Below are 230686 nucleotides of genomic sequence, written 5' to 3'. Positions count from 1 at the left end.
TTTCTCTTTATATGCAAGGTTTATTTCTGAATCAAATTTTCCTGCAGCTTGTACAAGCAATGTTGCCGGACGAGCGTGAATTCCTGTTTCTGCAGTTACTGTAAATGTTTTTTCTACCATATAGATCAATCTCCTTTAAGATAAATTAACAAAAATAGGTTATGTAAGGGGTTTTTCTCTATCCAAATGAAAAAAGAAATGCCCTTTTCCTTATCAGGATAGCATTATCATTCCCAACAAACAAACCAAAACTATTGGTACCTACAAAATAGTACAAAAATATAGATGGAACTGCAACTATTACTTTTCAGATTCTTCAATGATTAAATGGACAGCTGCGCATTTTTGGTGAAAAAAGCCCTGAAACTCAGCATAATGAAGAGGACCACCGTTAATGAAACACTTCCGAGAATCCCAATCAAAATCGCAATCTGGTACTCAATAGCAATTAGCGGGCTTATCCCCGACATGATTTGCCCTGTCATCATTCCTGGAAGGAAGATAATCCCCATCCCGAGCATATTGTTCAAAGTCGGGAGCACAGCCGAGTCGAATGCAGCATCCACATATTTCTTCACAGCCTTTGCTGGAGTCGCTCCAAGCATCAACATCGCTTCTACCTTTTCACGATTACCGCTAATCCCATCATGGAGGTTTTTAAGCGCCAATGTCACTCCGGTCATGGCATTCCCCACGATCATCCCTGCAATTGGAATGAAGTACCTCGGCTCATACCATGGCGTGAAATGGATCACGACCACATTAAAATAAAACAAGGCAGCCATGGGACCTGACAACATACTTAAGATAACCATCCTCTTGATTTTCTTATTAAGAGTATGGGACACTTGCTTAAAAATATTATGGATGGAAAACAGGGCCATCGCACATAAAAATCCTAAAGAAAGTATCGGGTGGGGATTTTCAAAGATATATGTCAAAACATATCCTGCGAGAATGAGTTGGACAGTCATCCGCACCGTAGCGAGCATGATTTGCTTTTCCCGTGTAATCCCGCGCCATTTCACGATTATGAGCAGAATCACTACAAACACGTAGGCCGCACAAAGACGCCAGAACTCAATATCTATTATCCCATTCGACTCCATTAATAGTCACTCTCCTTCGCCTTTTTCAGAACGATCCTCTGTTCAGCACACATATCCGCCAGCTGTTTTGAATGGGTTATCATGATGACCGTTCCTTTTTCCCGCTTCACTTTTTCTAAAAAACGGCCCATGACCGTCAGCTCGGCTTCCTCATCAAGGGCTGAAGTCGGCTCATCCAGTAAATACACCTCGGGGTTCAATAAAAGTAACCTCGCCAGTGCCAGTCTCTGTTTCTCCCCGCCAGAAAGATTCTCCGCACTCTCGTCTAAGGACTTCTGCAACTGGACGGTTTCAAGTGCTTTAACCAATTCTTCTTTATCCTTTTTTTCCCGTTCTGTCAGTTCCAGGCCAATCTGAAGATTTTCTTCAATCGTACCCGGTAAAGAGAATGGTGCCTGAGAAAGCATTGTGACTTTACGCCGGAGCTCTATCGGGTTGAATTCATCCAGCAACTGATCCTGATAATAAATCGAACCGCTATCCGGGTCATCCATCCTGTTCAATAATCGTAGCAGTGAGGTTTTTCCTGCACCGCTCTCCCCAGTCAAACAAGTTACCATATACGCCGGTATTTGCAAATCATCAATATTCAAAATCCCTTTATATTTAATATTTTCTAGCCTGAATATCATTTTACCCGCCTGCCTCCCTTACTCCACCATATCATTATAAGAAACTATCCTGATCTGGGGTAGCGATGCATGTAAAGATTTTCATTTTCTTTCACATTTTTATAGGTTAGTATTATTCCTGCCGAATATATCCATGACTGATGTGGAAAACACCTTAATAAATGGAGGGACTTATCATGAACGGAAATTCCTTTTTACATTCTTACCTGAATGTTTTTCTCCTTACTGCGCTTTGCCTGATCACGTTGTCTGGCTGCCAGGCAGCTTCAGATAACCTGATCAATCAATCCAAACAGGAAGATTCACTTTCCAACGAAGACACCCAATCCAGTGCGGACTCTTCAAATGAAGAAAAAGGCAAGACATTCACAGCCGAGATCATCAAAGTTATTGACGGAGATACAGTCAAAATCAAAATGACTAATGGAAATCAAGAAACGGTCAGGCTCCTGTTGATAGATACTCCAGAAACCGTGCACCCATCCAAGCCCGTTCAGCCTTTTGGACCTGAAGCAAGCAAGTTCGCCAAGGAACTCATGCCTTCTGGCTCTAAAGTGGAAGTAGAAACCGACATAGGTGAAAGAGATAAATACGGCCGGCTGCTGGCCTATTTTTATGTTGATGGTAAAATGGTGAATAAACTTCTGCTGGAAAAAGGACTGGCAAGGGTAGCCTATGTTTATGCACCGAACACGAAATACCTTGATGAATTGGAAAATATTCAAAAACAAGCCCAACAAAACGAAATCGGTATTTGGTCAATCGAAAATTATGCAACTTCAAAAGGGTTTGATGATTCGAAGTCAAAAGAAGCATCCGTGGAAAAGCCCATTGGGTCTTGCAATAACCCGCAAATTAAAGGGAATATAAATTCCAAAGGCAATAAAATTTATCACATTCCTTCGGGCCAATATTACGAAATAACTAAACCAGAAGAAATGTTTTGTACTGAAAAAGACGCACAGGATGCTGGATTCAGAAAATCGCAAAGTTAACAAATACGGTTTTTATAAAAAAAAGATCGAGTGGATTTCAGAAATCCGCACCCTTTACGACGACTGCAAAAACTAGTCTTAAACAGGGTTCGAAATAAGACGAGCCAGCAGTTTTTTCTTTTAAAACACCAAGTTGATTGGAACGGAAGGGACGAGACTCCTGCGGGAAAGCGAGGCAAGGGAGACCCCGCAGGCCCGCCGAGGAGGCTCCCCGACCGCCCGCGGAAAGCGAGTGCCTGAAGTGGAAATCTAAATTTTACACCGCCTCAAAAAAACTCTGGACAAAAGGATTTCTATCTTTTAAAACAAAGTTGATTGGAACGGAAGGGACGAGACTCCTGCAGGAAAAGCGTGGCAAGGGGAGACCCCGCAGGCGCAAAGAGCGCCGAGGGGCACCTGGAACGCCCGCGGAAAGCGAGTGCCTGAAGTGGAAATCAACGTTGAACTATAAAATATATCCTTGTTTTAAATGAGGCCATTCCAAACTCCCTTTTCGACAAACGGTACATCATGTTTCGGCACATCCAATCTTTGGATGTGCTTTTTCATTTGCTCCCACACACTCAACATTTCCTTAATTATCCTTTTCTCATCAAAAAGGTTCTCTTTAGCTCCTTTAAAACCCACTTGTTATAACCGCCATTTTTCGGTTATGCCATTTGGCTTTATCCGATCGATTTATTTATGGTAGAAGCACCCGGGAATACAGGAAAGTGCACTTTCTAAAGGTGACTTGCTTAATGAAAGATTTCTCAGCGCTAACGGAAGAATTCACCCCGATGATCCATCATATTATCCGCTCACTTTCCATCTATAAAAATAAGGAAGAATATTTTCAAGTAGGCTTGATCGCTTTATGGGAGTCATTAGGGAATTTCAATGAAGAATACGGACAATTCTCCAACTATGCCTATACGGTAATCAAAGGCAAAATTCTGAACGAATTAAAGCATCATCATAAATATGAAATCCGTACCGAACCCTTTGATTCCTTCCTATTAGAGATGATTAAAGATCCTTTTTCAATGCATGAAGAGGCCTTTGCCATCGATAATGTATTAACCTACACGGAAGGATTGACACTGAATCAGCAACGCTGGCTTTTACAGACATACCTTGAAAATAAAACCGTGACTGAAATCGCTGAGATATATCAAGTCACTGCTGCAGCCGTCAAATCATGGAGAAGGTCCGCCTTAAATAAATTAAGGAAACAATTGATTTTTCCAATATAAATAATTTGGGGTGGCTCAATCATGAGCCACCCCAAATTATACATCCATCAACTTCTCGCTTCTTCTAAATACGTATAAATTATCACACCGTTATGTTGAGCATTCCCCCGAAAATGTTTAAAGTCATCCCTATTGACAAGAACCTCACGAAAAGCTAAAAATTCTTCTTTTGTTATCCGGAACTCTTCCATTTCCCGATTTGCCAATTTATCGAGTACTTCTTTTGCTTCCTCTGCATTCATATATTATCCTCCTTAATTATCGAATGTTCCATCATTTTCAGACAGGAGAAATTCCGTTTTCATTTTAACATAAGCTTGCCACTTAATATAAATTAGAATTTTTTGTTGCCCACTCACTACATTATTCTTTACGAATGCTTTAAAATAGTGCAAACTGTATATTAAAATATCATAATGTAAAATGATTGGCATTTTTTGTACATATAATTACATACTGGTACGCATAACTGCGTTTGCAAGATATACCAAATTATGCCACATTTTCACAACGCTCCATTACAAGAATCGTACCTCCTTTTAAAAGTTTAGCTTACTGTACCGACATAAGAGATAACTAATTCTCTTACTAGCACTTCCCACGTCAAAATCTAAACGGCAAGATGTTCGAATAATCCAATTACTCCATTGTTACTTTTTGATCATTGGAAACAAAATGGGAAAGGATGATTACCATGAAGAAAGCGGAAGTTGGAAATATCATTGAATTTAGAGAAGGCTTAAAAGGAATCGTCGAGAAAGTGAACGAGAACTCAGTAATCGTGGACGTCACGTATATGGAAAATTATCGTGATTTGGAGCTTGAACAAAAAACAGTCGTAAACCATAAAAATTATAAAATCATAGGATAATTCAATTTATCAAACGGGATGGTTACTAGATGACCATTCCGTTTTTCACTTTTTAGCAATCTTCCCATTCGATTCCCCCGCTTTTTGTAACCATTTCCATTTCATGCCGTCTAATTCATTAAAGGGCAAAGCACCTGTATGTGATGCAGGAATAACAGTTTGAAATTTCTATCAGAAAGATGAGGGAAACACATGACTTGTTGGACACGTTATATTGGCAGTGTCACATTCGCCGCTTTTCTGCTGACTGGCTGCGGTACGGCCACAGACGAAAATGCAGATGAGCCACAGGAAGATTCAATAAAAGATGAGAACGGAGGCAATACTTCTCAAAGGGGCAATCGTAATAACCGAAGCGATAACAAAATAAGACTGATGGAGCAAAACCTGCAGTATACAATGAACGGGGAAGCAAAAGAAAAAACAGCATTCCTAAAAAAAAGCGATAATCAACCGTTCAGCCTCTATGTTTTGCAACAATTCAAGCTAAGTGCCGAAGAACCAGGAAAAGATATTGTGTACCTGATTGAAGATGACTCCATTTATATGAGAATCGAATTGTTGAAGGCCGATGTCAGTTGGGATGAGGTGGAAGAAAATGTTCAAGCCCAGCTGAAAAGCATTTCAGAAACGATTAGGGATCCTTCACTCGATATCGGGAGCGGCACAGGATTTGAAGTGGAAAGTGGGGATGATGTCATCACTTCCATTTTGCTCAAGGATGAAAAAGCACCCGTCCGCTTAACTATGTTTACGAAAAAAGATAAAGATTACCGGGATGCTTTTCTAGAGATGGCTAAGACGCTGATGAAAGGGTGACCATTGATTTCCCCCTGGTACGGAGGGCTAGGGTCAGGCCCCCCGTTCTCCATTACTCCTTGCCTGCCTTGCTCTTCCAGACCAGCACTAAAAAAAGGAGGCTTATGTATCCAAAAACCGGATAAATATATCCTAGTAACCTTCCATATCCGAATTCACTAATGATTAAAGCTATTAAAAAGATCACCGCTATGATCAGTATGCTTGGCAATTTAATATAACTGCTGATTTGCCTCTGTAAGCCATATATGTTTCCGATGACCGAAGTGAATATCTCGCCGTATATCACCAAAATGAACATCCAATACAACTGACTGGCCGCCGTTCTCATAATAACTGCTGAAGGAATTTCATAACGATTCACATCAGGAAGTGTCATAAGTGAAAAATGCCCCGTCAATAAAATGATGGTCAGGAATATCCCTCCAAGAATTGCTCCATGCTTAATGACCTTCTCATCTCGAACTTCATACGCAACCGGAACCAGCACAGCCTGTGCCAAAGCCAGGTTAAAGGCTGTATAGGCAAAGGGGGACAAAATCATTTTCACGGTGATCACTTCATCCGGAACTTTTGTAAGGGTCTTAAAGAAATCCACATTACCTAAAGTCGAGAAAAAAAGAATCACGCTAAAGCAGATCATGATTGGTACAACAAACGAGTTCACAGTGAAAACACCGCGCATGCCCATCATCAGGACCAAGGATGCCAGTATGATCGTAGACCAACTTCCAATACTTTTAGGCACGCCAAGTTGTTCTTCAAAAACGGCTCCTGAACCCGAGATCATGACAGCCGTCACCCCTAACAGCATGATAAGGAAAAAGAAGTTGATGATTCCAGCTATTTTCTTGCCAAAAAGAAATTGATTGAACTCCTCATAAGAAGATGCTCTGATCCTTGCGGAAATGAGCATGATTTTCGTGCCGGTGAAAATGAAAATATAACCTGCTATTAAAATCCCGATAAAGCCATAAAAACCATAACGGGTAAAAAACTCGACAATCTCTTTTCCAGTTGCAAATCCTGCACCGACGACTGTGCCTACATAAACCGCTGCAATCTGAAAACTCCCTGACCACCTTGACAGCATACTCTCCCCTCCTCCCTACATTTATATGTAAGGAAGAGACATTTAAGACAAGCCGAGCAATATTCCTTTCGTCAGCTGTTTTTTTCCTGGGTTACATCCTCTCATCGTGCAGTCTGAAACCCCCTATGCATTTCACTGTGAAGCATCATTCCGAACGCATGAAAGATCTTAAAAAAACGCTTGGAATAATCTCCAAGCGTTCAGACTGTAAACTAATTAATAAACGTACCAGTTTATTCCAGAAATTAACTCCCTTTCCGCTGACTGTCTTTCATGCCGCATAACTGCAAGCGCCTGTGAGGTCTCGGCTAGTCAGTGATTCGACAGGAGTGTCGCAAATTTCTTCAATCCAATAATGTTTCTTTCTATAAAAAAAGTGTTCATGAAGGATAACCAAGTCTTCTTTTATAATCATGGTTCGGATTTAGATCATTTCATAATGCTTTATCATCAACAGTGGAGAGCCATTCGTCTATCACCTTCACAACGGACTGTACAGTACCGTCAACAAACGGGGATTTTAGATTCGCAGATTCAACGAGATCAAGGAAGGACTTGCTGCCTCCAAGTTGGCACAGATTCAAATAATCCTCCCAAGCCGTTTCATCTTTTTCAGTCGACCTTTTCCAGAATTGGAAAGCACAAATCTGGGCCAATGTATAGTCGATATAATAAAAAGGTGATTGATAAATGTGGCTTTGCCGCTGCCAATACCCGCCATTCTCCAAGAATTCGTTTCCTTCATAATCGCGATGCGGCAAATATTCCATCTCGATCTTACGCCAAGCCTGCTTCCTTTCAACGGGGGAGGCATTAGGATTTTCATAGACAAAATGCTGAAATTCATCAACAGCTACCCCATACGGGAGGAATATGAGGGCACCGCTTAAATGGGAAAACTTATATTTTTCCGTATCTTCCTTGAAAAATAGCTCCATCCATGGCCAAGTTAAAAATTCCATGCTCATCGAATGGATTTCACATGCTTCATATGTTGGCCAATAATACTCAGGAATGTCAAGATCACGGCTGCGATACACTTGGAATGCATGACCTGCCTCATGTGTCAAAACATCAATATCCCCGGAAGTACCGTTGAAATTAGAAAAGATGAATGGAGCTTTATAGTCTTCTATAAAAGTACAGTAGCCACCGCTTTCTTTTCCTTTTTTCGCCACAAGGTCCATCAGGTCATTATCAATCATATAGTTGAAAAACTGATTCGTTTCAGGTGATAATTCCTGGTACATCCTTTTCCCATTATCTATGATCCACTCAGCATCGCCTTTTGGAATGGCATTACCCGTTCTGAAATGAAAATTCTCATCATAATAGTTCAGGTTCTCCAATCCAAGACGTTCCCGCTGCCGTTCCTTCAGCCGGGTGACAAGCGGTACCACTTCCTCTTTCACCTGCTTGCGGAATGCAGCAACCATATCAGCATCATAATCAGTCCTTGTCATTCGATAATACCCAAGTTCCACAAAATTCCCATAACCCAGCGCTGTCGAAATCCCATTTCTCACCTTGACAAGTTCATCGAATATACGATCCAATTCCTCCTGCTTTTCTTCAAAGAAACCGTAATATGCCTCACTTGCATTTTTCCTTAACTCACGGTCCGAGGACTCCATAAAAGGCTGAAGCTGCGCAAGTGTTAATTCTTTTCCATCAAAGTGAATTTTTGCAGAGGCAATTAATTGTGAATACTCACTTGATAATTTATTTTCTTTTTGCAGTTGTGGTATGATTTCGGGCGTAAAGGTTTTGAGTTGGGCCTCTGCCAGGTCAAATAGTTGAGTTCCCCATTTCTCCTCAAGCTCCTTACGGAATTTCGAGCGAACGAGTTCATTGTAAAATTTCGAGGTCAATTCTTCCATTTCAGGGGAGAAGTCATCTAAGTAATCATTCTCCGCTTTATAAAAAACATCATTGGTATCTATGGAATGCCGGATATAGACCAAATTAAACATCGTACCTACATAATTTCGAATTCCGTTTATTTCTTCCATGGCTTTTATTTGTGAATCGGCGTTTGCAGCGTCCGTAAACTTTTCCAAAGCTTTCATGAACCGGGTTTTAATTTCATCCATTTCAGGACGTTTATATTGATACTCATTAAATTTCATATGTAGGCTCCTTTTCGAATATAAAACATTTTTTCTGTATAAACCAGAGTGACGTTATCCAATCGGATTCGTTTCCAAGAAACATTCACCATTATCACGATTATCTTAATGTAATTTATTTCGCCACTGCGTTATTAAAAACCTTTTTATGTCGCTAAAACAAATTCATGTTTTATCAGACATAAAAAAACAGCACCTGTAGTCAAATCAAGGTGCTGGTTCTTTAGCTAATTTTGAGCGGAATACCCAATTTTTTTAAGCAATTCAATCACGGTCGCCTTTTCATCTTGCGTAAGTACACTCATGATATCATCGATTCTTTTTTCATGCTCAGGAAAAACTCCTTCAATAAAGGCCTTTCCTTTATCGGTTATCTTTGCAAAGGTTACACGGCGATCCTCTTTACATGCTATGCGCTGCAGATATTCCTTCTGTTCAAGTTTATCCACGACATAGGTAATGCTGCCACTAGCTAGCAGGATCTTTCCGCCTATTTGCTGAAGAGGCTGATCCCCTTTATGATAAAGCAATTCCAGTACTGCAAACTCAGTTGGATTCAAACCCTCTTCAGCTATATGTTTATTAACCACATCATTAATGGATCGATGAGCTCTAGACATCACAATGAACAGTTTCAAAGACTGTTGGATGTTATTATTCTCCATAACTTCACAACCTTAAAAATTTTTAATTAAAATATCTTGAATTAAAAGTTATTATATGACATAAAGGATTTTTTGTCAATCTGCCCTGTTAGTATGCACTATTGTTTAATCAATCATTTTGATATACTTGAAAAAAAAGCTAAAGTAGTGACAAACATGAAAACGAGGCATAAATTCACCACATATCTACTTATTGTTATTTTACCATTAATTTTTCTCTCTATCATTTATTGGATTCATTTAGAACGTTCCCTTCTAAAAGAAAGACAGGAACAAGCTGAATGGGCGGGAACGGTTTATCAAGAATACATAGATCAAGTTATAAGGGAAACGAAGGAAAACCTTGAGCTGCTTAGCCTTAGCAGTTCCGTGCTTTATATGGATGACAAAAAAACCGAACTGCTTATGAACTGGATCAAAGATACAGATTCCAGGTATGCCGGAGTATATTGGCTAAATCGCGACGGTGTTTCCATTTCGGGTACGAATAAGAATTTCCATCATTACCATTTAATCGAACAAAATGATATGGAACGTGCAGTGAAAACTCAAAAAGCAGTTGTTGCAGGAACAAAGGAGCTTTATAACGCTCATTTTAATTATTTTTCCATTTTTGCTCCCATACTGGATCAAGCTAAAAAAGTGCAAGGGTTTTTATTGGCACATATCAGGCTGGATCATATGGAAAAAACATTAAAAATGCTCAGCCCTGGTCATACCTTTATATTGGAAACAAAGGACAAAACCCGAATTTTAGATATAAATGCCGAGGGATTCAATGGACATTCAACATGGGTGGATGTTCCTTTGACCGAAGTCGATTGGACACTGTCCGTCAAAGTGCCCGACAAGATTAACACAAATAACATGAATGTTTTTTTAATGCTTGTTTTTTTCACCTTCTTTATTACTCACATGATTTATATCATCATGGAGGAAGTGATCGTTCGCAGGCATGCCAAAAAACAAAAATTACTAAATGAAAACCAAAAAATAGATTTTGTCGGTACATTGGCTGCAAGTACTGCACATGAAATAAAAAACCCACTTACCGGCATAAAGGGGCTAGTACAGTTACTGGTTGAAAAACACCCTGAGGAGCAAGATCAGTTCTATTACTCTGTAATCATGAAGGAAATTGAACGGATCAATAGCATCGTCAGCGAATTTTTGATTTTAGGAAAGCCAATGGTACAAACTTTATCCTTATATGATATTCGCAGTATCATTGCTGAATTGAGACCAATAATAGAATCAGAAGCACGTCACTTCAATATTGAAGTGGAATGGAATATCATAAAGGAGCCAATCCTGGTTCATTGTACAAAGGACCAACTCAAACAAGTCATTCTCAACATTGCCAAAAACGGTTTCGAGGCCATGGAAGTTGGGAAAAAGTTAAGGATTCGTATTCACCATGAAAATGAATGGGCTAAAATCATGATCATCGATAACGGGCAAGGATTGAATGAAAAAGATATAGGGAAAGTGTTCGATCCCTTCTATACATCGAAAAAAGAAGGAACGGGATTAGGGCTATTTGTGTGTAAACGAATCATTGAATCTTTTAACGGCACCATCGAGTTTTCAAGTAAACCTCTGGTCGGTACAACCGTTACAATCAGCTTGCCGCTTATAAAAGACCACACTTAGCAATACTTTGAAGAGTTTTCGGTTTTTTCATGAAGACTAGTAACGATCCCGATTTTTTCAAGGTGTCATGCATACGGTGCATGCTTCTTGAATCTATTTATGGAATAGGTAAAAATCTTAATCAGGAAGAAGGATATATACAGATGGGAAGTATCGCTGCCATTAAAACAAAACCGCAAAAACAAGATATGACTCTGAAAATCATGATCATCATAGGCATATGCCATTTAATGAATGATTCTCTTCAGGCCGTCGTACCTGCCATGTTCCCAATCCTCGAAAAATCAATGTCGCTTTCGTATACACAGCTTGGGATGATTGCATTCTGCCTGAATATCGTCTCATCGCTCCTGCAACCGGCAGTTGGGTTCTATACGGATAAAAAACCATTTCCATATGCATTGCCCATTGGGTTGACCAGTACTTTAATCGGGGTCATCATTCTCGCAATTGCCCCAAACTATACCATTATCCTTGGTGCAGTCATCCTGATGGGCTTAGGGTCGGCCATATTCCATCCGGAAGGCTCCAGGGTTGCCTACATGGCAGGCGGACCAAAGAGGGGCCTAGCACAATCCATTTATCAGGTCGGCGGGAATAGCGGGCAGGCACTTGCCCCACTCATCACAGCCATCGTACTTGTTCCATTTGGTCAGAAAGGCGCACTCTGGTTTGCCCTGGTTGCCTTAATGGCCGTTATCCTATTGCTGTATATTGCCAATTGGTATTCCCAAAAATTAATTCACTTCCAGCCTAAGAAGCTTGCTGCAAAAATAATCAATAAAGAGCGGTCCCATAAAGTGGCCAAAGCCCTGGTATTGATTTTATTCATAATCTTTGCCCGTTCCTGGTATGTATCGTGCATGACGAACTTTTATAGTTTTTATTTGATCGAGCAGTATTCATTCACGATAAAAGCCGCACAATTTTTCCTATTTGCCTTTTTGGCAGCTGGTGCTGTAGGTACATTTTTCGGAGGCCCGCTTGCTGATAGATTCGGACGTAAAAACATCATTTTCTTTTCTTTCGCTGCCAGCATGCCTATAACCGCACTTTTACCATTCGTACCTCCTACAGCCGCTTTTATCTTATTATTGATAGCGGGATTCATTATCATGAGCAGTTTTTCCGTCACGGTAATATACGCACAGGAATTGGTTCCGGGAAAAGTCGGTACGATGGCAGGCTTGACCGTAGGTTTAGCCTTCGGAATGGGTGCCATTGGATCCGTTTCATTGGGAGCCATTGCAGATATAATTGGAATTGAATCCATGATTAAGCTAGTGGGATTCCTGCCATTACTGGGGATCATCAGCATATTGCTACCGTCTGATCTAACATTGAAAAAATGGTATGCAGAAGATTGATGCAAAATGGTTTTTTCCAGGAACATATTCTTTATGTCTAAATACAATGAATTATTGTTTCACCCAAAAATTCGCAAAGAAGTAACGATAAGTACCTTACAAAGGAGAAATTTATGAGTGGAGTTTTATTAGGCAGCATCCTATCTGCTATGTCTACAGGGTTTGGTGCGTTACCAATCTTGTTCATTCAAGGTTCAATCACACATCGATTCAGAGACACGCTACTGGCATTTACCGCTGGAATCATGATGGCAGCTTCGTTATTGAGCCTGATCCCGGAGTCTCTGGCCACCGGAGGGTATATTCAGCTAGTAATTGGGGTTTTTCTCGGGGTAATGACATTAACGATCATGGAACAAAACATTCCTCATATCGATCTCAGCCATACGAAAAGTGGTATTCAGTTCGATGAAAAGGCTTTGCTCATCATCACTGCCATTACACTCCATAATATTCCTGAGGGGCTATCTGTCGGGGTCAGTTACGCCTCTGATACAGCTGATACAGGTAACTTGATCGCTTTTGCCATAGGCCTGCAAAATGCTCCGGAAGGCTTACTGGTCGCCTTGTTTTTAATTAATCAAAAAATCGGTAAACTCACAGCATTCCTGATTGCAACCTTAACCGGCACCATCGAAATAATTACGGGCTTACTGGGTTATTATTTAACCTCTTACATTGGGTTCCTGGTTCCATACGGCCTAGCTTTCGCCGCCGGGGCCATGCTTTTCATCGTTTATAAGGAATTGATTCCCGAAAGCCATGGGGATGGTAATGAACGCACATCCACCTATTCCTTCATTATCGGCCTTTTGTTCATGGTCATATTATTGGAAGTTTTATAATTGCGGGACTTCCATGGCTGGCTCAAACAAGTGAGTCAGCTCTTACTTTTTATTTATCAGTGTAATCCATTCAGAAAAATTAAGACTTCTAAACCAATCCGATGCATGAAGGACACCTTCTGGTGGCCTCCCCTCGATATATACCCCAAATCCAAAGGAAATTCCAAAGATATATTCTTGTTTATATAAGTCTTTCTTTATTTGTTTTCAGATATGATTCATTTCACCGGAAATCACACAAAGCTGATTGTCTCTTGCCTGTTAATATAAAAAGTCATGGGCATTCCATTTCCTTCTAAAAGGAAATGTCATCATTAAAGGGCTGCTGTACAATAACAACCATTTCTTCGCGCTTATTTCTCACTTCCACTGATGAATGATGTTGAAGGATCAGGTACTCATTTATAAGTTTGTCAAGCTGCTCACTTTGGCGAAGGGTATACTCATGGCCAATTCCATACATTTTCGCCAACTCCATCATTTCCCAACGCTTCATTCGAATCTCAGAACAAATTTCCGTTGCACACCTAGAATTCATAACTACATTCACTACTCCTGCCCTTTTAAAGTTACATTATAATAAAGAAGTATTACAAAATATGCCTTATATGTAAATAGATTCGCAAAAAAAGACAAAACTTCTTAAATTGCGATATGGCTTTGTCCATCAGCAGACAGGATATGACGGAAATTCCTAAGCATAAGCATCATATATTGATCAGGAAGATTTCATATGAAGACAGCTCCGAAAATCGCTTTGAAAGATCCCCCCATTTGGATGCTATTATTAGTTTTCGCTTATTCAATTCGAGCAGATAATTTCTCAATGATTTAAAAGCAGGACAGCCCCTTAAGTGAAGGGGAAAAATGTTTATCATTATTACAACCCTCATTTGAAATCCCAGGATAATAATGATGGAACAAAAAAGGAATCCGATAAAGGATCCCTAATGTAATATCCATGCTTTCCGTTAACTTAAGAAAGGTATAGAGCATCCCCTTCTACATTACTCGAATGGCAAATAAATATGAAAACTCGTCCCTTTTCCCACTTCGCTTTCCACTTCTATATAGCCATTGTGTTCTTCAATGATTTTATAGCTGACCATGAGCCCCAGCCCTGTTCCCCTATCCTTCGTCGTATAAAAAGGTTCACCCAATTTTTTTAGCATTTCCGTTGAAATCCCCATGCCTTTATCGGTAATTGAAATGCAAACGTATTTCTCTGAAAATCGGCTTGTTTTAATGTGAACAGACCCGCCATCCGGCATGACTTCCAATGCATTTTTGATGATATTAATGAACACTTGCTTTAACTGGTTCGCTTCACATAAAACCTTACATTCATCATCTTCAAAGTTTGTCTCGAATTGAATATTTTCCAACAGTGCCTGAGCGGCCAGTAATTCCAGTGTCTCTCTCAATATGGTATGAACATCCTGTTTGAAAATTTTTAGCGCCTGCGGCTTTGCCAGTACCAAAAATTCCGTGATAATGGTTTCGATTCGCTTAATTTCGGATGTAATCACATGAAAATATGTGGAAAACTCCCCTTTAACACCGTCCTCAAGCAACTGGATAAAACCTTTTAAGGCTGTCATTGGGTTCCTGATTTCATGAGCAATACCTGCCGCCAATTCACCAACGACATTCAAAGTATCCGATTTACGGATTTGTTCCTGCATCTCGAGATTTTTACTCACATCACGGAAAATGCTTAAATTCAGGTTCGAATATAAATTTTTCCTCGTCAAAAATTCAATATGCTTAACTCTTCCATCTTCGAATGTTATCGGAATGATGGAGGAGTATACCTCATGCTTATAAACATTTTCAATATGAGCATTCAAGACTGGAGCATTTTCAGGAATTTTTTCGATGAATCCCTTAACAGATAAAGAAAGCAGTTTGCGCTTCGAAATCTCCAATATTTTCTGACCCGCTTCATTAATATCCGTGAACCCTTCATGATTCCATAAAATCAGGCCGTCTAATGTTCCCTCAAAAATCTTCCTGAACTTCTTCTCACTATCCCTTAATTCCTTCTCAATCAGCCAGCGCTCACTGACATTTCGAAAGATCGTTACGTTATATCCGTCACCTTCATGTTTTTTTGCAGTCAATTCCAGCAATTTAATTTGGTTATTAGGCATTTTATAAATCAGCTCACCCCGCACCTGGGTGTCTCTTTCAAATGTTTCCATCATCTGACTAAAATGGTGATTATTGCTGTAAACGTATTTCCAGATATAACTGCCAATCAAATCCTCCCTGCTGGATTCGAATATTTTACACGCTGAATGATTGACCCGAAAAATGATCCCGTCATCATTCCAGAATATGATTGCATCCATGGACTGGTCGAATAATTCCGCAAAAATCCGTTCGCTCGTCTCTAACTTTTTTTCTATTATATTTGATTCTGTAATTCTTCCAAGCACAGACATATATAGTTCATTTCCTACCGTTGAACTTATCGAAAAAGTAAAATGATGCAGTTCATCCCCGACCTTTATCTCTACCTCCCCTTTATAGTTCGACTCATCAAAGGCTCTTTGTATGCTCTCATCCCAATATCCCCTATAATCTGGGGAGATGAGGTCCCTCATATTCTTACCGACAATCTCTTTTTTCGGAATGCCCAAGGCATGGATAAAGGCATGGTTCACTTCCATTATTATTCCTGAACTGTCGAATAGAACGATGCTTTCTATGGCTGTATCGAAAATGTCCAAAAACATCTGTCTTGACATCCCTGTTTCCCTTGACGAAGAAACATCCAATGTCACATCCCCCAAACGATAGAACTGCTGTCCTTCGGAAAGTGATTTCATTCGTATAAACTCTATTTGCTTAAGGGCTCCGGTATGTAGCTGGATAATTTGCCTTTCACTTTCATTCGAGGTTTTTAGGGTGCTTGACACTTCCTGGTTATTTAAAGGGATGACATCGAGAAAATCAGTTATCCTCATGGACTCCAGTTGATCTTTAGGTGTTTCCAGCAGGGCACAGGCGGCATCATTGGCATAAGTGAGACGCAGTTCCTCATCAACCCTGATATAAGGCTCTGACATTGAATCGAACATATTCAGAAACCCTTCGATCTGTTTATTCAATTTTAAAATTTCCTGTTTATATTCCGCTTCATTCTCATAACCGATATTCATATTAACCCCCCTCATCAAAACCCATACCTACCCAACTTTATTCGACATCCATCTTGATTTTCCTCGGTATTTTTCGAAAATCAGCGCAAACACCTTTATCCAAAATTAACCTATATATCAAATGATAGTATATTGAAAGCTGTAAAACTTAGCGTTAAGCTTAATTTAAGGTTTTTATAATAAATTTAATAAATAATGATTTAGTACAAGGTATTTAGGGAATAAGAAATAGCAATGCTTTCTAGCTACCTTAAAATTTATTAAATGGAGGCAATAATGAAACAACGTGATTTTTTCTTCGATAACGCCAAGTTCATTCTCATGGCATTTGTCGTCTTTGGTCATTTGCTGAATACGTATATACATGACAGTGAAACGATATATGCTTTATATAAAACCATTTATTCCTTTCACATGCCTGCCTTTATCCTTGTTTCAGGATTCTTTGCGAAAGGTTTTTATCAAAAAGGGTATTTGGGTAAAATCACTAAAAAACTGATTTTACCCTACATCATTTTCCAATTGATATATACCGTTTACTATTATTTCTTATATGAACGTTCTGCCATCACTGTAGACCTGCTTGACCCCCAATGGTCGCTATGGTTCTTGATCAGTTTATTCTGTTGGAACATCATGCTGCTTGGTTTCTCAAAGCTAAAGCCATCGGTAGGCATAGGTTTATCTTTAATAATCGCATTATTGATTGGTTATATAGACAATATTTCCAATTACCTTAGTCTCTCCAGGACATTCGTTTTTTTCCCGATGTTTTTGATCGGGTACCATTTAAGCAAGGAACATTTAAAAAAACTATTCACTCCCAAAGTTCGTTTGGCATCACTTATTGTCATGTTAGTGATTTTTATCGGTTTTTATTTAAATACCGATATTAATTATAAATGGCTGCTCGGTTCGAAACCATATGCCGAACTTGAAGATGCGACAATCGTGTCCATGTTTAAACGCCTAGGATTTTATGGATTGAGCATCATTTCAGTGTTAAGCTTCCTTTCGTTCATCCCACGCAGACAATATTTCTTTACGAATTGGGGTAAACAAACCCTTTATGTGTATCTGCTGCATGGTTTCTTCATTCGTTTCTTCCGCGAAAGCACCATACAGGAATACTTCAGCAATACAGAGAGCTTTATCATGCTCGCCGGACTCTCTTTCTTGATTACCGTGTTATTATCAAGTGAAATGATCGCTTCCATGGCACAGCCGATCATCGAATTGAAGGCGACCAAAACAAAACGATTCATGACTAAAACGAAAGACTATATTAAACAAGCTTTTTAAATAAAACGGATGAAGCATTTCCTGCTTTATCCGTTTTTTCAAATTCGATTTCTTATCCGACTTTCAAGCAGCAAAGATTCCCCCTTCAATACCATAACTCATTTTTCAAATGGAGCACGCTATGGTAAAATTACTCGTTAGTGCTTGTTGGCTTAAAAAGACATGTACACGAAAGGAGCCAGGCGTTTCTTTTACGCCCTTTAACATGAATATAATAATCAGTACTCTTAACGCAAAATATATCCATACATCGCTATCCATCCGATATTTAAAAGCTTACGCCCAGCCTGATTATGATGTCCAGCTGGCAGAATATACGATAAAAGATCCAATTATGAACATAGTTGGTGACCTTCATTCCAAAAAACCTGATGTCATAGGGTTCAGCTGCTATATTTGGAACATCGAGGAAACAATGAAAGTCGTAGCCATGCTAAAAAAAATCAACCCGGAATTGGTCATCATTCTCGGCGGACCTGAAGTCACCTATGATGTTGGGGAATGGCTTGATCAGATTCCCGGGGCTGATTTCATCGTAATCGGTGAAGGTGAAGTCACCTTCAAGGCCCTTTTATCTGAAATTGAAGGTTCGAAAGACTATAAGAAGATCGGCGGCATTGCGTACCGACAGGATGGAAAAAAAATCATCCAGCCTCAGAACGGCAAGGTTGATTTAAAATCCCTCCCTTCTCCATATCGTTTGGAGGAAGACCGCGGCGACCTATCTAAACGTGTCACCTATATCGAAACTAGCCGAGGTTGCCCGTTCAGCTGCCAATTTTGCCTTTCATCGATTGAAGTGGGTGTCAGGTATTTTGATCGTGAAAAGATTAAAGAAGATATCAGGTACCTTATGGCTAATGGTGCAAAGACCATTAAGTTCGTTGACCGAACCTTCAATATCAGCCGAAGCTATGCCATGGAGATGTTTCAATTCTTAATCGATGAGCATCTTCCCGGTGTGGTTTTCCAGTTCGAAATCACGGCGGACATCATGCGTCCGGAAGTTATCCAGTTCTTGAACGACAATGCCCCTGCAGGACTGTTCCGCTTTGAAATAGGGGTACAATCGACGAATGATCATACGAATGATCTAGTAATGAGAAGACAGAATTTCGAAAAACTGACCAGGACCGTAACCATGGTAAAAGATGGTCAGAAAATTGATCAGCATTTAGACCTTATTGCCGGTTTACCGGAAGAAGATTATCATTCTTTCCGAAAGACCTTCAATGATGTTTTCGAGCTTAGACCCGAAGAGATGCAGCTTGGTTTCTTAAAGATGCTTCGTGGAACCGGCTTACGGATACGAGCCGATGAACACCAATATATATACAGCGAACATGCTCCTTATGAAATATTGGGGAATAATGTTTTATCCTTCGATGACATTGTCCGCATAAAACAAGTTGAAGATGTACTTGAAAAATACTGGAACGATCATAGAATGGATCATACTACAGAATATCTTGTCAAAACGGTATTTCAATCACCGTTCGACTTCTTTCAAGATTTCGGTACCTATTGGGATGAACAAGGGTGGTCACGAATCGGCCATCAGCTTGAAGACTTGTTCAGACGTTTACAGCAGTTTTTGGCTTCCCGGGAATCTGCCGAACTGAAAAACATTATCGGACTCATGAAATTGGATTATTTCATGAATCAAAAATACAAACCACGTAAACCTTGGTGGGAAGCTTCATTAGATAAAAGTGGTCGGAAAGAGATATATGAATATATTCTCAATAAGCCTGAACAGCTTGGTTCCTCTTTCACCGCTTTGGCCCTAAATGAAAAAGAAATACACAAACACACGTTGCTCGAGGCACTTCCCTTTGATTTGGAAACGTATTTAGCCGAGGGAACAATCGTCGATAAACCTTCATTCATGCTTGCCTATTTTGATCCTAGTGGTAAGGGATCAACGATTTTCCCTCTTTCAAAATCCGGCAGCATCATGCTTTAATAATAAGGACGGACCCAAGGCTGGGTCCGTCCAGTTTGTAGACAAAAGGGGTTCGGAATTAAAAAATTCTGAACCCCTTTTGAAATTCCCTTTGAATTTTCGCCTAAAGTTTAGAGATTGGGGCTCTACGAGCCCACTATGTTAGGCCATTTTTGGACCTTGCCATGTCCAATTGGCCATCTTCTTTAAATTAATGGCAGCGAAAGTAAGCATCGCCTGCATCGACAATTTTTTAAGTCCCCTTAAAGTAGTCCAACGCATACCATGCTTTTCTTTTGCATCTGCGAATACACGCTCAATCGTTTCTTTACGTTTTGCATATATAGGTTTTACATCTTGATGATGACGCAGATGATCTGCTTCTTCCACATGTGTTTGCCAGATATGCCGTGTCACCACTTTTTGACAGTCTTTGCTTTCTGTACACCGAGATAAAAATGAGCATGTTGTACAAATTTGTTTTGGCGATTTGTACTCGCGATAGCCCTCTTTATTTGTTGTTGAGTACTTTAAAGTTTCGCCCGAAGGGCAAAGGTAACAATCAAAATGTTCATCGTATACATAGTCCTGTTTGCGGAAAAATCCTTCTTTGGTGCGAGGACGTGTATAAGGTAAAGCCGGTATGATTTCTTTGTTAAATAGGTAGCTTGTAATCGCTGGTGTTTTATAAGCTGCATCTGCGGCAACGGCTTCCGGTTTTCCAACTTTCTCAATCACTTGTTCAACTAGTGGCTCTAAGATCTGACTGTCATGTGTATTTCCAGGTGTTACAATCGTTCCCAATACAAAACCGTTGCGGTCTGCGGCCGCGTGGAATGAATAGGCAAACTGTTTTGTTCGTTCATCTTTCACATAGTAGCCACTCTCAGAATCCGTTGTACTTTCTTTAATCTCTTTGGTCTCTTCTTTATCAAATTTATCTGGTGGAAAAGGCTTTTTTCCATGGTTTTCACGATCTTGATTGATTTCTTCTTGAAGACGTCCTTGATACGCTCGTGTTTCTTTACGAACGATTTTCTTTTCAAATTTCCGTTTATTCGCACTGGCTTTCACATGTGTGGAATCCACGAAAACGTGTTCAGCACTTATTAACTTTTTATTAGCAGCTGTCATTAAAATGCGATAGAAAATCTGTTCAAACAGATCTGTATCTTTGAAGCGTCGCTCATAATTTTTCCCGAACGTAGAGAAATGAGGTACTTTATCATGGAAACCATAGCCTAAGAACCAACGGTAAGCCATATTGGTTTCAACTTCTTCAATCGTTTTACGCATGGAACGAATACCGAAGGTATATTGAATGAAAGTCAGTTTAACTAAAATAACTGGATCAATACTTGGGCGTCCTACCTCTGAATACATATCTTTCACCAAGTCATAAATGAAAGTGAAGTCAATGGCAGCCTCCATTTTACGAACCAAATGGTTCGGTGGCACCAATTGATCTAAAGTAATCATTTCAAGTTGATCTCGCTGAATAGAATCATGTTTAGAAAGCATCCTCATCACCTCAAGTTTTAATACTTCTATTTTAAAACAAACATGACTCCAGGCAAAAGTGTTCTATCTAAAAGGTAAGACAAAGTTGATTGGAACGGAAGGTACGAGACTCCTGCGGGAAAAGCGCGTCTAGGGGAGACCCCGCAAGGCGAAAGCCGAGGAGGCTCCCCGACCGCCCGCGGAAAGCGAGTGCCTGGAGTGGAAATCAACGTCCAAATTGTACAAGCCATAAAAATAGACAAACTCGATTTTCATCGAGTTTGTCTACAGTCTGGACGGACCCAAGGCTGGGTCCGTCCTTTTTTACTTATCACTTTCACGTTTTTTATTTTCTTTTGCCAAAATTTCATAAATTTTAGTTGCGTTCATATCGCCGCTGAATTCGATTCCAAATTCAGTCCGTACATGTTCACCCATCTTTTCCCCGCTGTTCCGTTTTTCTTTATCCATTACTTCTTCCTTTTCTGCCTTGCTTTGAATTGCGGTTGGCACCTTTCATTGCATTTTCCTCCATTGCGAACTCATTGGAAAATTCATTTTCAGCTTGATTTCTTTTTGGCGTTTTACTTGCTTTGACAGCTCCATCCACATTGGCTTTCCGTTTCATTTTCATCCACCCTTTTTAATATAGTTTACCTTTTAGAATGGGGTAAAAATGCCGGAAATTATTCAGGGATAATATAGGGACAGACGAGAAAAATAACCGTAAAACGAAAAGGGAGACACTACATGAAAAAGAAATTGGATTCACCAATTGTCGACGATACACAACCACACCAAATTAACGCACCAAGCTTTAAAGGGACCGGCATAAAACCACAGGCTCCATTCGTCAATGATTATGGAGTCGTAATTGGCGACAGTAAATATGCCTCTGAAAACTCACCACTCGAAAACTGGAGCGAAGATACAGACCCGGAAATCATGGCTGGAGACGAATGGGTACACCCCACCAATGATATAGGCTGGAATTCAACTGAAAACCGCCAACTATTAGAGTCTAAAATAGCGCCGCAGCCGCCTTTCATGCATCCAGATAAAGATGTTAGCACTGATACGGATTGAGGCGTGCTTTCTTTAGGGTCAAAGGAACAAGTGAAATCCTAGAAGGGGTGCATCATACACCCCTTATTCTCATTTAACCTGCAAAATCAACTTCCCTTTCGTTTGCCGGGCGTTCATTTCCTCATGAACGGCTGCTGCCTTTTCAATTGGGTAGATGCCCCCGATAGTTAACTTAAGCTCCCCAGACGCAACGTATGCAAAAAGGTCTTGAATGCTAGGCAACAGCAAATCCGGGTGTTTCATGATCTGTGGCAGGAAAAAACCCACGACGGATTGATTGCGCCTCATTAATTGCTGCGGGTTCATCGTATAAGGCTTACGACTTGCATTACCAAAAACAACAAGACGTCCAAAGGGAGCCAAACATTTCAATGTTTTATTGAAAATATCCCCTCCAGCCATTTCCAGCGCGACGTCTACTCCCTTTCCTCCCGTGACCTCACGGACTTTCATTTCCCATCCTTCTTGCGTGTAATCAATGAGTTCATCTGCCCCCATCTCTTTAGCCAGTTCCAACTTTTCCACTGTACTGGCGGTGGCAATCACTTTTCCAGCCCCGAAGATTTTGGCTAACTGTACGGCAATCGTTCCCACTCCCCCAGCAGCAGCATGGACCAATACCGTTTCCCCCTGTTGCATGCGTCCCATTGTCTTAAGAATATGATAGGCGCTCAGACCTTGGAGGGGCAAGGCAACAGCTTCATGGAACTGAATGGCATCAGGAAGCGGAATGGCCGAGAATTCATCAGAAAGGGCATATTCTGAATATCCACCAGATTCAATTAAGCTGACGACCCTTGTACCAGGTTTGATTTTGGTCACCTTTCCACCAACTTCCACCACTACGCCAGCCACTTCCGCACCGGGAATGAACGGAAGCGGCGTAGGAACTACATATTGCCCTTCCCTTCTGGCTGTATCTGCATAATTGACGCCTACACAATCGATTTCAATCAGAACTTCATGCCCTGTTGGCACAGGCCTTTCCATTTCAGTCAATTTCAGTACTTCCGGTCCGCCGTATTCTTCAAAATGAATAGCTTTCATCTTTATCCCTCCCTTATTAATTTCCTGTAAATTCCGGCTTTCTTTTTTCTTTGAATGCTGCTACCCCCTCCAGATGATCTTCCGTGGAAGCCATCAAGGTTTGCGTAATACGTTCCTGTTCCAGTATTTCATCAAGTGTAGCCGTAAATGAATGGCTGACGAGCTTTTTCATCATCCCATATGCTTTTGTCGGTCCATTTGCCAGTTTTACCGCAAGTTTCAATGATTCCTCTTCAAGTTGATTGAGTGGATATAAATAATTAATGACACCAAGCTGATATAAGCGTTCCCCAGAAATTGGCTCGGCCGAAAAGAAGAGCTGCTTTGCAAGGTGGGGCCCTACCAATTTAGGTAAAAAATACGAACCCCCTCCATCAGAGATCAGGCCTACCTGTGAAAAACTCATGGCAAATTGACTATCATCGGAAGCCACGATCAGATCACAGGCGAGTGCCAAATTGAATCCGGCACCAGCAGCAAATCCATGGACGGCAGCGATTACGGGAACCTCGGAAGCATCCAGAGCCAATATGCATTCATTCATTCTGCCAACATGATCATACAATTGACCTGCAGAGGCCTGCCCCATTGACTTGACGTCGCCTCCTGCAGTGAATGACCTTCCCGCCCCTTTGATGATGACTGCCCTTATATGCGGTGTTTGTTTTACATCCTTAATCGCTTTCGTTAAGCTTGCAATCATATCCGGACTAAATGCATTCAAGCTTTCAGGGCGATTCAAAGTCAGGATCATTACATTATCAATTACTTCTTTCAATAAGTGTTCTTTTAACATTTGCCCATCCCCTTTTTCTATTTGATCAACCAGCCGCCATCCACCAATAAATCCGTCCCAGTCATATAGGAAGCCTCCGGGGAAGCAGCAAAGGTAATGACATTACTTATTTCCTCCGCTTTCCCCACTCTTTCCAGTGCCGTGTTCCGTTGAATGGACTTTACGAATCTTTCATTTTGCAGTCCATCCTCCGTCAATGGCGTTTCAATGAATCCCGGTGATACGGAATTGACCCGAATGCCGACTGCAGCGAGTTCCAGTGCCAAAGATTTCGTTAAACTGATGACTCCGGCTTTAGCAGAGCTGTAATGCGGGATGAACGCTCCTGCCTGATGTCCTGACAGTGAAGCCACATTCACGATTGCCCGATTGCTGGAACCTTCATTTCCGCCACTAGCTCCTTCTTCCATCAATTTCCCCAAATACTTGGAAACTAGAAAGACACTTTTCAAATTGACATGTTGAATCATATCCCAATCAGCTGCAGATGTATCCAGGAGCTTTGAGGACTTTGAACCACCTGCGTTATTGATTAAAATGTGAAGGTCACGATATTTTCCCTTCACATACTTGGCCAGCTCCATTACCTCTTCCTCGACGGTAACATCTGCAGGGAAAATATCAGCAACCGGAATCGGGTGCCTGGCATTGATTTCTGCAGCTGCTTCCTCCAGCTTTCCTTTCGTCCGCCCTACCAACAGCACTTTTGCCCCTTCATCCGACAAGCGCATCGCCGTAGCTTTCCCAATACCAGAGCCTGCACCTGTAACCACCGCTATTGACTGCGAAAACCTCATCCCCTTCACTCCTTTTCTGTATTTTTGAACTACGTTTCCTGCCTTTTCAATTCCGCTTCGATCCTTCCATCCACCAACTCTGGGACAAGATCCAACGAACCTTTTTGCGCCGCCAATTCCAAATCGGCGATCAAACTATGTTTGTCAAACAACTGTCCGACATACGATGATTTCAGGATATCAAAGGCATTTTCGCTATTCGTGCGATAAAGCGCATTGGCAGCCTTTGCTGCATCGTTGAGTATGAACGTACCTTGTGATCCAGCAATCAGGCAATCTATCAAATGGCCTGCACCGTAAAAGTCTTCCAGACTGAATTCACCTGAATTTCCCGAACAAACGATGAGGATCGTTTCTGTTTTATGATATTTTTTTATTTTTTCCGCAACAGACGGATTATTCAACAAAGAAGCAATATAAACCCTTTTGGCAGCGGCTGAATTCCTCAACGCGACCGTTCCATTAGTAGTGGACAATATTAAAGTTTTACCGCGTACCAACTTACTCAATAGCGTTGGACTTGGATACATTAAATCATCAACCGGCTTTGCCTTTAGTTCTCCTGCCACTACAAAATCCCCATGGTCCAATTCCTGGCTTTTCACCAAGGCATCCAGTGGATCCATGACAGGTATCACCTGGCGTGCTCCATCATGAAGTGCTGAAATAATCGTGGTAGTCGCTAATAACACATCCAGGATGACCGCAACTTTCTCCCCTTCTTGAAGCTTTTCCACATCTATCTCTTCTTTTTTTAGTAGTAAATGAATGTTTTGAATATATTCCATTTTATTAAACTTCCTTCGCAGCTACATCTGCAGCATGAGTGAGTAAGCTTTTAACCGTTTTTCCAAGATTGGAAAAACGGGGATCATCAGTCTGGCCTTTTTTATATCGATAATAGATTTGCTGAAGGATGACAGCTAACTTAAAATAACCAAAGGTTAAATAAAAATCGACGTTGGTAACATCCCTGCCACTTCTTGCTGCATACGTCTCGATAAATTCCCTTCGAGTCAGGAAACCAGTTAAAGTCGTGACGGACGCTTGACCCACACCGATTTTGATAAGTTCCGGGTCACCGCTTTCCGTCCAGTAGCTTAATGCCACTCCTAGATCGGCTAGCGGATCACCAACGGTGGACATTTCCCAATCAAATAAACCAACCATCTCTGTAAGGTCCTGATTGAACATGGCATTATTGATCTTATAGTCATAATGGATTATTGAAGTCTGGCTATACTTCGGGATATTATGTTGAAAATAATTAATAAGCGGACGAATTTCCTTGATTTCATCAGTCTTTGCTCTCTCATAGCGGGAAATCCATCCGTGTACTTGTCTTTCAATGAACCCTTCAGGTTTGGATATTTCGACCAAACCCGTTTTCTCATAGGGAATCGAGTGAAGATCAGCAAGCCGATTCACCATCACATATGAAAGCTGTCGGCACTTTTCAACAGTAGGCTCGATTCCCTTGGGAAATTCAGTATCTATTACAATTCCATGTTTCCTTTCCATTAGGAAAAAAGGGGCCCCCGCAACCGATTCATCATCCGAGAACAGAATAGGCTCGGGAGCTGCTTGGAAATATGGGTTGATTGAGGAAAGGATATGATGTTCACGCTTCATATCATGTGCCTTTGGAGCAACAGGGCCAAGCGGCGGCCTTCTGAGAACAGCCTCCCACTCACCAACTTTCAGCTGATAGGTCAAATTGGAATAGCCCATGGAAAATTGTTGTAATTCCAACGGTTCATTTGGAAGGTCCAATACATTTTTTCTTAGGAAACCTTCTAATGCAGCAATATTCAATTCCTCGCCGGGCCGAACAGGAATCGTATCGTCAACCATGTTCTTCCACTCCTTTAGACTTTGTCATTCTAATTATGAACAAGATGTGAAATGAGCTTTTCTTTAATAAATTCAGGAATAGGTTCACTTTTTTGTTTCAAAAAATTAAAACAGACTAAAACTGCGCTTCCTTTAGCAATCACTTCCCCAGTTTGTGAACAGAGGATATCATGGACCATATCACAGCTTTTCGTACCTACCTTTGTCAAAGATGTACGAATGGTCAAGAGTTGATTGAAATATCCCTGAGCAATAAAGTCGCATTTGGTGGAGGCTAACAAAAAATTCCAAGATTCTACATTTGTCGCTAGGCCTAAAGCTTCAAAAAATTTCATGCGTGCTTCTTCGAGGTATACGAAATAGCTTGTGTTATTGATGTGGCCCAAAGCATCCGTTTCGGAAAAACGGACGCTGACTTCCAATTCATGCATAAGACCCCTCCTTGATTAACGATGTACGAAAGCAGGTTTACGTTTATCCAAGAAAGCGGAAACCCCTTCTTTAACATCTTCAGTTTGGAAGATTTCTTCAAACAGATTCGTTTCAATCTCTAGACCTTTTTCAAGTGTTGCCTCACTTCCTTCATTAATCGCCTTCTTGATTCTCGAAAGTGCCTGAAGTGAGTGCCTTGTCATTCGTGAGGCCAAGATTTTCGCTTCCGATAAGCCGCTGCCTTGCTCAACGACTTTATTGATAAGCCCAATCTTTTCCGCTTCCGCGGCACCAAGCGGATCACCGGTAAATATAATCTCTTTTGCCTTTGCATTACCTACAAGTCTTGACAAACGCTGTGTACCGCCACCTCCAGGGAATAAGCCTAATTTCACTTCCGGCAGTCCGATTTGAACTTGTGTTTCAGCTACTCGCAAATCACAGGCCAGTGCCAGTTCGCATCCGCCGCCTAAGGTCAGGCCATTTAATACAGCCATCGTAGGTTTAGGAAACTGTTCGATTTTAGTTAGGACGGCATGACTTTCCTTTACCAGTTCTTTCATATTCGGGTTCCCCATCATGCTAGGGAATTCTTTTATATCAGCCCCGGCCGCAAATGCGATATTGCCTGCACCGGTTATGAGTACCGCAACAGTTTCAGTATCTTTTGAAAGTTCATCGAAAGTTTCTCCCAATTCTCTGAATACTTGTTTGCTGATTACATTTAATGGAGGATTATCGATGGTGATGACCGCAAGCTTATTTTCCTTAACCACTTTAATTAATTTTGTCATCAATTCTTCACTCCTTGGTTTGGATAATCATACCAGCCTTTTCCTGTTTTCCTGCCTAAATGTCCTTTATTCACCTTTTCTTCTATACAAGCATTTGGCTTGTCTTCTGGATTTCCAGTTTCATTGAAACGCTGCTGCATGACAAAATACCCTACATCAATACCTGATAGATCCATCAGTTCAAAAGGACCAATGGGATGGCCTAAAGCTTTCCTGCAAATCAAATCGATATCCTTATAGCCAACAATTCCTTCTTCATACAAATATAAGGCCTCACGCTGCAACGCTCCCAAAATTCGGTTGGCTACGAATCCCGATATCTCTTTCCTCAACAAAACTCCTGTCCTATTCATATTCTCTGTGACTTCCATTGCAAGCTTCGCTGTTTCCTCGGATGTTTGGTCACTCATTACAACCTCAACACAATCCATTACTAGAGGCGGGAAAAAGAAATGCATATTAATGAACTTATCCGGACGATTCGTCACATTCGCAATCAGGCTATTGACAATCGTTGAACTATTCGTGGCAAAGATGGTTTCTGCTGGGGCCAGTTCTTCAAGTTTGGCGAAAACCTCCTGCTTCACATCAAGTTTTTCAACTACCGCTTCAATGATCAAATCAGCCCCACTGGCCGCTTTCTCAAGATCGGTGGTATATTGAAGACGGCTAAAAGCAGCCAATTTACGATCTTCAGACAATTTTCCTTTTTGAACCCATTTAGTCAAAATGACGTCCAATTTTTCTTGGGCTGCATTCAACGCGTTTTCATGAACATCCTGAAGAATCGTTTCGTAACCTCCTAGTGCAGCAAGCATCGCAATTTGGTGCCCCATCTGCCCAGCCCCAATAACGGTAATTGATTGAATTTGCTTGTTGGTCATGCCTTCTATCTCCCTTCAACTAACCGGTTAGTATGTAACCTGGTCACGCTTCAATTCCCTGCAGAATCATCCCCATAAAAATGGCTGCAACTTCCTGTTCGGTTTTTTCACCTTCTGGGTCGAACCAATGATAGCTCCAATTGGCAACACCCAAAATAGCAAAAGAGATGATGGATGCATCGAGATTGGAACGCAGTTCTCCGCTCTCGATGCCACTAATCAGAACTTGCTCGATTTTATTACGGAACTCATCCCGCTTAGGAAGGATTTGTGCAAGCTTATCGTCACTTAGATTCTTCATTTCACGGAAAAAGACCGTTGCGCTGGATTTTTTGGTTTTAATGCTCTTTAAAAGCATCAAGACCATATCGAAAAGTTTATCCTTGCAGCTTTTCCCAGGTTCCAACATGATTCTTTCCTGCTCACTAAGCAACTCGTCTATATAAGCTAGATGAATATCCATTAGCAACTGCTCTTTGCTCGTAAAGTAATAATAAAACGTTCCCTTCGTCACTCCGACCGATTCGACGATATCAGAAATCGACGTTTCACTAAAGCCCTTCTTTTCAAATAAGCGTATGCTATGTTCTGTCATTTTTTCTTTCATGTATGCACCCTCGCAATCTGTTAAAATTTCAGCTGAATTGATATCATACGCTCTCGTGCCATCAAAGCCCTCTTACTTCCTGGAAAGTTCTTCTCTTAAAGCCCGCCTTAAAATCTTTCCGACATTTGTTTTCGGTAACTCTTCACGAAATTCAACGAAATGCGGAACTTTATAAGCCGATAGGTTTGCACGGCAGTAATCGATGATTTCCCGTTCATTGGCCGTTTTATTATTTTTAAGTACAAGCACCGCTTTTACCGACTCCCCTCGGTAAGCATCTGGAACTCCGATGACAACCGCTTCCTGGACAGCTGGATGTTCATAGAGAACTTCCTCGACATCTCGCGGATATATATTATAACCACTTGCGATGATCAAATCTTTTTTCCTGTCGACAATATAGAGGTACCCATCTTCATCAACTTTGGCGATATCACCCGTATAAAGCCAACCACCCCTTAGGGTCACCGCCGTTTCCTCCGGCATATTCCAGTAACCTTTCATCACTTGAGGTCCTTTGACGACCAATTCCCCCAATTCGCCAGATGCCACTTCTTTCGTTCCGTCTCCCAGGTCCATCACCTTATATTCAGTCGAAGGGACACCAATCCCGACGCTCCCAGGTTTCCTTTTTGCAAATGCCGGGTTACAATGCGTTGTTGGCGAAGCTTCCGTAAGACCGTAGCCTTCCAATATCTTCGCACCTGATTTTCGTTCGAACTCACGCAGCAGTTCCACGGGCATCGGTGCACTTCCGCTGTTACAGACCTGAATGGAGCCCATTCCATATTCTTCTGCCTTCGGATGATTCGTCAACGCTACATACATGGTCGGTACACCAGGAAAAGTGGTCGGCTGTTCACGCTTAATCGTTTCCAGTACTTCTTCTATTTCAAATCGTGGCAGCATGATGGAGTCACCCGCGATATACACGGATAAATTCATTGCGGACGACATTCCAAAAACATGAAAAAGCGGGATGACCGACAGCGTTCTTTCTGTACCTATTTTTAATTCATGCTTGAAGAATTCATACGTTTGAACGACATTGGCCAGAATATTGCTGTGTGTCAGCATCGCCCCTTTTGAACGGCCAGTCGTTCCTCCTGTATACTGAAGAACGGCTATATCATTTTCCGGATCGATTGATACGGGATTGATTTTGCCGTCTCCTGTCTTCATGAATTGATCAAAAGACGCATCAGGCTGAAAATCTGCTTCCGAAGTCTGCAGGCTTACGACGATAATATTTTTCAAATTTGCATGTTGCTGCACACTTTTCACTTTCGGGTATAATCCATCCAATATAACGATCGTTTCTGCACCGGAGTCCTGTAAGATATGCTGCAGCTCCCTTTCAACCAGCATTGGGTTGATTTGGGTGATAATGGCCCCTGTTGTCAATGATCCATAATAAGCTATGACGTACTGCGGACAGTTAGGCAGCATGATGGCGACACGATCACCTTTTTGAACACCTTTTTTTTGCAAGGCTGAAGCAAAGGCTAGCGACGCATGAAAAAGTTCCTGATAAGATATCTTTCGGTCATAAAAAGTAATAGCTGTATTGTTTGGATGGGACTCACATGCATTTTGAAGGATTCTTTGCATCGGGAACTCAGGGACTTTTATTTCCTTTGAAATTGAATCAGGATAAACGGAAAGCCATTTTTTTTCATTCATCATTTCATACCCTCCAGCCATATTTACTTACCTTTCATTACTTTGCATGTGAACCCCCATCGACGATCAAAATATTTCCAGTCACAAAATCAGATGCCTTTGAGGCCAGGAAAACCGCTGCCCCTTTCAAATCATCATCACTCCCTAACCTTTTTAACGGCGTGGAATCCAGGATAGGATTCTTTCCTTGCTCAAGAACCCCTTTCGTCATTTTTGTCGGAAAGAAACCTGGTGCGATTGCATTAACATTGATATTATGCTGACCCCATTTAACGGCCAAATCCTTCGTTAAAGTAATGACCGCCCCTTTACTCGTATTATATCCGACCGTATCGAGCACCCTCGGGTCGGTACCCCCTAATCCGGCAACGGAAGCGATGTTTATGATTTTCCCATGTCCCTGCTCAATCATTACCCTGCCTGTTGTCTGGCTCATGATAAAGGTTCCGGTTACATTTACATTCATCACCTTCTGCCACGCTTCAAGAGGCATGTCGACGGCTGGTGCCCCCCAGGATGCCCCGCTATTGTTTACTAATATGTCGATGACACCAAATTCACGGTAAGTTTCGTTAACGACTTCCTGTACATCTGACGGATTGGTGATATCACACTTGAAGGAAAGCGCCCTGACTCCAAGTTTTTGGATTTGCGAAGCAACTTCGTCACATGCTTCCTTCTTCCTTGAACAAAGTACGACATTTGCCCCAGCTTCGGCAAAGCCTGTCGCTATTTGTGCTCCCAACCCTCTCCCTCCACCGGTTATGATCGCCGTCTTTCCAGTTAGATCGAATAAGTCGGTAACTTTCATATTTTCACCTCATGCTTTTGTTGGTATTTTCGAAGTTCTATTTTAGCAACTTGTGAGCGATGAACTTCATCGGGACCATCAGCAAGCCTTAAAGTCCGTGCATTGGCCCAATGAGCAGCAAAAGGGAAATCATCGGAAATCCCTGCAGCTCCAAAGCCTTGGATGGCCCTGTCCAGTACATTCAATGCCATATTTGGTGCCACCACTTTTATCATCGCGATCTCCGCCTTTGCTTCCTTGTTCCCGACAGTATCCATCATATAGGCAGCTTTTAAGGTCAGAAGTCTTGCTTGTTCGATTTCAATCCGTGAATCAGCAACCCACTCCATGATTACACCTTGTCTCGCCAATGTTTTACCAAAAGCGACGCGCTCTTGAATGCGCTTACATAATTCTTCAAGTGCTCTTTCAGCAGCGCCGATCAGCCTCATGCAATGATGTATCCTTCCCGGTCCAAGCCTTCCTTGGGCAATCGCAAATCCTTTTCCTTCACTCCATAGAATATTCGTAGCCGGGACCCTCACATTTTCAAACGTGATTTCGGCATGGCCATGCGGGGCATGATCATAACCAAACACAGGGAGCATTCTCTCGATTTTGACACCCGGTGTATCGAGCGGGACAAGAATCATTGACTGTTGTTCATGCTTGGCCGCCTCAGGATCTGTCTTACCCATGACGATGGCAATCTTGCATCGGGGATCGCCTGCTCCTGAAGACCACCATTTTCGGCCGTTGATGACATACTCATTACCCGTCCTTTCAATCCTGCATTCGATATTGGTCGCATCGGAAGACGCCACTTCCGGTTCCGTCATCGAGAAGCATGAACGGATTTCCCCAGCAAGCAAGGGCTTCAGCCAGCGTTCTTTATGTTCATCCGATCCATATCTCACCAACACTTCCATATTACCAGTGTCCGGCGCATTACAGTTGAAGATTTCAGGTCCTATCGTCGACCTACCCATGATCTCGCAAAGCGGGGCATATTCTAGATTTGTTAAACCCGCGCCATAACCGCTATCAGGTAAAAATAAATTCCATAATCCTTCTTCTTTTGCTTTTGCCGTCAATTCAGATAAAATCGGGGGAATTTCACTCCAGCGGCTTTCCTGTGCTTCGAGCTGCTTTTTGTATATTGATTCATTTGGGTAAACGTGCTTCTCCATGAATTCCGTTAACTTCTTTTCCAGATTTTTCACCTTTTCAGTATGTTCAAAGTTCAAATTGAATTCCTCCTTTTAAACTTACTAACCGGTTAGTATGTTATTACTTTTAAATTATATACACAAGATTCTGATTTTTTCAACAATTAAACCTTTGTTTTCTTGTCATTCAAGATCCCGTATCTTGACCTTTTCGTTCTCACTATATTGCTTTTGTTGGACGGTTGGAAATATACAAACGATTTTCGTACCTTTTTTCAGTTCACTTGTGATGAAAACTTTTCCTCCATGCTTTTCGATGATTCTAAAACAAACGGAAAGACCCAAACCCGTTCCTGATGTTTTTGTAGTGAAAAATGGTTCTCCTACTTTTTGAAGGGAGTTTTCCGGAATACCATCCCCTTCATCCAAAATGCTCAAAAAAACTTCCTCATTTTTTTCATTTATGCTCACAAAAATATTTCCGCCATTCGGCATCGATTCTATGGAATTTTTTATCATGTTTATTAGCACTTGCTTGATTTGGTTTTCATCAAAATACATAAAAATTGGTTCTGAATCATAATTTTTATGTATTTGAATATTGTTCAGTACGGCATTTGTCTCCAACAGCGTTACGGCATGGTTACAGCTTTCCTTTATATCCTTCTCAAGGAATACCGCCCCAGTGGGTTTCGATAGCAGCAAGAGTTCATTCAGCACTTTCTCGATTCGATTTATTTCCGAAAAAATAATATCGTAGTATTCCTGCTTTTCGGCACCGCCATCTTTAATCAGCTTCACGAATCCCATTATCGCCGTCATCGGATTCCTGACCTCATGTGCAATCCCAGCCGCAAGTTGGGCAGCCGTTGATAACTTGCTTGATGTGATTGCCAAATGTTCGTTTAGGCTCACAAGCTTTTCCTCTGCATGTTTACGTTCATTAATTTCCGATAATATGCCCGCTGTCCCGATGAATTTCCCAGCGTCATCGTAAATAAGTTTAACGAATGCCTCAACCCAGCTTGTTCCCTTTTTCGCATTTAGTTTAATGTCCGCACGAAAATATTTATCCCCTCGATGAAAGGAGTCCGCAAAGGCCTTTAATACGTCTTGATAAGAATTGTTATCCATATGTTTAGAAAAGTGAAGCCCCAGGGATTCATTTACGGATGCACCACTCATCGATTTCCATGCCGGGTTTAAGTACAACCATTTTCCTTTATCATCCGTTTGGAAAATAACCTCATTGAAGCTATTGACCAATTCTTTAGAGTAATTGGAGAAAATGCGATAACGCCCTTCGCTATCCTGCAATAAAGCTATCGTTTTCCGTTTATGATCATAGATGGCACCCAAACACCAGGCTATGGTTAAAATTACGATTAAATATATTCCTGCAAAGGCGGAAAACCTGCGTTCTTCATGACCCAGCCACCCTATATAGGGTAATATCAATACAAAAAAAAGAGTAGGGACAATGATCCTTCCAGTATATTTCTTCACATTCTCCACCTCCTTACCTAAATGGTTTATACTACATCCGATCGAATTCCAAGTAAGGGATCAATTTATGCATATTTGAAATGGTAGGACACTCACTTATAGGTAAATTTCAACATTTTATCCATGATTCCTGCAAACAACACAAAAAACCTTTCCACGAGTGGAAAGGTCACTGACTTAAATCATTTACCCAATGATGACGCGTTCTTTTGGATAATGGAAATTTTCCGTAACTTCTTTATGGCCTATGATATACAGGAGGGAGGTTATCCCAACACGGCCAATGAACATAATGATCATAATGACAATTTTACCGGTATTGCTGAGGTCAGGCGTGATTCCCATCGAAAGGCCGACTGAACCGAAAGCCGAACATACTTCAAAAATGATTTGCATCAAAGTGAAATTTTCGGTAATGGATAATATGAAGACCGCCATTATGCAAAGAAGCGATCCCATGATCATAACCGCTGTCGCTTTTCGGATATCATCGGGATGAATCTCCCGTTTGAAAACTTTTATGGAACGCCTTCCTCTCATGAAATTCCATAAAAATAGAATCATGATGGCCAGTGTAGTTGTCCGGATTCCTCCCCCGACTGAACTTGGGGAAGCTCCAATGAACATCAATATGCTCAACAATAAAAGGGTCGGTTCCGAAAAGTCACTCACATTCATGGTTGCCAACCCGCCGCTCCGCGTATTGGAGGACATAAACAATGAGTAAAAGAACGATTCATGCCAGTTCTTACCTTTAAAGAACCCATTAATTTCTAGAAGGTAAATCAGGATCGTTCCCCCAACGATAAGGGAAAAGAAAGTGACTGAGGTCAGCTTCGTGAACAAAGAAAAATGAAACTTATAAGTACGGGCCTTATTGGACAAAAACTCCTTCAGCTCAATCAAGACAGGAAACCCAATGGCTCCAAGGGTAAGCAGGATAATCGTAATGAACTGCACAAAATAATCGTCTTTAAATGGAATCATCGAAATACCGGTAATATCAAAACCAGCATTCGTGGTGGCACTTACGGCTAAAAATAAGCCATTTAAAAAGGCTTCTTTCCCGTCTGGAAAATAATTCAGAAAGTAAATGCCTAAAACGAGAGCCCCAATCATTTCAATTACGACAAATATCTGAATGATTTGGATCAATAATTTAACAAGCCCGGAAAGATTCGATTGGTTTTGATCCGTCATGATCAATTGTCTTTCCTTCAAGCCGATTTTCTTGCCCACTATAAGCCAGAAAAAGGTTCCGAGTGTCATGATGCCAATACCGCCAAATTGGAGAACGAACATGAGAATGAAATAGCCTACCTCATTGTACACTTCGGGCAAACTTACAACTGTTAGACCTGTTACACTAACTGCACTTACGGCTGTGAATAAAGCATCCATGAATCCAAATTCCACGCCTGGCTTAAGAGCGACCGGCAGACTCAACAGTACGGTCGAGATGCTGACTGCCAAAACATAATAACCGACGATAAGCTGAGCTGGTGTTAACTTTGATAATATTTTTTTGATAGCAAACATAAAGAGTTTCCTTTCTTGCTCCTTTATAGTTATGCAAATCACATAACCATTAAAAATCTAGTTTACCCTTTTATCATGCTTTTTTCCATTCTCTTTTAAAACTGACTTACTTACAACAAAAAGGCAGGTTTACCAATAAGTTTGATGCTGCTCGTATAAGTAAAACTCCACATTCTACTTATACTATCATTACAGCGGCAAAAGCCGTTGAAAAAGTAAAGGGGAGATTCAAATGGCTAACAGCAGTAACAATCTTCTTGTTCCAGGAATCGAACAAGCATTAGAACAAATCAAATATGAAATTGCATCTGAATTCGGTGTACAATTAGGTTCCGATACTTCAGCACGTGCCAATGGTTCAGTTGGCGGAGAAATCACGAAACGTCTTGTACAACAAGCACAATCTCAACTTAAAGGTCAATAATTCACAATTAAATATCCATGGCTAAGAGTCCAGCTGCATGCTGGACTCTTTTTAATGATTATGTCCATTTCCGTTTCCATTATTGCCTTTACCCCTTTTCGACTTATCCCAATCTTTCTTATCTTGTTTATATTGCTTATCCTGTTTATCTTGTTTAACTTGTATTTCCTGCCTATCCTGTGTAACCTGTTTATCTTGTCTATCCTGTTTATTTTGCTTATTTTTATTATCGTGCTTTATAGAATCATCACTATCCTTTTCTTTGAGTGATGAAACTTTTTTTACATCGAACTTTTTCTCATTCTGTTCATTTTTCTGCTTGTCCTTTGATTGGTTGCTGTGATGGCTATCCGATTTCCCTTTTGACTCGTTGCTTTTTTCCTTATATCCATTTATCGCATTCCGTTTTCCACTTGTATTTCCCCGTTCGGTTTGTTCCTTAATTTTGGTAACTTCAATACCCGCGTTTTTCCGTTCAGTCGGTTTGGCTTCATTGGCCGGCTTTTGTTTTATTTCAATTTCATTATTCTCTTTTTTCTTTTCTCCATCCGATTTGTTTTCCGTACTTAGCATTACGCCCTTTTCTTTCGGAATAACAACGTTTTCCTCGACTTTTTTAACTGGCGCCGGGGCAGGCTCCCTCTTATTGACCTTTATCTTATCTTTATCTTCATTCAACTTCTTTTCGAGATACTTACCCGTGGATATTCCTTGTTCCCTAGCTTGCTTCCGATCGCTTTTTGTTGCCTGGATCACTTTCATCTTTGTTTTGGAAACATTATCCTGCTCAGATATTTCTTTTATCTCCTCTTTTAAATTCTTATTCAGTTCTTTATTTTTTTTCATTAACGTTGTGGAAACGACTATTTGTTTATTTCCTTTCAAATAACCAAGTCGCTTCGTCGTTTCAACGATTCGGTTTGTAACAGCTTTTATATCCTTGCCTTTCCAGTCCTTCAGCTGACCGATCACAAGCTTTCCGTCTACATTTAATCCGGTAAGCTTGAGAACTTCTAAATCATCATCAAGCTCCAATTCAATGCTTGGATTCACATCTATGGTCATATATGCCGACACAGGACCAGAGAAATAAGAAGGAAGAATTGAAAAGAGAATCAGGAAGGTGGAGGCAATGCTTAGCACGGCCGTTTTTTTGAAAGATGAATGAATATTGGAAAAGGCCAAAGTGAATTTTTGTTTTGCAGGTGAAAAAGTTATTTCCTCACCCACTTCATATTCCCTTTCCTGCCTTTTGGTTTTCAGAAATTCACCCTCGGGGGTCAATAGGGTTACAAATCGTTTATTAACTGAAAGAATAACTCCTTTTTTCATTCATCGATAGCCCCTTTTATATAATCATTCAAATACAAAAAATCTCCGTTTATTATGATTGCCACGGCAATGATGTATTTTCTGTTCCGTTCAATCGTTTTTCTGCTTACTTCCACTTTTCCCTCAAGCTGTTTTACGGGCAGCCGCTTTTTTGTAAACAGGATTTCCTTCAGTTCGTCATCTTCCATTAACAATTTAGCGATCATAATAGCTCCCTTCCTGGCATCTGCATGTTTGGGAGAGTTTTCAACTAAATCCTCAAATGACAGACCAAAATCCTCTAGATGGCTTATATAAAGCTGAATTTCTTCTTTTCTTCTTTCCGATTCCTTCTGCATTTCGTATTCATTGATGGAATTTTCATTATCGATATATATTTGGCTTTGATCATTATCATCATTCAGTGTTAAATCCAATAGGATTTCTTTTTGTTTGGACTGGCTTCTTAAATAATCTATAACCCTTCGTTTAACGAGGGTTTCGGCAAATGCCAATAAAGAACGGCCTTTTTCCGGGGAGTATTTTTCAATTGCCTCGTTAAAAGCAATCATTCCAATACTGAATTCATCATCTGATTCGTATATGTACCGTTTGCAAACCGATGAGACTGTTTTAGCAATAAAAGGTTTGAATGACTCTATAGTATCATTACGAAGGCTATTATCGCCTTGTTGAATTTTCAATACGGTTTCTTCTAAAGAACGCTTTTTTTTGAATGCTGTAAACAACAAACCAAGCATTTGCTCACCTCGCTCCTGTTGAACATAAAATACGCATCAACATACTTATCTTAAGCGGAGGGAGTCTAAAAGACAGTACCAAAAGAACTATTTTTGCGATAAAAATGAAATCACACAATATATCAACATGATAAAATACTTAGTTTTTTCTCGTTTGTTACAGTGCAATTACAGTAAAATATCTTTTTCCGTTTTTTTGCCCAATACAATGGGACAATTGTCATTTTTATAACCGGAATTTAATATTCACATCTTTTAACATATCATTCGTAAACGTACCTGCGCTTTTGAGGGTCATCTCCATAAATACTTTAAGAAGCAAAAAAAATAGGCGTGACCGGCACGCCTGCAGACTGTAGACAAACTCGATGAAAATCGAGTTTGTCTATTTTTATGGCTTGTACAATTTGGACGTTGATTTCCACTCCAGGCACTCGCTTTCCGCGGGCGGTCGGGGAGCCTCCTCGGCTTTCGCCTGCGGGGTCTCCCCTAGACGCGCTTTTCCCGCAGGAGTCTCGTACCTTCCGTTCCAATCAACTTTGTCTTACCTTTTAGATAGAACACTTTTGCCTGGAGTCATGTTTGTTTTAAAATAGAAGTATTAAAACTTGAGGTGATGAGGATGCTTTCTAAACATGATTCTATTCAGCGAGATCAACTTGAAATGATTACTTTAGATCAATTGGTGCCACCGAACCATTTGGTTCGTAAAATGGAGGCTGCCATTGACTTCACTTTCATTTATGACTTGGTGAAAGATATGTATTCAGAGGTAGGACGCCCAAGTATTGATCCAGTTATTTTAGTTAAACTGACTTTCATTCAATATACCTTCGGTATTCGTTCCATGCGTAAAACGATTGAAGAAGTTGAAACCAATATGGCTTACCGTTGGTTCTTAGGCTATGGTTTCCATGATAAAGTACCTCATTTCTCTACGTTCGGGAAAAATTATGAGCGACGCTTCAAAGATACAGATCTGTTTGAACAGATTTTCTATCGCATTTTAATGACAGCTGCTAATAAAAAGTTAATAAGTGCTGAACACGTTTTCGTGGATTCCACACATGTGAAAGCCAGTGCGAATAAACGGAAATTTGAAAAGAAAATCGTTCGTAAAGAAACACGAGCGTATCAAGGACGTCTTCAAGAAGAAATCAATCAAGATCGTGAAAACCATGGAAAAAAGCCTTTTCCACCAGATAAATTTGATAAAGAAGAGACCAAAGAGATTAAAGAAAGTACAACGGATTCTGAGAGTGGCTACTATGTGAAAGATGAACGAACAAAACAGTTTGCCTATTCATTCCACGCGGCCGCAGACCGCAACGGTTTTGTATTGGGAACGATTGTAACACCTGGAAATACACATGACAGTCAGATCTTAGAGCCACTAGTTGAACAAGTGATTGAGAAAGTTGGAAAACCGGAAGCCGTTGCCGCAGATGCAGCTTATAAAACACCAGCGATTACAAGCTACCTATTTAACAAATTTAACAAAGAAATCATACCGGCTTTACCTTATACACGTCCTCGCACCAAAGAAGGATTTTTCCGCAAACAGGACTATGTATACGATGAACATTTTGATTGTTACCTTTGCCCTTCGGGCGAAACTTTAAAGTACTCAACAACAAATAAAGAGGGCTATCGCGAGTACAAATCGCCAAAACAAATTTGTACAACATGCTCATTTTTATCTCGGTGTACAGAAAGCAAAGACTGTCAAAAAGTGGTGACACGGCATATCTGGCAAACACATGTGGAAGAAGCAGATCATCTGCGTCATCATCAAGATGTAAAACCTATATATGCAAAACGTAAAGAAACGATTGAGCGTGTATTCGCAGATGCAAAAGAAAAGCATGGTATGCGTTGGACTACTTTAAGGGGACTTAAAAAATTGTCGATGCAGGCGATGCTTACTTTCGCTGCCATTAATTTAAAGAAGATGGCCAATTGGACATGGCAAGGTCCAAAAATGGCCTAACATAGTGGGCTCGTAGAGCCCCAATCTCTAAACTTCAGGCGAAAATTCAAAGGGAATTTCAAAAGGGGTTCAGAATTTTTTAATTCCGAACCCCTTTTGTCTACAAACTGTAGGCGTGACCGGCACGCCTGTTTTTTTATGCTTCCTGTATTTTTTTCTCTTCTTTCTCTTTTTTTTCTTTTTTGCTTGAAATGATCCATGCACCTGCTGCAATTCCAATCAATACAGTCCAGAAAATCGATTTCCAAAGCGTTGATTCAGGGAAATGATGATCAATGAAAGCAAGTGAAGGGTGTGCAAGTGTGTGTACCGCCAATTTCACGCCAACCCAACCCACAATCAAAAATGCTGCCGTTTCAAGTGAAGGACGCCGATGAAGCAGCTTAACGAATGCATTTGCTGCAAATCGCATAATGATCAACCCGATCATACCGCCGAGGAACATGACAGCGAATTGCCCTCCGTCAATACCGCCGACTTTCATCCAGCCTGTTGCAGGAAGTGTAACAGCCAGTGCGACGGCAGCCAACATGGAATCGATAGCGAAAGCGATATCAGCCGCTTCAACCTTTACCACGGTCATCCAGAAACCGGATTGCTTTTTAGGCTTCGTGATTTCCTTCTCACCTTTACCAGCGTATTTTTTGTAAATGTGCTGAAAAGCGATGAAAAGTAGATAAATCGCACCGATTGCTTGAACTTGCCACACCTCGACAAGAAAGGAAATAAGGAATAGACTGGCAAAACGGAAAACAAAAGCTCCCATCAGACCATAAAACAAGGCTTTCCGCTGTTGTTCTTTTGGCAAATGCTTAACCATGACAGCCATGACGACTGCATTATCTGCAGCCAGTATCCCTTCTAATCCAACCAAGATAAGAAGGACCCAGCCATATTCCAATAACATTGATGCTTCCATCCATTCAACCTCCAATAGTAGTATTTCCTTCCTATTGGCATTGGCAAAATAAAAAGACCTCTGCCGTATAGGCAAAGGTCTTGCTGAACATGAAATCATGTCAACAAAGCCGATGAATGTTTAACATTCACGTAATGACGACTTTGTTTTAGGGCGAACCCTAACGCTACTCCCCTTTGAAAAGGAAAATCAGTTATTAAGTATATTAATAGTATACGCGCTCGTTATGAAAATAACAATCTTTTTTTATAAATGGATCTCATTTTCTGTTCCTTTTGGATAATTTTAACAACGATAAATATTCTTTGCCGAAACGAATCCAGTTCGGTTTTGCAGAAAAATAGTTCTGAAATAGCGATAAAAAACTCGTGTATTTCCCTTCATATGGATACCATTGTATTTCTGTATCGTTTTTACCTTTATCGATCATGATCGCCTTTTCATGGCAGAAAATCTTCAATCCATGCTCGCCATGATAGCGGCCAACCCCACTTTGTTTGGCACCGCCAAATGGTAAATGATGATTAGCAACCGTAATCAGCACATCATTGATCGTCACCGCACCGGTTACTAACCGTGACGCAATCCGACTTGCTTTTTCCCTATCCATCGTCCAAACGCTGGAATTGAGTCCATATTCACTTTCATTTGCCAGGGCGATCACTTCTTCCTCCGTATCGAAAGGCACAACAGGCAACACGGGTCCGAACGTTTCTTCTTTCATGATTTTCATGGAATGATCGACATTGGAAAGAATCGTCGGCGGAATGAAATGGGTCTGCCCCGTTTTCCACTCTTTCGGAGGTGTTCCGGTTTCAAGTACGGCCCCTTTATTCAGTGCATCCTCCAGTTGGTCAGCCACAATATCCACTTGTTTAGGGAAAGTCATTGAACCGATATCATCCTGCGATTGCACCCCCTGCCTCATGGACTTCGTTTTTTCTTTAAGAAGCATTAGGAATTCCTTATAAACAGGACGTTCCACATAAACCCTTTCAACACTCATGCACACCTGCCCACTATTTGTGAAAGCCCCCCAAAGAGCCCCGTTCACAGCCCGTTCCAGGTTAGCATCACGCAGAACGATCATCGGATCCTTACCGCCAAGCTCCAAAGTCGTTGGGATCAGGTCTCTTGCTGCAACCTCACCAATCATTTTTCCGGTCCTTACAGATCCAGTAAAAAATATATAATCTGGTTTTTGCTCAGTTAATGCCGCACCCAATTCTTTCCCTCCATGGGCAAACTGTATAGTTCCTTCTGGGAAACCAGCTTCAAGAAACAGATTTTCGATGCACACCCCAACTAAAGGAGTTACCTCTGATGGTTTGGCGATGACAGTATTTCCAGCCGCTAGGGCATTAAGAATGGGAACCATGGAAAGCTGCAGCGGATAATTCCATGGTGAAATGACGAGAATCGTTCCACGGGGCATATAATGGACATAAGATTTTTTACCAATTAACATGAGTGGAGTGGTGACCTTCCGTCCGGAAAGAGATTTCACTGCATGTTTCTCGATATGCTTGATTGCATCGATCGTTGGCATGATGTCAGCAACCAGCGCTTCAATTTTCACTTTTCCCGCATCTTTTGAAATGACTTCTGCTATTTCATCCATCCTTTCAACCATCAATAAACGGAGCCGTTTTAAATAGTGCAGCCGTTCCTTGATGGGAAGATTCGACCATGATTGGAACGCATGTCTTGATTTCATATATATATGAGGAATCGACTTCAATGGTGTTGGGACGATTTCCGCAATCTTCTCACCTGTTGCCGGAGAAAACACTTCCAACTTGTCATGTATTTCTTCCATAACTACTCCCCTTGCTTTATCTTATTTTATCGTTACTCCATATCATTTTTATGCTTTAATAAAGATCGACCGAGGAGGAACCCCTCCTCTGAAATGCAGCAAAACTTCTCGGCTGCACTGATGTCAAAACGCCCTTTTCAAATGAAATTAGGTTGCCAAAAGAATTGATAAGAGCGCCTGAGCACTTTTCTTGAACAGTTATATGTTCATATACTTCACTAAACGTACGGAAATTCTTCCCCTGAACCCTCTTTATATAATGCCAGAGACGCAGCAGCCTGTATAATATAATCGCTTGGAACCAACTTCACAACCGGTTCCCTCTCTTCATAAGGTTCCTGACCGATTCCCTGCCACTTAATCGGTGTATTCACAGTATCCACTGCATCACATCACGTTTTACAACTCAATTGGTGAAGCTCCATGAAATCCATCCTCAACGCAAATACCATTAACTAGTAATCTCCCAGACATGTTAGCACTTCAAAATGGAATATATAGTAAAATTTTTTCGTTATTAAAAGGAATATTCACGTTTGTTATCGAAGGTAAGTATAATAAGAATCGAAATTCTGATAATCCGGCAGACAAGTTTATCGGTTTTAGTGTTTAATACTGGGTAATGGAGGATAAATTCATACTATCGAATAAAAATTATTATCTATATAACCGATTTTCCGTTACTATATAAGAAGGCGATTTTTTCGCGCATACATATTTGAGGTGAGCGCACAAGTGAAAAGAATAATTAAAGCATACGACTTCCCTATTTTCATCGCTGTCGTATTACTCTGTTTGTTTGGTTTAGTCATGATTTACAGTTCGAGCATGATCACTGCAGTCGCTCGATACGGCTGGCCCATGGATTACTTCTTTGAGAAACAAAAAACGGCCTTTCTCATTTCATTCGCGGCAATGATCGTCACGATGATTCTTCCTTATAAGATGTACAAAAACAAAATGTTCTTGATGTCTATGATGTTTGGAATGGCCGGTATCCTTTTGCTGCTCTTTATCTTCGGCCATACAGCAGGAAATGCCACAAGCTGGTTCAAGTTAGGGACAGCATCGATACAACCTGCGGAATTTTCCAAGTTAGCCATAATCATTTATCTGGCAGCCATTTACGGAAAAAGGCAGGATCGAATCAATAGTATTGATAAAGCCGTCATCCCGCCGATTTTCTTTCTGGTATTCATCTGCTTTTTAATCGGAATACAACCTGACTATGGAACGGCAGCGGTCATTTTCCTGATTTCAAGTACCATGATCATTTCATCCGGTATGTCTTTTAAGAGTATATTCAAACTCTCTTTAATCACTGCGATATTCGTTGCCATATTTGCATTGGGGGTACTCGTGACAGGAAATTTCTCAGCCGTTCTTACTGAAAATAAGATGTCTCGTTTTACCGGGTTTGCAGACCCTTTCGGAAAGGCAGGAGAAAGCGGGTATCAACTCGTGAATTCCTTATTCGCCATAGGTTCCGGCGGCCTTACTGGAGTGGGACTTGGTGACAGTGTACAAAAATACGGGTATCTGCCTGAATCACATACTGATTTCATCATGGCCGTCATTGCAGAAGAGCTCGGGATATTCGGAGTGGGATTCGTTCTATTGACACTAGGTTTTGTCGTCCTGAGGGGATTTGTACTTTCAGCCAAATGCAAAGATCCATTTGGAAGTCTTTTATTGATCGGCATCTCATCCATGATCGGCATTCAAGTCGGTATCAACGTCGGCGGAGTGACCGGACTTATCCCAATTACAGGGATCACCCTTCCATTCATCAGTTATGGAGGATCTTCCTTACTGCTGCTCATGCTTTCAATGGGCATATTCCAAAATGTCGTCATGCGAATGAATTTACTTGAACAGAAAGAAAAAGTCGTATCCATCCCAAAAGATGAGATCGCGTCTTCAAAATAAACGATCAAATACCCCTGGCATTTCTGTTCATGTCAGGGGTTCCCCTTCTCTGTAAGGTTATGGAAGTTCTCATAAAAAACAGGCAGTCGAATCCGACCGCCTGTTTTTTCATTTATAATGGATACCGATTTTAGTAAAGCCAGAAATCAGGCTAAGCAAAGGACAAAGTAGGCAGAAAAATGCAAATGGAGCATATTCAAGGGTTGAAACACCCAATACCTGTGTCAGGAATACACCGCAGACACCCCATGGAACCAGAGGATTCACAACTGTTCCCGCATCTTCAAGCACCCTCGCAAGCGTTTTGGGCTGCAAGCCTAAATCTTCATATCTCTGCTGAAAGGCTTTCCCAGGCAGTATAACTGACAAATACTGTTCACCCACAAGGAAATTCACGCTGATTCCTGCAAATACAGTAGCGGAAATCACTTTCGCTACACTCGTCAATGAATCCTGGATTGCATTTAAAATAGAAGGAATGACTCCCAATTCAAACAATAGTCCGCCCATCGCCAATGCCAACAACACCATCGAAACGGAGAACATCATACTTTCAATTCCGCCCCGCGATAGGATTGAGTCAAGTTGTTCCATTCCACTCTTCAGTACAAAACCCCCGTATAAGATATCCGCTATTTTTGCAACCGTCAAACTTGGGGTTTGTATGAAAGCAATGACAGCCGCCGAAATGATTCCTGCTGACAATGTCGGAATCGCTGACACCTTTTTCAAAGCCATGATTAGAACGATGACAAACGGAATCAAACTCCATATGCTTATATTCGTTTCCATTTCCAGGGCTTTGGTCATGGCTTCGATTTCCTCAACGCGAGCAACTTTGGCATTCGGTGAAAGGAAGAAAAAGATGATAAGCGATATGAAAAAACCTGGAATCGTAGTCCAAAGCATATTATTAATATGTTCAAATAATGGTGCTCCAACCGTTCCCGATGCAAGATTGGTAGAGTCGGATAATGGAGACATTTTATCTCCAAGAAATGCACCGGAAATGATTGCACCGGCTGTAATCGCCAACGATAAATCCATCGCCGCCGCCATCCCTATCAAAGCAACGCCGATTGTGGCAGATGTTGTAAGTGAACTCCCGATACAGAGCCCAATTAGCGAACACACCAGAAATGTGATTGCATAGAAATATTCACCAGAAATCCAGTCAAACCCATAGAACATGATGGTAGGGATAGTCCCGCTTGCCATCCAGATCGAAATTAACATTCCAATGAAAAAGAATATATAGATGGCTCCCATACCAGTGCCTGCACCTTTGACGATAGCCGCCTCCATAATCGAAAATGGCAGCTTCTTGAACTTTCCATAAACAAATAGAAAAAGGAGTGCCGCTATAATTGGAATATGGGGGGCAAGTCCATAATGAATGATACCAGTTGCAATAATTAAGAAAAGAATGGCCAAAACCCCAATTGCTTCAGGTAAGGAGAGTTTTAGCTTTGCATCTTCAAGACGCATGATGTATTTCCCCGCTTTCAATGTTGTATATTCTCTGAGGTAAGGATCGGACCTTTTAACTCCTCACAATTACTGAAACGCTTTTAAGCACTAAAGTACTAGCTAAATATAAAGGAGTTTCAGGAGATTGTCAAAGGAATAATTTTCTTATTTACTAGAATTCAATTCTTAATATTAAATCCAACATTGCCTTTTTTCACAAAATGATAACCCATAGGTAGCTCCGTACATTTATGCCTAATACATTCTTACACTCGTGAATCCATCTTCATATTTTTCCGATGCTATATAACCAACCTTCTGTTAAGGCCGAATCAGCCTAATGCTCATGAATTTAGACCCTTTATTTTAAACGGAAAAGGCATAACGCCAGCCTCCGTATTGTGAAATGTCTTCTGCTGTTTCGGCAGCACTCGCTTCACAGATAAATCCTGAAATTTCAGAGCCGTCTTCCAATTTAATCTTTCCGACTCCAAGTGGCGAAGGGATACGTTCTACAAAAGACCCGAACTCGGTAAGTGGAATTTCCCACACCTCCACTTCAATGGATGTACCTCGTTCATTTGAATGAATTAATCCAGGTTTAGGAGGTTCGGTGGGTAATTGGATCATTTTGTACTCAGGAGCTGTTTTCGCTTCACGAATAAACACTGCACCATGTTCAATCATTTGTTTTTCAAGGGAAAATCCACGCATATGAAGTCCGCATACTCCTACGAAAACAGTTTCCTTCTTTTTAAAAGAACTCCTTTGATGTAAAAACAAATCCGCAAGGCCGCAAATAAGATTCTCATTTTCACTGCTTGAAAATAAGGTAATCCCAAATGGCAGATTTTCTGTAGCATCTTCTGCTGGAACCGCTACAGCACTAAGGTCCAATAGATTGCAATGATTGGTATACAGCCCCATAAGACTGTTTGTTTCAATTGGATTTTTACGCACCTCCTCCCGCGTCCATGTCCCGCCGGATGTCGGCATGATCAATACCGCATTTTTTAACTGCTGACGGGCTTTTTGTGTAAACTTCCGAAGCTTGTGTATCGCTTTAAAAAGGGAAGATGCATCATACTCCGGTTTAGCTCCGGAACGTAGTACCGTTTCTGTCACAGGAAAAGCCGCATTCTCATGTGTCGTAATAAATTCACCCAATTCTGCCCAGCGTTCTGCCACCCATGGTCCGTCATATAGAATGGCAGCAGCTTCAGCTAGATAGTTTCCATCGATGTACTCAATTGGAATACCCAAGTTTTCAATTTTGATAACAGCCGCTTCCCATGCCTGTTTGTACTCCTGTGCAAACGGTCCGTAAAAAGCAGGAGGTTCTTGTACGAGACAAATTTTTTCGGGAAGCGCATTTGAACGGCGCTTGATCAGCTTTGACCATGGATCAGAGTCTTCAAACCCACGGACTACTTCATCGACAAGCAAAGCATCTGATAGACTATTAGCAAAGACATTGATACAATCCAAGCTGGCGCAGGCCGGTACAAGACCATTGATAGGCCATGCCCCTAAGCTTGGTTTGTATCCTACGAGACGGTTTAATGCTGCCGGAACACGACCAGATCCCGCTGTATCAGTGCCAAGTGCAAATGCTGACAGACCGCGTGCAACGGAAACAGCAGAGCCTGCGCTTGAACCGCCGCTAATTAATTCAGGGTTCAGCGCATTTTTAGTTTCTCCATAAGGACTTCTTGTTCCAACAAGACCCGTTGCAAACTGGTCAAGATTTGCTTTACCTATCGGAATGGCACCAGCCTCAATTAGACGCTTAACAACTGTTGCATGTTCATCCGGAATGTATTTAAACGCAGCACATCCGGCTGTAGTAGGAACACCCGCAAGATCAATATTATCTTTAATCGCAAACGGGATGCCCCAGAGCGGCTTTTGCTCTAGATCCATTTGTTTTAAATGATCTAAATACGGTTGAATCAACTTCATCGTAGGCGGAGTAATCCAAACGTTATATTCTTTGTCTGCGATTGCCCGATCTACAATCTCTTGAATAAGTGCTTCTGGTGTTAAATCCCTAGACTGATATCTTTCCCTCAGTTTAGGAATGGACAACATTTCCGGTATGTTCATCATTGGAAGCACCTCGCTTTTCATTTGTCATAGAAACAATCAATTGACCGGCATGAACTTCTTCACCTGGCACTACATGGACAGAATGAATGAATCCATCACTTGGAGCCAATTGTTGAAACTCCATCTTCATGCTTTCTTCTATTATGAGTGTATCGCCTTTCTTCACTTCTTCGCCTGGTGAGACAAGGACTTTCCATACGCTGCCTGGCATTGTGCAGCGTATAGCTTCAGCACCTGGCGGTAATACTTCCTCTTGCGTTTCATTCACTTCTTGTTCTGAAACAAATTCGTCAAGTCCCAATTCACGCCATCTTACACGCTCCTCATGGAAGGCAGACTGCTGTGTTTCCCGGAAAGCATCCGCGCTTTCAGTTATTGAACTTAAGAAAGCTAGATAATCACTTAGTTTGAAGGTCGTTTCAATAATATCGACTTCAAACTGGCCGCGTAAAAATCCGTCTCGCATGTCGAGAAGTTCATCTGCACCAACTGGATAAAATTGTATTTGATCAAAGAAGCGAAGTAGCCATGGTTTCCCTTCGGTAAAACTTTTCGTTATACGCAGACGGTTCCACATTTGAACCGTTCGACCGACAAATTGATATCCACCTGGTCCTTCTATTCCGTATACACACATATAAGCCCCACCTATGCCCACTGCATTTTCCGGCGTCCATGTTCTGGCTGGATTGTATTTTGTCGTAACTAAACGGTGCCGCGGATCGATAGGCGTTGCAACAGGTGCGCCGAGGTAGACATCACCTAGACCAAGAACTAAATAATTGGCATCAAAGACCACTTTTTGCACCTCATCAATCTCATTCAATCCATTAACACGGCGGATAAATTCCAAGTTGCTTGGACACCATGGCGCATCTGGACGGACATTTTTTTGATAACGATCAATGGCCAGCTGTGTAGCAGGGTCATCCCACGAAAGTGGAAGACGGACAATACGTGATGGTACTTCCATTTCTTCAAGCGGAGGCAGCGTGCTATCAATCGATTCAATTATTTCACAAAGTGAAACGATCGACATTTTTGTCGCATCGATATGAACTTGTAAAGAACGGATGCCTGGCGTTAAATCAATCACCGGGATATCATCACGGGACTGTATGGCTTCCATTAATGCATGCACTTGAAATCGGAGCAAAAGATCAAGTTCCATTTCACCGTATTCAATCAGGATATTTTCGTCACCATCGGCACGAATCGTCAATGGAAAACGGCGGTCTGTTCCTTGAACAAGAACTGGATAGCCTGGTAAAAACGAGTCTGTTTTTTCAGGTAGAAAAGGAAGCATTGTTTCCACATGATTTTTACCAATGGCACCTAAAAATTGCTCCTGTGTCTGACGAAGTACATTTGCTTCTTCTATTGTTAACAGCTGAAAAGTAATGCGATCGCCGGCATGAAGCTGGCCGATTTTCCAAAATTCAGCGGAAGCGGTCGTGACTGGACAAACGAAACCGCCAAGACTCGGACCATCCGGACCGAGCAGGATAGGCATATCGCCGGTTAAATCCAGGGTTCCAATTGCATAGGCGTTATCGTGAATATTGGATGGATGCAGACCCGCTTCCCCTCCATCTTCACGTGCCCAATGCGGCGCTGGTCCTATTAAACGAACTCCTGTCCGTGAACTGTTAAAATGCACTTCCCAACTTGTGTCTGTTAATTGATCAAGATAATCAGGCATTAAGTATTCCTCTGTACAATGAGGACCTAAAATCACACCGATCGTCCATTCCTTTGTTAATGGAGGCCGAAGTTCAAAAGGGAGTTCCAGCTGTTCAGGTGCAGAACTTGAGTTAACCCTTAACACATCGCCTGTTCGTAGCGCACGTCCGCCGTGTCCGCCTAAACCTCCAAGTGTAAAGGTTGAGGAGCTGCCTAGGTAAAGCGGCATATCCAATCCACCGGCTACCAATAAATACGTACGCATGCCCTGTAAAGCTTCACCGAATGATAATACTTGACCACGTTTTACATTAATCACGCTATACATTGATACTTCTTTTTCATCAAGTTTCGCTTCCATATCAGCACCAGTCAGGCAAATGGACATGTCTACCCGGAAACGATAGGACCCGCCCCGAAGGGTTAATTCAAGACCTGAAGCCTGATCATCATTTCCTAATAATTTGTTTCCAATACGGAATGCGAAAGGATCCATTGGTCCGCAAGGAGGTACACCAACATTCCAATGACCGATACGGCCGGGCCAGTCCTGTACAGTTGTCTGAATGCCGCCATCAAGTACTTCAATCGCCCTTTCATCCGGCGTAAAATGTTCCAACATTTGCGTATGCACATGGCCTGAATTACAATCCTCTTCCTGTAAAAGAGCGTGTAAATATTGTAGATTTGTTGTCACTCCATATAATCTCGTTTCTTCAAGGGCTATACTTAAGAGGTCAATTGCCTCCTCTCTTGTTTCCGCATGAACGATTATTTTTGCCAACATTGGATCGTAAAAAGAAGTGATGTTGATTCCATCTCGCACCCATGTTTCAATCCGGGCTCCTTCCGGGAAACGGACTTGGTCAATTTGCCCGCCACTTGGGCGAAAGTCATTTAAGCAGTCCTCTGCATAAATCCGTGCCTGAATACTATGCCCTTTTGGCGATGAATATAAGGTATCCAGCCCACGCAATTCCCCTGTCGCTTCAAGCACCATCCACTCAACCAAATCAATACCCAGCACTTCTTCAGTCACACCATGTTCAACTTGAAGGCGTGTATTCACTTCAAGAAAGTAGAAATTCTCTGTTTCTGGATCATATAAAAATTCAACTGTACCGGCGCTACGATAGCCAGCCTCAAGTGCCAACCGTTTTGCCGCTGCCAACATATTTTCCCGTACAGAAGGAGAAAGAAGCGGTGCTGGACTTTCTTCAAGAACTTTTTGATTGCGTCGTTGAATGGAACAATCGCGTTCTCCTAGTGCTGCAACTTCACCAAATCCATTACCAAATATTTGAACTTCAACATGGCGTGCCTTCTGAATGTATTTTTCTAAAAAAACACCGCCGTTGTTAAAGTTGGTTTCTGCCAGGCGGCTAACAGTATCGAATGCTTGACGTAGTGAAACTTTATCCAGGCAGATACGCATGCCGATGCCCCCTCCGCCAGCTGTACTTTTTAACATAATCGGATAACCAATCCGTTCTGCCTCTTTTAGGGCTATATTGACATCGTTAATCAGCGATGTACCCGGTAAAAGCGGGACATTCGCTTTTTCAGCCATTTCACGTGCTGAATGCTTTAAGCCGAACATTTCAATTTGTTCAGGTGCTGGACCGATAAACTTAATGCCGTGTTTACGGCAGGCACGCGCAAAGTCCGCATTTTCACTTAGAAATCCATATCCAGGATGAATGGCATCTGCTCCTGTATCGATAGCAGTTTTTAGAATAAGATCAGCATTTAAATAACTTTCTTTGGCAGCACCTTCACCGATTAAAACAGCTTCATCCGCCAAGTCCACATGCAGACTATCCTGATCTGCTTTCGTATAGACAGCAACGGTTTGGATTCCTATCCGTCGTAAAGTTTTTTCGATTCGGGTGGCAATTGCGCCGCGATTTGCTATTAGTACTTTCTTCAACATGTTCTTCACTCCCCTGTTCTATTTATCCCAGATCAATAATTGAATTGGTGTTGGATTAAATGCGTTGCAAGGATTGTTCAGCTGCGGACAGTTGCTGATTAATACCTTTGTCCGGCTGATTGCCTGCATTTCCACGTAATGTCCAGGTGCTGAAACACCATCAGTAAATTTCAAATCTCCTTCGGGTGTAACGGGGACATTCATGAAAAAATTGACATTTGGGGCAAGATCCCTTTTTGTGAAGCTTTCACCATATTTGGCTAACTGAAGCATATATGTGTCGCGGCAGTTATGCATTGGCAGCGTATCATGTGAATACCGAACTGTGTTGCTCTGTGCAGAGCAGGAACCACCGAGTGTATCATGGCGTCCGCAAGTATCAGCAATAATTCTCACTAGTTCTTTCCCTGATTCTGCAATAAGCACAGACCCCGTTGATAAATAAATGTTTTGCTGACACTGAATCGTGTTCACTGCACTGTAATGGTCAGTAGGCTGATCCGCATCAAAAAAGAGGGTGTCTGCCGCTTGGTTTCCTTCTAAATCCACGATTCGAAACACCTGGCCCGGTTCTAAAGTATATAGCCAGCCGTTTCCAGCCATTAATTTTTTATAATAAATTGCTTCTTCCACTTTACGTTCGCTTTCGACATAATTTAAAACAGCCATTATTGAATTCCTCCTTTAGAAAGAAGTAAGTATTCCCAAGTATTTTCAAAGGCCCTTCGGTTTTCTGGGCGATGATTTAAGCAAACATCGTCTTCTTTAACAGGTTCGGCATCTGTAATTGTTATTTCAATTGGTGCAGTTGTGTACGTTTTGTTTGTGTCGAGTGGATTTGGTGTATTGGATAAAACGAGAAGGACATCCATTTCCGTTCGAAGTGTAACCTTATCCCCTTTTTTAGTGTGTCCTTGGACAAATTGCGTGTTGCCTTCATCATCGCAGGACACTTTGGAAAACAAATTCACGACAGGTGATAAATCACTTGTTGTTAATCCATTGCGGAACAGCTCAACGATTAGATTTCCTTCACCATTTTGATACCAGTCATTTCTCAGTTCTTGGTAAGTCGTTTCTCCATACTTTTGATCGATTTGCTGGCGGGTGCAGTATCCGGAGATCGTATCATGCCAGCCAATCGAGTCTTCTGTGATACTTGCAAGAACACGACCGTTATCGCTCAATAGGACATTTCCTTTTGTCAAATAGGCTGTATATTGAGCCTTTAATGTATCTGGCATATTATATCGTTCAGCTGTATCATCTGCGTTATAGAGAAGCAGCGATACATTCGCACCATCTTCCATTGCAGTAAATGTGATTTGTTTCCCTCTTTTTATGCGGGAAGACCACTTTCCTCCCGGCGAAATCATTTTTGATACGATCGTGGTATTAATGCCATTCATTATGATTTTCCTCCTTTTGGAATAAAAAAGGATAAAAGCCTGAGAGAAATAAATCTCCCAGGCTTTTATCCTTCCGTGTATACAACCGTAATGGCTGTACGCTCTCTCTCGGACCAGTCTTTAAAGATAATTCTTTAAACGGAACCCTAGAAAGCTTTTTGTTTCCAACCTAATGTGGAAACCTTTATTAGTTTCGATTTGATGTACCTAATATAACGGAAAGCTGTATTAAAGAACAACAAACATGTCAGATTATCTCACATACTTTTTTTCCGATTGGATTCGCTTAAGTGTTGAGATGGCAAATTTCCGTTCTTTTGCTTTCGACCATTTCTTTATAAACAAGTAAACAAAACCGATCATTATCCAGCTCACACCGAATTTAAGTGTAGCTAAGTCAAGCAATGTTAAAAGCCATCCGATAAAAGTGGCACCGACTAGCGGAAAAACAAGATATAAAAATGTTTCTTTTGGTGAGCGTTTTTTTAGTTTGATATAGAAATGTGCAATAACAGAAAGATTGACGAATATAAAAGCGGTTAATGCACCGAAGCTTACAAATAATACAGCTGAATTCAGACTAATAAAAACAGCTGAAAGTGAAATTACAGCAATGAATATAATATTTGAAACCGGTGTTTTGTATTTTGGATGCAGGGATGTAAATAATTTTTTGGGAAGAATGGATTCACGTCCTAGTGCATAAAGAAAACGGCTCACACTTGTTACTGAAGAAAGACCTTGTGTAAAAGTCGCAACTATTAACACCATGATAAACAATGAACTTAACAGATTTCCTCCAATCAATCGAACAAGGCTGTAGGCGGCATTATCAGCATTAACAAAAGTAAAATCCGGATAGGCGATTTGTATCAGATAAGAGATCGAAATATACATGATCGCTGCGATAAAAATAATGAGGAAAATAGCCTTAGGTATTGTTTTTTGTGCATCAACAGTTTCTTCAGCCATGGTCGTAACGGCATCAAAACCGAGAAAACAGAAGCATATCAGCGCAGCACCTGAAAAAATAGTGCCCATTGCTGCATCTTCACCAAAGAATGGAGCTAACGTAAGGATGGAACTTGTTCCTTCGCCTGCTAGAATATCCTTTATGATCAACATGCAAAAAAGAAAGATAAACCCGATTTGTAATAGAACAGATATTCCGCTTATACGCGCCGCAGATTTAATGCCCAGGATATTAACAACAGCAAGTACGATATTCATGATGATGATCCAAACATAAGTAGGAATGGCAGGGAATTCTGTATTCATGAAAATCCCAAACGTTAAAATGGCGATAATAGGAGAAAAAACATAATCGATGAGAAGGGCCCATCCGACAAGAAAGCCGGCTTTCGGGTGAATAGAATTCTTCGTATACGTATAGGCAGAACCAGCGATGGGGTAAGCCTTTACCATTCGGCTATAGCTGTAGGCGGTAAAGAAAATAGCCAGAAATGCAACGATATAAGCAACTGCCATTTTACCTTCTGCAGCCTCATAAGCTACACCATAGATTGTAAAATAAATCATTGGTGTCATCCAAGCGAGGCCCATAAAAACAACATGAGGCAGCTTTAGTGATTTAACAAGTCCTAAATTTTCACTCATCATTCATTCTCCTTTGCCAGGTTAATAGGAAAAGGAAAAAAGCCCAGGGGAATTTTTATAAAAAAATCTCCCGGGCTTTTTTCCCTCCGTGTATACAGCTAAAACTAGCTGTACGCTCTCTCTCGGACCAGGCTTTAAAGATGATTCTTTAAACGGAACCCTAGAGAGCAATTTTATTAATGATTACTAGAGTAAACTTCTTTAATGAAGTATATAGTAAGGAAAAATTGATTTCTATAAACATGTAAGGATATCTAACACAGAAAATTCATTTCCAGACGGACTTTAATCATGCGGCATTAGAGAAAATTCCAATATAATAAAAACCCAATTTCTCATTACAATGTACCCTATTAAGTAGACACCAAAAAAAAGTCTACCAATAGGGTACTTTTTTGTATAATTAAGAAACACAACTAGAGATAACATGGAGACGGGAAAATAATGAGTAAAAAGATTTTCACAGAGAAAGAGACCAAGCAGCTATCAACTAATAAATATGTTAAAGCAGTTGGTACAAAAGGAATCACTTATACAGATGAATTTAAGCATATTTTTATTTCTGAAAGAGAGAAAGGAAAGGCTGCGAGAGAAATATTTGAACATTGTGGGTTTGATCCAGAGGTTTTGGGGATGGACAGAATTTATTCCGCGAACAAAAGATGGCAAAATGCTTATAAGAATAAGGGGATAATCGGTTTACTTGACACTAGAACTGAAAACTCAGGACGTCTTAGAGAAAAGGAACTTACCTTAGAAGAGAAAAATGCTCGTTTAGAAGCACAAATTACCTTACTAAAGGCGGAAAACGAACTATTAAAAAAGATTCGTATTGCAGAAAGGGGGATGAAGAAATAGAGCTTTCTCCTAGCCAAAAGTATATACTTATTCGGTCAGTGATTGAAAAGTATCAATTGAAAAATATGGTCAGTTATCTTTGTATTCTGGCTGGCGTCTCAAGAAGTGGTTATTATAATTATTTCTCGTTGGAATCACAAGAAAGAAGAAAGCTTAGGGATAAAACAGATGAGGCCGTAAAGGAGATCATCTTAAAAGCTTTCCATTTTAAAAATCGTAAGAAAGGTGCACGTCAAATTAAAATGACTTTGGCGGGCCAATTTAATATTGTCTACAATTTGAAAAGTATTCGACGAATCATGAACAAGTATGGCATTGTTTGCCCTATTAGAAAAGCAAATCCTTACAGACGAATGATGAAAGCTACAAAAGAACATCGCGTTGTACCTAACCTTCTAAACAGACAATTTAAGCAAGGGGTTCCAGGAAAAGTACTCCTCACGGATATCACCTATTTACATTACGGTAAAGGAATGAGAGCCTACTTATCAGCCATTAAAGATGGTTCGACTGGAGAAATATTAGCCTACCATTTATCAGACCGTATGACTTTAGATTTAGCTACAGATACACTCAAGAAGTTAAAGAAGAACAAAAACTTTAAAAAAGCAAAAGATGCCTTAATTCACTCAGATCAAGGTGTTCATTATACAAGTCCTATCTTTCAAAAAGCTGTGAAGAAATTAGGGTTACGCCCATCTATGTCAAGACGAGGAAACTGTTGGGATAACGCACCACAGGAATCATTCTTTGGCCATCTTAAAGACGAGTCCTCTATTAAAGCATGTACAAGTCTAGATGAGTTAAGAAAAGAAATTAAACAATATATGATTTATTACAATCATTATAGATATCAGTGGAATTTAAAAAAGATGACCCCTGTTCAATATAGAGATCATCTTCTTAAAACTGCCTAGGTTTTTTTAATGTCCTTTACAAAGGGTACACTTTACATCATTAAAATTGAGAAATTGGGTTTTTTTCTGTAATCCTCATTGGATTGAAGAAATTTGCGACACTCCTGCCGAATTACTGGCTAGCCGAGACACCAAATGCGTTTGCTATAATGCGGCTTGGCAGACAGTCGGCGGAAAGGGAGCAGATTTCTAAAAACTGAACTTTTTAAATAAAAAACTTCAGCCAAACTGAGTTTTCATCGAGTTTGGCTACAGTCTAAAAGCCCGTGTATATAACACGGGCTTTCTTCATTATTTCAAATCCATTGGATTATATAATTCCACGTCAGGATTTTTATCTTGGAACCAACGAAGTGCAAACTCATTTTCAAATAAGAATGCATATTTATCAAACCGGTCCTTAACAAGGATGCTTCTTGAGCTATGAAGATTTTCATCAAGCTTTTCATCCTCAGCCCAGCGTGTAATCTTGCTGCCCATGCGCTCCATCACGACTTCAACATTATACTCGTTCCTCATTCGATGCTCGAATACTTCAAATTGAAGCTGCCCAACCGCACCAAGCAGATATTCTTCCATCCTAACCGTTTTGAAGAGCTGAATTGCCCCTTCTTGTACAAGTTGGTTAATACCTTTATGGAAATGTTTCTGTTTCATGACGTTTTTAGCTGTTACCCTCATGAATAGTTCCGGCGTAAACTGAGGCAGCCTTTCAAACTGAAACATGTCTTTGCTTGTAGTGATCGTATCACCAATTTGGTAATTACCAGTATCATATAAACCGATGATATCTCCGCTTACCGCTTCATTTACGGTGTTTCGATCATCAGCCATGAATTGAGTAGAGGAAGAAAGGTTGATCGGTTTCCCTGTCCTGCTCAAGTTGACGCTCATTCCACGCTCGAATTTACCGGAGCAAATGCGAAGGAAAGCGATTCGGTCACGGTGTTTTGGGTTCATGTTCGCCTGGATTTTGAAAATGAAACCGGAAAAATCATTGCTGACAGGATCCATTTCACCTGAGGTTGTCATCCGTGCTTGTGGAGCTGGTGCAAACTTCAGATAAGCATCCAAAAACGTCTGAACACCGAATGTCGTTAAAGCACTTCCGAAAAATACAGGACTAAGTTTACCATTCGCGATATTTTCTTCAGAGAATTGGTTACCCGCTTCCGTCAACAGCATGATTTCTTCCAAAGTTTGCTCATATAACTGGGAATCCTTAAGTTTATGATCCACTTCGAGTTCACCATCATCATTCAACGGAAGGAAACGCTCTTCCCCTTCAGTTTTGAACTGTTCAATCCGATTGTTGAACCTGTCGTAAATGCCCACGAAGTCTTTTCCCATCCCGATCGGCCAGTTCATTGGATATGTTTCTATTCCTAATACCTCTTCAAGTTCGGCAAGCAATTCTAGCGGTGTTTTACCTTGTCGGTCCATTTTATTGATAAAAGTGAAAATCGGTATACCCCTCATCCGGCATACTTTGAATAATTTAACCGTTTGATCCTCGATACCTTTTGCCGAGTCGATGATCATCACGGCGCTATCAACAGCCATCAGTGTACGATATGTGTCTTCACTGAAATCTTGGTGGCCCGGTGTATCGAGAATATTGACACGGAAGTCATCATAATCGAATTGCATGACTGAAGATGTAACGGAAATTCCCCGTTGCTTTTCAATTTCCATCCAGTCACTGGTTGCATATTTCCCTGTTTTTCTAGCTTTAACTGTTCCGGCATCGCGGATCGCGCCGCCAAACAGCAATAATTTTTCTGTCAAAGTCGTTTTCCCGGCATCCGGGTGAGAGATGATTGCGAAGGTCCGTCGGGATTGAACCTCGTCTTTTAAATTAGTCATAATATGTTCCTTTCATTATTGGAGTCATCAATAAAAAAATTTATAGGAGGTTTATTGTATTTTTTACATTGGAATGGCAACCTTTCTTTGTATGCAAAAATCCTGATCATACACAATATATGTAAGAAAAAATATATCATAAGGCTTAAGCATTGGCTACTCAGCATTCATTTCAATCAACCTTTCTATTTTAACACGATATGAAGGAAAGATGTAGAGGTGAATGAAACACCCATTAGGGGATTTGTTCAGATGGCAAAACAAAAGACGCTTAATCAGCGCCCCTTATCTTGATCCATATGATTACCGTTCATTTATTCATGGTTTATTTATTTACCTTGCCGTTTTAAACGATTTTTGATTCCGCTTGTTCTTCCAGCGTTTTTTTACTTCCTTGAATATGATTGGAGCAGCAAAAATGAGAGCCCTTTTTAATAATTTCTTCATTTTTCATCAGTCCTTTCTTTCTTATCCTATACCCGATTATTTTCGCAGAAAACTTTAATGCCAAATTGTTTTCCTGATTTCAACCATAAAGGCATTTCATTTTGGACATGGAATCCCCCGTCAAATTTCAATCAAGGAAAATCCCGTGCGACAATACCGTTATATTTCCCCGTATAAAACCTGTCTAATATTATTTTCCCCAAATGGGAATGTATAAATTACTTCCATTTGTTTTATCCTTTATAAAGGTGGGTATATACTAAAAAAATGGAAATTGCTCCAGAGGTTACGGTGGTAATTTTTCCTGTAGGCTTTCACATATTATCAAGCATCGTCGTATGATAATTTAACTTGAATGAGGGTGCTGGATAATGTGTGAAATTGATTTTTCCATCTAGGTAAAATCATCACCATTAATATTTTTTAACTTTTTAGGAGGATTCATCGAATGACAGTAACAGGTAAAGTGAAATGGTTCAATAGTGACAAAGGATTTGGTTTCATCGAAGTACCAAACGGAGATGATGTTTTCGTACATTTTTCCGCCATTCAAGGAGAAGGTTTCAAAAGCCTTGATGAAGGTCAAGAGGTTGAATTTGAAATCGAAGAAGGAAACCGCGGACCTCAAGCTAAAAACGTCGTAAAACTCTAAAGCATAGATACACAAACATAATTGATAGGCAATGCAAAAGGATGCCGCCCATATCGGGCGGCATCCTTTCCTTTATATGTACATGCAAAATATTCACGTTATTTTTCATTAAAATGATCCAAAATGAAATCGGGAACATGTTCGCCAGAAAAACTCTTGATGTCCACATCTCTGCTTTCTTTATAATAAAAGGCAGCTGAATACTCCCCGCTCCAATCTATTTGGGCATTATCAATCGCTGTCTCGATTTCAGAAGCGGTCTTAATTTTCAAGCGATTTGGCTGTTGTTCAATCTGCTGTGCAAGTTCACTTTCAGAATTCGTGTGATAAATTTTCGAATCGGACTTCGCAACCAGGATATAAGAAATATCATCAGCCATTAACAGTGCTTGTTCCGATTGTCCGGTACTTACCATCCATTCTGAAAACTGAGGATATGAAGAGTCCCCATTCATATAAATGGTTTTGTTATCATTCAAAAGAATCTCTATGGAGGCGTAATCACCAAAAGAAGAAGTCATTTGTGCGAACGATTGATTATTCAGGTCCTCCGACAATGCCTTCACTGCAGCTTCCAGCTGTTGACGGTCCGTGATCGTTATGGATTTGTCAACTTGGCCGCTCGCCGTTATCTTGATTTCAGAAACGTCTTGAGCGGAAACATTCAATACCTGATTAACCATTTTTTTATATTCATTAGACCCATATATTTTCGCCAATAATGGCATGTATGAGTCGTAATTCAGCAAATGATACTCTCTTGCTAACCGTTTCCCATTCTTGAGTTCATACATCAGAAATACGGATTGACCATCATTCCATTCACCAATGGAAACCTTTTTACCCTTATCGATGATTTCCTGATGCAATAACCTGATCGCTTCAATATTTTCCTTCTCTTTAAGATAATTGGAAGCATTATTCGAGGTGTCATCGCCTTCAAAAAATATAGGAGAATCACCAATATAAATTTGGCTAATCATCTTTTCATCAGGAATCTTGGTCTTATACTGAAGGGGATCTATTTTTATAATGAGTGCCAGCACAATGAAAGCCGCTATAAACGCTACATAACCTTTCAGGTTGACCCGTATTCGCCAAGTCTTTTGCAGGACGATTTCCCCTAAATAATATCCAAGCAAAGAACCGACGGTATATCCGAAAAAAATCCACCCAGGTTCGCCTGTCGTTTCGCTAAAATAAAGCCCTGTAAACAGCATCATGCATAATGTCAGGCCGAATTTAAACACTGGCTTAATCTTCGGGTAAACAAATGCCTGCGACACACGCTCCAGCTTTCTCCTCTCATAGAGAAAAAGAGAGCTGATCAGAAAAAGAAAGGTTAATATACTATAAATTAATGTATTAATAGAGAAGAAAGTGATTTTTTCCATCTCCGTTGCTGCTAATAATGGGGAGATGCCATTCATATTGGCACTTAGATAATAATCTGCAGAAAATCCTGCTATCAAAAATTTCACATTAGCTGCAAACAAAACAAAAAGCCCCACCGGCAAAGTAAGAAAAATATAGGTCAGCACTCCTTGAAAGGCTGATAATCCCGTAACCATTCCAAGTAAAACGGCAACAGAAAAGATCAAAGCTTCCAAAATAAATGTTGTCCCCATCCAAGACCATATATCCGTCATGGTATATAGCCGTTCTATATCAATTGCCGAGTGAAATAATATCAATATTGAACCTGTAAGTAAAATCGGCAAACCCATGAAGCCAATTCCCGTTCCAATCATATGAGCATAGATGCTGCGTCTCGTAATCGGTAAACTATGAATGAAGTCCGAGGCTTGTTTCATTTGTAAAAACCGAAAAAGGAAGATGGCAAGTAATACTGGAATAACGATGACCAAGACAAACTGTATCATCTGCTGACAGGAAAAAAGGTTTTCGAATTCCACATATTCATTGTTCCCATTCAAGATAATCGCTAACATTTCCAGAGGCAGCGCAAATATGAGGCCTACAAGATATAGGAAACCAATCCAGCCAGTGCTTCTGAAAATATAGATAATCAGTTCCCTATTAAACCAGGTTATTCTGGATGACATAACCGATATCCCCCATTTCATAAATGAATATCTCCTCAAGAGTAAGGGGGAGAATATCTAATATTTCTGGCTGAAACTGGTTAAAATGCGATTTAATCATGGCTTCACTACCTTTAACGATACAAACGATCACGCTGCCGCGTCTTTCCTTGTTAAGGATTTGAATTCCACGGTATAAACCATGGGGAATTTTATGCTTAAAGGCAATTTGCACTTTATGTACATCAGCTTTCAAGTCATTCAAAACCTTTTGGATAACAAGCTCACCCTTATGCAAAATCCCTACATGATCGGCTAAATCTTCAATTTCCAGGAGATTATGGGACGATAGTAAAATCGTCATATCCCTTTCCGAAACATCCTGAATCAACAACTGTCTCACATTTTTCCGCATGACCGTATCTAATCCATCAAACGGTTCATCCAATATTAGAACTTCCGGCATCGTCGAGAGTGCTAGCCAAAAAGCAACCTGTCTCTGCATCCCCTTCGATAGTTTATGTATTTTATTTTGGACGGGTATCGGGAATACTTCCTGTAATTGATAGAAACGTTCTTGATTCCACTCGCTATAAATATGGCTATAAAAACCTGCCATTTGCGTGATCGTATAGTTAGCCAGGAAATAAGGCGTATCAGGAAGGAAGAAACAACGATTTTTCACTTCACGGTTTTCAAACACATATGATCCATCAATAAGAACTTCACCTGCATCCTGTATCAGGTTGCCTGAAAGCATTTTTAATAGAGTCGTTTTCCCCGCCCCATTTGAACCTAATAACCCGAATATGGAGCCTTTTGGTATAACCAAGGTGATGTTTTTGATTGCTTCTTTTCCTTCATATAATTTACTCACCTGTTTCATTTCAATCATGAATCCCCCCCCTTTGCCAATGGACTGATTTCCTTTATTATTCTATAAATTTCATGTTTATCGATTCCGATATACAGAGCTTCAGCGAGTACCTTTGAAAGCTCGTTTCTGATCTCTTCTTCTTTCAATGAATTTTTGAAGGATTTAGGAGGTGCCACGAAATTCCCTTTGCCTGGTAAGGTATATATAAACCCGTCAGACTCAAGCTGCTTGTACGCTTTCTGGATCGTATTTGGATTGATGGTCAACTCCTGAGCCAATATTCGTATGGATGGGAGCTGATTATGCTCCTGTAAAACTTCATTGATCATTAGTTCCTTTAACTTATCCATCAATTGCTCATATACCGGCTTTCCACTTTGAACATCCAACTCAATCATCATAAACCCTCCTTGCAATGGGTGTATTACATCTCCTAATACAGTACATTATAAAACAATATCTTCCAATTTAAAACCAATTTAATACCATTTTCAAACAATACTCGCTTTCATTTTGTTTAACAAGACTTACAGCAGGGAAGTAATGATAGTAAGAATGAATAAAGGAGTTGTTTTCATTGAAACCATTATATACAGCTACAGTTACCGTACACGGTGGTCGTGAAGGACATATTAAATCAGAGGACGGGATTCTGGATTTCGATGTGAGGTCACCGAAGGAATTAGGTGGTTCCGGTGAGCGCGCCACAAACCCTGAACAGTTATTCGCAGCCGGTTACGCGGCATGTTTTGACAGTGCCTTGAATCTTGTACTGCAAAAAGAAAAGAAAAAGGTCGATACGTCCGTGACGGCAAATGTAACGATCGGTAAAGATGAGGAAGACGGCGGTTTTAAATTGGCTGTAAGGTTGGATGTTTCGATTCCCGACCTAAGCAGGGAAGAAGCCGAAGACTTCGCCAAAAAAGCACACATGACCTGCCCTTATTCAAAAGCAACACGCGGAAACGTCGATGTCACCTTGATTTTGGTATAACGTTTAAGCAAGGGACTGGATACGGCATTAAGGCCGGCTCCAGTCCCTTTTTCTTATTTCACTTCTTCCAATCCCTTCAGTTTCAAAAGAAAGCCAAGACCTATTATCGCCATGATGATCAATGACCCTAATGCCATCCGGCTCGCCAATGTACCGAGGTCATGGAATATCAACGTTATCGTTCCATATAATAACGGACCGATTATTGAAGAGACTTTTCCAGAAAATGCAAATAGTCCAAAAAATTGCCCCCTCTTCTCATCTGGAGTCAATTCAATGATATACGTCCGTGATGTCACCCACATCGAACCTAGCGAAATGCCGAACATACTCCCTGCAACCCAGAACCAAAGGGCGGTTTGTGCGAAGACCGCTATAAATAATGCGACCAAGAGCAGAACTCCCACATATGTCACAGCCAGCCGCGGTCCCTTCGACTGCGTGACGTATCCAAACAGAAACGATCCGGCAATGCTCGATACTGTCGATACCAAGTAAAGCAAAATGAATCCGCTGGAGGAAAATCCAACAACAGTCTTGGCATAAACCGCCATCATGCCGATAGTGGTCGCAATTGCATCATTTAAAAAGAAATAAGCAATCATGAATGTAAAAACCGATCGATAGGATCGCATCTCTTTAAATGTTGATTTAATTTCCTTATAACCAGATAAAAAAGGTTCTTTCGCTTTTTGCTGTTTTGGAGACTCTTTTAAAAAAAAGAATAAGGGAAGGGAAAAAACCAGAAATAAAATGGCCGTGGGAATGAAGGCTTCATGTGAACTCCCTTTACTAATGAATGGATAGATTGACAGTCCCACCAACGTTCCAAGGTAGCCTACCGCCACGCCAAACCCTGATATAAGCGGCAATTGCTGTTTCGTGCCTAAATCACTCATCATCGTATCATAGAAGACAAGACTCGAATGATAGAAAAACTTTGCTATCACAAATAAAAGAATGACGATCGCCAAGGAAACGGGAATCCCCAGAATCTTTCCATCCAACGACATCCCTCCGAATACCCCCATTAAAAATGTACATACAACGGAAATAAGTGTGAAAATCATAATGTATTTTTTCATTTTTCCCGTTCGATCGATCATGACACCGAACAGCGGGGAAAACAAAACAAGAAACAAACTGGCAATCGCATTAGCGTAGGAGATGAAGGTACTCGCAATCTGATCAAGAACGGCATTTTCCCCAATCTGTTCCTGGAGGAAGAATGGAAAGAAAATCGTATTGATATTAGAAGAAAAAATCGTATTGGCAAAATCGTAAAACGCCCAAGAGAGAATGGGTAGGGAAAAATATAAACCAAAATTCCCTTTCCATTTTTTAGACTTCGGTTTCACCTGCAATTCCATCTGCTTTCCCTCCTTATTGATACTTAAATTATATGTATTCCATACCTTTCCAATAAATCCTTTAAGTCGGATTATAACATTGTGTAAAACATGATTTTTTCCTGCCTAACATGTAATATTATGAAATGAGACTGTCCTGCTTACTTTTAATCATTGTGCCTGATAGGAGTGTGAAAGATGACCGCATTTTTTCTTATTATCGTGATAATCATGCTTGTCCTGTTCGCTCTCTACGCTAAAAGATCAAAAAGTGATTTCCCTAAAAGCTTAATGATGCAGCATTCCCCCATTAAAATTGGACATCGAGGTGCATCTGGATACTGCCCCGAGAATACAATGGCATCTTATAAAAAAGCAATTGAATTGGGAGCTGATTTCCTGGAAGTGGATATCCACCTCAGTAAAGATGATGTCCTTGTGGTTCATCATGATCCCACCTTGGATCGAACCACAAACGGCAAAGGGAACCTCCGTGATTACACGGCAGCCGAATTAAAGGAACTGGATGCAGGAAGCTGGTATCATTCTCGCTATAAAAACGAAAGGATTCCTTTACTAAGGGAGGTATTGGAGAATTTCGGGTCTGAAGTCGGCATTTTAATCGAATTGAAACATCCCTCTGCTTATCCCGGCATAGAAGAGAAACTTGCAGAAGAATTAGGTGAATTCCAAGAATGTTCAACGAGTAAAAATAAGATAATGGTTCATTCGTTCGATATGGAATCCATGAAAAGGTTTCATCAATTAATGCCGGACATACAAGTGGGCGTTTTGATAAAACGGCGAATCAATGACCAAAAATTAAAAGAGATTGCCGAGTTTGCATCATTTTTGAATCCAAAACAAACGATTTTGAGTACGAAGCTGCAAATGCGAATCCAAAAGCACGGGATGAAAGTATTTACATGGACTGTCAACAATAAAAAACAAATACACATGTTCAAAATGATGCAGGTAGATGGTATCATTTCCGATTTTCCGGATTATTTTTTGGATTGAAACTTTGAATGATAAGTGAAAAAATGAAGATAACTAGTTCTTTACACAATTCAGGGTGAGACCATTCCGAATCCCTTTTAAAATTCCCTATGAAATTTCGATTAATGGTTAAGAACAAAAGACTGCAGGCAAAAACATAGTTGATTGGAGCGGGTGTGCGAGACTCCTGCGGGAATAGCGAATCAAGGGAGACCCCACAGGCGCAAGATCGCCGAGGGCGGACCGCCCGCAGAAAGCGAGTGCCCTACATTCCAATCAACTTCCAAATTTGCACAAGCAAAACAATGTAGACAAACTCGATTTTCATCGAGTTTGTCTACATTCTGAACAATCCGCAAATGCGGATTGTTTTTAATAACAATGAAAGAACTGTATTTCATGCGCGTCCGTTCCATAATAAGCCCATCGCTGTTGACTTCGTCTCCATCGATAACCTGCCACTGAATTATATCCGACATATGTTGGGTAAAACCAAAATGAACGGCCATTCTTAAGCCAAATATACGTATGTTTGTATAAGCAGCGTTTCATTGACCCAGTGTCCATTGCCTTATACATTCCTTCATGAAGTTGTGGAGTGAATAATGGCGGAGCTATATGAGGCGGTCCTCCTCCGTGCGGCGGCCGTGGCGGCGGCTGGCCCCCTCCATAGGAAGGACCAGGCGGGCCAGGAGGAGTCCTTACTTCCATCATCTGATTTTCTAATGGATATGGCGCTACCAAGAAATCTTTGCCCATATTTCGGAGATGTGCATTTTGATCATTACCGTTATGGTCGTTCTGTTGATTCAATGAATCGTATGGTTTCATACCTTTTCACCTCATAATTGAACTTCCTTTTATCCGTATGTAGTCGAATGACCATGTGTGCATGCTTTGCTCTGGACAGTCTCGAAATTGGTTGCTATTTAATCTATTCATTCATCAGAAAATATTCCCTGTTTATTTTTTGAATAAATCCCTATATTTTTTAGCTTTCTTGCCCTAGAATTGATATAGTGTTGTTAATGATTTAAACTCAAAATGGTCAAAAGTCATTTAGGCCCTAAATCATTTTTGGACAAATTTCATTATCTTTGAAAAAACGAGGGATTCCTATGTGGGAATTATTATTAGAATTCGATTATCAAACCGTTCGCCATGCGGTATGGGCAGGTTACTTATTTACCTTTGTCTTTCCACTGGCCGCGTTTTACTTCTTAAATAAAAAGCAATCACTCTTGAATGACAAATATCAAGCTTCCGTTCATACAGATAAAAGTAAATCCCCTGTTCATGCAGGCAGCATTTTCGACTGGCGCGGTGCACAGCGCTTTTTCACCTTTATCCGGCAAAAGGATTCACCAGATGATTCCGATGAGCCAAGCCTCCTTCTAGTTGTTTAAACATTAACAATTCGAGGAGGAAATTATATTGAAGAAGAAAAATATGTTTTTAATTGCCGTCCTATTTTTGGCAACGACCCTTTTGACTGGTTGCTCAGCAGCAACGAGCGGTCCATTTCATACAGCATTGGTTAACCCCATGACAAAAATGCTGGAATTCAATGCTGATTTATTTAATGGCAACTATGGTTTAAGCATCATCATGATGACATTTTTGATTCGCCTTGTTTTGCTTCCACTGACTGCCAAGCAATATAAAACACAGCTTAGCATGAAGACGAAGATGAATGGGCTGAAACCGGAAATGACAGCAATCCAGCAGAAAATCAAAGAGACGAAAGATCCAGCTAAACAAAAGGCCCTCCAGCAGGAAATGATGCAGCTTTACCAAAAGCATGGAGTCAATCCTTTAAACATGGGCTGTCTGCCGCTCTTGATTCAAATGCCGATCCTAATGGGCTTTTATTACGCGATTCAAGGTTCCCATGAAATTGCAACCCATAGTTTCCTTTGGTACAGCCTAGGCCAGCCGAATATTGCCATGGCGATTATCGCTGGTGTCATTTATTATTTCCAATCGGTCATATCCGTGAGACAAATGCCGGAAGAACAGCAGAAACAAATGAAGATGATGAGCTTGCTCTCACCAGCAATGATTTTATTCATTTCTTTCTCCGCTCCTGCTGCATTGCCACTATATTGGTCAATCGGAGGTATATTCATGATTGTTCAGTCAATCGTGCTTCAGCGAATATATAAAAAAGACCATGCCGCAGTCCCGGCTGCAAATGAAACGGTCATGAAAAAAAGCTAATCCACTTGGATTAGCTTTTTTCATACTTTCATTTTCCACTTGCACTGGAAATTGATAGGATTTCCAGGGTGAGATCACTTTGTTTTATTTCTTCGGCAATGGATTTGTTGAAACTTTTTCGAAAAATCCCTCTACATATTCAAAATCCGTGTAAAAGAACAATAATAGGTCACCCGGTTGTGATTTCTCCCAGGCTTTTATGAATGCGTCCAATTCATTAGGTTCGATGAATGTCCGATCTTTTTGTAACCCAGCTTCTACCGCAGCATCCTGAAGCAGCCCGGCTACTTCTAACGGCTCCCTTCCCCGCAAATCATCGTCTTCTTTAATGATGAACAGATCGGAATTAATGGCCGCTACCTTGGAGAGTCTGATAAGTTCTTCATCAATACGGTCCCCCGGCCCTGCCAAAACAGTGATAAGATGATTTTTGTTATAGGCACTGACCGTTTCGAATATGGCCTTCAATCCCGCTTCATTATGGGCATAGTCAATGATGATCGTGCGCTCTTTCAACTTTTTCAAATTGAACCGTCCTTTGGACAAATTCGTATCAGGCATAAATGTGGCAGCCTTCCTTCTTAGTTCTTCCATGGAAATGCCTTGTGTTTCGGCTGCGGCTAACGCCTGAAGTAAATTGGCGATATTATGACTTGCCATGCCGGAAATCGTTATTGGAACCATGGTGCAATCCATAAATGGATGGATGACTCCATCAGCTGAATGACAAATGACGCCTTTTTCATTGACGTACCAAACTTTACATCCCTTATCTATCGCAGCTTTCACGTGAGGCTGGGTGGCATCTGTAGAGGTGTAAATGACCTCCCCATCTGTATAAGCGTTCATGGCAGCTACATTCGGATCATCTGCATTCAGTACACAATAGCCTGTTTTCATTACGACTTCGGCTACCAGCCTCTTTAATTTAATGAGATCATCCAATGTATCGATTCCATCACGGCCGAGGTGATCCTCACTTACATTGGTGATGATCCCCACATCACATTTACGAAAAGCCAGACCTTCACGCAGAATCCCGCCCCGGGCCGTTTCCAATACGGCAATATCGACTTCAGGATGGGCCAATACCATTCTTGCACTGACGGGGCCACTGCAGTCACCGTGATCCAATACCTCATCGCCGATATATACTCCATCAGAATTTGTCATACCAACTTTTGTTTTTTCATTAGTAAGAAAATAATGAATCAATCGGGTTGTTGTCGTCTTTCCATTTGTTCCGGTCACTGCGATGATCGGTATAGCCGCCTCTTCCCTGGTCGGAAATAAATAATCGACAATGGCTTTGCCTACATCCCTTTTTTTCCCTTCACTTGGATAATGATGCATTCGAATTCCCGGTGCAGCATTCACTTCAATAATTGCAGTCCTTGAATATTCGATCGGTTTTGATATATCCTCACAAATAAAATCTATTCCGGCGATATCCAAACCGATCGCTTTCGCAGCAGCAACAGCCATATTATTAATGGTCGGATGAACCTGGTCCGTTACATCGATTGCCTTTCCGCCAGTCGAAAGATTTGCATTGCCGACAACCTGAACCAATTCCCCTTGATTCGGAATCGTATCGAGCGTCCGATTCGACTTTTCCAAATAACACGTCACGGTATGTGTAAGTGGGATTTTTGACATCGGCTTTTCATGACCATCTCCCCGCAAATCATTACCATTTTCCTTTTCTATTAAACTGCGTATCGTTTCCTTGCCATTGCCAATAACATAGGGAGGAAGCCTCAAACTGGCGGCGATAAGTTCTCCATTAACTATCAGTAACCGATAATCATGTCCTTCAATATGCCGTTCGACAATGTACTTCTCCACATGCAACTCCAAACAATTGATTACATTGAATAGCTCATCCTTATTTTTGATATGGGTGATGACACCCTGACCCTGTCTCCCATTATACGGTTTTATGACCAGTGGAAAACCCAGCCTGTCCGCCGAGGCAAAGATATCTTCAATGGAATGGGCAACTTCCCCTTCAGGTACAGGGAGGCCACAACCTCTTAAAATGGATTTGGTCAATGCTTTGTCACATGAATTCTCAACCGCAATATTCGAAGTCTGGCTAGAGATTGTCGCCTGGACATACTTCTGCCTTGCACCTGTTCCTAAACGCAGTAAGCTTTCATCACCCATTCGCTCGACAGGGATATCTTTTGCTTGTGCTGCCTTAAAAATGGCTTCGGTACTTGGCCCCAGTTTATTTTTATAATATAACTGCTCTATTTGTTTTACATAAGATTGTACATTTATAAGTTTTTCACCATTCAGGATGGCTTCCGCGATATCTTTCGCTGCTAAAAAAGCTTGAAGACCTGAGTGAGGCTCCTGATAGTCAAAGGTAACATAATAAAAACCCTTCTTTTCCATCATTATCGTTTTTCCGCGAATGGCTTCGATTCCGGCCAAGTTTTGAAGCTCAATCGTCATATGCTCCAATATATGTCCCATCCATGTTCCTTTTCTCAGCCTTTCGGCGAAACCGCCTCGATACCCTTTTGAACATGTATGGCTTCCCAAGTTCGGGAGCGCCTTTAACAATTTTTCATTGAATCCAGGGATTGAATCAGATGGTTTCTGTTCCAGTTCCCCTATATCCAATTCAATGCAAATCGTAGGTGTATAAGCAAAATAATTAGGTCCTTTTAAATAACGGACTCGATTGATCTTCATTGTTGGATCCCCTTTTTCATCAACAATTTCCTGGTAAGCAGGTCAAAACGGTATCCCCTGGTTAGTGCATGAAGGTTAAATCCCGAAAGAGTCAACTCTTCACTGCCATTATCAGAAGATGTGATATTGATATAATCACTGGTGCTGCCATCAAGAACCAATACTTGATGTTGGCCGACTACTTCAAAATGACCGTCTTTAACTAAAATTGCTGTATTTTCATCAATGCCAATACCCATAATTTCTTTTTTCCCTGCTATTGCACTTAACAGACGGTCAAATCGGCCACGCTGGGAAAAATGTTGATCGATTATCAGTCCGTCCAGGAAGCCGAAACCTAAGCCAATTTCAACCTTTAACTTATTGTCATTCAGCATCGTGTCAGCCGCAACGATCATATACTTACCTAAAATCGAAGCACCAGCACTTGTCCCTGCTATCACCATTCCTTCATGCCATGCTTTAGAAAGGGCATCGTGGAACTTTGTTTTTCCAATCAGTTCAGACAATCGGCTTTGGTTTCCCCCTGAAATGAAGATGGCGGAAAAGGATGCTAGCTGTTCACAAATTGCCGGATCGTCTGCATCTTGCCTTGAATCCAGCTTGATCACTTCAACCCTGTCCACACCTAAATCCCTGAAAATCTTAATATACTCTGTACTCACTTCCTCAGGAATTTCACTCGCTGTAGGCAATATTCCTATTCCGCCTTCGCTATGGGTTGCAAGCTCGACAAATTTATTTAATACTTCACCTTCAAGGCACTTATCCTCTGCCCCGCCAATGATAAGTAATTCACCACAATTCATTCATCATACTCACCTTTACAAATGGATTCACATCATGAAATTGCTCTAAACAGAACACATAATGACTAGTATGGCAAATTCTTTCAGTATTCATTCATAAAAATGGCAAACTGCATAATTTTGTTTAACTTAATGAAAAAAGAGGAAAAGTAATAGAGTAAAAAATAAAAGGAGTGTGTAAAAAATGAGCCAAAACCAAATAAAAGAAAAAGTATTGAACATCATCCGTGATCATAAAATAGGAGTTTTATCTTCTGTTGAAAACAACAAACCACATTCACGCTATATGACATTTTTTAACGATGATTTAACTTTATACACACCAACGAGCGGAAAGACGGAAAAAATCGATGAAATTGAAAAGAACCCTAATGTTCATATCCTGATTGGCTATGATAATGAAGGATTGGGCGATTCTTACCTGGAAATCTCAGGTACCTCGAAAATAAACGATTCTCAGGAACTGAAAGATAAATTATGGAATGAATCATTTGAACGGTGGTTCGAAGGTCCGAAAGATCCAAATTATTTAATTCTGCAAATTAAGCCGGAAAGCATACGGTTGATGAACAACAATGGTGAACCTCCACAAGAATTATCATTATAAATCTTTATTTTTTGTACTTACGCCAATTGACGAGTATTACGCTCAAACTCACGAGTAAATGGCCAAAATTCACGAGTAAAACACCGAAACTCACGAGTATTGATCGAAATTCACGAGTATTACTCCAAATCAGGAGGAAATGACCGAAATTCACGTGTAAAACACCAAAACTCACGAGTATTTGATCGAAATTCATGAGTATTACCCAAATCACGAGTAAATGACCGAAATTCACGTGCATTTCACTAACTCAGTACTATACTAAAAATAGTTCTATAAAACAGTTAAAAGCCCGCACATGAGTGCGGGCTTTTCTCACGATTATACCAACTCTGATTGGATATAATGCAAAATCAGATTGGCTGTATGCTTTAATGAAGAGACATGTGTCCGCTCGAAGGCATGTGATGCATCGATTCCCGGTCCGATCAGGCCATGGACGACATCATATCCTGCCCGGATGGCAGCGGAAGCGTCCGATCCGTAATATGGATAAATATCGACGCGGTAGTCGACAGCATTTGCTTGGGCAAGTGAGACCAGATGCTGACGCAGTTTATAATGATAAGGACCCGAGGAGTCTTTTGCGCAAATGGAAACGCTGAATTCATCCGTCGTTTGTCCATCACCGATCGCGCCCATATCGACAGCTAGATATTCGACTGTTTTCTCAGGGATATTGGAATTTCCGCCATAGCCGATTTCTTCATTGTTGGAAATCAGGAAATGGGTCGTATATGCCAATTTTATCTTTCCTGCGGAAATGAGGTCAATGATATGAAGGAGGATACCCACACTAGCTTTATCATCCAAATGCCTTGATTTCAAAAAGCCTGTATCCGTCACTTCCACTCTCGGTTCAAAGGAGACAAAATCTCCAACAGAAATGCCAATGGCCTCGGTTTCCGCTTTAGTTTTCACGATAGCATCTATCCGGACCTCTATTGTCTCATCATCACGCTTCGCATCGCCGGCATTTTTATATACGTGGACAGAGGTCTGATTGATTAAAATGGTCCCGGTGATGATGGCTCCGTCAGCTGTATGGATTTTACAATACTCTCCTTCCACTGAGTTCCAGCGGAAGCCGCCGATCATCGTCAATTTAAGGCGGCCATTCGCCTTGATTTCCTTTACCATGGCTCCCAGGGTATCGACATGGGCAGTCAGCAAGCGTTGTTTGTCATCATCTTCGCCTTTTAATGTAGCAAGCAATGCCCCTTTATTCGTGATGTTGTAAGGAACCTTCCTCTGCTCCATGAAATCGGCCGCGTATTTAATGGCTTGTTCAGTATAGCCAGAGGGGCTTGGTATGGACACCAATTCTTTTATGTAAGATACGATTTCTTTTTCTTCGATCACGCTCATGCATATCTCTCCTTTCCTCTTTGTTCATTATATCTTTTCATGGCACTTTTAACATATTAAAAGACCGCCAAAAGGCGGCCCTTTAATCGATTTAACCCATAAAAGCCATTACAGGCAAGATGGCCATAGCCAATGTTGCAATTCCATATAACGCTAAATTCTCCATATTCACTCTTCTTTTCCACTTATCTCGCCATACCTTGTATCTGTCCATATCTTCGTTCCTCATAAAAAAACCTCCTTCATGATGAAAGTTTCAACTTACTTCAATTGTCTTTGTTTGTTGGACATTTCCTTCATATATTCCAAGAAGGCAATTCTCTTTTCGTCTGGATAGGCTACAATGTCTGCAATGATTTCCTCTTCGAGAGGTTTCAGTAAACGGCCAACCGATTCAGTAAACAATATTTCTAACTCTCTCTTTGTTTCATTAGGATTTCTCACTTCCATCAATATCACCCTTCCAATTACTTACTATTATCTATATAACCGTTATCCACTCCATTAAAACGCAAAAAAAATCGACCGCCATAAAGGCAGCCGATAGTCAGCTTAAATTATTTCGTTACCCCGACATTATGCCATTGATATTGACGGCCTGCGAGATAATCGTAACCTGTAACGCGTTCATTCACTCCAGCCAATTGATAACGGAATAAAGTCGGAATGACCGGAACCTCTTCATGAATCAATTCTTGCCACTCATTATACGTATCGATTCGATATTGATCATCGAAGGCTTCCTCTGAAATCCCTTTAGCAAGAAGCTCATCATTTTTTTCACTCACCCAGCGGGTATAGTTAAATTCTGCAGACCTAGACCATATTCCTGATGGATCCGGATCGGAAGCGACACCCCATGCTGCTGAATAAACATCAACTTCGTCATTATCCTTTTTCAGGAGGTCGTAGAATGAATTGAACTCATGCAGCCTTCCATCCTGCAATTCGACGTCCAACCCTACTTGTTCCCATTGCTGTATATAATACCTTGCCAGTGGCTCGGAAACATCGGAACCGCTCATGGAAGCAAAGTTGATTTTGAACTCTTTTCCATCAGCATCCTCACGAATGCCATCATTATTCGTATCTACAAATCCTGCTTCATCCAAAAGTTCCTTAGCTTTTTCAGGATTATATTCATATGCTTTTACATCTTTATTGTTATATTTAAAGTTCGGGGTAATGACAGAGTTGGCAGGGAAGCGAAGGCCCTTGTACATCTTTTCGCCAACTTCTTTATTATTGATGGCATATGCCATTGCCTGACGAAGGCGTTTGTCACCGAATTTAGGATTTTCATCCATAACATTCTCTTCTTTTTCCTTATCATAATGACCGAAGTTGAAACCAATATAGGAATAAGCCAATTCAACTTTCCCCAATAATTCGACATTATCCAATTCCTTGGCTTGCTCATATTGCTCCGCCAGGACCTCCGCTACATCGAGGTCACCATTTTCAAGTGACTTGACGACAACCGACGGATTCACGACTTTTAATGTGACACTGTCCAATTTAGGTTCACCGCGGTAATAATCTTTATTCGCTTCGAATTCGACCGCTTCCCCTTGAACGATTTTCTTCACTTTGAATGGTCCAAAACCGATCGGGTTTTTACGGATTTTATCAGAAGATTCCAAATCCGCAATCGGAACATCCTTTAAGTATTCTTTATGAAGCGGGTATGTCCATAATCCGGTCGTGACGGATGGGTTCGCTTTTTTGAAAGTGAAAGTGATTTTCTTGCCATCGACTTTAATGCCTGAAATCTTATCCGCTTTCCCTTCATGATACTCTTCCATACCCTCGATCAAAGCCATTTGCTCATCATAGCGGACACCTTTGTAATCTTTGCTTCCCATGACAAGATATGCATATTCCAAATCAGCGCCAGTCACAGGCTTTCCGTCATGCCAATTTACATTATCCTTAATCGTCAGCGTGACCGTTTTATGATCGTCCGAAATCTCATAGGAAGCGGCACCTTCATTCGTGAAAACATAGTCTTCGTCTGTATCCAATAAATCCTCATCAAAGAATGTGATAACTTGGTTATCGGGTTCGCCTTGATAGAAAACCTTGTTTAATATCCCTTCAAACGGGGTATCTGATACCAAACCATATGTCAAATGGCCGCCTTCAATCGGCTCTCCTTGATTCGTCGTCTTTGTCGGGAATTTAGAGGTATCGACCTGTTCGACATCTTTCCCTTTTTTCTCTTTCGTTGACGATTTCTCCGTATCATTCGAACATGCAGCAAGCAGTAGAGACGAAATGGCCAATGCACTTAATACCTTACTGTAGCTTTTGATTTTCATATCATACACTCCCCTTTTTTTATCCTCTTCTTTGTCTTGCATCGGCTGCGCGTTTTAACGCTTGACCAACGAAATTTATACTCAGCATCAACACTAAAATCATGAGTGATGCGGGTACCCATATCCACCACTTGTTTTCCAGAACATCTGGATTTCGAGCATAACTGATGAGCGTCCCTAAACTCGGGGTGCTTTCCGGAAGGCCGAACCCTAAGAAAGTCAAACTGGATTCTAAGCCAATATTGCCAGCAAGGTTCAAAATGAAGTTAACGATGATCAATGAACTGACATTGGGCAGAAGCTGAAATAGGATGATTTTCCAATGTGGCGTCCCGAGAGTCTGTGAGGCATGAATATAATCCAGCTCACGCTCAGACAAAGCCTTTGAACGAATCAGCCGTGCCTTTCCTGTCCATAAAAACATCGTCATGATTAAAATGAAAACATATACATTGAAGATCGGTACAATCGTGACCACAACGATGATGAACATCAATTGCGGCAGGGCAATCACGAAATCGATAACACGCATGATCACATTATCGGTTGCCCCGCCAAAGTAACCGGCAAGAAGTCCTAAAGATAAACCGATGATAGCCGTGAATAATGTAATGAATAAACTGATCGTGAATGAATTCCTGGTACCTATTATCAGTTGTCCGAATACATCCCGGCCGCCATAATCGGTTCCAAGCCAATAGTCTGAAGATGGTTCCATATAAATGGAGAGAAAATCGACTTTGGCTATTTCCTTGGCGTCCATGAAGAACGACGCACCGTAAACAAAAAGCAATATGGCTGCTAATATAATCAATGAGCCCATGGCAAGTTTATCTTTTTTGATTTCCTGCCAGATGATTTTCATTCCTGAAGGGCTCACATCGTTAACTTGTATGTTCTTTCCGGTTTCCACTTTCATTTCCATACGACTCACCCCGCTCCTATTCTATCCGTATACGCGGATCGACCGCACTAAGTATGATGTCCGAAAGAAGAGTGCCAAGCAGAGTGGCAAATCCCGTCATCATGACGATGGCCGTGACAACACTGAAATCCCGCAGACTTACTGAACTAAGGAAAAGCTGCCCCAGTCCCGGATAACTGAAAATGGTTTCGATTATGACCGCGCCGCCAATCAATCCTGTAATTTCATAACCTAAGAATGCTGCTATCGGTAAAAAGGAATTTCTCAGGATATGCCGTGAATATACTTTTGATTCAGGCACACCCTTCGAACGCGCTGTCCTTACGAAATCCTTGATTTTATTATCGATGATTTCATTTCGCAAATATTGGATCGTACTTGTTGTTGCAATTAAAGCTGTGCTTAAAGCTGGTAAAATCAAATGATTGATCTTGCTTACAACATAGGCGAATGTTCCTTCATCCACTTTGGAATCGACACTGCCGCCAGACGGGAACCAATCCAGGGCAAATCCGAAAACGAATAACATGATTAAAGCAAAAATGAAAATCGGCGTGCCAAACCCTACATAGCTATAACCCGTAACGGTTTTATCCACCCAGGTATCGTTATACCTTCCGCTAAGTATGCCTAATGGAATCGCAAGCATATATGTAAAGATCAGCGTGACCAACGCCAGGAACACCGTGTTCCAAAGCCTGTCTTCGATCACATCCATAACGGGCGTCTTATGTGTATAGGAAACACCGAAATCACCCTGTACTGCATTGGATGCCCACCTTATATATTGTTGGTACCAAGGGTCATTCAAACCCAGTTCTTCCCGGATCCTATCAAGCTCTGCCGGATTGGCCCTAGGGTTGATTTCCTGGCCTGACAGTGCATCTCCCGGCATTGCTTTTGCCATCATGAAAACGATGATGCTCAATAAAAAGAGCTGCGGGATCATAACTAATAAACGTCTTAGGATAAACTTCCACATATTCCTACCACCTCCTTATTGTAATGCGACTCTATGTGTCGATGAGATTGGCTTCAAATCGTAAGCACGTCCATTCTCATCGAAATATTTTGAGTAGGTAGACTCATATTCTGAGGTGAGTTTTTTTCTAAGCTGCACTTTATTTTCGCGAACTTCCGGCTCTAAATCCGGAATGGCGGCAATCAGGCGCTTCGTATATATATGTTGGGGATTTTCATAGATTTCCTCGCTTTTGCCTTCCTCTACCAATCTACCGCGATACATAACGCCCATCCGGTCACACATATGCCGGATTACGCCTAAATCATGCCCGACAAATAAATAAGTCAAATTGAACTCCTGTTGGAGATCCTGAAGAAAATTCAATACCTGTGCCTGAACGGAAACATCCAGTGCTGACACCGGTTCATCCGCAATGATCAGTTTAGGTTTCAATGTCAATGATCGGGCAATCCCAATCCGCTGGCGCTGCCCCCCTGAAAATTCATGGGGATACTTGTGAATCGATTCCGGACTGAGTCCGACTTTGTCCAAGAAGTCCTGTACGATTTTCTTTTCCTCTGAAGGGGATAACCGTTCGAAGTTCCTCAGCGGTTCGGCAATTATGTCCAGAACCCTCTTCTTGGGATTCAATGATGAATACGGGTCTTGGAAAATCATTTGGATATCTTTTCTGAACGGTTTAATTTCTCTTCTACTTAAAGATGCTAAATCCCTGCCTTCAAACAGGATTTGTCCGGATGTCACCTCATTCAGTTTGACCACTGCCTTGCCTGTCGTGGACTTGCCGCTTCCGGATTCCCCGACCAAACCATATGTTTCCCCTTGCTGCAACTCAAAGGAAACACCGTCCACGGCCTTTACGTGATCGACCACCCTTCGAAAAAAACCGCCCCTTATTGGAAAATGCACTTTTAAATTATCTAATTTTAGTAATGTCATGAGCCGATGCATCTCCTTCAGCTTGAAAATAGAATGCTTTATAGCAGGTACAGCGGACAAAATGATCGTTGCCCACTTCGTGAAGTAGTGGCGTCTCTTCATGCGCATGTTTAGGTACCCAAGGGATCCTATCTTGGAAGCGGCATCCGATCCGATCCATTTTCGCTATCGATGGAACGATTCCCTCGATAACATGCAAACGATTTTTCTCGTTTGCAGCCGAAGGAATCGAATTTAATAACGACCTCGTATATGGATGCAGCGGATTGTTGAATATCTCTTTAACACTTCCCGTTTCCACTACCTGACCTGCATACATGACAACGATCCTGTCAGCGACCTCTGCTACGACGCTCAGATCATGTGTAATTAAGATGATCCCCATTTTTGTCCTGCTTTGGATATCTTTCAGCAGATCAAGTATTTGCGCTTGAATCGTAACATCCAGTGCCGTCGTGGGTTCATCGGCAATGACCAGTGCAGGGTTGCAAGCAATGGCAATCGAGATCATTGCCCTTTGCCGCATTCCGCCCGAGAGCTCATGAGGATATTGCTTGTACGTCCGTTCAGGGTATGGAATTCCCACTTGTGTCAAAAGTTCGATCGTCCTGTTCTTTTTTTCAGCACTGGAGAGTTCAGTATGGTAATCAAGATTCTCCTCGATCTGCTTTCCGATGGTCATGAGCGGGTTCAACGCCGTTAAAGGTTCCTGGAATATCATACCCAATTCCTTACCACGGACTTTATTCATTTGCACATCATTCAACTTTAGGAGATTTTGGCCTTTATAATTGATGTTTCCTTCGGATTTCGTTCTCTGCTTATTATGTAATTGCATGATGGATAAGGCCAATGCACTCTTTCCACATCCTGATTCTCCAACAACTGCTACAATTTCATTTTCATTCACCGTAAACGAAACATCATCAACCGCTGCATGATATTTGTTACCGATTCGAAATGAGGTAGTTAGGTTTTCTATTTGCAAAATAGCTTTCTTCATCCTTGCTCCCCCTAAACTATTTTATCGGGAAAATAATTAATCTTCTGATAATTATTTAAAATTTTAATCATTTTTTTACAATTATACAATAGTTTTTATAGAAAATAATCACATTTTTTTCATATTTTATAACTTTAGGAATAATTTTCTGCAACATAAAAACGTTTCCTTTATAACTGTTATACAGTAAAGTTTTGAAGTCCGATTAAATATATATAATCAATAATTTCAAATTTATTATTTCGAGATAGTTTTTTTGAAGTTTATGCCTATTTATTGAGCTTATCGTTTTACTTACCGCGGAATGGTTCCGTTTGAATTATTTTAATATTTCAGAAAAATTAGTATATTTGCAAGAATATCATAGAAAAGGTAATTACTTCATATATATTTCAATACTTTTAAAAAAACACCAAATTTTCATTGTATGCAATGAAACCTTTTTAAAACAGAGTCGTAGGAAACGGTATAAAATAAATGATGGGGTGATTGAATGTATTCACAAACTGTACAAACATATATGCCGTCCGTCATGCGGACGTTCGCTTTATCTCTTGCCGTTTCCGTTTTAGGTATGGCTCTCGGCACTCTTGTTCCGCCATCCTTGTTTCTTCCCTTGGCGATACTTGAGATCGCCATGTTGATTGGAGCATTCATATTGCGAAGGAAAAAAGCCATCGGTTACACATTTTTGTATATTTTCACGTTGATTTCTGGAATTACGACCTATCCGATCATTGCCCACTACCTAGCCGCTGCAGGGGCAAATGTGGTGATCCTGGCAGGTGTTACGACAACAGTCGTATTTGGAGGACTGGCGGTTTATGCCACAACCACCAAAAGGGACCTTTCATTCTTGGGGGGAATGTTATTTGCGGCCTTGCTAGCTTTAGTCGTCATTAGCATTTTCAACATTTTCTTTCCATTAAGCTCTACAGCCATGCTGGTCTTTTCATTTATAGGGATTTTAGTTTTCAGCGGTTATATTTTATATGATTTCAATCGACTGAAGCATTACGGGGTAACAGCCGAAGAAGTACCGCTCATGGCTTTGAATCTATATCTTGATTTCATTAACCTATTCATTAACACCTTGCGCTTCTTTGGTATTTTAGCAAGCGATGACTAAAAGACCTAACAAGGTACCATAAAAAAGACGCTTGGATTTATCCAAGCGTCTTTTCACTTAATGTCTCGATCATCAATAAGAACGGCTGAAGGGATGCCTATCTTATTTATATAATCCTGGATTTGATTGATCGGTCCATGGCAGTTTCACACCGAAAGTACTTGCAATGAACTGTGTATCTTCCCTTCTTTTTTTCCTTATTTGGGCCCGTTGTTTTGCTGATTCATTTAAATTCATTTCCATCTCCGTTTCCGGAACCAAACGCGGAACAGGAATTGGTTTACCTTCTTCATTAATGGCAACAAATGTCAGGAAGGAAATGACGCATAAATTTCGGGCTCCTGTAACTAAATCCTCTGCAATCACCTTTACGATGATTTCCATTGATGTTCTGCCCGTATAAGTCACGAAGCTTTCAAGGCAAACTGCATTTCCTTCGTGAATAGGGTGCAGGAAATCTACGGAATCAGTTGATGCCGTAACGACGTTGCTTCGCGCATGACGCATGGCTGATATAGCCGCTACATCATCAATGTATGCCATTAATTTGCCTCCGAACATCGTACCAATATTATTTGTATCCGGCGGGAGGACAAGGCTTGTTTTTATGACCAAAGAGTCCCGGCAATTTTTTGTTTCTTCCATGGTGACTGCACTCCTTTATGTCTGATTTCTCACTAGTTCACTTTATCGAATTCTTACCTGTAAAGCAATTCACATGCTTATTTTCCTGCTATTAGTCAAAATTATGCGGCTTATAATGAAGCCAACCACTTTCACTGCCCTTTTGGCTGCTTGCCTTGCTGCAGCTCACGCAGGCTTAAGCCAAATGTCATTTGTAAATGCGGATAATCCTTGAACCCTGCCCAATCCCCTCCCCAATCGAAACCTAACCCTTTAGCGATTGTAACGACTTCCATCCAATCCGACTTTCCATTATCGTTACCGTCATAACTCATATCCCAAATGGCCTCGCCTTGTTTGTTAAGGAGGGCAAAATCTATCGCCAAACCGAAATTATGCAGCGACTCGCCACCTCTTGCATTCGTTACGATGTTGCCCGGGTCTGATCGGCCCTTTTCATAGAGTTCATTTTGCTCGGCTAAAGACCGGAATCCGGCCGTAATGATTACCGGGATGCCTTTGTCCTTAGCCAGTTGAATGAGCTCGTCTTTTTTTTCGGCGACAATCGGATTCAGCTCGTCAGTCAGTTCGATTTCGTCTAGATCAGGCGGAAGCATATACTTGAACAAGAGCCACAGCAGCAATCCGAAAAAGCCCAATACCAAACATGTCCTTACCCAAGTGTCTTTCACTTAAAAAATCCTTCCCTTTACGAAAATATCTGTCTAAAATGAAAAACTCAACCAAAGACGGATGAGTTTTTCTTCTATTATAATTTTGCTTTTAATTCTTCAATTTGCAATAAATGCCGTTTTTCATGCAGTCCCACGAACGGAATCCATTGCTTCAGGCTTAAATCTTTGAACAAAGGATGCGGAAAAGACTTTTGTTCGAGATCAATTTCCTTTGCATGGTCAACGACATGTACAAAAGCCTTTCGGGATTCGGACAACTTCTCCTTAACTTCACTCAAAGTTTGGTATGATTCCGACGGAGTGACAAATGGCGGGGCCTCGACCTTCACTTCACGATTTAACGTAAGTTCTATCGGTTTATCCACAGCAGGGATGCTTTCATCGCTCTTCAATTTATCGGAAATGCTCTTTGTTATGGCGCTCTCCATTAAATATAAATGATCCAAAACCTGGATGATGCTCCATCTTCCTGTTTCAGGTTGGGCGTTCAGCTGTTCATCCGATAGTCCGTTGACCGCATTTAAAAGTACTTCCCTGATTTTTTCATTTTCATTCATTTTAGCACCTCCTCTTATCAGCCTCGCTAATCTCCTTTAATTATTCCAAGTCCTATAGGAAAGTGTAAAATAATAATACTTTTTGACAAAACGAACCGATTAAAAGTTGTCTATTTTTCGAAAAGCTCTATGATAGTCATAAAGGCAAAAATCATCTAGGACAGTAAAATAGGAGTGATCGTTATGAGTGGAGGACATATTCCATTCAGCCACAAAGGGCGCAGTGCAATACATGCAATACCCTCAAAAGGAAGCATATGGTTGATGCTTAAACAAATGTTCAATCGGGTCCCATCGAAATGGAAGTTTTGCTCTTTGGTTTTATGTATCATGCTTTTCATTTCATTGCTTGAGTTCTCCATCCCCCAATTGACACAGTTTACGATTGATAAAATCATTCCCGAAAAAAGATATGACTCGTTGATCTGGATTGGTGCAGGAATTCTTTGTGCTGCAATCTTATTGGCTATACTGAACTACTTTAACAGCTATATCGTTTCCAAGGTCGGTCAAAAGGCCATCATGGATATACGTAATAGCATGTATGAACATATTCAAACACTGGATATGAAATTCTTTGATAAAAACCGGACTGGTGACTTAATGTCGCGGTTGACCAATGATGTCAATTTACTGCAGCAGCTCATCTCTTCGAGCATGCTTCAAGTGTTGACTGACACGGTGACCTTCATTGCCGTAGCGGTATATATGCTTTTCATTAACTAGAAGCTTACCATTGTCCTTCTTATTACATTCCCTTTCATGTTCTATATCACAAGGGCATTCGGGAAACGCATCAGGATGTCATTTAGGTCTGTGCAAAGTTCCGCAGGAGATGTCAGCAACCAGTTACAGGATTCGATTTCAGGAATGCGGCTCATTCAATCTTTTACAAATGAAGAATTCGAATCAAGGCGGTTTGCGGAGCGTAATCAGGAAAATATGACTGCAAACCTTAAGTCGGTTCGGCTGCGTTCCATGTTCGGGCCGATTATTGATTTATTGAACAATATCGGTCTTGTAGCAGTCATTGTGTTCGGTGCTTGGCAAGTGATGGAAGGTGAATTCACAATAGGATTAATCGTGGCCTTTCTAGCCTATTTGAGGTTGCTGCAGAGTCCCGTTCGCAATTTTAGCCGGGTAATCAGCATTGTCCAGCAATCAGCCGCCGCCTTTGAGCGGATAACTGAAATATTGGAAACCCAACCTGAAATAAGTGACAAGGGAAATGCCATTGAACTCCCTGCCATAAAAAAGAAAATTGAGTTTAAAAGTGTTGATTTTGCTTATGATGGGACTGTTCCTGTTCTCGGCAATCTAAACCTGACCATGAAAGCTGGTCAAGTAACCGCTTTGGTCGGCTCCTCCGGCGCAGGAAAATCGACTATCACGAGCCTACTGATCCGATTTTATGATCCGCAAAATGGAACGATTAAAATGGATGGACATAATATCAAAGATGTGTCACTGAAATCATTACGGGGACAAATGGGAATTGTTTCTCAGGATATCATTCTATTCAATGGTTCCATCCGTGATAACATCGTATATGGCAAACTTAATGCTACAGATGATGAAATCATCGAATCCGCCAAAGCGGCAAATGCGCATGACTTTATCAGTGCCTTTCCTGATGGTTATGATTCTCAGATCGGGGAGCGCGGAGTCAAGCTTTCAGGCGGACAAAAACAGCGCATTGCCATTGCCAGGGCACTTTTGAAAAATCCGCAAATCATCATTCTCGATGAAGCAACGGCGGCCTTGGATACAGAATCTGAACATTTGATCCAGCAAGCCTTGTCACGTTTAATGAAAAAACGGACTTCAATAGTCATTGCACATCGTTTATCGACCATTCATGACGCCGATCAAATCATCGTTCTGGAAAAAGGGCAGGTTCTTGAAAAAGGAACACATGACCAGTTAATGCAAAACAACGGCCGATACAAGCAGCTCCATGACTTACAGTTCCCTCAAGTAAGCGATATCAAATACCTAGCAACTTAGCAGGCAAACATGCACAGAAAGCCTTTCTGTGCATGTTCGGTTTCATTTGAAGTCATAACTTTCCAAAACCCGATTCGCAATGAGCTGATACCCTTTTTCATTCGGATGTAACTTATCACTGAAATACTTTGTTTTCTTTTCATCTTCAAAAAGATCATTTGTAGAAATGAATAACATCCGTTCACCTTTATCGGCTAATCCCTTTATTGACTCGTTATAATCGCGAATGTGCTTTTCAAGTTTTTGATTGTCTTTAATTGGGTTATATAGTCCTACTACCAGAATATCCGCTTTATCGTTTGCCTCTATCAGTGTTGATGTAATCTTTTTCAGATGGTTGATATATTCCCGTTTACCCTCATTGATTTTTCGGTCACTTATTTTCTCCAAGTTCCCGCCATTACTATTGATCAAGTCATTCGTTCCAATAAAAACAATGAAAGTATCGGCTTCATCAAGTTTCGTTTTAATGCGGTAATCATCTAGCTGTTTCATCACCCCATCCGTTTCCTGGCCTTTAATACCGTAATTCCAAAAACTCACTTTTTGCTCCGATTGCGGATTATTCAATTCATCCTCAAGGCCATCTATATATCCTTCCCCGTCCTTATCCCCTTTTCCATAGGTTAATGAATCTCCAAAAGCCATGACCCTTTGCACATCTTCCGACTCCGAGGCCTGAAATTCATATGCAGCAAAACATATAACCAGTACGATAATCAATATACCTGCCAATTTTTTCATTTGGTTCTCCTCTTGTCTTTTTACTAGAAGTATTTAATCTTTTTCATACCCAAAAAATCTGCAGTACTAACATAAAAAAGAATTGTCAGATAAAGAATAAAGAGTGTATGATAATATAAAACTTTCAATGGAAACGGGATTACCCTTCATTCTGGAGATTGAATAAATGATAGTTAGGAGTTTAAATCATGGAAGAACACATAGAGTTTAGAGAGGCAGAACTATCTGATCTACCCAGAATTGTTGAAATATATAATTCGACAATTGCTTCAAGAATGGTCACGGCAGATACGGAACCTGTATCCGTCCAATCGAGGGTTAAATGGTTTGAGGAACATCATTCAGAAAGTAGACCGCTATATATCATTACTATAGAAGGGAAAACCGCTGGATGGATGAGCTTTCAATCCTTTTATGGCCGACCGGCATATAAATCCACTGCCGAAATCAGTATTTATATTGATGATTATTTCCGGGGAAAAGGAATTGGACAAATTTCGATTCGAAAGGCAATTGAATTGAGTCCAAAATTAGGTGTTAAGACTTTATTGGGTTTCATTTTCGCCCATAATACACCAAGCCTTAAGCTTTTTTCCAAATTCGGGTTTGAAGAATGGGCACATTTACCTCAAGTTGCCGAGATGGATGGCATTGAGCGGGATTTGATCATTCTAGGTAAACGTGTCGATATTTAATATATATTTCTTTAGAGCTATTGCCTTGAGCAGTAGCTTTTTCAGATTAATAAAGGTCGAATTGCTAATTTAAAAATACCTATATGCTTCTTGAAGGGAAAAATATTCAGAATCTCTTTTACTTGCTAACGCATTCAATAGCGTATCCAATTCTTGACTGGCTTGTACAGTCAGCAGACTTGTTAAGCCGTAAATCGCTCCCAACTTTATCATTTCCTGTCTCTTCTCTTCTACTTTTTCTATAGTTACCTTACGGCTAGGCATCATAGTCACCTCCCATTTATTCAATATTTTTACACTTTCATCATAATGAAACCACTAGTTAAAATCAACTATTTTTCAAAATTAAATGTGTTATTTTATAGGCCAAATGTAACAAAACACCTATTTTGTTATTTAATTATGTATAATTTGTGTCGTTTTCTAATAAACGCAAAAAAAGCATCCACTAGTGTAGACTGCGAATGCTTACATCATATCCCTTATCCAAAAATCCAAATATTGTATTCCGTTTACTATGTCATCCATTCAGAAGGTGACTCGTTATTAGGTCTATTTATAACAATCTTATATTCATCTTCAAGTACTTTTAATGGGGCATCATAAAGGTGCCTTTCATCAGAGGTTTTGTATACTCCATTGGCCAATAGCTCTTCAATGAGTTTTGCCTTCCTCTGTTCAATCCTCTTAAATAATTCTGCCATGTAAATGGCTCCTTTCCCAGTCGTCCTAGTGCCTGCTTCTAGTTAGCTAAACTTTATCAACTTGTTTGATTTCACCAAATTATATATACCTTTTCTAGTATGTCACTAAACGTTATTTCCCAAAAATAAAAGCCCCTTCTAATTTAAGAAGAGGCTGACAGTGTCCGTACGGCTCTTCTTATCTTCCAAGCATATGCTTGTTGGATTTAGCACAGTTCCCTAAACGGGTCCGCTGCCGAGGTTTCTTAGGGCCAAGTCCCTCCACCTCTCTGGATAAGAATTCGATATATAATGATGTAGAAATGATTCTATCCTAATAATCTTCAAAAGTCAATTACCTGGTTCTCCCTTTTTTCCTGGACATAAAGTGATTCCTCTTTCAAATACGGGTTGCATTTTCTTGTCTTTCTGATATGATGTCAGTAATTACATACAATTCACACCACTAGGGGAGTCTTTTTTAAGACTGAGATGGAATTAGTTCCGGACCCTTTGAACCTGAACCGGCTCATACCGGCGGAGGGAAGTGGATGATATCGTCCATTTTACAGACTATATCCATCTACCCCGTTCCGTATTCAGGAACGGGGTTTTTTATTCAACAAAGGGAGCCATTCTATAGGAGGATGAACAATGGAGAATACAAAATTAGAAACATTCAGTGATAGACTGCATGCACGGGCAAAAGAGATTTGGAAAAGGAACCATTCACATCCCTTTGTCCAGGCAATTGGAAACGGTACACTTCCTGAAAAGAAATTTGCCTATTACCTGAAGCAGGACTATGTCTATCTCATGGATTATTCCAAGCTCTTTGCTTTAGGTGTCATCAAAGCCCATAACATCGAAACCATGGCAAAATTTGCGAGCATTTTAAATGAAACCCTTCAAGTGGAAATGGATATTCATCGGCATTATGCTTCCGAATTCGGGATCAGCTCCAAGGAATTGGAAAATACAGAACCTACTCCAACCACTCTAGCCTATACAGGTTACATGCTAAATGCAGCTCAGCATGGGACTTTGGCAGACTTGGTCGCCTGTCTCCTGCCCTGCGCTTGGGATTATTATGAAATCGGTTTGCTATTAAAAGAACAAAATGGAGCAGCACTGGAAAACAATCGCTACGCAGATTGGATAAGGTCCTATTCATCTCCTGAATTCGGGGAAGCACACAAGTGGCTGATCACTTTGTTGGAAGAATTGACGGAAGGCATGCCTGAAAAGGAACTTCTTAGATTAGAAAAGCACTTTTTGGTTACTTCCCGATATGAATATTTATTCTGGGACATGGTTCAAAATGAGCAGGATTGGCCTCTGTAGGTGGTTGACATGAGGATGAATCCTATCAAGAAACTGACATTGACTGCCATGATCATTGCTTTAACGACGCTGACCAGTTCATTTATTTTCATCCCTGCAGGATTTGCAAAAATCTTTCCTATTCAACATCTGGCAAATGTCCTGACGGCGGTTCTATTGGGGCCTGCATATGCTGTGACACAAGCTTTTTTAGTTTCCATCATTAGAAACATGTCTGGTACCGGTTCAATTTTCGCCTTTCCCGGCAGCATGATTGGTGCACTTTTGGCCGCCATCCTTTATCGAAAAACACAAAGCTTAAAATTCGCCTGTTTAGGGGAAGTGATCGGGACCGGCATTCTCGGTTCCCTGGCCTGTTATCCGCTTGCAACCCTCCTATTGGGAGAAAAAGCTGCTCTTTTTGGTTTTTTACCGGCTTTTATGTTCAGTTCATTCGCAGGGGCGATTTTAGCTTTCATATTACTTAAAATACTGCTAAAAAATAATTATATGAAGGGGTTTTTTTATGAAAACAGCATTAACGATCGCAGGCTCTGATTCAGGGGGCGGTGCTGGAATACAAGCGGATTTAAAAACATTTTCTGCACATGGTGTATTTGGAATGTCTGCCATCACAGCCGTAACCGCCCAAAACACAATGGAAGTCCGTTCTGTACAGCCCATTGAAACAGCTATCATATCGGATCAAATTGCAGCTATCTTTGAAGATATTCCTGTCGATGCAGTAAAAATAGGCATGCTTGGATCAAAAGAAATCGTGGAAACGGTCGCTTCATCCCTTAAAACCTTCATGCCTGCCATCGTTATCCTTGACCCTGTCATGATTTCCAAAAGCGGCCACCATTTGCTCGACGAAAAGGCCGTCTCTGCCTTAAAAATGGAATTGCTTCCGCTTGCAACTCTTGTAACACCCAATGTACCAGAAGCGGAAGTACTTACTGGCTTCGCGATTCGGACGAAACAAGATTTCTACAGGGCATGCATTTCGATACAAGAAATGGGTCCCAAAGCCGTTTTACTTAAAGGCGGCCATGCAGCAGGAAATCCAAATGATCTTTTTTATGATGGTACTGACTTCCACTGGATCAAGGGAGAGCGCATTCATACCAAAAACACTCATGGTACAGGCTGCACCCTATCATCCGCCATTACATCTAACCTGGCAAATGGACTGCCATTGCAAGTCTCGATCGAACAAGCCAAGACCTATATTTCCGAAGCGATACGCAATAGCTTTTCAATCGGTAAAGGTCATGGACCTGTCCATCATTTTCATTCATATTCAAAAAAAGAACGGAGTGACTTGTTATGAAGATTTCTTCAGCCGATTTATTTATGAAGGTAAGAGAAAGGAAACCACTCGTTCACCAAATCACAAACTTTGTTACGGTCAATGACTGTGCAAATGCCACCCTTGCCATCGGAGGTTCACCAGTAATGACATCGAGCCCAAGAGAAGTGGCGGATATGGTCAAATTAGCAAATGCATTGGTCCTGAATTTCGGTACGATCGATGATAAAGCCTTGGAAGCAATGGAGATTGCCGGTAAAACGGCAAATGCCCTGGACATCCCGGTCATTTTGGACCCGGTGGGAGTTGGTGCCACCTCCTATCGTACAGAGCAAGTCAAAGAGCTCCTAAGTAAGGTTACTTTCCAAATCATTCGCGGAAATGCGAGTGAAATCCTGTCAATGATGGGTGGGGATACCGTTACACGCGGGGTGGATTCGGGGGAACTTGCGATTAGCAATGCCGAGCTGGCTGCACAAGCGGCAAATGAATTGAATAGCATCATCGTGGTCAGCGGAGCTAAGGATGCGGTCAGCGATGGAAAACATACGTCCATCATCGATAACGGGAACCTCCTTTTAACTAATGTTACAGGTACCGGTTGCATGTCCACTGCTCTTATCGGAGCTTTTTCCGGAGTCACCGATGATTTCTATTCTGCCGCAATTGCCGGTATATCAACAATGAGCATATCAGGGGAACTGGCAGCCTCAACCCTTCAAAAGGATGAAGGAACAGGTACTTTCCGTGTGCGATTAATCGATGCCATATCAAGAATGGATAAGGAAATCTGGATGCATGAGGTGAAACTAAGTGAAAAAGCCGCAAATTGATTTAAGCCTGTATTTAGTTACGGAAGAGTCCATAGCAATAGAAGAATTGACCAAAATCATTGCAGAATCGGTTTCAGGAGGAGTCTCGATCGTACAACTTAGAGAGAAAAACAATTCCTCCCTCTCCTTTTATAAAAAAGCATCTGCATTAAAACAGTTATTGAATGAGCTTTCCATTCCCCTTATCATCAATGACCGGGTGGATATAGCACTTGCGGTTGGAGCGGACGGAATTCATATTGGACAAGATGACCTTCCACTGCCTGTCGTCAAAAAAATGGTTCCTGAAGATATGATTGTCGGTGTATCTGTCTCCACTCTTGAAGAAGCTCTCGAAGCCGAACGAAATGGAGCCGATTATATCGGAGTAGGTTCAGTTTTCCCCACCAAGACCAAACAAGATGCAACCCTAATGACACTTGAGGATCTGGGGGGGATTTGCCGCGGCGTATCCATTCCCGCAGTAGCCATCGGGGGTATCACTGCCGATAACATTTCCGCTCTTTCTGATAGCGGACTATCAGGTACCGCAGTCGTATCGGCCATCATGAATGCAAATAATCCGAAGACTGCCTCCGAATCCCTTTTAAAAATAATAAAAGACTTTAAATAACAAAAGGATGGAGACTGCATGCAGTCCCCATCCTTTGTTTATGTCAAAACGGTATTCTTTGTTTCCTTCCCAAAAGCCACGGCAACTGCCCCCACTAAAATAGCAATTGTAAAAATGGTGAAAATCGATGAAATCGGGGTGTCTGCGGCAACTAGATACCCTACAAGCAAAGGTCCCAGAACACCGCCAATCCTCCCGATCCCTGCAGCTAACCCAGCCCCTGTACCGCGAACTGATGTTGGATACTGCTCAGGTGTATACGCATAAAGTGCACCCCATGCCCCTAGGTTGAAGAAAGAGAGGAACATTCCGGAAACTATCAGCAGTGCCAGCCCCTCTGCCGATCCAAAGAAAAAGGCACTGACGGCCGTTCCAATTAAGTATGTGATCAAAACGAATTTACGTCCCATCTTCTCTATCAGCCATGCAGCTGAAAAATAGCCCGGAAGCTGTGCAAGCGTCATGATCAAAACATATTCAAAGCTTTGAATCATGCTGAAGCCTTTTAGGACCATCACGCTTGGCAGCCATAAAAACATCCCATAATAGGAAAAGACCACGCAAAACCATAGAATCCACAATACAAGGGTCTGACGGGAGTAATCCTTTTTCCAGACACTTTTCATATTGCTTAATACAGATGGTCTTTGCTTTTTTTCAAGTTCCGTATACTTTGGTGAATCCGGCAGTTTCAAGCGCAGATACAACGCATATAAAGCTGGAACTGCGCTCAATAATAATGCAACCCGCCAACCATAAGCCGGTATGATGAAATAGGATATGAGTGCTGCCAAAATCCAGCCAACCGCCCAAAAGCTTTCAAGAAGGACGACGACCCTTCCCCTTTTACTCGCTTCAACACTTTCAGAGACCAATGTCGAGGCAACCGGAAGTTCTCCCCCAAGTCCCATTCCAATCAAAAAACGCAATATCAAGAACAGGCTGAGTGTACTGACTGCTGCTGACAGGCCACTTGCGATCGAAAACAACAATAAAGTAATGATAAAGACATTCTTTCGTCCGACCCTGTCGGCCATCGCACCAAAGAATACGGCGCCAACAGCCATCCCTATGGAGTTTATGCTCCCAATCCAGCCAACCTGCTCACTGGTTAAGTTCCAATCCTGTTTTAATGCAACAATGATGAAAGAAAGCATACCGACATCAAGTGCATCGAACATCCATCCAAGACCCGCAACACCAAGTAACTTACGCTGCGATATCATTTTCGCATTATTTCCCATATTTTCCTCCTGAAGAACTTTAGACCTTCTTGTTATTTTATCCTTTTTCATTTTAACTATTAACTTTCATTTTTGCTATAGTAATTACACATGTCATGACAAAATAATGTTACATTTTTTTAATTGATGAAGAAATCTTGGATATTCTGTCGAATGTTATAGATTGAATATTCCCTTTTTTTCATTTATCATAAAAATTGGCAATCAAAGCGTTAACAATAAGTCATCATGTTTTGCCCAAGATAATCATTTTATTCAGGAGGGTAATTAATGACAAATCTAACGTTAGAAGTAAGTGGAAAGCTGCAAAAATTTTTAACAGGACCAAAAAAGCTCTATATTAATGGTCAGTTTGTAGAAAGTGCTTCAAAAAAAACCTTCTCCACTCCTAATCCTGCTACAGGACAAAAACTTGCCGATGTTTATGAAGCTGATAAAGAAGATATCGACTTAGCCGTCAAAGCTGCACGCAAAGCATTCGATGAAGGTCCTTGGTCAAGAATGAGCGCAGCTGCACGCAGTAGACTGATGTATAAACTAGCCGATTTAATGGAAGAAAATAAAACTGAACTTGCTCAATTGGAAACGTTGGATAATGGGAAACCAATCAGTGAAACTACCAATGCCGACATTCCTTTAGCAATTGAACATATGAGATATTTTGCTGGCTGGTCCACCAAGATTGTTGGACAGACCATCCCGGTAAGCGGAAATTACTTTAACTACACAAAACACGAGGCTGTTGGTGTTGTCGGCCAAATCATCCCATGGAACTTTCCGCTTCTTATGGCGATGTGGAAACTGGGAGCGGCACTTGCTACAGGTTGTACGGTCGTATTAAAGCCCGCTGAGCAAACACCGCTTTCCGCTCTTTACCTGGCTGAATTATTGGCTGAAGCCGGTTTCCCTGATGGGGTCGTCAATATCGTTCCCGGTTTTGGTGAAACCGCTGGACAAGCGCTTGTCGACCATCCGCAAGTAAATAAAATTGCATTTACCGGTTCGACCGAAGTTGGAAAATTAATCATGCGTTCCGCTTCATATTCATTGAAACGGGTCACATTGGAACTTGGAGGGAAATCGCCAAACATCATCCTGCCTGATGCGGATTTCTCAAAAGCCATCCCTGGAGCTTTGAATGGGGTCATGTTTAACCAAGGCCAGGTATGCTGTGCCGGTTCAAGGGTTTATATCCAAAAGAAACATTATGATAATGTTGTTGCCGATATGGCCAGCCATGCAAAAAACATCAAACAAGGGATAGGCCTAGATCCAAGTACACAAATTGGGCCGCTTGTTTCCGAAGAGCAGCAAAATCGGGTAATGGGCTATATTGAAAAAGGGAAAAACGAGGGTGCGGAAGTTCTTGTCGGCGGAAATAAACCGGGTGAACAAGGCTACTTTGTTTCTCCTACTATATTCGCTGGTGTTGAAGAGGATATGACGATTGCTAAAGAAGAGATTTTCGGACCGGTCATAGCGGCAATGCCATTCGAGGATTTAGATGATGTCATTAACCGTGCAAATGCCAGTGAATATGGTTTGGCTGCCGGCTTATGGACAAGCGATATAGCCAATGCCCATTATGTTGCAGGAAAACTCCGTGCCGGTACCGTATGGGTGAACTGTTATAACGCGTTCGACGCAGCTTCTCCGTTCGGCGGCTACAAACAATCCGGAATCGGACGTGAAATGGGATCTTATGCACTGGACAACTATTCTGAAGTGAAAAGCGTCTGGATTAATTTGGGTAAATGATTTACTGACTATTAAGAAAGAGGGTCTCAAAGAGGCCCTCTTTCTTTCAGTCCATTGATTCACTGCACCAAATCATCAAATTATTCAACTATTCAAACCTTTTCAATAGTCTTTCCTTCTTTAGTTTTGGTAAAATGCAAGATAGACAAAATAGCTGCTGGAGCAGCTGCCTGCCGGTTATAATGAACTCCTTCGTATTCGAGTAGTTTTCACAAACGATGTAAAAAGTTTCTTTTTTATATGACAAAAAGTACAATTGAAAATGTAGAAAATGGAAAAGGAGTTTTAAATGATGAGTGAGTTTCAAACGAATTTAGAAAAATATGCAGAACTTGCCGTAAAAGTCGGCGTAAACATCCAACAAGGTCAAACCTTGGTCGTAAACACAACATTAGAGGGTGCTGACCTTGTGCGTCTCATTGTAAAAAGGGCATATGAAAACGGTGCGCGCAATGTCATCGTTAATTGGAATGACGATATCGTTTCACGTACCAAATATGAATTGGCTCCGGATGAGGTGTTCCACGAATATCCAAAGTGGCGCGCAGAAGAAACGATTGAACTCGCAGAAAACGGAGCTGCTTATCTATCCGTCATCTCCTCCAGCCCTGACTTATTAAAAGGTGTAAAGCCTGAAAGGATTGCCAACTACCAAAAAGCATCCGGGACAGCACTGAAGAAGTGGCGTCAATATATGCAATCCGATAAAGTGAGCTGGTCCATAGTTGCCGTCCCTTCAAAGGCTTGGGCTGATAAAGTATTCCCTGAAGAAGCAGAAGGAAAACGTGTTGATCTCCTATGGGAAGCCATTTTCAAAGCAGTTCGTGTTGATGTGAAAGATCCTGTGGAAGCCTGGAAAAAACACGATGATACCCTGCATGAAAAAGTTGATTATTTAAATGATAAGCATTACCAAAAATTGCATTATACGGCTCCCGGAACCGACCTGACAATCGAATTACCCGACAAACATCTTTGGGTAGGGGCAGGAAGCGTTAACGTACAGGGGCATGAATTCATGGCTAATATGCCAACCGAAGAAGTGTTTACAGTTCCATTGAAAACAGGCGTTAACGGTACGGTTTCCAGTACGAAACCACTTAGTTACGGCGGAAACATCATCAATAATTTTTCCGTGACGTTTAAGGAAGGACGGATCATTGAAGTAAAAGCAGAAGAAGGGGAAGAAATCCTAAAGCAATTGGTTGAAACGGATGAAGGTTCACACTACCTTGGTGAAGTCGCGCTTGTTCCATTCAACTCACCGATTTCCCAATCGAATGTTTTATTCTTCAATACATTATTTGATGAAAATGCATCAAACCATCTCGCTATCGGCAGCTCCTATGCTTTCTGTATTGAAGGCGGAAAAAACATGAGTCCAGAAGAACTTGCAGAAAATGGACTGAATGAAAGCCTTACACATGTCGATTTCATGATTGGATCGGATAAAATGAACATCGACGGCATCAAACAGGACGGCACTTCAGAACCTGTCTTCCGTAATGGGGATTGGGCGTTTTAATCAACCGGCTTTAAGCCCGTCCATCACTTGAAAACCTTCAGCCACGTGATTTCTGTAAAACCAGGGATCATGTGGCTGTTTTCTTCATTCACATTTAAAAATAATACCATTAGAATTTTAGCTTTTGTCCAGCAAACTGAATGACATGGCATACCCCTTTATATCATTGGAATATCTTGAACACATCTTTCATTGCCAAATATGTTATACTATTAGTAAAGAGGGTGGCTAAATTGAAAAGCAATAAGTATAATACTGGTGAAACAGTAACTATTCAGGATACTAATGAATCAGTAACCATTAATAAATGGGCATATGTAAAAAACATGAAAAGATATTCTTATACTGTTAAAGAACATCCGACTACTTTTTTCTTTGAAGAAGAATTAAAAAAAGCTTAATGACAAGTCACTAAAAACCTACTCAATCAGAGTGGGATTTTTTTTTGCTTTCATTTTATAGCACAATAAAAAACAGACTCCCATCGAGGAAGTCTGTTCATATAGGTTACGATTTAATTTTAAAAATTAAGCTTTTTGAACGTTAGCAGCTTGAGCTCCACGTGCACCTTGCTCAACTTCGAAAGTTACTTTTTGACCTTCGTCTAAAGATTTGAAGCCTTCGCTTTGGATAGCTGAGAAATGTACGAATACATCGTCTCCGTTTTCGCGTTCGATAAATCCAAAACCTTTTTCTGCATTAAACCATTTAACTGTACCTTGTTCCATTGTTGTTGCCTCCTAGTGCATAACACACATTGTATTACTATTTTTAATCATTTGGAAAATAACGAGTATCCTCTTCCACAACCAAAAACAATTCTTTATTAGATTAACATGAATTGATGCAGATAGCAAATTTTCCAGTGATTATTTAAAGATGGTCCACATTCTTTTTGCCTTCTTATTTTCTTTATTTATCCAATTTAATGATTCAGATAGTAATTAATGGGTATATCAGAGTAATAAGAAACAGTACGATTTTCACTTAAAGAATTATCAACAAGGAGGTCACTCAATGAAATATTACAAAGTTTCTAATAGCGGATTTGACAGTAAGGTTATTGTAGCCTATAGCGGGTATGAGGCACTCGGGTATTATTTAATGGAAATTGATGATCAACTTGGTTTTGTTGATGATATAGATGTAGAAGAAGTGGATGCTGATGATCGAGTCGAGATTTCCTATACCGGTTATCCCGTTTATAAGACACTTAAGGAGCTATATCAAGAGAAAGATTTTTGGCAAGTTCCTAATGTTGTCGTGGAAGTCGAATAATGAAAGCACCCCACCTTTTAGGAGAATTCGAAGTTACCTCCCAATCAACCCGGTCAAATAGTATTTGGTAATTGCCAGATATTCACGGGTATATGATTTCAACAGTGACACTTTTGGTGTCTTTGCCGGCAATCCCTTCATATCCAAGCCTTCTTTTTTTGCTATTTCGACTGCCCGGTAGATATGAAAGTCATTGCTAACGATTAACCCTGAAGTTGCTGTATCAGGAATGAGTTCTTTTGAGAAAACAATATTTTCGTGAGTTGTTGTAGATTTGTCTTCCATCATGATGCGTGCTTCTTCAATTCCTTGGGCGATTAGCCCCTGTTGCATTGCTTTTGCTTCCGATATATCTTCACCCGGTCCTTTGCCGCCAGATACAATGACCACTGTATGTTTATTCGCCGATAAATATTCTGCAGCTTTATCAATCCTGTATTGTAAGGATAATGATGGAACCGAACCTTTGACCCTTGCTCCAAGAATCATGAGGTAATCGGCATTCTCCGGAATTTGCTGGCGAATGCTTTCCTGAATTTCCATATGCAAAAATCCAAAATACCCCAGTACCGCAATGACACTTATTACACAAAAAAGTTTCATCGTCCTTTTCAAAATTTTTCCCCGCTTCTATTCTTTTCATATATAACTTTCATTTCCACTAACTCCTATATAACTAAGATCGAAGAGCGGGAAATCATGAAAGACTTCCCGCTCTTTTCAATCGGACAGTTTATTCTGCGACCATATCATCATATATCAATTTCCCAATTTTACTGATTACTTGACGGCTTTCTTCCTCTGATTTCATATCTTCAGTAAGAACAGCAGCATAAACAGTTTGTGTTTCTGACCGAATGATTGCACAATCATGGGCAACTCCCCGAATTCCGCCCGTTTTGCTTGCGACCTTGACTCCTCTGCCCATCAGCGATGGAAGTTTATCCCTTAATTGTTGGTTGTCAAATACATGCAATATTTTTTCCCGGCTTTCTTTCGTTAAAAAGTTGCCTGTATGTATGGCTTTTAAGCAGGTAATCGTATCTTCTGCCGATATGGTATTGTCGCGCCCTTCTTTTAATGCCTTAAAATCCTGCATTTTTCGTTCAAGGACAGTATTTTTCAAACCAAGTTCCTTGATGCATTGATTGATTTCTTCAAAGCCCAACAGGTTCATCATCATATTCGTGGATGTATTGTCGGAAACAGTTATCATCAATGTCAATAAATCCTCTACGGTCAAAAATACCTTATTCGATAAGACATGCAGGACCCCAGATCCCCCAGTCACTTCACTAGGCGGGATGGTCACTGGTTGGTTCAAATAGATTTTCTTTTGTTCACTTTGACGATAACCTTCGATGATCATTGGTATTTTGATTAAACTCGCTGATTGAAAGGATTCATTCTCGTGATATCCAATCGTGTCCCCAAGACCATTTTCAATTTTATATGCGATTCTCCCATTAAATGTTTCAACTAATGCCAAGATATCATGTTCTATAGTTTGTAAGGTCATCTATTCCCTGTTCCTCCCTTAGATATCATTTAAACCCCTATAAAAAACTCCCTTATACCCTAACTTATTCTACCATGTTAAAAGCAGTACAATCTTATTAGAAATTCCAAATTGAATAAATTTTTGTATAAAAAAAGAGCCTTCATACCGAAAGCTCCGAGTTTGTAGACAAAAGGGGTCCAAATCTGAATTTTTAAACAAAGTTGATTGGAACGGAGGGTACGAGCGGGAAAAGCACGTCCAAGGGAGACCCCACAGGCGCCACGAGCGCCGAGGAGGCTCCCGGACCGCCCGTGGAAAACGAGTGCCTGCAGTGGAAATCAACGTTCATATTTTACACTCCCTCAAAGAATTGTAGGCAATCTTAATTAATATTGTGTAGACAAAAGGGGGTCCCCATCTGAATTTTTAAACAAGATTGGAACGGAGGGTACGAGACTCCTGCGGGAAAAGCGTGTCCAAGGGAGACCCCGCAGGCGCGACGAGCGCCGAGGAGGCTCCCGGACCGCCCGCGGAAAGCGAGTGCCTGTAGTGGAAATCAACGTTCAAATTGTACAAGCCATAAAAATAGACAAACTCGATTTTAATCGAGTTTGTCTACAATCTGAGAGCCTTCATATTGAAGGCTCCCTTAATACCTGTCATTCATCTAACTTTAACGGCACGGCCCATCACTAATGGGAATCGTTTCTTCTCCGTGGTATCGACCTGTGTGATTTCACCATCATGTACGGTTATTAAAACCGATCCATATTGCAGATCTTCCAACCTTGAAATGATATGCCTGATTTTCATTTCTTCTTTCTTTTCCATAATATCTCCCCTTCACTACTGGTAATAAAGCTTCGTTTCATGCCTAATGTTAAAAAGGTTCGCACGACAAGCACATGTGCGCTTCCCACTTTCAATGTGTTCTTGGGAACTTGGTTCACCTATCATATCCTCATCACTTAACTTTCCGTATAAGAATAACCAGTTAATAGGAACTCCATATTCCCTCCCTTCCCTATAAAAAATAAAAGGCACCCGCCATCTAACAGATTAGATGTAAGGGTGCCTTTAGTTGACTAATCGGCAATATTCGGGAATGGCAAATGTTATAGAAAAATACGATTTAATGTGTCAAACCGCATTATTCTTACCAACTAACTTGGTATTTACTAATATAATCCATTTTTATCCTTTTGTCAATCCTGTGTTTAAATTTTCTGATTAGTCCGCCTTTTATATTTTACTTATTTACCACTTTACCAAACTAAACTATTTGAGATATACTATTTTAGTATAAGTTGTCGGTATTAACACACACTTTGTATTTAAGAAAGGTTCGATATAAATGGTAAATAAAAAATGGGGTTTATTGATTTTGACCACTTTCGTAATTGGAAATATGGTCGGCGGCGGAATTTTCATGCTCCCTGCTCAATTAGCACAGGTATCCAGCCCGTTAGGGGCCACATTGGCATGGATCGTTACTGGACTTGGAGTTTTTCTAATAGCTTTGGTGTTTGGTAACCTGGCAGTCCGGAAACCTGATTTGAAGGCTGGACCGCAAAGTTATGCTCAATCATTATTTAAATCTCCTGTTAAAGGAAGAGTTTCAGGGTATAGCATGGCTTGGGGGTATTGGGCTGCGAATTGGGCTGCGACAGCTTCTGTCATCATTTCATTTGCTGGTTATCTATCAACGTTTTTCCCTGTGATGCATAGTCCAAAAGTGATTTATACAGCGGGTTCGTTTCAACTTGAACTAGGTAAAGCATTAACGTTTGCGGTATGTTCCGCTGCCCTTTGGGGGATTCAGGCAATCTTGGTAAGAAGTTTTAACAGTGCTGGGAAAATGAATCTTTTTGCTACAGTTACCAAAGTGCTTGGATTCTTATTTTTCATCATTATCACGATATTCATCTTCGATACTTCCAATCTAGGAAACGGAGCTGAATTTTATGATAAGGCGGGAACTGCAATCTCTTTAGGAGATCAAGTGAACGCTGCTGCCATTTCAACATTATGGGCCTTCATCGGTATCGAAGCTGCCGTCATGCTTTCAAACCGTGCCAAGTCTCAAAATGATGTAAAGAAAGCGACGATTCTTGGTTTACTTATCGCTGTTGCCATTTATATCGGCATTACTTTATTGACGATGGGTGCCATATCACAAGACGAGTTGAAAATATCACAAAAACCGCTTGTTGACGCACTACAAGCAGTAGTTGGTTCAAGCGGCACGTATATAATGGCTGCTCTTGCCGTCATTTCCTTATTGGGATCGACGATCGGATGGATTGTCGTTGCCTCGGAAGTTCCTTACCAGGCAGCGAAATCGGACTTGTTCCCGGCCTATTTTGCGAAAGCAAACAAAAATGGCACACCTGTCCGTTCTATGACTATAACAAATATCATGACACAGATATTCTTATTCTCCACTATTTCAGGTACGATTTTGGAGGCTTATAAATTTTCGATGATCGTCGCTACACTTGCTTACTTGATCCCGTACCTTGCATCCGTTCTGTATCAATTGAAACTGGTGATGACCGGGGAAACCTATGACATCATGAAAGGCTCAAGGATACGTGATGGCATTATTACAATCTTGGCGTTAATCTACTCGATTTGGGTCATCAAGACAGGTACAGCCGATATGAATACATTCATACTTGGCATTGCCTTATATGTATTCGGAATCATCCTATACCCACTCTGGATGAGAAAAAAAGCATAACCTTAAACACCTAGGCATTTATAAATGCCTAGGTGTTTTTTATATTTCTTTCACAATCAATCTGGTTTTCAGCTGTACCGTTTCCCCTGAGCATAACTCCCTCAATCCAGTCAATTTTGCAGGCAAATCCAAATTAGGAGCATTCGTTACCCAAGTATATGGTTCAGGACAAACGAACCCCTCCTGATTGAACAATACCCAAAACTTAAAATGTTGATCGCCTTGATAGATGACTTGTATGCCAGCCTCTTGATCAGTGAGAATGCACTCGTTTTCCGGATTTCTTTCCTTATCATAGCCAAATAAGTCATCAAATTGCCGGCCGTCCAAGCTAATACCGTTTTGGATTTCCAATGTATTGGCCGTTTCATGAATTACACCTGTGGGCAATGATCTTTCATTCAACTCCCAATGTTTATTGACGGGAAGGGATATTCTGCAATCCTCCCATTTACTCACTGCTCCAAATGGAAAATTGAATACAGTATGATAACCTGCTCCCCACGGAAAAGGTTCAATGCCCTTGTTGGCGATTTCCAATTGTATTTCCAATGTTTCAGCCCTTAAAGATAAAGACATATTCACAGTGATATCTTGTGGAAAGCTACCTTTTAGATCAAAATCACTGCTTGAGAATTCAGTATTAATCACGATTTCTTTCCCGTTTACTTCCTTTTTGCGGACTTGCCACGGCATGTCATGCAAAAAACCATGAATATGATTGTATTTTTCCATTTCATTGATTGGGAACTTATACGAAGTCCCCTTATATGTAAATTGACCATCTTCAATTCGATTAGGAGGAAACAGGATTGGCATTCCATATAAAATGGAAGCTTTTTTATACTCCTCTACACTATCCGGAGTTCGCAGCAACTCAATATCCTTATGCTTGTATTTCAATGAAAGCAGATTGCTTCCTAAAGATGGCACAAGTATCCCTTCCACTTTTTCATTGCCGAACTTTATGGCCTTTTCATTTAAAAAAGTGATATCTTCTATATACCCTTTCACTTTTTCTCCTCCTTTGGCTTGAACATATATCCATCCTACTTCCACGGTCCATTTTTTACAACAAATGGAAAATATATTTCGTCCTTAATCTTTCTAAGTTTGAAATTGTAATCGAGGATTTTGCTTAATTTGCTTTGCTATTTTTCTATTTTTCTTTTATCCTTTTCCTTCTTCCGAACGACTTGTAACTTTTTAAATAAAAAAAGAATGCCGTTACGGCATCCTTTTTTACTTATCTATTACTTTCACTTACCAAAGCCACTATACCTTCATCATCATCCAAAACAAGTTCAATACCTGAGTATGGATCTTTATTCATATATTCATCCAGCCATAAACGAAGCGCTTCTATCAAGTTGATGGTGATTAACACTTGTTTCCGGCCATCGACAAACGCTTCCGCCGAAAAGCCATAATCATCATCATACATTAACTCCACTTCCACATCATTAGGTTGTACCTGCTTTTTACGGGCAATGTAAACACAAACCGCATTGATGATATCTTGTTCGGAAATCTTTAGCCTCTCCATGGGTTTGGATCTTCTTTCTTCTTCTTATCTTTGAAATATGTGAATATTTTACGGATTACAACGATTAATACCACAACCGCCATCACGTTGATTAATAGACCAAGTATAGAACCAAGCATTCCCATATTGGCAAATAGGCTACCAAAAAGTAAACCTGCCAATCCTCCTAGCATAAGTCCTTTCATTAAGCCGCCTTTTGCGAATGTGTTTCCACTCTTGGCTTTATTGGCAGTAGTGGCATCGGATTTCTTCGTTTCTTTATTTTGGAAATTCGAATTATTATTGTTGTTGCTGTTAAAGCTTCTTTTTCCGGACTTGTAACCCCTTGCATCGACTGACTCCGTATGATCCTGGAATACATACGTGCCGACTGGCGAGAATGCTAGTGTAATTGTAAGTAATGCAGCCATAAATTTTTTCATCATGTTTTTTTGCCTCCGTTTAATAGTATGGAATGTTGTTTCATTATATCTTTTCCCAGATTAACTGAAAGTCCACATCACCTATCCTTGTTTTATCTTATAGTATTTACGTTGAAATTCAAAATAAGTTTCATTTTTTTTTGATTTTTTTCAAAAAAATAAGCAGGGGCATTTTCTCCCCTGCTTATTATTGAACTATTAGTTTACACGAACGACACGGCCGTTGAACTTACTTGCCCAATATCCGCTATCCATATTGGCAATTGCAACACCTGTTGAACTTTGGGAACCGATAAATTTGCCGCCGCCGACATAAATACCGACATGCCCATCAGTTTTATAGGTATTGAAGAATACTAAATCTCCAGGTTGTTTTTGACTGCTAGATACTTGACGTCCTGCACCTTTCAATGCATCCGTACTGGCTGGAAGGTTCACACCAGCTTGTTTATAAGCCCATGCAACGAATCCTGAACAATCGAAAAGACCGTTAGCGATATCGGATGCCGTTCTTCCGCCACCAAATTTATACGTGGAGTTACCGATATATTTATAACCTGCTGTAATGGCAGAGCCTGTATTTGCACTGCTTGGCTTACTTGATGTTTCAGTTTTACTTGCTGCAGGTTTAGCTGCAGAACTGTTTTTAGATGAATTTGAAGATGATTCAGCTTTAGACGAACTTTTTGCCGAAGCCTCTCCTTTAGACGAACTTGATGATTCTTCGCTAGAAGAACTTGATGATCCTTCACTGGAAGAACTTGATGATTCTTCACTGGAAGCATTTGAAGAATTCACTTCTTCAGCAGCACGGTCAAGATCTGCTTTTTCCGATGCTTTACGTTCTTCCTCTTTTTTGATATTTTCACGAATGGAAGCTATTTGTGCTTCTAGACCAGCATCTTTATTCTCTAAAGATTGTTTAAGCGCCTCTGTTTCAGATTCTTTCTTTTCGATCTTAGCCTTCATATTGACAGTTTCAGCTTTTTGATCTTCAATTTGCGATTGCATGCCTTTAAGCTCTACTTCCATATCCTTAAGGCTTTGCAATTTCTTCTCAACGGTCGCTTGTTTTTTCTCTAAGTCAGCTTTATCCGCTTCCTGCTCGCTAAGAATCTGTTGGTCAGCTTCCACGATAGTGGCTACCGCCCCAACACGATTAACGAATTCACCAAAGCTTTTAGAACCTAAAACAACTTCCAGGTACTCAACGTCCCCGCCGCTCTCTTGGAAAGAAAGTGCGCGCTCTTTCAAGACTTCCTCGCGTTTTGCGATTCTTTCTTCCAACGCTTTAATTTCTTTCTTTAAAGATTCTATGTCTTTTTCGGTGTCTTTAATTTCTTGTTTAGTATCTTTGATTTTTTGATCATTTTCCTTCATTGCCGATTCGATCTGGGCAATTTGGGCATTCATTTTCGATTGTTCTTTTTTCAATTGCTGAATAACTTGTTCTGCCTCTGAAATATCTGATTGTATTCCTGTACGTTGCGATTGAATATCCGTGATAGATTCAGCTTTTACAGACGGTATGGCAAAAGCGCTTCCTAATCCAAGCATAATTGTCGTGTTCAATACGATAAGTTTTTTCTTCAAACTCATTTCCCCTGCTTTCCTCCCCTTGCATTTCCATCGACCCACTTCTTTTTCTCTATGAAAAATGATTAGTCAAAATAAATTGCTGGGAACTCTTCTCTATTTTTTTTACTCTTTATGTAATCTTCTAAGGTTGAGATAATATTAAATACATTTCTTAAACTCTACTATGTTTTCATCTAAGTCGTAGTATATCATCAGATTTTGTCAAATACGTGATAACAATATTACAATTATATTTCAATTTTAACATTAAACATAAAGATTCGACTTTTTCACGTGATAAAACATCCAATATCTTACATAATCACCTTCACATTTTGATGCAAGACTTTCTATCTAGTGTTTAGCACCAAGGGACCATGGACTATTGGCAGGCAAAAACATACCACCTGTGAATGCACGGTAGCCCTTTTGGAACAGATTTCAGCTCATTTACCAATCTTAGAGGAAGGTTTACTGACAGCCTATTAAAAAAAACCGCTTTCAGCGGTTTTTCCGACAATATTCGACCCACTCTTAAATTCCAGCCATAAAGTCGACAAAAACTTTCAATTCTTTCGGTCGGACGAATACCCTTTCCCCTTTGCTTATTTCCAGATTCATATATTGTTCCTTCGTCAGTTCGATTTCCAGCGGTTCGTTTGTATCCTGACGAATGACTTCTATCCGGACGATGGGGCCAATAGTATGGATGTGGTCAATTATGGATGCGATCGAATCCTTTTCCGCTGTTTCTCTTTCTATGATAAAGTTATGGGCCCTTACATAACCGGTGCCCGCTCCATCTTCACTGCCCGGGGCATTCATTTCTACATTGCCAGTAACCAATTTCCCTTTATGCACGTTGCCCTTGAATAGATTGACACTGCCTAGAAAATCATAAACAAAGGGATTTTCAGGGTGATCATATACTTCTTCCGGGGTTCCAATTTGTTCAATTTTCCCTTCATTCATGATTACGACCCGATCAGCAACATCCATCGCCTCTTCCTGATCATGTGTCACGAACACGCTCGTTACATTGAATTCGTCGTGAAGCCTTCTTAGCCAACGCCGAAGTTCTTTGCGAACCTTGGCATCCAATGCCCCGAATGGTTCATCAAGCAAGAGGATATTCGGTTCAACCGCCAGTGCCCTTGCCAATGCGACACGCTGGCGCTGGCCGCCTGATAATTGCGATGGATAACGATCTTTATATCCTTCCAGCTTGACGAGTTGAAGCAATTCGGTAACCTTTTGTTCGATAACTTCTTTACTGGGCCTTGTTTTTCTTGGGCGGACCTTTAATCCATAGGCGATATTATCAAAAATGGTCATATTACGAAAAAGGGCATAATGCTGAAAGACGAAACCCACATTTCGATCTTTTACATGCTTATGCGTGTAATTCTCTTCATTAAAAAGGATTTTTCCGTTCTCAGCCTGTTCAAGGCCTGCGATGATACGCAGTAATGACGTTTTTCCCGATCCGGAAGGGCCAAGCAGGGCTACGAGTTCACCGCTCTTTATTTCCAGATCGATGTTCCGGAGTGCTTGATAGGACCCGTAATATTTTGTAACATTTTCAATGATGATACTCATTTCATTCCTCCTATCTCGCTTTGGTTGATTTAAAGTCCGTTTTCCACTCTATGAAGCTTTTAATGATCAACGTTATGATTGCAAAGATGGACATCAGGGATGCAACCGCAAAAGCGGCCGAAAATTGATATTCATTGTACAAGATTTCAATATGAAGCGGCATCGTATTGGTCATGCCCCGTATATGTCCCGATACGACCGATACAGCTCCAAACTCCCCAATTATTCTGGCATTGCAAAGGATGATTCCATATAGAAGTCCCCATTTTATATTGGGAAGCGTCACATACCAAAATGTCTTGAACCCTCCCGCACCCAGCGTGAGTGATGCCTCTTCTTCAGATGTCCCCTGACTTTGCATGAGCGGGATCAATTCGCGTGCAATGAATGGGAAGGTAATGAAAATGGAGGCAATGACAATCCCTGGTATTGAAAAGATCACTTTAATGTCAAGTGATTGCAGCAGTGGACCAAGTGTTCCATGTAAGCCGAACAGAAGGACAAAAATCAACCCGGCAATGACCGGTGATACGGAAAAAGGCAAATCTATCAATGTTATTAAGAAGTTTTTTCCCTTGAAATCATATTTTGTTATGGTCCAAGCGGCAACCACTCCAAATATGGCATTGAGCGGCAAGGTGATGAGGACAACGATCAATGTTAACTTAATCGCAGCCACGGCATCAGGATGGGCGATGGCCGCAAAATAAGCTTCGGCACCTTTTTCAAAGGCTTTTACAAAGATTGCGATTAATGGGATTACTAAAAACAAAGTGAGAAATAGCAATACAATGGAAATGAGGATCCACTGTATGGACTTAGGCTCTTTAGTTGCGTTTCTCGTAATAATGACTGGGTGATTCGCTTTTGCAACCACTGAATTATCATGTTCCATCATATCCCCCCTACTTCCCTGAATATCTTTTGCCGGTCCACCATTGTAAGATATTGATGGTGAACAAAATTATAAATGTAATAATGAGCATGACGGCTGCAACAGCTGTTGCACCTTCATAATCATACTGTTCAAGCTTTGTCATGATGATCAGCGGGGAAATTTCCGTTTTAAATGGCATATTTCCGGCAATGAAGACAACGGATCCATACTCTCCAAGTGCCCTCGCAAAAGAAAGGGCAAAACCCGTCAATATCGCTGGGATCAATTCCGGGAAGATGATTTTAATGAATGTCTGCATTCGATTCGCCCCTAAAGAGGCAGATGCTTCTTCCATCCCTTTTTCGATATTTTCAAGCACCGGTTGAACCATCCGCACCACGAATGGCAGACCGATAAATATAAGGGCGATGATGATCCCTGCGGGAGTGAAAGCGACTTTAAAGCTGAAAAATTGCCCGATCCATCCGTTCGGTGAATACAAGGTGGTCAACGTAATCCCTGCAACGGCAGTCGGGAGGGCAAAAGGCAAATCAACCAGTCCATCGATGATCTTTTTGCCGGGAAACTCATAACGAGTAAGCACCCAGGCAATCAATACACCAAAAACTGCGTTAACAATGGCCGCAGTTAACGCTGTCAAGAAACTCAATTTATAAGAAGCGAGAACCCTCGGTTCAGTTATGGTCGCCCAAAAATCCTGGAACCCCATTGAAAATGTGTTTAGAAAAACCATCGATAACGGGATCAAAACGATGATGGTGAGATACAGTAGCGTAAAACCCATCGTCAATCCAAAACCGGGTATGGTCCTCTTTTTCGTCTGTTTACCTTCAGTCACTATATTCATCGCTTCGCCTCAACCCTTTTTCTGATTTATGAAGGAGAAGATGTTAAAGCCACACCTTCTCCTTCATGCTTATTGCTGTTGGTAAATCTCGTCAAATGTGCCACCATCATTAAAATGTGTTTCCTGGGCACTTTCCCAACCGCCAAATGTATCATCAACAGTCACCATATCGATATTGGCAAATTGGTCTCCATATTCAGCGAGAACCTTCTCATCCCTTGGACGATAGAAGTTTTTCGCAGCAATTTCCTGACCGGCATCCGTATACAGATATTCCAGGTAGGCTTCGGCCACTTCCTTTGTTCCTTTTTTCTCGACCACTTCATCGATAACAGCTACCGGTGGCTCTGCTAATATACTGATTGAAGGGTTGACGATTTCATATTTGTCATCACCGAATTCTTCCAGTGTTAAATAGGCTTCATTCTCCCAAGCAATCAGTACGTCACCGATTCCCCTTTCCACAAAAGTGGTCGTTGCACCGCGGGCCCCTGAATCCAGGACTTCAACATTCTGATAAAGTTTTTTCATGAAATCCTTCACTTTTGTTTCGTCATTATCGAAATTTTTCTCCGCATAAGCCCAGGCAGCCAGGTAATTCCACCTTGCCCCTCCGCTTGTCTTTGGGTTTGGTGTAATGACGGATACATCCTTTTTAGTCAGATCATCCCAATCTTTAATGCCTTTAGGATTATCTTTTTTCACCAAAAACACAATCGTTGATGTATATGGTGTCGAGTTCTCCGGTAAACGTTTTTGCCAATCCTTCGCTAATAGGTTACTAGCTTCATAAATGGCATCAATATCATAAGCCAATGCCAATGTAACGACATCCGCCTCCAATCCGTCAATGACAGCCCTGCCCTGTTTACCAGATCCGCCATGTGATTGTTGAATCGTTACATCCTGACCTGATTCTTCTTTCCAGTGCTTCACGAACGCTTCATTGAATTCCTGGTACAATTCCCTTGTCGGATCATATGACACATTCAAAAGCTCTACTGACTTCGATGTTCCGTCCCCTTTCGTTTTTTCCGAGTTGCATCCAGCAAGTACACCGAAGGCTAAAATCAAACTTGTCAATAACATCAACTTTTTCATGAGCTTCCCCCTTTTTTTACAGCAAAAAAGGCATTCTATTTCCCTTCATTTATTTTTCGGGAGATAGTATGCCTTCAGTTCTCTGATCAGCAATTATTTTATTTTTTGTATATCCTTACCATAAAACAAAGTTCACCAAGTTGTCAACTAGGTATTGCATGTCCCTTTAATTAAATTCATTCACGCTTTGCAGGTTGAAAAATCCCCTAAAAGAGAAGGGCTCGATCCACCGGGGAGATCGAGCCCTTTTGAATACCTTGCCAACAATTATGAATTGGATGATTTTTGATAAAGCTTATTTTCCACGATATACTGATAACACTGATCAGGCAGTAAATATCTTGGTTCCCCGCCCATTGCGAATTCATCCCTTATATATGTAGAACTGATTTCCATGGAAAGGCCTTTATCAATAAGGTGAAATGTATTGCCATCATCATAATTCCTTAGCAATGGACTTTTGGATATGATTTTCAGCATATCGATTCCATCCCGAGCCATGACGATGAATTTATGATTGGCAATCAATTTTTCCCTGAATTTCCATCGTAAGTGTACCGGCAACTCCTGATTATCAATATCTTCAAGTAAATCTGCACCCATTATGAAGTAAACTTCGTCTTTTGGAAATCGTGATTTAAAATATTCCATCGTATACCAAGTATATTGTTTACTCGTTCCGGCACGTTCATTAATTTCATAATCACTGACTTCGAATATCGGGTTGCCCCCTATTGCCAGCTCGAGCATTTGCCAACGGTGTTCATTGCTTGTTTTCATCTGTTTATCGATACGGCCATTTGCGCAAGGTAAAAAAATCACCTTGTCCAGCTTAGCACGATGCGCAATGGTGGATGCTGTCCATAAATGCACATTCGTGACCGGATCGAAGGAAGATCCGTAAATCCCAATTTTGCCCATCCTATTATCCCCCTAATCAGCCTTTCTTTTTCACCACGGCCCTGACCGGGCTCCCGTCCCCTGCTTCCAATGCCAGCGGCAATGCAGCCAAATCGTACAGCCCAGGCTCCAGTCCATCAAGGACCAGCCCTTCGAGGATATGAATTCCGCAGCCTGACAGTTTATTGTGGGCAGGCAATTCTTTGCTGTCGAGACAGTCGACTGAAGGTAAATCAAGCCCAAGGAGCCTAACCCCTTTATTTGCAAGGAAGGGAGCTAAATCTGGTTCAACCGGTGGAATCCATTCCGGAAAACGGCTAAGGTCCTTCCATTGACCTGTTGCCACCAACAACCGCCGGACCCCTGTCAATTCGATGCCTTCAAAAGCTTTAATGCCAATGCTTTCAGCTGCATCCACCTTTACTACGGTAGCAGTGCCAATATATAAATCAAGATCGAGTTCGATGATTTTTTTTCCATTCTCATCAAAATGATAGGGAGCATCAATATGAGTTCCTAAATGTGTACTCATCCGGATTTCCCCTACATTGACGGAAGACCCTTCAGCCATTGATGAATTCAGCCGATATGAATATTGCGTATCTCCTGGCCAATATGGCGTATTTTCATTCAGGCGCTGAGAAATATCTAACCATTGATTCATGTGTTCACCCCTCTTTACAGTTTGGTCCTTAATGTCCATAGCTCAGGAAAAAATGGCTGTTCGACCACTTTCTTCAGATAACTTACACCGGACGATCCGCCAGTTCCCTTTTTATTGCCGATGATACGTTCTACGGTGCTCATATGATTGAATCTCCAGAATTGTTGTTGACTTCCAATATCAACGAGTTTTTCGGCCAGCTCATACAAATCCCAGTAGTTATGCACATCACGGTAAACGGTCAGCCACGCGCTTTCAACACTTGCATTTTCCTGATAAATGACAGACCAGTCCCTGTTCAATACCGATTGATCAATGGGAAGCCCCCTTGCAGCCAAAGCCCCTATAGCCGCATCATAAATACTAGGTTTATTCAAGGCTGCCATCATCGACTCATAAAGCTCAGGCCGATGACGGAAAACGGCCAATATTTGCGAATTCTTTTGACCCATCGCAAATTCTATCAACCTGTTCTGAAATGATTGAAACCCTGAAGAGTTTCCTAGTTTCTCCCGGAATTCCATATAATCGGATGGCGTCAAGGTCGAAAGCACATTCCAGGATTGAACTAGTTGCTGTTGGACCCTGGCCACTCTGGATAGCATCTTAAAGGACGGCTCCAAATGTCCTGCCACAATATGATCAGTTGCCGCAGTCAATTCATGGATGATCAATTTCATCCATAATTCACTTGTTTGATGAATGATGATGAACAGCATTTCATCGTGATGGCCGGAAAGCCGATGCTGACTTGATAAAATTTGATTTAAATGCAGATAGTCCCCATAGGACATATCTTTTTCAAAATCAGTTACCATAATTTCTTCCAAACGATGTTCATCTCTTGGACCCTTATCCATACCATCCCTCTTTCCCTTTACTTTCTTTTGAATTTCGACATCAATAAATAAACGATGCAAAGAAAGATCAGCCAAGGAACCCCGAACTGGAGCACGATTTTAAATGGGCCAGTGAACCAGGTGGATACCGTCAATGCAAACAAAAGAAATGCACCAAGAATCGTTAGATATGGAAATCCATACATTTTAACCGGTAATTTGCGGCCCCCTGATTTCTCCCACCTCTTCCTGAAATATAAATGGGAAATGAACACCATGAGCCAGGTTAGAATGGCTCCGAACATCGATATCCCCATCATGAATGCATATGAAGTATCCGGAAGCAGGACTTTTACTCCTGCAGCAAGAAATATTCCTAAAGTGGATATGAGAAGGGCCCTTAGCGGGACACCTTTCCTGCTCACTTTTTGAAATAGGGCTGGAGCCTGATGTTGCTCGGATAATGAAAATATCATTCTGGTGGAGGCATATAATTGACTATTCATTGCAGATAAAGCAGCGGTTAAAATAATGAAATTCATTATCCCAGATGCCCCGGGGACATTCAGGATTTCCATTACCTTGACAAATGGGCTCTTATCAATACCGGCAGCTTGCCAGGGAACAATCATTAACATGATCCCGATAGTCAGTACATAAAAAGTGGCAAGCCTGAAGACAGTTGCCTTCAAAGCTTTAGGTACGGCTATATCCGGGTCCTTTGCTTCCCCCGCCGTCACCGCAATCAGCTCAGTTCCTAAAAAGCTGAAGAGCGAAATGAATATGGCGACCCAGAGCCCCCAAAATCCGAAAGGCATAAAACCTCCATCATTGGCATAGTTCTCTACACCGATCCCGCTTGAAGGTTCGGCGCCAATCACCACGTAGGCCCCCAGTAGAATGAATATGACAATGGCGCTTATCTTAATCATTGAAAATACATACTCAAAATTGCCGAATGTATTGACACTCGTCGCATTTACATAGATTAGCAGTGCAGCAAAAAGAAAAATCCAAATGCTTCCAGGTATATCCGGAAACCAATATTTCATATAAACAGCGATGGCACTCACTTCGACACCAATGGCAAGAACATTCGCTATCCAATAGGAATACCTCACAACAAAACCCGCAAATGGACTTATATATTTTTCCGCAATGGTTCCAAAGGATCCCGATGTTGGATAGGCTACAGTCATTTCCGCCAAACATCCCATCAGCAGAAGGACAATGAATGCACCTATTGCATAGCTGATAAGTACACTTGGACCAGCCGTTGAAATCGCAAGGCCGCTGCCCAAAAATAACCCGGTGCCAATTGCACACCCCATGGCTATCATAGTGATTTGATTCGATGATAATTCACGTTGCAGCTTATTATTCTCCATATGTTGCTCCCATTCTAGGCAATGATTCCCCTTTTATTTTCATAGTTTTCATATAATCTGCCGTCCATGATCTTCTTGAGTACCTGTACAGTTTCATAGACTTCCTGAAAAGAGGTATAAAGAGCGACAGGTGCTAAACGAATCATATTCGGTTCACGATAGTCGGGAATGATGGCCTCTTGTTTCAATGCTTTACATATTCTCGCAGCTTCTGGATGTTCAAGGATGATATGACCGCCCCTTTTTGATTCATGCCTTGGGCTCCCAATTTCAAATCCATATCCCGTTAATTCCGATTGTATTAAATCCATAAGATATTGAGTCAGCCTCAAGGATTTCTTCCGAACTTGTTCTATCCCCGCTTCCGCAAACATTTCAAGCGAGCCTAAAAGGGGAGCCATGCTTAATATATGGGGAGTTCCAATTTGAAAGGCACCTGCCGAATTGGCCTGGGTAAAGGTATGTTCCATAGCGAACTGCTTATCTTTCCGCGAGCCAAACCATCCAGCCAATCCAGGCTTCCTTGCGAAATGCTTCCGATTCACATATAACCCCGCTACACATCCTGGTCCGCCATTCAAATGCTTATAATTACACCAAAAAGCGAAATCCACTTCCCAATTATCAAACAAATGCGGGATGGCACCCACAGAATGACAGGCATCGAATCCTATCATGATTCCACGCGCATGCGCTTCCTTCGTTAACCTTTCCATATCAATTATCTGACCGCTTCGATATAAAACCGTCGGAAGGACAATCAACGCTATTTCCTCGTTCATCTCTTCAATGATGTCATCTTCTTCAAGGAATTTACCATCTTGGCTTTTCACCTGAACCAAGTGTGCCGAAGGGTCAAGCCCATGCAATCGTAACTGGCTTTGAAGTGCATAGATATCACTTGGGAAGGTTAGTTCATCCGCCAAAATCTTATTCCTGCCAGCTCTCGGTTCAAAAAAAGTGGCTGCAAGCTGATGCAGATTAGCCGTAGTCGACCCTCCCATTATCACTTCATCCTCTAAAGCTCCTACCAACGGGGCACTCAATTCACCCAATCTCTCAGAAAAGTAAAACCAGGGCTCTGCACCCTCCGTCCAGCCATCGATCCCATACTTTTTCCAATCTTCCAATGACTTCATTAAACTTTTCTCAGCCCGCTTCGATAAAAGTCCCAATGAGTTGCCATCCATATAAATCATCCCGGGGTTTAAATAGAACTCCTCTCTGTAAGAAACTAATGGATCTTCCTGATCCAACGTTTTCGCATACTCTTTCGTTGACATGAAATTATTGATATCCATGTTCTCCCCGCTTCCTTCCAATCCACTTTTTTTCACTTGTAAATCCCTACCCCATCCCATGCCAACCTTATCATTCTGTCAGGATCTTTTTCAATATAATCCTTTTTATCAAAAATCATTGTGTAGTGGTTGGTTTCATCATATTTCGGCCAAATTTCACCTTCCGGGGGGTTGGGGTTTCCATATTTCGCAAAGTTGACCCAATGGCCCTGCATTCTATGGGAAACCTTTAGGGCAGCTGACCTTGAACCATATGAAACAATCCGTTTCCCGAATGCCGAGTCGAAGGTCTGGAAAGCAAAAGGGATATCCATACCATGTGTCGCCCCTAATTTACTTATGCGCATGGCCGCCGTTTTATAATCAAAACGATACATCCATGTTTTTTCAAAGCGGCTGTATGCCTCTGCATACCAAACCGAGGGAATATGGAATGTCGCATCACGGCCAATGCCTAGTACAGCTTCCTTTTCTGGGTAGTTTGTATAAGCATTCGTAATTCGCTCTTTCGCCTTCGGATCAGTATTTTCGAACATTTTATGAATCATCGCCGTATTAGTTGGGATTAAAGGGGGGTCCATCTGATCGAATAATGTCGCTTCGTCCCTATTTGTTCCTATAAGCAAGGGTATTCCCCCTGCTCTTCCCGATCGAATCGAATCTAGTGGATAATCGGGCAGGAAGTCACCATCTACGACTGGTCCAAATGCTAGTGAGCCCGGCATTTCCTGTGAATTTTCCTGCAAGAGTTGGTGGGAGGCAGCGACAATCTCTTGAACTGGTAGTGTTTTTAATCGGTGGATTTCACCCTTTCCAATGCCCAATATCTCAAGGAACCTTTCACTGAATTGGCGCGCAAATCCTTTTCCGTAAACAGATGTCGGAGCAGGACTTTCTGCAATGGCCTGTTTAAAAAGCCCCCTCGCTGAAGGTACAGTAAGTAAAGTCGTCACCGCATTACCGCCAGCTGATTCACCAAATATCGTAACATTATCAGGGTCGCCGCCAAACGCTTCTATATTTTCTTTAACCCATTTCAGAGACGCAACTTGATCATGTAAACCTAAATTGTTTTCAAATATTTCCCCTTCACCTGCCAACTCGGTAAAATCCAGATATCCCAGTGCCCCCAGCCTATAGTTGATGCTTACCACGACTACATCTCCATTTTTAGCCAGTAAGTGTCCATTGTACATATCAAGGGATCCAGCTCCCGTTATATATGCTCCTCCTGGAATCCACACCATGACCGGGCGTTTATTATCATCAGCTCTAGGGGACCAAATATTCAGGAACAAGCAATCCTCATCCATTTTTTCATTTCCGCTCATTCCTGTTCTTACCGCACGATCCATCGGCTGCGGGGGAACGGGACCAAAATCCACTGCATCCATGACACCGCTCCAATTATCAACTGGCTCCGGAGAACGGAAACGCAGCCCATCAATCGGCGCTTTCGCATACCTGACTCCACGCCAAACGCATATATCGTTTTCCATAGTACCTTGAAGATGTCCTTTTACCGTCGTAACTATTGATCCAATCATTCCCACTCACCTCTTCATATAGTAGTAGATATGTAAGTTCTTCTTTTTCCATTCCCTTATATCCTTCATCTTTATCGAAAAAAGATCTATGGAGTCCGTTCATCCGAAATAAAGGAATGCCATTGTATATAAAGCTCCGGTTATCCTCAGGAGTTTGAATTGTTATTTTAAATAATGGTTTTCAAATGACCCGTTCAACAAAAAAAGACCCAATCAGGTCTTTTTTGTTGAACTCGGCAAAAATCTTAGGCAAGCATGGCAAGGATACTCAATAAAGAGCTGCCCCGAACGGAAAGCTGCTGTGCAGCATATGTTAATTGCTGTTCATCGAGCTGTTCCAATAAAGGCTTTAATTCCAGCAATTCATTCTCCAGGCCTCTAAGGTCTGTAGATAGCTTGTCCACCATCAAGAGCACTTGCTCAGAATCAACAGTGGTTTCAGACAAGACTTGTAACCGTTCCTTGATTTCATTCAAAGGCATATTCTGTTCTTTATACCGATTAATCATTTGAAGACGATTTAAAGCATCTTCTGTGTAATACCGATATCTTGACCCAGTTTTTTCATAGTTCAGCATTCCTAATTGTGTGTAATAGTCAATGGTTCTTCTCGAAACATTCGCAAGTTCAGCAAGCTGGCCAATCCGATATACATTCACCCAGATAGTCACCTTCTTTAAAAAATCTACTGTTAACGATACTATAACACATCTATCCAAAAAGGTGACTTCAAGATGAAACTATTAGACTACTTTATCCGAATTGCCCTTCAGCTGGTTCTTGGCAAAATACAGGGCATCTTCCTTCGATTTAAAAAAGTGCTGTTTTTCTATTTTATGATACAACCCAGTGCTGAGTAACAATTCCTTTGGTTGCTGCTGAATTCCGGAAATGATCAATTTCCCCTTATATTTTCGAATGCGATTAACGATCGCCAATAGTGCTGCCTCTGCTGAAGTGTCCATATATGTTACCCGGCGCATGCTTAATACCAAAACTTTCGTCTTATTATCCAAGTTAGCCAATATCGATGACTCCAGGACGTCTATCGAACCAAAGAAAAGAGGTCCTTCCAAGTTATACACATTGATCTTTGAATCCGAATTATCAATTGGAACAATCTCGGTAATCTCATGACTTCTTTCCCTAACCTTTAACGTGTGGCTCATTTTTGCAATGAAGGTGATGAATGCAATCAATAAGCCGATTCCCACTCCCATGATTAAATCAGTGAAGACAGTGATGAGGAAGGTGACTAGCAAAACCGCAGAATCCGCCGTCTTCGTTTTCAATACATGAGCGAATTCCTTTCTTTCACTCATATTCCAGGCAACATACATCAATATGGGTGCCATGCTAGCCAACGGTATATGCGCTGCATATGGGGAAAGCACCAGCAAAACCAGTAAAACGACAATTCCGTGAATGACTCCGGACATCGGGGAGGCTGCCCCGCTTTTTATATTGGTAGCGGTCCTGGCGATTGCTCCTGTTGCAGGTATCCCGCCAAAGAATGGGGTCGCGATGTTCGCAATTCCTTGCCCAACCAACTCTTTGTTACTATCATGCTTGGTACCGCCCATGTTATCCGCCACGGTAGCGGATAACAATGACTCGACACCGCCTAACAAGGCAATTGTAAAAGCAACGGGAAGGAGTGTGATAAGGACTTCCACTGAAAGATCCGGTGCTTGGAATTCCGGAAAACCTCTCGGAATCGCTCCATACGTGGAACCAATCGTAGCCACCTTATCGGGAAATAAAAGGTAAGCTGCCATTGTTGATATTAGCAGACCCAGAAGCGGTCCTGGCACTCGTGGCACAAACCTAGGTGCCAGCAGTATGACGACAAAACATATAATCGCAACAATCACACTATATAGATTGATCGTGTCTGCTTTAATCACCAGTTCCTTCATGTTATCCATGAACGCTTCATGTTTTTCCACTTTCATACCAAAGAAGTTGGCAATTTGCCCTGAAAAGATTATTATCGCAATGCCTGTTGTAAATCCAATGATGACAGGACGGGGAATGAACTTCATCAAATTGCCTAACTTAAGCAGACCCATCAGGACTAACATTATCCCCGCTAAAAACCCGGCAATAAGCAGGCTTTCATACCCATATTGCATAACGATTCCAAATAATAAAGGAACGAACGCCCCGGTCGGCCCGCCAATTTGATACTTGGAGCCACCCAAAATCGATATGAGGATTCCTGCGATGATGGTCGTATATAACCCGTATATCGGTTCGACGCCTGAAGCAATTGCAAAAGCCAGCCCTAAAGGAATGGCTACAACCCCTACGACCAATCCTGCCGTCACGTCTTTTTGAAAACCCTTCATGTTATATCCTTGAAATCTAGAATCTTTTATCATCTTTTTCAAACTCACATCCTTAGTCGTTTTTTAAGATTGGAATCTAGCATCATCATGAAAATGACATTCTTTCATTTTAGAGGGAGTTACTTGTTTGAAAATAATCTAATTATTGTAGGCATTTTTCAACGGGACAAACCAAGCGGGGGACTTTTCAAAACTAAGAAATAATCGTCATATATAATCTCCTTTTGTAAGGTTATTTGACATGGACTCGACCACGCTTCAACATTATACAGTAAAACGTAAAACTGTACATTGTTAGAAACGTTAACATTTGTTTACAACTTTTTGAATATTTTTACATTATTATTACAATCCGGGACCATTTTTCCAGTCTAGTTAATTTGAAGCTGGAGATTCAGACTACGAATCAGGAGGTTTGAACTTTGGTCTAATTCCCCATACCGGAAACTTGATCAGTGGACAATGGAAAAAGCATGTTTTGAGAAAGATTGCTCAAAACATGCTCTGCCCTAATACACACTTTCAGTTTACAGCTCTTCTCCTCTCGTCTCGATAATATGTTTATACCAATGAAACGACAGCTTCTTTTTCCGGTTTAACTGATCATGATGATCCACGTAAATAAATCCGTATTGCTTCTTATACCCGTTTAACCAACTTAATAGATCAATGACAGACCATGCGTAATATCCTTTTAAATGGATGCCTTCGTTGATTGCCCGCTTAATCACTTTTAAGTGCTCCTCAATATATTTAATACGGGGAACATCAACTATTTCACCATCGATAATCGGATCCTCATCACCAAGTCCGTTTTCTGTAACATACATTTTAATATCGCCGTAACGTTCTTTTAACATATGCAGCCCATCTAAAAATCCTTGAGGTGAGATTTCCCAGCCCCATTTTGTATAGGTTTTATCTTCCATTTTTACGGTCCGATAAAAGCCATCAAAAGACGGGTTCCCTGGAGCCAGAGTAGATGTTTCTCTTGAATGCTCCATGTTTGAAACGGCTTCCAGGTATTTTTTCACCCGAATGGGCTGGTAGTAATTGAGTCCAATAAAATCATTTTTCCCCGCATTCCTTTTTAGCGTATCCAGTTCTTCTTCTGTCCAACTTGGTGTCCAGCCTCTCTCCTTTAATTGCTCAACCACATAAGCTGGATATTCACCGTTTAAAATTGGATCATAATACCAAAAAGTTTCATATTCATTGGCATGCCTAGCAGCTAATACATTCTCATGTTTGTCATCAATACTATAAGCTGGCAGGAATACATGGGTAATCCCAATTTCACCGTAATGATTCAGTGCCTTGTATACCTCTACCGCTTTGGCATGTGCATAAAATACATAATGTGTCGCTTGAAAGTATTTATTTTCATCGTTTTGGATTCCAGGCGGGTGAGCTCCTTTTAAATACCCTAAACCGCAAAACATAACCGTTTCATTAAACGTGATCCAATGTTTGACGCGATCTCCGAATGCGCGAAAACAAATTTCCGCATACTTGACGAATGCTTCAGCTGTTCGCTTATTCGTCCATCCCCCATCTTGTTCAAGCGTCAAAGGCAAATCCCAATGATACAGCGTAACAAATGGGACAATCCCATAATTTAAGCATTCATTAATCACATTATTATAAAATTCCAAGCCTTTTACATTGACTTCCCCATCACCTGTTGGCAAAATACGGGCCCATGAAATGGAGAAGCGATATGATTCAAGTCCCATCTCTGCCATTAATTTAATATCTTCTTTGTAACGATGATAATGGTCTATCGCTACATCCCCATTTGTACCTTCAAATGTTTTCCCCGGAATCTTTGAAAAAACATCCCAATTCGTTATACCTTTACCATCTTCATCCCATGCTCCTTCTATTTGAAAAGAAGCAGAAGCTGCTCCGAATAAAAAATCGTGTGGAAATTTCATTAAAAACCCTCCCTTTTCATACCTGCTTATTAAATTGATAATAATATATTTTATTCATTGGTACAAATATTTTTTTTAGTTCACGTAAAACATAAGCCTTATAGATAGTATTTACTATCACGGAATGATTAAATCCAGAATTCCGCTGAATCAATTTCTCTTTTTCTAGCAAAAGATGATTGATACTTAGTAGCATATGAACATACAAAAACCCGTCCACCTTATGGGGACGGGTTACACATATTAAAGATGTTAGCAATCATTCCACAACCGGGAGCCAGCCTTTTATCCTGATCAACTTTTCCCAAAGCGGATCTGGAATGACCAGTTCATGCTGATCTTTTTTTGAGAGGGTAGTCCGTATTTCCGCTTCTTTTCCAGACCTGATTTTTTCAATCCAATGCGGTTCCATAAGAAGTTCACGGCCAAGGGCGATAAAAGGGACCCCCGTTTCCATGGCTTCTGCAACTTCATCGGGTGTATGCAGTGAACCTACACCGACCACCGGGATACGATTACCTACTTTATCGTAAATTTTAACGATACGCGACTTTGTCCTATCACTCTCACGGAATGAGCCATTCCAGAAGTGACCTACCGATATATGTAGATAATCCAGGTTTTGATTCGCTAATCTATCAACGAATTGAATCGTATCATCTAAAGTGATTCCAGGATTGCTGCCTTCTTCAGGAGAAAGGCGGTAGCCAATTATAAACGGCTTTTCTGCATGCTCGGCAACCGTTCTCTCGACTTCATTCACAATGGTAAGCGGGAAAATCAATCGTTTTCCCAATGTTCCACCCCATTTATCTGTACGGCGGTTCGAGTGTGGCGAGAAGAATTGTTGAAGCAAGTAAGTATTGGCACCATGGATTTCCACACCATCGAAACCTGCTTCGATGGCCCTTCTTGTTTCTTCGCCAAATGCCTTAATAACGTCTTGTATTTCATCTTCACTCATTTCCCGCGGTACAGGTGCTTCTTCGCTGGAAGCAATCGCACTTGCAGAAACAGGTTGGTTATCAGGCAATAATTCCGGCGGACTTTGACGGCCTCCATGATATATTTGCAGGATCGCTTTTGACCCATTGGACTGAATCGTTTCAGCTAGTTTTCTCAAGGATGGGATAAAGAAATCGTCATCTGCACCTAATTGGCCTGGGAATCCCTTGCCCCCAGCAGATACATAGGCACATGCCGTGACCACCGCACCCACACCAGCCGAGCGCTCAGCGTAATAGGCCAGTTCATCATCGGTTACAACGCCTTGGTCATCCGAAGAATAAGTGGTCATAGGAGCCATCATGATACGGTTTTTCACTTCTACCCCTGATGGAAATATATATGGTTGAAAGATCTTTTCGTATTTTTGATTCATGCCAATCCTCCCCCTTTACTATTAGTGGTGATGATGTCCATGCGGTTCTTTAGAAGGATTCGTGATCTCAAAGCCTTCTTCAGGAACATAAAAATATTTAATCCAGACACCATCCAGAAATTCTTCACGTGAATCAAGTAAAATATCGATATCTTTATCTGTTTTGACGATTTCATCATATTCTGCCGGTGTATCAAGCTTCATGTCATAATGGGCATGATCGCCATGCATATGGGTGATATATACACGAATCATTTTCCCTTCGGCTTCTTCAGTGCTGAGCATCTTTTGTAAGACCTTTGCTGCATGGCGATTTATTTTGCACTTCATTTCCATTCCCCCAACAATTAAATTATCCCTGTACTAGTTCTACCCAATTAAGGGTTATCAGTAACATCCATTTTTCCCCTTCATGATTGGCCTTGTCCGCGGTCTGAAGGAAAGACGATGCCGATTTGCCTTCTTGCTTCATCCATGATTTCCATAGTCAACAGTGAATTCGAATATGTATTTATATCGGATTCCATTTTCCCCTGCTGTATCAAATCAAAAAATTCCTTCGCTTCATAATACATGGTAGGCATATCCTGTTTAACGGAAATATTTTCAGTGGTTCCATCCCGATACTGAATATCCACCGCTTGCGGTCCTGAAATTTTCTGAATGATTATGCTTCCATGTTCACCTTGAATTTCCGATGGCAAATTGGACTCAGTAATTTTGGAAAACATGACGACTGCCTCCATTTCATCATAGGTAAGCAGAATCGTACCTTGCCCATCAACTCCTGATTCGAGCATCGTTCCTGATGCCTGCACCTTTTTCGGTTTACCGAACAGTACAACAAGTGGATAGAGCACGTAAATGCCTAGATCCATTAAAGAGCCACTGGAGAATTCAGGATTGAATGCATTCAGCACAGTTCCTTGTTTATATGAATCATAGCGTGATGAGTATTGGCAAAAGCTTCCCGAGAAACGCCGTATATTCCCGATTTTATCCAGATTGCCCTTTATACTTTCGAAATTCGGCATGATGGTCGATTTCATCGCTTCCATCAATAGCACATCATTTTGTTTTGCAGCCTCAATCATTTCCCTTACTTCAGCCGCATTCGAGGCCATTGGTTTTTCACATAATACATGTTTTTTATTTTGCAAAAATAACACGGCTTGCCTGCAATGATGAGAGTTAGGGCTTGCTATATACACAGCGTCGATTTCATCGCTGCTGGCCATTGCTTCTAAATTCGTAAAAGTCGTATGTACTTCGTATTTATTGGCAAATTCCTTCGCTTTCTCCTCTGTACGTGAATACACGGCGGTTAACGATAAACCCTCTACATGCTTTGCAGCCTCCAAAAATCGTTCCGTGATCCAATTTGTACCTATTACTCCTAATCTTATCAACATCCTATCCCCTTTCAAGCTAACTTTATCATGTCCTCAATATACAGACATTTCACTGAAAAACAAAGTATATTGAACACTCGCAATTGCTTAAATTGGATTTTTTAGGCAATATTCGTTTATAATTTTTCTATATTACAACTGCCATGATGTTTCTACATACTCCCAAAATGGGAAAGAAAACTTAAAAGGAGCGTGTGAAGTGTATGACAGAATTAATGAAAAACAAAGTTGCCATCATTACCGGTGGGGGATCAGGAATTGGCCGGGGTGCCGCACTTAAACTAGCTGAAAACGGCGCGAACATCATCTTTTTTGACCGTACAGTCGAAAATGCCGAAAAAGTGAAGGAAGAAGTCGAGAACCTTGGTCGAGAGGCTTTAATCATTAAAACGGATGTTTCCAAGGCTGAGCAAGTTGAACTTGCCTACAAAACAGCCCATGAACATTTTGGGAAAATTGATTTTGTATTTGCAAACGCAGGCATCAACGGAGTGATTGCCCCTATAGAAGACATAAAGCCAGAAGATTGGGATAAGACACATACCATCAACCTCAAAGGCACCTTTCTCACCATCAAATACGCCATTCCTTACATGAAGGAAACGGGTGGCAGCATCGTGATCAACAGCTCCATCAACGGAAACCGATATTTCAAGAATTTTGGTTTTTCCGCTTATAGTTCATCCAAAGCCGGTCAAGTCGCTTTCGGTAAAATGGCCGCACTCGAATTGGCAAGATATAAAATCAGGGTAAATACCATTTGTCCCGGTTCCATCGATACGAACATTGACGATAATACATTCCCGGAAGAAGAAAACCTTAAAAAAATCAGGATTCCCATTGAATATCCCGAAGGTTCCCAGCCCCTGGCGAGGAAAGCGGGGACTGCCGAACAAGCTGGTGATCTCGTATTGTTCCTAGCATCAGACATGTCCTCCCATGTTACGGGCACGGAAGTTTATATCGATGGAGCAGAATCACTATTATGATCCAAAAAGGAAAAGCTGAAATCCACATCAGGATTTCAGCTTTTCCTTTTTAAGCAACTCGCCTTAACCCGCGACGGGCAAGGAGTAAATAAGCGCACATGGCGATGACATGACAACTTACCATCACAATTCCCATCGGCAAGGGCGACTCACCTGAACCTAACCCCACCAGGGGAGCCATTAGCGATCCTAATATGAAGGGAAGCAAGCCAATTAAAGCCGAAGCACTGCCTGCTGTTTTTTTCTGATTTTGCATCGCTAAAGAAAAACTCGTTGTACCGACAATACCGACGCTGGAGACGGAGAGGAATAAAGCGGCCAAGATTCCGGCCAAGCCCATTTCAAGAAGGACTGAGGCAAGAAGTAATATTCCCCCAAACAAAGCTAGGCATAACCCCATTTGAAGCAATCTTTCTTCTTTAACCCTGCCTGCCAGCTTCCCGGCAACTTGTGAAGCGATGATGATCCCAACCCCGTTTATTGCAAAAATCAGGCTGAAGGTCTGTGGGGAAACCCCATAAATGTTCTGGAGAACAAAAGGCGATCCGGAAATATAAGCAAACATTGCGGCACTTATGAATCCTTGTGCAAAAGCATAGCCCATAAACACACGATCCTTCAATAAGTTCCCAAAAGTCCTAATTGTATCATTTACCCCGCCAGCACTCCTGTGATTGGACGATAAAGTTTCCTTTATCCCAAAAAATGCAGCCGCAACCATAATGATACTTAATACTGAAATGACAATGAAAACTCCCCGCCAAGAAGTGAACTGCAAAAGTTGACCGCCAAAAACCGGAGCCAATATCGGTGCCGCCCCATTCACCAGCATTAACATGGAGAAGAACTTGGTCAAATCCGTTCCTGAAAAAAGGTCACGAACTATGGCCCTTGAAATGACAATGCCTCCCGCTCCCGCAATACCTTGGATAAAACGTAATAATAAAAGCAATTCAATGGTTGGGGCAAAAGCGCATAACAGAGATGAAATGCAATAAATGGATAAAGATATGATTAACGGTGAACGCCTTCCTTTTGCATCACTTAGAGGCCCTAAATAAATTTGGCCCAAAGCCAATCCTAACAAGCAGGCAGTCAAGCTTAGCTGCGCTAATGACGTACTGCTTTTCAGATCCTCTGCCAGTGTGGGGAGACCTGGTAAATACATATCAAGTGACAGTGGTCCAATCGCTGCAAAAGACCCTAGCATAAGAGCCATCAACAGCCTTTTGGATTTAGTCATTTCGTTGCCTGATGATATCGTTTCCTTCATTTCAATCATTATTAACCCTATCCCTTTCAACTAATTGTTCTTCCTAATAAACTCGACTTTCTTTATTTTACAAAAGATCGCAACAATTTACGATAAGTATGCTCCACTTGAATGGGATTCTTCCTTTCGGCACTCAGGTAAGCACAGGTGCATCAAAACTCCGAAATCTTCTAAAAAGGACAAATCATATTTCAGGAAATATCATTTGAGAATACTACGAACCAAAGAAAAACTATTAAAGGTCCAACATTCCCCATAAAAAATGACCCCATTTTTGGGGTCATTTCAGATTGTAGACAAACTTGAAGTGAAGAGAGCTTGCCTGCAGTTTTTTTATTTAAAAAAGGTTGCCGGTGATTTCAGAAATCCGCTCCCTTTCCGCCGACTGTCTGCCAAGCCTCCTTGCCACATGCGCCTGTGGGGTCTCGGCAAGCCAGTTATTCGGCAGGAGTGTCGCAAATTTCTTCAATCCAATAAAGATTATAGTAAAAAAACATGAAGGATAATCTATTCTTGTTTTAAAATCTTTGTTCGGGATGAAACCATTCCGAATCCCATTTTAGCGTCATTTTGATTTATTCAACAATACTAAATTACGGGGAGTATCCCCAGATAATCCGTCCACCAAGTTTTGTACAGCAAGAGTTGCCATTTTCATTCTTGTGGCAATGCTAGCACTCCCGATATGCGGTAAAGTAACCACATTGGGCAATGTTAGCAGCGGGTGGTCCAGAGGGACGGGCTCTTCTTCGAATACATCCAATCCAGCCGCCCAAATCTCTCGATTTTCCAGCGCCTGGTACAACGCTTTTTCATCGATAATTCCGCCTCTTGCGGTATTAATGAGCACAGCCGTCCCTTTCATCAATTCCAGCTGCTCCTTGCCAATCATATAAGCCGTTTCCGCTGTGAGCGGCAGCATGACACAAACGAAATCCGAGATTTGGAGCAATTTTTCAAGGGGCTGATATTCGATTCCTAACTCTTTTTCCTGTTCATATTTACGGCTTCGATTAAAATAAACTAAGTTCATATCAAATCCCTTAGCTCTTTTTGCAAGGGCTTCCCCAATTCTGCCTAACCCGATGATACCCAGCGTTGCACCGTGTACATCTTGTCCTGTCAGCTGCATCGGCGACCATGTTTCCCACTTTCCATTCCTTAAATAATCTTCTGCCTCCATCATCCTCCTTGCCGTTGCAAGCAGTAAGCCGAAGGTTAAATCAGCTGTCGTTTCCGTTAAAACCCCCGGTGTGTTCGTTACCATGATGCCCCGTTTTGTTGCACTTTGAACGTCAATATTATTATGGCCCACTGCCATATTCGCGATGATTTTCAGATTGGGTGCCTGTTCAATCAGTGACTCATCGATTTGTTCCGTCAATAAGCAAAGCAGCCCCTCGACTTCTTTCATTTCTTCTACAAGGACTTCTCTAGGGACCGGTATATCCTCTTGATCCCACATCCTGACATCATAATTCCGACTAAGACCCTCGATGATTTGTTCTGGCAATTTCCTTGTAATATAAATTTTTGGCTTCAAACCATAACCTCCTATACCATTTCTTTCCATTTAACACATTCAGTTTTCATTACACAATAATTAAATTTAAAGAATATTGGCTAAATGACTAGCTTGTTTATTCAATTTTAAAATAAACTAGATAAATAGACCATCCATTTCCAATCAATCTTACTATTATATTTTCTTGATTGCCTGGAAGCTTCCGCTTGACAGTTTCAGTTCATTTAACCAATCATAGAATAATAACCCTTTACATCTATTCGGTCATTAGTAATATCGCAATTTTCCAGATGAAGTTTATCTCGATTTAGGAGGATATGGGACGTTCATGAAAACGAATACAACATATAAAATTTATCCAATTATAGCTCCAAGCGCTTTATCTTTAAAAAGTATAAACTTTTATTTAGTTAAACAGGATGAATCCTTAACATTAGTTGATGCAGGTATGAATGATGACGTTTGCTGGAATGCACTGCAGCAAACATTAAATGAAAATGGATTTACAGTTGGGGACATCACGGAAATTTTGTTAACCCATCACCATGGAGACCATGTTGGTTTGGTCAACCGGATTACCGAACTCCATCCGATTCCCGTTTATGCCCATTCTAAATCCATTCCCCGTTTAAAAAGGGACCCTGACTTCTTAAGTATGAGAATTGAATTTTATAAACAGCTATACCTTGAGATGGGCTGTGGTGAACTTGGAGATAAACAAGTGGCTTACCTATTCAACGCGGTCAATAATAATAAAGATCAAAAACTGAATGGTGACATCATCGCAATCATGGAAAAACACTGGCTGAATTTTGAGGTGATCGAATTTCCCGGGCATGCCCCGGATCAAATTGCTTTTCTTGACCGAGAAGGGAAACGGCTTCTTGCCGGTGATTTATTGATTGAACATATCTCAAGCAATGCCTTGATCGAACCTGATGAAAACGGTAATAGAATGCTGACTCTTGTAGATCATATCGACTCATTAAAACGATGTTCAGCATTACAGGTGAATCTCCTCTTTCCTGGTCATGGTAACGTGATTGAACAACCCGGTCATCTGATTGAAAAAAGACTCAACAGCATAGAGAGGAAATCACAAAAGATCCTGGCCTTGATAGGATCCGGAATTTCTACAGGAAATGAACTGGCAAAGGAGTTTTACAAACAAAAGTATATAGCAGAATTCCCGCTCGTCATGTCAGAAATCATCGGCCATTTGGATTATTTGGAATATCAGGGGAAGGTCACGAAACAACTCGTTGAAAATGTAGTTCATTATCAAGCTAAATGACATCAAAAAAGGTCCCCACTTAGCAGGGACTTTTTTTATGGAAAAATGCACAAAATAATTGAATCTGAAATACATAGGACCTTTTGGGTGTTTTAATGAATCTAACAGGAAATCGATTAGAAAGTGAAGAATTTATTAGAAGAATTTATTATCTGAATATTAAATATTTTCAGAATAGGGGATTTGATGTGAAAAGAAAATTTTTAAAGGTTTTAAGTTCAACAGTAGTAGCCGCAACATTACTTGGCCCAAATGTCAGCTTAGCAGAAAGAGGACCAAATCCGACAGGCGGAACGAATCTTTCTACCGAAGCATTCCTAAATTATGACGAACTTGTAAAAGAATTAAATCAACTTGAGCAAGCGAGTGCAGGGATAGTCAATGTAGAAGTGGCCGGAAAAACGAATCAGGGTCGTTCCATTCAAAAAGTGACTGTCGGTCATGGTGACAAAGTCGTTCTTATTCAAAGTGAAATTCATGGAAATGAAAAAACAGGAACTGTCGCGTTATTGAACATTCTTAAAAACCTTGGTCAAAGTAACTCGCCTGAGGTAAAGAAAGTGCTTGATGAACTAACAATTGTTGCCATTCCAATGATGAACGTAGACGGCTCAGAGCTTGATCGTCGTGGAAATGAGATGAAATGGTCTGAAGTTGTAGGTAAATTCCCCCAACTTTCTAATGCAACACCTACTTGGAACTATTACACTACTCCCAGATCAGGAGACGACTATGCTACCAAACCGGGATTTGATGTTAATCGTGACTTCAATCCAGACCTAAATTATGTACCAAAACCTCAAGACTTCCCGGGGGCATCTGAAAAGCCAGGCTGGTTTATTACCCCCGAAGCGCAAACGTTACGTGACACATATAAAGGGTTAAAATCGAAATTCGGGAAAGTGGATGTTTTTATCGATCTTCATCATCAGGGATTCCCATATATCGAAGGAACTGATGAGCGTGCAACTATGTCAATATCAGGAAAATTCGTTCCTAACCCAAGCACTCCAGAAGGTGCTAAATATGCAGAGTATGCAGATAATTTCAAATATGATTTCTCTCGTCAGTTAACACTTACTGCGTATAATGCACTGCAAGCAAAAGGGAATTCAGTTTTTACAAATATTTCATTATATGATCAATCTATTGACCTGCCAGGGACTGCTTTAGGGACGTTTGCTTTAAACGGAAGTGGGACGGTTCTATTTGAAGTTAGTGGTCAAACACAAAACTTTGGGCAAAAAAAGAATGGCCAGCTCGTAAAAACGGTTGAAACGGGGCTAATGGGTATTATCAATGGTGTAACAGATGGATCTGTTCATAATCTTAATCCATCAGACTATGAAAAAATCCCTGAAAGTTCATCTACACCCGGAATCTAGTAAATTTTGAAACTTAATTGTAAAGGGGACTTGTCCGCGATCTGGCATCGGTTGAATATCGAAGCCAGATGGCAGCAAAGCCCTTTTTATTTGTCTAATTGACACTGGAATTCCAGCCTTTTCTTGCTGAAGATACTTACACGCACTCGACAATCTCTCTGGAAAAAATGCCTTTCCTGGCAACACAGCGATCAGCAATCTCAAATCCAGCTTCTTCAATCATATGATCCATCGTATCGATCGTTACGACGACGACCTTATCAGCAAAGCCCCTTGCGTGTTTAAGGATTGATAGCTGATCCTCCGGCGTCGCATGTGTATATAGATTATAAGGCATATCGATAATCGCTACATCATATTTACTGGTGACCTCCGAAATCGGACCTGTAGTTACATCACCTTCGAGTCCGAAATAGGCAATATTCTCCCTTGAACCGTCGGTAACAAGCGGGTTGATATCCCGGCCATCAATATTGATCCCCATCGAAAGGGCTTCCACCAATACCGTTCCAATTCCGCAGCATGGATCAATTGCCTTCACCCCATCCGGATGTGGAACGGCAATGTTGGCAATGGCCCTCGCCACTCTCGTGCTAAGCGCAGTTGAATATTCACGGGGCTTCTTCATATGTTTTAACCAAACCGCTTCAGGTTTGACATACTTCCCAAAATACCAACGACCGCCAAGCGTCACGATTCCAAAGACCTGATCTGGATTACGTACATCGGCATTTCCCTGAATGTGCCAGCCAATCTCCCGTTCAATTTCACGCTGTCCATCATAATCTATTTTTTCTTCTTTATTCAAATCATTAATTTTCACGAATAATACTTTGAACGTCGAATCAGGCAAATGAATATCCTTAACTTGCTCAACGATTTCGGATATGCTTTCCCCTTCAAACATGATATCGACCCGCCCTTTTATAAAAGGGCTCCTGCTCGGTTCAATGGCTATATCACTTTTCAAAATATCCCCTGAAGTCTCAAAGCCAAAGAAAGAACGCATCTCCATTTTAGATAATGAGCGTTCGTCAGGGGTGCATGTAAATGTATATATATATGCCGGTTTGCGGCTATGATTAGTCAATCCATTCCCATCCTTCATTACATTAGATTATACCTTTCTATCAAACATAGCTGTAATAGGATAGAAAAGCAAATGGAATCGTGCAGAAAAAAGCAGGAATGCTTTTTATTCAGCATTCCTGCCACCATATTTTTCATTGTTCCATCTCTAACGAAAGGATTTATTAATCCAATTTATACAGGTGGCTATTTATATACTTCGCACGGGCCTCAATGAATTTCAGGATGAATTCGGGCTCATCATCAAATTTCTCAATATTCCCCTTGATATATGGATCTTTTGATACATAAGGTCTTAATTGATCATGCATTTCCTGAATGATAGGTTTCATATAGGCCACGTTATAATGATTGTTCAAAATCTCCTTAAGAAGTTCTTGGTACCTGACACGAAATCCCCTTACATCAAGGATCCTAGCAGTCAATGTATTGAACCCCCCGATTCCCACATAATCCTCTTCCATCACTTTCCCGTTAACATCCCTGCCCCATGTCGCATCATAATCCCATGGAATCATTTCAAATAGACCGGTATCTCCATTTCGATACAAAGCATAGTTATGAACGAACCCATCATAGTTTTGCGTGAATATGACACCGGCCAGCCAGCGCAGGTACTTTTCCACATCGACATATTTTACGATTTCCTTTTCAAAATCCACTCTTGAAATTGTATTGATTTGGAGGATCAGCTCTTGTAAATATAATTCCTCCTTTTCTGTCCCGCACTTTTTTTGATAGCCCATCTCCAATGATTTTTTGATTCCTTTATCCAAATCGCTCATCAATGAGAAATTGGCATCACCATCCACTGCATAGAAAATTGCCCCCTTGGGGAGCCCCCTTTTCTTCAAATAATATTCATCCACCGATTCCAATTCCAGATATATTCCCTCGTCCTTTCCGTTTAGATTTAGGAAAATGAACTGGGCTTTCGGTGATAAAGTCCCTATATCTGCAAAAAAATCTAAAGATAATTTATTTCTTAGTAAAGATTTATCTTTATATTCGGCATTTAAATGGACTTCCTTGGCATGCTTGAAAGTATTAGGCTTATAAAAGACTACATTATAGGATTTTTTCCGAAAACTTCGGATATGTGAGCCACGGTAAACAATATCAATATCAAGTTTTTTTTTGTTGATCGTTAACTTTGCAGGTAAAGGATCATTGCACCATATATCTCTGCGAAGTTCCATTAAATGAACTGGTGGTATATAAAGCTGGTACACAGGCACCTTCTTGTCAGAATTCATATAACCCTTCCCTTCACTTTCCTATTAAATTATGGAAAAAAAGCGAAGGGTGTCACCCTAAGAACACTATTTTTAAAAAGATTGGGGATTATCTTTAGCACATCACGTACAAGCAACATAGTTTAATGTATAGAAAGGGGGATTATATATGTCAGACATCATTCGTGACATACAAAATGCGGTGGATAGAGCCAATTCCATGGGGTTAAGCGATTTCATGTTTAATGACCCACATCCAATAGGCAGACATTCACGTACAAATAACAATAAAGGGTGCTCTTCTTGCAGCACTAAACGTTGCATGGGCAGGAATCGGTCCACTCGTGGCACTCAAAGGCGCACGAGCAGTTCCACTTGCCGCACGCAAAGGCGCACAAGCAGGAATACTCATAGGGGTTCTTGCTGGAAACGATCAACTTCCGGAACGCAAAGGGGCTCTTGCTGGAAAAGGAGATCTACATGCAGCAGACAAAGGCGCACAAGCAGAAACCGGTGCTCCTCCAACAACTGCAGGTGGCTCTGCTGCAATAACTTTCGCAATAAACGGAAATGGTGCTTCTAGCTTCTCGAATCCGTTTTAATGCACAATCAATATTTTTCACTGGTCATTAAGCTTTACCTTAACATTTTAAATACACAAAACTCGTCGTATAATGACGAGTTTTTGTGTTTTATAATTATCACGTACAGTTATAACCATCTAAATGTCTCTCCTTACCTGCAACGGTTATTCCAAATCTAGCATAATCCTGTTTAGAACCTGTACCTATAATAAAAGGATCCTACCCTCTTACATACGGTAGGACCCTTCAGGTTACTTATTTAACGGAGACCAATTCGAACTGTGCATACACATCCTTCAGCCCTGCTTGAATGGCTTGACCAGCCTTCCCACGATAATGCATTTGCACACGATCAATCAATTCTTCGATACCATCTTTCAGGCAATAACCGCGCAGCAGTTGACGGATGAATTCCCTGCCATGCTCTGTAGCAAGCGTACAGGAAGCCTCGACTATTACTCCATATTTAAAGTCAAGCTCCACCGTGATCGTGATCGAATCATATATATTTCTCGCTGCCATCCCTTGTGGAAGTTTTGCATGCCCTGCAATAAAGTATGTGTTCATCATCTGATCTCCTCTATCTATAGTTAATGTACGGAAACTTGCTCGAAGGGCCATGCAGGCAATTGCTTGCGAAGCTCTTTATCTTGTCTGTAGCCAAGTGCGTATTCACCCTGCATTACAGTATGAATCTCACGGGTTCCTTCGTAAATGACCGGAGCTTTTGAATTCCGCAGAAAACGTTCGACTGGATATTCATCCGAGTAGCCATAGGCACCATGAATTTGAACGGCATCATTGGCCGCTTCATTAGCAGCATTACATGATATCCACTTGGCAAGTGATGTTTCCTTCGTATTCCTTTTTCCTTGATTTTTCAAGGTGCCCGCTTTAAAGACCAGCAATCTGGAAATCTCTAAATTTGCTGTCATCTTGGCAATCATCTGTTGAACGAGCTGATGCCTGCCAATCTCTTTTCCGAATGTGCTTCGTTCATGGCAATACTTCAAGCTTGCTTCCAGGCTTGCTTCTATTAACCCTACAGCACCTGCGGCAACTGTAAACCGGCCGCTGTCCAATGCCGACATGGAGATTTTAAAGCCCTCACCTTCTTCACCAAGCCTATTCTCCACCGGAACTTTTACATCCGTTAAAAAGATCTCGCCTGTATTCCCTGCACGAATTCCTAATTTTCCTTTAATGGCTTTCGACTCCACTCCCTCGAAAGTCCGTTCCACGATAAAGGCAGTGATTCCCCTTGAACCGGCATCATGATCCGTCTTGGCGAAAATGAGGAAATGATCCGCATAGTCACAGAGCGAAATCCATGTTTTTGACCCGTTCAAGATATAATGGTCCCCAACACGTTTTGCCGTTGATTTCATTGCCGCTACATCAGACCCTGCATTCGGTTCAGTCAGCCCAAAAGCACCAATCTTGATTCCTTTTGCCTGGGGTACTAAATATTTCTGTTTTTGTTCTTCCGTCCCCCATTGAAGCAGGGTCATGCTATTCAACCCTGTATGTACAGAAACTGCAGTTCGGTAAGCCGTATCTCCTCGCTCCAGCTCTTCACAAACGATGGCTAGGGTATTATAATCCATTCCGACCCCGCCATACTCTTCGGGTATACACACGCCCATCAACTGCAATTCAGCTAACCTTTTTAAAATATGCGGCTGGAATTGACCTTGCCTATCCCACTCTTGAATATATGGAATAATTTCCTTATCCACAAATTTCCTTACCAATTTCTTCACACTTTGCTGCTCTTCTGTTAATTCGAAATTCATCATTAAAATTCCTCCTAAATAATTTTATTTTCCTTGAATTTGCTTATTTGATCTGGACTATATCCTATTTCAGCCAAAATGGAATCGGTATGCTCGCCATAGAGAGGTGGATGCTTTCTCATGGTAACCGGTGTTTTTGAAAGGTTCAGGGGCGATCCCGTCACTTTAAGATCTTCGATTGTGGGATGTTCCATGCTCACCAACATGCCTCTTGCGATGATTTGCGGATCCTCGAACATCTCTGCTATATCATTAATCGGACCATTCGGTATCCCTGCATCATCAAACAGCCTTTTCCATTCCTTCTTTGTCTTACCTCTCAACGAATCCTCTATTATCGGTATTAATTCTTCCTTGTTTTGCAAACGTTTTTCATTATGTTTAAACTGTTCCTGTTCCGCTAAATCAGGTCTGCCTATAACGGTTGAAAATCTCCTGAACTGATCATCATTTCCTACAGCCACGACAAGCTCTCCATCGCTTGTCCCGAACGTCTGGTATGGAACGATATTTGGATGTTGGTTCCCCATTCTTTCAGGGGTCAAGCCACTGAATAAATAGTTGCTGGCGACATTCACCAATGAAGAAACCTGACAATCCATTAATGAAATATCAATTTCCTGTCCTTCCCCCAATTTATCCCTATGATGTAAAGCGGATAAAATGCCAATGCATGTATACAAGCCAGTCAATATGTCAGCTATGGCCACTCCGACCTTCACAGGACTCCCATCTTTCTCTCCGGTGATGCTCATCAAACCACTCATCGCTTGAATGATATAATCATAGCCTGGCAAATCTTTATAAGGACCGGTTAAACCAAATCCTGTAATCGAGGCCATGATCAGTTTGGGGTTGATTTCCTTTAAATCCTCATAACCCAACCCCAGTTTTCCCAATGTGCCTGTCTTGAAATTTTGAATCACTATATCCCCTGAAGCCACCAACTTCCGGAAAATCTCTTTTCCTTCCTCAGATTTTAAATTCAAGGTCATGCTTTGCTTATTTCGATTGGCACATAAATAGTAAGCGCTTTCTCCTTCGGCAAATGGCGGCCCCCACCCTCTCGTTTCATCACCTGACTCATGATGCTCGATTTTAATGACATCGGCACCCAAATCGCCGAGAATCATTGAACAAAACGGCCCCGCCAAAACACGGGATACATCGATAATCCTGACTCCCTCCAAAGCTCCATTCATATCATCACCCCTTTCAAACTGTCATGGATACACAAAAAAGAGCCAGCAAAACCAACAATGTCATTACATTGAATGTTTCACTGACCCTTATCCACGAACCGTCTTCCTGCAAAGGAAGATCAAGTGAACCAAGTCAATTTTTATGGATTCCAGTTTTTTATGTCAAGCCGGCCATGCAACAAGGTAACTTGTTGTCATCGGTTTGGTAAATTAAGTATAGTTGCATTTTTTGAATTTTGCAATAATTTTGTTTGAGTGTTTTATTACATTTCCCGGAATACTCTTTCGCATACTTCCCGTATACTTCCAGGACTCCCCCCATCCAAAGTAATCGGAATTGCCTTTATTCGTTTGGCATGTGATGATTGAATAGGTATAACTGTCAATATATGAATTTTACATATTATCAATTGTCACTCGGCAGACAAGGAAAGGTTAAAAAGGGGATTGCGCTATGGACAATAAAAAAATGGAAATAATCGAAGCGATCAAGAAATACCACACAATCATCATTCATCGTCATGTAAATCCGGACCCGGATGCATTGGGATCACAACTCGGTTTAAAGAAGCTATTGAAGCACTCCTGCCCTTCTAAAGAAGTCTATGCGGTAGGCGAGGAAGTGGATAAGCTTCTATTCATAGGTGATATGGATGTCATTTCCGATAACAAATACAAAGATGCCTTAGTGATTGTTTGTGATACTGCCAACATTTCACGGATCAGTGATTCCCGATATGATCATGGAGACATGCTGATCAAAATTGACCACCACCCCGAATACGAACAATTCGGTGATATTTCTTGGGTCGACCCTTCTTATAGCTCTGCAAGTGAAATGCTTGTTGATTTATTCTTGGAATTTCCAGAAGGCTTCATCATGAATAAAGAAGCGGCTAAATCTTTTTATGCAGGAATACTTAGTGATACAGGGAATTTCACGAATGGGAATACCACTCCCAGGACATTAAATATGGTTTCGCACTTAAGAACCTATAATATTCAGCCAGAAAGAATCCATAACAGCCTTAATGTTAAGGCGAAAAACGCTTCCCGACTTCAAAAAGACATTCTCATGAGCTTCAAGGTAACTGATAAAGGGGTAGCTTACTTCATTATTACGGACGAGCTTTTAAATATGTATGGTGTGGATCGACTCGAAGCTTCGAATTTAGTCAATACGCTATCAAGTGTCAGGGACAATAAAATCTGGGCTTTCTTCATCGAATACCCTTCTGAAATCCGTGTCAGGATACGTTCACGGAATATTCCCATCGCATCGGTCGCCCGTCAATTCAATGGTGGAGGACATTCACTGGCTTCAGGCGCTACCATCCATTCCTGGGAGGAGGTTGATCATGTTATCCAAGCATTGGATCAAGTCTGCCCATAACAGGGCGTTCATGACCTGAGGTGTTTATATCAGGATTATTTCCCGCTTAATTAAAATGGATAAATCCGACCTTTTAAAAAAAGCGCCAAAGCCAGGATGGCTGAGGCGCTTGCTTGTTATTTGGACACTTCTTCAAGAATTGATAAATCGATCATGCCTTTTATATCACTGCTAGGGATATAACCGGCTTCTTTGCTTATGTCGGCCATTTCTTGAATGACTTGCTCATTAACTTCTGTTGTCACTTCAAGGCGTGAAAATGCTGAAGCCACTTCTTCTTTGCTTAATTCTTTTCCAGTCAGTTCCTTCAAATGCTTAATAACCAGTTCTTGGCTTTCTTCAGGGTTTTCCTGTATGAACTTCACCGCTTTTTCATGCGCTTTCAAATAGGAAGCAGCGAGCCCCTTTTTATCCAAGAACTTCTGGCTTGCAGCCACTACCGTGTTAGGTGAATCTTTTCCCCATGCAAATTGATCCCAGTCAAGCACCAGCTTACCTTTTGCCTGGTTTTCCAATACATACCCCCATGGTTCCTGGGTCGCTGCTGCATCGACAGACTTTTGAACAAAAAGGGCGGTTGTGTCAGCAGGTGCTGCCGCATACAGTTCAACTGTGCCCCCATTTGTAGTCGGTTTTAAATCTACATCTTGAAGGGCCTTCCTAAGCATGACATCCTGTGTGCTTCCAATGACGGGAATCGCTACCTTTTTACCGGCCAAATCTTTTAAATCCGTGACCTTGCTGCCTTCGCTAGCCACAAGTACGGCACCTCCATTAACAGCCCCGGAGATCAGGTGGTATTCAGGGTTTTTCACGTAAAAGTTAAGCAATGGACCAGGCCCGACCGTTCCGACATCAATGGCGTTTGTGGCCATTGCTTCCATGAATAATCCGCCATTGGCCACTGTTTTGGTTTCAATCTTGACATCTTTACCGAACTCTTCTTCGAAAAAGCCTTTTTCAAGTGCAATGATCGTTGCACTGTGGGTTAGGTTAGGAAAATAACCAATTTTCACGGATTTCCCCCCGGACCCTTCCCCTTCTTCATCATTACTGCTGGATTGAGTGCATCCGCTTACTATTCCGATTAACAAAACAGACAGAATAAGGGCAAAGAATGATTTTTTTAGCATATTTTTCTCTCCTTTTTAACTAGTATTTTATTAAACTACCGTTACTTCACTCCCCATTTCAGTTGAACATTACGTTCAAGACGGGAGAAGACGACATTATCCACGATTGTTCCGATGATTGCGATGATGATCATCACCGAGATGACCAAATCCATTTGTCCCAGTGATCTGCCCATTTCCAGCAATTGGCCAAGACCGCCTCCCCCGCCAAGTAATTCACCTGCCATCAATGCACGCCAGGAAAAGGCCCATGCAATTCGGAGACCGGATATTATTTGCGGGACGGATGCTGGTAAAATCACGGTACGAAGAAAATGAAACCCGGTCGATCCATATGTTTTGGCAACCCGCTGATACAACTGGGGTACATTCCGGAAGCCACTGGTTGCATTAACCGTCATCGTCCAAGTTGCGCCGATGGTGACGATGAAGAGGATCGAAAAATCATTCAATCCAAACCAAATGATCGCCAAAGGGAACCACACGATACTCGGGATGGACTGCAATGCCGTCACGACGAATCCTAAAGTGTCTTCAACCAATTTAAAGCGCCAAATGAAATATCCTAATATCAGACCTACTATAATGGCAATCATAAAACCGATCAGTATACGGCCAAGGCTTTTTCCGATGGCTTCGGTTATTTGCCCGCTCATCAGTCCCTTAAAGAGAGTTTCCAAAACCTGAGACAGGCTCGGAAACATGAAATCCGGAAGACTGGAAAGTCTAGATGTGACTTCCCATATCCCCGCTATCATCGCGATGAATATGATTCGTCTTAAAGCTGTAATCATTCCCCATTTCCTCCTTCAGCACTTTTTCAATTTCCTCCTGCAAAATCGATAGAACCCTTTGTTCTGTATGCAAAGTTACACTATCCGGCATAACTCCATCTTTCATGGAAGGGACGGAAATCGTCTCTTTGATTTTCCCGGGACGGGTAGCAAAGACGATAATTTTTTCGGAAAGCTGAACGGCCTCACGAATATTATGGGTAACGAAAAAGATCGTCACTTTAGTTTTTCTCCAGATTTCGAGCAGCTCTTTATGCAAAACCATCCTCGTTTGCTCATCAAGTGCGGAGAATGGCTCATCCATCAACAGGATATCCGGTTCCATCACCAACGCTCTTGCGATGGCTACCCTCTGTTTCATTCCTCCTGAGAGTTGATGAGGATAGGAGTCAACATATCTGCTGAGGTGAACCATCTTTAAAATGTCCAATGCCTTGGCTTTTGCCTCTTCTTTGGGCATTTTCTTTAACTTCAATCCGTATGTAACATTTTCAAGTACTGTCAGCCAAGGAAATAACCCCGCCTCCTGAAACACGACAACCCGTTCCGGACCTGGCTTCACCACTTTTTTCCCAGCTACACGTATTTCACCCGCATCTGCTTTATCAAGGCCGGCAATCAGATAAAGGAGCGTGGATTTACCACAACCTGAGGGTCCGACGATCGAAACGAAGCTTCCTTTCTCGACCTCTATGTTTATCTTATCGAGCACCTTTATGCTTTCTTTCTTTTCATTCTTAAAACTTTTTTCAATGCCATCTATTGTTAAATACATAAAGTCACCCCACTTTTATATCGCATCGATTTACTAAACATTATTTCTTAATAATGATTAATCCAATGGTTTTTGTCAACTATAAAAATGCAAAAATTCTAAATTTATCGGTATCTTTCTATTCAACTGTCCATGTATTGATAAATATTCCAAACCTACATAAAAATACATATCTATAGATACCATTCAGCAAATAAAAAAACCTGAGCCCCTTTTAAGGGTTCAGGCTGATTATATCCATAATTTTGAACTTAAGTTAACCGCGTTCACCAGTACTCTTTCGATTACCTTAAAAAATCCTGCTTCCATACAATTTATCCTTCATCTTTTGTGTCCTTGCATGCAGAGGCTTTTTCAAAATGACACCTAAGATGAACGTGATTAGCAAAAAGAGAATCAAGATAAAAATGTCCTTGCCAGCTACACTCCAGGTTATTCCCCCAACAGATTCACGAAGTAAACCCACAGCATAGGTGAATGGCAAGAAAGGGTTAATATGTTGAAAAAAGGGCGGTGTGACTTGAATGGGGAAGGTGCCTCCTGAACTAGATATTTGAAGGACCATCAAGACGACGCTTATCCCTTTTCCAACATTTCCAAGAACGGAAACGAAGGTGTAGACAATGAGTGTAAATACCGTACTTATCAGAACGGAAAACAGGATGTACTCAAATTTATCAGCTACATAAACACCGATAAGGACGATATTCCCAATGGAAACACTAAGAGCCTGCATTACCCCAATGATGAAAAATATAAGATACCGCCCGATATAAATTTGATACGGGCTGTAGACTTTTTGAGAAACACCAACGCTAAGCATGGAAATCAATATTGTACCGCCGACCCAAAGGGAAAGTGCCGTAAAGAAAGGAGACATGGCGGATCCATAGTTCGGAATCGGAAAGAGACTGTGTTTATTGAGCAGCACTGGTTCTGAAAAAAATTCACTTTCTTGTTCAATATCATTCCTTAGGAAATCAATCACTTCTTCCATATTATAAGACTTATCAATTTCCCTCATTTTAGAAGCTAAAGCTTTTATTTTCATTTCGATTTCCGGAAACTTATTCTGTAACTTATCGATATCCCCTGTACGTGTTTCCAATGTTCGATTGGTCTCATTCAACAGCGTCCTCACCTCAGGAAGAACCTTGGTTCCCTCCTCCATCGTAAGCTGGACATTATTCAATATTGCTTCTGTTTCAGTCCAGATTTCAGTGAATTTTGGCCCCGTTTCCTTTGAATAGCTCTCCTGGAATCTTGCCAAGACTTGATCATGGTTCCTGCCAAGTTCGATAAGATTGCCAAAGGCTCGGTCATTCAGCGCTTGAAGTTGGTTCGAAGCATTATCCCTTAGTTCATCAACCAGCTTTATTTCTGGCTGAAGCACGTTATTCTCATTAAACTGATTGACTCTAACCAATAAATTATACATACTGTCCAAAAGGTACAGCTCTTTATTTATCCTCGCTATCCCTTGTTCCACTAGCTGATCATTGCCAGTTAAATCCTGACCCGATAACCGGTTCGCCAGCACTAAAACGGATTCATTATCGCTCCTGATGTTCGCAATATCCTTTTTCAAAAGGGGACTGATTCCTTCGAATGCCTGCCTTGTTGAATCTACATAACTAGAAACGTCCGATACCAATTTGTCCTTCTGTGACGTTATTCCTTCTATCGAATTCAGGCCATCATTGACCCTCTTAATGATATCTTCAGCCTGTTTGACATGTGTTTGAACGGTTTTGATATTTTGTTCAAGCTCAGGCAGTTCAGCCTCTAATAAATAAACCATATTCTTCATTTTTTGAATCGTCGGCAACTCGTTTTGCAAGGTGATTCCCAGTTCATTAAAGATTGCAAGGATGCTCCCACTGGCTGATTTGATAAAGGTTTTGCTCACATTGTCCACTATGCTGTTCGCACCCGCTGCCGTAATTTTAGGAGCAATGGAATTGATTTTTTCATTAACATAGTAATCAATCTCCGCCTTCTTAGGGTCATCGGTCATGATCGTCGCAATATGTTCGGAAAAGTTCTCCGGAATGATGATGGATGCATAAAAATCACCCTTTTCCACCTTTGCTATCGCCTCTTTTTCCGAAGTGAACCTCCAGCCCAGATCCTTATTCTCCTTTAATCCCTCTAGGACTTCCTTTCCTATGTTCACGTCTTCGCCATTTAACTCCGCTCCTTTATCATTATTGGCAACACCGACAAGAATTCCTTCCGTGTTTGCATACGGGTCCCATGATGCGACAATATTAAACCAAGCATAAATGGAAGGGATGAACATGAGAAAGACTATTACGATACAAACAAACAAATTTTTATAAATGCTTTTTAAATCGTCAATGAAAATTTCCTGAATATTTCTCAAAACATACCCCCGTGCAAATGTATTTTGATACTATTATTCGAAGAAATTTCTTAATCGATACTAAGTAATCATATCCATGGATTCATCAAACCAAATAAAAAAGAAGCAAGTAATGAGCGGCTTGCTTCCTGATATTACACTTATATGAATGCCTGTTTTATAAGAAAGTTGTTTATCGTAACCGTTAAATTAAATATACCAATTGTAATACTGGTTCCCTTAACAAAGACGGTTACCTTGTCATTTTCCTTTACAGAATAAACGGCAAGATACAAGAACATACTATCACAAATGAACTGTCGGGAGTTTTGTAAGGGAGAAATCACCATGTCGGAATCTGTTGAAATCATCTTTCGAACCTTTACCTCTTTTATTTTATTATGGATATTTGTCCAACTCCTCGGTAAACAGACGATTGCCCAGAGGACCTATCACCTTTATATCGCTTCCATTACGATGGGGACAATTGCAGGAAATCTAGCATTCAATATTAAAATTAAATTCCTGTATTTTATCATTGCAATCATTATTATGGGTACCGTCGTTTTCATGCTCAATCTTCTAGCGGTTCGAAATCCGCGTTTCGGGAAATGGATTGCTGGAGAACCTGCTACTTTAATTCAAAAAGGAAGAATTCTCGAAGAGTCAATGGAACGGATGGGGTATTCTCTGGATTCTCTTAAACAGGCTTTGCGGGGAAAAGATATTTTCAACATAGATGAAGTTGAATGTGCCATTTTAGAGATAAATGGTTCACTCTCTGTATTAAAAAAAGAACAATACCAAAATGCCGCCAAGCAGGATTTACCAATACTGCCCCCAGCAGGTTCTGTACCGATTGAACTGGTCTATGACGGGAAGATCTTATATGATAACTTATCCAAAGAAACCTACAATGACGAATGGCTGATGGCTGAGCTCAAAAAAAGAAACCTTGCTGTTTTTGATATCTCGTATGCTGTCGTAGGGACAAAAGGTAATTTGTATATTGATTTGATTAAGGATCAATCAAGGGTATGATCTTTAGCATTTCATAATCAGCATTAAAAAATAAATTCGGGTATGGATAGAAAAAGTGGTTTTTCCAGAAGGAAAAACCACTTTTTCACCGTACTATGGATTTAACCCTTTTCAATCACGTTTATCAATTCTCTTAAATAATCCGGCAGATCAGGCGGACGTCTGCTTGACACAAGGTTTCCATCTACGACGACGGGCTCATCCATCCAAGTTGCCCCTGCGTTTTCCATATCATCTTTAATGCCAGGTGTACTCGTTACATTCTTCCCCTGTAAAATTTTCGCGGATATCAACACCCAACCAGCGTGACAAATTTGCCCAATGGGTTTTTTATTTTCTTCCATGCTTTGGATAAGTGATATCACTTCAGGAAACCGGCGAATTTTGTCGGGTGCCCAACCGCCTGGTACAAGAATGGCATCATATTCTTCAGCTTTGATACTGCCATACTCATAATCAGATATGGCTGGTACACCATATTTTCCAATGTATGTTTCATTCGCCTTTTCTCCGGCGAGATGAACTATCGCCCCTTCTTCTTTTAAACGTAAAATCGGATACCAGAGTTCTAAATCTTCAAAATCATGGTGCACAAGACTGATTATTTTCTTTCCTGCTAATCTCATGAAAATCTCTCCTTCTTTCGTACTTTCCGCTTTACCATTCTTCCCTATTACTTCCCTTTTTCTACTGCCTGTACACATTACATGCATTAACACATGCATCAATAACCGGTCTAAAAATCAACCTTTACCAAGTATAACCCAGCTGCCTCCGCCATACGGCCCGTTTGGAGTCTTTCTTTTGACTCAATAATACTTGGTATATTTTCAGCATCTATTTCACCCAATCCAACTTCTATCAACGTCCCGACAATCTTTCTAACCATATTATAAAGAAATCCATCGCCTCGTACTGTAATTTCGATGAAACCGGCATTTTCTTCTATATCAATGGAATATATTTCACGTACCATGGATTTTTTCTTGGATTTTGCATTTGAAAAAGCAGTGAAGTCATGTTCACCTACAAAATATTGACATCCTTTTTTCATTCTAGTGATATCCAGCTTTTTCTCTACATGCATACTGTACTTTCGCATGAAAGGATTTGTATATGGCTCGTTCCAAATTTTATACAAATAGGTTTTATCCTTAGCATTATAACGGGCATGAAAACGTTCAGGGACTAGCGTAACCTCGACAATGCTGATATCTCTTGGTAAATATCTATTCAAATAATTCATGATTTCAACTTCAGTCAGATTTTCACCGATCTTAAAATTGGCGATTTGAGCAAGGGCATGAACACCGGCATCCGTTCTGCTGCATCCGATGATCTCGATTTTTCCTCCTGCCATTTCCGTTAATACATTTTCTATTTTCCCTTGAATCGTATCATCACTATTACCAAGTCGCTGCCAGCCTTTATAGCGCCCGCCATCATATTGAATGGTCAATTTATAATTGTTCATTGCTTCCTCCTTATTTCATCTAAACAGAAAATTCTCAATAAAATACAAGCCCCCATACAACTCCTGCTGTATGAGGGGACAGATGGTCTTCCTAGAAAAACATTTATATTGTTAAAGTTTTGTACCATATTTCGTTCGGGAGCACCCCATCGCTTACAAAGACCAAATTATGTAAATACGATAGCATCTTATCTACATGCGATAGTAAATCCTAGCTGAAATGCACTTCTGCATAGTGTACCAAAGTGGCTAGCGTCATGCAACGAACGAGCCGGCGTCACATATGTAGTTTCAGTGCAACTTGAAGCTTGATTTTCGTAATTCAACGTTTTCAAAGCACGTACGAAATGAATTTATTTCTAAATCTCTTTACATCACACGACTTAAATGAATAAATGTGCTATTCCCTATGGGTAGATGCTTGGTCAAAATCTCTCCTGCTTACTATATGATTAGAGAGAAAAGAATTTCTCTACTCAAATTATGAAAGGGAGATAAAATTATGTCATATGAATATGGGTCTGGATTTGGGAATAACCCATCCAAAAAGCGTATCATCTGCTCTAACTGTCATTTTGAAAAAAAAACACGATGGGAGCTGTGAATGTAGCATGCGTAAAGATAAAAAAGAGGGAAAATGTCAGATTCACAAGCAAAAAAAATGTAAGTGCCGTGATGGAGGGAATAACGGTAGAACAGTAGTAGACTTCCAGTATGATGTAGCAAGACCTAATGTATTTCTTGGTGCTGGACTTGCGGATATTTATTAGCAGCACTTGCGGAAACCCCTGTTGCAGCAATTACATTTATTAATGTTCAAGAAGACAGTGCCATTGAATTAAAAGGTCTAATAACAGTATTAGCTGCTCTTGCAACTAGTGGAGTTGTAAGAATTCGGAGAATTGATAATAATACAGAATTACCAACAGCGGGTACTGTAATTTATCAAACACCTGGCCTTACTATACCTCTTGTTTCCGCAGAAATCCCTGTTTTACATGTCGACGATAACTTTACAAGATGCTTTGATAGTGTCACTTACGTCTTAACTATCACACCAGTATTAGCTGCTGTTTTAACTCCACCTCGTACTTTCACTGGTACAGAGTATAATTAATTCCATTTAAAAGAATGAGATGAGGTCGACTGCCGCCCATTTAGGGCGGTAGTTTTTTATCATACATTCGATTAACAGAGGGATAACTTTTATATTTAAATGGAGAGATTTCAATAGTTAGATAGAACCATTTTCTGGTGAGATTTTGGACTCATCGTTTCAAACCGAGGTTTCAGACACTTTTTTGCTGTGCAAAAAGGTTCTCCATTGAAGAAAGCTGTTTTCATATTCATTTCAACGTCTTTGTTAATTGCGTCATAAATCAATAGTCTTATGAACAGAGCCTTACCATAAAATAAGTTCTATTAGTTTGAAGGCACTGAAAAAGGAGCATGATTTTATAAAAAATCATGCTCCTTTTTCCTGTTAATTTGTTGAAATATTCAAAACAACAGTATTATCAGCACTTCATTTGGCTTGTTGTACCGTTATTACCAACCATTCATTTCGCATTTACTACAATGGCTGTTAGTATTGCCTTTTCTTCCTACCCCGAATTTTTTGCTTTTCATCCCATGAACCTGTTTCATTTCTGCATTCTTCGATTCCATTTGGCTTCGAGTTTGTTATATGATAACCAATTGCCTTTTGTTGGTTTCAGAAATGATTCCGGTAGAGTATGACTTTGATTTAACACCCGGCTTACAGTACCCATCACTGACAATGCTTCGTATCGCACGTGATGTCTTACTTTTGCGTCCTTCTTACCCTTGCCGAGGCTTTGCGTATCTTAAATGACCAGCAGGGGCATCATCCTCCTCATTTTCAATCACATCTTTAATTCCGTCGGAGCTGTTCTTTCGTTTTCTCAATTGGATCTTTATCTACCTGTGTTTTTTCAGAAATAAATGGTTGTTCTTCGTACATCCCTTTCCCTGGCTTAAATTGGACTTCTAATCTATGTTTATGGTTTTTCGATTGTATACTAGATCAGGCATGGATCCTCGGGGTTAATTTGTTAAAAATTATATATAAGCCATATTGTAGATGGATCTAAAAAGGAAAGTTCTAATTGTTTGGAATGTAGCATATTTCTCACTCTCCTATTTGTTAGTAGTACTTTTATATCTAAATAACGCAGTGAATGGATAAAACAAAAAAAATGCCGATATTAATATCGCCATTTTTTCGTTTATATTTCTTTTTAGTTGTTTACTTTCAAACATGCTAACTTTCTTTTACTGGGTTTTCGGAAGGTGTTTCTTGTACCGCTAAATTTGATTGTATTTCATCAATTTCTTTTGTTAATTCTTGTAACTTATTCTCTAGTTCATTTATTATAAGAATCCTGGAATCCAATTTTTCTTCGTATTCAAAAGATTGTTTCAGCATTCCATGGATTTGCTGTTCTAATTGCACAAAAGCATCAAAACCTCCCACTTTATCACTTGACTGTAAACTGTCAGTGGTATGCTCAATTGAAGGTTGAAAATGTGTAGCCCTCTCACGTTTTATCTTTTCTCTTAAGGCTTCATTTCCCCCCTTTAGTGAATTAATTTTGCTATTTAAGTTTTTTATGGTTTCCTCTTTAAAGTGTTGATCCTGTTGATGGCGTGCTTTCATTTTTTTTTCATTTTCTGTTAAAAGATCTATTTGTATAAATAATGCTTGGGACACCCTTTTCTCATCTTTTAATTCTTGTTCCAATTCCAGTGTTGTTGATTTCAGCTCGTTTTTTGCATCATTTATTTGTTCTAACGATTCCTGAAACTGTATTCGTTCCTTTTCTTGATTAGACTTTAACTGATTGTTTTTCCCGATTAATTCATTGTTTTCTTTCTCTAATTGAATGACAGTATTTTGGTAAGTTTGATTGGTCTCTGTTAATTGTTCTACCTCCAATTGTAATTTGAGGTATTCAGACTCGGCCGTTTGTAACTCATCTTTTAATTGTTGGTTGTCTTTAGATAATGCGGTTGCTTCATTCTTTAACTCTTGGATAACTTTTTTGAAGGACTGTTGATCCTGTTGTTGTTGTGCTTTTATTTTTGTTTCATTTTCTGTTAAAAGATTTATTTGTGTAGATAATTCTTGGGACACCCTTTTCTCATCTTTTAATTCTCGTTCCAATTCCAATGTAGTTGATTTCAGCTCGTTTTTTTCATCATTTATTTGTTCTAACGATTCCTGAAACTGTATTCGTTCCTTTTCTTGATTAGACTTTAACTGATTGTTTTTCCCGATTAATTCATTGTTTTCTTTCTCTATTTGAATGACAGTATTTTGGTAAGTTTGATTGATCTCCGTTAATTGTTCTACCTCCAATTGCAATTCGAGGTATTCAGACTCGACCGTTTGCAACTCATCTTTTAATTGTTGATGTTGTGCTTTCATTTTTGTTTCATTTTCTGTTAAAAGATCTATTTGTGTAGATAATTCTTGCGACACCCTTTTCTCATCATTCAACCTTTGTTCCAATTCCAGTGTTGTTGATTTCAGCTCGTTTTTTTCATCATTTATTTGTTCTAACGATTCCTGAAACTGTATTCGTTCCTTTTCTTGATTAAACTTTAACTGATTGTTTTTCCCGATTAATTCATTGTTTTCCTTCTCTAATTGAATGACAGTATTTTGGTAAGTTTGATTGGTCTCTGTTAATTGTTCTACCTCCAATTGCAATTCGAGGTATTCAGATTCGGCCGTTTGCAACTCATCTTTTAATTGTTGGTTGTCTTTAGATAATGCGGTTGCTTCATTCTTTAACTCTTGGATAACTTTTTTGAAGGACTGTTGATCCTGTTGTTGTTGTGCTTTCATTTTAATTTCATTTTCTGTTAAAAGATCTATTTGTGTAGATAATTCTTGGGACACCCTTTTCTCATCATTCAACCTTTGTTCCAATTCCAGTGTTGTTGATTTCAGTTCGTCTTTTTCACCTTTTATTTGATCTAACGATTCCTGAAACTGTATTCGTTCCTTTTCTTGATTTGACTTTAACTGATTGTTTTTCCCGATTAATTCATTGTTTTCTTTCTCTATTTGAATGACAGTATTTTGGTGAGTTTGATTGGTCACCGATATTTGTTCTACCTCCAATTGCAATGCGAGGTTTTCAGATTCGGCCGTTTGCAACTCATCTTTTAATTGTTGGTTGTCTTTAGATAATGCGGTTGCTTCATTCTTTAACTCTTGGATAACTTTTTTGAAGGACTGTTGATCCTGTTGTTGCTGTGCTTTAATTTTTGTTTCATTTTCTTTTAAAAGATCTATTTGTATAGATAAGTCTTGGGACACCCTTTTCTCATCATTCAACCTTTGTTCCAATTCCAGTGTTGTTGATTTGAGTTCGTCTTTTTCACCTTTTATTTGATCTAACGACTCCTGAAACTGTATTCGTTCCTTTTCTTGATTTGACTCTAACTGATTGTTTTTCCCGATTAATTCATTGTTTGCTTTCTCCAATTGAATGACAGTATTTTGGTAAGTTTGATTGGTTTCCGATAATTGTTCTACCTCCAATTGCAATGCGAGGTATTCAGACTCGGCCATTTGTACCTTATCTTTTAATTTTTGGTTGTCTTTAGATAATGCGGTTACTTCATCCTTTAACTCTTGGTTAACTTTTTTGGAGGATTGTTGATCCTGTTGATGCTGTGCTTTCATTTTTGTTTCATTTTCTTTTAAAAGATCTATTTGTGTAGATAATTCTTGGGATACCCTTTTCTCATCATTCAACCTTTGTTCCAATTCCAGTGTTGTTGATTTCAGTTCGTGTTTTTCACCTTTTATTTGATCTAACGATTCCTGGAACAGTATTCGTTCCTTTTCTTGATTTGACTCTAACTGATTGTTTGAAGATACTAGTTCTTTGTTTTTCCTGATTAATTCATTGTTTTCTTTCTCCAATTGAATTAAAGTATTTTGATAAGTTTGATTAGTCTCCGTTAATTGTTCTACCTCCAATTGCAATGCGAGGTATTCAGATTCGGCCGTTTGCAACTCATCTGTTATTTGTTGATGTTGTGCTCTCATTTTTGTTTCATTTTCTGTTAAAAGATCTATTTCTGTAGATAATTCTTGGGACACCCTTTTCTCATCATTCAACCTTTGTTCCAATTCCAGTGTTGTTGATTTCAGATCGTCTTTTTCACCATTTATTTGATCTAACGATTCCTGAAACTGTATTCGTTCCTTTTCTTGATTTGACACTAACTGATTGTTTTTCCCGATTAATTCATTGTTTGCTTTCTCTAATTGAATGACAGTATTTAGGTAAGTTTGATTGGTTTCCGATAATTGTTCTACCTCCAATTGCAATGCGAGGTATTCAGACTCGGCCATTTGTACCTCATCTTTTAATTGTTGGTTGTCTTTAGATAATGCGGTTACTTCATCCTTTAACTCTTGGTTAACTTTTTTTAAGGACTGTTGCTCCTTCTCTCGTGTAGATATTTCACCCTCAAGATTTGTGTTTATTTTATTTAATTTAAGAATTTCTTCTTGATGTCGCTTATTAGTTTCTTTATTAATTTCTTCTTGCTGGTTATAGGCTTCATTTTCCTCTTTTAGTGAAATGATTTTACTATTTAAGTTTTTTATAGTTTCTTCTTTTTCCTCGATAAACTGTTGATCCTGTTGACGTAAAGCTTTTATATTTGTAATATCATCTCTCAATCGATCATTTTCCGTACTTACTTTTTGGGTTTGCTTTTTCTCATCATTCAACTTTTGTTCCAATTCAAAAGTTGTTAATTCTATATCGTTCTTTTCATCCGTTATTTGGGCGAACGATACTTCTAATTGTTTTTGTTCCTTTTTCAATTGCGAAATATTGGAATTTAAATACTTGTTATCATTTTTCAATTGATTGTTTTCTTTCTCAAACAAGATGATTTTATCATTGCTTCCATTCAGCTCAAAACGAAGTTTTTTAATTTCCTCATGAAGTGGCTGTTGTTGGAGTTGCTCCTTTTTCAAGTTTGATTCCAACTGTTTTATTAAAGAATGTAACTGTTTTTGATTCTCGTTTAAATCCTTGTTTTTAGTCTCGAATTGATCTATCGTTATTTGTTGATTTTTATTTGCTTTTGATAATACATATACTTCAGATTCTAATTTCTGAAGTTTCGATTCGGACAACTTCAATTTATTTAGTAGGTTTTTATTTTCTTCGGACAATGCTTTCATTTCATCATTTAAAGTATGATTTATTTTTTTATAGGATTGAAGCTCCTTGTTAAGAATGGAGATGTCTTTTTCAAAATCTGTGTGTCTTTTTTTATATCCTAAAATATCATCCTGTAGACGCTCAATAGTCGCATTATTCGTTTCGGTTTCCTTTATATAATTCTGCATCCTTATACTTATACCGTTTAATCTCTTCGAAATTTCTTGCTTTTCCTCGAGCAACTGAAAATTTTGTTTTTTTAATTCATCCAACTGTGAATAATGATAATTTTTTTTATAATTGTTCACCATATCTCTATACTTCGTAATTTCCGATCTGTAGTGAATAATTTGTTGTTGCAACTGGATAGGGTCATTCACCATATTGAAGTTAGAGGGATATTTTGATTTCAATTTCTAAGCCTCCCATTACATAGTGGTCAAAAAACACATTTCCTTACATTATGCAATAAAAAAAAATATGGTTACTTTCCAATATCCACCTAAAAAACCTAGAAAAGGAATAATTATTAATCTTCTTTTAATAAGCTAAATAGTTCATCAAAAGCTAACTTGTTCCTATCAATAACAGAATCTATGTCTTTTACCAGTTCCTCGGAAAAAAAAACGGTCTCATCATCATCATCATCATCATTACCTATAATGGTACTTTTTTTATTTTCCATGTTAAGTAACATATACAATATAAACATGTTTAAAGTTTTGCTTTCCAAATAAATAAAACTTCTGTTTTTGTCGTTTTTGTTATTTTTTAGATCTTCCAGCTGCTCTTTAATATATTTATGGGTTAATTGTTTAAACAACAGGTTTTGTTCTTGAGCATCTTTATTTTCCATTGCTTTCACCTCACAAATTAATATTACCGCTAATTGAAATTTGATTGATCGCTGGTTTGCCTTCTTTAAATTCATCACAATAGGTGAATCCCATAATACTGCCTGAATAGGAGTCTAAGGCAATCCACTTCAATTGGAAGTTTTGAAAGGTAATCGTTTCTGAAGGTAGCAATAATTGTACATTAACCGGTTTCAGCCAAAATTCTTGACTACTTGCTTCAGCGTTGATTCGTTCCCAGGCACCAGGAGCACTCATTAATATTTTATTTTTATTGTTAATAATTTTACCTGAAAAGGTAAATGGAGAATTTTGAGGTAGTTTAATACAAATATATGGATTCGTGACAGGTTTATTTCCTAAGTTACGAATATGGTATGTCCCAATCAATAAATTTTCCTGTTCTTTATTGTGTGAGATATCTAATGAATATGTAAAATAGCTGATTACTTTAACATCGTGTTTGGTTTTAATATCCGTAATAATTTTTTTGAATTCATCGATATTGGATGTGACAATTTGATCCATTTGCTTAATCTTTTGTTTAAATTCAGTAATCTGGGTTTTCTTCACAATATACCACCCCTTAAGTTATAAAGAGAGGAGATTTCCTCTTCCCATTTATTTTTATGCTTACTTATTCTGAAGTAGTCGGGAAAAGGACAGGACTTTGTATATGGAGAATTTTGAGGTAGTTTAATACAAACATATAGATTCTTGACAAGTTTATTTCCTAAGTTCCGAATATGGTATGTCCCAATCAATAAAATTTTCCAGTTCTTTATTGTGTGAGATATCTAATGAATATGTATAATAGCTGATTACTTTAACATCGTGTTTGGATTTACTATCTGTAATAATTTTCAAAATCGATATGGATGTGACAATTTGACCCATTTAATTAATCTTTTGTTTAAATTCAGTAATCTGGTTTTCTTCACAATATACCACCCCTTAAGTTATAAAGAGAGGAGATTTCCTCCTCTCATTTATATTAGTGCTTACTTATTCTGCAGTAGTCGGGAAAAGGACAGGACATTGTAACGGAATGACTGGAGCAGGACAAGTAGGATTGAAAGGAAGGATATCTCTTGGTTGGCAAAATTCCGCCACTAACTCAAGAGTTACAGGAAAGGTAGATTGAATACTTTGGCATAAACGGACTGTAACGCCCAAGTCCAGAGTCAATGGACTTCCCTCAGTACTATTACATTCAAAGACACATACAAAGCAATCTACATCCGTATAATCCACCTTAACTTTAGTACCTTCCGGTGCACATAATATGACTTGTTCACACCTCGTAAAAGTTTGACTGGCTACTTGACATGTTGCGCCGTTAGTTTTGGTAACAAAAATTGTCACTTCAAAAGTTTTTTGTATGGTAACCAACTGCAGGGTAATCGGTGTACCATCAATTATAAATTCCCTATCTTGCCTACTTAAAACTACGGCTTTAAGTGGATCAACCTCACATGATACCGTATCAACTTCATCACAATCTGTATCCTCTAATTCCACACACACGGGAATATCAAAAGTTGCTTCATTTATAATCCAATCGTACACCTTCGTTGTGTTAATACAAAGGAGTTCCTGCCCCCCCGATAAACTTTTTGCTTGCATAAAGCAAACACCTCCAAATTCATATTAATGTCTTGCACGTTTGTAGCATATGATGGTAATTAAAGATGGGTGAAGAGATTAGAGCAGATTTCCGATTTTAAATTCAATTTAGATTTAGATAAATGTATGTAAGAATAAACGATGGGGGTATGTGTGATGAATCATAATAATCTTTATAGCCTAAAAGATATCGAATTATTGAAGAATAAACTCGATACTTATAAACAGATTTTGGAATCAGTAAAAGAAGGCGAGGTAGTAAATGATTATCTGTTTACAAAAAAGGAGAATCAAGAAATAAAACGACAGGTTAAGAATTTAGAAGGAGTCATCACAAAGATTAAAGAAACACAAACAAGTCAACTATCACAATATGCAGAACAGAATAAAAAAAATTCCGATCAGTTACAAGATGCAAATGTTTTTTTAAAACATTTACAGCAAGAACTGACAGACTTAAAAAATACAATAAATATACGTAATGTTACTCAACTAGATGATAAATTAAATACCTTAATAGAACTTCAACAAATTTTAATCTCTGCATCTGAACGAGACAATGTTAACATAAAAAATGAGGAAACCCTTCCTGAACACCATGTCAATAATCTTTCTTATCAAAATTCAAACTTACTGCCATCCAGTTATAAAAAACTTCAAAATTTACTCCAAACATCCAATCAAACGCATTTCCCATCAGATCAAATAAAAACTTTTACAGGATCAAACGATGTAAATGTAAACCAATTAAACCATCAAATTAAACAAAATTCCCCACAAAACATCCCTTCCACAAGTGGAATAAATAAAAATAAAAATTCTATGTTTTCTAACAGCGTCCCTGGCCAGGGTGTAGGGACATCAAAAATAAATCCAATGCGAGGAAATGCAAGGCCTGTAAAAAATCAAAATCAATTAGACGCTTTCAAGAATAATATGAACAAATTAGCCATAAACAACTCGAAAATACCAAATCTTAAAAATAATATTCAGGAAGATATCGATCAAACACAAGAGACTAAAGGTAAATTAAAGCAACAAACCCCAATTGAGAAGGAACAATCTGATCAGACGCAGGATTGACTTTAGTTAATGGTTAATAACAACTAAGGTTTAGAAGGGAAAACTGAAATGGAAGAAAATAAATTTATTATTCATGGTATTCAGTATGATATGATGATTGATCATTGCAGCTTATATCTGCCTTATGAGGCATGCGGGATTTTAGCTGGGAGAAATAACGAAGTCGACTCTATTTGGAAACTTGAAAATGAATTGAAATCGGATCGGCGTTTCTTCATCAGTAAGAATAAAATTGAGGACACTGTCCGAGAAATTTCCAAGCAGGGAAAAGACATTTTAGCAATTTATCACTCTCATCCCACAACAACACCTGTACCTTCTTATCTGGATATTGTTAATCACCCTGATCCTTCAGTGAAATTAGTAATTGTTTCTTACAAATTGAATGTTTTAAAAGTGAAATGCTACGACATAAGCAACGGATTATACAAAGAACGCCCTTTTTCAATTACACCCACGCATTAGCCCATATCATTTTATTAAAATCGCTTATACTATAATATAACGCTGAAGGAGTTGTTTGATTTGGATTTTAAAAATAGCCTACATCAGAAAGTACCCAAACCAAAAAGCAATCCAATAATAATTAATACCACCTCAACTGGAAAAAAAGTTATTCAAAAAAAATCAGGTGGTGGATGCGGTTGTTGGGGAATTAAGAAAAAACTCTCTTAATTACTAAGCAAACATCCGAGGTAATTTTCTCCATTCAAATGGTACCTTTTTAGATTTGAAAAGTAAGCTCTATTTTGAATGTACTTATTAACTTACTGGAAACAAATCAATCAGGCTTACAATTAAAAATTAATCCAGTAATTTCAACTTTCAAGGTACCCACTTTTAAACATACTAAGATTAGTAGTGCAGACCAAGACATTGGTTTGCACTACTATTTTTTATATATTTAACTAAAAAGACCATTACATTGGAGAGGGAAATCTGACTGCTTGAAAGTTAGTTAAAGGAGCCCCTGCTAAAATTTCCCCTTTCGCACCTGCGCTAAATATTACTTCTACCCGATCTCCTGCTTGTAACTGAAGGATTGTAGTAACAGATAGTCCAATAGTTCTTGACTTATCAAAGAAGCCATTTTCAATATCTAAAACATCTCCGTTTACATTAATTGAAATAGATGCTACATATTCTTCTTTTGAAGAATGCTTTTTTTTGTCTTTTGAAGATTTCCTTTTTTTGTAATAATCACATTTGCAATGATCTTTTTTACAATAATCACATTTGCAATGATCTTTTTTACAATAATCACATTTGTAATGATCTTCTTTGTGTTTTGAGGAATTGTCTTTTTTACTTTTTGATGGACAAAATGAGGCTTTTGCAGTAATCTCATAAATTCCATTCTCAGTTGGAATAAATGTAGATATATGCGGATTATATTCATTTGCTAAGTCAAATTGTTCAGTTTGGTATAAAACTTTTACAAAGGGAGTAACCGCTGCTTCGTAACGCTGTGTTGTGCTCTTATTTGCTCTAAAAGCAGATGCTCTTACTAGATTATTTTTCAAGTCACACTGACAGTCATTATGTTTCTTATGGCACAAATGGCAGTCATCGTGCTTCTTTTCATCACAAATACAGTCATTGTGTTTCTTTTGACAACATTGACTGTCATCGTGTTTCTTTTGACAACACTGACTGTCATCGTGTTTCTTTTGACAACACTGACTGTCATCGTGTTTCTTTTGACAACACTGACTGTCATCGTGTTTCTTTTGACAACACTGACTGTCATCGTGTTTCTTTTGACAACACTGACTGTCATCGTGTTTCTTTTGACAACACTGACAGTCATCGTGTTTCTTTTGACAACACTGACAGTCATCGTGTTTCTTTTGACAACACTGACAGTCATCGTGTTTCTTTTGACAACATTGACAGTCCGGTTGCTTTTGATCACATTTCTTATTTATTTCACATTGTAATACCTTTGTAGACACCACATAGACTGGATTATAATTTTTAATTTTAATCACCTTTTTCTTTATTTATTTTCGAGATATTTTATTCATAAACAGAAAAACTGTTTGTACAATATGGTACAAAAGTAAAAATAAGTCTAATCAAAAACAACAAAAATCCACTAGTTTTATACGTTTTAAGAAGTTGATTGTTTTAAACAAAAGAGTTGTGGATTTCTCAATGACCTTTTACTGTAACCTGTATATAACCATTTTAGATATAGGGCGAGTGAAATCAATATGGGTAAGATTAATTAGGATTCTTAAAAAGTTGGAAGAAAACGTTTGAACAATATGGGGGGATGGCTTCTAGAGAACGACGCGGGAAAGGTAGAACAAGAAGACCAAATCCAAAGAGTATTCACAAGAAGATCAGTTAAAAAAAGAGGCAGAATTTAAATTCCAAAAAAGCTAGAAAAACCCGTAAGGCAGCTTTGAAGAAGAAGAGAACATAACAACGAGTAATAAAATTTATGCTAATTGAACAAATTATTCGTCATAAAACTTTATCAATATGGTCGTTTTTTTGTGAAATAGCCGAAGTCCGTCGCTGTGGATATCATGCTTGGATACTCGCTGAAGAATTCGTTTTACTCATGAGAAGAAAGATTGGCAGGATTATGATCTAATTCAGGAAATATTTAAGACCAATATGAAAAAAGCAGGTGCACTCACCATCAAAATGTTTTTATAGAATAAGTACTTTGTCACGTTGAACCATAAAAAGATTCGGAGGTACATGCACAAATTCAATCGAAGGCCACAATTTCATCAAGCGAAACCCCAATAGACCAAGGCGTTCATTATACCCGTCCTGAGTTCCAGCGCCGAGTATAAGAACTAAGGCTGAAACATTCAATGTCCCGAAAGGTGGAACTGCCGGGACAATGCCCCTATGGAATCATTCTTTGGCCATTTTAAAGATGAAGTGGATTATATGAAGTGTCAATGATTTGATTAGTTACACCCATTAATTGAAGAGTATTTGGAAGATTACAATAAAAATCGTTACCAATGGATCCTAAAAAGAATGACACCCTCACAATACGCAAGTTATTTATTAACTGCTTAAATTATAGGACTTTTTTTAAGACTGTCCATTTTGAAGGGCTGTGATAGGTACACTCTATCTTAATTAAAAAAAATGTAATATTTGAAAGTTTATATTATAGAAAAATATTACTAATATGACAATAAATGTATTATCTAACACGATATAATAAGGATATTAGCAAGATGATAAATCAAGAAGGAGCTCAGATAGACTTAGTGTCACTGGGATCATCTGTTTTCCCATTTACTCTAGGAGGTACATTTTGAAAGAGTCTATATCGAAAAAAGGATGGTTAAGTTTGGGGGCCATCGGGTTATTTTTCCTGGGGAAAATGAAATGGTTGTTTGCGCTATTGAAAATAGCAAAAGTAGGTTCCCTGATTTCTATTTTCGTTTCATTAAGTGCGTATGCCTTGGTTTACGGTTGGAAATTTGCCGTAGCCCTAGTCTATCTAATTTACATCCATGAAATGGGGCATTTACTTGCTGCAAAGAGAAAAGGCATCAAAACATCCAATGCCATTTTCATCCCTTTTGTCGGAGCATTAATTGCCCTTAAAGAAGAACCCAAGAATGCTAACCAAGAAGCTTATCTTGCCTTCGGTGGTCCTTTATTAGGTACATTAGCATTTCTACCAGCCATCCCCCTATTTATGATGATGGAAAATCCATTTTGGCTTTTAGTTATTACACTTGGAGCCATGATTAACCTATTTAATCTAATGCCTGTGCATCCTCTTGATGGAGGACGTATAGTGGGAGTCATCTCCACAAAGCTTTGGGTAGTAGGGATTATCGGGATGGTTGTATATTTATTTCTCCATCCAAATCCATTCTTAATTCTTTTCTTATTATTGGGTATTTCTAAGTGGTGGAAAGAAATTCGTAGCGAGACAACCAGAAATCAAAGAGACATCATCATTGAATTGAATCAATTTGGATTAAGGCAACTAGAACAATATGCAGCTGCAACAGATGAAGAAAAAATTCGCCTGGTTAATATTTGGAATATGGAATCAAGCCAACAATATGAAAAGTTTAACAACATGAAGAGTTGGCATATCCCGTTATTTGATGATAATAAGCTAAAAGAAAAAAAGCTGACCGAGGTAAAATTTAATATTTATAGATCCTTAATGGTTGCTGCTAATTCGAATGAATACCAGAACGGACCGACTGATTTTGAAAATATAGGCACGTATGAACGAATAGCAGCAACCTTTTTTAAAGAAGTGCAAGAACAACTGAAATTAGGGATAAAGAGAAATCCTATTACTCATCGAATCTCAAAACAAAAGTCATCTGGTTCTCATTATATATTGGGCTTGCCATTTTCTTAATGATAACAAGCTTATATGCAGGTGATTCAATGGAACAATATAAAACTTCATTACCGTAATACATTATGGAAGGGGACCTCATTTATGAGTGTCCCCTTTCACTTTCCATTTATTTAGGCTTTTGAAACATTAATGTTGATTATGTATAAATAAAAGAGACTACTTCTTGGTATTATCCCCTTCAGGTAGACAGAGAAAAAAGAGAACATGATAAAATGTTCTTAACTGTCAATCTGGAGGGGATTTTTTGTATGGCAAAAAAGGGGCAAACGTTTCAAGCATATACAGAAGAATTAAAGAGAGAAGTAGTTCGTCTGAAGGTGGAGGAAGGTTGGTCATATCGCCAGATTCGTGAGCGTTTTGGTATTAAAAGTGATGCACAGATAGCGAGTTGGGTGAAGAAAGTGCAGAATAACGAGTCTTTTGAAGATCAACGTGGTGTATGGAACCGTAAGAATTTTTCTAGTGTCGAAGAGGAAAATGCCTATCTAAAAGCGCAGGTGGATTATTTAAAAAAGCGCAATCCAAATCTACATGGGAAGGAATGGTCCTGAAAACCGAAAGGTTTCAAATAATCGATGGATTGAGGAAAACGCACCCACTTTCGTGGCTATTAAAAATCGCTGAAGTTTCAAAGGCTGGATACTACAAATGGCGGAAGACACATTCTGCTCGTTCTTTGCGACTTGAGAAAAATCTATGGATAAAAGAACATATTTTAGCCATCCATAAGCTACACCCCTACTACGGATATAAACGGATGACTGGAGCTTTGTCCAGAGAAGGAATCGTTGTAAACCACAAGCGTGTTCGTCGATTGATGAGAGAGTTGGGGGTCCAATCTGTCATTCGGAAGAAACGCCCTTTCTACGGTCGAAGAGGGTCAGTTGTATTTCATAATGTCTTAAATCGTGAATTCTACGCAGAGATGAGGTTTCATAAGTTAGTAACAGATATAACCTATGTACGGATTGGAGACACGTTTGCCTACCTTTCTGCCGTTTTAGATTTGTATAATAATGAAATTGTTGCATGGGAAGTTTCTACACGAAATGATCTTGAATTGGTTCATAATACGCTAAACCAGCTAAGGGACAAGCCGTTTAGCAAAGGGGCTCTCCTACACTCAGATCAAGGATTCCAATATACGACGAAATCATATGAAAATCAGGTGAAGGAACTCGGCATTCGAGGAAGCCACTCTCGTCGTGGCAATTGTCACGACAACGCGTGTATAGAAAGCTTCTTCTCACATTTAAAAACAGAAAAGTTATATTTAAAATGTCCAAAAAATGCAGAGCAAGCTTATCTAGCTATTCAAGAGTATATAGAGTTTTACAATACGGCTCGCTTTCAAGAGAAATTTAACGGCCTTTCCCCAATTGAATATCGAGAAAAGGCCGCAGCTTAAAAAATACTCTTTTTTTATTGTCTACTTGACAGGGTTATGTGCATCTTGTACTCTCTTTTATTACACCCTATAGTACTAAAGACCCTGTTAATCGAAGAAAGATCATAAGTATTATCAAAAACTTAAACACCAAATATCTCAGTTCCTAAAATCAAATATACAAAAGTAAATATTAATAAAACCGAAATTACAATGATAACACTAAGCATCCAAATCTATGCCTATAACATTGACGGTATCTGTTAATACCATCATATATAGCAAAAAATTGTTCTCGATTAAATTGCTTCAAGTTTGGTTGGATAAAAACATCGTAATTTTAATCTGGTGTATCTAATTTACTTCCAAAGTTCAGTCCAGTGTATTTCTTTTGTCAAGTAATCGATATCTCTTAAAAATCGAGCACGAATTTTGAATTTGATTTTCTATTTGTTTATTCATCAATCTTTCTAAGACAACTTCTCTTTCTCTGGGTCTTGTCTTATTGGATATCAGTTTAATTTCTCACTCAAAAGTCAGCTCCAGAGAGATTCCCTAAGGAGGCTTCTTTTTCTTGTTTTAGTTTAAAGTCGGGTCTCCATTTTCTTAGAGTACATTAATTTATTAGCATTTTATCCAATTCACGAACTTTATCATATGACTCCAATAGTTGTTCAGGTATTAATGTTCTCCCATAATCCCAAGCATTAGTTTCTATTTCAGATTTTAGCTTTTCTTTTTCTTCTTCGTGACCATACATTAAAATCTTTAAATCATGTTTGTTTTTCTTAAAATCTAAATAATAACCAATCATACGATAAAGAATAATTTTAACAAAGTCTTCCTCTGTCTCTTTAATTCTAATTTTCCCTTTATAACCGTTAACTTGAAGGTAATTGAATTTTATAGTATTGGTCGATACGTTATAACTCATAGGTGCACTTAGATTATTGTCAAATTCATAAATAATATCCAAATTGTGCTCATTTAATGTGTTATTAATTATCTTTTCGATATCGCTTATATAAAGCATTTAACAATCACTTCCCTTTTAAAGACTTACTAAATTATAGTAGTAGATTAAATTCTTCATCCTTTATCAATATAATAAACTGTTGAGGTATTAAAATCACACATTTAAAAATTCCCGTGCATGGTATTTGGTAGTGAGTAATCCAACACATTATAGTAAAGTGAGTTTACCGAAGAATATGATTATGTACCTTTTAAAGAAAAGCCAAAAATACGGTCTTCTTTTTAACCTCCATCGTTAGCTGCATAAGCAAAAAGCTATACCTACAGTTCCTTGAAATATTAATCATTACAAATAATTGACCTGTATTAGGTTTAATGCTACACTATCCGCCCCCAATTGAGTAAATAATACATAATGAACTATATCTTTAAAAACAAAAAAAGGCCCAAATCCTTGTGATATCAAGGATTTGAGCCTTTGTTAGTTGATGACCTGTGAGGGATTCGAACCCACGACCCCTTCCCTGTCAAGGAAGTGCTCTCCCACTGAGCTAACAAGTCGTATGTAAATCAATCTCTTTAGAGTTTGGTTTAAACCTTACTTAGTTGCTGACTTCTTGTCTGAACAAGATTTATTATATAGTGGTATTCAAAATAAAACAAGTAGTTTTGCTAAAAAAGTTTTTTTCTGTAAAGTGTGGTCTTAGGGGTTAATCCCTGAAAGTTCGATCTGACCCCAAAAATTTCTCGGAATAGAATCCACCTCACCTTTTTCAAGGAGAATCCAAGGCTCCTAATCATACGTTTACTCAACTTTAATTAACAAATATGATGTCCATTTATTTAATCTAAGACTAAAGTTGAAAGATCTTTACATTGGAGAAGGGAATCTAGCAGCCTGAAAGTTTGTTAAAAATGCTTCTGCTAAAATTTCTCCGTTTGCATCTGCGCTAAATAATACTTGCACCCGATCTCCTGCTTGTAACTGAAGGATTGTAGTAACCGATAGTCCAATAGGTCTTGATTTCTCCAAGAAGTCATTAACAATATATAAATCATCCCATTTATGACTATTGAAATGGATGCGACATATCCTTCTTTTGAAGAATGCTTTTTTCTGCAATAATCACATTTACAATTATCTTTTTTGTTTTTTGAGGAATCATCGCTTTTACTTTTTGACGGGAGAAACGAGACTTTTGCTGTTATCTCATAAATTCCATTTTAATTATAATCACCTTTTTCTTTTTTTATTTTCGGGTTATTTTATTCATTAAAAGAAAAGATGTTTGTACATATGTTACAAATTTGAAAATAAATCTAACTCAAACAGCAAAAATCTACTGGATTATATATCTTATTAAGAAGGTGGTCGTTAACAATAAGGAAGGGATTTTTGTGGATATAATCGGGGAAACAGATTCTTTATTCTCAATATGAAAATGAGGTGAGGTATAATCGCACTTCAGTTTTGGTTGATGTTTTTTGTTTTTTTGTTAAAAAGTCTACATATTTTATTAAAAAAGTTATAATTTCATCTTCTTCCATTTACCCTCAAAACAAAACAGAACCAAGGTTCCCTTTTCACTTGCATACAAAACGTATGTTCGCATATAATGTTAGCAAGCAAGTCAGCAAAGGAGTGACTGGGAATGAAATATATACTTCGTAAACATATGGAAGAAAATGCTCCATTAGAAATAATTTATCTCTCCGAACAAGGTAAGATTACGCAACGGAAAATCCAGGTGCTTGAAATTTATCCAGGCCATATTCACGCATTCTGTTTTCTAAGGCAGACAAAACGGACATTTAAAGTAGCCAATATCCTTTCTGCCCGCCTTATTAAGGCCAGGTTTTACAGGTCTGGCTGAAGATTGCTCTTCAAAGTTCAACCTATTAACTCTTCTTCTTCCTGGATGTCCTTTTCCTGTTCAGTTAACGATTCCTCTTCATCTCTCAGACGATGAGCTAACCTTGAGGCGGCACTCGCGGCAATGCTTGCAACGATATCATCCAGGAAGGTATGCACGATTCCTTCTTGCTTCTTATCAAGTTCGTGTATGACGCCTATTTTATTTTTATCCAAATGGCCAAAGGTCGTTACAGCAATGCTTCCGTAACCGAGTACAGCACCAAAGGCAATCGTTTCATCCACTCCGAATAGCCCTTCATCTGATTCAACAATCGATTGCAGGGGTTCTGATAGCTTTTTTTGCTCTGCCAGTTTATCCAGCTCCACACCGACTAAAATGGCATGTTGAATTTCCCTTTTCAACAGGACACGCTCAACGCTGTGGATGCATTCCTCCAGCTTAAGATCAGCTTTGTACGGGAACTGCAATTCATAAACGATTTTTGCAATTGCCTCCACACTGACACCACGCTCCAATAATGTTCGTTTAGCCGCCTTTGTCACTTCCCTGCTGTGCACGTGTACATCTGCCATTTTATTCGCCACCTTTTTTTGTATTATTTTTCTATATCCTTGTATTATAGCACCTTATAATTTAAATTTTTAGAAAATATAACGAAAATTTTATATTCCAAATTCTTGTCGCGGGAAAAAGTTGCAAGGCTATGCTAAAATAATCAAGTAAGTTGTTTTTCATTATTAATTATCATTGAGGTGCGGGAGAATGAGTTTACGCAAAGGCACAATTAAAGAGTACATGTTTAAAAGCGAAGCTTTAGCAGAAGAATTGGAATTGCTTGTCTACTTGCCTGCTAATTATTCGCCATTGTATAAATATTCGCTTGTGATTGCTCAGGATGGCCGTGATTATTTTCAAATGGGCCGAATCGGTCGGGTAGCAGATGAACTGTTAGGGAATGATGAGATCGAGAATATCATCATTGTCGGAATTCCTTATAAAGACCGCTTTGACCGCAGGCGCAAATATCATCCGGACGGGGAACAGCACATTGCATACATACGTTTTCTTGCCCATGAACTAGTCCCGTTTTTAGATGATGAATTCCCAACCTATCAAATGGGACATGGTCGAACTTTGATCGGTGACTCTCTAGGCGGTACAGTTTCTTTATTGGCCGCTTTGCAGTATCCGCATACATTCGGGAAATGCATCATGCAGTCCCCGCTTGCCAATGAAGCAGTAATGGATGCTGTACGTAATTTTGAGGATCCGCATCTCCTCGAACTTTACCATGTGATCGGGACGGGTGAAACAGATGTACCGACGACGGATGGCAATAAGGCAAACTTCATAGAACCAAATAGGGAATTGCATAAATTAATAAACCAAAAAGGATTTCCTTGCTTCTATGAAGAATTTGAAGGTAATCATACCTGGAAATACTGGCAGGCAGATTTGAAACGAGCACTATTGGAAATGTTCTAATTACTCGAAGTCATCTGTTTGGGATGGTTTCAAGAAAAAAACATGTCCAACTATAATACAACAATAAAAATATCAGGAGGTTTTATTTATGAAATATGGTGTTGCAATTTTCCCTTCAAAAAAACTTCAAGATTTAGCTAACTCCTATCGCAAACGGTATGATACGAAATATGCTTTCATACCACCGCATCTAACGCTTAAACCAACGTTCGAAGCGACGGATATGGAAATTTCAACAATCGCGGAACAATTAAAAGTCATTGCTCAAAAGTGCAGGCCTTTTACGATGAGCGTAACCAAAACGAAGTCTTTCCAACCCGTAAGCAATACTATTTATTTCAAAGTAGAATTATCCGAAGGGCTTCAAGAGCTGCATGATGCACTTAACAATGAGGATTTCATAAAAAGTGAAAGTGAACATGCATTTGTCCCGCATATTACGATCGCTCAAGATTTATCCGATAATGAGCATTCTGATGTTTTAGGCCAATTAAGCATGCTTGACATCAGCCATGAAGAAGAGGTGAAACGAGTTCACTTGCTGTATCAACTTGAAGACGGGGCATGGACCGTTTATGAAACATTTAGATTGGGAGCTGAATGATTTCGTGTTTGTAAAAATCGCAGAGAACAGCCAAGAGCTTGAAAACGCATATATGATTCGAAGAAAAGTGTTCGTCCAAGAACAAAACGTCCCTCTTGAAGAAGAGATCGATGAATATGAAAAAGAGTCCACACATTTCGTTTTATATGATGAGCAGCATCAGCCAATCGGTGCCGGCCGCTTCAGGGTCATTGACAACATCGGTAAAGTACAGCGCATTTGTGTACTATCTTCGGGCCGTAAGAATGGTGCCGGCGCCATGATCATGAATGCTATTGAGGAATACGCAATCCAGCAGGAAGTTCCTCAATTAAAGCTTGATTCCCAAGTGCATGCCATCCCTTTTTATTCAAAATTAGGTTATGAGATCGTTTCCGACGAATTCATGGATGCTGGCATTCCTCATAAAACGATGAAGAAAACCATTTTATGATATAAAAAGCTGTCCTTTCAGTCTTCTGATTGGACAGCTTTTTTTGTTCGTTCATGGACTTAAATTATCGTTTTATGAAAAAAAACATTTCCGTTCAATGGCAATCTCATCAAAAATACATAGTCTATATATAGAAAGCAAGAAGGAGGGAAAATTTTATGGGTAACAATGATTTTAACCTGGATGAGTCTCAAAAAAGACTGATGGAGCTGCTGGTTTCGAGGACTTTGAGAAAACATGGTTTCAAAAAGGAAAAGGTCGATCTAACTGAAAAAGAGAGAAACAACCTTAAAGAAACCGTTCGTTATTTACAAGAGCAATCACTAAAAATCATAAACCAAGAAAAGAACATCACGGAACATGATGTTAATCCAGTTACCAATTCCATTCATAACAAATTCACGGATTCCAAAGATAAATGACGCACCATATCACCTAATCACCTTACTTGCTGGCGAGAAATAAGTAAACCGAGACATAGCAGCACTTACATTTCATTCCTAAAGCTCCAGCTTCTTTATTATTCATCCCCCACACACTAATACTTTCTCTAAGTATTTAAAAAATAGACGAATGAACTGATTTATTCGTCCAACCCGATTAACCATCAAAGCATATTTTAATAGGGAATAAAACCTAAGGAGGAAAAAACAACATGAACCAAAATGTATATCGTAGCAATTGTAACACACATGATGACTCTGAAAGGTCATGGTCGGCTCTAGATTCCGCTTCCAGACATCCCCTTTCAGGATTCTGTAACGACGATGACACAAAGATTGACCAAGATGCAAGACAGGATAATAATCAAGTTCAGCTTTCTGAAGAACTTATTTACATTAAAGATTCCTGTAATGTAAATATCACTTCAACGGATGTTAAAGCGGCCCTCTCACTACAAGCTGCTCTACAAGCTGCAATTGCGGTCATCGTAAGCATTTCCGTTGCAGATGCTGATAATGCTGACAAGATCACTCAACAATTAATCCAATCTTCTAATGTTAAACAAATCACGCGCCAAAAAACAATTGTTGAAAACAGCCGTGATATCGACATTACAACAACTGATGCACAAATCGCTCTTAACATCCAACTTTTATTGCAACTATTGTTAGCCCTAATCGTGGAAATAGACATTCTTTAAGAAATAAACACAAAAAGGACACTTCACGTGTCCTCTTTTGTCTTTCTGGAGGAACTAGACAATTTCGTTGATGAACCTGCCTTTTCCGATCATTCCAGCCGTTAAATCTTTCCTGACGCCCCTGCCCATTTCATGTTGATATGTGCCTGCTCCATAGGCACTTACCCGATCATTATCTTGAATGTGGTGTAATCCTTCAACGCTTTCCCTTTCCCTTCCCAACACCTGATCAAAACGGATGGGTTGAATGGGTGCCGCTCCTTTAACAATTCTTACTTTCCCTGCAGCTTCGACCGTCCGGTTGGCATTTTGAATATAATCAAATTGTGTGACAGGTGCTATATATCCCATAGTAACCCCTCCTTATATTGAAATAGTTATGTTGTCATTTAATTACCCTGCCTTTAAACATGATTTCCACATTCTTTTTTCCTAATCTTCTGGTATGATGAGTATTGCCGATATTTTTAATAGATTAGAGGTATCCATTTATATGAATCAAGCAAAATCTGGCAATGAAATCGTACATCTACATACCGTTTCAGCTGGTGAGCTGCAGACACTTTTTGAAAAGGGAAAACGTGATCAGCTTTCTTGTATCATTTGTCATAAACCAGTGAAATTATTTATTGGAATCCATGAGACACCTTATTTTTATCATAGCGACCCATCGCAGGGACCCTGTGAAATGCCAATTTCAGAATCAATAAATAAAGATAAGCCCTTAGAATATATGGAACAGAATGGTTTTAGGATTCCTACATCACGAACCATTACTGAAACGAAAACCATTACTGAACCTTTCCTTAAAAGCCGTCCCATAACCGGAAATCCGAAATATTCAGATAAAACATATGACCTGGCACAATCAGAGGAACCATACTTTCAAGAATTATCCTCTTCAGGGGTTGTTCTCGATGCAGAGCAACTCAAGGCGGTAATGTCGATCGATGGACCCATCCTTGTCCTTTCAGGAGCAGGCAGCGGGAAAACCCGCGTATTGACAGTACGTACTGCCTATATGCTCACAGTGAAAAAGATTGATCCAAAAAGTATCATGCTTGTAACATTTACGGCGAAATCCGCAAAGGAAATGCAGCAGCGTCTGCTCGGCTATCCCAATATGACTCCTTCCCTTGTTTCTCAAATCGTTAGCGGAACATTTCATAGCATCTTTTATAAAATCCTGATTTTCCATGAACCAGCCAAATGGCAGCGGGATTTCCTTTTGAAGTGGGAGTGGGAAAAAGAAAAGGTATTGAAACAGGCTGGCAGGGAATTGGAACTTGATGATAAGGAATTTGCATATGATCAGGCCCTTCAACAAATTGGACTATGGAAAAACTCATTGGCTTTTCCGGAAGATATCCAGCCTAAGGACGATTGGGAGAAATCCTGTTTACATTTATATAAGAAATATGAAGAATATAAACAGCAAACAGGGAAGTATGATTTCGATGATATGCTTGTAGGTTGTTATGTATTTTTAAAAAATAATCCGGAATTTTTAAAGAAATATCAGCAAAGGTTTAACTATTTTTTGGTCGATGAGTTTCAGGATATTAATAAAGTTCAATATGAATTGATAAAACTCCTATCTGCTGAATCAAAAAATGTATGTGCGGTTGGAGATGATGACCAATCCATCTATTCATTCCGTGGAAGCGATCCGAAGTATATTTTGAATTTCAATCATGACTTCCCTCGATCCCAAGTGGTGAAGCTGACGGAGAATTACCGCTCTTCCCATGAAATTGTCGCTACAGCGAACCGCTTGATCAAGCGAAACCAGAACCGGATGGAGAAAAAGATGAGGGCACAGCATGATTCAGGAAATCCACCTGTTTTATTTTATCCTTATGATGAAGAATTGGAAGCGACGATGATCGTATCCGATATCCAAGAGAAAATATCCAAGGGAGCAAACCCTGGGGACTTTGCAGTATTGTATAGGACACACACGATGTCAAGGGCCATTTTTGAACGGCTAGCCGCTTCCAATCTGCCATTCGTCATTGAAAAGGATGCGGATTCGTTTTATCAGCGCAAGGTCATTCGCGGCATGCTTGCCTTTATGCGCTTGAGTTTGTTCCCGCATGACAGCAAGGCAGCATCTGATGTCCTTTCCTCCCTATTCTTAAAGCAAAGTATATTACAAGAGTTAAAAGCAATGACAATATTGCAGGATTGTGATTTCATCGATGCATTTGCTTTTGTTAAGACTGGACATGCTTTTCAAGAACGAAAATTAAAAACGATTCCGGGACAGATTCGGTCTTTAAAAATTATGTCGCCAATCGTAGCGTTAGAGATCATCGAGAAAGATTTAGGATACCAGGAATATGTAAAAAAACGCGGTAATGATGCGAACCTGGAAAAAGGGTCCGATGACATCCGTGACTTAAAGGTGGCGGCAAATCGTTTTCCAACCGTTGCCGCTTTCATTGAACATGTCGATCATATGACTGCGATGGTCCAAGAGATTAAACAGCTATCGAAACACTTTAAGGATGCCATACAGCTTACCACCATACATCGTTCCAAAGGGCTTGAATATCAAACCGTATATGTCCTTGCTGCTGTCGATGGCAGCATTCCTCATGATTTCGCACTTGAATCTTACCGAAAAGGGGAACTATCCCCTCTTGAAGAGGAAAGACGATTGCTCTATGTAGCGGCAACCAGGGCTAAAAAGGATCTTTACCTTTCCATCCTGCAAACTAGACGCGGACGGACTGCCCATCCATCACGTTTCCTGAAGCTTTGACCAAAAGCCGACGCTATAAATCTTGCAAATGGACTTTTTAAAATTAAAAAACTGCAGGCAAACTCGCTTTTTTTCAAGTTTGTCTGCAGTCTGAAGGCCTGCATGATAGCAGGCCCTTTTTCATTTTTTATTAATCATATTGGATATCGTCCCGAAATCAAGTTTATTCCCTTCAGCTACGATGGAATGTACGATTTTATCTTCCGTTTCCTTATTGACCGGCTTATTCGCTATTTTTGAAACGCGCTTAATGACGTTTCTAACCGTTGTTTCATCTTTGAAGTTGGCTCCTTGCAGCGAGTTTGCCAATTCTAATACATCTTTCATATTTACGCCGGTTTTACCTTCTATGTTTTTAAAAAAGTTATTATCCATACTTAAGCCCCTCCCTTTTCTGTACCTATCCTATGGCATTATCAGAAAAAAGTGCTAGGCCCATACAAAAAAAATAAAAGGAATAGGCTTCTTCTGCCCATTCCTTTTACGCATTAGCAGAAAGAAGCCCCTACAATGATCAATAGGATAAACAATACAACGATTATCGCGAAAGTGGAACCGCCGCCACCGTATCCTCCGCCATAACCGCCGCCGTATCCATAACCGCTGCCGCCACAACAACCGTAGCCACCAAAACCAAACATACATATCACCTCGCTCTCGCTAAAGCTTACTGATAACATATGTAGGTCTGGACAAATATGTATAGGCCATGTCCTAGTCCAGGCTGCCTATTTCCGCTTGTTTCATCCTTTTGGCCTGAAAACCAAAGCTCCGATGAATCCAAAGACGATTGCTGCAGAGATACCGGAACTTGTAATTTCAAACATGCCTGTCAGTACGCCGACTAGACCATGCTTTTCCGATTCCATCATCGCCCCGTTCACCAGCGAGTTCCCGAACGAAACGATCGGTATGGTTGCTCCGGCACCGGCAAAGTTAACAAGCGGCTCATATAAATCAAATCCGCCAAGAACAGCCCCTATTACAACGAACAAGCTTAACGTATGTGCCGGTGTCAGCTTAGCAACATCGAAAAGAAGCTGGCCGACTACACAGATCAAGCCACCGATGACAAAGGCCCAAAAAAACATTGCTAACATCGAAATCTCTCCTTTTTCATGAATTCATCCCATATTCAATTGCTACGGCATGGGCAATGCACGGAATCGTATCTTTTTGCTGGACGGAAAGCGGTGACAATAACGCTCCTGTTGCGACAAGGAGGATTTTTTTATATTTACCGGAAATCATTTCATTTAATATATGACCGTATAAAACGACTGCCGAACATCCCGCACCGCTCCCGCCAGCCAAAACAGGCTGGTCCTTTTTGAAAATCATCAATCCGCAATCCTTGAGTTTTTCCTGATTGATATCACAGCCCTTTTGCTTTAATAAGTCAAGAGCTGTCTCCCTCCCTATTTGACCTAAATCACCGGTAATGATGAAATCGTAATCATCCGGGGTCAAACCAGTATCTTTGAAATGGGCAAGTATCGTATCGGCGGCCGCCGGGGCCATCGCTCCCCCCATATTGAAAGGATCTTTCAATCCCATGTCAATGACCTTTCCGATAGTGGCGGAGACAATATGGGGAAATTCCCCTTGCATGCTTCCATCAGGAGCAACCAGCGCCACCCCCGCTCCCGTTATCGTCCATTGAGCTGTAGGTGGTTTTTGCCCGCCATATTCAGTTGGATAGCGAAATTGTTTTTCAACAGCTGCATTGTGGCTCGAGGCACCTGTCAACACATAGTTAGCACCGCCATAATTAGTGATGAAGGCAGCTAGAGCAAGCCCTTCCATCGATGTGGAACAGGCTCCAAACAAGCCGAAATATGGAATTCCATTGGTTCTGGCCGCAAAGCTTGTCGGTGTAACCTGATTGATTAAATCACCCGCCAAGAAAAATTGTACCTGCTCCTTGTCAATCTTGCCTTTCTCCAATGCAATCTCTACAGCTTTCTCCATCAAATGCCGATGAGCCTTCTCATATGAATCCTGCTCCATCCACAAATCGTCGTATAAAATATCGAAATCACCAGCGATTTCTCCATTAGCTTCAAATGGCCCGCCTGTTACCCCTGTTTCCAAGATGACCGGTTTATTGGTGAACATCCATGTTTGTTTTCCCTTTAACACCGCTTAGCCTCCAATCATTAGGTAAATCGTTTTTATCAACGCCACGACAAAGGCTGAAAATACTCCAAATAAAATGACCGATCCGGCCAATTTAAACATATTGGATCCAACTCCAAGTACAAAACCTTCTGTCCGATGTTCGATTGCTGCCGAAATGACTGCGTTACCGAACCCAGTGACAGGGACGGCACTCCCTGCCCCCCCAAACTGGCCAATGCGGTCGTAAAACCCGAAACCGGTCATCAAAAGCGCCAGAAACACCATGGTAGCCGTTGTCGGACCTCCTGCTGTCTGCTCCGTAAAGTTAAAAAAATAAATATAGAAGTAGGAAATGGCTTGTCCCACTATACAGAAAATACCACCTACTAAAAAGGCCTTCAAACAATTCTTCACTATCGGTCTTTTAATTTCATGCTTCCCTTGGAGCTGCTGATACGCATCCTGTATTGGGGTCGTTTTATCCTTGCCGCTCATATTGCTGAACCTCTCTTCTAAATTAATTCTTTTTGAAGTTCTTCAATTTCCTTGAACTTCTTCCTTGCCTTTTTCTCGGGTACATCTTTTTTCTTAAGTAACTCGTTCAACCTTACCGATTCCAAAAAGATTTTATAATCGCTAGATACGATAAAATCATTTTTGGGAAACTTCTCTTCCAGATTTTCAGTCACAGTCTTTTCAATTTTCTTCATATGAAAACGTTGTAAGTGCTTAACTTTATAAGCGACGATAATCTTTTTGTCGTTTTTCACGACGATCACGTCATAGATGGTGTCTTCATTAGCAACTGTTTCCTTGACCTTTGAGATCAGTCCCTTTTCATCCTTTTCATCCATCCCATTAATGATATCCATCGGTTCAGGATTCGTACGTTTAATCATCGCAAAATTCTCCGTTTTTCCATCATTCTGATTGCTGCACGCCGTAAGTACACACAAAACAACTATAAAAATCAGCCAGCTTCCCTTAAAATATCTTCCTTGTCTGAACATAGAATCACATCCTAATTTATCGTTCTATTGTTATTTTCTTGTTTAACGGTTTTTTTATGAATGGTAGGATTAGGAAATAAAAAAACCCTTCCAAAATGGAAAGGTTTTTTCACTCAATAGCCTTTATTTTTATTGTTATTATTACAGCCACAATCTTTCTTGATTTTGATTGGCTGATCTTTTTTTATCGGTTTTGCATATGCCCATGGATTATTCTGTTTCTGATTCAATTCAAAACTCCTCCTTTAAGATCTATATCATACTATATGAATGATTAGACAAGTTGTTTCCAATCAAATGTCCATAATTTTACTGATTATGACCTCAATTATCGCTCCTACTGCTGCAACGGCAAGGATTAATATCAGTACGTCGCCTATAAACCAATGTTGGATATAAAGGAAAACCAGAAAAAGGCTGACCCAGACACCCACGCACCAAAAACAACTTAGCAATTGACCAATCCACCCCAGCAGACCCTTTTCTTTGGGCATTAAAAATATTTCCACAATTCCTTCTTCATTTTTTTCCTCTATCTCTTTAAAAAAGGGGCTGCGCAGCGGCTCCATGATTTTATCGAAAACGATCAAGCGTGTCAGCCTGAAGGAAGCCAAGCCTAATATGATAAATAAGGTAAATTCACTTTGTGGGGGAAACATTTAATATTGCTCCTTCACTTGGATTCTTCAATTATTTTGGCATCGATAATATCCGGCAGACCCACGAAACGGATATGGTTCCCTCTTTTAATTTTAACTGATTCCCCTCTCATGCCCAACACATGAAACCGAAGCTTTTCTCCGTTAATTACAGCCTCACATAATGGTTTTGGATAACCTTGATGATTGGATAGGCGGGAAATGATGTCACGGGAAGATTCTTTCTTCTCCACCTTTTTCCTTTTTCTCTTAACTGGCTTTTCATTTTCCTGTTCTATTTGTTCAGGATCATCCATTTTTTCAACCGGAGCTTGCTCAGGGACATATTCTTCCGTGATTTTCCTTAATCCCGTAATCTCTTTTTCAATTTCCATCATGGCATCATAAACACCAAATTCGCGTTTGACCTGTTCGATTTTTTCTTCTTTATGCTCGGCTTCTTCCTGAAGTTCCGGCTCAGCGCTGTCTTGAGGTTTAGCCTTTTTCGTTCGAAAATCACTTTGCATATTTCCACGCAGATCTGATATTTTTGCTTGATCGACATATATAAGTGGTTTGGATTCCTTATCGCCATTTTTCTCTGACATGAAAACCCTCCTTAATATTTCAAAATATCCACGGACTGCAGCTGTTCCATTTGGTATTGGACAACTTTTTTCCCGAATTTATGCCTTATGAACAAACTGGATTCTTTTTTTTGTTCCAATTTCCCGAATAGTGTACGGTCATTGATGATGAACTTACAAACAGGCTTAGGTGCAAAGGCTGGAAGTCGGGACAATAGCTCCACCAATTCCTCGGCGGTATATGAAGTGCTGATATTTTTTTCATGTAAATTGATATGTCTCTTCAGCGTATTTTGTATGGTTTGTTTTCCATCAGCACAAGGCACACCAACTTTTTCCATGTCCATGAAATCCCCTCCTTCTTTTTCTAGAATAGGGTTGAAAGCAGCTTTATGCCGATTCTCGCAAACAATGAATATCCGCTCTATGTATCATTTATATGAAACTCACCCTTCTTTATGCTGGAGATGTGACACTCCTTCAAAAAAGGACATCAAACCAAGCTTGGATATTCTGGGCATTTTTGGAGAAAACTAAAACATTTGAAGATGAAAAAATCGGATAGATTTCAAATGAGGATGCAGCAATTAAAGATTCCTGAGGAGTGGAAAATCGATAAAAAAGGGGACCGATATCGGTCCCCTTCTTTTACTGTCATCCGATTATATGGTAACCAGAATCCACATGGATATTTTCCCCGGTAATCCCGCGGGACATGTCACTTAATAAAAATACTGCCGTATCCCCTACTTCTTCTGGAGTCGTTGTACGACGAAGCGGTGCTTCTTCTTCAATCTTCTTTAAAATGGTATTGAAGTCGCGAACACCTTTTGCGGATAGGGTACGGATAGGTCCCGCTGAAATAGCATTCACTCGAATGTTATCTTTGCCAAGATCACTTGACAGGTAACGGACATTGGCTTCAAGTGAAGCCTTAGCCACTCCCATTACATTATAATTAGGCATGACCCGCTCACCGCCAAGATACGTCATTGTGACGATGCTGCCGCCTTCCGGCATGATTTCTTTCGCCGCTTTAGCTACAGCCGTTAAAGAAAATGAACTGATATTATGGGCAAGCAAGAACCCTTCACGGCTCGTGTTGACGAACTCACCGTCCAGTTCTTCCTTGTTAGCGAATGCGACACTGTGTACCACGCCATGAATGATACCTGTTTCTTCCTTAATCGTCGCAAAACATTTTTCAATGCTTTCATCCTTCGTTACATCACATTGTAAAATGATGGAGGGCTCCCCTTCCAATGTAGAAGATAGTTCCCTAACGCTTTTTTCCGTACGGTCTTTTCCGTAAGTGAAAATCATCTTTGCACCTGCTTTATGTAAGGAACGGGCAACTCCCCAAGCAATACTTCTTTTATTCGCAACACCCATTATGACAAACGTTTTTCCCTCTAATGAAAAAGTCATCGTATGTGACCTCCTATTTTTAATACAAGTTATTAGTACCTGCTACTAATGACAGTATATCAAATTTCCTTTGATAAAAACACCGTTTTCTAAAGTCCTCTGGGAATGACCCTCCAGGAGGGCCTTCTTTGACTTATAGTAAATAGCCCATTAATAATGTTGCTAATCCGAAATAAATAAGAATACTGATAAGGTCATTTATAGTTGTAATGAAAGGACCTGAAGCTACTGCTGGATCGATTTTCATTTTATGCATGAGAAGCGGGACGATTGAACCGGCAAGTGTGGCAACGATCAGAGTTATGAAAATTGAAATACCGACCAATAAACCCAGCATTAAATCTTTTTGCCAAAAATAGACGATGAAAATGATGGCAATTCCGCATGTCAGACCAATAATAAGGCCAGTTCCAGCCTCTCGAAGGACTAGTTTCCACTTGCTTTCCTGTTCTAATTCACCTGTTGCGATTCCTCTGACCGCTACTGCCAATGCTTGTGTTCCTGTATTTCCAGCCATGCCGCCAATCAATGGAATAAATACAGCCAGAATCGCTTTTTGGCTTAGTGTCTCTTCGAATCGCCCGATCAAACTCGCAGTCAGCAAGCCTAAGAACAAGAGGATGACCAACCATGGCAGCCGTTTTTTTGCAGCTGAAAATGGACTCTTATCAACATGATCCAGATCAGATATACCGGCGAGTTTTGAATAATCATCCGATGCCTCTTCATCCATGACATCAATGATATCATCAACCGTAATAATCCCTAACAAATGGTTTTGGAAATCGACGACCGGCACGGCAAGGAAGTTATAGTCCCTTATTTTTCGTGCCACCTCTTCCTGGTCTTCAGATACAGGTACGGAAACTACCCTGTCATCCATTAAATCACCAATTAAAGCATCTTCATCTGCTATGATCAAAGTCCTGAGCGACAAAACACCAAGCAGCTTCTTATCCTGATCGGTAACGAACACATAATATATCGTTTCCGCATCCGGAGCTTCCCTTTTTAAGATCTGCATGGCTGATCGAGCCGTTTCATTTGCTTCAATGGCAATGAACTCTGTCGTCATGATACTTCCTGCCGTAGATTCCTCATAATTCAGAAGTTCCTGGATTTCGCTTGCCGCTTCATCATCCATGATGGTCAAATAGCTGACGGCCTGCTCATCATTGATTTCATTCAGGACGTCAGCAGCATCATCCGCATACATATGGGAAAGCATATCAGCTGCGTAAGAAGGATTCATTTCGGCCAACAGGCTTTCGTAATCCTCTTCATCTATTTCTATATTCTCAAAAAGGTCCGCCATTTCTTCCGGTGACAAATATGTGTAAATGACGGATCTGAATTCATCTGACAAGCTTGTATAAAATTGAGCCTGATCATAAGGGTGCATTTCAAGGAACTCCGTACGAAACTGATCTAGATTTTCCGTTTTAAGCGCTTCAAGCAAAAACTCGTTATTCACTTGACTACTCTCCCGTTCCCTCTCCCGGTCCTTCATCTCCTCCATAACCATACACCTCCTAAAACATATTTTTTCATTTCCTCGTTTATATTTTATTTTTTAAATAATACTATACTAATACCATAAACATATACAAAACAAACAAAGGATGTGTCAAATGAACATCGATATCATAGGGGACATTCATGGATGTTTCGCTGAATTCAGGCAGCTGACCGAAAAAATGGGCTATACATGGGAGACTGGGGTTCCTGTACATCCCTCTGGAAGGATTCTCGGCTTTGTAGGGGATTTAACCGATCGCGGCCCCAATTCCCTTCAGGTAATCGAGGTTGTCCATGAATTAGTCATTAACCAAAATATAGCAAGGTATGCCCCAGGTAACCACTGCAATAAATTGTATCGTTATTTTTCAGGCAATAAAGTACAAATATCACACGGTTTAGAAACTACTGTAGCTGAATATGAATCACTGAACAGTCGGGAGCAGAAGAAAATCCGAAAAAAATTCATGGATCTATATGAACGTTCCCCACTTTATCAAATCATGGATGAAGGGCGATTGATCATTGCCCATGCAGGAATTCGCAGTGACTATATTGGTCAATATAGCAGTAAAGTAAAAACCTTTGTCCTCTATGGTGATATAAATGGCTCCAAACATCCGGATGGGTCTCCGGTCAGGAAAGACTGGGCCAAATCATACAAAGGGGAACCTTGGATCGTATATGGCCACACACCTGTCCCTGAAGCTAGACAAGTCAATCATACATACAATATTGATACAGGCTGCGTCTTCGGTGGAAAACTGACGGCTGTCCGTTATCCCGAAATGGATCTTCAAGAGGTGCCTTCAACGATGCCATATATAGCGGAAAAATTCAGGACATCTTTTGATTAACCAAAAAAACTCGCCATCTTGGTGAGTTTTTTTGCGTCTATGTTTTTTTACAAAATCTTGAATCATTCGTTTTAATGTGCCCCGTTATAAAAATCAGGAATCCCATTCTTTACTTCCATCGAGCAAACGGGACATATCTTCTGGCAACTCTTCTTGAAACAACATCATCTTCTTTGTGAAAGGATGTAAAAACTTCAACTCAAAACAATGCAGGGCTTGGCGAGGTATACCTCTCCTGTTCCCTCCATATAAATCATCACCAGCAAGCGGGTGACCAATATGCGCCATATGGACCCTGATTTGATGTGTACGCCCTGTTTGGAGTTCCAAATCAAGGAATGTATGGGACTCTGTGTGTGCCAATACCTTAAATAGGGTACAGGCATGCCGGCCATCCTCCCTAACTTCCCGTTCAATGATGCTGGTCGATTTTCGTCCGATTGGCGCCACTATCTCTCCTACAGGTCCTTCAACGATCCCCTCAGCTATGGCTTGGTATCTCCGTTTAACCTGTCCTGATTTTTGCTGTTCACTTAATAGGTGATGGATATGCCGGTGCTTGGCAATTAAAACCAGACCTGATGTGTCCCGGTCAAGACGTGTAACTATATGGATCGTCGCCTGTACTCCCGTCTTCCTATAATAACCCGCCAAGCCATTCGCCAGACTGCCGTTGGGATGCTCGCGGGAAGGAATGGTATTCATGAAAGGGGGCTTGGCCACCACCAATACAAACTCATCTTCATACCTGACATTCAGGGGGATCGGTTCCGGTAAAAGGCCTTCGCTTGCCTGCTCCGGCGGGAATATGACGGTGACGGTGTCACCTGTTTCAATCCGTTCCCTTACGGTTACTTCTTCGCCGTTCAACCGGATATATCCACCTTTAAACTTAATATCCGTTAATGCTCGTTTTGAAATATCGCATTTGCTGAGAAACTCTCGCAATAAAGAGCCAGAATCCTCTTCAGTTACCGACCAGGTCAAAGAAAAGTTTTGATTTGACATGAGGTGTGTCTATCTCCTTAATTAGCAATAAATGAATCATGCACTCTTTTCCAGAAAGGAAAAGGGCGGAATCTGGCAAATCGGATCTTTTCATCTGCCACCCGACACTGTATCGACTTTACATTTTCCTGAAGCAAGGACAAATGGTCGACCGTAATTTGAAAATTGACCGCATTGACCGGCCTGAACATACATGTATGATGTGCCGGCAGCAGAAGTGGAGATCCTACCGTTCTAAACACCCGGTTATTAATGGATGCCAATTCGGTAATCTGGATGGCATCGATTGATGGATGGACGATGGCCCCGCCAAGCGCCTTATTATACGCCGTGCTTCCAGATGGCGTCGCAATGCATAAACCATCTCCACGGAACGTCTCGAAATGCTGGCCGCGTATTTCAACGTCCATTACGAGCGTCCCTTCAACACTTTTGACTGTCGATTCATTCAAAGCCAAAAATCTGTTTTCCCGTCCTCCATGCTGATAACGGACAATCGTTTCGAGCAGTGGATATTCCACTATTTGAAATGGGGTTTTGGCTAAAGCTATCACCAATTTTTCGATTTCATCAGGGGTCCAATCTGCATAAAACCCAAGATGTCCTGTATGTACTCCAACAAAGGCGGTTTTATCCAATCGATTCTTATAACGGTGAAAAGCATATAATAAAGTGCCATCACCACCGACAGAAATGACAATATCCGGCTGATCTTCGTCATATTCCAAATGAAAGTCCTGAAGATACGTTCGCATCCTTTGCATTAAAGTATTCGATTTCGCATCTCCTTTTGACGTAATCGCAAATTTCATGTAATCCCACCTTCAATTTAGATTTCTTCTCGTTTACCCATTTATTTGTTCAAGAATCTTTCTTCCGGGAAAAAAGACGCTGTGCTTCCTGGATTTCCGTACGGATTTGCGACATCTCTGCATCAAGCAGGAAGGCAGCTTCAGCTGCACGTTTGAGTCGCAGTTGAATATCCTCCGGGAAAATGCCTTTATATTTATAATTTAAAGAATGTTCAATCGTCGCCCAAAAATTCATCGCAAGAGTCCTGATTTGAATTTCGGCAAGGATATTCTTTTCACCATGTATCGTCTGGACCGGATAGCGGATTACAACATGATAAGAACGATAGCCGCTAGCTTTTTTATGGGAGATATAATTCCTCTCCTCGACTATTTCGAAGTCATTTCGACCTCGTAAAAGTTCAACCACCTGTTCGATATCATCCACGAACTGGCACATCATGCGAAGCCCTGCAATATCCTGGATCTCAGTTCCCAATTTATCAATGGGAATGTCCTTTAGGCTCGCCTTATCCAATATGCTGACAATCGGCTTTACCCTGCCTGTTACAAATTCGATAGGTGAGTGAATATTCTCTCTCTCAAACTGTTTCCGTAAACCCTTTAGCTTAACCTTCAATTCTTCGACAGCCTGAGTATAAGGCGCCAAGAAATCGTCCCAACTCTCCATTGCCACACCACCTATATCTATCTAAAAAGCGCCTGTTCAACTCTGGTATGGGCAGAACGCTCTCCTAAACCCAGCAGCCAAATGACTTTATGCCAATTCACCACAGGATCCTATTAAATCTTTCTCTAGCAAAGAATATGTATTAAATTTCTATATATACGATTGACCAATTCTCGTGCTCAACGTTTATATTTTATCATATCCTGCAATTGATTCCTAAAAATTCAAGTACAATAGCAAAAAATTATTGAATTCAATTTGACAGCTGGAATGGTTCTTATATGATTAACCTAAGAATCAGCGTGAAAGGATGGGACACATGAACCAGCATATTGAAATTGAATTTAAAAACCTCTTAAGCGAAAAAGAATTTCGTCAACTGATCGAATACTTTCATGTCGGGGCATCGAACTTTAAAACACAGAAAAACCATTACTTCGATACACTTGGATTCTCTTTGAAACAGCAAGACTCTGCACTTAGGATCAGGGAGAAAAATGGGCGATACGAGCTGACTTTAAAACAGCCCGCTACAGAAGGATTATTGGAAACGAATCAAGATATTCCTGAAGAAACCGCATATGGCTTCCTGAAACATAACATATTCCCTGATGGCGAGATCCGACATCTTATCCTCGAGTGCGGAATTGATCCAAAAGAATTTACCTGCTTTGGGACACTACAGACAGACCGTTTTGAATTTCCTTACAAAGAGGGCCTGCTCGTTTTAGACCATAGTTCGTATTTGAACCAAGAAGACTTTGAGCTTGAATATGAAGTGTCGGATGCAAAAGCCGGGAAAAAAAACTTCCTGACCCTCCTTGAAACCCTTCAAATTCCGGTAAGGGAAACCGAAAATAAGGTTAAGAGGTTTTATCGTGCCAAATTCCAAAAATAATCCTGTTTGAACCCATTCGGAGGTGGAGAGTTTGAAAATCCAAGATTTCAAAACGTTTATGAAATTGCAGGCAATCCAGCAATTCACGAACGGCAACATCAAAAATACAAATTCATCTCGATCCCTTTTCCAGGACATGCTCTCGGCATTGGTTTCGGGTGATGCTCTAGAAGGCACTTCGCAGACATTGGGTTCCTTATTATCCAATGTGGAAACGGAAGCGAAGAAGTCCTTTCTTCAACCCATCGGCCTGACATCCATGAACATCAACCCGATTTCCACTGCCCACGCTAACAATCAGAGCAGCGAAAACGCAACAAACTATGATCATATCATCAGCCAGGCGGCAAGTTTATATAATCTCCCGGAAAAACTGATTAAGTCTGTCATTAAACAAGAATCGAACTTCAACCCTGAAGCCACCAGTTATGCGGGTGCAACAGGCCTTATGCAGTTAATGCCAGAAACTGCAAAAAGCCTTGGGGTGGATGATGCAACCGATCCAGAACAAAACATCATGGGCGGGAGTAAATATTTAAGTCAAATGATGGCACGTTATGACGGGGACATTCAGGTTGCCCTTGCTGCTTATAATGCCGGGCCAGGAAATGTCGATAAATATAACGGCATCCCTCCTTTTAAAGAAACTCAGAACTATGTCCAAAAAGTTTATGGCACATTTTCAAGCTAAAGCAAGCTGACCCTGTTTATTTATGATGGGTCAGTTTTTTCATGTCTATATATGCTTCTTCCACGCACCCTGAACAAATGGTAAAGCTCCTCAAATGCTGTCATCTTCGTTCATTTCCCTGTGTCATACTACAGATGTAAAATTTTCTTTAAGCTATATATTTGTTATATCAGTACGTCATTGATAAAATATGAATAAATATCAACCATCTTTCTTTAAAAGGAGTAATCAACATGATGCAAGGGAACCCTACACCATATGAATTAATTGGAGAAGGGCAATTACACAAATTAATTGATGTGTTTTACTCCAACGTTAGTCAACACCCGGATCTGCAGCCAATATTCCCTGACGATTTAACTGAAACGGTCCGTAAGCAAAAACAATTTATGACTCAATATTTAGGCGGTCCCTCTTTATATACCGAAGAGCATGGCCATCCTATGTTGCGGGCTCGACATATACCTTTTGAAATCACACCAGAACGTGCGAAAGCATGGCTCTCATGCATGTATCAAGCCATGGACGAAGTTGGCCTTGAAGGTGAGATTAGGGAGTTTTTCTATCACCGCCTCTATTTGACGGCACAGCATATGATCAATACATCCGGAACTGACGGGAAAGGAGAAGGCAGTTGAGCGCACAAAAACCAGTTTTCAATATTTCCGATTGGATCAAGACGCAGCATTGCTATGATATAGGAAAAAAGCCAATTGAAATTTATGTTTTTGTTGATCCGCTTTGTCCCGAGTGCTGGGGCTTAGAACCAATTATTAGGAAATTACAGATAGAATATGGCCAATTGTTCAGTTTACGCCATGTTTTAAGCGGTAAAATCGATACTCTTAATATGGGGAAAAATAAAAATTATGAAAACCTTGCTCAAGTTTGGGAAAAGACAGCCAGCCGCTCGGGAATGTCCTGCGACGGGAGCCTTTGGTCTGAAAACCCAATCTCTTCTCCATATACAGCTTCCATCGCAATAAAGGCAGCGGAATTGCAGGGCCGTAAATTGGCCATTCGCTTTTTAAGGCAGCTTCAAGAATATGTATTCATAGGTAAAAAGGATATATCCAATATCGAGGTCTTGACCGAATGTGCCAAAATGGTCGGTTTGGATGTGGAGGAATTCCTTTATGACATCAATTCTTCCAGTGCAGCCAAAGGCTTTCAATGTGACATGAAAATCACAAGTGAAATGGAAGTGACTGAAATACCTTCCCTTGTCTTTTTCAATCAAAATATTGAAGAAGAGGGAATAAAGGTTTCAGGTGTCTATTCCTACGAGGTATATGTTCAAATTTTAGAAGATATGCTGAATGGTCTTCCAGCCCCCGCACCCCCTCCCTCTCTCGAAGAATTTCTTAGCTGTTTCAAACTAGTGGCCACAAAGGAGATTGAAACGGTTTATAATATGAGTAAGAATACCGTCGAGTTGGAAATGAAAAAGCTTGTTTTAAAACAGTTGGCAGAGAAAATTCCTGCTAAATACGGAACGTTCTGGAGATACACAAAGAAGCAGTCATGAATTTGACTGCTTCTTTGTTTGTTATATATTAAAAAGGAAAAACCATGCAAATCAAAAGATTGCATGGTTTTTTATTATAAGAAATAAGGGGATGGGAGAAATTTTTCACGATCAAACAAAGGGGTATAAGTTTGTTTGTGATTCACTTCACAATATATAATATAACAGATAACCCATTTATGTTTCAACCATATGTGTAACTTTTCACAAATTGTTCACAATATATATTTTTCGTCTTTTATTATCCTTTCTGGTATATATAGCTAAATAAGAGACGGTTTTAATTTTTAGGCCATACGTGTTTTGATAGCTGATTTAGTATGGGATTGAGTCTATTTGTGAAATGCGTCACAATAATAACTAAACATTTCTTTTTATTAATTCAGCTTACATTCAACTTTTATTACTACCGGTGCCATTATATTTCATGCACATGAAAAACCCCGGCAAATCACGAAATTTGCTGGGGTTTTCACCTATTTATACGATTAAGGGGATGGGAGAAATTTCACGACGAACAAACAAAGGGGTATATGTTTGGGATGTGATAACTTCTATATCTGTACTATAGCAGATTACACACCTTATTTGCAAGAACTTTGTGCGCGACTTCACATTATTGTCATATTCTTAGAATACTGCTTATTCTAAAACATACTATCTAATAATGAGCAGATGAGTTTTTACTGCTGCCAGGTTGGAGGTGACCAAATTGAAAGGCTTTATTCTACTCATACTCTTGATAGGGTCGCTATTTGTCCAGCTACTCGGTATCATGGACCTCATTCCTCTGTATTTTACCTCCCCTATTTTATTTTTTGTTTTGTTCATAATTCTTCATAGCTTAAATCAGAGAAACCGTTTTAAAGGATTATGACGGACATCCAGATAAAGATGAAAAGGACCCGAAGTGTTCGGGTCCTTTCCACATCCTATTTATTCAAAAGATCTTCCAACTCATTTAATTTTTCTTCGAATACATTCATGGCTTCTTGTACAGGCTCGGCTTTTGTCATATCGACGCCAGCCTTTTTGAGTACTTCAATCGGATAATCGGAACTTCCTGATTTCAAGAACTCCAGATACCTTTTGACAGCAGGCTCTCCTTCTTCAAGGATTTGCTTGCTCAATGCTGTTGCTGCACTGATTCCAGTTGCATATTGATAAACATAGTAATTATAGTAGAAGTGTGGAATACGAGCCCATTCCAAACCGATTTCTTCATCAATGGTCACGTTCTCGCCAAAGTATTTCTTGTTCAGCTCATAATATTCCTTAGTAAGCATATCCGCCGTCAACGCTTCCCCGTTTTGAGCTTTTAAATGAATGGTATGTTCAAACTCTGCAAACATCGTTTGTCGGAACAATGTGCCACGGAAACCTTCCAGGTAATGGTTCAGTAAATAGATGCGTTTCTTTTCATCTTCGATCGAATTCAGTAAATAATCATTCAACAGGTTTTCATTACAAGTCGATGCAACTTCCGCTACAAATATTGAATAATTCCCGTATGGATATGGCTGATGTTTACGTGTATAGTAGCTATGGACCGAATGCCCAAACTCATGAACGAGCGTGAATAAGTTATTGACGTTATTTTGCCAGTTCATTAGAATATAAGGGTTCGTCCCGTATGTACCCGAAGAATAGGCACCGCTTCGTTTCCCTTTGTTCTCATGCACATCGACCCAACGGTTTTCAAACCCCTCTTTCAAAACGTTCAAATAGTCCTCCCCTAGCGGAGCAAGACCTTTAAGGACATAATCTTTGGCCTCGTCATATGTCACTTCCATCTTCACTTCTTTAACAAGAGGAGTGAATAGATCATACATATGAAGTTCATCTAATTTCAGTACCTTTTTACGTAAATCAAGATAACGGTGCAGTAATGGCAAGTTGTCGTTGACCGTTTTAACGAGATTATCGTAAACGGTCTCCGGAATGTTATTATTACTTAACGCCGCTTGGCGTGCTGAATCATATTTTCGAACCGTGGCATTGAAATTGTGGTTTTTCACCTCACCTGACAGGGTTGAAGCAAATGTATTACGGAACTCCCCATACTTGCTGTATACCCCTTTAAATGCCTCCTCACGTACACGGCGATCTTCACTCTCAAGAAATCTGATATACCTTCCGTGAGTAATTTCCACTTCATTTCCCTCTTCATCCTTGATGGTCGGGAATTTCAGATCGGCATTGTTAAGCATACCGAAAGTATTGCCCGATGCATCGAGTACTTCTGATGCCTTCGCCAATAGTTCTTCCTGCTCTGCTGATAGGATATGGGGTCTCTGAAGATTAATTTCCTCTAAAGAATGTTTATATAATTTCAATTCCTCTTTTTCTTCCAAAAACCCTTCAACTTTACTTTCGTCAATACTCAATAGTTCAGGAACCATATATGAAAACGCAGCCGCTGCCTGTGCGTATAAAGCTTTTGCCCGGTCCTCCATCCCTTGATAAAATGGATTGGTTGTATCTTGATCATTGCGCATATGTGAATAAGAATAAACTTTCCCTAGCTTCTCGAAAACCTCATCTTGAAGTTGGAGGGCCGCAAATAACTTTTCTGCGCTTTCTCCCAATGTCCCTTTATGTGCCTCCGCTTTCTTGAGGTCTTCCTTTACCGCTTTGAAGGCAGCTTCCCAATCTTCCTCGGTTGCGAAGATATCTTCCAGTCTCCACGTATCTTCAGGAGCTATTTCACTTCTTGAAGGTAATGTATTCGTTTTTGTTTCCTGTGCCATAAAAATTCCTCCCCATTCTATAGAAACTTGCCATTGGGCTAACTCATTAAACCGGATTGAAACTACAATGCTTCATTTTGTTTAATTCCCAGTTCTTATTACTATTTCTCCATTTACAAAAATAATCCTGCCATTTCATCTGAATTCAAGATAAATTGAGATGTTATCACTGATTATACTGGATATTCCCCTTTTCCATCATCAATTTATGCTTATCATAGAAATCTTTTTCCAAAATTTGAGCTTGATCACTGGTGAAGGGAAGGGTAAATTCCTTTTCAACTTTAAAAACCCCTTCTTCCAGCTTTGTTAGATAACCCAATTGCTCCAAAAGCATGATATATTGATCTAAAGGATACTCGATGGTTTTTTCATGAAGCAATGGCAACGGTCGGAACTTAATTTCCCCTTTTTTTGAACGCTTTCTAAAAATGCGGATAATATCAGCCATATAAATCTTTTCCCCTGTTCTTTTCTCTTGAAACACATCCATGTATAACCATGCCTGCCATTCGATCGAGGCAGTTTCGATCAACAGCATCCCTCTGACGGGAACACCCACTTCAATTGGAAGTGTCGCAGGTGAAATATGATGTAAATATAGGGCTTCGAAAACAGGATCGCATCTGCGTGCTGTTTTCACTCGATGGAGGGACCAGCCATTTCGTTTATATCTCCATACAGGCAGAAAAGGGAAACGAAGGCAGTTTTGGGGCACTGCCCGACTAGGGGGAAGGAGCTTTAGAGAAGCTGTTGTCAATTCGGCAAAGACGGTTCTAGGGGTAAAAGGAGTGAGGTTCTTCAATACTGATAAATGATCAGTTTCCGGGCAATACATCCAAAGAAACGGATGATGACAGCTGCCGGTGACGAAGAGCCATTGGAAGCGGGATATACTGAATTCATAAAAGCTTTTCCTTTTTAAGCTTTTTGCAGCGAGGATCCAGATTGGTTTAATGCCTATGCTTTGATAGGCTCTTGACCTTTCCATGAATTCCGCCTCGGGGATAACTGAGCATTGAAATTCTATCGCATAACGATTACCTCCTATCCTCACTAAAATATCAGTCCTTTTCTTAATTTCGGGAAGGTAGGCTTCTAGATCCACATGATAACCATGTGATAAAAACCACTGAAACAATTTTCTTTTTCCCATTAAATGATAGGCGGATTCCGGTTCTGAAGAAGCACGGCATGAAGAACTATTTTTATGGGCGAAATGCGGAACCCTTACACTTCCCGCTTTGATGGTCAATTCCATCTTGCAGCATGGGCAGTAATAATCTGCTGACTTTCTCCAGTCATCAATCATGTTTGCCGGTATCTTTTCAGGGAGGGTAATCCAAGTCCCATCTTTATTTATCGCAGTTAGCATACATCTCCTCCTCATCCACTACATTCGCCTGGTTCGCTTAGGATTCCTTTTAATGTGCAAAAAAAAAAATGCCTGATCGGCATAAAAGAGAGTTACAATTAAAGAAGGGGTGAAAGCAATCGGCAAGTGGACTCCAATAATTTCAAACCGAAATTACGTTTGGAAAACTCATCAATCTCCACTTCCTTGGATACCTTTATATCTTCCATGTAATCATTCACCAGCTGCTGAGCACTTTCCGTCCGGTAAAGAAATGCATTGACTTCGAAATTCAGGTGAAAGCTTCTCATATCGATATTGGTTGTCCCAATTGATGCCATTTGGTCATCCACTATGATGATTTTACTATGCATGAAGCCTTCATTATATTGAAATATACGAACTCCAGAAGCAAGCAATTCGGGAAAATAAGTTCTCGAAGCATGAAATACGATACGTTTATCGGGGTTCTTCGGGACGAGAAGCCTGACATCCAAACCACTTAAAGCAGCCACCTTCAATGCTTGTAAGATATTGTCATCAGGAACGAAATACGGGGAGGCAATCCAGACGGACTTTTCTGCTGAAGTGATCATCTTAAAAAAAATGCTTTTAATGATCGTCCATTCACTATCCGGCCCGCCGCCAATCAATTGAACTCCGCCATGTCCGTGATGGTTCGGCATTCCAGTCATGAGGTATTCATCACTTAAAAAACTATTGTTGGTGCTATAATACCAATCCTGCAGAAATATGAGCTGTAACGTTCTGACCGCTTCCCCCTTTATGATGAGATGCGTATCCCGCCAAGAACCGAATTTCTGGTCTTGTCCCAAATATTCATCCCCTATATTGAGGCCGCCGGTGAAACCGACAGAGCCATCTATCACAATTATTTTACGATGGTTGCGAAAGTTGAATTTATTATTTAATAAAGGGAGATGCAACGGACCAAAGGCCACCATTTCGGCTCCCGCATTCTTCAGTTCATCGATATAAGATCGAGCTAACTTCCAGGAACCAACCGCATCATAGAGAAAACGGACCTTTACCCCTTCTTTTACTTTTTGTATCAAGATGTCTTTTAGCAGTCCGCCAATGCGGTCATCCCTAACAATAAAATATTCTAAATGAATATGATGTCTTGCTTTTTTTAATTCTTCGATGATATTGGAAAATGTCTCCTCACCATTCCGTAAAACCCTGGTTTCGGTCGTAAATGATACAGGACTATTCCCCAGCCTATTTGCAAGAGTGATTAACTGCTGTGGGTGATCGCCCATTTCCTTAATTCGTTCATTATATCCCGCTTCGCCGCTTATTTTCACGAAAGTCTGTTTATCCAAAAAGTACTTCTTGCGAAATATCCTTTCTTTCCGAAAATTACGGCCAAACAAAAAGTAAAAAATGAAACCGATGAATGGGAAAGCGCAAAAAATAACAAGCCATGTTATGGTCTGGATGGGATCTCGATTTTCCAGGAAAATGTTGAATCCAATTATCACCAAGAAAAGGGTCAAAATAAGGCTAGAATAAAAAATCAGCCCGCCATCAACGCCATTTAATAGAAAATGCCAAGTGCTGACCAACATGAGAATAAGCAGACCGATGCCAACTATATTCTTCACCTAGACTCCCTCCAATTAACAAACACAGGAACATTAAAAAAACCCCCTTAGACGAAAAGGCCGATTTCTACTGAAATCGGCCTCAACAGTCTATGCGAAATATTTATCGACCGTTGTGAATACATCATTTTCGATAACTATCTTTCCGTACTCTTCAAGCATGTGCACCGTTATAGGCGACTCCTGGCTATATTCCAATAAAAGACTTAGAACATTATCGATTTCTTCCTCATCAATCTCCGCTTCGGAAAATTCGATATAAAGATAATATTTATTCTGATAAACATAAAGTTTAGTCGTCCAATCATCCAAGCCATGACGTTTGCTTAATGAAATGACATCTTCGAAATCCTCGAAAGTCGTGATGAATTCAATCATACCATCTTCGAATGTCATTCCGCTTTCTTCATCTTTACCATGAAAATGTTGATCAAGAAGCGTATCCATCTTGTCTGATACATTCAAATCCCTTAACTTATCATCTGAAAGAGGCAGCTCGAGTTTCTGACCATCTTTGGCAAGCTGGGCTTTTGTGACCAAAACTTCCAAGCCTTTTTCAAGGGCTTGAACTTGAATCCATAAAGGTCCTTCAATCATGAATTCTTCTTCCTGATGCACTTCATCCATCATTTCCCAAAAAAGTTCCTCACTTCGCTCGCGGCTGTACCAAATTTCTTCGCGATCAAAGCCTCTTTCCTCAATATCTATATAGGAAATATAAAATTTTACTGTATCGTCATTAATGCGTTCGATTTCCATGATTCCCCTCTCCCTTCCTTTCTCATTTTGAAGGGATAATAACCCCCAAGCGAAAATTGCTCTTAAAAGCTCTTTACCCGTAAGTGAATACTGTAAATCATGATAGTCATTAAAACAGACTATTTTACATCATTTTATGACAAAACCTTGAAGAAGGGAAATAAAAAACATTACTTATCTAAAAAACAATTGTTTGCCTAATATTCCATTCATTCTATAAAAAAATACATCCGCATGCAACTATCATAATGCTTTATTAAATTTCACTCTTACTGCCGTCAATGTCATATTATATACATGGCATGATGAGCTGCATTCTTATTTTTTCTTTAAATGATGACCGGTTCAAGGGACCTGTTGCAGCTAAGAAACGACCGCTGTCGCCTATCAATCCTGTTATGTTCCCCGTCATTAAGTTAAAAAAATCAGCGGAAAATCGGATATGTATAAAGAAAAAGCCCTGCACATTTCCTGGCAGAGCTTGAAAGACCTTATTAGTTGACCATACGTTGTGCTTCCCGTAATTGGAAGGTACGAACTTTACGTGGTAAAAATCGTCTTATCTCATCTTCATTATAACCAACTTGAAGCCGTTTCTCGTCAAGGATAATTGGACGTCTCAACAGTCCAGGATTCTCCTTGATCAATTTATATAATTCTTGAAGAGGCAGGCTCTCTAAATTTACGTTTAACTTTTGGAAAGTTTTTGACCGTGTTGAAATGATTTCATCGGTTCCATCTTCTGTCATTCGAAGAATTTCTTTAATCTCATCAATCGTTAACGGTTCTGAAAAAATGTTTCTTTCTTTATATCCAATCTCATGTTCCTCTAACCATGCTTTTGCTTTTCTGCATGAAGTACAACTAGGTGATGTATATAATGTTACCATGCTTACTCACACTCCCTAAATATAGAATCGGTGATCTATGAGGGGAAATCTACTATTAGTATTCATAAGTACCACTCTAATTTGAAATAATTTTAAATAAGTATTTCATGTTCCTTATTATACACTAATTTTTTTAAAATGAATACCCTTTTTGATATTTGAAAAAATCCTTTAAAACTTCCTGTTCATGCTGTACTATAGCTATTTCATTTTTTTATGTAATACATTAAGACCACATTTTCTAATTGAAAAAACATAGCTGCCATTCTCATTTAACTCTCAATTCGGCCCTCATGATTAATTAATTATCTCGTTACTTTTATTTACCCCCAATCCTTGTCAATAAACAAGATCATGTTAATATATTTTCTTTAATAAAAAGCAAATTCCTCCTTTTACAAGAAAAACCATTCTTTTAGCACATATATTTCCAAAAGTGAAAAAGGTAATTCGAAAGAATCCGCAATAAGGGAGTAATCTACCATCCAAGAAGTTATAGATATTCATTTACCTGCAGAATATGCACAATAAAAGACATACCATTTGATTCCAGAAATCCGCTCCCTTTCCGCCGACTGACTGCGGGGGCTCGGCTACCCAGTTATTCGGCAGGAGTGTCGCTCATTTCTTCCGTCCATTAAGGGGTACTGTAAAAAAACATGAAGGATAAACTAGTCTTGTTTAAAATTATGGTTCGGGGCGAGAGGATTCGAAACTCCTTTTGCCGGAAAATTGATGGACCGCCAGACTGTAGACGAATTGGAGAAGAAGAGCCAGTTTCCTACAATATCTCTAAAAAAAGAAGTTCCAGCTAATTGGAACGTAAGGTACGAGACTCCTGCGGGAAAAGCGTGGCCAAGGGAGACTCCGCAGGGCGAACGCCGAGGAGGTTCCCTGGACCGCCCGCGGAAAGCGAGTGCCTGGAGTGGAAATCATTACACATACCCACTTTCGGAAATCCGCTCCCTTTCCGCCGACTGTCTGCCAAGCCTCTTCACCGTAAGCGGCTGTGGAGTCTTGGCTACCCAGTTATTCGGCAGGAGTCCCGCAAATTTCTTCCATCCTTTAAGGATTACAGTAAAAAAACATCAAGGATCACCTATTCTTAAATTTGGTTCGGGATGAGTCTTGCCTACGGTTTTTCTTAAAATTTCATTCCAGTTGATTCCAGAAATCCACTCCCTGTCTGCCCAGCATCCTCGACGCTAGCGTCTGCGGGGTCTCGGCTAGCCAGCATCTCGGCAGGAGTATGGCAAATTTCTTAATATAGTGGACATCCAAAATAACTTTATTGAATATTAACCAAGTTCTCCTTTAAAAAGCAGGATTTCGACAAACTAAAAAGGGCCGGTTAACAACCGGCCCTTTCAGACTGTAGACAAACTCGATGAAAATCGAGTTTGTCTATTTTTATGGCTTGTACAATTTGGACGTTGATTTCCACTCCAGGCACTCGCTTTCCGCGGGCGGTCGGGGAGCCTCCTCGGCTTTCGCCTGCGGGGTCTCCCCTAGACGCGCTTTTCCCGCAGGAGTCTCGTACCTTCCGTTCCAATCAACTTTGTCTTACCTTTTAGATAGAACACTTTTGCCTGGAGTCATGTTTGTTTTAAAATAGAAGTATTAAAACTTGAGGTGATGAGGATGCTTTCTAAACATGATTCTATTCAGCGAGATCAACTTGAAATGATTACTTTAGATCAATTGGTGCCACCGAACCATTTGGTTCGTAAAATGGAGGCTGCCATTGACTTCACTTTCATTTATGACTTGGTGAAAGATATGTATTCAGAGGTAGGACGCCCAAGTATTGATCCAGTTATTTTAGTTAAACTGACTTTCATTCAATATACCTTCGGTATTCGTTCCATGCGTAAAACGATTGAAGAAGTTGAAACCAATATGGCTTACCGTTGGTTCTTAGGCTATGGTTTCCATGATAAAGTACCTCATTTCTCTACGTTCGGGAAAAATTATGAGCGACGCTTCAAAGATACAGATCTGTTTGAACAGATTTTCTATCGCATTTTAATGACAGCTGCTAATAAAAAGTTAATAAGTGCTGAACACGTTTTCGTGGATTCCACACATGTGAAAGCCAGTGCGAATAAACGGAAATTTGAAAAGAAAATCGTTCGTAAAGAAACACGAGCGTATCAAGGACGTCTTCAAGAAGAAATCAATCAAGATCGTGAAAACCATGGAAAAAAGCCTTTTCCACCAGATAAATTTGATAAAGAAGAGACCAAAGAGATTAAAGAAAGTACAACGGATTCTGAGAGTGGCTACTATGTGAAAGATGAACGAACAAAACAGTTTGCCTATTCATTCCACGCGGCCGCAGACCGCAACGGTTTTGTATTGGGAACGATTGTAACACCTGGAAATACACATGACAGTCAGATCTTAGAGCCACTAGTTGAACAAGTGATTGAGAAAGTTGGAAAACCGGAAGCCGTTGCCGCAGATGCAGCTTATAAAACACCAGCGATTACAAGCTACCTATTTAACAAAGAAATCATACCGGCTTTACCTTATACACGTCCTCGCACCAAAGAAGGATTTTTCCGCAAACAGGACTATGTATACGATGAACATTTTGATTGTTACCTTTGCCCTTCGGGCGAAACTTTAAAGTACTCAACAACAAATAAAGAGGGCTATCGCGAGTACAAATCGCCAAAACAAATTTGTACAACATGCTCATTTTTATCTCGGTGTACAGAAAGCAAAGACTGTCAAAAAGTGGTGACACGGCATATCTGGCAAACACATGTGGAAGAAGCAGATCATCTGCGTCATCATCAAGATGTAAAACCTATATATGCAAAACGTAAAGAAACGATTGAGCGTGTATTCGCAGATGCAAAAGAAAAGCATGGTATGCGTTGGACTACTTTAAGGGGACTTAAAAAATTGTCGATGCAGGCGATGCTTACTTTCGCTGCCATTAATTTAAAGAAGATGGCCAATTGGACATGGCAAGGTCCAAAAATGGCCTAACATAGTGGGCTCGTAGAGCCCCAATCTCTAAACTTTAGGCGAAAATTCAAAGGGAATTTCAAAAGGGGTTCAGAATTTTTTAATTCCGAACCCCTTTTGTCTACAAACTGAAAGGGCCGGTTAACAACCGGCCCTTTTTACTCAAACTTCCATCTCTTTAAAAATATCGGCTTCCTGACCTGCATTCAAGCTAAGTACATCCTCTACATCTTGATAAGATTTCCCATAAAGATCATCATCCTTGTAAGTATGGATTTCAGAATAAATCTCTTTCATGAAATCAAATACATCTTCTTCATCAACAGATGGATTTGCCGGCCAATACAAGATTTCCATAGGCGTATTCTCCTTGGTGGCAAGCGATTTTCTGCTGTAGGAAATCGAAGAGGCGTGCTTGAATCCTTCCCTTTTATAAAATTTCAGCCTTTTAAATGTATCATCATCATTTTCTTGTACTGGTTCTACTTCCAGCAAGATCGTTTTCTGCTTTTTTTGCAATTTTTGAATTAATTTCCTTCCAAGTCCCTGCCCCCTTGATTTCTTTGATACAAAAAGGTAATCAACGAATATAAACTCGTCCCCTTCCACATATAATAAAACATGGTCGGGCCCTTCATCCTTTTTATATATTTCCTGTTTATCTTCTAAAAGAACTTCTATGTGTTCTTTTGACTTCATTTCTTCAATAGGGAAATACTGGTTTAGCTTTTCATACCAATTCATAATTTAATCTCCTCATTTGCTAGTTTATACTTTCCAGATTTTTTCTTATCCACTACAATGGAACTTGAATAGCTTGAAAATATTAGGAGGGTTTTGATGATCAGCTACTTTTTGGACTTTTTTTTAGTCGCCGCTTGCGTTATTGGCATTACGGCTGTGAATGGCGTTGTGACGAATGGCATCGGCGAAAAATGGTTTGGCGGGAAACGTCACTCTCATATTTTCGATCAATCGAAACGAATTCAGTCAGGGTGGAGTCAAGTTGGCGGGAATAAAAAGCGGTAATTCAGAGAGAATTTGGATGACCGGAAGGAACTTCCTAGGTCATCCTTTTTTTCATGGGGTATAGTCTACTCCCTTTGTATATCGATTTGCTGCATTCCACAATAAGTATTCATCAATACCATTATCATTCAATGCTTTTATTTGGGCTTCAACTTCTTCCTTACCATACCTTTGGTAATTTCCATCGCCTAAATAAGAGGCAGTAAAATCTTGCAGCCAAGGTCTTGAAGTAGGTGGTGTTTTTAATTCCTTCAGCTTCCCGTTCTCCAATTTCGCATATTCCTTAACGAGATTATAAGGCTCCAAATCAGGCTTTTTGATACCAAAATAAGATGTCCAGTGACTCGGGTAGATCATCGAGGAAATTACATCAACATTCTCAGAGATTTTTGTGAAGTTTTGCCCAATTCCAGGAGCTTCAGGCAATGTAGCCGCATATCCAAAAATATCAACTGACACTTCGACATCGTATGGCTCCAGTTGCTTCCTCGCATAACTTACGAAATCCGTCACTGCCTGAACCCTTTTGGCTGTATGACTCATTTTCGCTTCATCATATTCACCGACATTATATTTCAAATCATCTTCTTTATTTTCGAATCCTTCGGGAAAACGGACATAGTCAAATTGAATTTCTTTAAAACCCATCTTTGCCGCTTCAATGGCAATACCGACATTATAATCCCACACTTCTTTTAAGAATGGGTTAACGAAGGCTTCCCCTCGGCCATTCTTCCATACCTTTTCACCATCTAAAAAAGACAATTCAGGTTTCTCTTTGGCCAAAAGGGAGTCTTTAAAGACGACAACCCTTGCAATCGGATAAATCTGTTTATCCTCAAATTTTTTCAGCATTGCCCTTGGGTTTTTTATGTAGTCTTTACCAATCCCAGCATATGGAGAGTCGGGATCTTCCGTTTTATACGTTACATTCCCCTTGTCATCCTTAATGTCAATGACCATCGCATTCAAATCGGTTTCATCTACATAATTAATAAGTTCATTCAATTTATTGCCACCCGCTGCAGGCCCTGTCACATATATTCCGCGTACAGCATCCGGATAGTCGAATTTCAACCCCGAATCAAAAACAAAACGCGGTACGCTCGCAGGCAATTCTTTATTTTCTAATGCTACCTGCCTGGTTTCGTTCATGCCTTGCGCATGAACTGGCTGTTGAATCAGGAATAAGCATATACCTGTCATCAACCATTTACACATTGGTTTCATTTTCTCCACCTCATTCGCCATCAGTCATCAATATTCAACAAATATAATAAACCCCTTTCTTTAATACCACAAACAATTAACTTTACTCCTATAATTGATAAATAATTAAAAAAACTGCTTTACAAAGTTTCAGCTTAAGAATACGTTCACAATCCTGTATTCCCTTGTGAGTATCCTTCCCTAAAATGGTCTGCTCATTGTGATATATGTTAAACGGTTTGATTTTCCTTGAAGCCTTCATTTCTTCCATGTCAAAAAAAAGAAACGGAAAACCCTTTCTATTGGCTTGATTTCCGTTTCGATTATACATTTAATATGAATAAATGCTAAAATACAGTATAGTGGACATTTCGTATTCTCAAAATGGCATCGATACAGGACAAAACGGCCCTCCACAAGATTCAAATGAGCGTTTCCCCACAAAGGAACATGCACATTTCTTTCAAAGAATGTGGATTCATTTTCTATTTATCCTTACAATAATGAAGAGCGAATATCCATTTATCAATAAACGTATTTAGAGGAGTGACTAGCAGTTGAAAAGGATTTTCTCCGGCATTCAGCCATCCGGTTCCGTTACTTTAGGAAATTACATCGGAGCCATGAAACAATTCGTTAACTTACAAAATGAATATGAATGTTTCTTTTGTATTGTTGACCAACATGCAATTACAGTTCCACAAGACCGCATCAAGTTAAGGAAAAACATTAAAACATTGGCTGCTTTATATCTGGCCATTGGCCTGGATCCTGAAAAGAATACCATCTTCATTCAATCAGAAGTACCAGCGCATGCACAGGCAGGCTGGATTTTACAGAGTATATCCTATATCGGGGAACTTGAGAGAATGACACAATTCAAGGACAAATCCGCTGGCAAAGAAGGGGTATCCGCAGCACTGCTCACTTACCCGCCGTTGATGGCTGCCGATATTCTCCTTTATAGTACAGATGTGGTCCCAGTCGGGGAAGATCAAAGACAGCATCTAGAATTGACACGCGATTTGGCTGAACGATTCAATAAAAAGCATAATGACATATTTAAAATCCCGGAAATCAGCCTCCCTACAGAAGGGGCCCGTATCATGTCCCTTCAGGAACCAAACAAGAAAATGAGCAAATCCGATCCTAATAAAAAGGCGACGATTGCCTTATTGGATGATCCGAAGCAAATCGAAAAAAACATCAAGAGCGCAGTTACCGATTCGGAAGGAATTGTCCGTTACGATAAGGAAAACAAAGCAGGTGTTTCCAACCTGATGTCCATATACTCCATTTTCAGTGGAAAATCCTATTCAGAAATTGAAGAGATGTATGAGGGCAAAGGCTATGGTGACTTTAAAAGTGATTTGGCTGAGGTGGTTCTTGGAGAAATCCTGCCAATCCAAGAACGCTTTAATGCATTGATCGATTCACCTGAATTGGATGAAATTCTGGACCGCGGTGCAGAAAAGGCGAATATTGAAGCCAATAAAATGATTAGAAAAATGTATAATGGCATGGGACTTGGCAGAAAGAGATAAAAGAAGACGATCCTCAACGGATCGTCTCAGTGTGTAAACAAAAAGGTTTCGGATGGTATCATTCCGAAACCTTTTCTTTGTAGCTCTTGATTCTTTCTCACATTCTTGTCAAATATGTCACTCCTCCGCGGACTCAGGCAAATTTTCAAATTGTACATAAAAAACACCCCGTAAATGTTAGTTTGGTGTCTAACATTTACGGGGCAGTTCAAGTCTGCCTACAGTCTGACTTATCCTAACGGATCGTCTTTTTTGTTCATAAAATCGATGGGCTATCGCCAGCCTCCACTTGCCAAAGCTTTTCAAAAAAAGGCTGCCCCTTCACAAGATTTTCACAAAGTTGAAGGTGCTTCTCTGACCAGCCTTCCTTCATTTCTTCATATAACTCAAGCCAAGCTATCTGAAAATCCATTTCTTGAATGCTTTCATATTTCTCAGGGGCCCATTCTGTGTACCAATAGCGGATTTCAGCAGTGTTTTTCGCCGTGAATAATTGGTCCATGGCCATGAATAGCAATTGCTTAAGCTGTCTTTCTTTTCTTGTCAAACCGTTCATGAATAAGGGAGACGGCGACAAAATATGATATTCTTTCTCAGATGTAGGTTTTTCAGTAAAGGTGTAATCCATCTCATCATGGTTTTCTATCATGTCATAAACAATTTGTTCCTGCCGGGGAATTATTCTGCTTTTCCTAATCGGAATATGATAACCTATCGTATCAACAGCTAAAATTCCATTTCCGTCAGTCACGATAAAACAATAGTCAAGCTGTATTCGCTCATGATTTTTCCTTGCATATGCTTTTTGATAAACATCATTCAGCAATGGCTTAGGTAATTCTGACAAGTCGTTTTCTATGTAGTGGAACAATGTTGATGACACTTTCAACAAAGGAACTTGATCTAGTAGTTCGATCCCGTCATCTTTCCTCCATTCATGAAAATGACAAATATTATAGCCGTTTTCTTCTCCTTCAAACCAGTTAACCCATACATCATGAAGATATAGCATCATTCATCCCTCACTTAAACAAATTTCTGTTTGTCAATCAGTATAGGCAGTAACCATACAATTTATTCCTATTCTAGAAAACAGATTAAGAAAAAAAGAACGTATATATTAGCTCTATTTTGATAAGAATTCTTCAGATTGAATAATGAATGATCTTTTCACGGAGAGTTTTTCAAAATTTTTCACCAGGTAATAGCCACTACAGTATCCAAGCATATATGGATATCCTTTCGACCCAAGCAGAAGTACATCATGAAGAGGATCTGTACGTTTTATCGTGTGCTTTTCCTCTAAATGCTTTCTCCAATATTCTCGTAGTTTATCTTCCTGATATAACTTAGTCCAATTCGCTAAATATTTTGTTCCTAAATATTTTCCCACCGTTCTTTCCGCCAGTCCTTCCATGATCATCGTATCAAGGAGAGTGAATTCTTTTTGGTCCTTTTTCAAATGATGCAGACGGCAAACATGATGGTATTCATGAATCAACAGGGCCTCCATTTCCTTTTCGGCTATCCCCTTTCCGTAAAAAAGGAATAGTTTATCTTTAAAGGCCAACCCTGACTTCGTTTCAACTTTTTTATTCCACATCCCTGTAGACATGAGCGGGAAAATATATATGGGAACATCTGGCCCTCCCCATAGCTTCTTATAAGCTGTAAACAAGCTTTGTGTTTTTTCCCATACATCGTTTTCTTGCAAGTCTTCCCATGTGAGTTTAGTTTTTTGATTCGGAGAATACATGCCATGCTTCAATAAATGATGATAAATCATATCCGCATCAAGGGTATCGTTGAAAGTGCTTTTAAGTCTTTCCATCATCTGGATCGGCCGGTTGAAATCCTTCCTCATCCATTCATTGGTTGAAATGACTCCCATTTCCCCATACACCTCCGCTTCTATTGACTATTGTATGATTTAATAAAGGCGGATGACACAATATATCCCTTTTCCCTTCAACATAAAAAAGAGCAGATCCCAAAAGATCTGCTCTTCCTTCAAAACTTATTGATATTTCTTGAAAAGAATCGTTGCGTTATGTCCACCGAATCCAAGTGAATTGCTGATGGCTGCATTGATTTCGCCCTTCCTTGCTTGATTCGGGACATAGTCCAAATCACACTCAGGGTCTGGTGTTTCAATATTGATGGTTGGAGGCAAAATGCTGTCCCTGATTGCCTGAATCGTGAATATTGCTTCCACACCGCCTGCTGCCCCTAACATATGGCCTGTCATTGATTTAGTGGAACTTATCGCAAGTTTATTAGCATGGTCGCCAAAGACTTCTTTGACTGCCATCGTTTCGTATTTGTCATTGTATGGCGTACTCGTTCCGTGGGCATTCACATATTGGATGTCTTCAGGATTCAAACCTGCATCCTCAATTGCAATTTTCATGGCTCTTGCCCCGCCTTCTCCACCTGGTGCCGGAGCGGTAATATGGAAGGCATCTCCTGTTGAGCCATAACCAGCTATTTCAGCATAAATCTTGGCTCCTCTATTCAATGCATGTTCAAGGTCTTCCAGAACGATGATTCCAGCTCCTTCACCTATTACAAAACCATCACGGTTAAGATCGAAAGGACGGCTAGCCGTTTGTGGATCAGGATTTGTCGATAAAGCCGTATTTGCACAGAAGCCTGCAACCGACATTTTTGTGATTGGCGCTTCGGCCCCGCCTGTAATCATGACATCGGCATCGCCCCGTTGAATGGCTTTAAACGCATCACCAATTGAGTTTGTTCCTGTTGCACAGGCTGTTACCGTACATGAATTGATTCCTTTTGCACCCAGTAAGATAGAAACCTGGCCGGCTGCCATGTCCGGTATCATCATTGGAACGAAAAATGGGCTAACCCGTTTATATCCCCTGTTTAAAAAGTTTTCATGCTGTGTTTCAAGTGTCTCCAGCCCGCCGATACCCGAACCGATCCAGACCCCGACACGTGCAGCATTTTCATCGGTTATTTCCAGCTTGCTATCATTATATGCCATAACGGAAGCTGCAATTGCATAATGGGTAAAACGGTCCATTTTGCGTGCTTCTTTACGATTTATATATGTTTCTATATCAAAGTCCTTGATTTCAGCAGCCACTTTAACGGGATATTCTTCAGCATTCAAACGAGTTAAAGGCCCTATTCCCGATTTCCCCTCGATTATATTCTTCCATCCAGTTTCTGCATCATTACCAACTGGAGAGATTGCTCCAATACCTGTTACAACTACACGACGATTAGTCATTGAAAATGGCTCCTTCCTATTTTTAAAGCTCTTACGATTTGTTTCTTCTTTTATTTACCCCACCTAAGAGCGATCGCTCCCCATGTAAGGCCACCACCAAAACCGACCATGACGATTAAGTCATTGTCCTTGATTCTTCCCGCTTCCATTTCTTCCACAAGGGCCATTGGAATGGACGCTGATGAAGTATTTCCATATTTATGAACCGTTTTTGTCATTTTTTCAAGCGGGAGACCCAGGCGTTCCCTTGAGGCTTCCATTATGCGTATGTTTGCTTGATGCGGAACAAGCAGATCCACATCTTCCTTTGTCAAACCAGCTTTGTCCAATACACCCAGGCTGGATTCCCCCATCTGACGGACAGCAAATTTAAATACTTCACGTCCATTCATATGAATGAAATCTCCTTCCTGTAATAAGTGCTTCCCGCCAGTTCCATCTGCGCCTAATTCAAAGGAAAGGACCCCTTTGCCATCAGATACAGGTCCAAGTACAGCTGCACCCGCTCCGTCACCAAAAAGGACAGCAGTATTACGGTCTTCCCAATTGGTTACTTTCGAAAGTTTTTCAACACCGACAATCAACACATGCTTATATGCACCTGTCTTAATAAACTGCTGTGCCGTGATCATTGCATACATAAATCCCGCACATGCCGCACTTACATCCATTGCAGCTGCCTTCATCGCTCCCAATTTCTCTTGAATCATGCAAGCGACGGAAGGAAACGACTGATCAGGTGTAACGGTAGCCACAAGAATCATATCTATCTCTTCAGCCGAAATTTCCGCATTTTTCAATGCAGCCTTTGCGGCTTCATAAGCCATATCTGAAGTATCAATATCATCATTTGCAATTCTTCTTTCCTCAATACCCGTCCTGGTCCGGATCCACTCGTCAGAAGTGTCCATAATTTTTTCTAAATCCGCATTTGTAACGATTTTGTCGGGTAAGTAGCGGCCAAGCCCTAGTATTCCAGCATTCATCTTGCCATCCCCTTATATTTTAATGAGTTATTATAATCATCTATTATTACCTGGTACTAATTTTATATAAAAAAAGACTTCCTTGCAAGAGTTAACAGTTTTAAAAGCTAAAGAAATCTCTTTCGGAAGCCGGTCAAGCGCCTATGCCAGGGGAAATTCAGGGACATACATTATAAATAAAAGGAGTAAAGGAGGACTCATTGTGGACATCTTCAATCGCAACCGCGAAAGAAACCCGGATGATCATTTTTCGAATTTGATGTTTGGCAGGAAACCCGAACCGGAGCAAGAGGAATCGGAGGTTGATTACTTGCAATTGATGGCGAGCGTTGAAACATTGATGGGCTTATACAGTCAATACAAACCGACCATTGATAAAATCAATCTGAACCCATTGATCGCCAAGTTCTTGAAAAAAGAATAAAAAAAATCAAGGCTGCCCTTTATCGGGACAGCCTGCCTTTAATTAACGCTGAGCATCTTGTTTGCCAAGCTCATAAGCTTCTTGCATTACGCTTTTAAAGAGCTCCATGAATGGCTCTGCCATCTCCATTGAAAATGGAATCCCGCTTGCCTCAAGCTTCGCTTTAGCCTCTGGGAAGTATTTCATGGCGATTCCCATAAATTCAAGAGTTTTATCTGAACTCATTCGCGTTTCCCCCCTATCTTTTGAATATTCATCAATTGATTTGTGATGCCCAAATAATATCATAATTCCACAGGACCCTTTCGTAAAGGGCGCACATATAAAATCAAGGATATCTTTTGATGTTCTTCCTATCCTTGTACATTATAGTACAAGACATATAGATTAGAGGCAAATATACCGATTTGTTCTTCTCAAATAACGAAATTATTTGTTTAATCACGCTTTCTCCACTTTTTAAGTAAGTTTAATCGTTTATTATGTTTTTTTTGTAATGCAATGCCTTCTGCCGGTTCCATTTTGCATTGCACTTCAAATATTGTTCCTTTATTGATTTTAGTTGTTGATTGTCGGGGAGTGAATGAATCCATGCTTTCACCAAATATTAGCTTGGCACATTCATTCCAATGATCATCAATAGAGCTGCACAATTGGATGTCCCTATCGGAACTTGAGGTTAGCACCGCTTCCAAGGCATTAACAAAATCAGTGATATAGAGAGCATCAAAGGTATATTCGGCAGCAATTGCCGCTTTGATATCAGACTGCCCAAGCTGATTGATTCCAGCTTCAAAGCTCATGCCTTCCGATTGCCAAGGTCCATAAATCGTCGGTAAAAATATGATTTTTGCAGAATCGATTTCACGAATCGAGCTTAATATGGAATGAAATATACTGACATCTTTTTCAATGGGCATGAAAAGAACGAAATTGGGCGTTTCATTCTTGCCATTTTTGAATTTCTCAATGAAGGAAACGATTTCGCCTATCAGAAAATCGATTTTGTCCATTTTGCCGCTCTGAATATCGTAACAAGAGATGAACACCGTGTCCTGCTGTGAAATATCCAATAATTTAAGTTTATTTATCGGAAAGTATATATAATTTGAATTCCTTCCTATTTCAAATTCTTTTTCTTCCATAATATATTGATTTGCTTCGGAATCATCCCAATCGATTCCGATTACTTCTTTCCCTTGGTTCAAAAAATATTGAGTCACATAGAAGCCCACAAATCGATAAGTGCCTATGACAATGTTTGTTTGCATAAATACAGCCTCCTCGTATGCCATCAAGCCCACTTCACCCGGCACGTCTAGTTTTTTTAGATGCTGTATCGTATGCAAACTATTGTGAAAATATATCTCTTCTCATAAAATCTCTTCATTCTCATTGAAAAACTTTTGTATTTGATAGGGGATTTTATAACGTTTTTCGGGTAATATATACGTCAGCTGCAAGTCTGCTTTTCTGGCCAGCTGGATTTGCCGATAAAGGGAGGCTTGCTCTTTCCGTAAGCTTCCAAAAACCTGAATCACTTTCATGGGGATATTCTCTGCGATAACTGAATCTTCAGTGTCCAGGATATGCTGTTCACATTCTGCCGGATCGAGCTCATATGCAGCAGCAACCTCTGACAGCCATTTTTTATAGAAGAACTTATTTTCCTTTTCTTTTTCCAGTTGTGCTTTCAAGGAAAAAACCGGATCGATCAATACGACAGACCGAATTTTATTTCCAAGTTCATTCATTAGCTTTAGGGCAAGTAGTGCGCCTGTCCCCTCTGCCAATATATGAACCCTTTGATTGACTATTTCTTTTTTCATGAAAAGAATATATAGGTTAAGGGAAAGGTCCAGTGCTTTAGGACTGCCCCAGTTGGCCCCGTGAAAATTGGAAGAAAATAGTGTGTATCCATATTCCTTTAAATATTCCAATATCTGCAGCCTGCCTGGATGCTGCAGCCAAAAGCTGCTGTCTTTTTCGACAAAATGACTACGGTCTCCAATTACCATTACGGAAAAACCACTGGGCCGCTCTGGATAATAGATGATATTCCATTGGTCATCAATTTGAAAAGTTCGTTGTTCCATCGTTCAAACTCCTTTAAGGAATATTACTACTACTATATTAATTTATGACGAAAAATAGAAAGGGTCAGTGGAAACGCCTAACTTCTTATCTTAAATTAACCAAGCAGGGACGATTTTCGTTTTTATTCCCCCGATGATTTCCCTTTTGAAGTTTTGAACCAGCTTGTCTGCCAAAAAATTTCTCTTATGATTTAATGTATTGAATTATTTAAAGGTTATTATTAAAAACACGTTTTAACTGTATATTAATTATGGTAAGATAAAAATGAATGTAGTGGAATGAGGTGAAATTCGATGCGTTATGCTTGGACAATTTTTTGGACATTCTTATTAGTGCATATGACTGTATATGTTGTTTCTTCCATGATCGGAGTTTCATACGATGCTGCGCAGGGAACTATTCTAGGATTAGCTGCTGCTATCCTGATTTGTATCATCCCAGCTATCATGCCTGCCGGGCCAGCTAAAGACTCCCATCAACATTAAGAAGCAAAAGAGGACATCCTTTTTAGGATGTCCTTTTTGTTATACCGTACTTTGGATGCGGATAAACTGCATATTAACGTTTTTATTTAAGGACCAATTCATCATGGTCATAATCAATCGTGATTCCTTCTTTAAGCTTAACAGTCCCAGCTATGATTTTACGGGCGATTTTCGTTTCGAGATGCTTTTGGATGAATCGCTTCAGCGGTCTAGCTCCATATACCGGATCATATCCCTGGTCCGCAATGAATTCCTTAGCCGCTTCTGTGACGTTGAGGACTATATTTTGTTCAGTTAACCTCACTTTTAATTGATGAACCATTTTATCTACGATTTCAACGATTTCATGTTTCGTCAGAGGTTTGAATAAAACAATGTCATCAACTCGATTCAAAAATTCCGGACGGAAATGCCCTCTTAATTCTTTAAAGACCTGATCTTTTATTTCTTCTTCAATGCCACCATCCACCCGGTTGGATTGCAATAAGAAATGGGAACCGATATTGGAAGTCATGATGATGACCGTATTTTTACAGTTGATTGTCCTGCCTTGGGAGTCTGTTATTCTTCCATCATCCAACATTTGCAATAAAATATTGAAGACTTCAGGATGCGCCTTTTCAATTTCGTCCAGTAATATGACTGAGTATGGGTTTCTCCTTACAGCCTCCGTAAGCTGGCCGCCTTCCTCAAATCCAACATAACCGGGAGGTGCACCAACAAGTCGGGACACGGAATGTTTCTCCATATATTCCGACATATCAATTCGAATCATATGTTCCTCACTATCGAATAATGTTTCTGCCAAAGCTTTTACCAATTCGGTTTTACCGACACCAGTCGGCCCAAGAAAAATGAATGAACCGATTGGTCTGTTTGGATCTTTTATTCCAGCCCTTGCTCTTAAAACAGCATCGGATACGAGTTCCACCGCTTCTCCTTGACCGATTACGCGTTCATGCAGGATATCTGATAGGCGAAGCAGCTTCTCCCTTTCACTTTCCACCAGCTTGCTTACCGGAATCCCTGTCCACCTTGCCACAATCGAGGCAATTTCCTCCTCCGTCACTTCCTGGCGAAGCAATCGTGATTCCTGTTTTTCCTTTTCCAATTCGTCTTCCATTGCTTCCAATTCTTTTTGAAGCTGCGGAATCCTTCCATGCCGAAGTTCAGCTGCCCGGTTAAGGTCATAGTCATTCTCTGCCTGTTCCAGTTCATGACGCAGTTTCTCAAGCTCTTCACGTTTGTCCTGCACCTTTTGAAGCGCTGATTTCTCCATTTGCCACTTGGATTTCATGCTATTCGCTTGATCCTGAAGTTCTGATAGTTCTTTTTGAAGCACTTCCAGCCTTGCTTTGCTTTGAGGGTCGTCTTCATTTTTCAGGGCCGCTTCTTCAATTTCAAGTTGCATGACTTTTCTCGTGATTTCATCCAACTCGGATGGCATGGAGTCGATTTCCATGCGGATCATCGCACATGCTTCATCCACAAGATCAATCGCTTTATCCGGTAAAAACCGCTCCGTTATATATCGGTTCGAAAGGACAGAGGCTGCAACGATCGCCCGATCATGTATCCTGACGCCATGATGAATTTCAAACCGTTCCTTTAATCCCCGCAAAATTGAAATCGTATCTTCAACATCCGGTTCAGGAACCAGAACCTGTTGGAAACGGCGTTCCAAAGCCGGATCCTTTTCAATATATTGCCGATATTCATCAAGGGTCGTTGCACCGATACAATGCAGCTCACCGCGCGCAAGCATCGGCTTTAACATATTTCCGGCATCAAGGGCGCCATCCGTTCTTCCTGCACCGACAATTGTATGCAATTCATCAATGAATAAGAGAATTTTCCCATCACTCTTCTTGATCTCATTCAACACCGCTTTTAGGCGTTCCTCAAATTCACCTCGGAATTTGGCCCCTGCGACAAGTGCACTCATATCGAGTGAAAAAACGGTCTTATCCTTTAAACCTTCCGGCACATCCTTCCTGACGATCCTTTGAACCAACCCCTCGACAATCGCTGTTTTACCTACTCCAGGTTCTCCTATTAATACAGGATTATTTTTCGTTTTCCGTGAAAGGATCCGGATGACGTTACGGATTTCCGTATCTCGACCGATTACTGGATCGACCTTACCCGATTTAACCTCAGCAACGAGATCTCTGCCGTATTTTTTCAGTACTTCATAAGTGCTTTCAGGATTTTGACTAGTCACTCGCTGATTCCCCCTTATATCGCTTATAACCCGTTTTGCTTTATCATAATCAATTCCATATGATGAAAATAGCCTGTTTACATTCGTTCTATTGACTTGCAAAGACGCAAGCAGTATATGCTCGACAGATAAGTATTCATCCTCCCACATCTGCATTTCCTTTTCGGCAGCCGTCAGAACTTGCTGTAGGGAGGATGACATGTAAACCTGGGAAACACCCCCGCTCACTTCCGGTAATCCATCCAATTCCTTATTCAGCTCTATATCAAATAGATTCACCGATTTACCAGATTCCGATAAAATCCTGATTAATAAACTTTCATCCTGTTCCATTAAGGCCTTTAATAAATGAAGCTCCGTCAGCTCGGGATTCCCTCTTTCATTGGCTAGTTCCTGACCGCCAGTGAATGCCTGTTGGGTTCTCTCCGTCATTTTATTAATATCCATCTTGAAACCTCCCATTCATCTATATCAGGAACGAATCCCCACTGGGTTTGATCAATTTTGACCTTTATATTTTCATTATACTTCTAATTCTCCCCATGTAAAGGAAAGTTATAAGAAATGCAGTAGTTTGGAAAATAAACGGAAAAAGCCTTTCTTCATATAGAAGAAAGGCAGACCCATGTGTAACATGGATAAATTCCTTTATGGATGAAAAAATGGTTTATGCTTTCACGGCCGTTTTATTGTAACCATGAAATTCATCGACGAATTGGAAATCCCTATCCGTCCGACCTGCAAAGATCGTATCTCGGAGCAGAATGCCTGCATCGGTCGTATTGTGAATGATTTCCCCCCACATTCTAGCACTCGTTTGAACATTAGCCGTCCGTGGAATGCGTTCCTCCTGATATTCCAAAAATGCCTGTTCAATGTCATTCCCATGCTTATGGAGCATATCAGACAAATAAGCTGCATCTTCTAAAGCCTGACAAGCGCCTTGTGCCAAGTATTGAAGCATCGGATGTGCCGCATCGCCCATAAGCGTAATTCTTCCTTTTGTCCAATTATCAATTGGTAAACGGTCATACATCGGCCAGCGGCGTTGTCTTTGAATGAATGAAATCGCATTCTGAACAAGCTCACAAGTTCCGGCAAATACACGGTCCATTTCTTCCGGTGTTCCCCATTGATCTGTTTTTTCGTTTTCTTCCGTATATTGAGAACTTTTGAAAACCACTACTTGGTTATAAAGTTCTCCCCTTCTAACCGGATATTGAACAAGATGAAGGTCTGGCCCAATCCACATGTATACATCATCTAAATCCCCATGGCTCGTAACCTCCTCCATCGGGATCGCTCCCCTGTATGCAACATATTGAGAGCAGACCGGCTGATCTTCCACAAAAAGTTTCCGTGCCTTGGACCATAATCCATCGGCTCCAATGACAGCAGTTCCTGAATGTTGGGACCCGTTGGCAGAAGTAACCGTCACTTCACCTTCATACTCTACTGTCTCAATAATGGTTTGATTCGTGACCAGTTCAATATACGGGTTCTTTTCACAGGCTTCAGCCAATACTTTATGCAAATCGGAACGATGCAAAACAACATACGGAGCTCCATATCTTTCTTTATAAACATCACCTAAATCCAAAGCGGAAAGCTCTTTTCCGGAAAAGGCGTCCATCAGCACCAATCTTTTTGGAAATACTGCAATATCATTGATTTTATCCATGACACCCAAACGCTGCAATACGTTGGTGGCATTTGCTGCAAGCTGAATGCCTGCACCAATTTCCCCAAATTCGGGAGCTTGTTCTAGGACTTTCACATACTGTTTTGTTTCTGCGATTCCTAAAGCAGTTGCCAATCCGCCAATTCCCCCACCAATAACGATGAATGGTTTTTTTTCTGTGTTCATCATCAATTCCCCCTATATTAGTTGCTTTTAGCCAAAGTTGCGGACCACTACCACAGTAAGCGTTTTCATTCGAATGGCATTCATCTATCCACTAGTATCTTAGCTGAAGATTCCAAACCGATTATTTTCAAACCAAAACAGGCTTGAATTCACTTTCAACCTTTTGGTACCCATTGTTTGTGTCTAATGCTTGTTGCTGTTCCAAATCGAATCTTTCCATTATTGGTAGGTCGTTTACCGAGAATAAGTAAGAATCCGCTTCTGCAACGTGCTCATGCCATGCCCAATTAGGAACGACGAAATAATCTCCCTTGGACCAGTCAAAACGCACGCCATTAATGACCGTATATCCTGATCCTTGGTGCACTTGATAAATCGTGGAATGGGTATGGCGATGGGCTTTCGTATGGAAACCTTTAGGAAGTTTCTGCATCCATGCCCCCATCGTCGGATTGGCCGTTTGGCCATTTGATGGATTGATATATTCCACGGCAAAACCTTCATATGGATCCGGTTCGAAGTTCATCAATCCTTCTATCGCTGCTTTGGTGCCCTTCCACTTGTAGTTGGCAAGCGGTGCCACTTGTGAATAACGGTCGGATACTGGACGAACCATTCCGCCTTGATAACGGAGCTCTGAAAAATTATCCGGCCGCTTAGGCGTTTCAATCCGATCTGGATATGGTTCAAAGAAAGTGCCGCCTATGGAATAGATGGTTGGGATATCAAGGGCATCCATCCAAATCATTGGTTTTTCCCCAACATGTCCATGACCATGCCATAAGTTTTTGGGCGTGATCAAAAAATCTCCTTCTTCCATGAAGATCCTTTCTCCCTGCACGATGGAGTAGGCACCTTCACCATTCGTAATGAAACGAAGTGCACTTTGGGAATGACGGTGGGAAGGGGCCACTTCACCTGGCAACAATAGCTGGACCGCTGCATAAAGCGTTTGTGTTGTCGAAGCCCATCCCCAAGGCTGGCGATAAGTAAGGCCAGGGTTTTGAAAATAAATCGCCCTGCGCTCCCCGCCTCGGTCAGGTGTGAAGACTTCAGCCGCTTCCATCAATTTTTTTGTCAAAAGCTCTTCTTTCCATAAATAAGCATGCGCATGGGGTTTAGGTTCATGGTCCATCAGAGCGGGAATGGCTTCCCACAGCGGCCCAAGGTTATACTGCTGAATATCCTTTGTAAAATCTTTTACGATTGTACTATTCATGTATTCCGATTTTTCAGCCATATTAATCCCTACTTTCTTTTTTATCTTGCCTCACTGGATTTTAGAAAGATTTCGCTTAATTTGATCATAATGTCCTGAAACATGCTCATCGATGAAGTGATCGACTATATAGGAAACTGGTTTGTTTCCGAATTTAGCGAAATTCCGGTGTGGCGATTCTTTGGATAGTGTTTCTTCATCTAAATTCCCGAGACCGCTCTCCACTTTATATTTAAGCTCCTCCACTTGCTTCATGACATCATCCACAGCAAGTTTGTCTGTATCGGTAACCGCCGCCAATCGGGCTGGATCTTGCAATCCACGCCCCCATTCGGCTCCAGGCATCGCTATTACAGTTTCCACTTCACCTAACCAATAAGGAATGGCTTCAGCTAAATGGGAAAGTATCTGCATGATTGACCATTCATCCTCTGCTGGTTTAAATCGGATCGTTTCTTCCGGTAGGTTTGCCGTTGTCTCAAGAATATGGTCGATGGATTGTTGCACTGATTGGATTGATGTCCCGATTCCCTGATAAGCCATTTTATTTTCCCTCCCCGACACGTCTCACACGGTTTTCAAGATACCCTATTTTGTCGATTTCGATTTTGACAACGTCACCATCTTTTAAGAACACTTGCGGATCACGGGCTACTCCTACCCCACCCGGTGTTCCTGTTAGTACGATGTCACCTGGTTCAAGAGTCATTAAGTTCGATAAGAATTCAACTAGATACTTCACATCGAATACGAAGTTGGATGTATTCGTTTTTTGGCGTTCTTCACCATTTACCGTTAATCGGACATTCAAGCCCGATGGATCGGACAGTTCATCGGAAGTGACTAACCAAGGCCCCATCGGAGCACTTCCTTCAACCGTTTTCCCTTGTAGCCACTCAAGTGTACGCCGTTGGATATCACGGTAAGTGACATCATTCGCAATTGTATAACCTGCTACATAATCAAGAGCATCTTCTTTTGAAACATTACGTGCCCTTTGTCCGACAACAAAAGCGAATTCCGCTTCATAATCCAGTTGTTCCGAGATTGGGAAAAACGGTATATCATCCTGGGGACCGATAACTGTATTGGCGAACTTTGCGAATACTACAGGAAATGGCGGCAGTTCACGGCCCATTTCAGCAATGTGTTCTCGGTAATTATGGCCGACACAAATAATTTTGCTTGGCTTTTGGACAGGGGCCTCAAGCTTTATATTTTCAATTTCATATACCAATTGATGTCTGAAGGAATCACGATTGCTAATAGCGTAGTCAGCAGCCTTTTGCGCGATGGAAAGGCTTTCATTCCCTCCCTGTAAAAACTCCTCCATTGTTGCAGGGACATAAGCGTCAGCAATTTGTTCACTGCGAAGTTTCCCTTCGCTTTCAAGTAGCGCTTGATAGGCATAGTTCAAGTCAACTACTACATTTTCCGGGTAAATTGCACCGATGCGTTTAAATCCTTGACTGCTGAACGTTACTAATTTCATATTCATTCTCCTTTATTAATCTGGATTTTTTTAAAACCTCTTTTGATGCCAACATCCTAATTCTGCTGGATTCGCTTCACAAACCAGAATTTGAATGACTGTACACCTTATTTATTTCACTTATAGATAACATTGTTCACTATTTATATAAATGATAACTCAATTTTCGCAATATTGTCAAGAAAGTATTGCAAATTTTTGTGCAAATGTTATCATCTACACCATTAACAGTACTGCGGAATCAAAAAGTTCGTTATTCATTTAATAGGAACGTATATTGATAGCTTCAAGCATCCGGCGGTTTTTTCTGCTGAATTTCATGTATATTTTACATATTCTGATATACTAGACCTAAATTAAAACAGATTAGGGAGATTGATTTATGGAAATCGTAAAATCCGGTTCGACGATTCAATCATTACAAATAGGGATGAGCATCATAGATTTACTTGCTTCCCAAAGAACTCCTTTAAGATTCTCTGATATTCAGGAATTAACGGAGATAACGAAAAGTAACCTCTATAAGTATTTGAATACTTTGACTCAACTGGAGTTACTATATCGCGATAAGACAACAGGTATGTATCACCTTGGGAGCAAATTGATTCAATACGGAATGGCAGCGATAGGAAATGAGGATGTAACGAGCAGAATAACTCCTTATTTACAGGAAATCAGTCACCATACTTCCTGCACGGTCCTTTTTTCCGTTTGGACATATGATGGACCAATCACTGCAAAAATATGGAATTCCAATCAAAACTTAAACATAGGGGCACAGTTAGGTACGCGACTTCCGCCATCATCCTCTTCCGGAAAGGTATTCACTGTATTTCAGGATCCTTCCTTGACGGCGGAATGGATTGAAAAAGATCGTAATGTTACGGGCTCGTTCCTTAAAGAAACAAATGAATATGATGAAATTCGGAAATACAAAATAGCTTTTGCCAAAGAGCCTCTTGTACCTTCCGTTTCCTCCATGTCCATTCCGGTTTTTAATTATAATTCCGAATTGTTGGGAGCAATCACTGCCGTTGGGTTCACCGAAAACATTCCTGATCATTATGAAGATCCTTTAAGCGTCTATTTAAGGAAAAGCTGTTTGGAAATCTCGAATATATTCGGTTATTCCGCTGAATAGAAAAAAGCAGGAAGAAGGATGGCGACCATTCCTTTTTCCTGCTTTTAGATGTTTCATGGCTTCCGCTTATAGGTCCATATCCGATTATGATTTGATGTTTCAGGAAAAGAATCCCCTGCATCAAGCTTTACCATTTTCGGATTCACTACCGTGCTGCCCGTTTCACCGATTTCTACGTAGGTCCCATTATTCGGTGCCTTCTGTCCTGGCTTAAATTGACGATTTTGCCCCATAGATTTCACCCCTTTACATGCTTTCCCTGTTATTATTACCAGGTTCCTACCTTTCATGTCAGAAAAATTAGGTACATACAGGAAATTCGGCTAATTAAAAAGCGTCTATTCTCTGAGCAGACGTCTTTTTAGGTTTTTAAAAATTAACAGTCGATTGGAACGTAGGACACTCGCTTTCCTCCCTCGGCGCCATTGCGCCTGCGGGGTCTCCTTTGGACGCGCTTTTCCCGCAGGAATCTCGAACACCCACTCCAATCAACTTTGTTTTAACATTAAGGATAGATCCTTTTACCTGCAGTCCTTTTTGTTTTAAAAAATTGATTAAAACTTGAGGTGATAGGGATGCTTTTCTATACATGGTTCTATTCAACGAGATCAATTTGAAATGATTTACTTTAAATCAACTGGTACCATCGAACCTTTTGGTTCGTAAAATGAAGGCAACAATTGTTTTCTTTTTTCATTTAAACTTGATGGAAGATATGTATTAGAGGTAGGACGCCCAAGTATAGATCCAGTTATTATTCTCTAACTGCTACAAATAAAATCAAAAAGGTTTCGGAATGAGATAAACTGTACCCTATGTAAAGGACATTTCAAAAAAAGGTTATGCCACTTGGAGAAGGTGATTTCTGTATTGAACAGGAGTCATCTTCTTTAAGTTCCATTGATATCTGAAATTGTTATAGTACGTCATATAACTTCTTATTTCCTTTTTAAGTTCTTCTATAGTATTACAAGGTTTAATATAGGCTTCATCTTTGAAATGACCAAAGAAGGACTCTAGGGGAGCGTTATCCCAACAATTCCCTCTTCTTGACATGGATTGCCCAAGTCCTAGTTTTTTTACGTGTTTCTGAAAAGTGGGACTAGTATAGTGTACTCCTTGATCAGAGTGAATAAAGGCCCCTTCGGCAAACTTTACTCGTTTATTCTTCGTTAACTTTACTAATGTATCTGTAGCTAAATCTAATGTCATTCGGCTAGACACATTATAGGCAAGTATTTCATTCGTTGAACTATCTTTAATCGTGGATAAATAAGCCTTTTGTCTATTGTCATAATATAAATATGTAATATCAGTAAGTAATACTTTTCCTGGGATTTCTTGTTTAAACTCTCGGTTTAATAAGTTCGGCAGAATGGTGTGTTCTTGAGTGGCTTTCAACATCTTCTGATAAGGGTTGGTTCTTCTAATAGGACAAACAATCTTGTATTTCCTCATAATCCTTCGGATTCGCTTCAAGTTATATGTAATTCGAAACTGTCCTTCTAACGTCATCTTAATCTGGCGTGCACCTTTTTTGCGGCGTTTAAAATGAAAAGCATTTAAAATATTTTCTTTAAGTATCAAGTCTTTTTCTTCTCTTCGCTCTCTTCTTTCCTGAGCTTGTGAAGAAAAGTAGTTATAAAAACCAGAGCGAGAAACTCCCGCAATTTCGCATAAGAAACTCACCATATTTTTAAGTAGATACTTTTCTATTACTGAACGTATTAAAAGAAACCTCTGTTCAGCAGAGAATTTTACTCGTTTTTCTTCATCCCCCTTTCCATCATGTCTAACTTTTTTAGTAACTCATTCTCAGCTCTCAATAATTGATTTTGTGCTTCTAATCTAGCATTCTTTTCTTCTAGAGAAAGCTCCTTCTGAGTTGGTCTCCCTGAATTATCACTACGCGTATCCCTAAGTCCCAATACTCCTGATTTTTTATAAGCAGTACGCCATCTTGAGGCTGCCCTTTGTACTCTGACAATACCTATGACTTCAATATTAAAACCATTCTCCTCGAAAATCTGCCTTGGCAACTTACCATTTTCATTTTCAGCTATAAAAATCCTCTTAAATTCGTCTGTATATGTAACACCCTTTGAACTTATAGATTTAACATATGGATTATTAGATAGTATTTCTATTTCTTTCTCAGTAAAGAGTTTTTTTGGCATTTAATTGTTCTCCGATTCTCCCATTTTTTTCATTATACATAAAAGTACCCTACAGAGCAGACCTTTTTTTAGTGTCTACTCTATAGGGTACAGTTTAAGACCATTCCGAAACCTTTTTTTCTACAAACTGAGTGACTGCTTTCTGAGGTAAGATTTTTTGGTTAAGACATTAAGTCCACCAGGACCGCCTTTTGGGCATGAAGGCGATTTCCGGCTTGGTGGAAAACGACGGAATTAGGACCATCGATGACTTCAGCCGTAACCTCTTCCTCCCGATGCGCAGGCAGGCAATGCATGAATAAATAATCTTCTTTAGCAAGTTTTACTAGCTCACCATTGATTTGATAATCTTTAAAAGCTTCTAAGCGGATACCATTCTCGATTTCCTGCCCCATGGAAGTCCAAACATCCGAATAGACGATATCCGCATCTTTTATGGCCTCTGAAGCTGAGGTTGTCACCAAAATTTCACTGCCAGTCTCTTCTGCCACTTTTTTAGCATAGGCGACGACCTTTTCATCAGGTTTGTAGGCGTCAGGACACCCAATGGAAAAATCCATTCCCATTTTTGCACAGCCTACCATCAATGAATTCGCAACATTATTGCCATCACCGATATAACTCATCTTCAAGCCTTTTAACTGCCCTTTTATCTCGATGATCGTCAAGAAGTCTGCAAGTACTTGACAAGGATGTGCAAGATCTGTTAACCCATTGATGACTGGGATAGAAGCATTTTCTGACAATTCCAGGATTTTTTCATGTTCGAAGGTACGAATCATGATGCCATCAATGTATTCAGAAAGGACTTTTGCAGTATCGGAAATCGTTTCACCACGTCCAATTTGCAAGTCATTGCCACTTAGGAACAAAGCGTGCCCGCCAAGCTGCATCATGCCCACTTCAAAAGAGACACGGGTACGGGTAGACGATTTTTCAAAGATCATCCCCAGTGTTTTCCCTTTTAAAGGCGTATATTCTTCACCTGCTTGCAATTTGCCTTTAATGGTCTGCGCTAGCTTTAACAAATCTGCAATTGCCGTTGGTGTGGACTCTTTCATGGTCAAAAAATCTTTTCCATTTAAAATCTTCGCTTGTGTCGGTGCCGTCATTGAACTCATACGTGTGACACTCCTTTCGTATATGGTACAAGCCATTCCTGAAGCGAGGTAACCCCTGGATCAGCATTATCCACCGATTGCAGATAGGCCTTGAACGTCTCTTCTTCCGTAAAAGCAAGCAGTCGGTATTTCGCTGCAAGTAACCTTAGCTGCTTATCTTCCTCCGTTGTTCCATATGCCAAAACGACCGCCGCATTTCCTTCATTTAACCATTTATCAAAATCTGAATTCCCCAATGTCAAACCTGCTTCTTTGATTTGCACTAACAGGTCTTCACTTAATTGAACTGATTCTGATTGGTAAACGCCTGTGGTATGATTAGCTTTTTGAGCATGGAACACTTTTGTCAACGCTTCATTTACCGTTTCCCCGATGGCGATTCCTTCACCTGTTGATTTCATTTCCGGACCTACCTTCGAATCAAGTCCGCTTAGTGCAAAAGTAGAGAATACGGGATATTTGACAACTGCATATGGAATTTCATCCATTAAGCCCGTTTTTTCGAACGCATTCGACAATGAATATTTCCCAAGCAATATTTTTGTCGCTATTTGCACCAAAGCCACATCGGTCACTTTACTGATGATTGGAATTGTTCGACTTGCACGAGGATTCACTTCCAATACGTATACACTATTTCCCTCGATCACGAATTGGATGTTCATAAGACCTTTATAACCAAGTTCACTAACTAGTTTTTTAGCATAATGGGTCATTTTATCTTTAATATCATCCGTTAAGGATTGAGCTGGCAATAAGGCCATGCTATCTCCTGAATGGACGCCTGCTTTTTCTATATGTTCGGCAATGATGGGAATATAAACATCATTTCCATCAGCAATCAAATCGATTTCGGCTTCCTTCCCTGGAATATAGGAATCGATCAACACGGGATAGACTAGTGCCGTTCCATTAGCCATTCTATTCAACAAGCTTTCTTTGGAGCCGATGATTTCCATTCCCTGGCCGCCAATTACATAGGATGGGCGTAAGAGTACCGGAAAGCCGATGGCCTCTGCCCGGGAAATTAATTGTTCTTCTCCATTAGCCATTGAACCTGGTACATGGGGGATATCCAGTTTTTGAAGAAGCTGATAAAAACGATCACGATCTTCTAATTGATCAAGTGTATCGAAGGATGTCCCCAACAAATTGACACCGTATTCTTCCAGGCCTTTAGCAAGGTTTATTGCAGTCTGCCCGCCAAACTGGACGATTACATCTTTTATGTCTTCCGCTTCCATCACATTAAGAACATATTCAAGGGTCAGCGGTTCGAAATAAAGGCGATCTGCTGTCGCAAAATCCGTGCTTACCGTTTCCGGATTATTATTGATCATGATCGTTTCAACATTTTCATCCTGGAGTGCATAAACACCGTGAACTGAACAATAATCAAATTCTATTCCCTGTCCGATGCGAATCGGGCCGCTGCCAATCATCAAGACTTTCTTTTTATCCGTTTTTTGCTGTTCGTTCTCACCAAAATATGTTGAATAGTGATAGTTTGTATGTGATTCGAACTCGGCTGCACATGTATCAACCGTTTTGTAAACCGCCGTAACACCCAGTGATTTCCTGTGTGCTCTCACTTCCATCTCATTTACTTTCCATACGGAAGCAAGATAGCGGTCTGAAAAGCCCTTTTCCTTGTATGACTGAAGTTCTTCCCTTGTTACCTGATCGATTGCCTTAGCTTCAATCTCCATTTCGCTTTGGATCAATGAAGCAAAGGATTTAAGGAAGAAATAATCTATGGCTGTCGCTTCATGGATTTCTTCAATCGTCACGCCTTTTCTAAGCATTTCAAAAATGACAAAGATTCGTTCATCCGATTTTTCGGCAAGCTTTCCCCAAAGTTCAGGAATGGTTTTATTTTTCAGTGATGATAGCTGCAGCCCAATCGTTTTCAATTCCAAAGAATCGACGGCCTTTTGGACTCCACCCTCAAAGCTGCGGTGTAAAGCCATGACTTCACCAGTTGCCTTCATCTGTGTTCCCAATTTGCGGTCGGCGGTCGTGAATTTATCGAATGGCCACCTCGGGAACTTCACCGCTACATAGTCAAGCGCAGGTTCGAAACTTGAATATGTGCTTTTCGTTACAGGATTGATGAGCTCCGATAAATCGTAGCCGACAGCAAGCTTTGCCGCTATACGGGCTATGGGATAACCTGTTGCTTTTGAGGCTAGTGCCGATGAACGGCTGACGCGCGGGTTCACTTCGATTAAATAATATTGCTTGCTATTCGGATCAAGTGCAAATTGAATGTTACAGCCGCCTATGATCCCTAAAGCAGAGATGATTTTAATGGATGCGGCACGCAGCATCTGAAACTCATCGTCCGATAAAGTCTGTGATGGTGCCACGACGATCGAATCACCTGTATGGATCCCTACCGGATCGATATTTTCCATATTACAGATAGTGATGCACGTATTGTTGCCATCTCGCATAACCTCATATTCGACTTCCTTAAAACCAGCTATGCTTCTTTCAATCAAGCATTGTGTAATTGGGCTTTCTTGCAGTCCGCCCCGTACAAGTTCCTTAAAGGTCTCCAGTGAATCGGCAATACCACCGCCAGTTCCGCCGAGTGTATATGCGGGACGAACGATGATGGGGAAACCGATTTTGTCGGCAAAAGCCAGCGCTTCTTCAAGAGTATGGACAATCGTACTGTCGGGAACGGGTTCACCTATTTCAAACATCAACTCACGGAACAGCTCACGATCCTCCCCTTTTTTGATGGAATCGATCGGAGTTCCCAATAATTTGACCTTATATTTTTCAAGTATTCCAGCATCATCCAACTGATAAGCTAGGTTCAATCCTGTTTGACCGCCTAATGTAGCGAGCAGGCCATCCGGCTTTTCTTTGGAAATGATCTTTTCCAGTACATCAACCGTTAAAGGTTCGAAATAAACAGCATCCGCATTCATATCATCAGTCATGATTGTTGCCGGATTGTTATTGACCAGTATGACTTTATATCCTTCTTCCTTTAAAGCCAGGCAGGCCTGTGTACCTGCATAATCGAATTCGGCGGCCTGCCCGATGACAATCGGCCCCGAACCAATCACTAAAATGGTCTGTATCGTGTCGTCCTTAGGCATAAGCTTTTTCTCTCCCGCTATAATCATTTATCATTTGTAAAAAGTCTTTGAATAGTAATGAACTCTCGATAGGTCCTGGATTTGCCTCTGGGTGGTACTGGGTAGTGAAGATTGGCAAGTCTTCATGCATGAGTCCCTCAACCGTGTTATCATTCACGTTTCTGAATCTCACTTGAAGCGATGTTCCTTGCAAGCTCGGTTCATCAACCTCGTAACTATGATTCTGCGAACTCATATACACCTTTTTCGTTTTCAAATCGACCACGGGCTGATTCGCACCGCGATGTCCAAACAGCATTTTTTTTGTATTTCCACCTAAGGCAAGGGCCGTTAATTGATGACCGAGGCAGATGCCCATCGTGGGAAAACTCGTAATGATCTTTTTTATGTTTCCTAAAAGGTATTCAAGCTGTTTTGGATCCCCAGGCCCATTTGAAAGCAAAATACCATCTGGCTTCAAGTCCTTGATTTGCTCGAATTCCGTATCGAATGGTACGACAGAGACTCGGCAGCCTTGAGCGACCAATGAATCCAGGATTGATTTTTTATAGCCGAAATCCATCATCACAACGTGCTTGTCGCCTCCACCAAATCTCTCGACAACCTTTGTGGATACCTCAGCTACATGGGCTGATAAACCATTCAGGCTGGGTACGACAGTGTATTTTTCTTCAGCTGTGATGACTGCCTGCATGGAACCCTCCTGTCTTATATTTTTAACGACCGCTCTTGTGTCCACATGGCTTAAAAGAGGAATGTTCCACTTGTCTAAATATTCACCAATTGAATATTTAGCCTGATAATGGGAATGGCTCATATTTCCTTCATATACAATCACACCGGCAACATGCGGCTTTTTACTTTCAAAATCATGTTCATTGATTCCGTAATTTCCGATTAGTGGGTATGTGAAGATGACAATCTGGTCCTTATATGAAGGATCTGTCAACACTTCTTGATATCCGGTCATTCCTGTAAAAAAGACAATCTCTCCAGTGATTGTTTTTTCAGTCGATTTAGTCAGCAGTTCCCCTTCAAAGACGGAACCATTCTCTAAATATAGATAGCTTTTCATGATCTTCACCTCTTTAGATGATGTATATTTATATATACAATAGCATAATTATTCATTTTATTCTATAAAAATTCAATAAATTTAGACAGTTTGTTTTATTGCCAATACTTTTTTAATTTTATTTATCGCCGTATCGATCTCCGATTCGGAAACAGTCAGTGATGGAAGTAAACGAAGTACTTTAGGACCTGCACTCAATACAAGTAAGCCCTCTTCTTGCAATTCCATTAAAAACACTTGAACATCTTGTTTACATTCAATTCCGACCATCATTCCCAGACCGCGAATCTCTTTCACTTCTTCGATGCCATTCAATGCTTTTGCCAATTCGCTCTCAAGGTATTCCGCCTTTTTAACGGTTTCTTTTAAAAACCCTGATTGAAAAGTTTCCTTTAATACAGCTTCGGCTGCTGAGACACTAACTGGATTCCCTCCAAAAGTGGATCCATGACTTCCAGGGTCAAAGAATACAGACAACTCTTCCTTCCCAATCATCGCCCCGATTGGCAGGCCATTTCCCAACCCCTTTGCCGAAGTGATGATGTCCGGCAGGATATTGAAATGCTGGAATGCAAATGGCTTTCCTGTACGTCCTATCCCAGTCTGAATTTCATCTATGATAAGGAGAGCTCCGTGTTCTTGGCATTTAGTTTGAATCGCGTCCAGATATGATTGCTGTACAACATGGATGCCGCCTTCACCTTGCACGATTTCAATCATTACAGCTGCCGTATTTTCATCGATGGCTGCTTTCATGGCATCATGATCATTAAATGGAACATATTCGAACGAAGCTAGCATCGGTCCGAAACCAGTCTTGATTTTTTCCTGTCCCGTTGCCGCCATCGTTGCAAAAGTACGGCCGTGGAAAGACTGCTGACAAGTGACAATTTTGCTTTTCCCGGTAGCTTTACGTGCTAGTTTGATGGCTGCCTCATTCGCCTCGGCACCGCTGTTGGCAAAGAACACCTGACTTAAACCTGAGGCATCAGCCAGCATTTTTGCTGTCCGTTCCTGTATGGAACTTTGAAACATGTTCGATACATGCCAATATTTATTAAGTTGTTCCGTCACGGCCATTTTTACCTTCTCATGACAATGTCCAAGATTCAAAACTCCGATTCCGGATGTGAAATCCAGATACTCTTTACCTGTTTCACTCGTAATCTTCAATCCTGACGCTTTTCTTGGCTCAATGTCCCACCTAGCGTATGTAGGAAATAAAGAACTCATTGAAATACCCCTTCTTCCTGAAGAAATTTTGTACCGATGAATTGTCCGCCTTGATAAAAATGATCTTTCCCACTAACGATCATCACTTCTTCAATCCCTTTATTCAGCACCGACAAGGCTGTATTGACTTTCGGGATCATTCCGCCATGTATACTTCCATCCATGATCAAATTCTTCGTTTCCGTTTCATTCAATTTCTCAATGATCTGCCCATTCTTCAAGACCCCCTGAACATCGGTCACAAATAAACACATATCAGCCGATAGTGCCTTAGCTACAGACCCGGCAGCCATATCGGCATTCACATTTAATTTATTGCCTTCTTCGGTAGATGAAATGGGCGTCAATACCGGACAATAGCCTTTTTCGAATAAAAGCCCGAATAATTCCGTATTGACTTGTTGTATTTCACCAACAGCCCCAAGTTTCTGTTCATCGATATAATCACCTGTGAGAATTCCGCCGTCCGAGCCATTTAAACCGACTGCCTTGATGCCATGGGCTTCCAATTTATGAACGAGGCTGCGGTTCGATTTGCCTGCCAGCATTAGTTCCACAATTTCCAGCACTTCTGTGGTCGTTTTTCTTAACCCATCTTCAAATACTGGTTCAATTTCAAATTTTTCAAGCATTGAATTTATATCAGGGCCGCCCCCATGCACAAAGACAATATGGTATCCCCGGTTTTGTAACTCTTTAATACTATTGAAAAACGACTCCGATAACTCATTGATGATGCTGCCGCCGCACTTTATGACTAATATGTTCATACTTTTCACCTCTTACGAACGATAGCTTCCGTTTATTTTCACATAATCATAGGTTAAATCGCAGCCCCATGCCGTGCCTGATTCATTACCATCTTTCAAATAAACATGAATGATGATACTTTCATTTTCCAAGTATGCTTTGGCTTCTTCCTCAGAAAACATAATCGGCTCACCGTCTTTAAGTACGACGATTTCACCAAAAACGATCGTTGTTTGATCCGGATTGAATCCCACTCCGCTTCTTCCCATTGCAGCTATGATTCGTCCCCAGTTTGCATCCGCTCCAAAAGCTGCCGTTTTCACAAGATTTGAACCGACGATCGTCTTCGCCATCATCTGTGAATCTTGTTTCGTATGCATGCCATGAACATTCACTTCTATCAGTTTAGTCGCACCTTCTCCATCTTTCGCAATTTGTTTGGCGAGGTTTTCGGAAGTTTGTTTTAATAATTCCAGGAAAATGGACCATTCTGGATGGTCAGGTGTCAAAGGTTCATTGTTCGCTTCTCCATTCGCGAGCACCAACACCATGTCGTTCGTTGAACAGTCGCCATCAACCGTGATTTGATTGAATGTATCATTGGTAATCGAGGATAATGCTTGCTGTAAATCATGCGGTTCAATGACGGCATCCGTCGTAATGAAACCTAGCATTGTGGCCATGTTTGGATGAATCATTCCCGAACCCTTTGCAGCACCGCCCATTTTCACGGTTTTACCGTCGATGATTGTTTCATAACCACAACTCTTCGTTACAATATCCGTTGTTAAAATGGCGGTACCGAAAGCTTCAGCAGCTTCAGGTGTATTTTCTGGCTGTAATGCCTCTATGCCGTTTCTTACTTTTTCCATTTCCATGAATTCCCCTATGACTCCCGTTGAAGCCACTGCAAATGAATGGTCCTCCAAACCGAACTTTTGAGCCGCAAGCTTCCTCATTTCATTTGCATCTTTTAAACCTTGTTCACCTGTACAAGCATTCGCACAAGCACTATTCACTACAATGCCGTGAAGTTTTCCAGTAACGGCAATACTGTCTTTCGTTACATTGATTGGAGCGGCTTGAACGACATTTTGTGTATAAACGGCCGCGGCTGAGGCTGGGACATCGGTAAAAATGATGCCAACGTCCTTTTTAGAATAGCGTAATCCTGCATGGACACCCGACGCTTTGAACCCTTGGGGCATTAAAATGTTTCCTTCTTGAATTTGTTTGATTTCTTCAACTGACTGTAGTGTATTCATTGGTTCCCTCCATAGTTTACGGATATAGCGGACTGTTCCATAGTCCAGCCGTTTCTTCTAGTCCCATTAATATATTTGCATTTTGAATGGCCTGCCCTGCGGCACCCTTCACTAAATTATCAATAACCGAAACCACCGTTACCTTACCTGTTCTTTCATCATAATCGACGCCAATGTCGCAAAAGTTCGATCCGTATACCTGTTTCGTGGATGGATAGCGATCAAGGGGCTGTACCCGGACAAATGGGTGGTTCTCGTAAACCGTTTCGTACAAATCCTTTAATTCAACATTTGAGGTTTCCCGATTTACCTTTATATACATCGTTGCCATAATCCCTCTTGTCATTGGAACAAGATGGGTATTGAAGGTAATGGGCTGTAAACCTGATGACCATCGCCCAAGCTGTTGCTCGATTTCCGGTATGTGCTGATGTTGATTCACCTTATATATCTTAAAGTTCTCATTCATTTCACTAAAATGGGTGACTGCAGAAGGTGATTTACCCGCCCCTGAAACCCCGGATTTTGCATCGATGATCACATCGGCATCCGCTCCGGCCAACCCTTCAGTGAATAAAGGGGCAAGACCTAATAGTGATGCGGTTGGGTAGCACCCAGGATTTGCAATGATCGTCGCTTTTTTTATAGCTTCGGCATTCCATTCAGCCAATCCGTATACGGCTTCTTCAATAATATGCTGAGGCGCTGCCGGCTTTTTATACCAGTTTTCGTATTCACCTGGAGTTTGAAGCCTAAGATCTCCTGATAGATCGATCACTTTAATATCGAGATCAGAAAATTCCGAAATCAATTGCGATGAAACGCCCGAAGGAGTTGCAAGAAATACAATATCGGATTTTTTTGCAATCGCTTCCGGGTCGATTTCTTCTAATGTATCTTTCATATGCATTAAATGTGCATTTTCTTCATATAAACTTCGACCAAATTGGGATGAAGTATGCAATGATTTTATTTTAAATTGCGGATGATTATTCAAAAACCTTATTAGTTCCATTCCTCCATAACCCGTTGCACCTACTATTGATACGTTCATAAAACCATCTCCTATAATTTCAGGTCCCTGTCAATCTTTGATTCTATTATTATAAGACTGAATAAAAATAAAATCAAATGTATTTTTATAAAATTATAAACATAAATTTCAAATGAAATATTATCCAACAAAATTCCTAGAATTATCCAAAGCTGTTGACTACTAGGGTTTTTTCCGTTTAAATCAAAGGTAGTAATTGAGTAATGACGGTTTCTGAAAGGTGGTCATATGCATGAATGAATTATCGTTATCCAATCGGATGCAAGCAATTTTAGATAATAAACAACAAATTAAACATATGGAAAAAGGGCGCTACCTTTTTCATGAGAGCACCCCAGCAAGTGATTTGTATTACATTATAAATGGGAAAGTAGAAGTGAGTAAGGTTGTTCCCGACGGTCGGGAATTAACTATACGCATTAGTTCGGAGAATGATTTGGTTGGGGAGACAGTCTTATTTTCTCAAAATCCTAAATATATGATGAATGCAAAAATGATGGAAGATGGTACTGTCGCGGTTATTTCCAAAGAAGCATTAGAAGAAAAAATCGCCTCCGATAGCCATCTCGCAGTCGAGATGATGACATGGTTATCCGCTCAAAACCGTAAAAATCAGGCTAAATTCCGCGATATGCTCCTGCACGGTAAGAAAGGTGCATTTTACTCCACCCTCATCCGTTTATCAAATAGCTATGGCACTGAAGCGGAAGACGGCAAAGTTATCAATCTTCCATTTACAAACCAAGAACTCGCCAATTTTTGCGGCACATCCCGCGAAGTAGTCAATCGAATGCTCGCTCAATTAAGGAAAAACAATGTCATCTCCATTAAAAAGGGCCGCATTACGATTCTTGACTTTGACTATTTGAAACAGGAAATCGACTGTGAAAACTGTCCAATAGAAATCTGTACAATCGATTGAATCCTTTCCCATAAAAAGCAGCAATACATAAAGCCTTAATGATCTTAATAATGAATGGAATTTATTTCAGTCTAATCCATCCCTAGGACCATTGAATTATTTTCATTACCTTGTATCCTAAATAAAAATGCATAAAAAAACGCCATTGACCGGCATCATGTCCTGACAACTATACAAAAAAGGGATGGCATAGCTGCCATCCCTTAATTTTTCATTCAAACGGATTATCCGCCAATGAATGACATTTCGATTTTTTCCTGTTTCTTCACCGTTCCCGCTGCCCGCTCATCCGAATAGCGGTCGTCCCTGCGGTTCCAAAGTGAAATGATGAACCCTGTCAATTCTTCATCGGTCATGTCGGAACGGAGCAATGACTTCAAGTCATGTCCCTTTCCATTAAACAGGCATGTATATAAACTTCCATTAGCAGAAAGACGTGCACGTGTACAAGTTGAACAAAAAGACTCGGAAACCGAGGTAATGAAGCCTACTTCTGCAGTAGTGCCCTTATAGCGGAAGCGTTTTGCGACCTCTCCAAAATAATCTTCTTCAACTGGTTCGAGGTCGAATTCGGTTTGGAGCATTGCAAGCAGTTCTTTTTTCGTAATGACATTCTTTAACTGCCAGCCATTTGTATGTCCGACATCCATGAATTCTATATAGCGTAATTGAAGGCCCTCATCTTTACAAAATCGGGCCATCGGCAGGATTTGAGATTCATTGGTTTCTTTTTTGACTACCATATTCACTTTAACGCCAAGCCCTGCTTCTTTAGCAGCAGCGATGCCTTCAATAACGGGCTTTATGCCGATATCCCTGCCGTTCATCTTCTTGAAAAGATCGTCATCGAGGCTGTCCAAGCTGATATTCACCCTCTGCAAACCAGCTTCCTTCAAATTTACGGCATGTTTTTTCAAGAAGACCCCATTCGTGGTCAGTCCAATATCTTCAATACCTTCAATTTTAACGAGATTTGAAATCAAAGTGGTAAGATCTCTTCGGAGTAATGGTTCCCCGCCAGTCAACCTTAGTTTTTTTACCCCTAAGCCTGCGAAGATTTTAGAAAGCCTTACAATTTCCTCATAAGATAATAGCTCACTTTTAGGCAGGAACTGAAAATTCTCGTGAAAAATTTCAGCAGGCATGCAATACTGGCAGCGAAAGTTACAGCGATCTATGACTGAAATCCTTAAATCCCTTAGTGGCCTGTCCAATGAATCTTTAATTTGACTGTTCAATTAACCACTCCTAGCCGAAAGTATTAGAAAAAAACCAGACCATAAAAAGTGGCTCCTTGAATGGGTTCACTTTTTTTGACTGGCTTTTCATTTCTATTACAGAGTTATTATTTGATACCTAATGCAATTTTAGCATATCTGGACATTTTGTCTTTCGTCCATGGCGGACTCCAGACTATCTTCACGTCCGTTTCCTTGACCTCGGGGATATCTTCCAGAACCAATTTAACTTGATCGACAATCGTCCCAGCCATCGGACAGCCCATTGCTGTCAATGTCATCGTAACGGTGGTCAGACCTTCCTCATCCATATCCACATCATATACCAAGCCTAAATTAACGATATCTATACCAAGCTCAGGGTCAATGACCTGCTCCAAAGCTCCAAGAATAATGTCTTTTGTATCTTGATCCACTTCAATCACTCCTTTTATGGAAAATCTCTAGTTTGTCGCTTTCATCATTATGTCCGTATAAGCATCATAACAGATTTTGAGTGAGTACTTAAGCATTTTGCACAGCAGACAGTAAATGTTTCGCGAACCAGTCCGCTGTCTTAAGCACTCCTTCTCTGCTGACCTTATGCCCAGCCTTAGGGTCAAGGATAAAATCAATTTTTTCATCTGCCTTGTCATACCCTGCTTTGACCCCTTCATAAAAACGGTATGCATGCTGATAAGGTACAACCGGATCTTTGGCACCATGCCAAAAAAGAAGCGGTCGGTCGCAAAGCTTATCCTGATTAAGACTCAAATCAAATGGCTTAAGCTGTTCAATCACCTTCGCAACTTCCTCATCGGTAGCTGGGAAATCAACTTTCCTTTTCTTAATCTCCTCCATTTGGAGCTCTGCATACGCGACATATGATGGGTTCCCCATTAAACTGACCCCGGCGGAAATCCATTCATAAGCAGCAAGGGCCCCATTAGTAACTATTCCCCCCATTGAAGTACCTGCCACGCCAATTCTGTCGGGATCAATCAATTTTCGGGATAATAAATCATCCTTCAGCAAAGATAAATCCTGGATTGTTTGTAAAACCATTTCCCAAAAACGGGGCATCATTTGAGAATCACTTAAACCGGCTTCCCTTTCCCCATGATGAATCACATCGGGTAGAAGCACACGAAACCCCTTTTCAGCCAATAAATAAGCATAGTGCAGATTATGTTCTTTTGCACTTTGAAAACCATGTATAAAAATAATAAGCGGCAATTCCTGATTGAAAGTGGCTTGTTCCCCTAAGTGCAAGACAGGAATTTGCCCAATTCGTTCTTTTTCAATTATTATCAAGTTAACCCCTCCGAATAATTTGTTCCGGTCTTTTCAATCCATTACCAAAATGGAATTCATTACCTTTAAATCTGAGCTTCGCTTTAATTATCATAATCCTGGATATAGTAATATCATACAGGAATGCATAAAGAATGAAAAAGATTTACATTTACTTTAAAATAGGCTTAACAATATTTGCATATAATGAAATCAAAAAGAACAGAAGGTGTGTACATGACTGAGAAACATTTAATCGTATTGGATCTTGATGGTACTTTACTTACAGATAACAAAACAATTTCTTCAAGGACTAAAAAAACACTCCTAAAACTTAAAGAAGATGGACACGAGGTTATGATCGCCACCGGGCGCCCCTTTCGCTCAAGTGAACTTTATTACCGGGAACTGGGGCTGACTACACCAATCGTTAATTTCAATGGCGCTTTCGTCCATCACCCATTACATACAAGCTGGGGGGTATACCACTCTCCACTGGATATAAATGTTGCGAAAGAAATTGTCGAAGCGTGTGATGATTTTACATATCATAACATCATCGCTGAAGTCCGGGATGAAGTTTATGTCCATTATCATGATGAAAAGTTGATGAACATGTTCAATCTAGGAAATCCGATCATGAAGACAGGTGATTTACGCAATTACCTTCAGGATTCCCCAACTTCGATGCTGATTCACACAGATAGTGAATTCGTAGGGCAGATTCGCCAGCATCTATCCGATGTCCATGCAGAATTGGTCGATCACCGCCGCTGGGCAGAGCCTTTTCATATCATCGAAATAATAAAAAGCGGGTTAAGTAAAGCCGTAGGGCTAAAACGCGTATCCAACTATCTGGAAATTCCTCAAAACAGGATAATCGCTTTCGGTGATGAAGATAATGATTTGGAAATGCTCGAATATGCGGGAACCGGGGTGGCCATGGGAAATGCGATCTCACCAGTAAAAACGGTAGCAAATACGACGACATTGACGAATGAAGAAGATGGTATAGCCGTCTTCCTCGAAGAAAAATTCAATATGAAAGCCTAATCCGTCATTTTTTACCTTCATAATATTCAACTTTCAAGCCAAACTAATATGGACAACAGATCTATTCCGTTGTCGACAACGCTCAGAATCGGAGGAGATAAGAATGGGTAAAAGCAGTAAATCTAAACGATTTGTACAGCAGGGCAAAGAAAGTGTTGCCAGGCATGCCGAAAAAATCCCTTATCACACTACGTTTGAAGAGGCAGAAAAAGACAGGTTAAGAATTATGTCTGAACAAAGCTATGGTGGCTTCTAATGGGAAACAAATTATTCCAAAAGGCTAGGGAATTTGTTGAAGAAGCTCTCCACTCTGAGCATGACGGTGACCAGCATAAGACAGAGGAAATCGCTAAAAACGCTCTTTCATCAGCCTTTGCCAATACGAACGAGGCTGAAAAAGAACAATTGCGAGAACTCCAGCAAGAGCTGGAAAATCACTCTAAATAATGTGAAAGCCTCCAGGGATTCCTGGAGGCTTTCGCTTTGTTTTTCATCTTGTAATAGAAGTGCAATGGCCTTGATTTTTATTAATATCATTCCCTGCGGAAAGTCCCAACAATTCCTGACGTTTCTATGATGTTTGTGAATGCGTGTGGATCCACTTCCTTGATGATCTTTTCAAGGTCATACAGTTCATACCTTGTAATGACAATCAATAACATTTCCTTAGTTTCGTTAGTGAATGCACCTTTTGCGGGAACCCTTGTAATTCCGCGAACTAATTTAGCATGGATTGCCTGTTTAAGCTCTTCGCTTTTCTTTGTAATGATCATGGCCGTAAGCTTTTCATGACGTGTATGTATCGCGTCCACGACACGGGTCGATGTATAAAGGGTAACAAGTGTATACAAAGCTTTTTCCGGTCCATAAACAGCACCTGCCGTTACAATGATCACGCCATTCAGCAGAAATAAATAAGTCCCTACAGGTTTATCCTTCTTCCGTGAAAGAAGCATGGCGATAATATCCATTCCGCCAGTCGATGCTCCGTATTTCAAGGTGATCCCCACACCAACTGCAGCTATGACTCCGCCAAATACCGCATTCAATAATATGTCAGGTGACCAGCGTGTAATCGGGATGATTTCCATAAAAAAGGACATCAAGGCAACGCTGAGGAAACTATAAAAAGTGAAAGACTTTCCTACCTTTCGCCAAGCAATGATCGTTACTGGAATGTTCAATAAAAGCAAGAGAATACCTGTCGATACATTAAAAGGAGCAAAAGATCCAATCATCCTCGATAGAAGCTGGGCCACTCCGGTAAATCCGCTTGCATATACGTTTGCCGGTATTAGAAAAAAGTTCATTGCGATGGCATTAAGCAATGCCCCGACCACAACTATGATAATTTTCTTCATTTCACCACTGTACATCCTAAAAACCTCCATTTCACCCTTATTCTATTATCTTTTTACCCTTAATTATTTATTCTATTTACGTAGAGATTGAATTTTTACCGTTACGTGCTACACTAAAAAGTAGAGTGACCACTCATTTTCTAAAAATTGTAAAAAGAAAGCAGGTGTATTATGGCTATCACAATTCTTGCAGATAGTGCATGTGATTTGCCGTTGTCTTTCTAT

General features: G+C 40.3%; 223 protein-coding genes, 1 tRNA gene, 2 pseudogenes and 4 riboswitches (2 of these 230 running past the window's edge). Of the genes and pseudogenes, 72 read left to right on the top strand and 154 right to left on the bottom strand.

What is annotated here, in order from left to right; translation table 11 throughout:
* The 3 genes from MHB45_RS04930 to MHB45_RS04920 all read right to left on the bottom strand — a co-directional run.
* Positions 1-120, bottom strand: partial view of a phosphocarrier protein HPr gene (locus tag MHB45_RS04930; RefSeq protein WP_034314127.1) — the 5' end (the start) only. The gene continues 147 nt to the left of window position 1, outside the view; the window shows 120 of its 267 coding nt (coding positions 1-120); the start codon lies at positions 118-120; its stop codon lies off the left edge, out of view.
* 203 nt (positions 121-323) lie between these two features.
* On the bottom strand, positions 324-1109 hold the full coding sequence (locus MHB45_RS04925; RefSeq protein WP_072272673.1) for an ABC transporter permease: 786 nt from the start codon (positions 1107-1109) through the stop codon (positions 324-326).
* Positions 1109-1738, bottom strand: a complete 630-nt coding sequence (locus MHB45_RS04920) for an ABC transporter ATP-binding protein (protein WP_048678246.1) — start codon at positions 1736-1738, stop codon at positions 1109-1111. The genes MHB45_RS04925 and MHB45_RS04920 overlap by 1 nt, the downstream gene beginning before the upstream one ends.
* A gap of 179 nt (positions 1739-1917) precedes the next feature.
* Here MHB45_RS04920 and MHB45_RS04915 point away from each other — a divergent pair, with 179 nt between their 5' ends.
* Entirely contained in the window at positions 1918-2736 is an 819-nt protein-coding gene (locus MHB45_RS04915) for a thermonuclease family protein (RefSeq protein ID WP_053087352.1), read from the top strand.
* A 465-nt stretch (positions 2737-3201) separates the two neighbouring features.
* Here MHB45_RS04915 and MHB45_RS04910 read toward each other — a convergent pair whose 3' ends face one another.
* The gene (locus tag MHB45_RS04910) at positions 3202-3363 is read right to left on the bottom strand and encodes a hypothetical protein (protein ID WP_153246083.1); all 162 of its coding nucleotides are present in this window, start codon (positions 3361-3363) and stop codon (positions 3202-3204) included.
* Between the two features lie 113 nt (positions 3364-3476).
* Between MHB45_RS04910 and MHB45_RS04905 the strand changes: the two genes are divergently transcribed.
* Complete coding sequence (locus MHB45_RS04905; protein WP_048678213.1) at positions 3477-3971, top strand: sigma-70 family RNA polymerase sigma factor; 495 nt, start codon at positions 3477-3479, stop codon at positions 3969-3971.
* Positions 3972-4018: 47 nt separating this feature from the next.
* Here MHB45_RS04905 and MHB45_RS04900 read toward each other — a convergent pair whose 3' ends face one another.
* Positions 4019-4213 (bottom strand): hypothetical protein, encoded by a 195-nt coding sequence (locus MHB45_RS04900; protein ID WP_048678216.1) that lies wholly within the window; start codon positions 4211-4213, stop codon positions 4019-4021.
* A gap of 452 nt (positions 4214-4665) precedes the next feature.
* On the opposite strand from MHB45_RS04900, the gene MHB45_RS04895 reads away from it, so the two are divergent.
* On the top strand, positions 4666-4842 hold the full coding sequence (locus tag MHB45_RS04895; protein ID WP_064505160.1) for a YkvS family protein: 177 nt from the start codon (positions 4666-4668) through the stop codon (positions 4840-4842).
* 192 nt (positions 4843-5034) lie between these two features.
* Positions 5035-5661, top strand: a complete 627-nt coding sequence (locus tag MHB45_RS04890; RefSeq protein ID WP_048678218.1) for a hypothetical protein — start codon at positions 5035-5037, stop codon at positions 5659-5661.
* Between the two features lie 52 nt (positions 5662-5713).
* Here the strand turns inward: MHB45_RS04890 and MHB45_RS04885 are convergent, their stop codons facing one another.
* The 3 genes from MHB45_RS04885 to MHB45_RS04875 all read right to left on the bottom strand — a co-directional run bounded on the left by MHB45_RS04885 (position 5714) and on the right by MHB45_RS04875 (position 9548).
* Positions 5714-6754: a YkvI family membrane protein gene (locus MHB45_RS04885; protein ID WP_048678221.1), complete on the bottom strand. Its 1041-nt coding sequence runs from the start codon at positions 6752-6754 to the stop codon at positions 5714-5716.
* Positions 6755-7188: 434 nt separating this feature from the next.
* Entirely contained in the window at positions 7189-8883 is a 1695-nt protein-coding gene (locus MHB45_RS04880) for a M3 family oligoendopeptidase (RefSeq protein ID WP_048678223.1), read from the bottom strand.
* A 227-nt stretch (positions 8884-9110) separates the two neighbouring features.
* On the bottom strand, positions 9111-9548 hold the full coding sequence (locus tag MHB45_RS04875) for a MarR family winged helix-turn-helix transcriptional regulator (RefSeq protein ID WP_034314147.1): 438 nt from the start codon (positions 9546-9548) through the stop codon (positions 9111-9113).
* A gap of 156 nt (positions 9549-9704) precedes the next feature.
* On the opposite strand from MHB45_RS04875, the gene MHB45_RS04870 reads away from it, so the two are divergent.
* From MHB45_RS04870 to MHB45_RS04860, 3 genes are all read left to right on the top strand, one after another.
* Positions 9705-11201, top strand: coding sequence for an ATP-binding protein (locus MHB45_RS04870; RefSeq protein ID WP_161798611.1), 1497 nt, complete (start codon positions 9705-9707; stop codon positions 11199-11201).
* A 143-nt stretch (positions 11202-11344) separates the two neighbouring features.
* Positions 11345-12568, top strand: a complete 1224-nt coding sequence (locus MHB45_RS04865; RefSeq protein WP_048678249.1) for an MFS transporter — start codon at positions 11345-11347, stop codon at positions 12566-12568.
* Between the two features lie 113 nt (positions 12569-12681).
* The gene (locus MHB45_RS04860) at positions 12682-13413 is read left to right on the top strand and encodes a ZIP family metal transporter (RefSeq protein ID WP_048678228.1); all 732 of its coding nucleotides are present in this window, start codon (positions 12682-12684) and stop codon (positions 13411-13413) included.
* Between the two features lie 295 nt (positions 13414-13708).
* Here the strand turns inward: MHB45_RS04860 and MHB45_RS04855 are convergent, their stop codons facing one another.
* Entirely contained in the window at positions 13709-13951 is a 243-nt protein-coding gene (locus MHB45_RS04855) for an aspartyl-phosphate phosphatase Spo0E family protein (protein WP_048678230.1), read from the bottom strand.
* 469 nt (positions 13952-14420) lie between these two features.
* Entirely contained in the window at positions 14421-16580 is a 2160-nt protein-coding gene (locus tag MHB45_RS04850; RefSeq protein WP_176702843.1) for a PAS domain-containing sensor histidine kinase, read from the bottom strand.
* A gap of 276 nt (positions 16581-16856) precedes the next feature.
* On the opposite strand from MHB45_RS04850, the gene MHB45_RS04845 reads away from it, so the two are divergent.
* Together MHB45_RS04845 and MHB45_RS04840 are read left to right on the top strand one after the other, a co-directional pair.
* Positions 16857-17882, top strand: coding sequence for an acyltransferase family protein (locus MHB45_RS04845; RefSeq protein ID WP_340907457.1), 1026 nt, complete (start codon positions 16857-16859; stop codon positions 17880-17882).
* 205 nt (positions 17883-18087) lie between these two features.
* Complete coding sequence (locus tag MHB45_RS04840; protein WP_072272671.1) at positions 18088-19848, top strand: B12-binding domain-containing radical SAM protein; 1761 nt, start codon at positions 18088-18090, stop codon at positions 19846-19848.
* A 141-nt stretch (positions 19849-19989) separates the two neighbouring features.
* On the opposite strand, the gene MHB45_RS04835 is transcribed toward MHB45_RS04840, so the two are convergent.
* The 3 genes from MHB45_RS04835 to MHB45_RS04825 form a co-directional block, all read right to left on the bottom strand.
* On the bottom strand, positions 19990-21348 hold the full coding sequence (locus MHB45_RS04835; protein WP_072272405.1) for an IS1182 family transposase: 1359 nt from the start codon (positions 21346-21348) through the stop codon (positions 19990-19992).
* Between the two features lie 303 nt (positions 21349-21651).
* On the bottom strand, positions 21652-21798 hold the full coding sequence (locus tag MHB45_RS04830) for a hypothetical protein (protein ID WP_164468810.1): 147 nt from the start codon (positions 21796-21798) through the stop codon (positions 21652-21654).
* The gene (locus MHB45_RS04825; RefSeq protein WP_057278994.1) at positions 21791-21955 is read right to left on the bottom strand and encodes a hypothetical protein; all 165 of its coding nucleotides are present in this window, start codon (positions 21953-21955) and stop codon (positions 21791-21793) included. The genes MHB45_RS04830 and MHB45_RS04825 overlap by 8 nt, the downstream gene beginning before the upstream one ends.
* A 122-nt stretch (positions 21956-22077) precedes the next feature.
* Between MHB45_RS04825 and MHB45_RS04820 the strand changes: the two genes are divergently transcribed.
* Positions 22078-22413: a DUF3905 domain-containing protein gene (locus MHB45_RS04820; RefSeq protein WP_048680429.1), complete on the top strand. Its 336-nt coding sequence runs from the start codon at positions 22078-22080 to the stop codon at positions 22411-22413.
* A gap of 69 nt (positions 22414-22482) precedes the next feature.
* Here the strand turns inward: MHB45_RS04820 and MHB45_RS04815 are convergent, their stop codons facing one another.
* The 14 genes from MHB45_RS04815 to MHB45_RS04750 all read right to left on the bottom strand — a co-directional run bounded on the left by MHB45_RS04815 (position 22483) and on the right by MHB45_RS04750 (position 36368).
* The gene (locus tag MHB45_RS04815; protein WP_048680433.1) at positions 22483-23460 is read right to left on the bottom strand and encodes a quinone oxidoreductase family protein; all 978 of its coding nucleotides are present in this window, start codon (positions 23458-23460) and stop codon (positions 22483-22485) included.
* A gap of 16 nt (positions 23461-23476) precedes the next feature.
* On the bottom strand, positions 23477-24256 hold the full coding sequence (locus MHB45_RS04810) for an enoyl-CoA hydratase/isomerase family protein (protein WP_034314172.1): 780 nt from the start codon (positions 24254-24256) through the stop codon (positions 23477-23479).
* 17 nt (positions 24257-24273) lie between these two features.
* Complete coding sequence (locus tag MHB45_RS04805) at positions 24274-25053, bottom strand: SDR family NAD(P)-dependent oxidoreductase (protein ID WP_048680437.1); 780 nt, start codon at positions 25051-25053, stop codon at positions 24274-24276.
* Positions 25054-25082: 29 nt separating this feature from the next.
* Positions 25083-25841 carry a 2-phosphosulfolactate phosphatase gene (locus MHB45_RS04800; protein WP_226990422.1) on the bottom strand — a complete coding sequence of 253 codons (759 nt, stop codon included), beginning with the start codon at positions 25839-25841 and terminating at the stop codon, positions 25083-25085.
* Positions 25842-25845: 4 nt separating this feature from the next.
* A complete protein-coding gene (locus MHB45_RS04795) occupies positions 25846-26907 on the bottom strand; it encodes a phosphotransferase family protein (protein WP_048680439.1) in 1062 nt (353 codons plus the stop codon).
* A gap of 29 nt (positions 26908-26936) precedes the next feature.
* On the bottom strand, positions 26937-27338 hold the full coding sequence (locus MHB45_RS04790) for an acyl-CoA thioesterase (protein ID WP_048680441.1): 402 nt from the start codon (positions 27336-27338) through the stop codon (positions 26937-26939).
* A 15-nt stretch (positions 27339-27353) separates the two neighbouring features.
* The gene (locus MHB45_RS04785; protein WP_048680443.1) at positions 27354-28133 is read right to left on the bottom strand and encodes an enoyl-CoA hydratase; all 780 of its coding nucleotides are present in this window, start codon (positions 28131-28133) and stop codon (positions 27354-27356) included.
* Positions 28133-29017, bottom strand: a complete 885-nt coding sequence (locus tag MHB45_RS04780; RefSeq protein ID WP_048680446.1) for a 3-hydroxyacyl-CoA dehydrogenase family protein — start codon at positions 29015-29017, stop codon at positions 28133-28135. The genes MHB45_RS04785 and MHB45_RS04780 overlap by 1 nt, the downstream gene beginning before the upstream one ends.
* A gap of 43 nt (positions 29018-29060) precedes the next feature.
* A complete protein-coding gene (locus MHB45_RS04775; RefSeq protein ID WP_048680450.1) occupies positions 29061-29624 on the bottom strand; it encodes a TetR/AcrR family transcriptional regulator in 564 nt (187 codons plus the stop codon).
* 72 nt (positions 29625-29696) lie between these two features.
* Entirely contained in the window at positions 29697-31307 is a 1611-nt protein-coding gene (locus MHB45_RS04770; RefSeq protein ID WP_048680480.1) for a long-chain-fatty-acid--CoA ligase, read from the bottom strand.
* Between the two features lie 37 nt (positions 31308-31344).
* Complete coding sequence (locus MHB45_RS04765; protein WP_048680453.1) at positions 31345-32118, bottom strand: SDR family oxidoreductase; 774 nt, start codon at positions 32116-32118, stop codon at positions 31345-31347.
* Positions 32115-33344, bottom strand: a complete 1230-nt coding sequence (locus MHB45_RS04760; protein WP_072272670.1) for an acyl-CoA dehydrogenase family protein — start codon at positions 33342-33344, stop codon at positions 32115-32117. The genes MHB45_RS04765 and MHB45_RS04760 overlap by 4 nt, the downstream gene beginning before the upstream one ends.
* Before the next feature lie 105 nt (positions 33345-33449).
* Positions 33450-34772, bottom strand: a complete 1323-nt coding sequence (locus tag MHB45_RS04755) for an ATP-binding protein (RefSeq protein ID WP_072272669.1) — start codon at positions 34770-34772, stop codon at positions 33450-33452.
* A gap of 186 nt (positions 34773-34958) precedes the next feature.
* On the bottom strand, positions 34959-36368 hold the full coding sequence (locus MHB45_RS04750; RefSeq protein ID WP_286676049.1) for a TrkH family potassium uptake protein: 1410 nt from the start codon (positions 36366-36368) through the stop codon (positions 34959-34961).
* 175 nt (positions 36369-36543) lie between these two features.
* Here MHB45_RS04750 and MHB45_RS04745 point away from each other — a divergent pair, with 175 nt between their 5' ends.
* Positions 36544-36735 (top strand): alpha/beta-type small acid-soluble spore protein, encoded by a 192-nt coding sequence (locus MHB45_RS04745; RefSeq protein WP_034314196.1) that lies wholly within the window; start codon positions 36544-36546, stop codon positions 36733-36735.
* Positions 36736-36786: 51 nt separating this feature from the next.
* Here the strand turns inward: MHB45_RS04745 and MHB45_RS04740 are convergent, their stop codons facing one another.
* On the bottom strand, positions 36787-38067 hold the full coding sequence (locus tag MHB45_RS04740) for an anti-sigma factor domain-containing protein (RefSeq protein ID WP_048680469.1): 1281 nt from the start codon (positions 38065-38067) through the stop codon (positions 36787-36789).
* Positions 38064-38807 (bottom strand): RNA polymerase sigma factor SigI, encoded by a 744-nt coding sequence (sigI, locus tag MHB45_RS04735; RefSeq protein WP_048680473.1) that lies wholly within the window; start codon positions 38805-38807, stop codon positions 38064-38066. The genes MHB45_RS04740 and sigI overlap by 4 nt, the downstream gene beginning before the upstream one ends.
* A gap of 622 nt (positions 38808-39429) precedes the next feature.
* Here sigI and MHB45_RS04730 point away from each other — a divergent pair.
* Positions 39430-40797, top strand: a complete 1368-nt coding sequence (locus tag MHB45_RS04730) for an IS1182 family transposase (protein ID WP_161922717.1) — start codon at positions 39430-39432, stop codon at positions 40795-40797.
* A gap of 136 nt (positions 40798-40933) precedes the next feature.
* Here MHB45_RS04730 and MHB45_RS04725 read toward each other — a convergent pair whose 3' ends face one another.
* The 3 genes from MHB45_RS04725 to MHB45_RS04715 all read right to left on the bottom strand — a co-directional run bounded on the left by MHB45_RS04725 (position 40934) and on the right by MHB45_RS04715 (position 43918).
* The gene (locus MHB45_RS04725; protein WP_048689105.1) at positions 40934-41716 is read right to left on the bottom strand and encodes a TerC family protein; all 783 of its coding nucleotides are present in this window, start codon (positions 41714-41716) and stop codon (positions 40934-40936) included.
* A gap of 259 nt (positions 41717-41975) precedes the next feature.
* Positions 41976-43535, bottom strand: a complete 1560-nt coding sequence (locus MHB45_RS04720) for an aldehyde dehydrogenase family protein (protein WP_072272668.1) — start codon at positions 43533-43535, stop codon at positions 41976-41978.
* Between the two features lie 218 nt (positions 43536-43753).
* Entirely contained in the window at positions 43754-43918 is a 165-nt protein-coding gene (locus MHB45_RS04715) for a hypothetical protein (protein WP_153246176.1), read from the bottom strand.
* A 352-nt stretch (positions 43919-44270) separates the two neighbouring features.
* On the opposite strand from MHB45_RS04715, the gene MHB45_RS04710 reads away from it, so the two are divergent.
* Complete coding sequence (locus MHB45_RS04710; RefSeq protein WP_048689108.1) at positions 44271-45464, top strand: FtsW/RodA/SpoVE family cell cycle protein; 1194 nt, start codon at positions 44271-44273, stop codon at positions 45462-45464.
* A gap of 108 nt (positions 45465-45572) precedes the next feature.
* On the opposite strand, the gene nhaC is transcribed toward MHB45_RS04710, so the two are convergent.
* From nhaC to MHB45_RS04680, 6 genes are all read right to left on the bottom strand, one after another.
* Positions 45573-46952: a Na+/H+ antiporter NhaC gene (gene nhaC, locus MHB45_RS04705; protein ID WP_072272667.1), complete on the bottom strand. Its 1380-nt coding sequence runs from the start codon at positions 46950-46952 to the stop codon at positions 45573-45575.
* A 348-nt stretch (positions 46953-47300) separates the two neighbouring features.
* The gene (gene atzF / locus MHB45_RS04700; protein WP_072272666.1) at positions 47301-49043 is read right to left on the bottom strand and encodes an allophanate hydrolase; all 1743 of its coding nucleotides are present in this window, start codon (positions 49041-49043) and stop codon (positions 47301-47303) included.
* Positions 49009-52659 (bottom strand): urea carboxylase, encoded by a 3651-nt coding sequence (gene uca / locus MHB45_RS04695; protein ID WP_340907447.1) that lies wholly within the window; start codon positions 52657-52659, stop codon positions 49009-49011. The genes atzF and uca overlap by 35 nt, the downstream gene beginning before the upstream one ends.
* Positions 52660-52677: 18 nt before the next feature.
* The gene (locus MHB45_RS04690) at positions 52678-53328 is read right to left on the bottom strand and encodes an urea amidolyase associated protein UAAP2 (protein ID WP_048689119.1); all 651 of its coding nucleotides are present in this window, start codon (positions 53326-53328) and stop codon (positions 52678-52680) included.
* On the bottom strand, positions 53328-54068 hold the full coding sequence (locus tag MHB45_RS04685; RefSeq protein WP_048689122.1) for an urea amidolyase associated protein UAAP1: 741 nt from the start codon (positions 54066-54068) through the stop codon (positions 53328-53330). The genes MHB45_RS04690 and MHB45_RS04685 overlap by 1 nt, the downstream gene beginning before the upstream one ends.
* A gap of 52 nt (positions 54069-54120) precedes the next feature.
* A riboswitch (guanidine-I (ykkC/yxkD leader) is annotated at positions 54121-54229 on the bottom strand.
* A gap of 91 nt (positions 54230-54320) precedes the next feature.
* The gene (locus tag MHB45_RS04680; RefSeq protein WP_081088548.1) at positions 54321-55685 is read right to left on the bottom strand and encodes an APC family permease; all 1365 of its coding nucleotides are present in this window, start codon (positions 55683-55685) and stop codon (positions 54321-54323) included.
* A 65-nt stretch (positions 55686-55750) separates the two neighbouring features.
* Positions 55751-55860, bottom strand: a riboswitch (guanidine-I (ykkC/yxkD leader).
* Positions 55861-56129: 269 nt separating this feature from the next.
* Between MHB45_RS04680 and MHB45_RS04675 the strand changes: the two genes are divergently transcribed.
* Positions 56130-57460, top strand: a protein-coding gene (locus MHB45_RS04675) for an IS3 family transposase (RefSeq protein WP_253349165.1) whose coding sequence is annotated in 2 segments (ribosomal slippage) — positions 56130-56502 and positions 56502-57460 — 1332 coding nt in all. Because the reading frame shifts where the segments join, the coding sequence is not laid out codon by codon here.
* Positions 57461-57751: 291 nt separating this feature from the next.
* Here the strand turns inward: MHB45_RS04675 and MHB45_RS04670 are convergent.
* On the bottom strand, positions 57752-59326 hold the full coding sequence (locus MHB45_RS04670) for a peptide chain release factor 3 (RefSeq protein WP_072272662.1): 1575 nt from the start codon (positions 59324-59326) through the stop codon (positions 57752-57754).
* Between the two features lie 895 nt (positions 59327-60221).
* Here MHB45_RS04670 and cspD point away from each other — a divergent pair.
* The gene (gene cspD, locus MHB45_RS04665) at positions 60222-60425 is read left to right on the top strand and encodes a cold-shock protein CspD (protein WP_034314240.1); all 204 of its coding nucleotides are present in this window, start codon (positions 60222-60224) and stop codon (positions 60423-60425) included.
* Between the two features lie 98 nt (positions 60426-60523).
* Here cspD and MHB45_RS04660 read toward each other — a convergent pair whose 3' ends face one another.
* The 3 genes from MHB45_RS04660 to MHB45_RS04650 are packed head-to-tail and all read right to left on the bottom strand — an operon-like array spanning position 60524 to position 63745.
* Positions 60524-62491, bottom strand: coding sequence for a DUF6449 domain-containing protein (locus tag MHB45_RS04660; protein WP_072272661.1), 1968 nt, complete (start codon positions 62489-62491; stop codon positions 60524-60526).
* Positions 62466-63365, bottom strand: a complete 900-nt coding sequence (locus tag MHB45_RS04655; protein ID WP_048687251.1) for an ABC transporter ATP-binding protein — start codon at positions 63363-63365, stop codon at positions 62466-62468. Before MHB45_RS04655 ends, MHB45_RS04660 begins: the two co-directional genes overlap by 26 nt.
* Positions 63362-63745, bottom strand: a complete 384-nt coding sequence (locus MHB45_RS04650; RefSeq protein WP_048687253.1) for a GntR family transcriptional regulator — start codon at positions 63743-63745, stop codon at positions 63362-63364. Before MHB45_RS04650 ends, MHB45_RS04655 begins: the two co-directional genes overlap by 4 nt.
* A gap of 179 nt (positions 63746-63924) precedes the next feature.
* Between MHB45_RS04650 and MHB45_RS04645 the strand changes: the two genes are divergently transcribed.
* Entirely contained in the window at positions 63925-64341 is a 417-nt protein-coding gene (locus MHB45_RS04645) for an organic hydroperoxide resistance protein (protein WP_034314249.1), read from the top strand.
* A gap of 53 nt (positions 64342-64394) precedes the next feature.
* Here the strand turns inward: MHB45_RS04645 and MHB45_RS04640 are convergent, their stop codons facing one another.
* Complete coding sequence (locus MHB45_RS04640; RefSeq protein ID WP_048883225.1) at positions 64395-65711, bottom strand: MFS transporter; 1317 nt, start codon at positions 65709-65711, stop codon at positions 64395-64397.
* A 177-nt stretch (positions 65712-65888) separates the two neighbouring features.
* On the opposite strand from MHB45_RS04640, the gene MHB45_RS04635 reads away from it, so the two are divergent.
* Positions 65889-66710 (top strand): glycerophosphodiester phosphodiesterase, encoded by an 822-nt coding sequence (locus tag MHB45_RS04635; RefSeq protein WP_048687256.1) that lies wholly within the window; start codon positions 65889-65891, stop codon positions 66708-66710.
* Between the two features lie 351 nt (positions 66711-67061).
* On the opposite strand, the gene MHB45_RS04630 is transcribed toward MHB45_RS04635, so the two are convergent.
* Entirely contained in the window at positions 67062-67520 is a 459-nt protein-coding gene (locus MHB45_RS04630; protein WP_053087441.1) for a hypothetical protein, read from the bottom strand.
* 287 nt (positions 67521-67807) lie between these two features.
* Here MHB45_RS04630 and MHB45_RS04625 point away from each other — a divergent pair, with 287 nt between their 5' ends.
* Both MHB45_RS04625 and yidC read left to right on the top strand, forming a co-directional pair.
* Positions 67808-68095 carry a hypothetical protein gene (locus MHB45_RS04625; protein WP_048687259.1) on the top strand — a complete coding sequence of 96 codons (288 nt, stop codon included), beginning with the start codon at positions 67808-67810 and terminating at the stop codon, positions 68093-68095.
* A gap of 28 nt (positions 68096-68123) precedes the next feature.
* Positions 68124-68909 (top strand): membrane protein insertase YidC, encoded by a 786-nt coding sequence (gene yidC, locus MHB45_RS04620; RefSeq protein WP_226990517.1) that lies wholly within the window; start codon positions 68124-68126, stop codon positions 68907-68909.
* An 84-nt stretch (positions 68910-68993) separates the two neighbouring features.
* Here yidC and cphA read toward each other — a convergent pair whose 3' ends face one another.
* Both cphA and MHB45_RS04610 read right to left on the bottom strand, forming a co-directional pair.
* Positions 68994-71615, bottom strand: coding sequence for a cyanophycin synthetase (gene cphA, locus MHB45_RS04615; RefSeq protein WP_072272660.1), 2622 nt, complete (start codon positions 71613-71615; stop codon positions 68994-68996).
* Positions 71612-72424 carry a cyanophycinase gene (locus MHB45_RS04610; RefSeq protein WP_048687263.1) on the bottom strand — a complete coding sequence of 271 codons (813 nt, stop codon included), beginning with the start codon at positions 72422-72424 and terminating at the stop codon, positions 71612-71614. The genes cphA and MHB45_RS04610 overlap by 4 nt, the downstream gene beginning before the upstream one ends.
* A 184-nt stretch (positions 72425-72608) precedes the next feature.
* On the opposite strand from MHB45_RS04610, the gene MHB45_RS04605 reads away from it, so the two are divergent.
* A complete protein-coding gene (locus MHB45_RS04605) occupies positions 72609-73031 on the top strand; it encodes a pyridoxamine 5'-phosphate oxidase family protein (protein WP_048687265.1) in 423 nt (140 codons plus the stop codon).
* 4 nt (positions 73032-73035) lie between these two features.
* On the opposite strand, the gene MHB45_RS04600 is transcribed toward MHB45_RS04605, so the two are convergent.
* From MHB45_RS04600 to MHB45_RS04560, 9 genes are all read right to left on the bottom strand, one after another.
* Positions 73036-73227 (bottom strand): hypothetical protein, encoded by a 192-nt coding sequence (locus MHB45_RS04600; protein ID WP_048687267.1) that lies wholly within the window; start codon positions 73225-73227, stop codon positions 73036-73038.
* A 125-nt stretch (positions 73228-73352) separates the two neighbouring features.
* On the bottom strand, positions 73353-74399 hold the full coding sequence (locus MHB45_RS04595) for a M42 family metallopeptidase (RefSeq protein WP_072272659.1): 1047 nt from the start codon (positions 74397-74399) through the stop codon (positions 73353-73355).
* A 91-nt stretch (positions 74400-74490) separates the two neighbouring features.
* Positions 74491-74628, bottom strand: a complete 138-nt coding sequence (locus MHB45_RS04590) for a hypothetical protein (protein ID WP_153246153.1) — start codon at positions 74626-74628, stop codon at positions 74491-74493.
* A 32-nt stretch (positions 74629-74660) separates the two neighbouring features.
* Positions 74661-74849 (bottom strand): hypothetical protein, encoded by a 189-nt coding sequence (locus MHB45_RS04585; RefSeq protein WP_034314269.1) that lies wholly within the window; start codon positions 74847-74849, stop codon positions 74661-74663.
* Positions 74850-74956: 107 nt separating this feature from the next.
* Positions 74957-76720 carry an oligopeptide ABC transporter substrate-binding protein gene (gene opp4A, locus MHB45_RS04580; protein WP_048687272.1) on the bottom strand — a complete coding sequence of 588 codons (1764 nt, stop codon included), beginning with the start codon at positions 76718-76720 and terminating at the stop codon, positions 74957-74959.
* Between the two features lie 19 nt (positions 76721-76739).
* Positions 76740-77639, bottom strand: coding sequence for an ABC transporter permease (locus MHB45_RS04575; RefSeq protein WP_034315454.1), 900 nt, complete (start codon positions 77637-77639; stop codon positions 76740-76742).
* 22 nt (positions 77640-77661) lie between these two features.
* Positions 77662-78627 (bottom strand): oligopeptide ABC transporter permease, encoded by a 966-nt coding sequence (gene opp4B, locus MHB45_RS04570; protein ID WP_034314271.1) that lies wholly within the window; start codon positions 78625-78627, stop codon positions 77662-77664.
* A gap of 15 nt (positions 78628-78642) precedes the next feature.
* Positions 78643-79569, bottom strand: coding sequence for an ABC transporter ATP-binding protein (locus tag MHB45_RS04565; protein WP_072272658.1), 927 nt, complete (start codon positions 79567-79569; stop codon positions 78643-78645).
* Positions 79547-80572 (bottom strand): ABC transporter ATP-binding protein, encoded by a 1026-nt coding sequence (locus MHB45_RS04560; protein ID WP_072272657.1) that lies wholly within the window; start codon positions 80570-80572, stop codon positions 79547-79549. The genes MHB45_RS04565 and MHB45_RS04560 overlap by 23 nt, the downstream gene beginning before the upstream one ends.
* Before the next feature lie 493 nt (positions 80573-81065).
* Between MHB45_RS04560 and MHB45_RS04555 the strand changes: the two genes are divergently transcribed.
* A complete protein-coding gene (locus MHB45_RS04555) occupies positions 81066-81701 on the top strand; it encodes a Bax inhibitor-1/YccA family protein (protein ID WP_340907439.1) in 636 nt (211 codons plus the stop codon).
* 102 nt (positions 81702-81803) lie between these two features.
* Here the strand turns inward: MHB45_RS04555 and MHB45_RS04550 are convergent, their stop codons facing one another.
* The 3 genes from MHB45_RS04550 to MHB45_RS04540 all read right to left on the bottom strand — a co-directional run bounded on the left by MHB45_RS04550 (position 81804) and on the right by MHB45_RS04540 (position 83577).
* Positions 81804-82346 (bottom strand): acyl-CoA thioesterase, encoded by a 543-nt coding sequence (locus tag MHB45_RS04550; protein WP_034314279.1) that lies wholly within the window; start codon positions 82344-82346, stop codon positions 81804-81806.
* A gap of 131 nt (positions 82347-82477) precedes the next feature.
* Positions 82478-82942 carry a M15 family metallopeptidase gene (locus MHB45_RS04545; protein ID WP_081088762.1) on the bottom strand — a complete coding sequence of 155 codons (465 nt, stop codon included), beginning with the start codon at positions 82940-82942 and terminating at the stop codon, positions 82478-82480.
* A 152-nt stretch (positions 82943-83094) separates the two neighbouring features.
* The gene (locus MHB45_RS04540; RefSeq protein ID WP_048687283.1) at positions 83095-83577 is read right to left on the bottom strand and encodes a DinB family protein; all 483 of its coding nucleotides are present in this window, start codon (positions 83575-83577) and stop codon (positions 83095-83097) included.
* A 183-nt stretch (positions 83578-83760) separates the two neighbouring features.
* Here MHB45_RS04540 and MHB45_RS04535 point away from each other — a divergent pair.
* Together MHB45_RS04535 and MHB45_RS04530 are read left to right on the top strand one after the other, a co-directional pair.
* A pseudogene (locus MHB45_RS04535) lies at positions 83761-84690 on the top strand (ABC transporter ATP-binding protein); the annotation flags it as partial.
* Positions 84679-85584, top strand: a complete 906-nt coding sequence (locus MHB45_RS04530) for an ABC transporter ATP-binding protein (protein WP_301294382.1) — start codon at positions 84679-84681, stop codon at positions 85582-85584. The pseudogene MHB45_RS04535 and the gene MHB45_RS04530, both read left to right, overlap by 12 nt.
* Positions 85585-85626: 42 nt before the next feature.
* Here MHB45_RS04530 and MHB45_RS04525 read toward each other — a convergent pair whose 3' ends face one another.
* Positions 85627-86328: a DUF459 domain-containing protein gene (locus MHB45_RS04525; RefSeq protein ID WP_340907437.1), complete on the bottom strand. Its 702-nt coding sequence runs from the start codon at positions 86326-86328 to the stop codon at positions 85627-85629.
* A gap of 188 nt (positions 86329-86516) precedes the next feature.
* Here MHB45_RS04525 and MHB45_RS04520 point away from each other — a divergent pair, with 188 nt between their 5' ends.
* Complete coding sequence (locus MHB45_RS04520) at positions 86517-87023, top strand: GNAT family N-acetyltransferase (protein ID WP_048687287.1); 507 nt, start codon at positions 86517-86519, stop codon at positions 87021-87023.
* Positions 87024-87092: 69 nt separating this feature from the next.
* Here MHB45_RS04520 and MHB45_RS04515 read toward each other — a convergent pair whose 3' ends face one another.
* Both MHB45_RS04515 and MHB45_RS04510 read right to left on the bottom strand, forming a co-directional pair.
* Complete coding sequence (locus tag MHB45_RS04515) at positions 87093-87287, bottom strand: aspartyl-phosphate phosphatase Spo0E family protein (protein ID WP_048687289.1); 195 nt, start codon at positions 87285-87287, stop codon at positions 87093-87095.
* 251 nt (positions 87288-87538) lie between these two features.
* Positions 87539-87727 (bottom strand): Fur-regulated basic protein FbpA, encoded by a 189-nt coding sequence (locus MHB45_RS04510; protein WP_034314291.1) that lies wholly within the window; start codon positions 87725-87727, stop codon positions 87539-87541.
* 175 nt (positions 87728-87902) lie between these two features.
* Positions 87903-88007: riboswitch (SAM riboswitch) on the bottom strand.
* A gap of 157 nt (positions 88008-88164) precedes the next feature.
* Positions 88165-88269: riboswitch (TPP riboswitch) on the top strand.
* A gap of 91 nt (positions 88270-88360) precedes the next feature.
* Here MHB45_RS04510 and tenA point away from each other — a divergent pair.
* The 5 genes from tenA to thiE are packed head-to-tail and all read left to right on the top strand — an operon-like array spanning position 88361 to position 91787.
* Positions 88361-89050: a thiaminase II gene (gene tenA / locus MHB45_RS04505; protein ID WP_072272654.1), complete on the top strand. Its 690-nt coding sequence runs from the start codon at positions 88361-88363 to the stop codon at positions 89048-89050.
* Positions 89051-89065: 15 nt separating this feature from the next.
* Positions 89066-89587 carry an energy coupling factor transporter S component ThiW gene (gene thiW, locus MHB45_RS04500; protein WP_048687313.1) on the top strand — a complete coding sequence of 174 codons (522 nt, stop codon included), beginning with the start codon at positions 89066-89068 and terminating at the stop codon, positions 89585-89587.
* Complete coding sequence (thiD, locus tag MHB45_RS04495) at positions 89556-90362, top strand: bifunctional hydroxymethylpyrimidine kinase/phosphomethylpyrimidine kinase (protein WP_048687294.1); 807 nt, start codon at positions 89556-89558, stop codon at positions 90360-90362. Before thiW ends, thiD begins: the two co-directional genes overlap by 32 nt.
* Entirely contained in the window at positions 90359-91174 is an 816-nt protein-coding gene (thiM, locus tag MHB45_RS04490; protein ID WP_072272653.1) for a hydroxyethylthiazole kinase, read from the top strand. Before thiD ends, thiM begins: the two co-directional genes overlap by 4 nt.
* Entirely contained in the window at positions 91155-91787 is a 633-nt protein-coding gene (gene thiE / locus MHB45_RS04485; RefSeq protein ID WP_072272652.1) for a thiamine phosphate synthase, read from the top strand. The genes thiM and thiE overlap by 20 nt, the downstream gene beginning before the upstream one ends.
* Positions 91788-91825: 38 nt before the next feature.
* On the opposite strand, the gene MHB45_RS04480 is transcribed toward thiE, so the two are convergent.
* Positions 91826-93031: an MFS transporter gene (locus MHB45_RS04480; RefSeq protein WP_034314304.1), complete on the bottom strand. Its 1206-nt coding sequence runs from the start codon at positions 93029-93031 to the stop codon at positions 91826-91828.
* A gap of 270 nt (positions 93032-93301) precedes the next feature.
* Here MHB45_RS04480 and MHB45_RS04475 point away from each other — a divergent pair, with 270 nt between their 5' ends.
* From MHB45_RS04475 to MHB45_RS04465, 3 genes are all read left to right on the top strand, one after another.
* Positions 93302-94789, top strand: coding sequence for an aldehyde dehydrogenase family protein (locus MHB45_RS04475; protein ID WP_048687300.1), 1488 nt, complete (start codon positions 93302-93304; stop codon positions 94787-94789).
* Positions 94790-95081: 292 nt separating this feature from the next.
* Positions 95082-96314: an aminopeptidase gene (locus MHB45_RS04470; protein WP_072272651.1), complete on the top strand. Its 1233-nt coding sequence runs from the start codon at positions 95082-95084 to the stop codon at positions 96312-96314.
* Positions 96315-96547: 233 nt separating this feature from the next.
* Positions 96548-96715 (top strand): hypothetical protein, encoded by a 168-nt coding sequence (locus tag MHB45_RS04465; RefSeq protein ID WP_164855016.1) that lies wholly within the window; start codon positions 96548-96550, stop codon positions 96713-96715.
* Between the two features lie 126 nt (positions 96716-96841).
* Here the strand turns inward: MHB45_RS04465 and cspC are convergent, their stop codons facing one another.
* Positions 96842-97042, bottom strand: coding sequence for a cold shock protein CspC (gene cspC / locus MHB45_RS04460; protein ID WP_034314312.1), 201 nt, complete (start codon positions 97040-97042; stop codon positions 96842-96844).
* 289 nt (positions 97043-97331) lie between these two features.
* On the opposite strand from cspC, the gene MHB45_RS04455 reads away from it, so the two are divergent.
* Positions 97332-97592, top strand: a complete 261-nt coding sequence (locus tag MHB45_RS04455) for a hypothetical protein (protein WP_048687304.1) — start codon at positions 97332-97334, stop codon at positions 97590-97592.
* 33 nt (positions 97593-97625) lie between these two features.
* Here the strand turns inward: MHB45_RS04455 and MHB45_RS04450 are convergent, their stop codons facing one another.
* From MHB45_RS04450 to MHB45_RS04440, 3 genes are all read right to left on the bottom strand, one after another.
* Complete coding sequence (locus tag MHB45_RS04450) at positions 97626-98195, bottom strand: YdcF family protein (RefSeq protein ID WP_048687314.1); 570 nt, start codon at positions 98193-98195, stop codon at positions 97626-97628.
* A gap of 130 nt (positions 98196-98325) precedes the next feature.
* Positions 98326-99111: a serine hydrolase gene (locus MHB45_RS04445; RefSeq protein ID WP_048687307.1), complete on the bottom strand. Its 786-nt coding sequence runs from the start codon at positions 99109-99111 to the stop codon at positions 98326-98328.
* Positions 99112-99756: 645 nt separating this feature from the next.
* Entirely contained in the window at positions 99757-99906 is a 150-nt protein-coding gene (locus tag MHB45_RS04440; RefSeq protein ID WP_373689788.1) for a DUF2292 domain-containing protein, read from the bottom strand.
* Positions 99907-100447: 541 nt separating this feature from the next.
* Here MHB45_RS04440 and MHB45_RS04435 point away from each other — a divergent pair.
* A complete protein-coding gene (locus MHB45_RS04435) occupies positions 100448-101836 on the top strand; it encodes an amino acid permease (RefSeq protein ID WP_048682921.1) in 1389 nt (462 codons plus the stop codon).
* Between the two features lie 39 nt (positions 101837-101875).
* On the opposite strand, the gene MHB45_RS04430 is transcribed toward MHB45_RS04435, so the two are convergent.
* The 20 genes from MHB45_RS04430 to MHB45_RS04335 form a co-directional block, all read right to left on the bottom strand.
* Positions 101876-102850 carry an aldose 1-epimerase gene (locus MHB45_RS04430; RefSeq protein WP_048682924.1) on the bottom strand — a complete coding sequence of 325 codons (975 nt, stop codon included), beginning with the start codon at positions 102848-102850 and terminating at the stop codon, positions 101876-101878.
* Between the two features lie 232 nt (positions 102851-103082).
* Positions 103083-103382 carry a YxcD family protein gene (locus MHB45_RS04425; RefSeq protein WP_048682927.1) on the bottom strand — a complete coding sequence of 100 codons (300 nt, stop codon included), beginning with the start codon at positions 103380-103382 and terminating at the stop codon, positions 103083-103085.
* Positions 103370-103804, bottom strand: a complete 435-nt coding sequence (locus tag MHB45_RS04420; protein ID WP_048683039.1) for a hypothetical protein — start codon at positions 103802-103804, stop codon at positions 103370-103372. Before MHB45_RS04420 ends, MHB45_RS04425 begins: the two co-directional genes overlap by 13 nt.
* A 198-nt stretch (positions 103805-104002) precedes the next feature.
* On the bottom strand, positions 104003-105403 hold the full coding sequence (locus MHB45_RS04415; protein WP_309077207.1) for a C40 family peptidase: 1401 nt from the start codon (positions 105401-105403) through the stop codon (positions 104003-104005).
* Between the two features lie 513 nt (positions 105404-105916).
* Positions 105917-106981, bottom strand: a complete 1065-nt coding sequence (locus tag MHB45_RS04410; protein WP_340907431.1) for a sulfate/molybdate ABC transporter ATP-binding protein — start codon at positions 106979-106981, stop codon at positions 105917-105919.
* A 10-nt stretch (positions 106982-106991) separates the two neighbouring features.
* Positions 106992-107876 (bottom strand): sulfate ABC transporter permease subunit CysW, encoded by an 885-nt coding sequence (gene cysW, locus MHB45_RS04405; RefSeq protein ID WP_142953063.1) that lies wholly within the window; start codon positions 107874-107876, stop codon positions 106992-106994.
* A gap of 10 nt (positions 107877-107886) precedes the next feature.
* Positions 107887-108726, bottom strand: coding sequence for a sulfate ABC transporter permease subunit CysT (cysT, locus tag MHB45_RS04400; RefSeq protein ID WP_048682939.1), 840 nt, complete (start codon positions 108724-108726; stop codon positions 107887-107889).
* A 69-nt stretch (positions 108727-108795) separates the two neighbouring features.
* The gene (locus MHB45_RS04395) at positions 108796-109827 is read right to left on the bottom strand and encodes a sulfate ABC transporter substrate-binding protein (protein ID WP_072272647.1); all 1032 of its coding nucleotides are present in this window, start codon (positions 109825-109827) and stop codon (positions 108796-108798) included.
* Between the two features lie 267 nt (positions 109828-110094).
* A complete protein-coding gene (gene nadD, locus MHB45_RS04390; RefSeq protein ID WP_048682944.1) occupies positions 110095-110748 on the bottom strand; it encodes a nicotinate (nicotinamide) nucleotide adenylyltransferase in 654 nt (217 codons plus the stop codon).
* Between the two features lie 16 nt (positions 110749-110764).
* Positions 110765-111391, bottom strand: coding sequence for an arylformamidase (gene kynB / locus MHB45_RS04385; protein ID WP_048682948.1), 627 nt, complete (start codon positions 111389-111391; stop codon positions 110765-110767).
* Positions 111392-111405: 14 nt separating this feature from the next.
* The gene (kynA, locus tag MHB45_RS04380) at positions 111406-112251 is read right to left on the bottom strand and encodes a tryptophan 2,3-dioxygenase (protein ID WP_072272646.1); all 846 of its coding nucleotides are present in this window, start codon (positions 112249-112251) and stop codon (positions 111406-111408) included.
* A 17-nt stretch (positions 112252-112268) separates the two neighbouring features.
* Positions 112269-113618: an amino acid permease gene (locus MHB45_RS04375; RefSeq protein ID WP_072272645.1), complete on the bottom strand. Its 1350-nt coding sequence runs from the start codon at positions 113616-113618 to the stop codon at positions 112269-112271.
* Positions 113619-113632: 14 nt separating this feature from the next.
* On the bottom strand, positions 113633-114919 hold the full coding sequence (gene kynU, locus MHB45_RS04370; protein ID WP_072273756.1) for a kynureninase: 1287 nt from the start codon (positions 114917-114919) through the stop codon (positions 113633-113635).
* A gap of 32 nt (positions 114920-114951) precedes the next feature.
* Positions 114952-116466 carry a carboxylesterase/lipase family protein gene (locus MHB45_RS04365; RefSeq protein ID WP_253349159.1) on the bottom strand — a complete coding sequence of 505 codons (1515 nt, stop codon included), beginning with the start codon at positions 116464-116466 and terminating at the stop codon, positions 114952-114954.
* Between the two features lie 245 nt (positions 116467-116711).
* A complete protein-coding gene (locus MHB45_RS04360) occupies positions 116712-117125 on the bottom strand; it encodes a MerR family transcriptional regulator (RefSeq protein WP_048682957.1) in 414 nt (137 codons plus the stop codon).
* 84 nt (positions 117126-117209) lie between these two features.
* Positions 117210-118850 (bottom strand): SulP family inorganic anion transporter, encoded by a 1641-nt coding sequence (locus MHB45_RS04355; protein WP_072273755.1) that lies wholly within the window; start codon positions 118848-118850, stop codon positions 117210-117212.
* Between the two features lie 494 nt (positions 118851-119344).
* Positions 119345-120754, bottom strand: a complete 1410-nt coding sequence (locus MHB45_RS04350) for a glycoside hydrolase family 1 protein (RefSeq protein ID WP_048682962.1) — start codon at positions 120752-120754, stop codon at positions 119345-119347.
* A gap of 259 nt (positions 120755-121013) precedes the next feature.
* Positions 121014-122135: an NADH-dependent flavin oxidoreductase gene (locus MHB45_RS04345; RefSeq protein ID WP_340907426.1), complete on the bottom strand. Its 1122-nt coding sequence runs from the start codon at positions 122133-122135 to the stop codon at positions 121014-121016.
* A gap of 21 nt (positions 122136-122156) precedes the next feature.
* Positions 122157-122465, bottom strand: coding sequence for a heme biosynthesis protein HemY (locus MHB45_RS04340; RefSeq protein WP_053534185.1), 309 nt, complete (start codon positions 122463-122465; stop codon positions 122157-122159).
* An 80-nt stretch (positions 122466-122545) separates the two neighbouring features.
* The gene (locus tag MHB45_RS04335; protein ID WP_072273754.1) at positions 122546-123544 is read right to left on the bottom strand and encodes a Gfo/Idh/MocA family protein; all 999 of its coding nucleotides are present in this window, start codon (positions 123542-123544) and stop codon (positions 122546-122548) included.
* Between the two features lie 206 nt (positions 123545-123750).
* Between MHB45_RS04335 and MHB45_RS04330 the strand changes: the two genes are divergently transcribed.
* Positions 123751-124536, top strand: coding sequence for an SDR family oxidoreductase (locus MHB45_RS04330; protein WP_048682977.1), 786 nt, complete (start codon positions 123751-123753; stop codon positions 124534-124536).
* A 49-nt stretch (positions 124537-124585) separates the two neighbouring features.
* Here the strand turns inward: MHB45_RS04330 and MHB45_RS04325 are convergent, their stop codons facing one another.
* The gene (locus MHB45_RS04325; RefSeq protein WP_373689787.1) at positions 124586-125818 is read right to left on the bottom strand and encodes a multidrug effflux MFS transporter; all 1233 of its coding nucleotides are present in this window, start codon (positions 125816-125818) and stop codon (positions 124586-124588) included.
* A gap of 556 nt (positions 125819-126374) precedes the next feature.
* On the bottom strand, positions 126375-127352 hold the full coding sequence (locus MHB45_RS04320; protein ID WP_072272644.1) for a 2-hydroxyacid dehydrogenase: 978 nt from the start codon (positions 127350-127352) through the stop codon (positions 126375-126377).
* Between the two features lie 310 nt (positions 127353-127662).
* Here MHB45_RS04320 and MHB45_RS04315 point away from each other — a divergent pair, with 310 nt between their 5' ends.
* Entirely contained in the window at positions 127663-128628 is a 966-nt protein-coding gene (locus MHB45_RS04315) for an MBL fold metallo-hydrolase (RefSeq protein ID WP_340907423.1), read from the top strand.
* A gap of 188 nt (positions 128629-128816) precedes the next feature.
* A complete protein-coding gene (locus MHB45_RS04310) occupies positions 128817-130013 on the top strand; it encodes a M14 family zinc carboxypeptidase (protein WP_072273753.1) in 1197 nt (398 codons plus the stop codon).
* A gap of 136 nt (positions 130014-130149) precedes the next feature.
* Here the strand turns inward: MHB45_RS04310 and MHB45_RS04305 are convergent, their stop codons facing one another.
* Both MHB45_RS04305 and MHB45_RS04300 read right to left on the bottom strand, forming a co-directional pair.
* A complete protein-coding gene (locus MHB45_RS04305) occupies positions 130150-131121 on the bottom strand; it encodes a TRM11 family SAM-dependent methyltransferase (protein WP_397330451.1) in 972 nt (323 codons plus the stop codon).
* 145 nt (positions 131122-131266) lie between these two features.
* A complete protein-coding gene (locus MHB45_RS04300) occupies positions 131267-132358 on the bottom strand; it encodes a CotH kinase family protein (RefSeq protein ID WP_340907419.1) in 1092 nt (363 codons plus the stop codon).
* A gap of 148 nt (positions 132359-132506) precedes the next feature.
* Between MHB45_RS04300 and MHB45_RS28210 the strand changes: the two are divergent.
* Both MHB45_RS28210 and MHB45_RS04295 read left to right on the top strand, forming a co-directional pair.
* Positions 132507-132584: pseudogene (locus MHB45_RS28210) on the top strand (CotG/ExsB N-terminal domain-containing protein); the annotation flags it as partial.
* Between the two features lie 97 nt (positions 132585-132681).
* Complete coding sequence (locus MHB45_RS04295) at positions 132682-132939, top strand: hypothetical protein (protein WP_048682991.1); 258 nt, start codon at positions 132682-132684, stop codon at positions 132937-132939.
* A gap of 237 nt (positions 132940-133176) precedes the next feature.
* Here the strand turns inward: MHB45_RS04295 and MHB45_RS04290 are convergent, their stop codons facing one another.
* The 3 genes from MHB45_RS04290 to MHB45_RS04280 are packed head-to-tail and all read right to left on the bottom strand — an operon-like array spanning position 133177 to position 135919.
* The gene (locus MHB45_RS04290) at positions 133177-133488 is read right to left on the bottom strand and encodes a DUF3870 domain-containing protein (RefSeq protein ID WP_048682993.1); all 312 of its coding nucleotides are present in this window, start codon (positions 133486-133488) and stop codon (positions 133177-133179) included.
* Positions 133489-133511: 23 nt separating this feature from the next.
* Positions 133512-134717 (bottom strand): acyl-CoA dehydrogenase family protein, encoded by a 1206-nt coding sequence (locus tag MHB45_RS04285; RefSeq protein ID WP_048683066.1) that lies wholly within the window; start codon positions 134715-134717, stop codon positions 133512-133514.
* Positions 134718-134731: 14 nt separating this feature from the next.
* Positions 134732-135919: a CaiB/BaiF CoA transferase family protein gene (locus MHB45_RS04280; RefSeq protein ID WP_072272641.1), complete on the bottom strand. Its 1188-nt coding sequence runs from the start codon at positions 135917-135919 to the stop codon at positions 134732-134734.
* A gap of 454 nt (positions 135920-136373) precedes the next feature.
* Between MHB45_RS04280 and MHB45_RS04275 the strand changes: the two genes are divergently transcribed.
* A complete protein-coding gene (locus tag MHB45_RS04275) occupies positions 136374-137312 on the top strand; it encodes a DHH family phosphoesterase (RefSeq protein WP_048683002.1) in 939 nt (312 codons plus the stop codon).
* 116 nt (positions 137313-137428) lie between these two features.
* On the opposite strand, the gene MHB45_RS04270 is transcribed toward MHB45_RS04275, so the two are convergent.
* The 4 genes from MHB45_RS04270 to MHB45_RS04255 form a co-directional block, all read right to left on the bottom strand.
* Positions 137429-138445 carry an aliphatic sulfonate ABC transporter substrate-binding protein gene (locus MHB45_RS04270; protein WP_072272640.1) on the bottom strand — a complete coding sequence of 339 codons (1017 nt, stop codon included), beginning with the start codon at positions 138443-138445 and terminating at the stop codon, positions 137429-137431.
* A gap of 41 nt (positions 138446-138486) precedes the next feature.
* Positions 138487-139239, bottom strand: a complete 753-nt coding sequence (locus tag MHB45_RS04265) for an ABC transporter permease (RefSeq protein WP_048683011.1) — start codon at positions 139237-139239, stop codon at positions 138487-138489.
* Positions 139172-140014 carry an ABC transporter ATP-binding protein gene (locus tag MHB45_RS04260; protein ID WP_048683014.1) on the bottom strand — a complete coding sequence of 281 codons (843 nt, stop codon included), beginning with the start codon at positions 140012-140014 and terminating at the stop codon, positions 139172-139174. The genes MHB45_RS04265 and MHB45_RS04260 overlap by 68 nt, the downstream gene beginning before the upstream one ends.
* A 289-nt stretch (positions 140015-140303) precedes the next feature.
* Positions 140304-142400, bottom strand: a complete 2097-nt coding sequence (locus MHB45_RS04255; protein ID WP_072272639.1) for a YhgE/Pip domain-containing protein — start codon at positions 142398-142400, stop codon at positions 140304-140306.
* A 327-nt stretch (positions 142401-142727) separates the two neighbouring features.
* On the opposite strand from MHB45_RS04255, the gene MHB45_RS04250 reads away from it, so the two are divergent.
* Entirely contained in the window at positions 142728-143420 is a 693-nt protein-coding gene (locus tag MHB45_RS04250; protein ID WP_048683021.1) for a DUF421 domain-containing protein, read from the top strand.
* A gap of 101 nt (positions 143421-143521) precedes the next feature.
* Here the strand turns inward: MHB45_RS04250 and MHB45_RS04245 are convergent, their stop codons facing one another.
* Together MHB45_RS04245 and truA are read right to left on the bottom strand one after the other, a co-directional pair.
* A complete protein-coding gene (locus MHB45_RS04245) occupies positions 143522-144046 on the bottom strand; it encodes a type 1 glutamine amidotransferase domain-containing protein (protein ID WP_048683025.1) in 525 nt (174 codons plus the stop codon).
* Between the two features lie 110 nt (positions 144047-144156).
* On the bottom strand, positions 144157-144894 hold the full coding sequence (gene truA / locus MHB45_RS04240) for a tRNA pseudouridine(38-40) synthase TruA (protein ID WP_072272638.1): 738 nt from the start codon (positions 144892-144894) through the stop codon (positions 144157-144159).
* 509 nt (positions 144895-145403) lie between these two features.
* Between truA and MHB45_RS04235 the strand changes: the two genes are divergently transcribed.
* Complete coding sequence (locus MHB45_RS04235; RefSeq protein WP_161922733.1) at positions 145404-145664, top strand: hypothetical protein; 261 nt, start codon at positions 145404-145406, stop codon at positions 145662-145664.
* A 1514-nt stretch (positions 145665-147178) separates the two neighbouring features.
* On the opposite strand, the gene MHB45_RS04230 is transcribed toward MHB45_RS04235, so the two are convergent.
* The 4 genes from MHB45_RS04230 to MHB45_RS04215 form a co-directional block, all read right to left on the bottom strand.
* Positions 147179-151531 carry a hypothetical protein gene (locus MHB45_RS04230; RefSeq protein ID WP_338565172.1) on the bottom strand — a complete coding sequence of 1451 codons (4353 nt, stop codon included), beginning with the start codon at positions 151529-151531 and terminating at the stop codon, positions 147179-147181.
* Positions 151532-151647: 116 nt separating this feature from the next.
* Positions 151648-151974 (bottom strand): hypothetical protein, encoded by a 327-nt coding sequence (locus tag MHB45_RS04225; RefSeq protein WP_072272634.1) that lies wholly within the window; start codon positions 151972-151974, stop codon positions 151648-151650.
* A 10-nt stretch (positions 151975-151984) separates the two neighbouring features.
* A complete protein-coding gene (locus MHB45_RS04220; RefSeq protein ID WP_081088542.1) occupies positions 151985-152545 on the bottom strand; it encodes a hypothetical protein in 561 nt (186 codons plus the stop codon).
* A gap of 432 nt (positions 152546-152977) precedes the next feature.
* Positions 152978-153598: a hypothetical protein gene (locus tag MHB45_RS04215; RefSeq protein ID WP_048686601.1), complete on the bottom strand. Its 621-nt coding sequence runs from the start codon at positions 153596-153598 to the stop codon at positions 152978-152980.
* A gap of 156 nt (positions 153599-153754) precedes the next feature.
* Here MHB45_RS04215 and MHB45_RS04210 point away from each other — a divergent pair, with 156 nt between their 5' ends.
* From MHB45_RS04210 to MHB45_RS04200, 3 genes are read left to right on the top strand one after another with little or no spacing between them, the layout of a single operon-like run.
* Positions 153755-154681, top strand: coding sequence for a hypothetical protein (locus MHB45_RS04210; protein WP_048686599.1), 927 nt, complete (start codon positions 153755-153757; stop codon positions 154679-154681).
* Between the two features lie 48 nt (positions 154682-154729).
* Positions 154730-155146: a M67 family metallopeptidase gene (locus MHB45_RS04205; protein ID WP_048686597.1), complete on the top strand. Its 417-nt coding sequence runs from the start codon at positions 154730-154732 to the stop codon at positions 155144-155146.
* 60 nt (positions 155147-155206) lie between these two features.
* Positions 155207-155356: a hypothetical protein gene (locus tag MHB45_RS04200; protein ID WP_153246144.1), complete on the top strand. Its 150-nt coding sequence runs from the start codon at positions 155207-155209 to the stop codon at positions 155354-155356.
* A 245-nt stretch (positions 155357-155601) separates the two neighbouring features.
* Here the strand turns inward: MHB45_RS04200 and MHB45_RS28205 are convergent, their stop codons facing one another.
* Entirely contained in the window at positions 155602-156204 is a 603-nt protein-coding gene (locus tag MHB45_RS28205) for a hypothetical protein (RefSeq protein ID WP_397330452.1), read from the bottom strand.
* On the opposite strand from MHB45_RS28205, the gene MHB45_RS04190 reads away from it, so the two are divergent.
* The 4 genes from MHB45_RS04190 (at position 156180) to MHB45_RS04180 (ending at position 160461) form a co-directional block, all read left to right on the top strand.
* Positions 156180-156632, top strand: coding sequence for a pentapeptide repeat-containing protein (locus tag MHB45_RS04190; protein WP_422395098.1), 453 nt, complete (start codon positions 156180-156182; stop codon positions 156630-156632). The two genes, MHB45_RS28205 and MHB45_RS04190, sit on opposite strands and share 25 nt — an antisense overlap.
* A 1010-nt stretch (positions 156633-157642) precedes the next feature.
* The gene (locus MHB45_RS28200; protein WP_373689786.1) at positions 157643-157729 is read left to right on the top strand and encodes an IS3 family transposase; all 87 of its coding nucleotides are present in this window, start codon (positions 157643-157645) and stop codon (positions 157727-157729) included.
* A 256-nt stretch (positions 157730-157985) separates the two neighbouring features.
* Positions 157986-159050 (top strand): site-2 protease family protein, encoded by a 1065-nt coding sequence (locus tag MHB45_RS04185; protein ID WP_318260858.1) that lies wholly within the window; start codon positions 157986-157988, stop codon positions 159048-159050.
* A gap of 251 nt (positions 159051-159301) precedes the next feature.
* A protein-coding gene (locus MHB45_RS04180) for an IS3 family transposase (RefSeq protein ID WP_142953046.1) occupies positions 159302-160461 on the top strand; the annotation gives its coding sequence in 2 pieces (ribosomal slippage) (positions 159302-159560 and positions 159560-160461; 1161 coding nt in all).
* A gap of 595 nt (positions 160462-161056) precedes the next feature.
* Here the strand turns inward: MHB45_RS04180 and MHB45_RS04175 are convergent.
* Together MHB45_RS04175 and MHB45_RS04170 are read right to left on the bottom strand one after the other, a co-directional pair.
* Positions 161057-161473, bottom strand: a complete 417-nt coding sequence (locus MHB45_RS04175; protein WP_048686592.1) for a hypothetical protein — start codon at positions 161471-161473, stop codon at positions 161057-161059.
* Positions 161474-161904: 431 nt separating this feature from the next.
* Positions 161905-161976 (bottom strand) — tRNA-Val (locus tag MHB45_RS04170).
* A 1091-nt stretch (positions 161977-163067) separates the two neighbouring features.
* On the opposite strand from MHB45_RS04170, the gene MHB45_RS04165 reads away from it, so the two are divergent.
* Positions 163068-163289, top strand: coding sequence for a hypothetical protein (locus MHB45_RS04165; protein WP_034314444.1), 222 nt, complete (start codon positions 163068-163070; stop codon positions 163287-163289).
* Between the two features lie 17 nt (positions 163290-163306).
* Here the strand turns inward: MHB45_RS04165 and MHB45_RS04160 are convergent, their stop codons facing one another.
* A complete protein-coding gene (locus MHB45_RS04160) occupies positions 163307-163864 on the bottom strand; it encodes a phosphatidylglycerophosphatase A family protein (RefSeq protein ID WP_034314446.1) in 558 nt (185 codons plus the stop codon).
* A 190-nt stretch (positions 163865-164054) separates the two neighbouring features.
* Between MHB45_RS04160 and MHB45_RS04155 the strand changes: the two genes are divergently transcribed.
* The 5 genes from MHB45_RS04155 to MHB45_RS04135 all read left to right on the top strand — a co-directional run bounded on the left by MHB45_RS04155 (position 164055) and on the right by MHB45_RS04135 (position 166958).
* Positions 164055-164777 carry an alpha/beta hydrolase gene (locus MHB45_RS04155; RefSeq protein ID WP_054397157.1) on the top strand — a complete coding sequence of 241 codons (723 nt, stop codon included), beginning with the start codon at positions 164055-164057 and terminating at the stop codon, positions 164775-164777.
* An 88-nt stretch (positions 164778-164865) separates the two neighbouring features.
* A complete protein-coding gene (locus MHB45_RS04150) occupies positions 164866-165381 on the top strand; it encodes a YjcG family protein (protein WP_048686587.1) in 516 nt (171 codons plus the stop codon).
* Positions 165353-165814, top strand: coding sequence for a GNAT family N-acetyltransferase (locus MHB45_RS04145; RefSeq protein WP_207200503.1), 462 nt, complete (start codon positions 165353-165355; stop codon positions 165812-165814). Before MHB45_RS04150 ends, MHB45_RS04145 begins: the two co-directional genes overlap by 29 nt.
* Before the next feature lie 158 nt (positions 165815-165972).
* Positions 165973-166236: a hypothetical protein gene (locus MHB45_RS04140; protein WP_048686585.1), complete on the top strand. Its 264-nt coding sequence runs from the start codon at positions 165973-165975 to the stop codon at positions 166234-166236.
* A 233-nt stretch (positions 166237-166469) separates the two neighbouring features.
* A complete protein-coding gene (locus MHB45_RS04135; RefSeq protein WP_063577043.1) occupies positions 166470-166958 on the top strand; it encodes a spore coat protein in 489 nt (162 codons plus the stop codon).
* A gap of 54 nt (positions 166959-167012) precedes the next feature.
* Here MHB45_RS04135 and MHB45_RS04130 read toward each other — a convergent pair whose 3' ends face one another.
* The gene (locus MHB45_RS04130) at positions 167013-167309 is read right to left on the bottom strand and encodes a hypothetical protein (protein WP_072272579.1); all 297 of its coding nucleotides are present in this window, start codon (positions 167307-167309) and stop codon (positions 167013-167015) included.
* A 142-nt stretch (positions 167310-167451) separates the two neighbouring features.
* Between MHB45_RS04130 and MHB45_RS04125 the strand changes: the two genes are divergently transcribed.
* Positions 167452-169725 carry an ATP-dependent helicase gene (locus MHB45_RS04125; RefSeq protein ID WP_048686579.1) on the top strand — a complete coding sequence of 758 codons (2274 nt, stop codon included), beginning with the start codon at positions 167452-167454 and terminating at the stop codon, positions 169723-169725.
* A gap of 120 nt (positions 169726-169845) precedes the next feature.
* Here the strand turns inward: MHB45_RS04125 and MHB45_RS04120 are convergent, their stop codons facing one another.
* The 11 genes from MHB45_RS04120 to mgtE all read right to left on the bottom strand — a co-directional run bounded on the left by MHB45_RS04120 (position 169846) and on the right by mgtE (position 177019).
* Positions 169846-170100, bottom strand: coding sequence for a stage VI sporulation protein F (locus MHB45_RS04120; protein ID WP_034314458.1), 255 nt, complete (start codon positions 170098-170100; stop codon positions 169846-169848).
* 113 nt (positions 170101-170213) lie between these two features.
* The gene (locus MHB45_RS04115) at positions 170214-170366 is read right to left on the bottom strand and encodes a YjcZ family sporulation protein (RefSeq protein ID WP_072272578.1); all 153 of its coding nucleotides are present in this window, start codon (positions 170364-170366) and stop codon (positions 170214-170216) included.
* A gap of 102 nt (positions 170367-170468) precedes the next feature.
* Positions 170469-170825, bottom strand: coding sequence for a stage V sporulation protein AE (spoVAE, locus tag MHB45_RS04110; RefSeq protein WP_048686576.1), 357 nt, complete (start codon positions 170823-170825; stop codon positions 170469-170471).
* A gap of 16 nt (positions 170826-170841) precedes the next feature.
* Positions 170842-171867 (bottom strand): stage V sporulation protein AD, encoded by a 1026-nt coding sequence (gene spoVAD / locus MHB45_RS04105; RefSeq protein ID WP_048686571.1) that lies wholly within the window; start codon positions 171865-171867, stop codon positions 170842-170844.
* Positions 171868-171870: 3 nt separating this feature from the next.
* Positions 171871-172341 (bottom strand): stage V sporulation protein AC, encoded by a 471-nt coding sequence (gene spoVAC, locus MHB45_RS04100; protein WP_048686569.1) that lies wholly within the window; start codon positions 172339-172341, stop codon positions 171871-171873.
* A gap of 17 nt (positions 172342-172358) precedes the next feature.
* The gene (locus MHB45_RS04095) at positions 172359-172856 is read right to left on the bottom strand and encodes a YhcN/YlaJ family sporulation lipoprotein (protein WP_048686567.1); all 498 of its coding nucleotides are present in this window, start codon (positions 172854-172856) and stop codon (positions 172359-172361) included.
* A gap of 293 nt (positions 172857-173149) precedes the next feature.
* The gene (locus MHB45_RS04090; RefSeq protein WP_034314467.1) at positions 173150-173515 is read right to left on the bottom strand and encodes a DUF1360 domain-containing protein; all 366 of its coding nucleotides are present in this window, start codon (positions 173513-173515) and stop codon (positions 173150-173152) included.
* Positions 173516-173529: 14 nt separating this feature from the next.
* Positions 173530-174102 (bottom strand): hypothetical protein, encoded by a 573-nt coding sequence (locus tag MHB45_RS04085; RefSeq protein WP_048686565.1) that lies wholly within the window; start codon positions 174100-174102, stop codon positions 173530-173532.
* Positions 174103-174113: 11 nt separating this feature from the next.
* Positions 174114-174428 carry a hypothetical protein gene (locus MHB45_RS04080; protein WP_048686563.1) on the bottom strand — a complete coding sequence of 105 codons (315 nt, stop codon included), beginning with the start codon at positions 174426-174428 and terminating at the stop codon, positions 174114-174116.
* 307 nt (positions 174429-174735) lie between these two features.
* On the bottom strand, positions 174736-175509 hold the full coding sequence (gene fabI / locus MHB45_RS04075) for an enoyl-ACP reductase FabI (protein WP_034314473.1): 774 nt from the start codon (positions 175507-175509) through the stop codon (positions 174736-174738).
* A gap of 133 nt (positions 175510-175642) precedes the next feature.
* Positions 175643-177019 carry a magnesium transporter gene (mgtE, locus tag MHB45_RS04070; protein ID WP_048686610.1) on the bottom strand — a complete coding sequence of 459 codons (1377 nt, stop codon included), beginning with the start codon at positions 177017-177019 and terminating at the stop codon, positions 175643-175645.
* Positions 177020-177140: 121 nt separating this feature from the next.
* Here mgtE and prpE point away from each other — a divergent pair, with 121 nt between their 5' ends.
* Entirely contained in the window at positions 177141-177884 is a 744-nt protein-coding gene (gene prpE, locus MHB45_RS04065) for a bis(5'-nucleosyl)-tetraphosphatase PrpE (RefSeq protein ID WP_048686560.1), read from the top strand.
* Positions 177885-177977: 93 nt separating this feature from the next.
* On the opposite strand, the gene MHB45_RS04060 is transcribed toward prpE, so the two are convergent.
* From MHB45_RS04060 to MHB45_RS04050, 3 genes are read right to left on the bottom strand one after another with little or no spacing between them, the layout of a single operon-like run.
* Positions 177978-178892, bottom strand: a complete 915-nt coding sequence (locus MHB45_RS04060; protein WP_048686558.1) for an RluA family pseudouridine synthase — start codon at positions 178890-178892, stop codon at positions 177978-177980.
* 17 nt (positions 178893-178909) lie between these two features.
* Complete coding sequence (locus MHB45_RS04055) at positions 178910-179704, bottom strand: NAD kinase (protein WP_034314482.1); 795 nt, start codon at positions 179702-179704, stop codon at positions 178910-178912.
* Positions 179705-179753: 49 nt separating this feature from the next.
* Complete coding sequence (locus MHB45_RS04050) at positions 179754-180374, bottom strand: GTP pyrophosphokinase (RefSeq protein WP_034314484.1); 621 nt, start codon at positions 180372-180374, stop codon at positions 179754-179756.
* A 319-nt stretch (positions 180375-180693) separates the two neighbouring features.
* Here MHB45_RS04050 and MHB45_RS04045 point away from each other — a divergent pair, with 319 nt between their 5' ends.
* The 4 genes from MHB45_RS04045 to MHB45_RS04030 all read left to right on the top strand — a co-directional run bounded on the left by MHB45_RS04045 (position 180694) and on the right by MHB45_RS04030 (position 183491).
* Positions 180694-181272, top strand: coding sequence for a CYTH domain-containing protein (locus MHB45_RS04045; RefSeq protein WP_048686556.1), 579 nt, complete (start codon positions 180694-180696; stop codon positions 181270-181272).
* A gap of 31 nt (positions 181273-181303) precedes the next feature.
* Positions 181304-181963, top strand: coding sequence for a lytic transglycosylase domain-containing protein (locus MHB45_RS04040; protein WP_237766597.1), 660 nt, complete (start codon positions 181304-181306; stop codon positions 181961-181963).
* A 233-nt stretch (positions 181964-182196) separates the two neighbouring features.
* On the top strand, positions 182197-182601 hold the full coding sequence (locus MHB45_RS04035) for a globin domain-containing protein (protein WP_048686552.1): 405 nt from the start codon (positions 182197-182199) through the stop codon (positions 182599-182601).
* Entirely contained in the window at positions 182598-183491 is an 894-nt protein-coding gene (locus MHB45_RS04030) for a ClpXP adapter SpxH family protein (RefSeq protein WP_053087428.1), read from the top strand. Before MHB45_RS04035 ends, MHB45_RS04030 begins: the two co-directional genes overlap by 4 nt.
* A gap of 932 nt (positions 183492-184423) precedes the next feature.
* Here the strand turns inward: MHB45_RS04030 and pepF are convergent.
* The 5 genes from pepF to spxA all read right to left on the bottom strand — a co-directional run bounded on the left by pepF (position 184424) and on the right by spxA (position 190872).
* Positions 184424-186241: an oligoendopeptidase F gene (gene pepF / locus MHB45_RS04025; protein WP_048686548.1), complete on the bottom strand. Its 1818-nt coding sequence runs from the start codon at positions 186239-186241 to the stop codon at positions 184424-184426.
* Positions 186242-186407: 166 nt separating this feature from the next.
* Positions 186408-187616: a competence protein CoiA gene (locus MHB45_RS04020; RefSeq protein ID WP_048686547.1), complete on the bottom strand. Its 1209-nt coding sequence runs from the start codon at positions 187614-187616 to the stop codon at positions 186408-186410.
* A 98-nt stretch (positions 187617-187714) separates the two neighbouring features.
* A complete protein-coding gene (gene cls / locus MHB45_RS04015) occupies positions 187715-189223 on the bottom strand; it encodes a cardiolipin synthase (RefSeq protein ID WP_072272577.1) in 1509 nt (502 codons plus the stop codon).
* A gap of 90 nt (positions 189224-189313) precedes the next feature.
* Positions 189314-189982, bottom strand: coding sequence for an adaptor protein MecA (gene mecA, locus MHB45_RS04010; protein WP_034314498.1), 669 nt, complete (start codon positions 189980-189982; stop codon positions 189314-189316).
* A 494-nt stretch (positions 189983-190476) separates the two neighbouring features.
* Positions 190477-190872, bottom strand: a complete 396-nt coding sequence (gene spxA / locus MHB45_RS04005; RefSeq protein WP_034314502.1) for a transcriptional regulator SpxA — start codon at positions 190870-190872, stop codon at positions 190477-190479.
* 1641 nt (positions 190873-192513) lie between these two features.
* On the opposite strand from spxA, the gene MHB45_RS04000 reads away from it, so the two are divergent.
* A complete protein-coding gene (locus MHB45_RS04000) occupies positions 192514-193872 on the top strand; it encodes an IS1182 family transposase (protein WP_072272405.1) in 1359 nt (452 codons plus the stop codon).
* Between the two features lie 141 nt (positions 193873-194013).
* On the opposite strand, the gene MHB45_RS03995 is transcribed toward MHB45_RS04000, so the two are convergent.
* Positions 194014-194595, bottom strand: a complete 582-nt coding sequence (locus tag MHB45_RS03995) for a GNAT family N-acetyltransferase (RefSeq protein ID WP_048686930.1) — start codon at positions 194593-194595, stop codon at positions 194014-194016.
* A gap of 96 nt (positions 194596-194691) precedes the next feature.
* Between MHB45_RS03995 and MHB45_RS03990 the strand changes: the two genes are divergently transcribed.
* On the top strand, positions 194692-194880 hold the full coding sequence (locus tag MHB45_RS03990) for a hypothetical protein (RefSeq protein ID WP_034314508.1): 189 nt from the start codon (positions 194692-194694) through the stop codon (positions 194878-194880).
* 51 nt (positions 194881-194931) lie between these two features.
* Here MHB45_RS03990 and MHB45_RS03985 read toward each other — a convergent pair whose 3' ends face one another.
* A complete protein-coding gene (locus tag MHB45_RS03985) occupies positions 194932-196110 on the bottom strand; it encodes a putative glycoside hydrolase (RefSeq protein WP_397330566.1) in 1179 nt (392 codons plus the stop codon).
* Between the two features lie 536 nt (positions 196111-196646).
* Here MHB45_RS03985 and trpS point away from each other — a divergent pair.
* Positions 196647-197633, top strand: coding sequence for a tryptophan--tRNA ligase (gene trpS, locus MHB45_RS03980; protein WP_072272575.1), 987 nt, complete (start codon positions 196647-196649; stop codon positions 197631-197633).
* A 256-nt stretch (positions 197634-197889) separates the two neighbouring features.
* Here trpS and MHB45_RS03975 read toward each other — a convergent pair whose 3' ends face one another.
* The 4 genes from MHB45_RS03975 to MHB45_RS03960 all read right to left on the bottom strand — a co-directional run bounded on the left by MHB45_RS03975 (position 197890) and on the right by MHB45_RS03960 (position 201875).
* Positions 197890-198645, bottom strand: a complete 756-nt coding sequence (locus MHB45_RS03975) for a YjbA family protein (RefSeq protein WP_034314514.1) — start codon at positions 198643-198645, stop codon at positions 197890-197892.
* 114 nt (positions 198646-198759) lie between these two features.
* The gene (locus MHB45_RS03970; protein WP_048686927.1) at positions 198760-199524 is read right to left on the bottom strand and encodes a DUF2268 domain-containing protein; all 765 of its coding nucleotides are present in this window, start codon (positions 199522-199524) and stop codon (positions 198760-198762) included.
* A 126-nt stretch (positions 199525-199650) separates the two neighbouring features.
* On the bottom strand, positions 199651-200889 hold the full coding sequence (gene fabF / locus MHB45_RS03965) for a beta-ketoacyl-ACP synthase II (protein ID WP_048686925.1): 1239 nt from the start codon (positions 200887-200889) through the stop codon (positions 199651-199653).
* 50 nt (positions 200890-200939) lie between these two features.
* Entirely contained in the window at positions 200940-201875 is a 936-nt protein-coding gene (locus MHB45_RS03960; protein WP_034314519.1) for a beta-ketoacyl-ACP synthase III, read from the bottom strand.
* 202 nt (positions 201876-202077) lie between these two features.
* On the opposite strand from MHB45_RS03960, the gene MHB45_RS03955 reads away from it, so the two are divergent.
* The gene (locus MHB45_RS03955; protein ID WP_048686923.1) at positions 202078-202299 is read left to right on the top strand and encodes a hypothetical protein; all 222 of its coding nucleotides are present in this window, start codon (positions 202078-202080) and stop codon (positions 202297-202299) included.
* 42 nt (positions 202300-202341) lie between these two features.
* On the opposite strand, the gene MHB45_RS03950 is transcribed toward MHB45_RS03955, so the two are convergent.
* The 3 genes from MHB45_RS03950 to MHB45_RS03940 all read right to left on the bottom strand — a co-directional run bounded on the left by MHB45_RS03950 (position 202342) and on the right by MHB45_RS03940 (position 204395).
* Positions 202342-202524 (bottom strand): ComZ family protein, encoded by a 183-nt coding sequence (locus MHB45_RS03950; RefSeq protein ID WP_034314525.1) that lies wholly within the window; start codon positions 202522-202524, stop codon positions 202342-202344.
* Positions 202525-202736: 212 nt separating this feature from the next.
* Entirely contained in the window at positions 202737-203570 is an 834-nt protein-coding gene (locus MHB45_RS03945; protein WP_072272574.1) for a hypothetical protein, read from the bottom strand.
* A gap of 102 nt (positions 203571-203672) precedes the next feature.
* On the bottom strand, positions 203673-204395 hold the full coding sequence (locus MHB45_RS03940) for an alpha/beta hydrolase (protein WP_048686919.1): 723 nt from the start codon (positions 204393-204395) through the stop codon (positions 203673-203675).
* Positions 204396-204689: 294 nt separating this feature from the next.
* Here MHB45_RS03940 and MHB45_RS03935 point away from each other — a divergent pair, with 294 nt between their 5' ends.
* On the top strand, positions 204690-204881 hold the full coding sequence (locus tag MHB45_RS03935; protein WP_048686917.1) for a YjzD family protein: 192 nt from the start codon (positions 204690-204692) through the stop codon (positions 204879-204881).
* Positions 204882-204963: 82 nt separating this feature from the next.
* Here MHB45_RS03935 and clpB read toward each other — a convergent pair whose 3' ends face one another.
* The 5 genes from clpB to MHB45_RS03910 all read right to left on the bottom strand — a co-directional run bounded on the left by clpB (position 204964) and on the right by MHB45_RS03910 (position 211683).
* On the bottom strand, positions 204964-207552 hold the full coding sequence (gene clpB / locus MHB45_RS03930; protein ID WP_072272573.1) for an ATP-dependent chaperone ClpB: 2589 nt from the start codon (positions 207550-207552) through the stop codon (positions 204964-204966).
* Between the two features lie 220 nt (positions 207553-207772).
* Positions 207773-208972, bottom strand: coding sequence for an FAD-dependent monooxygenase (locus MHB45_RS03925; RefSeq protein WP_081088537.1), 1200 nt, complete (start codon positions 208970-208972; stop codon positions 207773-207775).
* Positions 208973-209099: 127 nt separating this feature from the next.
* On the bottom strand, positions 209100-210212 hold the full coding sequence (locus MHB45_RS03920; protein ID WP_072272571.1) for a cupin domain-containing protein: 1113 nt from the start codon (positions 210210-210212) through the stop codon (positions 209100-209102).
* A 30-nt stretch (positions 210213-210242) separates the two neighbouring features.
* Positions 210243-210734 (bottom strand): DinB family protein, encoded by a 492-nt coding sequence (locus MHB45_RS03915; protein ID WP_048686909.1) that lies wholly within the window; start codon positions 210732-210734, stop codon positions 210243-210245.
* A gap of 1 nt (position 210735) precedes the next feature.
* A complete protein-coding gene (locus MHB45_RS03910) occupies positions 210736-211683 on the bottom strand; it encodes a fumarylacetoacetate hydrolase family protein (RefSeq protein WP_048686907.1) in 948 nt (315 codons plus the stop codon).
* Positions 211684-212065: 382 nt separating this feature from the next.
* Here MHB45_RS03910 and MHB45_RS03905 point away from each other — a divergent pair, with 382 nt between their 5' ends.
* Positions 212066-212824 carry an IclR family transcriptional regulator gene (locus MHB45_RS03905; RefSeq protein WP_048686905.1) on the top strand — a complete coding sequence of 253 codons (759 nt, stop codon included), beginning with the start codon at positions 212066-212068 and terminating at the stop codon, positions 212822-212824.
* 53 nt (positions 212825-212877) lie between these two features.
* On the opposite strand, the gene MHB45_RS03900 is transcribed toward MHB45_RS03905, so the two are convergent.
* From MHB45_RS03900 to argC, 9 genes are all read right to left on the bottom strand, one after another.
* Positions 212878-213057: a YjzC family protein gene (locus MHB45_RS03900; protein WP_034314546.1), complete on the bottom strand. Its 180-nt coding sequence runs from the start codon at positions 213055-213057 to the stop codon at positions 212878-212880.
* 607 nt (positions 213058-213664) lie between these two features.
* Positions 213665-215001, bottom strand: a protein-coding gene (locus tag MHB45_RS03895) for an IS3 family transposase (protein WP_412093674.1) whose coding sequence is annotated in 2 segments (ribosomal slippage) — positions 213665-214617 and positions 214617-215001 — 1338 coding nt in all. Because the reading frame shifts where the segments join, the coding sequence is not laid out codon by codon here.
* 161 nt (positions 215002-215162) lie between these two features.
* Positions 215163-216122, bottom strand: a complete 960-nt coding sequence (argF, locus tag MHB45_RS03890; protein ID WP_048686903.1) for an ornithine carbamoyltransferase — start codon at positions 216120-216122, stop codon at positions 215163-215165.
* Positions 216119-219238, bottom strand: a complete 3120-nt coding sequence (locus tag MHB45_RS03885) for a carbamoyl phosphate synthase large subunit (protein WP_048686901.1) — start codon at positions 219236-219238, stop codon at positions 216119-216121. The genes argF and MHB45_RS03885 overlap by 4 nt, the downstream gene beginning before the upstream one ends.
* Complete coding sequence (locus tag MHB45_RS03880) at positions 219231-220313, bottom strand: carbamoyl phosphate synthase small subunit (protein WP_048686899.1); 1083 nt, start codon at positions 220311-220313, stop codon at positions 219231-219233. The genes MHB45_RS03885 and MHB45_RS03880 overlap by 8 nt, the downstream gene beginning before the upstream one ends.
* An 81-nt stretch (positions 220314-220394) precedes the next feature.
* A complete protein-coding gene (locus MHB45_RS03875) occupies positions 220395-221546 on the bottom strand; it encodes an acetylornithine transaminase (protein ID WP_072272569.1) in 1152 nt (383 codons plus the stop codon).
* Entirely contained in the window at positions 221543-222316 is a 774-nt protein-coding gene (argB, locus tag MHB45_RS03870; RefSeq protein WP_048686895.1) for an acetylglutamate kinase, read from the bottom strand. The genes MHB45_RS03875 and argB overlap by 4 nt, the downstream gene beginning before the upstream one ends.
* A 12-nt stretch (positions 222317-222328) precedes the next feature.
* Positions 222329-223561, bottom strand: coding sequence for a bifunctional ornithine acetyltransferase/N-acetylglutamate synthase (argJ, locus tag MHB45_RS03865; protein ID WP_048686893.1), 1233 nt, complete (start codon positions 223559-223561; stop codon positions 222329-222331).
* Positions 223562-223577: 16 nt separating this feature from the next.
* Positions 223578-224615 carry an N-acetyl-gamma-glutamyl-phosphate reductase gene (argC, locus tag MHB45_RS03860; RefSeq protein ID WP_048686891.1) on the bottom strand — a complete coding sequence of 346 codons (1038 nt, stop codon included), beginning with the start codon at positions 224613-224615 and terminating at the stop codon, positions 223578-223580.
* Between the two features lie 232 nt (positions 224616-224847).
* On the opposite strand from argC, the gene MHB45_RS03855 reads away from it, so the two are divergent.
* Complete coding sequence (locus MHB45_RS03855) at positions 224848-225537, top strand: Crp/Fnr family transcriptional regulator (protein ID WP_034314560.1); 690 nt, start codon at positions 224848-224850, stop codon at positions 225535-225537.
* Between the two features lie 224 nt (positions 225538-225761).
* Here MHB45_RS03855 and moaA read toward each other — a convergent pair whose 3' ends face one another.
* The 3 genes from moaA to MHB45_RS03840 form a co-directional block, all read right to left on the bottom strand.
* The gene (gene moaA / locus MHB45_RS03850) at positions 225762-226775 is read right to left on the bottom strand and encodes a GTP 3',8-cyclase MoaA (protein ID WP_072272568.1); all 1014 of its coding nucleotides are present in this window, start codon (positions 226773-226775) and stop codon (positions 225762-225764) included.
* 107 nt (positions 226776-226882) lie between these two features.
* On the bottom strand, positions 226883-227191 hold the full coding sequence (locus MHB45_RS03845; RefSeq protein ID WP_034314562.1) for a metal-sulfur cluster assembly factor: 309 nt from the start codon (positions 227189-227191) through the stop codon (positions 226883-226885).
* A gap of 88 nt (positions 227192-227279) precedes the next feature.
* Positions 227280-228068: an alpha/beta fold hydrolase gene (locus tag MHB45_RS03840; RefSeq protein ID WP_072272567.1), complete on the bottom strand. Its 789-nt coding sequence runs from the start codon at positions 228066-228068 to the stop codon at positions 227280-227282.
* A 216-nt stretch (positions 228069-228284) separates the two neighbouring features.
* On the opposite strand from MHB45_RS03840, the gene MHB45_RS03835 reads away from it, so the two are divergent.
* From MHB45_RS03835 to MHB45_RS03825, 3 genes are all read left to right on the top strand, one after another.
* Positions 228285-229100 (top strand): Cof-type HAD-IIB family hydrolase, encoded by an 816-nt coding sequence (locus MHB45_RS03835; RefSeq protein WP_048686884.1) that lies wholly within the window; start codon positions 228285-228287, stop codon positions 229098-229100.
* Positions 229101-229203: 103 nt separating this feature from the next.
* A complete protein-coding gene (locus MHB45_RS03830; protein ID WP_164468789.1) occupies positions 229204-229356 on the top strand; it encodes a hypothetical protein in 153 nt (50 codons plus the stop codon).
* Complete coding sequence (locus MHB45_RS03825; RefSeq protein ID WP_034314570.1) at positions 229356-229547, top strand: DUF3813 domain-containing protein; 192 nt, start codon at positions 229356-229358, stop codon at positions 229545-229547. Before MHB45_RS03830 ends, MHB45_RS03825 begins: the two co-directional genes overlap by 1 nt.
* Before the next feature lie 86 nt (positions 229548-229633).
* Here the strand turns inward: MHB45_RS03825 and MHB45_RS03820 are convergent, their stop codons facing one another.
* A complete protein-coding gene (locus MHB45_RS03820) occupies positions 229634-230476 on the bottom strand; it encodes a YitT family protein (protein ID WP_048686881.1) in 843 nt (280 codons plus the stop codon).
* Positions 230477-230632: 156 nt separating this feature from the next.
* Here MHB45_RS03820 and MHB45_RS03815 point away from each other — a divergent pair, with 156 nt between their 5' ends.
* Positions 230633-230686: the 5' portion of a DegV family protein gene (locus tag MHB45_RS03815; RefSeq protein WP_072272566.1), read on the top strand. Its footprint extends 813 nt past the window's final position; the window shows 54 of its 867 coding nt (coding positions 1-54); the start codon lies at positions 230633-230635; its stop codon lies beyond the right edge, outside the window.

Source organism: Peribacillus sp. FSL K6-5616 (assembly GCF_038008245.1).
GTDB classification, from domain to species: domain Bacteria; phylum Bacillota; class Bacilli; order Bacillales; family DSM-1321; genus Peribacillus; species Peribacillus frigoritolerans.
Note: the sequence above shows the minus strand (reverse complement) of the source record. Positions and strands in the feature narration are given on the sequence as shown.

What these genes read in the sequence shown, in the direction of transcription:
- MHB45_RS04925 (WP_072272673.1), bottom strand. Translation starts at nt 1,109, where the DNA reads ATGGAGTCGAATGGGATAATAGATATTGAGTTCTGGCGTCTTTGTGCG.
- MHB45_RS04915 (WP_053087352.1), top strand. Translation starts at nt 1,918, where the DNA reads ATGAACGGAAATTCCTTTTTACATTCTTACCTGAATGTTTTTCTCCTT.
- MHB45_RS04905 (WP_048678213.1), top strand. Translation starts at nt 3,477, where the DNA reads ATGAAAGATTTCTCAGCGCTAACGGAAGAATTCACCCCGATGATCCAT.
- MHB45_RS04900 (WP_048678216.1), bottom strand. Translation starts at nt 4,213, where the DNA reads ATGAATGCAGAGGAAGCAAAAGAAGTACTCGATAAATTGGCAAATCGG.
- MHB45_RS04895 (WP_064505160.1), top strand. Translation starts at nt 4,666, where the DNA reads ATGAAGAAAGCGGAAGTTGGAAATATCATTGAATTTAGAGAAGGCTTA.
- MHB45_RS04890 (WP_048678218.1), top strand. Translation starts at nt 5,035, where the DNA reads ATGACTTGTTGGACACGTTATATTGGCAGTGTCACATTCGCCGCTTTT.
- MHB45_RS04885 (WP_048678221.1), bottom strand. Translation starts at nt 6,754, where the DNA reads ATGCTGTCAAGGTGGTCAGGGAGTTTTCAGATTGCAGCGGTTTATGTA.
- MHB45_RS04880 (WP_048678223.1), bottom strand. Translation starts at nt 8,883, where the DNA reads ATGAAATTTAATGAGTATCAATATAAACGTCCTGAAATGGATGAAATT.
- MHB45_RS04875 (WP_034314147.1), bottom strand. Translation starts at nt 9,548, where the DNA reads ATGGAGAATAATAACATCCAACAGTCTTTGAAACTGTTCATTGTGATG.
- MHB45_RS04870 (WP_161798611.1), top strand. Translation starts at nt 9,705, where the DNA reads ATGAAAACGAGGCATAAATTCACCACATATCTACTTATTGTTATTTTA.
- MHB45_RS04865 (WP_048678249.1), top strand. Translation starts at nt 11,345, where the DNA reads ATGGGAAGTATCGCTGCCATTAAAACAAAACCGCAAAAACAAGATATG.
- MHB45_RS04860 (WP_048678228.1), top strand. Translation starts at nt 12,682, where the DNA reads ATGAGTGGAGTTTTATTAGGCAGCATCCTATCTGCTATGTCTACAGGG.
- MHB45_RS04855 (WP_048678230.1), bottom strand. Translation starts at nt 13,951, where the DNA reads ATGAATTCTAGGTGTGCAACGGAAATTTGTTCTGAGATTCGAATGAAG.
- MHB45_RS04850 (WP_176702843.1), bottom strand. Translation starts at nt 16,580, where the DNA reads ATGAATATCGGTTATGAGAATGAAGCGGAATATAAACAGGAAATTTTA.
- MHB45_RS04845 (WP_340907457.1), top strand. Translation starts at nt 16,857, where the DNA reads ATGAAACAACGTGATTTTTTCTTCGATAACGCCAAGTTCATTCTCATG.
- MHB45_RS04840 (WP_072272671.1), top strand. Translation starts at nt 18,088, where the DNA reads ATGAATATAATAATCAGTACTCTTAACGCAAAATATATCCATACATCG.
- MHB45_RS04835 (WP_072272405.1), bottom strand. Translation starts at nt 21,348, where the DNA reads ATGCTTTCTAAACATGATTCTATTCAGCGAGATCAACTTGAAATGATT.
- MHB45_RS04830 (WP_164468810.1), bottom strand. Translation starts at nt 21,798, where the DNA reads ATGGATAAAGAAAAACGGAACAGCGGGGAAAAGATGGGTGAACATGTA.
- MHB45_RS04825 (WP_057278994.1), bottom strand. Translation starts at nt 21,955, where the DNA reads ATGAAACGGAAAGCCAATGTGGATGGAGCTGTCAAAGCAAGTAAAACG.
- MHB45_RS04820 (WP_048680429.1), top strand. Translation starts at nt 22,078, where the DNA reads ATGAAAAAGAAATTGGATTCACCAATTGTCGACGATACACAACCACAC.
- MHB45_RS04815 (WP_048680433.1), bottom strand. Translation starts at nt 23,460, where the DNA reads ATGAAAGCTATTCATTTTGAAGAATACGGCGGACCGGAAGTACTGAAA.
- MHB45_RS04810 (WP_034314172.1), bottom strand. Translation starts at nt 24,256, where the DNA reads ATGTTAAAAGAACACTTATTGAAAGAAGTAATTGATAATGTAATGATC.
- MHB45_RS04805 (WP_048680437.1), bottom strand. Translation starts at nt 25,053, where the DNA reads ATGAGGTTTTCGCAGTCAATAGCGGTGGTTACAGGTGCAGGCTCTGGT.
- MHB45_RS04800 (WP_226990422.1), bottom strand. Translation starts at nt 25,841, where the DNA reads ATGGAATATATTCAAAACATTCATTTACTACTAAAAAAAGAAGAGATA.
- MHB45_RS04795 (WP_048680439.1), bottom strand. Translation starts at nt 26,907, where the DNA reads ATGGTTGACGATACGATTCCTGTTCGGCCCGGCGAGGAATTGAATATT.
- MHB45_RS04790 (WP_048680441.1), bottom strand. Translation starts at nt 27,338, where the DNA reads ATGCATGAATTGGAAGTCAGCGTCCGTTTTTCCGAAACGGATGCTTTG.
- MHB45_RS04785 (WP_048680443.1), bottom strand. Translation starts at nt 28,133, where the DNA reads ATGACAAAATTAATTAAAGTGGTTAAGGAAAATAAGCTTGCGGTCATC.
- MHB45_RS04780 (WP_048680446.1), bottom strand. Translation starts at nt 29,017, where the DNA reads ATGACCAACAAGCAAATTCAATCAATTACCGTTATTGGGGCTGGGCAG.
- MHB45_RS04775 (WP_048680450.1), bottom strand. Translation starts at nt 29,624, where the DNA reads ATGAAAGAAAAAATGACAGAACATAGCATACGCTTATTTGAAAAGAAG.
- MHB45_RS04770 (WP_048680480.1), bottom strand. Translation starts at nt 31,307, where the DNA reads ATGAATGAAAAAAAATGGCTTTCCGTTTATCCTGATTCAATTTCAAAG.
- MHB45_RS04765 (WP_048680453.1), bottom strand. Translation starts at nt 32,118, where the DNA reads ATGAAAGTTACCGACTTATTCGATCTAACTGGAAAGACGGCGATCATA.
- MHB45_RS04745 (WP_034314196.1), top strand. Translation starts at nt 36,544, where the DNA reads ATGGCTAACAGCAGTAACAATCTTCTTGTTCCAGGAATCGAACAAGCA.
- MHB45_RS04740 (WP_048680469.1), bottom strand. Translation starts at nt 38,067, where the DNA reads ATGAAAAAAGGAGTTATTCTTTCAGTTAATAAACGATTTGTAACCCTA.
- sigI (WP_048680473.1), bottom strand. Translation starts at nt 38,807, where the DNA reads ATGCTTGGTTTGTTGTTTACAGCATTCAAAAAAAAGCGTTCTTTAGAA.
- MHB45_RS04730 (WP_161922717.1), top strand. Translation starts at nt 39,430, where the DNA reads ATGCTTTCTAAACATGATTCTATTCAGCGAGATCAACTTGAAATGATT.
- MHB45_RS04725 (WP_048689105.1), bottom strand. Translation starts at nt 41,716, where the DNA reads ATGGAAGCATCAATGTTATTGGAATATGGCTGGGTCCTTCTTATCTTG.
- MHB45_RS04720 (WP_072272668.1), bottom strand. Translation starts at nt 43,535, where the DNA reads ATGGAAGAAATACATGACAAGTTGGAAGTGTTTTCTCCGGCAACAGGT.
- nhaC (WP_072272667.1), bottom strand. Translation starts at nt 46,952, where the DNA reads ATGCGTCTTGAAGATGCAAAGCTAAAACTCTCCTTACCTGAAGCAATT.
- atzF (WP_072272666.1), bottom strand. Translation starts at nt 49,043, where the DNA reads ATGATGAACATACCGGAAATGTTGTCCATTCCTAAACTGAGGGAAAGA.
- uca (WP_340907447.1), bottom strand. Translation starts at nt 52,659, where the DNA reads ATGTTGAAGAAAGTACTAATAGCAAATCGCGGCGCAATTGCCACCCGA.
- MHB45_RS04690 (WP_048689119.1), bottom strand. Translation starts at nt 53,328, where the DNA reads ATGGCTGTTTTAAATTATGTCGAAAGCGAACGTAAAGTGGAAGAAGCA.
- MHB45_RS04685 (WP_048689122.1), bottom strand. Translation starts at nt 54,068, where the DNA reads ATGAATGGCATTAATACCACGATCGTATCAAAAATGATTTCGCCGGGA.
- MHB45_RS04680 (WP_081088548.1), bottom strand. Translation starts at nt 55,685, where the DNA reads ATGAGTGAAAATTTAGGACTTGTTAAATCACTAAAGCTGCCTCATGTT.
- MHB45_RS04670 (WP_072272662.1), bottom strand. Translation starts at nt 59,326, where the DNA reads ATGACTAATTTAAAAGACGAGGTTCAATCCCGACGGACCTTCGCAATC.
- cspD (WP_034314240.1), top strand. Translation starts at nt 60,222, where the DNA reads ATGACAGTAACAGGTAAAGTGAAATGGTTCAATAGTGACAAAGGATTT.
- MHB45_RS04660 (WP_072272661.1), bottom strand. Translation starts at nt 62,491, where the DNA reads ATGTCATCCAGAATAACCTGGTTTAATAGGGAACTGATTATCTATATT.
- MHB45_RS04655 (WP_048687251.1), bottom strand. Translation starts at nt 63,365, where the DNA reads ATGATTGAAATGAAACAGGTGAGTAAATTATATGAAGGAAAAGAAGCA.
- MHB45_RS04650 (WP_048687253.1), bottom strand. Translation starts at nt 63,745, where the DNA reads ATGATTGAGTTGGATGTTCAAAGTGGAAAGCCGGTATATGAGCAATTG.
- MHB45_RS04640 (WP_048883225.1), bottom strand. Translation starts at nt 65,711, where the DNA reads ATGGAATTGCAGGTGAAACCGAAGTCTAAAAAATGGAAAGGGAATTTT.
- MHB45_RS04635 (WP_048687256.1), top strand. Translation starts at nt 65,889, where the DNA reads ATGACCGCATTTTTTCTTATTATCGTGATAATCATGCTTGTCCTGTTC.
- MHB45_RS04630 (WP_053087441.1), bottom strand. Translation starts at nt 67,520, where the DNA reads ATGAAACCATACGATTCATTGAATCAACAGAACGACCATAACGGTAAT.
- MHB45_RS04625 (WP_048687259.1), top strand. Translation starts at nt 67,808, where the DNA reads ATGTGGGAATTATTATTAGAATTCGATTATCAAACCGTTCGCCATGCG.
- cphA (WP_072272660.1), bottom strand. Translation starts at nt 71,615, where the DNA reads ATGAAGATCAATCGAGTCCGTTATTTAAAAGGACCTAATTATTTTGCT.
- MHB45_RS04610 (WP_048687263.1), bottom strand. Translation starts at nt 72,424, where the DNA reads ATGAATTGTGGTGAATTACTTATCATTGGCGGGGCAGAGGATAAGTGC.
- MHB45_RS04605 (WP_048687265.1), top strand. Translation starts at nt 72,609, where the DNA reads ATGAGCCAAAACCAAATAAAAGAAAAAGTATTGAACATCATCCGTGAT.
- MHB45_RS04600 (WP_048687267.1), bottom strand. Translation starts at nt 73,227, where the DNA reads ATGAATTTCGATCAAATACTCGTGAGTTTTGGTGTTTTACACGTGAAT.
- MHB45_RS04595 (WP_072272659.1), bottom strand. Translation starts at nt 74,399, where the DNA reads ATGAGCGTGATCGAAGAAAAAGAAATCGTATCTTACATAAAAGAATTG.
- MHB45_RS04590 (WP_153246153.1), bottom strand. Translation starts at nt 74,628, where the DNA reads ATGAGGAACGAAGATATGGACAGATACAAGGTATGGCGAGATAAGTGG.
- MHB45_RS04585 (WP_034314269.1), bottom strand. Translation starts at nt 74,849, where the DNA reads ATGGAAGTGAGAAATCCTAATGAAACAAAGAGAGAGTTAGAAATATTG.
- opp4A (WP_048687272.1), bottom strand. Translation starts at nt 76,720, where the DNA reads ATGAAAATCAAAAGCTACAGTAAGGTATTAAGTGCATTGGCCATTTCG.
- MHB45_RS04575 (WP_034315454.1), bottom strand. Translation starts at nt 77,639, where the DNA reads ATGAAAGTGGAAACCGGAAAGAACATACAAGTTAACGATGTGAGCCCT.
- opp4B (WP_034314271.1), bottom strand. Translation starts at nt 78,627, where the DNA reads ATGTGGAAGTTTATCCTAAGACGTTTATTAGTTATGATCCCGCAGCTC.
- MHB45_RS04565 (WP_072272658.1), bottom strand. Translation starts at nt 79,569, where the DNA reads ATGACATTACTAAAATTAGATAATTTAAAAGTGCATTTTCCAATAAGG.
- MHB45_RS04560 (WP_072272657.1), bottom strand. Translation starts at nt 80,572, where the DNA reads ATGAAGAAAGCTATTTTGCAAATAGAAAACCTAACTACCTCATTTCGA.
- MHB45_RS04555 (WP_340907439.1), top strand. Translation starts at nt 81,066, where the DNA reads ATGTATTCACAAACTGTACAAACATATATGCCGTCCGTCATGCGGACG.
- MHB45_RS04550 (WP_034314279.1), bottom strand. Translation starts at nt 82,346, where the DNA reads ATGGAAGAAACAAAAAATTGCCGGGACTCTTTGGTCATAAAAACAAGC.
- MHB45_RS04545 (WP_081088762.1), bottom strand. Translation starts at nt 82,942, where the DNA reads ATGCTTCCGCCTGATCTAGACGAAATCGAACTGACTGACGAGCTGAAT.
- MHB45_RS04540 (WP_048687283.1), bottom strand. Translation starts at nt 83,577, where the DNA reads ATGAATGAAAATGAAAAAATCAGGGAAGTACTTTTAAATGCGGTCAAC.
- MHB45_RS04525 (WP_340907437.1), bottom strand. Translation starts at nt 86,328, where the DNA reads ATGAAAAAATTGGCAGGTATATTGATTATCGTACTGGTTATATGTTTT.
- MHB45_RS04520 (WP_048687287.1), top strand. Translation starts at nt 86,517, where the DNA reads ATGGAAGAACACATAGAGTTTAGAGAGGCAGAACTATCTGATCTACCC.
- MHB45_RS04515 (WP_048687289.1), bottom strand. Translation starts at nt 87,287, where the DNA reads ATGCCTAGCCGTAAGGTAACTATAGAAAAAGTAGAAGAGAAGAGACAG.
- MHB45_RS04510 (WP_034314291.1), bottom strand. Translation starts at nt 87,727, where the DNA reads ATGGCAGAATTATTTAAGAGGATTGAACAGAGGAAGGCAAAACTCATT.
- tenA (WP_072272654.1), top strand. Translation starts at nt 88,361, where the DNA reads ATGGAGAATACAAAATTAGAAACATTCAGTGATAGACTGCATGCACGG.
- thiW (WP_048687313.1), top strand. Translation starts at nt 89,066, where the DNA reads ATGAATCCTATCAAGAAACTGACATTGACTGCCATGATCATTGCTTTA.
- thiD (WP_048687294.1), top strand. Translation starts at nt 89,556, where the DNA reads ATGAAAACAGCATTAACGATCGCAGGCTCTGATTCAGGGGGCGGTGCT.
- thiM (WP_072272653.1), top strand. Translation starts at nt 90,359, where the DNA reads ATGAAGATTTCTTCAGCCGATTTATTTATGAAGGTAAGAGAAAGGAAA.
- MHB45_RS04480 (WP_034314304.1), bottom strand. Translation starts at nt 93,031, where the DNA reads ATGGGAAATAATGCGAAAATGATATCGCAGCGTAAGTTACTTGGTGTT.
- MHB45_RS04475 (WP_048687300.1), top strand. Translation starts at nt 93,302, where the DNA reads ATGACAAATCTAACGTTAGAAGTAAGTGGAAAGCTGCAAAAATTTTTA.
- MHB45_RS04470 (WP_072272651.1), top strand. Translation starts at nt 95,082, where the DNA reads ATGAGTGAGTTTCAAACGAATTTAGAAAAATATGCAGAACTTGCCGTA.
- cspC (WP_034314312.1), bottom strand. Translation starts at nt 97,042, where the DNA reads ATGGAACAAGGTACAGTTAAATGGTTTAATGCAGAAAAAGGTTTTGGA.
- MHB45_RS04455 (WP_048687304.1), top strand. Translation starts at nt 97,332, where the DNA reads ATGAAATATTACAAAGTTTCTAATAGCGGATTTGACAGTAAGGTTATT.
- MHB45_RS04450 (WP_048687314.1), bottom strand. Translation starts at nt 98,195, where the DNA reads ATGAAACTTTTTTGTGTAATAAGTGTCATTGCGGTACTGGGGTATTTT.
- MHB45_RS04445 (WP_048687307.1), bottom strand. Translation starts at nt 99,111, where the DNA reads ATGACCTTACAAACTATAGAACATGATATCTTGGCATTAGTTGAAACA.
- MHB45_RS04440 (WP_373689788.1), bottom strand. Translation starts at nt 99,906, where the DNA reads ATGAAAATCAGGCATATCATTTCAAGGTTGGAAGATCTGCAATATGGA.
- MHB45_RS04435 (WP_048682921.1), top strand. Translation starts at nt 100,448, where the DNA reads ATGGTAAATAAAAAATGGGGTTTATTGATTTTGACCACTTTCGTAATT.
- MHB45_RS04425 (WP_048682927.1), bottom strand. Translation starts at nt 103,382, where the DNA reads ATGGAGAGGCTAAAGATTTCCGAACAAGATATCATCAATGCGGTTTGT.
- MHB45_RS04420 (WP_048683039.1), bottom strand. Translation starts at nt 103,804, where the DNA reads ATGAAAAAATTTATGGCTGCATTACTTACAATTACACTAGCATTCTCG.
- MHB45_RS04415 (WP_309077207.1), bottom strand. Translation starts at nt 105,403, where the DNA reads ATGAGTTTGAAGAAAAAACTTATCGTATTGAACACGACAATTATGCTT.
- MHB45_RS04410 (WP_340907431.1), bottom strand. Translation starts at nt 106,981, where the DNA reads ATGAGTATCATCATTGAAAATGTTACAAAATATTACGGGTCCTATCAA.
- cysW (WP_142953063.1), bottom strand. Translation starts at nt 107,876, where the DNA reads ATGGAACATGATAATTCAGTGGTTGCAAAAGCGAATCACCCAGTCATT.
- cysT (WP_048682939.1), bottom strand. Translation starts at nt 108,726, where the DNA reads ATGAATATAGTGACTGAAGGTAAACAGACGAAAAAGAGGACCATACCC.
- MHB45_RS04395 (WP_072272647.1), bottom strand. Translation starts at nt 109,827, where the DNA reads ATGAAAAAGTTGATGTTATTGACAAGTTTGATTTTAGCCTTCGGTGTA.
- nadD (WP_048682944.1), bottom strand. Translation starts at nt 110,748, where the DNA reads ATGGGCAAAATTGGGATTTACGGATCTTCCTTCGATCCGGTCACGAAT.
- kynB (WP_048682948.1), bottom strand. Translation starts at nt 111,391, where the DNA reads ATGAATCAATGGTTAGATATTTCTCAGCGCCTGAATGAAAATACGCCA.
- kynA (WP_072272646.1), bottom strand. Translation starts at nt 112,251, where the DNA reads ATGGATAAGGGTCCAAGAGATGAACATCGTTTGGAAGAAATTATGGTA.
- MHB45_RS04375 (WP_072272645.1), bottom strand. Translation starts at nt 113,618, where the DNA reads ATGGAGAATAATAAGCTGCAACGTGAATTATCATCGAATCAAATCACT.
- kynU (WP_072273756.1), bottom strand. Translation starts at nt 114,919, where the DNA reads ATGGATATCAATAATTTCATGTCAACGAAAGAGTATGCGAAAACGTTG.
- MHB45_RS04365 (WP_253349159.1), bottom strand. Translation starts at nt 116,466, where the DNA reads ATGATTGGATCAATAGTTACGACGGTAAAAGGACATCTTCAAGGTACT.
- MHB45_RS04355 (WP_072273755.1), bottom strand. Translation starts at nt 118,850, where the DNA reads ATGATAAAAGATTCTAGATTTCAAGGATATAACATGAAGGGTTTTCAA.
- MHB45_RS04350 (WP_048682962.1), bottom strand. Translation starts at nt 120,754, where the DNA reads ATGAAATTTCCACACGATTTTTTATTCGGAGCAGCTTCTGCTTCTTTT.
- MHB45_RS04345 (WP_340907426.1), bottom strand. Translation starts at nt 122,135, where the DNA reads ATGAATCAAAAATACGAAAAGATCTTTCAACCATATATATTTCCATCA.
- MHB45_RS04340 (WP_053534185.1), bottom strand. Translation starts at nt 122,465, where the DNA reads ATGAAGTGCAAAATAAATCGCCATGCAGCAAAGGTCTTACAAAAGATG.
- MHB45_RS04330 (WP_048682977.1), top strand. Translation starts at nt 123,751, where the DNA reads ATGACAGAATTAATGAAAAACAAAGTTGCCATCATTACCGGTGGGGGA.
- MHB45_RS04325 (WP_373689787.1), bottom strand. Translation starts at nt 125,818, where the DNA reads ATGATTGAAATGAAGGAAACGATATCATCAGGCAACGAAATGACTAAA.
- MHB45_RS04315 (WP_340907423.1), top strand. Translation starts at nt 127,663, where the DNA reads ATGAAAACGAATACAACATATAAAATTTATCCAATTATAGCTCCAAGC.
- MHB45_RS04305 (WP_397330451.1), bottom strand. Translation starts at nt 131,121, where the DNA reads ATGAAGGATGGGAATGGATTGACTAATCATAGCCGCAAACCGGCATAT.
- MHB45_RS04300 (WP_340907419.1), bottom strand. Translation starts at nt 132,358, where the DNA reads ATGAATTCTGACAAGAAGGTGCCTGTGTACCAGCTTTATATACCACCA.
- MHB45_RS04290 (WP_048682993.1), bottom strand. Translation starts at nt 133,488, where the DNA reads ATGAACACATACTTTATTGCAGGGCATGCAAAACTTCCACAAGGGATG.
- MHB45_RS04285 (WP_048683066.1), bottom strand. Translation starts at nt 134,717, where the DNA reads ATGAATTTCGAATTAACAGAAGAGCAGCAAAGTGTGAAGAAATTGGTA.
- MHB45_RS04280 (WP_072272641.1), bottom strand. Translation starts at nt 135,919, where the DNA reads ATGAATGGAGCTTTGGAGGGAGTCAGGATTATCGATGTATCCCGTGTT.
- MHB45_RS04275 (WP_048683002.1), top strand. Translation starts at nt 136,374, where the DNA reads ATGGACAATAAAAAAATGGAAATAATCGAAGCGATCAAGAAATACCAC.
- MHB45_RS04270 (WP_072272640.1), bottom strand. Translation starts at nt 138,445, where the DNA reads ATGCTAAAAAAATCATTCTTTGCCCTTATTCTGTCTGTTTTGTTAATC.
- MHB45_RS04265 (WP_048683011.1), bottom strand. Translation starts at nt 139,239, where the DNA reads ATGATTACAGCTTTAAGACGAATCATATTCATCGCGATGATAGCGGGG.
- MHB45_RS04260 (WP_048683014.1), bottom strand. Translation starts at nt 140,014, where the DNA reads ATGTATTTAACAATAGATGGCATTGAAAAAAGTTTTAAGAATGAAAAG.
- MHB45_RS04250 (WP_048683021.1), top strand. Translation starts at nt 142,728, where the DNA reads ATGTCGGAATCTGTTGAAATCATCTTTCGAACCTTTACCTCTTTTATT.
- MHB45_RS04245 (WP_048683025.1), bottom strand. Translation starts at nt 144,046, where the DNA reads ATGAGATTAGCAGGAAAGAAAATAATCAGTCTTGTGCACCATGATTTT.
- truA (WP_072272638.1), bottom strand. Translation starts at nt 144,894, where the DNA reads ATGAACAATTATAAATTGACCATTCAATATGATGGCGGGCGCTATAAA.
- MHB45_RS04235 (WP_161922733.1), top strand. Translation starts at nt 145,404, where the DNA reads ATGAATATGGGTCTGGATTTGGGAATAACCCATCCAAAAAGCGTATCA.
- MHB45_RS04225 (WP_072272634.1), bottom strand. Translation starts at nt 151,974, where the DNA reads ATGGAAAATAAAGATGCTCAAGAACAAAACCTGTTGTTTAAACAATTA.
- MHB45_RS04215 (WP_048686601.1), bottom strand. Translation starts at nt 153,598, where the DNA reads ATGCAAGCAAAAAGTTTATCGGGGGGGCAGGAACTCCTTTGTATTAAC.
- MHB45_RS04210 (WP_048686599.1), top strand. Translation starts at nt 153,755, where the DNA reads ATGAATCATAATAATCTTTATAGCCTAAAAGATATCGAATTATTGAAG.
- MHB45_RS04205 (WP_048686597.1), top strand. Translation starts at nt 154,730, where the DNA reads ATGGAAGAAAATAAATTTATTATTCATGGTATTCAGTATGATATGATG.
- MHB45_RS04190 (WP_422395098.1), top strand. Translation starts at nt 156,180, where the DNA reads ATGCTCTTACTAGATTATTTTTCAAGTCACACTGACAGTCATTATGTT.
- MHB45_RS04175 (WP_048686592.1), bottom strand. Translation starts at nt 161,473, where the DNA reads ATGCTTTATATAAGCGATATCGAAAAGATAATTAATAACACATTAAAT.
- MHB45_RS04165 (WP_034314444.1), top strand. Translation starts at nt 163,068, where the DNA reads ATGAAATATATACTTCGTAAACATATGGAAGAAAATGCTCCATTAGAA.
- MHB45_RS04160 (WP_034314446.1), bottom strand. Translation starts at nt 163,864, where the DNA reads ATGGCAGATGTACACGTGCACAGCAGGGAAGTGACAAAGGCGGCTAAA.
- MHB45_RS04155 (WP_054397157.1), top strand. Translation starts at nt 164,055, where the DNA reads ATGAGTTTACGCAAAGGCACAATTAAAGAGTACATGTTTAAAAGCGAA.
- MHB45_RS04150 (WP_048686587.1), top strand. Translation starts at nt 164,866, where the DNA reads ATGAAATATGGTGTTGCAATTTTCCCTTCAAAAAAACTTCAAGATTTA.
- MHB45_RS04145 (WP_207200503.1), top strand. Translation starts at nt 165,353, where the DNA reads ATGAAACATTTAGATTGGGAGCTGAATGATTTCGTGTTTGTAAAAATC.
- MHB45_RS04140 (WP_048686585.1), top strand. Translation starts at nt 165,973, where the DNA reads ATGGGTAACAATGATTTTAACCTGGATGAGTCTCAAAAAAGACTGATG.
- MHB45_RS04135 (WP_063577043.1), top strand. Translation starts at nt 166,470, where the DNA reads ATGAACCAAAATGTATATCGTAGCAATTGTAACACACATGATGACTCT.
- MHB45_RS04130 (WP_072272579.1), bottom strand. Translation starts at nt 167,309, where the DNA reads ATGGGATATATAGCACCTGTCACACAATTTGATTATATTCAAAATGCC.
- MHB45_RS04125 (WP_048686579.1), top strand. Translation starts at nt 167,452, where the DNA reads ATGAATCAAGCAAAATCTGGCAATGAAATCGTACATCTACATACCGTT.
- MHB45_RS04120 (WP_034314458.1), bottom strand. Translation starts at nt 170,100, where the DNA reads ATGGATAATAACTTTTTTAAAAACATAGAAGGTAAAACCGGCGTAAAT.
- MHB45_RS04115 (WP_072272578.1), bottom strand. Translation starts at nt 170,366, where the DNA reads ATGTTTGGTTTTGGTGGCTACGGTTGTTGTGGCGGCAGCGGTTATGGA.
- spoVAE (WP_048686576.1), bottom strand. Translation starts at nt 170,825, where the DNA reads ATGTTAGCAATGTTTTTTTGGGCCTTTGTCATCGGTGGCTTGATCTGT.
- spoVAC (WP_048686569.1), bottom strand. Translation starts at nt 172,341, where the DNA reads ATGAGCGGCAAGGATAAAACGACCCCAATACAGGATGCGTATCAGCAG.
- MHB45_RS04095 (WP_048686567.1), bottom strand. Translation starts at nt 172,856, where the DNA reads ATGTTCAGACAAGGAAGATATTTTAAGGGAAGCTGGCTGATTTTTATA.
- MHB45_RS04090 (WP_034314467.1), bottom strand. Translation starts at nt 173,515, where the DNA reads ATGTTTCCCCCACAAAGTGAATTTACCTTATTTATCATATTAGGCTTG.
- MHB45_RS04085 (WP_048686565.1), bottom strand. Translation starts at nt 174,102, where the DNA reads ATGTCAGAGAAAAATGGCGATAAGGAATCCAAACCACTTATATATGTC.
- MHB45_RS04080 (WP_048686563.1), bottom strand. Translation starts at nt 174,428, where the DNA reads ATGGACATGGAAAAAGTTGGTGTGCCTTGTGCTGATGGAAAACAAACC.
- fabI (WP_034314473.1), bottom strand. Translation starts at nt 175,509, where the DNA reads ATGACTTTTTCATTAGAGGGAAAAACGTTTGTCATAATGGGTGTTGCG.
- mgtE (WP_048686610.1), bottom strand. Translation starts at nt 177,019, where the DNA reads ATGAAGGACCGGGAGAGGGAACGGGAGAGTAGTCAAGTGAATAACGAG.
- prpE (WP_048686560.1), top strand. Translation starts at nt 177,141, where the DNA reads ATGAACATCGATATCATAGGGGACATTCATGGATGTTTCGCTGAATTC.
- MHB45_RS04060 (WP_048686558.1), bottom strand. Translation starts at nt 178,892, where the DNA reads ATGTCAAATCAAAACTTTTCTTTGACCTGGTCGGTAACTGAAGAGGAT.
- MHB45_RS04055 (WP_034314482.1), bottom strand. Translation starts at nt 179,704, where the DNA reads ATGAAATTTGCGATTACGTCAAAAGGAGATGCGAAATCGAATACTTTA.
- MHB45_RS04050 (WP_034314484.1), bottom strand. Translation starts at nt 180,374, where the DNA reads ATGGAGAGTTGGGACGATTTCTTGGCGCCTTATACTCAGGCTGTCGAA.
- MHB45_RS04045 (WP_048686556.1), top strand. Translation starts at nt 180,694, where the DNA reads ATGAACCAGCATATTGAAATTGAATTTAAAAACCTCTTAAGCGAAAAA.
- MHB45_RS04035 (WP_048686552.1), top strand. Translation starts at nt 182,197, where the DNA reads ATGATGCAAGGGAACCCTACACCATATGAATTAATTGGAGAAGGGCAA.
- pepF (WP_048686548.1), bottom strand. Translation starts at nt 186,241, where the DNA reads ATGGCACAGGAAACAAAAACGAATACATTACCTTCAAGAAGTGAAATA.
- MHB45_RS04020 (WP_048686547.1), bottom strand. Translation starts at nt 187,616, where the DNA reads ATGCTAACTGCGATAAATAAAGATGGGACTTGGATTACCCTCCCTGAA.
- mecA (WP_034314498.1), bottom strand. Translation starts at nt 189,982, where the DNA reads ATGGAAATCGAACGCATTAATGACGATACAGTAAAATTTTATATTTCC.
- spxA (WP_034314502.1), bottom strand. Translation starts at nt 190,872, where the DNA reads ATGGTAACATTATATACATCACCTAGTTGTACTTCATGCAGAAAAGCA.
- MHB45_RS04000 (WP_072272405.1), top strand. Translation starts at nt 192,514, where the DNA reads ATGCTTTCTAAACATGATTCTATTCAGCGAGATCAACTTGAAATGATT.
- MHB45_RS03995 (WP_048686930.1), bottom strand. Translation starts at nt 194,595, where the DNA reads ATGAATTGGTATGAAAAGCTAAACCAGTATTTCCCTATTGAAGAAATG.
- MHB45_RS03990 (WP_034314508.1), top strand. Translation starts at nt 194,692, where the DNA reads ATGATCAGCTACTTTTTGGACTTTTTTTTAGTCGCCGCTTGCGTTATT.
- MHB45_RS03985 (WP_397330566.1), bottom strand. Translation starts at nt 196,110, where the DNA reads ATGAAACCAATGTGTAAATGGTTGATGACAGGTATATGCTTATTCCTG.
- MHB45_RS03975 (WP_034314514.1), bottom strand. Translation starts at nt 198,645, where the DNA reads ATGCTATATCTTCATGATGTATGGGTTAACTGGTTTGAAGGAGAAGAA.
- MHB45_RS03970 (WP_048686927.1), bottom strand. Translation starts at nt 199,524, where the DNA reads ATGGGAGTCATTTCAACCAATGAATGGATGAGGAAGGATTTCAACCGG.
- fabF (WP_048686925.1), bottom strand. Translation starts at nt 200,889, where the DNA reads ATGACTAATCGTCGTGTAGTTGTAACAGGTATTGGAGCAATCTCTCCA.
- MHB45_RS03960 (WP_034314519.1), bottom strand. Translation starts at nt 201,875, where the DNA reads ATGAATGCTGGAATACTAGGGCTTGGCCGCTACTTACCCGACAAAATC.
- MHB45_RS03950 (WP_034314525.1), bottom strand. Translation starts at nt 202,524, where the DNA reads ATGAGTTCAGATAAAACTCTTGAATTTATGGGAATCGCCATGAAATAC.
- MHB45_RS03945 (WP_072272574.1), bottom strand. Translation starts at nt 203,570, where the DNA reads ATGCAAACAAACATTGTCATAGGCACTTATCGATTTGTGGGCTTCTAT.
- MHB45_RS03940 (WP_048686919.1), bottom strand. Translation starts at nt 204,395, where the DNA reads ATGGAACAACGAACTTTTCAAATTGATGACCAATGGAATATCATCTAT.
- MHB45_RS03935 (WP_048686917.1), top strand. Translation starts at nt 204,690, where the DNA reads ATGCGTTATGCTTGGACAATTTTTTGGACATTCTTATTAGTGCATATG.
- clpB (WP_072272573.1), bottom strand. Translation starts at nt 207,552, where the DNA reads ATGGATATTAATAAAATGACGGAGAGAACCCAACAGGCATTCACTGGC.
- MHB45_RS03925 (WP_081088537.1), bottom strand. Translation starts at nt 208,972, where the DNA reads ATGAACACAGAAAAAAAACCATTCATCGTTATTGGTGGGGGAATTGGC.
- MHB45_RS03920 (WP_072272571.1), bottom strand. Translation starts at nt 210,212, where the DNA reads ATGGCTGAAAAATCGGAATACATGAATAGTACAATCGTAAAAGATTTT.
- MHB45_RS03915 (WP_048686909.1), bottom strand. Translation starts at nt 210,734, where the DNA reads ATGGCTTATCAGGGAATCGGGACATCAATCCAATCAGTGCAACAATCC.
- MHB45_RS03910 (WP_048686907.1), bottom strand. Translation starts at nt 211,683, where the DNA reads ATGAAATTAGTAACGTTCAGCAGTCAAGGATTTAAACGCATCGGTGCA.
- MHB45_RS03905 (WP_048686905.1), top strand. Translation starts at nt 212,066, where the DNA reads ATGGAAATCGTAAAATCCGGTTCGACGATTCAATCATTACAAATAGGG.
- MHB45_RS03900 (WP_034314546.1), bottom strand. Translation starts at nt 213,057, where the DNA reads ATGGGGCAAAATCGTCAATTTAAGCCAGGACAGAAGGCACCGAATAAT.
- argF (WP_048686903.1), bottom strand. Translation starts at nt 216,122, where the DNA reads ATGAGTTCAATGACGGCACCGACACAAGCGAAGATTTTAAATGGAAAA.
- MHB45_RS03885 (WP_048686901.1), bottom strand. Translation starts at nt 219,238, where the DNA reads ATGCCTAAGGACGACACGATACAGACCATTTTAGTGATTGGTTCGGGG.
- MHB45_RS03880 (WP_048686899.1), bottom strand. Translation starts at nt 220,313, where the DNA reads ATGAAAAGCTATCTATATTTAGAGAATGGTTCCGTCTTTGAAGGGGAA.
- MHB45_RS03875 (WP_072272569.1), bottom strand. Translation starts at nt 221,546, where the DNA reads ATGAGTTCTTTATTTCCTACATACGCTAGGTGGGACATTGAGCCAAGA.
- argB (WP_048686895.1), bottom strand. Translation starts at nt 222,316, where the DNA reads ATGAACATATTAGTCATAAAGTGCGGCGGCAGCATCATCAATGAGTTA.
- argJ (WP_048686893.1), bottom strand. Translation starts at nt 223,561, where the DNA reads ATGAATACACTACAGTCAGTTGAAGAAATCAAACAAATTCAAGAAGGA.
- argC (WP_048686891.1), bottom strand. Translation starts at nt 224,615, where the DNA reads ATGAACGTATCAATAGTAGGTGCAACGGGTTATGGAGGAATGGAACTA.
- MHB45_RS03855 (WP_034314560.1), top strand. Translation starts at nt 224,848, where the DNA reads ATGAATGAATTATCGTTATCCAATCGGATGCAAGCAATTTTAGATAAT.
- MHB45_RS03835 (WP_048686884.1), top strand. Translation starts at nt 228,285, where the DNA reads ATGACTGAGAAACATTTAATCGTATTGGATCTTGATGGTACTTTACTT.
- MHB45_RS03830 (WP_164468789.1), top strand. Translation starts at nt 229,204, where the DNA reads ATGGGTAAAAGCAGTAAATCTAAACGATTTGTACAGCAGGGCAAAGAA.
- MHB45_RS03825 (WP_034314570.1), top strand. Translation starts at nt 229,356, where the DNA reads ATGGGAAACAAATTATTCCAAAAGGCTAGGGAATTTGTTGAAGAAGCT.
- MHB45_RS03820 (WP_048686881.1), bottom strand. Translation starts at nt 230,476, where the DNA reads ATGTACAGTGGTGAAATGAAGAAAATTATCATAGTTGTGGTCGGGGCA.